The organism is Neorhizobium galegae (assembly GCF_017877135.1).
Lineage (GTDB): Bacteria > Pseudomonadota > Alphaproteobacteria > Rhizobiales > Rhizobiaceae > Neorhizobium > Neorhizobium galegae_A.
Window position 1 is genome coordinate 1,357,751 of the sequence record NZ_JAGIPH010000001.1, and the last position, 182,062, is coordinate 1,539,812.

154 protein-coding genes, 2 tRNA genes, 1 other RNA gene and 2 pseudogenes are annotated in these 182,062 nt (G+C 62.7%); 94 read left to right on the plus strand and 65 right to left on the minus strand.

From position 1 onward, the window contains the following. The first annotated feature begins 38 nt into the window (after positions 1-38). The 10 genes from mepA (at position 39) to J2858_RS06740 (ending at position 9,213) form a co-directional block, all read left to right on the plus strand. Complete coding sequence (gene mepA, locus J2858_RS06695) at positions 39-1,004, plus strand: penicillin-insensitive murein endopeptidase (RefSeq protein WP_245365662.1); 966 nt, start codon at positions 39-41, stop codon at positions 1,002-1,004. Between the two features lie 111 nt (positions 1,005-1,115). Further along, complete coding sequence (locus J2858_RS06700; protein ID WP_210103918.1) at positions 1,116-1,490, plus strand: methylglyoxal synthase; 375 nt, start codon at positions 1,116-1,118, stop codon at positions 1,488-1,490. Between the two features lie 31 nt (positions 1,491-1,521). After that, on the plus strand, positions 1,522-2,544 hold the full coding sequence (locus tag J2858_RS06705; protein WP_210103919.1) for a glucokinase: 1,023 nt from the start codon (positions 1,522-1,524) through the stop codon (positions 2,542-2,544). 204 nt (positions 2,545-2,748) lie between these two features. Continuing rightward, complete coding sequence (locus J2858_RS06710; RefSeq protein ID WP_210104162.1) at positions 2,749-4,533, plus strand: ABC transporter ATP-binding protein; 1,785 nt, start codon at positions 2,749-2,751, stop codon at positions 4,531-4,533. 35 nt (positions 4,534-4,568) lie between these two features. Then, entirely contained in the window at positions 4,569-5,390 is an 822-nt protein-coding gene (gene dapB / locus J2858_RS06715; RefSeq protein WP_210103920.1) for a 4-hydroxy-tetrahydrodipicolinate reductase, read from the plus strand. Between the two features lie 23 nt (positions 5,391-5,413). Next, a complete protein-coding gene (locus J2858_RS06720; protein ID WP_210103921.1) occupies positions 5,414-6,049 on the plus strand; it encodes a 2,3-bisphosphoglycerate-dependent phosphoglycerate mutase in 636 nt (211 codons plus the stop codon). Between the two features lie 347 nt (positions 6,050-6,396). After that, positions 6,397-7,113 (plus strand): DUF1045 domain-containing protein, encoded by a 717-nt coding sequence (locus J2858_RS06725; protein ID WP_210103922.1) that lies wholly within the window; start codon positions 6,397-6,399, stop codon positions 7,111-7,113. Continuing rightward, complete coding sequence (locus J2858_RS06730; RefSeq protein WP_210103923.1) at positions 7,110-8,249, plus strand: alpha-D-ribose 1-methylphosphonate 5-triphosphate diphosphatase; 1,140 nt, start codon at positions 7,110-7,112, stop codon at positions 8,247-8,249. Before J2858_RS06725 ends, J2858_RS06730 begins: the two co-directional genes overlap by 4 nt. 44 nt (positions 8,250-8,293) lie before the next feature. After that, on the plus strand, positions 8,294-8,875 hold the full coding sequence (phnN, locus tag J2858_RS06735; protein ID WP_210103924.1) for a phosphonate metabolism protein/1,5-bisphosphokinase (PRPP-forming) PhnN: 582 nt from the start codon (positions 8,294-8,296) through the stop codon (positions 8,873-8,875). A gap of 53 nt (positions 8,876-8,928) precedes the next feature. After that, the gene (locus tag J2858_RS06740) at positions 8,929-9,213 is read left to right on the plus strand and encodes a hypothetical protein (protein ID WP_210103925.1); all 285 of its coding nucleotides are present in this window, start codon (positions 8,929-8,931) and stop codon (positions 9,211-9,213) included. Between the two features lie 64 nt (positions 9,214-9,277). On the opposite strand, the gene polA is transcribed toward J2858_RS06740, so the two are convergent. Then, positions 9,278-12,274, minus strand: a complete 2,997-nt coding sequence (gene polA, locus J2858_RS06745) for a DNA polymerase I (RefSeq protein ID WP_210103926.1) — start codon at positions 12,272-12,274, stop codon at positions 9,278-9,280. Positions 12,275-12,367: 93 nt separating this feature from the next. Here polA and J2858_RS06750 point away from each other — a divergent pair, with 93 nt between their 5' ends. The 3 genes from J2858_RS06750 (at position 12,368) to J2858_RS06760 (ending at position 15,069) form a co-directional block, all read left to right on the plus strand. After that, a complete protein-coding gene (locus J2858_RS06750) occupies positions 12,368-12,739 on the plus strand; it encodes a hypothetical protein (RefSeq protein WP_210103927.1) in 372 nt (123 codons plus the stop codon). A 365-nt stretch (positions 12,740-13,104) separates the two neighbouring features. Beyond that, positions 13,105-13,545, plus strand: coding sequence for a MarR family winged helix-turn-helix transcriptional regulator (locus J2858_RS06755; RefSeq protein ID WP_210103928.1), 441 nt, complete (start codon positions 13,105-13,107; stop codon positions 13,543-13,545). A 141-nt stretch (positions 13,546-13,686) separates the two neighbouring features. Further along, on the plus strand, positions 13,687-15,069 hold the full coding sequence (locus tag J2858_RS06760) for a dipeptidase (protein WP_210103929.1): 1,383 nt from the start codon (positions 13,687-13,689) through the stop codon (positions 15,067-15,069). 379 nt (positions 15,070-15,448) lie between these two features. On the opposite strand, the gene J2858_RS06765 is transcribed toward J2858_RS06760, so the two are convergent. Then, positions 15,449-15,658 carry a cold-shock protein gene (locus J2858_RS06765; RefSeq protein WP_210103930.1) on the minus strand — a complete coding sequence of 70 codons (210 nt, stop codon included), beginning with the start codon at positions 15,656-15,658 and terminating at the stop codon, positions 15,449-15,451. Positions 15,659-16,162: 504 nt separating this feature from the next. On the opposite strand from J2858_RS06765, the gene J2858_RS06770 reads away from it, so the two are divergent. Further along, a complete protein-coding gene (locus J2858_RS06770) occupies positions 16,163-16,636 on the plus strand; it encodes a YbaK/EbsC family protein (RefSeq protein ID WP_210103931.1) in 474 nt (157 codons plus the stop codon). 115 nt (positions 16,637-16,751) lie between these two features. Here J2858_RS06770 and J2858_RS06775 read toward each other — a convergent pair whose 3' ends face one another. Together J2858_RS06775 and J2858_RS06780 are read right to left on the minus strand one after the other, a co-directional pair. Then, entirely contained in the window at positions 16,752-17,102 is a 351-nt protein-coding gene (locus J2858_RS06775; RefSeq protein ID WP_210103932.1) for a hypothetical protein, read from the minus strand. Between the two features lie 204 nt (positions 17,103-17,306). After that, positions 17,307-17,519, minus strand: a complete 213-nt coding sequence (locus J2858_RS06780) for a hypothetical protein (protein ID WP_210103933.1) — start codon at positions 17,517-17,519, stop codon at positions 17,307-17,309. A 533-nt stretch (positions 17,520-18,052) separates the two neighbouring features. Between J2858_RS06780 and J2858_RS06785 the strand changes: the two genes are divergently transcribed. The 3 genes from J2858_RS06785 to dnaJ all read left to right on the plus strand — a co-directional run bounded on the left by J2858_RS06785 (position 18,053) and on the right by dnaJ (position 23,698). Then, a complete protein-coding gene (locus J2858_RS06785; RefSeq protein ID WP_210103934.1) occupies positions 18,053-20,377 on the plus strand; it encodes a transglycosylase domain-containing protein in 2,325 nt (774 codons plus the stop codon). Positions 20,378-20,575: 198 nt separating this feature from the next. Then, entirely contained in the window at positions 20,576-22,480 is a 1,905-nt protein-coding gene (gene dnaK / locus J2858_RS06790; protein ID WP_210103935.1) for a molecular chaperone DnaK, read from the plus strand. An 81-nt stretch (positions 22,481-22,561) separates the two neighbouring features. Then, positions 22,562-23,698 (plus strand): molecular chaperone DnaJ, encoded by a 1,137-nt coding sequence (gene dnaJ / locus J2858_RS06795; RefSeq protein WP_210103936.1) that lies wholly within the window; start codon positions 22,562-22,564, stop codon positions 23,696-23,698. A gap of 361 nt (positions 23,699-24,059) precedes the next feature. Here the strand turns inward: dnaJ and J2858_RS06800 are convergent, their stop codons facing one another. After that, entirely contained in the window at positions 24,060-24,635 is a 576-nt protein-coding gene (locus J2858_RS06800) for a LysE family translocator (protein ID WP_210103937.1), read from the minus strand. A 125-nt stretch (positions 24,636-24,760) separates the two neighbouring features. Beyond that, positions 24,761-25,189, minus strand: coding sequence for a hypothetical protein (locus tag J2858_RS24090; protein WP_245365556.1), 429 nt, complete (start codon positions 25,187-25,189; stop codon positions 24,761-24,763). 149 nt (positions 25,190-25,338) lie between these two features. Between J2858_RS24090 and J2858_RS06810 the strand changes: the two genes are divergently transcribed. Continuing rightward, positions 25,339-25,929 (plus strand): TetR/AcrR family transcriptional regulator, encoded by a 591-nt coding sequence (locus tag J2858_RS06810; RefSeq protein WP_210103938.1) that lies wholly within the window; start codon positions 25,339-25,341, stop codon positions 25,927-25,929. 42 nt (positions 25,930-25,971) lie between these two features. Here J2858_RS06810 and J2858_RS06815 read toward each other — a convergent pair whose 3' ends face one another. Both J2858_RS06815 and J2858_RS06820 read right to left on the minus strand, forming a co-directional pair. Next, positions 25,972-26,208 (minus strand): SlyX family protein, encoded by a 237-nt coding sequence (locus J2858_RS06815; protein WP_210103939.1) that lies wholly within the window; start codon positions 26,206-26,208, stop codon positions 25,972-25,974. Between the two features lie 61 nt (positions 26,209-26,269). Then, the gene (locus tag J2858_RS06820) at positions 26,270-26,563 is read right to left on the minus strand and encodes a hypothetical protein (protein ID WP_210103940.1); all 294 of its coding nucleotides are present in this window, start codon (positions 26,561-26,563) and stop codon (positions 26,270-26,272) included. Between the two features lie 182 nt (positions 26,564-26,745). Here J2858_RS06820 and recF point away from each other — a divergent pair, with 182 nt between their 5' ends. Genes recF through J2858_RS06835 form a run of 3 tightly spaced genes read left to right on the plus strand, consistent with a single transcriptional unit; the run spans position 26,746 to position 29,135 of the window. Next, positions 26,746-27,864, plus strand: coding sequence for a DNA replication/repair protein RecF (recF, locus tag J2858_RS06825; protein WP_210103941.1), 1,119 nt, complete (start codon positions 26,746-26,748; stop codon positions 27,862-27,864). A 36-nt stretch (positions 27,865-27,900) separates the two neighbouring features. Further along, the gene (locus J2858_RS06830) at positions 27,901-28,668 is read left to right on the plus strand and encodes a molybdopterin-synthase adenylyltransferase MoeB (protein ID WP_210103942.1); all 768 of its coding nucleotides are present in this window, start codon (positions 27,901-27,903) and stop codon (positions 28,666-28,668) included. Beyond that, positions 28,665-29,135 carry a GNAT family N-acetyltransferase gene (locus tag J2858_RS06835; RefSeq protein ID WP_210103943.1) on the plus strand — a complete coding sequence of 157 codons (471 nt, stop codon included), beginning with the start codon at positions 28,665-28,667 and terminating at the stop codon, positions 29,133-29,135. The genes J2858_RS06830 and J2858_RS06835 overlap by 4 nt, the downstream gene beginning before the upstream one ends. A 23-nt stretch (positions 29,136-29,158) precedes the next feature. Here the strand turns inward: J2858_RS06835 and J2858_RS06840 are convergent, their stop codons facing one another. Together J2858_RS06840 and J2858_RS06845 are read right to left on the minus strand one after the other, a co-directional pair. Then, a complete protein-coding gene (locus J2858_RS06840; protein WP_210103944.1) occupies positions 29,159-29,659 on the minus strand; it encodes a DUF3833 family protein in 501 nt (166 codons plus the stop codon). Positions 29,660-29,834: 175 nt separating this feature from the next. Next, complete coding sequence (locus J2858_RS06845; RefSeq protein ID WP_210103945.1) at positions 29,835-30,839, minus strand: 2-hydroxyacid dehydrogenase; 1,005 nt, start codon at positions 30,837-30,839, stop codon at positions 29,835-29,837. A gap of 176 nt (positions 30,840-31,015) precedes the next feature. On the opposite strand from J2858_RS06845, the gene J2858_RS06850 reads away from it, so the two are divergent. Beyond that, positions 31,016-31,564 (plus strand): SH3 domain-containing protein, encoded by a 549-nt coding sequence (locus J2858_RS06850; protein ID WP_245365557.1) that lies wholly within the window; start codon positions 31,016-31,018, stop codon positions 31,562-31,564. 12 nt (positions 31,565-31,576) lie between these two features. Here J2858_RS06850 and J2858_RS06855 read toward each other — a convergent pair whose 3' ends face one another. Then, complete coding sequence (locus tag J2858_RS06855) at positions 31,577-32,569, minus strand: adenosine kinase (RefSeq protein ID WP_210103946.1); 993 nt, start codon at positions 32,567-32,569, stop codon at positions 31,577-31,579. 311 nt (positions 32,570-32,880) lie between these two features. On the opposite strand from J2858_RS06855, the gene J2858_RS06860 reads away from it, so the two are divergent. After that, positions 32,881-33,828, plus strand: coding sequence for an AEC family transporter (locus tag J2858_RS06860; RefSeq protein ID WP_210103947.1), 948 nt, complete (start codon positions 32,881-32,883; stop codon positions 33,826-33,828). Positions 33,829-33,883: 55 nt separating this feature from the next. On the opposite strand, the gene J2858_RS06865 is transcribed toward J2858_RS06860, so the two are convergent. Further along, positions 33,884-34,459: a c-type cytochrome gene (locus tag J2858_RS06865; RefSeq protein WP_210103948.1), complete on the minus strand. Its 576-nt coding sequence runs from the start codon at positions 34,457-34,459 to the stop codon at positions 33,884-33,886. Between the two features lie 166 nt (positions 34,460-34,625). On the opposite strand from J2858_RS06865, the gene J2858_RS06870 reads away from it, so the two are divergent. From J2858_RS06870 to J2858_RS06880, 3 genes are read left to right on the plus strand one after another with little or no spacing between them, the layout of a single operon-like run. Continuing rightward, the gene (locus J2858_RS06870; protein WP_210103949.1) at positions 34,626-35,381 is read left to right on the plus strand and encodes a 3-deoxy-manno-octulosonate cytidylyltransferase; all 756 of its coding nucleotides are present in this window, start codon (positions 34,626-34,628) and stop codon (positions 35,379-35,381) included. A 14-nt stretch (positions 35,382-35,395) separates the two neighbouring features. Then, positions 35,396-36,259 carry a prephenate dehydratase gene (locus J2858_RS06875; RefSeq protein WP_210103950.1) on the plus strand — a complete coding sequence of 288 codons (864 nt, stop codon included), beginning with the start codon at positions 35,396-35,398 and terminating at the stop codon, positions 36,257-36,259. A gap of 21 nt (positions 36,260-36,280) precedes the next feature. Then, the gene (locus J2858_RS06880; RefSeq protein ID WP_210103951.1) at positions 36,281-37,195 is read left to right on the plus strand and encodes a DMT family transporter; all 915 of its coding nucleotides are present in this window, start codon (positions 36,281-36,283) and stop codon (positions 37,193-37,195) included. Here the strand turns inward: J2858_RS06880 and nudC are convergent, their stop codons facing one another. Together nudC and J2858_RS06890 are read right to left on the minus strand one after the other, a co-directional pair. After that, positions 37,196-38,158, minus strand: coding sequence for an NAD(+) diphosphatase (gene nudC / locus J2858_RS06885; protein WP_210103952.1), 963 nt, complete (start codon positions 38,156-38,158; stop codon positions 37,196-37,198). 19 nt (positions 38,159-38,177) lie between these two features. After that, a complete protein-coding gene (locus tag J2858_RS06890) occupies positions 38,178-38,582 on the minus strand; it encodes an HIT family protein (protein ID WP_210103953.1) in 405 nt (134 codons plus the stop codon). An 87-nt stretch (positions 38,583-38,669) separates the two neighbouring features. Between J2858_RS06890 and ffs the strand changes: the two genes are divergently transcribed. From ffs to J2858_RS06905, 3 genes are all read left to right on the plus strand, one after another. After that, an RNA gene (gene ffs / locus J2858_RS06895) (signal recognition particle sRNA small type) lies at positions 38,670-38,766 on the plus strand. 84 nt (positions 38,767-38,850) lie between these two features. Continuing rightward, positions 38,851-40,782: a DNA polymerase III subunit gamma/tau gene (locus J2858_RS06900; protein WP_210103954.1), complete on the plus strand. Its 1,932-nt coding sequence runs from the start codon at positions 38,851-38,853 to the stop codon at positions 40,780-40,782. Between the two features lie 24 nt (positions 40,783-40,806). Further along, a complete protein-coding gene (locus J2858_RS06905; protein ID WP_210103955.1) occupies positions 40,807-41,130 on the plus strand; it encodes a YbaB/EbfC family nucleoid-associated protein in 324 nt (107 codons plus the stop codon). A gap of 338 nt (positions 41,131-41,468) precedes the next feature. Here J2858_RS06905 and J2858_RS06910 read toward each other — a convergent pair whose 3' ends face one another. Continuing rightward, positions 41,469-42,092: an MOSC domain-containing protein gene (locus tag J2858_RS06910; RefSeq protein WP_210103956.1), complete on the minus strand. Its 624-nt coding sequence runs from the start codon at positions 42,090-42,092 to the stop codon at positions 41,469-41,471. Positions 42,093-42,162: 70 nt separating this feature from the next. Here J2858_RS06910 and recR point away from each other — a divergent pair, with 70 nt between their 5' ends. Beyond that, positions 42,163-42,768: a recombination mediator RecR gene (gene recR, locus J2858_RS06915; protein ID WP_210103957.1), complete on the plus strand. Its 606-nt coding sequence runs from the start codon at positions 42,163-42,165 to the stop codon at positions 42,766-42,768. Between the two features lie 40 nt (positions 42,769-42,808). Beyond that, the gene (locus J2858_RS06920; protein ID WP_210104165.1) at positions 42,809-44,044 is read left to right on the plus strand and encodes a lytic murein transglycosylase; all 1,236 of its coding nucleotides are present in this window, start codon (positions 42,809-42,811) and stop codon (positions 44,042-44,044) included. A 45-nt stretch (positions 44,045-44,089) separates the two neighbouring features. Here J2858_RS06920 and J2858_RS06925 read toward each other — a convergent pair whose 3' ends face one another. From J2858_RS06925 to J2858_RS06935, 3 genes are all read right to left on the minus strand, one after another. After that, positions 44,090-44,281 carry a hypothetical protein gene (locus J2858_RS06925; protein ID WP_210103958.1) on the minus strand — a complete coding sequence of 64 codons (192 nt, stop codon included), beginning with the start codon at positions 44,279-44,281 and terminating at the stop codon, positions 44,090-44,092. 249 nt (positions 44,282-44,530) lie between these two features. Continuing rightward, the gene (locus tag J2858_RS06930) at positions 44,531-44,986 is read right to left on the minus strand and encodes a GNAT family N-acetyltransferase (RefSeq protein ID WP_210103959.1); all 456 of its coding nucleotides are present in this window, start codon (positions 44,984-44,986) and stop codon (positions 44,531-44,533) included. A gap of 25 nt (positions 44,987-45,011) precedes the next feature. Further along, positions 45,012-46,667, minus strand: coding sequence for an MFS transporter (locus J2858_RS06935; RefSeq protein WP_210103960.1), 1,656 nt, complete (start codon positions 46,665-46,667; stop codon positions 45,012-45,014). Between J2858_RS06935 and J2858_RS06940 the strand changes: the two genes are divergently transcribed. From J2858_RS06940 to J2858_RS06990, 11 genes are all read left to right on the plus strand, one after another. Then, complete coding sequence (locus tag J2858_RS06940; RefSeq protein ID WP_210103961.1) at positions 46,666-46,911, plus strand: hypothetical protein; 246 nt, start codon at positions 46,666-46,668, stop codon at positions 46,909-46,911. The genes J2858_RS06935 and J2858_RS06940 overlap by 2 nt on opposite strands. 90 nt (positions 46,912-47,001) lie before the next feature. Beyond that, complete coding sequence (rimP, locus tag J2858_RS06945) at positions 47,002-47,619, plus strand: ribosome maturation factor RimP (protein WP_210103962.1); 618 nt, start codon at positions 47,002-47,004, stop codon at positions 47,617-47,619. Positions 47,620-47,694: 75 nt separating this feature from the next. Next, the gene (gene nusA / locus J2858_RS06950) at positions 47,695-49,320 is read left to right on the plus strand and encodes a transcription termination factor NusA (protein ID WP_210103963.1); all 1,626 of its coding nucleotides are present in this window, start codon (positions 47,695-47,697) and stop codon (positions 49,318-49,320) included. Beyond that, a complete protein-coding gene (locus J2858_RS06955; protein WP_210103964.1) occupies positions 49,317-50,003 on the plus strand; it encodes an RNA-binding protein in 687 nt (228 codons plus the stop codon). The genes nusA and J2858_RS06955 overlap by 4 nt, the downstream gene beginning before the upstream one ends. A gap of 101 nt (positions 50,004-50,104) precedes the next feature. Beyond that, on the plus strand, positions 50,105-52,981 hold the full coding sequence (gene infB / locus J2858_RS06960; protein ID WP_210103965.1) for a translation initiation factor IF-2: 2,877 nt from the start codon (positions 50,105-50,107) through the stop codon (positions 52,979-52,981). A gap of 298 nt (positions 52,982-53,279) precedes the next feature. Beyond that, complete coding sequence (gene exbB / locus J2858_RS06965; RefSeq protein ID WP_210103966.1) at positions 53,280-54,395, plus strand: tonB-system energizer ExbB; 1,116 nt, start codon at positions 53,280-53,282, stop codon at positions 54,393-54,395. A 3-nt stretch (positions 54,396-54,398) separates the two neighbouring features. Then, positions 54,399-54,866, plus strand: a complete 468-nt coding sequence (gene exbD / locus J2858_RS06970) for a TonB system transport protein ExbD (protein WP_210103967.1) — start codon at positions 54,399-54,401, stop codon at positions 54,864-54,866. After that, positions 54,863-55,858, plus strand: a complete 996-nt coding sequence (locus tag J2858_RS06975; RefSeq protein ID WP_245365559.1) for an energy transducer TonB family protein — start codon at positions 54,863-54,865, stop codon at positions 55,856-55,858. Before exbD ends, J2858_RS06975 begins: the two co-directional genes overlap by 4 nt. 67 nt (positions 55,859-55,925) lie before the next feature. Next, positions 55,926-56,927: an Ldh family oxidoreductase gene (locus J2858_RS06980; protein ID WP_210103968.1), complete on the plus strand. Its 1,002-nt coding sequence runs from the start codon at positions 55,926-55,928 to the stop codon at positions 56,925-56,927. Positions 56,928-57,333: 406 nt separating this feature from the next. Then, positions 57,334-57,957 carry a ribonuclease D gene (locus tag J2858_RS06985; protein WP_210103969.1) on the plus strand — a complete coding sequence of 208 codons (624 nt, stop codon included), beginning with the start codon at positions 57,334-57,336 and terminating at the stop codon, positions 57,955-57,957. A 194-nt stretch (positions 57,958-58,151) separates the two neighbouring features. Further along, positions 58,152-59,903, plus strand: coding sequence for a hypothetical protein (locus J2858_RS06990; protein ID WP_210103970.1), 1,752 nt, complete (start codon positions 58,152-58,154; stop codon positions 59,901-59,903). A gap of 101 nt (positions 59,904-60,004) precedes the next feature. Here the strand turns inward: J2858_RS06990 and rpsA are convergent, their stop codons facing one another. Together rpsA and cmk are read right to left on the minus strand one after the other, a co-directional pair. Further along, positions 60,005-61,708: a 30S ribosomal protein S1 gene (gene rpsA, locus J2858_RS06995; RefSeq protein ID WP_210103971.1), complete on the minus strand. Its 1,704-nt coding sequence runs from the start codon at positions 61,706-61,708 to the stop codon at positions 60,005-60,007. Positions 61,709-61,878: 170 nt separating this feature from the next. Then, positions 61,879-62,514, minus strand: coding sequence for a (d)CMP kinase (gene cmk, locus J2858_RS07000; RefSeq protein ID WP_210103972.1), 636 nt, complete (start codon positions 62,512-62,514; stop codon positions 61,879-61,881). A 304-nt stretch (positions 62,515-62,818) separates the two neighbouring features. On the opposite strand from cmk, the gene J2858_RS07005 reads away from it, so the two are divergent. From J2858_RS07005 to J2858_RS07025, 5 genes are all read left to right on the plus strand, one after another. Continuing rightward, a complete protein-coding gene (locus tag J2858_RS07005; RefSeq protein WP_210103973.1) occupies positions 62,819-63,205 on the plus strand; it encodes a TIGR02300 family protein in 387 nt (128 codons plus the stop codon). A gap of 152 nt (positions 63,206-63,357) precedes the next feature. Next, a tRNA-Ala gene (locus J2858_RS07010) sits at positions 63,358-63,433 on the plus strand. Between the two features lie 1,135 nt (positions 63,434-64,568). Then, positions 64,569-82,928 (plus strand): leukotoxin LktA family filamentous adhesin, encoded by an 18,360-nt coding sequence (locus tag J2858_RS07015; RefSeq protein WP_210103974.1) that lies wholly within the window; start codon positions 64,569-64,571, stop codon positions 82,926-82,928. Positions 82,929-83,042: 114 nt separating this feature from the next. Beyond that, entirely contained in the window at positions 83,043-83,750 is a 708-nt protein-coding gene (locus tag J2858_RS24295) for an invasion associated locus B family protein (protein WP_210103975.1), read from the plus strand. A gap of 181 nt (positions 83,751-83,931) precedes the next feature. Further along, positions 83,932-85,695 (plus strand): ShlB/FhaC/HecB family hemolysin secretion/activation protein, encoded by a 1,764-nt coding sequence (locus J2858_RS07025; RefSeq protein WP_210103976.1) that lies wholly within the window; start codon positions 83,932-83,934, stop codon positions 85,693-85,695. A gap of 46 nt (positions 85,696-85,741) precedes the next feature. Here J2858_RS07025 and J2858_RS07030 read toward each other — a convergent pair whose 3' ends face one another. Beyond that, a complete protein-coding gene (locus J2858_RS07030; protein WP_210103977.1) occupies positions 85,742-85,996 on the minus strand; it encodes a hypothetical protein in 255 nt (84 codons plus the stop codon). A gap of 188 nt (positions 85,997-86,184) precedes the next feature. Here J2858_RS07030 and J2858_RS07035 point away from each other — a divergent pair, with 188 nt between their 5' ends. The 6 genes from J2858_RS07035 to J2858_RS07060 all read left to right on the plus strand — a co-directional run bounded on the left by J2858_RS07035 (position 86,185) and on the right by J2858_RS07060 (position 91,412). Then, on the plus strand, positions 86,185-86,763 hold the full coding sequence (locus tag J2858_RS07035; RefSeq protein ID WP_210103978.1) for a DNA-3-methyladenine glycosylase: 579 nt from the start codon (positions 86,185-86,187) through the stop codon (positions 86,761-86,763). Between the two features lie 131 nt (positions 86,764-86,894). Next, the gene (gene kynU / locus J2858_RS07040; RefSeq protein ID WP_210103979.1) at positions 86,895-88,100 is read left to right on the plus strand and encodes a kynureninase; all 1,206 of its coding nucleotides are present in this window, start codon (positions 86,895-86,897) and stop codon (positions 88,098-88,100) included. After that, positions 88,097-88,936, plus strand: coding sequence for a tryptophan 2,3-dioxygenase (gene kynA / locus J2858_RS07045; protein ID WP_348635449.1), 840 nt, complete (start codon positions 88,097-88,099; stop codon positions 88,934-88,936). Before kynU ends, kynA begins: the two co-directional genes overlap by 4 nt. Positions 88,937-88,971: 35 nt before the next feature. Continuing rightward, on the plus strand, positions 88,972-89,799 hold the full coding sequence (locus J2858_RS07050) for an alpha/beta hydrolase (protein ID WP_210103980.1): 828 nt from the start codon (positions 88,972-88,974) through the stop codon (positions 89,797-89,799). A gap of 115 nt (positions 89,800-89,914) precedes the next feature. Continuing rightward, the gene (locus J2858_RS07055) at positions 89,915-90,625 is read left to right on the plus strand and encodes a YoaK family protein (protein ID WP_210103981.1); all 711 of its coding nucleotides are present in this window, start codon (positions 89,915-89,917) and stop codon (positions 90,623-90,625) included. 4 nt (positions 90,626-90,629) lie between these two features. Beyond that, positions 90,630-91,412, plus strand: coding sequence for a YdcF family protein (locus J2858_RS07060; protein WP_210103982.1), 783 nt, complete (start codon positions 90,630-90,632; stop codon positions 91,410-91,412). 3 nt (positions 91,413-91,415) lie between these two features. Here J2858_RS07060 and J2858_RS07065 read toward each other — a convergent pair whose 3' ends face one another. Continuing rightward, on the minus strand, positions 91,416-91,907 hold the full coding sequence (locus J2858_RS07065) for a hypothetical protein (RefSeq protein ID WP_432443264.1): 492 nt from the start codon (positions 91,905-91,907) through the stop codon (positions 91,416-91,418). A gap of 109 nt (positions 91,908-92,016) precedes the next feature. Between J2858_RS07065 and J2858_RS07070 the strand changes: the two genes are divergently transcribed. Then, positions 92,017-92,667 (plus strand): trimeric intracellular cation channel family protein, encoded by a 651-nt coding sequence (locus J2858_RS07070; protein WP_210103983.1) that lies wholly within the window; start codon positions 92,017-92,019, stop codon positions 92,665-92,667. 24 nt (positions 92,668-92,691) lie between these two features. Here the strand turns inward: J2858_RS07070 and irrA are convergent, their stop codons facing one another. Continuing rightward, positions 92,692-93,108, minus strand: coding sequence for an iron response transcriptional regulator IrrA (irrA, locus tag J2858_RS07075; protein ID WP_210103984.1), 417 nt, complete (start codon positions 93,106-93,108; stop codon positions 92,692-92,694). Positions 93,109-93,398: 290 nt separating this feature from the next. On the opposite strand from irrA, the gene fabA reads away from it, so the two are divergent. From fabA to fabI, 3 genes are read left to right on the plus strand one after another with little or no spacing between them, the layout of a single operon-like run. Beyond that, positions 93,399-93,914, plus strand: coding sequence for a 3-hydroxyacyl-[acyl-carrier-protein] dehydratase FabA (gene fabA, locus J2858_RS07080; protein WP_210103985.1), 516 nt, complete (start codon positions 93,399-93,401; stop codon positions 93,912-93,914). 42 nt (positions 93,915-93,956) lie between these two features. Continuing rightward, entirely contained in the window at positions 93,957-95,180 is a 1,224-nt protein-coding gene (gene fabB, locus J2858_RS07085; RefSeq protein WP_210103986.1) for a beta-ketoacyl-ACP synthase I, read from the plus strand. Positions 95,181-95,184: 4 nt separating this feature from the next. After that, positions 95,185-95,991 (plus strand): enoyl-ACP reductase FabI, encoded by an 807-nt coding sequence (gene fabI / locus J2858_RS07090; RefSeq protein ID WP_210103987.1) that lies wholly within the window; start codon positions 95,185-95,187, stop codon positions 95,989-95,991. A gap of 87 nt (positions 95,992-96,078) precedes the next feature. Here fabI and J2858_RS07095 read toward each other — a convergent pair whose 3' ends face one another. The 5 genes from J2858_RS07095 to rbfA form a co-directional block, all read right to left on the minus strand. Then, complete coding sequence (locus J2858_RS07095; protein WP_210103988.1) at positions 96,079-97,095, minus strand: class I SAM-dependent methyltransferase; 1,017 nt, start codon at positions 97,093-97,095, stop codon at positions 96,079-96,081. Positions 97,096-97,279: 184 nt separating this feature from the next. Then, the gene (gene pnp / locus J2858_RS07100) at positions 97,280-99,421 is read right to left on the minus strand and encodes a polyribonucleotide nucleotidyltransferase (RefSeq protein WP_210103989.1); all 2,142 of its coding nucleotides are present in this window, start codon (positions 99,419-99,421) and stop codon (positions 97,280-97,282) included. 379 nt (positions 99,422-99,800) lie between these two features. Continuing rightward, positions 99,801-100,070 carry a 30S ribosomal protein S15 gene (rpsO, locus tag J2858_RS07105; protein ID WP_210103990.1) on the minus strand — a complete coding sequence of 90 codons (270 nt, stop codon included), beginning with the start codon at positions 100,068-100,070 and terminating at the stop codon, positions 99,801-99,803. A gap of 162 nt (positions 100,071-100,232) precedes the next feature. Continuing rightward, complete coding sequence (truB, locus tag J2858_RS07110; RefSeq protein ID WP_210103991.1) at positions 100,233-101,162, minus strand: tRNA pseudouridine(55) synthase TruB; 930 nt, start codon at positions 101,160-101,162, stop codon at positions 100,233-100,235. Between the two features lie 6 nt (positions 101,163-101,168). Further along, complete coding sequence (rbfA, locus tag J2858_RS07115; protein ID WP_210103992.1) at positions 101,169-101,582, minus strand: 30S ribosome-binding factor RbfA; 414 nt, start codon at positions 101,580-101,582, stop codon at positions 101,169-101,171. 421 nt (positions 101,583-102,003) lie between these two features. On the opposite strand from rbfA, the gene J2858_RS07120 reads away from it, so the two are divergent. The 3 genes from J2858_RS07120 to J2858_RS07130 all read left to right on the plus strand — a co-directional run bounded on the left by J2858_RS07120 (position 102,004) and on the right by J2858_RS07130 (position 105,128). Beyond that, complete coding sequence (locus J2858_RS07120) at positions 102,004-103,089, plus strand: DUF475 domain-containing protein (RefSeq protein ID WP_210103993.1); 1,086 nt, start codon at positions 102,004-102,006, stop codon at positions 103,087-103,089. A 70-nt stretch (positions 103,090-103,159) separates the two neighbouring features. Then, positions 103,160-104,254: an Ldh family oxidoreductase gene (locus J2858_RS07125; RefSeq protein ID WP_210103994.1), complete on the plus strand. Its 1,095-nt coding sequence runs from the start codon at positions 103,160-103,162 to the stop codon at positions 104,252-104,254. Between the two features lie 115 nt (positions 104,255-104,369). Next, positions 104,370-105,128 (plus strand): siderophore-interacting protein, encoded by a 759-nt coding sequence (locus J2858_RS07130; protein WP_210103995.1) that lies wholly within the window; start codon positions 104,370-104,372, stop codon positions 105,126-105,128. Positions 105,129-105,205: 77 nt separating this feature from the next. Here the strand turns inward: J2858_RS07130 and J2858_RS07135 are convergent, their stop codons facing one another. Further along, complete coding sequence (locus J2858_RS07135) at positions 105,206-106,942, minus strand: chemotaxis protein (RefSeq protein WP_210103996.1); 1,737 nt, start codon at positions 106,940-106,942, stop codon at positions 105,206-105,208. A 302-nt stretch (positions 106,943-107,244) separates the two neighbouring features. Here J2858_RS07135 and J2858_RS07140 point away from each other — a divergent pair, with 302 nt between their 5' ends. The 12 genes and pseudogenes from J2858_RS07140 to J2858_RS07190 all read left to right on the plus strand — a co-directional run bounded on the left by J2858_RS07140 (position 107,245) and on the right by J2858_RS07190 (position 119,524). Then, the gene (locus tag J2858_RS07140) at positions 107,245-107,574 is read left to right on the plus strand and encodes an STAS domain-containing protein (protein WP_210103997.1); all 330 of its coding nucleotides are present in this window, start codon (positions 107,245-107,247) and stop codon (positions 107,572-107,574) included. Next, positions 107,571-107,939: a response regulator gene (locus tag J2858_RS07145; protein ID WP_210103998.1), complete on the plus strand. Its 369-nt coding sequence runs from the start codon at positions 107,571-107,573 to the stop codon at positions 107,937-107,939. Before J2858_RS07140 ends, J2858_RS07145 begins: the two co-directional genes overlap by 4 nt. Beyond that, positions 107,936-109,987 carry a chemotaxis protein CheA gene (locus tag J2858_RS07150; RefSeq protein ID WP_210103999.1) on the plus strand — a complete coding sequence of 684 codons (2,052 nt, stop codon included), beginning with the start codon at positions 107,936-107,938 and terminating at the stop codon, positions 109,985-109,987. The genes J2858_RS07145 and J2858_RS07150 overlap by 4 nt, the downstream gene beginning before the upstream one ends. Further along, positions 109,984-110,499, plus strand: a complete 516-nt coding sequence (locus J2858_RS07155) for a chemotaxis protein CheW (protein WP_210104000.1) — start codon at positions 109,984-109,986, stop codon at positions 110,497-110,499. The genes J2858_RS07150 and J2858_RS07155 overlap by 4 nt, the downstream gene beginning before the upstream one ends. 21 nt (positions 110,500-110,520) lie before the next feature. Next, a pseudogene (locus J2858_RS24345) lies at positions 110,521-111,015 on the plus strand (MCP four helix bundle domain-containing protein); the annotation flags it as partial. Positions 111,016-111,021: 6 nt separating this feature from the next. Further along, positions 111,022-112,200: pseudogene (locus tag J2858_RS07160) on the plus strand (methyl-accepting chemotaxis protein); the annotation flags it as partial. An 89-nt stretch (positions 112,201-112,289) separates the two neighbouring features. Then, positions 112,290-114,191: a methyl-accepting chemotaxis protein gene (locus tag J2858_RS07165; protein WP_210104002.1), complete on the plus strand. Its 1,902-nt coding sequence runs from the start codon at positions 112,290-112,292 to the stop codon at positions 114,189-114,191. Positions 114,192-114,346: 155 nt separating this feature from the next. After that, complete coding sequence (locus tag J2858_RS07170) at positions 114,347-116,167, plus strand: methyl-accepting chemotaxis protein (RefSeq protein ID WP_210104003.1); 1,821 nt, start codon at positions 114,347-114,349, stop codon at positions 116,165-116,167. Positions 116,168-116,171: 4 nt separating this feature from the next. Beyond that, on the plus strand, positions 116,172-116,660 hold the full coding sequence (locus J2858_RS07175) for a chemotaxis protein CheW (RefSeq protein WP_210104004.1): 489 nt from the start codon (positions 116,172-116,174) through the stop codon (positions 116,658-116,660). A 13-nt stretch (positions 116,661-116,673) separates the two neighbouring features. Next, positions 116,674-117,531 carry a CheR family methyltransferase gene (locus J2858_RS07180; RefSeq protein WP_348635450.1) on the plus strand — a complete coding sequence of 286 codons (858 nt, stop codon included), beginning with the start codon at positions 116,674-116,676 and terminating at the stop codon, positions 117,529-117,531. A gap of 15 nt (positions 117,532-117,546) precedes the next feature. Next, entirely contained in the window at positions 117,547-118,626 is a 1,080-nt protein-coding gene (locus tag J2858_RS07185) for a protein-glutamate methylesterase/protein-glutamine glutaminase (RefSeq protein ID WP_210104169.1), read from the plus strand. 202 nt (positions 118,627-118,828) lie between these two features. Further along, on the plus strand, positions 118,829-119,524 hold the full coding sequence (locus J2858_RS07190) for a ParA family protein (protein WP_210104006.1): 696 nt from the start codon (positions 118,829-118,831) through the stop codon (positions 119,522-119,524). Between the two features lie 81 nt (positions 119,525-119,605). On the opposite strand, the gene ccoS is transcribed toward J2858_RS07190, so the two are convergent. The 8 genes from ccoS to ccoN form a co-directional block, all read right to left on the minus strand. Continuing rightward, positions 119,606-119,758: a cbb3-type cytochrome oxidase assembly protein CcoS gene (gene ccoS / locus J2858_RS07195; RefSeq protein ID WP_210104007.1), complete on the minus strand. Its 153-nt coding sequence runs from the start codon at positions 119,756-119,758 to the stop codon at positions 119,606-119,608. After that, the gene (locus J2858_RS07200; RefSeq protein WP_210104008.1) at positions 119,755-122,055 is read right to left on the minus strand and encodes a heavy metal translocating P-type ATPase; all 2,301 of its coding nucleotides are present in this window, start codon (positions 122,053-122,055) and stop codon (positions 119,755-119,757) included. The genes ccoS and J2858_RS07200 overlap by 4 nt, the downstream gene beginning before the upstream one ends. Then, entirely contained in the window at positions 122,052-122,540 is a 489-nt protein-coding gene (locus tag J2858_RS07205; RefSeq protein ID WP_210104009.1) for a FixH family protein, read from the minus strand. The genes J2858_RS07200 and J2858_RS07205 overlap by 4 nt, the downstream gene beginning before the upstream one ends. Then, a complete protein-coding gene (gene ccoG, locus J2858_RS07210; protein WP_210104010.1) occupies positions 122,540-124,102 on the minus strand; it encodes a cytochrome c oxidase accessory protein CcoG in 1,563 nt (520 codons plus the stop codon). The genes J2858_RS07205 and ccoG overlap by 1 nt, the downstream gene beginning before the upstream one ends. A gap of 176 nt (positions 124,103-124,278) precedes the next feature. Further along, positions 124,279-125,142: a cytochrome-c oxidase, cbb3-type subunit III gene (gene ccoP / locus J2858_RS07215; protein WP_210104011.1), complete on the minus strand. Its 864-nt coding sequence runs from the start codon at positions 125,140-125,142 to the stop codon at positions 124,279-124,281. Positions 125,143-125,144: 2 nt separating this feature from the next. Continuing rightward, positions 125,145-125,297 carry a cbb3-type cytochrome c oxidase subunit 3 gene (locus J2858_RS07220; RefSeq protein ID WP_210104012.1) on the minus strand — a complete coding sequence of 51 codons (153 nt, stop codon included), beginning with the start codon at positions 125,295-125,297 and terminating at the stop codon, positions 125,145-125,147. A gap of 12 nt (positions 125,298-125,309) precedes the next feature. Next, entirely contained in the window at positions 125,310-126,041 is a 732-nt protein-coding gene (gene ccoO / locus J2858_RS07225; protein ID WP_210104013.1) for a cytochrome-c oxidase, cbb3-type subunit II, read from the minus strand. Positions 126,042-126,053: 12 nt separating this feature from the next. Further along, entirely contained in the window at positions 126,054-127,685 is a 1,632-nt protein-coding gene (gene ccoN, locus J2858_RS07230) for a cytochrome-c oxidase, cbb3-type subunit I (RefSeq protein ID WP_210104014.1), read from the minus strand. A 290-nt stretch (positions 127,686-127,975) separates the two neighbouring features. Between ccoN and J2858_RS07235 the strand changes: the two genes are divergently transcribed. From J2858_RS07235 to J2858_RS07280, 10 genes are all read left to right on the plus strand, one after another. Then, on the plus strand, positions 127,976-128,638 hold the full coding sequence (locus J2858_RS07235) for a response regulator transcription factor (RefSeq protein ID WP_210104015.1): 663 nt from the start codon (positions 127,976-127,978) through the stop codon (positions 128,636-128,638). Further along, positions 128,635-130,005 carry a sensor histidine kinase gene (locus J2858_RS07240; protein ID WP_210104016.1) on the plus strand — a complete coding sequence of 457 codons (1,371 nt, stop codon included), beginning with the start codon at positions 128,635-128,637 and terminating at the stop codon, positions 130,003-130,005. Before J2858_RS07235 ends, J2858_RS07240 begins: the two co-directional genes overlap by 4 nt. A gap of 125 nt (positions 130,006-130,130) precedes the next feature. Beyond that, positions 130,131-130,808: an MtnX-like HAD-IB family phosphatase gene (locus tag J2858_RS07245; RefSeq protein ID WP_210104017.1), complete on the plus strand. Its 678-nt coding sequence runs from the start codon at positions 130,131-130,133 to the stop codon at positions 130,806-130,808. A gap of 12 nt (positions 130,809-130,820) precedes the next feature. Then, positions 130,821-132,233 (plus strand): aspartate aminotransferase family protein, encoded by a 1,413-nt coding sequence (locus tag J2858_RS07250; protein WP_210104018.1) that lies wholly within the window; start codon positions 130,821-130,823, stop codon positions 132,231-132,233. A 4-nt stretch (positions 132,234-132,237) separates the two neighbouring features. Next, positions 132,238-133,191 (plus strand): arginase family protein, encoded by a 954-nt coding sequence (locus J2858_RS07255; RefSeq protein ID WP_210104019.1) that lies wholly within the window; start codon positions 132,238-132,240, stop codon positions 133,189-133,191. Then, positions 133,188-133,538: a permease gene (locus J2858_RS07260; RefSeq protein ID WP_210104020.1), complete on the plus strand. Its 351-nt coding sequence runs from the start codon at positions 133,188-133,190 to the stop codon at positions 133,536-133,538. The genes J2858_RS07255 and J2858_RS07260 overlap by 4 nt, the downstream gene beginning before the upstream one ends. After that, positions 133,535-134,410, plus strand: coding sequence for a fatty acid desaturase family protein (locus J2858_RS07265; protein WP_210104021.1), 876 nt, complete (start codon positions 133,535-133,537; stop codon positions 134,408-134,410). Before J2858_RS07260 ends, J2858_RS07265 begins: the two co-directional genes overlap by 4 nt. Further along, entirely contained in the window at positions 134,400-135,218 is an 819-nt protein-coding gene (locus J2858_RS07270) for an alpha/beta hydrolase (protein ID WP_210104022.1), read from the plus strand. The genes J2858_RS07265 and J2858_RS07270 overlap by 11 nt, the downstream gene beginning before the upstream one ends. A 70-nt stretch (positions 135,219-135,288) precedes the next feature. After that, positions 135,289-136,365 (plus strand): GNAT family N-acetyltransferase, encoded by a 1,077-nt coding sequence (locus J2858_RS07275; protein WP_245365562.1) that lies wholly within the window; start codon positions 135,289-135,291, stop codon positions 136,363-136,365. 5 nt (positions 136,366-136,370) lie between these two features. After that, positions 136,371-136,742: an EamA family transporter gene (locus tag J2858_RS07280; RefSeq protein ID WP_210104170.1), complete on the plus strand. Its 372-nt coding sequence runs from the start codon at positions 136,371-136,373 to the stop codon at positions 136,740-136,742. 19 nt (positions 136,743-136,761) lie between these two features. On the opposite strand, the gene J2858_RS07285 is transcribed toward J2858_RS07280, so the two are convergent. Continuing rightward, positions 136,762-137,619, minus strand: a complete 858-nt coding sequence (locus tag J2858_RS07285; RefSeq protein ID WP_245365563.1) for a MipA/OmpV family protein — start codon at positions 137,617-137,619, stop codon at positions 136,762-136,764. A gap of 150 nt (positions 137,620-137,769) precedes the next feature. Next, positions 137,770-138,078, minus strand: coding sequence for a hypothetical protein (locus J2858_RS07290; RefSeq protein WP_210104024.1), 309 nt, complete (start codon positions 138,076-138,078; stop codon positions 137,770-137,772). A gap of 383 nt (positions 138,079-138,461) precedes the next feature. On the opposite strand from J2858_RS07290, the gene J2858_RS07295 reads away from it, so the two are divergent. The 11 genes from J2858_RS07295 to eutC all read left to right on the plus strand — a co-directional run bounded on the left by J2858_RS07295 (position 138,462) and on the right by eutC (position 150,867). Then, positions 138,462-140,045: an ABC transporter substrate-binding protein gene (locus J2858_RS07295; RefSeq protein ID WP_210104025.1), complete on the plus strand. Its 1,584-nt coding sequence runs from the start codon at positions 138,462-138,464 to the stop codon at positions 140,043-140,045. A gap of 71 nt (positions 140,046-140,116) precedes the next feature. Further along, positions 140,117-141,097, plus strand: a complete 981-nt coding sequence (locus tag J2858_RS07300) for an ABC transporter permease (protein ID WP_210104026.1) — start codon at positions 140,117-140,119, stop codon at positions 141,095-141,097. After that, a complete protein-coding gene (locus J2858_RS07305; RefSeq protein ID WP_210104027.1) occupies positions 141,097-142,017 on the plus strand; it encodes an ABC transporter permease in 921 nt (306 codons plus the stop codon). Before J2858_RS07300 ends, J2858_RS07305 begins: the two co-directional genes overlap by 1 nt. Further along, entirely contained in the window at positions 142,014-143,849 is a 1,836-nt protein-coding gene (locus J2858_RS07310; protein ID WP_210104028.1) for a dipeptide ABC transporter ATP-binding protein, read from the plus strand. Before J2858_RS07305 ends, J2858_RS07310 begins: the two co-directional genes overlap by 4 nt. Positions 143,850-143,908: 59 nt before the next feature. Continuing rightward, positions 143,909-144,670 (plus strand): DeoR/GlpR family DNA-binding transcription regulator, encoded by a 762-nt coding sequence (locus J2858_RS07315; RefSeq protein ID WP_210104029.1) that lies wholly within the window; start codon positions 143,909-143,911, stop codon positions 144,668-144,670. Continuing rightward, a complete protein-coding gene (locus J2858_RS07320; protein ID WP_210104030.1) occupies positions 144,663-145,955 on the plus strand; it encodes a Zn-dependent hydrolase in 1,293 nt (430 codons plus the stop codon). The genes J2858_RS07315 and J2858_RS07320 overlap by 8 nt, the downstream gene beginning before the upstream one ends. Next, the gene (locus tag J2858_RS07325; protein ID WP_210104031.1) at positions 145,952-146,917 is read left to right on the plus strand and encodes a phosphotransferase family protein; all 966 of its coding nucleotides are present in this window, start codon (positions 145,952-145,954) and stop codon (positions 146,915-146,917) included. Before J2858_RS07320 ends, J2858_RS07325 begins: the two co-directional genes overlap by 4 nt. Positions 146,918-146,944: 27 nt before the next feature. Further along, on the plus strand, positions 146,945-147,880 hold the full coding sequence (locus tag J2858_RS07330) for a choline/ethanolamine kinase family protein (protein ID WP_210104032.1): 936 nt from the start codon (positions 146,945-146,947) through the stop codon (positions 147,878-147,880). After that, positions 147,880-148,680 carry a histidinol-phosphatase gene (hisN, locus tag J2858_RS07335; RefSeq protein WP_210104033.1) on the plus strand — a complete coding sequence of 267 codons (801 nt, stop codon included), beginning with the start codon at positions 147,880-147,882 and terminating at the stop codon, positions 148,678-148,680. Before J2858_RS07330 ends, hisN begins: the two co-directional genes overlap by 1 nt. Beyond that, a complete protein-coding gene (locus J2858_RS07340) occupies positions 148,677-150,068 on the plus strand; it encodes an ethanolamine ammonia-lyase subunit EutB (RefSeq protein ID WP_210104034.1) in 1,392 nt (463 codons plus the stop codon). Before hisN ends, J2858_RS07340 begins: the two co-directional genes overlap by 4 nt. 10 nt (positions 150,069-150,078) lie before the next feature. Beyond that, complete coding sequence (eutC, locus tag J2858_RS07345) at positions 150,079-150,867, plus strand: ethanolamine ammonia-lyase subunit EutC (RefSeq protein ID WP_210104172.1); 789 nt, start codon at positions 150,079-150,081, stop codon at positions 150,865-150,867. 125 nt (positions 150,868-150,992) lie between these two features. Here the strand turns inward: eutC and J2858_RS07350 are convergent, their stop codons facing one another. From J2858_RS07350 to J2858_RS07465, 24 genes are all read right to left on the minus strand, one after another. Continuing rightward, positions 150,993-152,246 carry a glycerate kinase type-2 family protein gene (locus J2858_RS07350; protein ID WP_210104035.1) on the minus strand — a complete coding sequence of 418 codons (1,254 nt, stop codon included), beginning with the start codon at positions 152,244-152,246 and terminating at the stop codon, positions 150,993-150,995. Further along, on the minus strand, positions 152,236-153,258 hold the full coding sequence (locus J2858_RS07355; protein WP_210104036.1) for a LacI family DNA-binding transcriptional regulator: 1,023 nt from the start codon (positions 153,256-153,258) through the stop codon (positions 152,236-152,238). The genes J2858_RS07350 and J2858_RS07355 overlap by 11 nt, the downstream gene beginning before the upstream one ends. Before the next feature lie 9 nt (positions 153,259-153,267). Next, a complete protein-coding gene (locus J2858_RS07360; protein WP_245365564.1) occupies positions 153,268-154,431 on the minus strand; it encodes a dihydrodipicolinate synthase family protein in 1,164 nt (387 codons plus the stop codon). A gap of 10 nt (positions 154,432-154,441) precedes the next feature. Then, positions 154,442-154,759, minus strand: a complete 318-nt coding sequence (locus tag J2858_RS07365; protein ID WP_245365565.1) for a Dabb family protein — start codon at positions 154,757-154,759, stop codon at positions 154,442-154,444. A gap of 13 nt (positions 154,760-154,772) precedes the next feature. Further along, entirely contained in the window at positions 154,773-156,359 is a 1,587-nt protein-coding gene (locus J2858_RS07370) for a GMC family oxidoreductase (protein WP_210104038.1), read from the minus strand. 73 nt (positions 156,360-156,432) lie between these two features. Then, the gene (locus J2858_RS07375) at positions 156,433-157,191 is read right to left on the minus strand and encodes a 3-ketoacyl-ACP reductase (protein ID WP_210104039.1); all 759 of its coding nucleotides are present in this window, start codon (positions 157,189-157,191) and stop codon (positions 156,433-156,435) included. After that, the gene (locus tag J2858_RS07380) at positions 157,188-158,699 is read right to left on the minus strand and encodes an FAD-dependent oxidoreductase (RefSeq protein WP_210104040.1); all 1,512 of its coding nucleotides are present in this window, start codon (positions 158,697-158,699) and stop codon (positions 157,188-157,190) included. The genes J2858_RS07375 and J2858_RS07380 overlap by 4 nt, the downstream gene beginning before the upstream one ends. Then, positions 158,696-159,808, minus strand: coding sequence for an ABC transporter ATP-binding protein (locus J2858_RS07385; RefSeq protein WP_210104041.1), 1,113 nt, complete (start codon positions 159,806-159,808; stop codon positions 158,696-158,698). The genes J2858_RS07380 and J2858_RS07385 overlap by 4 nt, the downstream gene beginning before the upstream one ends. Before the next feature lie 5 nt (positions 159,809-159,813). Then, on the minus strand, positions 159,814-160,692 hold the full coding sequence (locus tag J2858_RS07390; protein WP_210104174.1) for a carbohydrate ABC transporter permease: 879 nt from the start codon (positions 160,690-160,692) through the stop codon (positions 159,814-159,816). Beyond that, complete coding sequence (locus J2858_RS07395; protein WP_210104042.1) at positions 160,692-161,585, minus strand: carbohydrate ABC transporter permease; 894 nt, start codon at positions 161,583-161,585, stop codon at positions 160,692-160,694. Before J2858_RS07395 ends, J2858_RS07390 begins: the two co-directional genes overlap by 1 nt. 107 nt (positions 161,586-161,692) lie before the next feature. Further along, on the minus strand, positions 161,693-162,946 hold the full coding sequence (locus J2858_RS07400; protein ID WP_210104043.1) for an ABC transporter substrate-binding protein: 1,254 nt from the start codon (positions 162,944-162,946) through the stop codon (positions 161,693-161,695). Positions 162,947-163,000: 54 nt separating this feature from the next. Beyond that, positions 163,001-164,524, minus strand: a complete 1,524-nt coding sequence (locus tag J2858_RS07405) for an aldehyde dehydrogenase family protein (protein WP_210104044.1) — start codon at positions 164,522-164,524, stop codon at positions 163,001-163,003. 2 nt (positions 164,525-164,526) lie between these two features. Next, a complete protein-coding gene (locus tag J2858_RS07410) occupies positions 164,527-165,294 on the minus strand; it encodes an enoyl-CoA hydratase/isomerase family protein (RefSeq protein WP_210104045.1) in 768 nt (255 codons plus the stop codon). After that, positions 165,291-166,862 (minus strand): acyl CoA:acetate/3-ketoacid CoA transferase, encoded by a 1,572-nt coding sequence (locus J2858_RS07415; protein WP_210104046.1) that lies wholly within the window; start codon positions 166,860-166,862, stop codon positions 165,291-165,293. Before J2858_RS07415 ends, J2858_RS07410 begins: the two co-directional genes overlap by 4 nt. Continuing rightward, on the minus strand, positions 166,859-167,863 hold the full coding sequence (locus J2858_RS07420) for a Gfo/Idh/MocA family protein (protein ID WP_210104047.1): 1,005 nt from the start codon (positions 167,861-167,863) through the stop codon (positions 166,859-166,861). The genes J2858_RS07415 and J2858_RS07420 overlap by 4 nt, the downstream gene beginning before the upstream one ends. Before the next feature lie 375 nt (positions 167,864-168,238). After that, complete coding sequence (locus tag J2858_RS07425) at positions 168,239-169,798, minus strand: putative bifunctional diguanylate cyclase/phosphodiesterase (RefSeq protein WP_210104048.1); 1,560 nt, start codon at positions 169,796-169,798, stop codon at positions 168,239-168,241. A gap of 164 nt (positions 169,799-169,962) precedes the next feature. Continuing rightward, on the minus strand, positions 169,963-171,933 hold the full coding sequence (locus J2858_RS07430; RefSeq protein ID WP_210104049.1) for a putative bifunctional diguanylate cyclase/phosphodiesterase: 1,971 nt from the start codon (positions 171,931-171,933) through the stop codon (positions 169,963-169,965). A 266-nt stretch (positions 171,934-172,199) separates the two neighbouring features. Then, positions 172,200-172,715 carry a 2'-5' RNA ligase family protein gene (locus J2858_RS07435; RefSeq protein ID WP_210104050.1) on the minus strand — a complete coding sequence of 172 codons (516 nt, stop codon included), beginning with the start codon at positions 172,713-172,715 and terminating at the stop codon, positions 172,200-172,202. Between the two features lie 20 nt (positions 172,716-172,735). Next, positions 172,736-173,791, minus strand: a complete 1,056-nt coding sequence (locus J2858_RS07440; protein ID WP_210104051.1) for a LacI family DNA-binding transcriptional regulator — start codon at positions 173,789-173,791, stop codon at positions 172,736-172,738. Continuing rightward, positions 173,791-174,606, minus strand: a complete 816-nt coding sequence (locus tag J2858_RS07445) for an ABC transporter permease (protein WP_210104052.1) — start codon at positions 174,604-174,606, stop codon at positions 173,791-173,793. The genes J2858_RS07440 and J2858_RS07445 overlap by 1 nt, the downstream gene beginning before the upstream one ends. Then, on the minus strand, positions 174,603-175,424 hold the full coding sequence (locus J2858_RS07450; RefSeq protein ID WP_210104053.1) for an ABC transporter permease: 822 nt from the start codon (positions 175,422-175,424) through the stop codon (positions 174,603-174,605). The genes J2858_RS07445 and J2858_RS07450 overlap by 4 nt, the downstream gene beginning before the upstream one ends. Before the next feature lie 93 nt (positions 175,425-175,517). After that, positions 175,518-176,651: an extracellular solute-binding protein gene (locus J2858_RS07455; RefSeq protein ID WP_210104054.1), complete on the minus strand. Its 1,134-nt coding sequence runs from the start codon at positions 176,649-176,651 to the stop codon at positions 175,518-175,520. A 103-nt stretch (positions 176,652-176,754) separates the two neighbouring features. Continuing rightward, positions 176,755-177,834 carry an ABC transporter ATP-binding protein gene (locus J2858_RS07460; RefSeq protein WP_210104055.1) on the minus strand — a complete coding sequence of 360 codons (1,080 nt, stop codon included), beginning with the start codon at positions 177,832-177,834 and terminating at the stop codon, positions 176,755-176,757. An 80-nt stretch (positions 177,835-177,914) separates the two neighbouring features. Further along, positions 177,915-178,706 (minus strand): inositol monophosphatase family protein, encoded by a 792-nt coding sequence (locus tag J2858_RS07465; protein ID WP_245365566.1) that lies wholly within the window; start codon positions 178,704-178,706, stop codon positions 177,915-177,917. Positions 178,707-179,120: 414 nt separating this feature from the next. Here J2858_RS07465 and J2858_RS07470 point away from each other — a divergent pair, with 414 nt between their 5' ends. Continuing rightward, positions 179,121-181,337, plus strand: coding sequence for a methyl-accepting chemotaxis protein (locus J2858_RS07470; protein ID WP_210104057.1), 2,217 nt, complete (start codon positions 179,121-179,123; stop codon positions 181,335-181,337). Between the two features lie 176 nt (positions 181,338-181,513). Here J2858_RS07470 and J2858_RS07475 read toward each other — a convergent pair whose 3' ends face one another. Continuing rightward, on the minus strand, positions 181,514-181,810 hold the full coding sequence (locus J2858_RS07475; protein WP_210104058.1) for a hypothetical protein: 297 nt from the start codon (positions 181,808-181,810) through the stop codon (positions 181,514-181,516). Positions 181,811-181,967: 157 nt separating this feature from the next. After that, positions 181,968-182,044 (minus strand) — tRNA-Met (locus J2858_RS07480). Positions 182,045-182,062 lie beyond the last annotated feature (18 nt).

Genomic DNA, 182,062 nt, shown 5'->3' on the forward strand with positions numbered 1-182,062 from the left:
TGACCAGCCTTGCCACGCTCGGCCTTGTGACCTCCGGGATGGACTTAAGTGCCAGAGCCGACCAGCCGGCAAAACAGGCGTTCGGCGCCGTGACGCTTCCGAGCGCTGGCGCGCCGCAGCCGATCGGGTCCTATGCCAAGGGCTGCATTTCCGGCGCGGTGGCGCTCGGCGACGACGGACCGCACTGGCAGGCCATGCGGATTTCCCGTAACCGTCACTGGGGCATGCCGCAGACGATCTCGCTTCTGGAGCGCCTCTCGCAGGATGCGGTGCGCATCGGCTGGGGCAGCGGCATCCTGATCGGCGACATGTCGCAGCCGCGGGGCGGGCCGATGGCATCAGGCCATGCCTCCCATCAGGTGGGCCTCGATGTCGACGTCTGGTTCACGCCGATGCCGGCCAAGCGGCTGACGCGGGAACAGCGCGAAACCATTCCCTTCACCTCCATGCTGGACAAGAGCCGTTTCCTCACGGTCAACGAACGCCGCTTCACCCCGACGGCCGCCCGCCTTGTGATGACGGCGGCAAGCTATCCGCAGGTGGAGCGCATTTTTGTCAATCCGGCCATCAAGAAGAAGCTCTGCGAGGCCTGGACCGGCGACCGTTCGGCGCTTGGCAAGGTGCGCCCGATGTACGGCCATGACGAGCATTTCCACATTCGCCTTGCCTGCCCGCCGGGCCTTGCCAGCTGCAAGCCGCAGGCGCCGGTCGCCGCCGGCGACGGCTGCGACAAGTCGCTGGCCTGGTGGTTCACGCCCGAACCCTGGGCAAAGCCGAAGCCCGATCCCAACCGCAAGCCGCCACCGCCGCCCCGGCCGGTCATGGTTTCGGACCTGCCCAAAGCCTGTGCGGCCCTTCTGACGGCGCCGGCCTCCACGGCGGCGGCAGCTTACCAGGCTGCTCCGCCCGCGGCCGCTCCCTATCCTGACGGCGAGGATGCGTCGGACGCCGCCGGCGTGCCGGATGACATGGAGGCGGTTCCGCTGCCACGGGCGCGCCCTTGAGGATTGCCGCCAGATCTGGCTTTGCAACGATATAAACGGTTTAATCCCTTCCCTTCGGGCCGGTCTTCGGTATAGAAATCGCGGCCCGATGGAAATCCGAGGAACGCATCCGTGCCGGAAAAGCCCTGCATCGCCCTGATCGCGCATGATCAGAAAAAGGATGAGATGGCGCAGTTTGCCAAGCGCCATGAGCAGGCGCTTTTAAAGTTTCGCATCGTGGCGACCGGCACCACCGGCGGGCGCGTTCTGGAAGCGGCCCCCGGCCTTGACGTGACCCGGCTGAAAAGCGGCCCGCTTGGCGGCGACCAGCAGATCGGCGCGCTGATTGCGACCGGCGAAGTTTCCATGCTGATCTTCTTCACCGACCCGCTGACGCCCCTGCCGCACGATGTCGACGTCAAGGCGCTGACACGGCTTGCCACGGTCTACGACATTCCGATGGCGCTCAACCGGGCGACCGCCGAAAAGCTGATCGATTTCCAGTAAGACCCGCCCACCCGGACGACGGAGCCCTTTGATGGCAAGACCTCAGGACAGTGACAAGCCCGCCTTCCCGATCCTGATCGGCGATATCGGCGGCACCAATGCGCGCTTCTGGATCCTGACGGATGTGTTTGGCGAACCGCAGCAGTTTCCCAACATCCACACCGCCGATTACGACACCATCGATGCCGCCATTCAGGCCGAAGTGCTGGACAAGACCGCACAGCAGCCAAAATCGGCGATCCTTGCCATCGCCGGCCCGATCGAAGGCGACGAGATTCCGCTCACCAATTGCGACTGGGTAGTGCGCCCGAAGCAGCTGATCGACGATCTCGGCTTTTCCGACGTGCTGGTGATCAATGATTTCGAGGCGCAGGCGCTGGCAGTTGCCTCGCTACCGGAACACTACCGCGACCCGATCGGCCCGGTCACCACGGCGCCTGTGTTTTCGCGCGTCGTGCTCGGCCCCGGCACCGGGCTTGGCGTGGCAGGCCTTGTGCATGCGCAGGAAACCTGGTTTCCGGTGCCCGGCGAAGGGGGCCATGTGGATCTCGGCCCGCGCAGCGACCGCGATTACCAGGTCTTCCCGAATATCGAGCGCATCGAGGGCCGGGTATCGGCGGAACAGATCCTCTGCGGCCGCGGCCTCGTCAATCTTTACCGCGCCATCTGCATGGCCGACGGCATCGAGCCCGTGCTGTCCATTCCGGCCGACGTGACCGCACACGGCCTTGCAGACAGCAATGCCCAGGCCGCGGAAGCGCTGCGCCTTTTCGTGACCTATCTCGGCCGCGTTGCCGGCGACATGGCGCTGGTGATGATGGCAAAGGGCGGCGTCTATCTGGCCGGCGGCATTTCGCAAAAGATCCTGCCTGCGCTGAAGCGGCCGGAATTCAGAGCCGGCTTTGAAGACAAGGCGCCGCATTCAGCGCTGATGAAGCACATCCCAACCTTCGTCGTGACCCACCCGCAGGCCGCCCTTGCCGGCCTTGCCTCCTTTGCCCGCACGCCGCAGCATTTCGGCATCGCCACCGAAGGTCGGCGCTGGCGCCGCTGATGCCGGGAAAGACCGGAATGCAACAGGCGCCGGGAATCGTGGCCGGGCGCTAGCCAAGAATGCCGTGACTGGTTAAGACCGCGACAGGTTATGACCCCGGGCGTGGCATGAAGCTGCGCCTCTATCTCTTCGATTTACGCAAGTCCGGATACAAAGCCGCTCACGCACTTTTGGCTCGGACATGCTCTGGATGGGAACGTCTTGTTGGAAGCAGTCGATACAGCCACGCAACGCAAGCCCCATGTCGATTCCGGCACCGTCACCAGCGTGCTTCGGCGCATCATTGCGGAAAACGGTCGTGAGCATGTGCGCGGTTATGCCTTTGCAATCCTGTGCCTGGTGGTCGTTGCCCTGTCGACGGCATTTACCGCCTGGATCATGGAATCCGTCGTCAACGAGGCCTTCGCCAACAAGCGCGCCGATCTCGTCTGGATGATCTGCGGTGCCATCTTCATCGCCTTCGTGCTGCGCGGCCTTGCCACCTACGGGCAGGCGGTCACCCTGTCGAAGATCGGCAACAATATCGTCGCCGAATACCAGAAGCGCCTCTATACGCATCTCATGAAGCTGTCGGTCGGCTTCTTCAGCGAATCCCGCTCGGCGCATCTGGCCGCCCAGATCAGCCAGAACGTCAACGGCATCCGCGACGTGCTGAACCTCACCGTCACCTCCACCGCGCGTGATTTCCTGACGCTGATCTCGCTGATCGGCGTCATGGTCAGCAAGGATCCGGTGCTGTCGCTGATCGTCTTCGGCGTTGCCCCGCCGCTTCTTTATGCGCTGCGCTATGTGTCGAAGCGCCTGCGCAGCGCCACCCGCGAATCGGTAGAGCTGAACAGCCATGTCGTGGGCGCCATGCAGGAGACGATCCAGGGCATTTCCATCGTCAAGGCGTTCACGATGGAAGCCCAGCTGAGCAACAAGGTGAACGGCATTATCGGCGACGCCGAAAACCGCGCCAACCGCATTGCCCGCCTGTCGGAGCGCACCTCGCCGCTCACCGAAACCTTTGCCGGGCTCGCGATCTCCAGTGTTCTCGCCTATGCGGCCTTCCGCTCGATCTATGACGGCGTGCCGCCGGGCGCCTTCTTTGCCTTCGTGGCCGCACTTTTGATGGCCTATGATCCGGCCCGCCGGCTTGCCAAGCTGCAGGTGCAGATGGAGCGCGCCGTCGTCAATGCCCGCATGATCTACACCATCCTTGACCTGCAGCCGCAGCAGCGCGAACGCCCCGGCGCCAAGGATCTCGTCGTCACGAACGCGACGATCGAACTGAAGGGCGTCAGCTTCCGCTATGGCAATGGCGACAACATCCTGAAGACGGTCGATATTGTTGCCGAAGGCGGCAAGACGACGGCGCTTGTCGGCCCCTCCGGCGCCGGCAAATCGACGATCATCTCGCTCATCCCGCGCTTCTATGATCCGGCCGAGGGGGCGATCCTGATCGACGGGCAGGACATATCGCACGTCACCAAGGCGTCGCTGCGCCATCACCTCGCCTATGTCTCGCAGCAGCCCTACCTCTTCGAAGGCACCATCCGCGACAACATCCGCTACGGCCGCCCGGAAGCGACGGATGCGGATGTGGAAGAGGCGGCGCGCCTAGCCTATGCCCATGATTTCATCCTCGCCCAGCCGCAAGGCTATGACACCCCGGTCGGCGAAAACGGCGTGACGCTGTCCGGCGGCCAGCGCCAGCGCCTGTCGATTGCCCGCGCGCTGGTGCGCAATGCCCCCATTCTTCTCCTCGACGAGGCAACTTCGGCGCTCGACAACGAATCGGAAGCCGCCGTCCAGAAGGCGCTCGATACCGCTATGAACGGTCGCACCGTGGTCGTCGTCGCCCACCGCCTGTCGACGGTCGTCAAGGCCGACAAGATCGTCGTGATGGCGGAAGGCCGGGTGGTGGAAGAGGGCGATCATGAAAGCCTTGCGCGACGTCCGGACGGGCTTTACGCTCGCCTCAACAACCTTCACACGCCCATCTGACGGGCGCCCCACATCAAACGGAGCCGAATTTCCGCATGAGCGAGCATGACATGAAACTGGTGGTCGTGGGCGCGGCCGGACGCATGGGGCAGACCATTATCCGCGTCATCCAGGACATGCCGGGGGTCAAACTGCATGCGGCAGTGGAGCGGGATGCTTCGCCCTTCATCGGCAAGGATGCCGGCGAACTGGCTGGCGCCGGTTTTCTCGGCGTTCCCGTGACCTCCGATCCGCTGGCCGCCTTTCTTCATGCAGACGGCGTCATCGATTTCACCTCTCCTGCTGGAAGCGTGGAATTTTCGGGCCTTGCCGCCCAGGCGCGCATCGTCCACGTCATCGGCACCACCGGTTGCTCCGAAGCCGATGAGGAAAAATTTGCCGCCGCCGCCCGTCATGCCCGTGTCGTCAAATCCGGCAATATGAGCCTAGGCGTCAATCTTCTGGGCGTCCTGGTGGAAAAGGCGGCCAAGGCGCTGCCGGCCGCCGGCTGGGATATCGAGGTGCTCGAAATGCATCACAAGCACAAGGTGGATGCGCCCTCCGGCACGGCCCTTCTTCTGGGCCAGGCGGCGGCCAAGGGGCGCGACATCGACCTCAAGACGCAGTCCGTTCGGGTGCGCGATGGCCATACCGGCGCGCGCGAAACCGGCACGATCGGCTTTGCGACACTGCGCGGCGGTTCGGTGATCGGTGAGCATTCTGTCATCCTCGCTGGCGAAGGCGAACTGGTGACACTCTCCCATTCGGCGCTCGACCGGTCGATCTTTGCCCGCGGCGCCGTGTCGGCAGCCCTTTGGGCCCGGGCTCAAAAACCCGGCTTCTATTCCATGCTCGACGTTCTCGGGCTTTCTGACTGATCTCAACATTCCTGGAGGATTACATGAGCGGAACACTCGTCCTTGTTCGTCACGGCCAGAGCGACTGGAACCTCAAGAACCTGTTTACCGGCTGGAAAGACCCGGAACTGACAGAGCTTGGCGTGGAAGAGGCCACCACCGGCGGCAAGGCGCTGGCCGATACCGGCATCAAGTTCGATATCGCCTTCACCTCGGTTCTGAAGCGCGCGCAGGAAACCTGCCGCATCGTTCTCGACAAGGTCGGCCAGCCCGACCTTCAGACCATCCGCGACCAGGCGCTCAACGAGCGTGATTACGGCGATCTTTCCGGTCTCAACAAGGATGATGCGCGCGCCAAGTGGGGTGAGGAACAGGTGCATATCTGGCGCCGGTCCTACGACATCCCGCCACCCGGCGGCGAAAGCCTGCGCGACACCGGCGCACGCGTCTGGCCCTACTACCTCACCGAAATCCTGCCCCGCGTGCTGCGCGGCGAAAAGGTTCTGGTGGCAGCACACGGCAATTCGCTGCGCTCGCTGGTGATGGTTCTTGACCGGCTTTCGAAGGAAGAAATCCTGAAGCTCAACCTCGCGACCGGCGTGCCGATGGTCTACACGCTGAACGCCGATTCGACCGTGGCGTCGAAGGTTGTTCTGGGCGATATGTCCGGCGCCCACTGAGCCGCCCGGTTCTGACATTTCGAAGCGCTGCCGGCCTCCGGCGGCGCTTTATCTTTTCCAAGACTTACTTGGCGTACCAGTAGGCGCTCAAAAGACCGCTTGCGGCAAAAACCGAGAGGAAAGTGGTGATGAGAATGCTCGTTTCCATTGACCTGTCTCCTGTCTTTCAAGGTTGTCCTGTCTTCTTTGTTGCAAGGTGAACGCGCCAAAAGCGAATTTGGTTGCGAGGTCGTGGCACGGCGGGAGCAAAGGCCCGTCTTTGACATGCTTGCGTCACAGCTTTCCGCTAGCAGCAGGCACGCGATCCGTTAGACTTTCCCGCAGCAACAGAAGTGATTCCCCCGCCCGTGCGTTACGCCGTCTATTTCACGCCTCCCCAGGATGACCCGTTGACCCGCGCCGCCGTTGCATGGCTTGGACGCGATGCCTTTGCCGGCCCCGCGATGACACCGCCTTCCGATGCAGGCATGGCGCTTTCCGATTGGGAGGCGCTGACGGCCGATCCGCGCCGCTATGGCTTTCATGCGACTCTGAAAGCGCCCTTCACGCTCGCCGAAGGCTGCAGCCCGGCAGACCTTGAAGCAGCCTTCGAACGTTTTTGCGCGCAAGCGGCGCCGGTCGTCATCCCGAAGCTGGTGCTTGCGCAACTTGGTCCTTTCTTTGCCCTGGTGCCCGAGATCGGATCGTCAGAGAGCGTGGATAACCTCTGCGCGGCCGTGGTCGAGGCGTTCGAGCCGTTTCGCGCAGCGCTTTCGCCGGAAGACATTGCACGGCGTCGCCCCGAGCGACTGACGGAGCGGCAGCGCGCCCATCTCGATCGCTGGGGCTATCCGTATGTCTTTGATGAATTCCGCTTTCACATGACGCTGACCGGCCCCGTTGCCGAAGCAGATCAACCGCGCATGCGCGATCTTCTCACAGAACGTTTTTCAGCCTTCACCGACCGCCCCCTGCCCGTTTCCCATCTCGGCCTGTCGGTCGAACCGGAACGCGGCGCCGCCTTTGCCATTGCGCGCCTTGCGCCGTTGTCCGGCAAGGCGAACACCGGAGAGACCATCGCATGAGCCACGAACTGATCCTGACCAATGCCCGCGTGGTGCTTGAAGACCAGATGCTGGACGGCACCGTTCAGGTCAAAGGCGGCCTGATTGCCGATATCAGCGAAGGCCGCACGACAATCGGCGAGGACATGGATGGCGACTACCTGATCCCGGGTCTGGTGGAACTGCACACCGACCATCTGGAGACCCATTATTCGCCCCGTCCCGGCGTGCGTTGGGACACGACCTCGGCCATCCAGTCGCATGACGCGCAGATCGCCACCTCCGGCATTACCACGGTGCTCGACTGCCTGCGGCTGGGCTCGGATGAAGACAGCGGTTTTGCGCGTGGCGACATGCGCGCCCTGGCCGATGCCATTGCGGCCGCCGACGCGGCCGGACGCTTGCGGGCCGACCACCTGATCCACCTGCGCTGCGAGGTTCCCTGCGCCGACGTGCTGGAACAGTTTTCCGATTTCGAGGGTGATCCCCGGGTCCGGCTTGCCTCGCTGATGGATCATGCGCCCGGCCAGCGACAGTTCCAGTCGCTCGACCAGTATATCTTCTTCTACAAGAAGAAGCGCGGCATGACGGACGAGGCCTTTGATGCCTTTATCGAACGGCGCATGGCCGCATCGGCGCAGTATTCCGCGCCCCACCGCGATGCGATTGCCGCCCGCTGTGCGGCGCTTGGCATTACCGTTGCAAGCCATGACGACGCGACGCTTGCGCATGTGGCCGAAGCGGAAGGCCACGGTGTGCGCCTTGCGGAGTTTCCGACAAGCGAAGCTGCGGCCAAGGCTTCGCATGCGGCCGGCATGAGCGTGCTGATGGGCGCGCCGAATGTCGTGCGCGGACAGTCGCATTCCGGAAATATCGCCGCGCGCGATCTGGCAGAGCTCGGCGTTCTCGATGTCCTGTCGTCCGATTATGTGCCGTTCAGCCTGCTGCACGCGCCCTTTATCCTTGCCGACACGGTGGAGGGGCTTAGCCTGCCGCAGGCGATTGCCATGGTGAGCGCGACGCCGGCCAGAACCGTCAACCTCAACGATCGCGGCCGAATCGCAGCCGGACTTCGGGCAGATCTCGTGCGCGTGCATCGCAGCCATGGCGTGCCGATCACCCGCGCCGTATGGCGCAGCGGCCGGCGGGTTGCCTGATGCAAAAGCCACCCGCGAGAGAGACCGCGACGGTCGGAGGCACGATGGCGGTGGTCGTCGGCCCGAGCGGCGCCGGCAAGGACACGCTGATCGGCTATGCCGCGGCCTATTTTACGCGTGATCCGCGCGTGTCCTTCGTGCGCCGGTGCATTACCCGCGATGCCTCCGCCGGCGGCGAAGACCATGAGGGGATGACGCCCGAGGGCTTTCTCGCCGCAGAGCAGGCCGGCGAATTTGCGGTGTCCTGGCATGCGCACGGCCTTCATTACGGCATTCCGCGCCGCACGAAGGAGGCGCTCGCGGCCGGCCAGCTTCTGGTTGCCAACGGCTCGCGCTCGGCGCTGCCGCTATTTCAGGCGGCCTATGACCGGCTTCTGGTGATCAACATCACGGCTCGCCCGGACATACTGGCCGAACGGCTGATGGCGCGCGGGCGCGAAACACGCGACGACATCCTCGCCCGGCTGCAGCGCGCAACGCTGCCGCTTTCCGGAGATTACCGGGTCGCCACGATCGACAACAGCGACAGCGTCGAAAAGGCCGGCGCGGAACTGGTGGGAATTCTGACGGAAAACCTGACACCCCCCTCGAATCAGCCAGTAGAAGTGGTCGAGGCTTCGCGTTAAAGTATTCAGAATACTTCTTTGCGCCTTTTGGTGTAGACGCGAAGGGAAGCGGCATGACCACGATCAGTGCTGTCTACGATCCCTCCCACGATCCTTTGGCCGCGCTTGAAGCACGGATGGTGGTGCTCGAGATCGTTACAATGTCGGCGCTTGCGATGGCGCTCGACACGTCGGATCCCGTGCAGGCCAGCAGCCTCGCCGACCTCATCCTGGAAACCGTTGACCAGCGCTGCGGCGAACTGCGTCTTTCGCAGGAAAGTCGCAACACGGCGGCAAACTATGCGCGCGCGCTTCTGGCGACGGCGCTGGCATCGCTTTACCCTGCCCAGGCCCACTGACAGCACTGAAAGCCCTCCCGCAGGGCGGGGGAGCGCCCTCACCCCCGGCGAGCAGGGGTCATATTCAGTGTGCCTCGTCCCAGTTGAGGGCCGCGCGCGCGTCCACCTTCAGCGGCACGCGCATGTCAAGCGCCGGGAGCGCCGCATGCTCCATGGTGCGAACGATGAGCGGCATGGCTTCGTCGATCGCCTCGTCCTCGACCTCGAAGATCAGTTCGTCATGCACCTGCAGCAGCATGCGCACCTTCTCGCCAAGGCCCGCCTTCTGCAGCACCGGCTCCACCTGGATCATTGCCCGGCGGATGACATCGGCGGCCGATCCCTGGATCGGCGCATTGATGGCCGCACGCTCGTTGAAGGCGCGCACCGACGGATTGGAGGACTTGATTTCCGGATAATGCGCCCGGCGCCCGAAAATGGTTTCCACATAGCCATGCTCGCGGGCAAAGGCCTTCGTCTGATCCATGTAATCGCGGATGCCGGGGAAGCGCTCGAAATATTTCTTGATGTATTCGCCCGCTTCCGAACGCTCGATCGACAGCTGGTTGGCAAGACCGAAGGCGGAAATGCCGTAGATGATGCCGAAATTGATCGCTTTGGCCCGGCGCCGAATGTCCGATGGCATGCCGTCCACCGGCACACCGAACATTTCCGAGGCCGTCATGGCATGGATGTCGATGCCATCGGCAAAGGCCTGGCGCAGCTGCGGAATATCGGCGACGTGGGCGAGCACGCGCAGTTCGATCTGGCTGTAATCGGCCGACAGCAGCTTGTGGCCGGGAGTCGAGATGAAGGCGGTGCGGATCTTGCGGCCTTCGGCATTGCGCACCGGAATATTCTGCAGGTTCGGCTCCGAGGAGGACAGCCGTCCCGTGGAGGTTGCCGCCATGGAATAGCCGGTATGCACCCTCTTCGTTTCGGGATGCACATAGCCCGGAAGCGCGTCCGTATAGGTGGACTTGAGCTTGGTCAGCTGGCGCCAGTCGACAATTCTGCGTGGCAGGTCGAGCCCTTGCGCTGCCAGATCCTCCAGCACCTGCGCCGACGTGGACCATTGGCCGGTCTTGGTCTTGGCGCCCCCCGGCAGGCTCATCTTGCCGAACAGGATATCGCCCAGCTGCTTGGGCGAGCCGATGTTGAAGCGCTCGCCGGCCAGCTCATAGATCTCGTCCTCGAAAGCCGCGGCCTTCTGCGCAAGCTCGCCGGAGAGGCGCGACAGGATCTGCCGGTCGATGGTGATGCCGCGCTCTTCCATATGGGCAAGCACCGGCACAAGCGGCCGCTCCAGGCGCTCATAGACGCGCGTCAGCCCATCGGCGGCAAGCCGAGGCTTCAGCACGAGCCAGAGCCGCAGCGTCACGTCGGCATCTTCAGCCGCATAGGCGGTTGCCTTGTCGATCTCCACCCGGTCGAAGCTGACGGAGGATTTGCCCGACCCGGTGACATCCTTGTAGGCGATCGGCGTGTGGCCGAGCCAGCGCTCCGACAGGCTGTCCATGCCGTGATTGCCCTGGCCCGCTTCCAGCACATAGGAGATCAGCATCGTATCGTCGAAGCCGGCCAGCGTGATGCCGTGCCGCTTCATGACGAGATAATCATATTTGAGGTTCTGCGCGACCTTCAGCACGGACGGATCTTCCAGCAGATCCTTCAGAAGCGCCAGCGCCTCGCCCATGGGGATCTGGCCATCGACGAGCTTCAGCCCCTCGCTGAACAGATCCTCGCCGCCGCTGCGGTGGCCAAGCGGCACATAAGCGGCACGGATGACGGCAGACGCGGGCGACGCGCGATTGTCCTGCACGGCAAGCGACACGCCGACCAGCTCCGCCCGCATCGGGTCAAGCGAGGTGGTTTCCGTATCGAAGGCCACCACGCCGGTTTCGCGCGCGCTGGCAATCCAGGTTTTCAGCGTCTCGACATCGCGGATGGCGACATAGGTGGAATGGTCGATCTTGGCGGCTGAAAACGCTTCATGGCGGGACGCGGCAATCTCGGCTGCCCGAGTGCCATCGCCTGCCGGCTCGCTCAAGGCAGACTGCGGGGCGGATGTCGCTGCACTTCCATCAGCCAGAAGGTCCTGCGAATGCTCGGCACCGGGATCAAGATCCGGCCCGTGGGCGGCCGGCCCCCATTCCACCTGGATTTCGGAGGGCTCGATCGCGCCTGCATCGCAGTCGCAGGCATCGGCGACGCGCCGCGTCAGCGTGCCGAATTCCATCGCCTTGAGGAAACCGACGAGTTTTGGCCCGTCCTGCTTTTCCAGAACCAGCGCATCGAGCGGCAGATCGAGCGGCACATCGGTGCGCAGTTCCACCAGCCGGCGCGACAGGCGGGCAAGCTCCGCATTCGCCACGATATTCTCGCGCCGCTTGACCTGCTTGATCTCGGAGGCGCGGGCAAGAAGCGTTTCCAGATCGCCGAACTCTTCCAGAAGCTGGGCCGCCGTCTTCGGGCCGATGCCGGGAATGCCCGGGACATTGTCCACCGAATCGCCCACCAGCGCCTGCAGGTCGATCATCTTGTCCGGGGTGACACCCCATTTCTCGATGACATCGGGAATGCCGATCTGCTTGTCCTTCATGCTGTCGTACATATGGACGTTCGGCGTCACCAGCTGCATCAGATCCTTGTCGGAGGAGATGATGGTCACATCGGCGCCGATGGCTTCGGCGGCGCGGGCATAGGTGGCGATGATATCGTCGGCCTCAAAACCTTCCGTCTCGATGCAGGGCAGGTTGAAGGCGCGTGTCGCCTGGCGGATCAGGCCGAACTGCGGCACCAGCTCTTCCGGCGGCGCCGAACGATTGGCCTTGTAGTCCGCATAGAGATCCTTGCGGAAGGTCTTCGACGAATAGTCGAAGATCACGGCGAAATGCGTCGGCGTCACACCCACATTGGTGTCGCGCGCATTGGTCAGAAGCTTCCACAGCATGTTGCAGAAACCGGACACGGCGCCGACCGGCAGTCCGTCGGTCTTGCGCGTCAGCGGCGGCAAAGCGTGAAAGGCCCGGAAGATGAAGCCGGAGCCGTCGACAAGGAAGAGATGATCGCCTTTTTTCATGGCCGATGGATAGCGCGATGCGGCGCAAAGGTCCATTGCGGGCGGGCCGGGGCCTCTATAAAAGTAGCCATCCTTTTGCCGGAACACAGTCCCATGACATCACGCGATATCGTTTCTGCCTACGCGGCGCCTGCGGGCCTTGCTGTCTTCGTCGGCCTCCTGTGCCGGCTCGAGGGGGCTCCGCCGGCCATGACGTTCCACAAGATCCTGATCGCCCTTCTCCTGCCCATGGCCTGGCGCGGCCTGCGGGGCTTCTTTCCGCCGGAAAAGGATGCCACGCGCAGCTGGCCGGCGGAGGTGGAATTCCAGCTTCTCTCAGCCTGCGTCACCGGCGCCTTCTTCGTTCTCATCGCTACGCCCGAAATGGGCCACAACGTGGTGCGCCAGATCCTGATGTTTGCCCTGTTCGTTCTCATTGCCCTGCCGCTGCAGCTGTTTTTCAGCTGGCGCAAACGCCGCTCCTGAACACGAAGCCTTCACCGGAACGTGACCTCGCCCTCGCCGGGGCCGCCCTTGAAAAGGCGCCGGACCGCGGCCATTTCCTGTTCACCGGCACTGATCATGCCGCAGTCTGGCAGCCGGCTTGTCCCCCAGCCGCACCAGACCGGACAAAGGCCTTATCCCCCTCTCCGGGCCTTTGTCCCTCTCTCTGACCGCCACGGCTTCCCCTCCCGGCCGTGGCGGTTTTACTTTGCTGGCCTCGGCCGTTGCTGTTGCAAGACTGTCCATCGAAGGATATCGTGCTATTGATCATGCCGTTGCAGTCGCTCGGCACACGTTCATTTGCACGCATGTGCTTGTCATTGAAGCGCAGAGGGTTCTGAGCGCATATGAGCTTCGAGCGCACGAATTCCGCTCTCTACCTCAGCAGCCAGCTGGCAAAAGGCCTGGGGCGCGCGCTGCACAAGCGCGCGGCAGCGCTCGGATTCTCTCCCGGCCAGTTTCCGGTTCTGCTCGTGCTCTGGCATGAGGACGGCCTCACCCAGCGCCAGCTCCTCGACCGGATGGAGGTGGAGCAGGCAACGCTTGCCAATACGCTCGCCCGCATGGAGCGCGATGGACTGATCCTGCGCTCGCCGCATCCTTGCGACCGACGCGCGCAGATCGTGACGCTGACGGCGCGCGGGCGCGAACTGGAACGTTTTGCCACGGAGGCGGCAACCCTTGCCGATGACGAGATCTTTGCCGGCTTTCGCACCTTCGAGCGCGAACTGCTGATGGAATACATGCGCATGGCGCTTGCCAATGCGCGCAACCTGCAACGGGATTGATTGACCACCGCAGCCCATCCCCTCGCCTGCTCTGCCGGCTTCGATAGGCTATCCACATTCCTTGGCTGAGCCAGTTCCCTCGCGCGCGGGAAGGGTCTAACGTGGCCGCCTTAGACCCGATGACCCCCGCAAGGCTCTCCCATGACAGAACTTTCCCCGATCCTCGCCCAAGCCGACAGCAATCTCACCGCAAGCCTCGAGCGGCTGTTCGATCTGGTGCGAATCCCCTCCATTTCCACCGATCCGGCCTACAAGCCCGATTGCCGCAAGGCGGCCGAATGGCTGGTGGTGGCTCTTTCGGAGCTTGGCTTTGAAGCCTCGCTGCGCGACACGCCCGGCCATCCGATGGTGGTTGCCCACCACGCCGCCGGCCGCGCCGACGCTCCGCATGTGCTGTTTTACGGCCATTACGACGTGCAGCCGGTCGATCCGCTGGAGCTTTGGGAAAGCGATCCTTTCGATCCGAAGGTGAAGGATCTGGGGAATGGCCGCCAGGTGCTGACGGGCCGTGGCACGTCCGACGACAAGGGCCAGCTGATGACCTTCGTCGAAGCCTGCCGCGCCTACAAGGAAACCGCCGGCGCGCTGCCGGTGCGAATCACCATTCTCTTCGAAGGCGAGGAGGAATCCGGCTCGCCATCGCTGAAGCCGTTCCTGGAAGCCAATGCGGACGAGTTGAAGGCCGACTATGCGCTGGTCTGCGACACCAGCATGTGGGATGGCGAAACGCCGGCCATTGCCGCAACGCTGCGCGGCCTCGTAGGCGAGGAGCTGACCGTGACCGCCGCCGACCGCGATCTGCATTCGGGCCTCTTCGGCGGCGCTGCCGCTAACCCGATCCACATCCTGGCAGAGGTGCTGGCCGGGCTTCGCGACGAGACCGGACGCGTGACGCTGGACGGCTTTTACGACGGCGTGGAAGAAACGCCGGAAAGCATCAAGGCGAGCTGGAGCACGCTTGGCCGCGACGCCCATAGCTTTCTTGGCGAGGTGGGGCTTTCAGAACCCTCCGGCGAAAAGGGGCATTCGGTCTTGGAATTGACCTGGGCGCGGCCGACCTGCGAGGTGAACGGCATCTGGGGCGGTTATACGGGCGAAGGCTTCAAGACGGTGATTGCCGCCAAGGCATCCGCCAAGGTCTCGTTCCGCCTCGTCGGCACGCAGGACCCGGCAAAGATCCGCGACAGTTTTCGCGCCTATGTCCGCTCCCGGATCCCGGCCGATTGCAGCGTCGCGTTTCACGAGCACGGCGCCTCGCCCGCCATTCAGCTGTCCTATGATTCGCCGGTGCTCACCAAGGCAAAGTCGGCCCTTTCCGACGAATGGCCGAAGCCGGCCGTTGTCGTCGGCATGGGCGGCTCCATCCCGATCGTGGGGGATTTCCAGACCTATCTCGGCATGGATTCGCTGCTGGTCGGCTATGGCCTGATCGATGACCGGATCCATTCCCCGAACGAGAAATACGACCTCGTCTCGTTCCACAAGGGCATCCGTTCCTGGATCCGCATCCTCGCGGCGCTCTGATCGCCGCCGTCGCTGCTCCTCATCCCTGCGGTGAGGAGCAAGGTCTCCGCCTTGAAAAGGCTTAAAAAACAAAAAGGCCGGGACAAGCCCGACCTTTCATTCCCGTCTCAGTCCCTGCCAGTACATCCGTGGTCAAACACGAAACGGGGTTGGCATTTCGATGGCTTCGGTTCATCACCGCCGCCTGTGCCTTCATCATCTCCCACGAAGGTAAACATCGGGTTAAGATATTCACTCTTCCTGATAGACGGCGCGATCACGATCGACCGCCGGCACACACTCGTCCTGCCGCTTGATCCTGAAATGGGAATGGCGCCCCGCGATTGCAAGGGCGCCATTCGATTTTCGTCTGATTTTAAAGTCAGAAGCCTCTAAAGGCTCAGGCTGCGCGCAGGTTGTCTGCGGACATGCGGCCCGAACGCTTGTCGGAAACCAGTTCGTAGGAGATCTTCTGGCCGTCGTTGAGGCCGGACAGTCCAGCGCGCTCAACAGCAGAGATGTGGACGAACACGTCCTGTGCGCCGTCATCCGGCTGGATGAAACCAAAACCCTTGGTGGCGTTGAACCATTTTACAGTACCGGTAGCCATTACGATTCCTTTCGTTCGCAACGTTGACTCTGTTCCTCGCCGCGGGCGGCGGGGAACGCGGATTTCGTATTTGAAGAAAGGTCGTCGTCAGCGCTTTTGACGCTGTAGTGCCACTTGTCAAACAAATATCGATGCGGGTGAGGTAGCCCCGGATGGGGCCTTCTGTCAAGGCGGAGATGACATTCCGCGTGCAGGCACCTTGCCGCACACCCTGCAGGCGGAAGCAAAAAACCTAGACAAATCAACCGGATGAAATGGCACTAAAACGAAAGAAGCCCGGTGCGGGAGGAGGTGCACCGGGCTTCTAAAACTGACCAGCAACCGGGAGGAGGAGGTGTTGCCAGTCCCATCGTTCGGCGCTGGGAGGAGGAGTGCGCCGTTCGATGATTTGACTATACAGCGGTCTCGCCCAAAAAACAGCCAGACTTTTGCAGTGCAGCAATGCAAAAACGGCATATCTCGCCGCGTCTTGCGCTTCGGCACCCCCTTGGCTAGGCTGGCGTCATGAGCCTTACATCCGTCAAGACCTTCTTTGCCACCCACGCGCCCGACATTGCGGTGATCGAAACGGAAGCGAGCTCCGCAACCGTGACGCTCGCGGCCGAAGCCCATGGCGTGGATCCCGATCAGATCGCCAAGACCATCTGCCTGCGGGCGGGTGATGCGGTGATTCTCGTCGTTGCGTCAGGCACCAGCCGGCTCGACAACCGAAAATTCCGCGACCGATTTTCCGCCAAGCCACGCATGCTGGGTGCCGAAGAGGTGGTGGAGCAGACAAGCCATCCGGTGGGCGGCGTCTGCCCGTTTGGCCTGCCGCAGCCGCTTGCGGTTTATCTCGACGTGTCGTTGAAACGATACACAGAAGTGGTTCCCGCAGCCGGCGCCATCAACGCGGCCGTCCGCATTTCGCCGGAGCGCATGGCAGAGCTGGTGTCAGGCGAATGGGTGGATGTCTGCCAAGCGACCGCAAACGCCTGACGCTTTCGGCCCGGAAAAATAGACCCGGCTTGGCGCCGCCACGCCTTGGAAGGCGAAGGGCGCTGCCGGGTTTTTTGTCTTGCTGAAGCGCTGCGATGATCAGCGCCGGAGACTATCAGGAATAGTAGCGACGATACCAGGCCTGCTTCTGTTCGAAGGAGGTCGATGCCACCAGATAGCCGATGGCAAAGCCGATGCCGCCCACCAGCGTCATCAGGGTCGTGGCGGTGGCCGGATGCTGGCGGATGGCGCCGGCGACCGAGCTTGCCTCGTCCTGCACGTAGGCGGCAGCGCTGCCGGCGCTGCGTGCGACGCTTTCATAGGCCTCGCCGCTGAATTCGGTCAGCTTTTCGCGGATGCTGGCGATCTCGGCGCGCAGCGCGGAAATCTCCGAGCGCACGGCAGCATTTGCATCTTCGCCGGCACGCTGCTGTGCAATGCCCATGCCTGTTTCGGGGTTTTCCATGCGGATCTCCTTGGCTGGCGGCCCGTCAATCAGGCCGATGATGGTCAGGAGCCGGGTCAACTTGCGAAGCGCCGATAGGTTCCAGGCGTTTTTAAGCGCAGGGAAACCGCTGAAACAGGTGGGTGCAACGGGGGACGAGCCCAATCTGTAACCCGCGCAGGGCGACCGGGATTTGAGGATAAGCGTGCGATCAGCACCCTTGGTTCAGCGTCCTTGGGCAAGCGCTTCGGCAAGCGAGGCCAGCGCCTCTTTCTCGCTCATGCCCTTCTGCAGGGAGTTGACCAGGATCAGCGCCAGGGCCTCGCCATCGGGGCTTGCCTTGCTGATCTGGTGCTGCGCGCAGGCGGCATCGAAAACCTGCTGAAGCAAGCTCAGCTGGTCGGGATGGACAGGGCGTCTAACAACCGGTGCGCGCATCAAAACCTCCTTTTGTGGCAGCCGCAGCGCCTTTATCTCGCATCCATTCCTTGAGTGTGTTCATCAACGGCGCTGGCGTTGCGTCCGTTGGACGAATGCTCCCGGACATCCGGCTTCCCTCTTGCCGAATATCCCGTGTTCCCGCCGGTCTACCGCCCATTATAGAAGGACGCAGAAGGTTGGATTTCTCAAGTTGTATGTCACTTCTCCGAAATGGCAACTCTCATTATTGGTAGGTAAGTTAGTATATCTTCATCTTGGCATCTTTTGGACCATCGGCCTTGCGACGCCGATATTTTTGATCTGGCGGGCGGTGGCGGGCATCACGGATGCCCGTGCGACAGGACTGCAGCCGCCCTTCCTTAACCTCCCCTTAAATCGCCGCATTTAAGGTGCAGCGAGCGTCTCTGGACCGGTTGCATCCGTGCCGGGTCAGCCTTGAGATCCATTTCCGCCTTCAAGTGAGATCGTGCTGCCCTTCGCTTCAGGATCACGGGTCGCATGCACGCAGATGGGGAGCACAGCCTCAATTCATGGCATCGTGGAAGAAATCGCGCCACCGCGTCGACCCATCGTTTGACGAAGACGAGACCGAAGATGACGTGCACATCGATGCCGACGAGCGGATCATAGGCAACGGCTCGCGAAAACCTGCGCAAAAACCTCCCGCCAGACAGGAACGCAGCGGGCGGAAGAAACGCCGGGACGAGCCGCGCCGCGGTCTCTTCGGCACGCTGCGCGCACTCATCTACTGGTGCATCGTCCTTGGCATCTGGGGCGCCATCGGGGTTGGCGGGCTGGTGGTCTATTATGCCGCGCAGATGCCGAGCGCCGGCTCCTGGGCCATTCCCGACCGCCCGCCCAATGTGAAGATCACCGCCCTTGACGGCACCCTGATTGCCAATCGCGGCGTGACCGGCGGCGAGGCGCTGGCGCTTGAGGAAATGTCGCCCTTCCTTCCCCAGGCGGTGATGGCGATCGAAGACCGGCGCTTCTATTCCCATTTCGGCGTCGACCCGCTCGGCCTGGCGCGTGCCTTCGTCAACAATCTCACCGGCCAGAGCATCCAGGGCGGCTCGACGCTCACCCAGCAGCTGGCCAAGAACCTGTTCCTCTCGCCCGACCGCACGTTCGAGCGCAAGATCCAGGAAGTGATGCTCGCCTTCTGGCTGGAGCACAAGTTCACCAAGGACCAGATCCTGGCGATGTATCTCAACCGCATGTTCTTCGGCTCCAGTGCGTACGGGGTGGAAGCGGCTTCGCGGCGCTATTTCAACAAGTCGGCGCGCGATGTGAGCCTCGGCGAAGCAGCCCTTCTGGCGGGCCTCCTGAAGGCGCCGACGCGGCTGTCGCCGGCGCGCGACCCGCAGGCCGCCGAGGCGCGGGCGCAAGTCGTGCTCGGCGCGATGCGCGAAGAGGGCTATATTACCGAGGAAGAGGCAAAGACGGCCATGTCGCAGCCGCCGACCAAGGCGCGCAGCTACTGGTCCGGTGCCGAGCATTATGCCGCCGATACGGTGATGGACGAGGTGAAAACGCTGATTGGTGAGGTGAAGACCGATATCACGGTGGAAACCACCCTCGACATGCGGCTGGAAAAGGACGCCGAGAAGGCCCTGGACGACCTGTTGGCAAGCGATGGCGGCAAGCTCAACGCCTCGCAGGCAGCGCTCGTCTCGGTGGATGCGACCGGTGCGGTGCGCGCGCTGGTCGGCGGGCGGGATTATGCCGCAAGCCAGTTCAACCGCGCCGTACGCGCCAAGCGCCAGCCGGGCTCCGCCTTCAAGCCCTTCGTCTATACCACCGCGCTCGAAGCAGGCTTTACCCCGGATACCGTCATGACCGACGGGCCGGTGAAGATTGGCAACTGGACGCCGGAAAATTATGACCAGAAGTATCGCGGCAATGTCACGCTTGCGACGGCGCTTGCCAATTCGCTGAACACCATTGCCGCCCAGCTCGTCATGCAGGTGGGGCCGGAGAAGGTGGTCAGCACGGCGCATCGGCTGGGCATCGAATCGGAACTTCAGCCCAATGCCTCGATTGCGCTCGGAACATCGGAAGTCTCGCTGCTGGAGCTGACATCCGCCTATGCGCCCTTCATGAATGGCGGCTTCAAGGCAACGCCGCACACCGTCACCCGCATCCTCGATGCCGATGGCAAGGTGTTGTACGAGGCCGATTACTCCAATCCGCCGAAAGTGTTGAGCGATACGGTGGTGGCCACCATGAACGGCATGCTGAACCGGGTGATGGTAGAGGGCACCGGCAAGGCGGCACGGCTTGCCAACTGGGAGGCCGCCGGAAAATCCGGCACGACGCAATCATTCCGCGACGCCCTGTTTGTCGGATATACCAGCACGCTGACCACCGGCGTCTGGTTCGGCAATGACGACGGCACCTCGATGAAGAAGGTGACCGGCGGCGGCCTTCCGGCGCGCGCCTGGAAAAACTATATGACGGCCGCGCTCAAAGGATATCGCCCGACGCCGCTTTACGGTGTCGGCATTCAGCCAGCCCTGCCGCAGGCGCCGGACTCCGGTTCCTTGTCGATCGGCGACATCATTTCCGGCGTTCTGCCGGGCCAGGCCAGCAAGGACGCCTATCCGCCGGCACCTGCAGCGCCCGCCGCGCAAAATCGCCCCTTGCCGCCTGTTGACCGCAGCGAAAGGCCGGCGCTTCCCGCCTCCCCGGACGAGCCGGTGCGGGACTACCGCCAATACCGCGGCCCCTTCGATCAACCGGTGCCGCCGGGCGATGTGGGAGAAGGGCCGGTACCACCGGGTGACGTCGGCGGCGGCAGGCATGAGGCAAGGCCGCACCAGACGACACTTTTCGACCTCATCATGGGGCAGTAACCCGTCTTCGACTGCCCGCATCAACGACTTGTTTTTTTGCTGATCTGCACGGTGTTTCCCGCCTTGCAGTCGGAAAAACCGGTCCTTATATACGCCGCATGACAGCAGACCACTGCTGAAAAGTTATCCCAGTCGAGGAACTGTCAGCGGAATGCCTTTGAGGGGGTTCCGACGGTTCGCTTAAAGGAGAGAGAAGAAATGGCAAAAGTAATTGGCATCGACCTTGGCACAACCAATTCCTGCGTCGCCGTCATGGACGGCAAGGACGCAAAGGTAATCGAGAATGCCGAAGGCGCGCGCACGACGCCCTCCATGGTTGCCTTCTCGGATGACGGCGAGCGTCTGGTTGGCCAGCCGGCGAAGCGCCAGGCAGTCACCAACCCGACCAACACGCTGTTTGCCGTCAAGCGCCTGATCGGCCGCCGCTACGAAGACCCGACGGTTGAAAAGGACAAGGGCCTGGTTCCCTTCGAAATTTCGCGCGGCGACAACGGCGATGCCTGGGTCACCGCCAACGGCAAGGGCTACTCCCCGTCGCAGATCTCCGCCATGATCCTTCAGAAGATGAAGGAAACGGCGGAAGCCTATCTCGGCGAAAAGGTCGAAAAGGCCGTCATCACGGTTCCCGCCTACTTCAACGACGCCCAGCGCCAGGCCACCAAGGATGCCGGTCGCATTGCAGGCCTTGAAGTTCTGCGCATCATCAACGAGCCGACGGCTGCGGCCCTCGCCTATGGCCTCGACAAGAAGGACGGCAAGACCATTGCCGTTTACGACCTTGGCGGCGGTACCTTCGACATTTCTGTTCTGGAAATCGGCGACGGCGTCTTCGAAGTGAAGTCGACGAACGGCGACACCTTCCTCGGCGGCGAAGATTTTGACATGCGCCTCGTCGAATATCTGGCCGGCGAATTCAAGAAGGACCAGGGCATCGACCTGAAGGGCGACAAGCTGGCCCTGCAGCGCCTGAAGGAAGCAGCCGAAAAGGCAAAGATCGAGCTGTCCTCGTCGCAGCAGACGGAAATCAACCTGCCCTTCATCACGGCAGACGCTTCCGGCCCGAAGCACCTGACGATGAAGCTGACCCGCGCCAAGTTCGAAAGCCTGGTCGACGATCTCGTCCAGCGCACCATCGCACCGTGCAAGGCAGCCTTGAAGGATGCCGGCGTAACGCCTGCTGAAATTGACGAAGTCGTTCTGGTCGGCGGCATGAGCCGCATGCCGAAGGTCCAGGAAGTCGTCAAGCAGCTGTTCGGCAAGGAGCCGCACAAGGGTGTGAACCCGGACGAAGTCGTGGCTCTTGGCGCTGCCATTCAGGCCGGCGTTCTGCAGGGCGACGTCAAGGACGTTCTGCTGCTCGACGTGACCCCGCTGTCGCTCGGCATCGAAACGCTGGGTGGCGTGTTCACCCGTCTGATCGACCGCAACACGACGATCCCGACGAAGAAGAGCCAGGTCTTCTCGACCGCTGACGACAACCAGCAGGCCGTGACGATCCGCGTTTCCCAGGGTGAACGTGAAATGGCCGCCGACAACAAGCTGCTCGGTCAGTTCGACCTGGTCGGCCTGCCGCCGGCACCGCGTGGCATGCCGCAGATCGAAGTCACCTTCGATATCGACGCCAACGGCATCGTTCAGGTTTCGGCCAAGGACAAGGGCACCGGCAAGGAACAGCAGATCCGCATCCAGGCCTCCGGTGGCCTCTCCGACGCCGACATCGAGAAGATGGTGAAGGACGCCGAAGCCAATGCCGAGACCGACAAGAAGCGCCGCGCGGTCGTTGAAGCCAAGAACCAGGCCGAAAGCCTTGTTCACTCCACCGAAAAGTCGCTGCAGGAATATGGCGACAAGGTATCCGAGGCCGACCGCAAGGCGATCGAGGATGCGATTGCTGCCCTGAAGGCTGCAACGGAAGCGTCCGAGCCGGAGGCAGAGGACATCACGGCCAAGACCCAGACGCTGATGGAAACCTCCATGAAGCTCGGCCAGGCGATCTACGAGGCCCAGCAGAAGGCGGAAGCCGGTGCTGAAGGCGGCAAGCATGAAGACGGCGTCGTCGATGCCGACTACGAGGAAATCAAGGACGACAAGAAGTCGGCCTGACGTTTGACTGCTTAATCTGTAATCGCGTAGACATCCGGCTGCCCCTGTGCAGCCGGACCCCTTTCGGGAGCCGTTACCTCCATGGCAAAAGCTGACTTTTACGAAACGCTGGGTGTCGGCCGCACCGCTGACGAGAAGGAGCTGAAAAGCGCCTTCCGCAAGCTTGCGATGAAATATCATCCCGACAAGAACCCTGGCGACGCTGAATCCGAGAAGAAATTCAAGGAAATCAACGAGGCTTACGAGACGCTCAAGGACCCGCAGAAGCGGGCGGCCTATGACCGGTTCGGCCATGCGGCCTTCGAGCAGGGCGGCATGGGTGGCGGTGGCGGCATGGGCGGCGGCTTTGCCGGCGGTGGCGGTTTCTCCGACATTTTCGAAGACATCTTTGGCGAAATGATGGGTGGCGGCCGTGCACGGCGCTCGTCCGGCGGGCGCGAACGCGGCGCCGACCTTCGCTACAACATGGAAATTTCACTGGAAGAGGCCTATTCCGGCAAGACCGCGCAGATCCGTGTGCCGACCGCCGTGACCTGCGATGTCTGCACAGGCTCGGGCGCCAAGCCCGGCACGCAGCCGAAGACCTGCGGCACCTGCCAGGGCTCCGGCCGGGTTCGCGCCAGCCAGGGCTTCTTCTCGGTCGAGCGCACCTGTCCGACCTGCCACGGCCGTGGCCAGATCATTCCGGACCCTTGCGTGAAGTGCAACGGCCAGGGCCGCATCACCGAGGAACGGGCGCTTTCCGTCAACATTCCCTCGGGCATCGAGGACGGCACGCGCATCCGCCTGCAGGGCGAAGGCGAAGCCGGCGCGCGCGGCGGACCAGCCGGGGACCTCTACATTTTTCTGTCGGTCAAGCCGCATGAGTTCTTTCAGCGCGACGGGGCGGACCTCTACTGCGCCGTGCCGATTTCCATGACGACGGCAGCGCTGGGCGGCACGTTCGACGTGACCACGCTCGACGGTACGAAATCGCGCGTCTCGGTTCCGGAAGGCACCCAGCCGGGCAAGCAGTTCCGGCTGAAGGGCAAGGGCATGCCGGTTCTGCGCTCCTCGCAGACGGGGGATCTCTATATCCAGATCCAGATCGAAACCCCGCAGAAGCTGACCAAGCGCCAGCGCGAACTGCTGCAGGAGTTCGAGGAAATCTCGTCCAAGGACAACAACCCGGAATCCACCGGCTTCTTCGCCCGCATGAAAGAATTTTTTGAGGGGTGAGCTGCGACGGCGTAGCCGGCAAAACGTGCCAGTGGCACGTTTTGAGCAGCGAACGCGCCGAGCCCAAAGCGAGGCGCCGGGGCGATAAGCCAGCTGCGACGGCGTAGCCGGCAAAATGTGCCAGTGGCACATTTTGAGCAGCGAACGCCCTGAGCCAAAGCGAAGGGCTGGGGCGCAAGCCAGCTGCGACGGCGCAGCCGGCAAAACTTAGCCGTGGCACGTTTTGAGCAGCGAACGCGCCGAGCCCAAAGCGAGGCGCCGGGGCGATGGCCAGCTGCGGTGATCGCATGACGCCCACCCCATCCAAAGTCCCAACGCCGGCCTCCAGGCCGGCGTTTGCATGTCTGGCCGGTGCCCGTCGTCAAGCGACAGCCTTCAGCCCTGCCCCCGCAAGCAGCGTGGCAAACAGCAGCAGGCCGATGGCGGCGATGCGGTGAATGAGGATGTGGGTGCGCGGGGATTCGCCCTTGTGCTGCAGCAGGCTGCCGCCGAGGATCCAGACGCTCGCTGCACCAAACACCAGCAGAGCAAACACGACAAGCCAGGGCAGAAGCGAGGCAAGCGCGCCGCGCGGCATGATGACGAGGCCGATGATCAGCGCCTTCGGATTGAGGCAGGTCGTGACGAAAACGCTCCGCCAATCGATTTGGCGCGCGCCGGCGGCGTCCGGCTGAATGGTCCAGAGCTTGATTGCCAGGAAGAAGACCCAGGCGCCGGCCGCAAGCTTCGCCCAGAGGGCAAGGACCGGCCATTCCTCGAACAGCGGCGCGGCAAGCGTCGCAACGGGGATGATGATGAGGAGATAACCGGCAAGCTCCGCCGAGATCAGCGGCGCGGCCTTCTGCCAGCCGTGTTGATAACCGGCGAGCGCCATCAGCGTGTTGGTGGGACCGGGTGTTGCCAGGAGCAACAGTATGGACAGACAGAAAGTCAGCACGCCTCACCCTTTCACCGATGGGATACGGCAGTTCCTAGCAGATCGGACAAGGTGCCGTCCTGATCGATATCAATCGAGCCTTTGGAGCTGTCGTGCGACATCTGCCGGGCGGTTCGCACGGTCGGTCAGGACCGCGGGCGGGCGCGGGGAATGACCAGCCAGTGCAGATATTTCAGGATCAGCGGCGTGACGACGAAGATGATGCTGAACACCATCACCGGCGTGATCAGCAGCGTGCGATGCCAGGTGGCCCAGCCCTCGGTAAGGGGCACCAGCACGTAGAGCAGCGTGGTGATGACCGGATAGACGCAGAGCATCAGGACCAGTGCGAGCCGAAGGCGATGCGGTGCCTGCCGCGGCGCAAGAACAGGCCTCTGATCCGCCTGCGGCTGCAGATGCGGATGATCGTGATGGGCGTGGCTGTGGGGATGAGCGTGCGGATGGGGGTGGGAATGAGAGTGGGCAAGAGCCTGCGGCAGGCCGGCTGCCGGTTCTTCCGACCGCGCGGCGGGATGCGGAGACTGCGCCTTTACAGAGGTCTGTTGCGGAGCCATGGGGCCATCCAATAAAAACGATCCGTTTCGTATCTATTCAAACTTGTGTTTCCAGGCAAGAGATTTTCCGCGTTGGGGCATTTCATGCTACCAGACCACAGGACCGCAGCGGCCGCTCGACACGAGCCAAGTCGCGGCAAGGAAACAGCATGACGTCAGACATCCGCAGAACCTCCATCGGTGCGCAACGCAATCCGGAAAGCCGCGATGCGATCCTGAAGGCGGCAACCGACATCATTACGGAATCCGGGCTGGCCGGCTTCTCCATCGAGGCGGTGGCGCGGCGCGCGCGGGCCGGCAAGCCCACCATCTATCGCTGGTGGCCGTCGCGCGGCGCGCTGCTTCTGGCAATCTACGAGCTGCAGAAACCGGACCTCAAGATGCCCGACACCGGCGCGCTGGAGGAGGACATTTTTTTGTTCCTGAAGGGCCTGATCGGCCACTGGCGGGACACTCCGGCCGGCGCCATCTATCGCTCGATCCTGGCCGAAGCACAGTCTAACGATGCCTCGGCGCGCGTGGTCGGCGACTACACTGCGGGGCGCTATCACTGGATCGGCGAGGTTCTTTCGCGCAACAAAGCGCGTGGCACGCTGGCTGACGATGTCGATGCGGACATGGCCGGCGAGCAGATCGCAAGCTTTGCCATCGCGCGGCTGGTGATGCACCGGCTGGACATGTCCGATTCCGAGCTGCGGCTTGCCGCACGGCAGTTCACGCAAGGCCTGCGCAAGCGCTGATTGAACGGCATCCTGCAGACGGCCGGGATCGGCGCACTGCTCTCAGTAATGCGGTGGCCTGGTGATCGCCGGCGCATCCAGCGAGCTCTCTTCCAGCGTCAGGAAGCGCTCGGTCAGCCGGTCGAGTTTGGCGCGGGTCTGCTCCACCACTTTCCACTGCTCGACCAGTTGCTCGGACAGCTCGTCAATCGTTTTTGCCTGGTAAGCGACGATCTCCTCGAGCTTGACGATGCGCTCGTTCTGCGAGGGGACGGTTTCGGTCGGGATCGTATCGGACATGATGCCTCCTCTACTGCAGGTGCGCTGGATTGGAAAGCGTTCTTCCGGACGTCGAGAAGGGTTAGGCCTGTGTCTTAGCCTTATAGGGCATCAGCATGACAGCCGATGCGGTGACGGCACCGCTGAAGGTAAACGCCATCGGCACAGACAGCATGAACATCACCATGAAGGGTGTGTGCGAACGGGCAACGCGCGTGCCGAGCCCTCCAAGATCAAACCAGACAAGGCTGAAGGCAACGCCAAGGCCGATCAGAAAGCCGACGCAGGCATTGATGGCCAGAAACCGCATCATGCTCCAATGGTCCGCCTGCGCCTCCCGTGCGCTCAAAGGCTGATGGCTTTGCTCTCTGTTCATGCCCGCTCTCCCCACGGACTGGTGAATTTCAGCGGATCCTAACATGATTTGGCGCGCAGGGTTCCATTGTTTTTTGCTCCGGCCGGGGCGGGCAGGCGCCCACTGAACGGCAAAAATCCGGCGCAAGCTTGCCATCGCCTGGCCGAAGCATTAGCTGCTAGGCACGATCAATGCGAAGCACCATGGCGCAGAAAACCTTCCTTTCGACACTGAAGCTCACCGACTTCCGCAACTATGCGGCGGCCGCGCTGTCCTTCGATGATCGCCATGTGGTGCTGACTGGCGATAACGGCTCAGGCAAGACGAACCTTCTCGAAGCCGTTTCCTTCCTGTCCCCCGGCCGCGGCCTGCGCCGCGCGGTGCTTTCGGATGTGACGCGCGTCGGGGCGAGCGGCGGCTTTTCCGTCTTTGCCGATGTCGAAGGCCGAGAGGGCGAGGTGGCGATCGGCACCGGGATCGAGGGCGGTGAAGAGACCGTCAGCCGGCGCCTGCGATTGAACGGAACACCGGCACGCTCGGTGGAGGAACTCACCGATCATCTGAACGTCCTGTGGCTGACGCCCGCCATGGATGGCCTGTTTACCGGCGGCTCGTCGGATCGCCGTCGCTTTCTCGATCGCCTCGTCCTGTCGCTCGATCCCGCCCATGGCCGGCGCGCCGCCGACTATGAGCGCGCCATGCGCAGCCGCAACAGGCTTTTGTCGGAGGGGCGGTTCGATCCGACCTGGCTCACCGGCATCGAGCTGCAGATGGCCGAGCTCGGCATGGCGATGGCGGCCGCGCGCATCGAAATGCTCGACCTGTTGTCGGCCCTCATTGAGCGTGCCGCATCGCCCTTCCCGACGCCGCATCTTGCGCTATCCGGGTTTCTCGAAGACGGCGCTGGCCGGCCCTTTGCCGAGCTGGAAGAGGCGTTTCTGGAAACGCTGCGCGAGACCCGCGCCCGCGACGCCGCCGCCGGGCGCACGCTGACGGGGCCGCACCGCGCCGATCTTCTGGTGCGCCACCGCGAGAAGGATATGGATGCCGGCCGCTGCTCGACGGGCGAACAGAAGGCGCTGCTGGTCGGGCTTGTGCTTGCCCATGCGCGGCTGACGGCCGACATGACCGGTCACGCGCCGGTGCTGCTGCTCGACGAGATCGCAGCACACCTGGATGAGGGCCGCCGGGCCGCACTCTTCGATCTGGTCGATGATCTCGGCGGCCAATCCTTCATGACCGGCACCGACCGGGCCATGTTTTCAGCGCTCGGCGCGCGGGCGCAATTTCTGACCGTGGCGCAGGGGGCCGTTCATGGCTGATTCCACCCGGGCTTTCCCCGTGCTAGGCTCTTTCTCATGGATCACCTGACATCGGACGAAATCGAACGCTACAAGCGCCATATCCTGCTGCCGGAAGTGGGCGGGGAAGGCCAGAAGAAGCTGAAGGGGGCCCGCGTGCTCGTCATCGGCGCCGGTGGGCTGGGTGCCCCCGTGCTGCACTATCTGGCGGCCGCCGGCGTGGGCACGCTTGGCATCGTGGACGACGACCGGGTGTCGCTCTCCAACCTGCAAAGGCAGGTCATTCACGACAGCGGCACGCTTGGCGAATTGAAGACGCAAAGTGCGGCAGATGCCATCGCACGGCTTAACCCGCATGTGCGCACCCTCAGGTTCGAAGATCGCTTCGGGCCTGAATTTGCAGCCCAGCATCTGGCAAGGTTTCACCTGGTCATCGATGGATCGGACAATTTCGACACCCGCTATGCGGCAGCCGATGCGACGGACGCATTCAAGATACCGCTGGTGACGGGGGCCGTCGGCCGTTTCGATGGAACGGTGACGGTGCTGAAACCCTATGAGACCGATGCCGAGGGCCGACAGAATCCGCGTTACCGCGATCTTTTTCCGGAAGCTCCCCCGCAGGGCCTGGTGCCGGTCTGTGCGGAAACCGGGGTCATCGGCGCCCTCACCGGCGTCATCGGCACGCTGATGGCCATGGAAGCGATCAAGCTGATTGCCGGCATCGGCGAACCGCTCGTCGGCCGCCTGCTGATCTATGACGCGCTGGCCGCCACCTTCAACACGATCCGCTACAAGCGCCGCATGAAACCTGAAAGTCGATGATTACCATTGCCCCCATCCCTTCGGACTTTGCCGATTGGCAAGGTCTGCTCTCCCTCATCCTGCAGGCCTTTTCCTATATGGACGCGGTCATTGATCCGCCGTCCTCTGCCCATCGCCTGACGCCGGCGACGCTCGCTGAAAAGGCGCGCGACGAGACGGGCTTTCTTGCCCATGACGGCGACACGCTGGTCGGCTGCATGTTTCTGAAGCCGGAGACGGCCAGTCTTTATGTCGGCAAGCTTGCCATCTCTCCCGCCTGCCAGGGGCGCGGCATCGGCCGGCTGCTACTGCAAGCGGCGGAGGCAGAAGCGAAGCGCTTGAACCTGCCGGCTCTTCGGTTGGACACGCGCATCGAGCTCGTTGCCAATCATGCGACCTTCGCCGCCTGGGGCTTTGCGAAGACCGCGGAAAAATCCCATCCCGGCTATGACCGGCCGACCTTCATCGAAATGCGCAAGACGCTCTGACGGTCCGACCCTTGGCCCCGCGTTCAGCGGCTGAACACGACGCGGGTCTTTGCCACCGGAAACAGGTATTTCGTCACCCAGGCGGTGTTGATCACCCGTCCGTCCGGCTGCAGCACCATCGTGTCATGGAAACGCACGGTGTTGGGCTTTGCCGCCGTGCCAAGGTTGACGAGATAGGTGAACTTCGCAACCTTGCCTTCGATCACCACATCGGTCGAACCGATGACATCCTCACGGGTCCCGCTGTAGCGGCCCTCGCCGGTCTTGGTGAAGCGCCAGGTCTTGGTGTCCTTCTCGCCGTCGGAGAAGACGAAATCCTCGCGCAGCACCAGCGTCTTGCCGTTCCAGCGACCGTCGAGGTCCACCTTGAAATCGCGCCTGACGCCGTTGATGGCGCCAAAAGAGCCGGTGGCGGTCGTCCTGCCGGCGAAATACCGTTCAAACACCAGATCCGCGGCCTCGGCCGTCTGCGTCAGTGTCACCATCGAAAGCCCCATCGTGAGCGAGACCAAAGCCGTTTTCATGGCTGCCTCCTTTCATCTCTGCTGTGGCTTTACGGCGCGTGTTCCCGGCTGGATCGATGAGACGCCAAGAAAGATCGTCACGATGTTGCGAGATCGAAGGAGAGGTCAGGCATGCCTCCTCTCCCGGGGGGCTTCTATCCGACAGGATCGGCATCTCGAAGCAGGAAGGCGCGCCTCAGAGGCGGCTCGGCAGCACGCGGTTCGGGGGCCGATGTCCGTCGAAGAAGGTGCGGATGTTGATGATGACCTTATCGCCCATGTCGATGCGCCCTTCGATCGTCGCCGAGCCCATATGCGGCAAAAGCACCGCCTTGCCATGATGGGCAAGCTTCAGGAGCTTCGGGTTGACCAGCGGCTCGTTGGAAAACACGTCAAGGCCGGCGCCGGCAATCTTGCCCTCGCGCAGCAGCTGGACGAGAGCGGCTTCATCGATGATATCGCCGCGCGCGGTATTGACGATGATGCTCGACGGCTGCATCAGCGCCAGCCGCCGTGCCGACAACAGATGAAACGTCGCCGGCGTCGAGGGGCAGTTGACCGAGACGATATCGACACGCGCCAGCATCTGGTCGAGGCTGTCCCAGTAGGTCGCCTCCAGTTCCTCCTCGGTCGCCGGGTTCACCCGCTTGCGGTTGTGATAATGGATGGACAGGCCGAAGGCCTTGGCGCGGCGGGCAACGGCGGTGCCGATGCGCCCCATGCCGACGATGCCGATGCGCTTGCCGCCGATGCGCCGGCCGAGCATCCAGGTGGGCGACCAGCCGGCCCAGCTTGCGGGCGATTCGGTGAGCACCCGCGAGCCTTCGATCAGACGGCGCAAGACCGCAAAGATCAGCACCATGGTCATGTCGGCTGTGTCTTCGGTGAGCACGTTCGGCGTGTTGGTGACGGTAATGCCCTTCCTGGCCGCCGCATCCACATCGATATGATCGACGCCGTTGGAAAAGCTCGCGATCAGCTTCAGCTGCGGCCCGGCGGCCTCAATCAGCGCCGAATCGATTCGGTCCGTCACGGTCGGCACCAGGACTTCCGCCGTCTTCATTGCCTCCATGAGCTGCTCGGGCGTGCGCACGACATCATCGACGTTCAACTGCGCATCGAACAATTCGCGCATGCGTGTCTCGACCGCATCCGGCAGCTTGCGGGTAATATAAACCTTGGGCTTTTTCCTGGCGGTCATGGGTGTCCTACAGAAGCTCGTTCAGAAGTCGTTAACCAAGATAGGTGACATTCGGCGGATCAGGCGTTTTCTACCAGACCCATCGGCGAAGACAAACAAAACCTCAGCGAGGACCGGCTGCTGTTTGACCGATGGCTCGGGTTTGCAGCACCTGACGACCCGCAAAGAGAAGAAACATGAACCGCTCCATCCGTATCGCCAGCCTCGCAGCCCTGCTTCTCGTCGCCATATCCGGTATCGCCCCGGTGACGGCACCGGCCTTTGCCCAGGGCGCCTCGAAAGGGGCAAGCGGCCTGCCTCTGCCGCGCTTCGTCAGCCTGAAATCCCGCCGCGTCAATATCCGCATCGGTCCCAGCACCGATTATGCCGTCTCCTGGATGTACATGAAGGAGGGGCTGCCGATGGAAATCATCCAGGAATACGAAAACTGGCGCCGCGTGCGCGATGCCGACGGCACCGAAGGATGGGTCAACCAAGCGCTCTTGTCGGGCGAGCGCAGCGCCATTGCCGCCCCCTGGATGCGCAGCAAGGGCCAGGATGTCTTCGTCAACATGCGCCGCGATCCGCAAAGCTCCGCCCAGGTTCTGGCCAAGCTGGAGCCCGGCGTGATCATGCGCCTGAAACAGTGCAACGGCACCTGGTGCCAGGCCATTGCCGGCTCCGTGGAGGGCTGGGTCTCGCAGGCCGAGATATGGGGTGCCTATCCCGACGAAGCCTTCAAGTAGGCCTCAACCGGCTTAAATAAGGCCAGCCTCTTGCCCGGCTTCCTTCAGCGATACCATCGGGCGCGGCCCGAAATGCTGGATGACGATGCCGGCGGCAAGGCAACCCATCTTGCCACACACATCGAGTGGCCGGCCGGCCGTGTAGCCGGCCAGGAATCCGGCGGCAAACAGGTCGCCGGCACCTGTGGTATCCAGCACCTTGTCGATCTTCAACGCCTCAATCTTGAAACGCTCGGTGCCGCGCACGACGATGGCGCCCTCTTCGCTCAACGTGACGCAGGCAAGCTTGCTATCGCCTGCGATGTTTTGAAGCGCCGTTTCCAGATCATCCGTCTCGTAGAGCGACAGAACCTCCTGGCGGTTTGCAAACACGATATCGACCGTGCCGGAGCGCATCAGATCGAGAAACTCGTCGCGGTAGCGGCCGACGCAGAACGGATCGGACAGCGTCATCGACACTTCACGACCGTTTTCATGGGCGATGCGGGCGCATTCGCGGATGGCTTCCTTGGCGCGCGGCGGATCCCAGAGATAGCCTTCGAAATAGGTCACCTTCGACTGGGCCACCACCTCGGGCTCCACATGCTCCGGCCCCAGATCGACGCAGGCGCCGAGATAGGTGTTCATCGAACGCTCGCCATCGGGGGTCACAAAAATCATCGAGCGGGCGGTCGGCGGAAAGGTGCCATCCGGCTTCGTCTCGTAATGCACGCCCTGGGCGCGGATGTCGTGGGCAAAAATCTTGCCAAGCTCATCCTCGGCCACCTTGCCGAAATAGGCCGCACGCCCGCCAAAACTGGCGACGCCCGCTGCCGTATTGCCGGCGCTGCCGCCGGAGGCTTCGTGGGCGGGGCCCATCAGCGCATAGAGGTGTTCCGCGCGTTCCGCATCAATGAGGTTCATGGCAGCCTTGATAATGCCGTTCTCTTCGAGAAACCGGTCGTCGCAGCGTGAAATGATATCCACGATGGCATTGCCGATGGTCAGAACGTCGAACTTGCTCATGAAGCCTTCAATCTCCGCGGTTGGCGACAGCCTCCTCATATAGCTTTCAGAGTTGAAGAAAAGGAAAAAACCGCCGCAGCTTACGGCGAGAACCGTCATTCTCCCGTCACGAAAGGGCGCTATACGTCACATCATCGGATCGCTTCCAGGACCACGGATGAACTGGCAGGAGGCGATACCGGGACCCGGTTTCGGGTGACAAGCGGGCTCGATGCCCGCTTTCTTTTTTTGAGCTGGCGGCCGGGTTCGCGTTTGTCGGTCACGGCCGAATGGGCTAAACGGGGTATCTCCTCTTTGAAAGCCCTTCCCCCGTGTCAGCCGTCTTCGTCAATGTCGCGCCCGTCTTCCTGTTGATCCTCATCGGCTTTCTGGTGGCGCGCACCGGCCTGATGCGCGAAGAGACCGGGGATGCGCTGGCCGAATTCGTCTTCAAGATCGCGCTGCCGACCCTCATCTTTCGCACGCTGGCGGAAGCGCATTTCGAGGGCGCCTCGCCGTTTCGGCTGTGGATCGCCTATTTCGGCGGCGTGGCGGTGACCTGGACCGCGGGCCATCTGATTGCCAAGCATGTTTTCGGGCGCGACGACAAGATCGGCGTGATTGCCGGCATGTCGTCCGCCTTTGCCAACAACGTCTTCATCGGCCTGCCGCTGGTCGGCCGCTCGGTCGGCGATGACGGGTTGGTGGCCCTTTCCATTCTGCTTGCCATCCACCTGCCGCTGATGATGGTGGCTGGCACGATCCTGATGGAACATGCGAGCGCCAAAGTGGATGGTGGCGGGCGGCGCAGCCTGGTGACGGTTCTGAAACAGGTGGCCACCAATCTCTCGCGCAACCCGCTGGTGATTGCGCTGACGTTCGGCCTTGCCTTCAACATCTCCGGCCTTGGCGCGCTTCCGGTCGTGCTGAAGAGCGTGGTGGACCAGATCGCCGCCGTGACTGCCGCGTCCGCGCTTATTTCGCTCGGCATGACGCTGAAGAAATATCCGGTGCATGGCAATCTGTCGCTGGCAGCAGTGATGGCCGTGCTGAAACTGCTGCTGCTGCCGGCTGTCGTTTATGGTCTTGCCCATCTGCTCGGTCTGTCGAAACCCTGGACGGCGGCGATCGTGCTGACCTCTTCGGTGCCGACCGGCATCAATGCCTGGATCATCGCCACCCGCTTCCGCTCCGGCCAGAGCCTTGCCGCCTCGGTGATCAGCATCACCACCATCACCGGCATCGTCACCGTCAGCTTCTGGGCCTGGCTGCTGAGCTGACCTCGGACGCAAAAAGGCCCGGACGAACCGGGCCTTTTCGGACTTCATCGAAAAATCAGTTGGTCGCCGGTGCGGCAGCCGGATCCGGCAGCGGTGCCGGGCTATCGGACAGCGACCGCAGATAAGCGATCACGTTTGCCCGCTCCTGATCGTTCTTCAGGCCGGCAAAGCCCATGGCTGTGCCCTTGATATAGGCCTTCGGCGCCGTCAGGAAGTGGTTAAGATGCTCATAATCCCACTTCTCCGCGCCACCCTTGGAAAAGTCCTTGATGGCCGCGGAATAGCTAAAGGCTTCATGCGCTGCGATCGGCCGATTGACGACGCCCCACAGGCCGGGTCCGACCTTGTTGGGGCTGCTCGGTTCGGCCGAATGACAGCTCGCACATTTCTTGAACACGGTTGCCCCTGCCGTTGCATCGGCGCTGGCCAGCAGCTTGGCGATCGGCACGGCGGCCGGCGCGGCGGCACCGGCAGCGCCACCCTCTGCGGGCGCCTCTTCGGCCACGATGGCAAATCCCGGCTTTTCGGGTGCTTTCGCGTGGAAAAGACCTTCCGAGGCGATCGAGACCGACATCATCACAAAGACAGTGCCGAGCAGGGCCCCCGCGGCCATGTTCGTATAGGAATTCATCCGAGAAAAGCTCCTTCCCGCCCGCCGGCCCACCCGCCGGAATCACAGGCGTCCCACCTTGAAATCCGTTGAAAGCTATGTCTTTTGCAGGATCGGTGCAACCTGAATCACGTTGCAGCCCCTGAGACCTTTTGCCATCCCACCGGCAGTGCCAGAAGAGAAATCAATGCGCAATACGGCTTTTGACAAGACGCTCGTTCTTATTCCGGCGCGCATGGCCTCCACCCGCCTGCCGGGAAAGCCGCTCGCCGACATCAACGGTGCCCCGATGATCGTGCAGGTGGCGCGCCGCGCCCGTGAAGCCGACGTCGGCCGCGTCATGGTGGCCGTCGACGACCAGGACGTCTACAATGCCGTCAAGGCGGCGGGCTTCGACGTGGTGATGACGCGCGCCGACCACCAGTCCGGCTCCGACCGTATCCACGAGGCCCTGGTGGCCGCAGACCCCGACGGCAAGGTCGAATATGTCGTCAACATCCAGGGGGATCTTCCCACCATCGAGGCGGACGCCGTCCATGCCTCGCTGCGTCCGATGCAGGATCCGGCCGTCGATATCGCCACGCTGACCGTCGAGATCGACAACGAGGAAGACAAGGTTCTGCCGCATATCGTCAAGGTGGTCGGCTCGCCGATTGCCGCAAACCGCCTGCGCGCCCTCTATTTCACACGCGCCACCGCTCCTTATGGCGATGGCCCGCTCTACCACCATATCGGCCTTTACACCTATCGCCGCGCAGCGCTCGAACGCTTCGTCACGCTCGGTCCCTCCGTCCTGGAACAGCGCGAGAAGCTTGAGCAATTGCGGGCGCTCGAGGCCGGCATGCGCATCGACGTGGAGATCGTTGACTCCGTGCCGCTCGGCGTCGATACTCCCGCCGACCTTGCCAAGGCGCGTGCGATCCTCGCCAGCCGCCCCCTCTGACCGGACATCCCCTCATGGCTTCGACCACCAATCGCATCGCCTTCCAGGGCGATCACGGCGCCAACTCCGACATGGCCTGCCGGGACATGTTCCCGACCATGGAACCCCTGCCCTGCCCGACCTTCGAGGATGCGTTTACGGCGCTGGAAAGCGGCGAGGCGGATCTGGCGATGATCCCCATCGAAAATACGCTGGCCGGGCGTGTCGCCGACATCCACCACCTGCTGCCCGATTCGCGCCTGCACATCATCGGCGAATATTTCATGCCGATCCGCTTCCAGCTGATGGTGCTGCCGGGCGTTTCGCGCGAAGAGATCCGCACCGTCCACAGCCATATCCATGCGCTTGGCCAGTGCCGCAAGATCATCCGCTCGAACGGCTGGAAGGGCGTCGTCGCCGGCGATACGGCCGGTGCCGCACGGCTGGTGTCGGAGCGTGGGGATCGCTCGATGGCAGCCCTTGCGCCGCGTCTGGCCGCCGGCCTCTACGGGCTTGAAATCATGCAGGAAAACGTCGAGGATTCCGAGCATAACGTCACCCGTTTCGTGGTGCTGTCGCGCGACGAGCAATGGGCTCACCGAACGAGCGCCGACGACCTCATCGTCACCACCTTCGTCTTCAATGTGCGCAATATTCCAGCCGCCCTCTACAAGGCGATGGGCGGCTTTGCGACGAACGGCATCAACATGACGAAGCTCGAAAGCTACCAGATCGGCGGCAAGTTCGTGGCAACGCAGTTTTATGCCGATATCGAGGGACATCCGGAGGATGCGCCGGTGCGCCGCGCCTTGGAGGAATTGCGCTTCTTTTCCGAAAAGGTTCGCATTCTCGGCAGCTATCTCGGCCATCCCATGCGCCGGTCGCTGAACGGCTCGTAACGAGCCTGAAAAGGAGACCGCATGCTTTTGGGGATCTTGGCCGGCCTCCTCACAGGAGCGCTGTGGGGCCTGACCTTTGTGGCCGCGCGCCTCGTGCATCCCTTCTCCGTCTGGGACATCACGATCGGCCGCTACTTCGTCTTCGGCATCACCTGCCTCATCACCATGCTGCATCCGCGCTTTCGCCTGCAGGGTGTCGGCGTCAAGCGCGCGCTGATCGGCATGGCGCTCGGCGTCATTGGATATGTCGGCTATTTTCTGCTCGCCTCGCAGGCCGTCCTTCTGGCCGGTCCCGTCATTCCGCCGCTGATCATCGGCGTCACGCCGGTGGTGCTGCCGGCAATCGCCAACCTGATGGAGCGCACCATCGCCTGGCGCCGGCTTGCCGCACCTCTGGTGATGATTGCGGCCGGCATCCTGGTGGTCAATCTCGAACTGGTGGCTAAGCTCGACATTGCCGGACAGCACATGGTGCTGGCGGGTGCCGGCTGCGCGGTGGCGGCCCTTCTCGTCTGGGTGATCTACGGCATCGTCAATTCCCGCCTGATGCGGGCCGACAATCCTCCAAGCGCCATGGACTGGACCACCCTGCATGGGCTGGGCGCGCTGATCGGTTCGATCCTGCTTCTGCCCATGGCCTCCGACGCCTACCAGACCGTACCCTCCGAGGTGCTGACACGCTTCGTCCTCTGGTCCTTGGTACTGGGCATGGCCGCTTCCTGGCTCGCCACCTGGTGCTGGAGCTTTGCCTCGAACCGGTTGCCGCTGGCGCTGACGGCGCAGCTCATCGTGGCGGAAACCGTCTTCGGCCTGATCTTCGGCCTCACCATGGATCTGCGCCTGCCGACCCCATCGGAAGGGTTCGGCTGCCTGCTGCAGGTGATCGGCGTCTCGCTTGCCGTGCGCGAATTCACCCGGCGGAAAACGGCGTCCTGATCAGCGGCTCCACTCCACCCAGTCGCGCAGCAGGCGATGGGCAATGGCACCGCGCAACGGCGCCGACGGCCCCTCGCCCGCCGGATCGGCCGCCAGCATGGCAGTGACCTCGGCGCGCGAAAACCAGCGGCAATCCTCCAGCTCCTGGGCGTCGATGTGGATCTCCTCGCTCAGAGCCTCGGCGTAGCAGCCGATCATCAGCGAATGCGGCATCGGCCAAGGCTGTGACGCATGATAGCGCACGCGTCCGGTGATGATGCCCGATTCCTCGCGCGTTTCGCGGCGCACGGCATCCTCGATGGTTTCGGCCGGCTCGACGAAACCGGCAAGCGCCGAATACATGCCCGGCGTAAAATGCGGGCCGCGGCCGAGCAGCACGCGATCACGTTTCTCATCGACGGTCAGCATGATGACGACGGGATCGGTGCGCGGAAACATCATATGCGCGCAGGCCGGACAGATGCGCTTGTAGCCGGCAAGGCGGCTTTGCGTCCTCGTGCCGCATTTGCCGCAGAAGCGGTTGGCCTCGTTCCAGTGGAGAAGGCTGACGGCCTGCGCCACCTCGCCCAGCACCTCCTCCTCGACCAGGCCATCGCGCAGGGCCGAGCGGGGATCCGTCAGGCGGAACGACAGTGCAAGCGCGTCCGCAGGCTCAAGGACCGGAATGGCAAGGCGCGGCGACCCATCCTGGCGCTTTCCCAAAAGGATGGCGCCCGCCAGATCCGGCCGAAAAGCCTCAAGCTCCGCACGCTCAAACAGCGGATCAAGCCTGCCCCCGGTCTCCTTCAGCAGGAGCCGGTTGCCGGTAAAGGCAAGGATGGTCGCGCCGCCCACCGCCAGCGCCTGTTCAAGGCTGTCTTCCGTGCGGTGTTCGGCGTCGCGGTCCAGCCGGTTGCCGGTAAAGGCCGTCAGCCGGCTTGCTTCGCCATGCGGGGAATCGGTATCGAAGAGGGAAAGGGTCATGGGGCCAGATCTTGCAGGGTCAGAGGGCTTTTTCAAGCGCGAGGAGAAAGGCGCGCTTGTCTTCCTGCGCGTAGGCTACGGCAGAACCGTGGCCCCAGATCGGCCCTGGCCAGTTGGGATCCCCCTCGTTTCGCGCCACCACATGAACGTGTAGCTGCGACACGATATTGCCGAGCGCCCCGACATTGATCTTTTTCGCGCCGGTGACCCGCTTCAGTGCCTGCGCCACGAGGTTCGTCTCGAAGGTCAGCATGGCCTGGTCAAGCGGCGTCAGCTCGAAGATCTCGGTCATTTCCGGCCGCTGCGGCACCAGCATCAGCCAAGGCCAGCGGCTGTCGTTCAGGATGCGCAGCTGACAAAGGCCCAGAACCGTCACGAGATCGGAATCGCGCGCCAGCCGGGCATCCAGGTCGAAATGGCTCAAGGGTTTCCTCCTGCTTTTTTGTCTTGCTAGCAGTTTTTTGGAAGCTTGGCTTGCATTTGCGTACGTTATTGCCGATATGTCGCCTCGGGAGGTTGGTGGTGGACGAGCCACTCGCCAACCGGGTCAGGTCCGGAAGGAAGCAGCCCTAACGAGCCAGGCACGGGTCGCCGTGCCAGCCTCCCACCTCATTTCCTAGTTGGCCAGCGTCCGGTCGGTCCGCAATCCGGCAGAGGCCGGGGGCGGTCTTGAAGAAGGCTGGCGGAACCTCATGAGCGACATAGAGCCGCCGGTAAACGGGCCGACAGTTTCGGGAAACACCGCGACGGCCAGCAATGCCGGCTACCGGGTCCTGGCACGAAAATACCGCCCGAAGGATTTCTCCGACCTGATGGTCGGCCAGGAACCGATGGTGCGCACCCTCACCAACGCGTTCGAGACCGGCCGCATCGCGCAGGCCTACATGCTGACCGGCGTGCGCGGCGTCGGCAAGACGACGACCGCCCGCATTCTGGCGCGCGCGCTGAATTACAAGACGCCCGAGATCGACAAGCCGACCATCGACCTTCGCATCCCCGGCGAACATTGCCAGGCGATCATGGAAGGCCGCCATGTCGACGTGATCGAGATGGACGCTGCCTCCCATACCGGCATCGACGATATCAGAGAAATCATCGAGCAGGTGCGCTACCGCCCGGTATCGGCGCGCTACAAGGTCTATATCATCGACGAAGTGCACATGCTCTCGACGCAGGCCTTCAACGGCCTGTTGAAGACGCTCGAAGAGCCGCCGGAGCATGTGAAATTCATCTTCGCCACCACCGAAATCCGCAAGGTTCCGATCACCGTCCTGTCGCGCTGCCAGCGATTTGACCTGCGCCGCATCAGTGCGGCCGATCTGGTCGGCCTGTTCTCGACCATTCTCGACAAGGAAGCCGTGCCCTTCGAGCCGGAGGCGCTCTCCATGGTGGCGCGTGCCGCCGAGGGTTCGGCGCGCGACGGCCTGTCGCTCCTCGACCAGGCGATTGCCCATGGCGGCGGCAGCGTGCAGGTGGAAACCGTGCGCGGCATGCTGGGCCTTGCCGACCGCGCCCGCATCGTCGATCTCTTCGAGCATGTGGTGAAGGGCGATGTGACGGCGGCGCTGTCCGAATTTACCGCCCAGTATGAAGCCGGCGCGAGCCCCGTCGTGGTGCTGACGGATCTCGCCGACTTCACCCATCTCGTCACCCGCATCAAATATATTCCGGATGCCGCCGACGACCCGTCCTTGAGCGAAGTGGAGCGCCTGCGCGGCGCCGAATTTGCCGGCACGGTTGCCGTCAGCACGCTGTCGCGCATCTGGCAGATGCTGCTGAAGGGCATTCCGGAGGCTGAAAATTCGTCGCGTCCGGCCGGCGCTGCCGAAATGGTGCTGATCCGGCTCACCCATGCCGCGCACCTTCCCTCGCCGGAAGATGCCGCGCGCCGCATGGCCGATCTTCTCTCCAGCGGCGGCAGCGATCCGGCGGCCTCACCCTCGCCGGCCGGCAATGGCAATGGCGGCGCGCGCGCAATGGCGGCCCCGCAGATGACGGCAATGGCACGCGGTTCCGATGCGGGACAGGCTGCCCGCATGCCTTCAGGCGGCGCGACCGCCATGCTGGCCGCTGTCCCAGCCTCCTCCCCGCCGATGGCGATGGGGCAGACCGAGGCGCAGCCGGATGCCAGGCCCGCGCCGCAGCAGAAACAGCAGACGCAGCCGAAGGTGTCGATCACCTCGCTGTCGGACATTGCCGATCTCTGCACCAAGAATCGCGATCCGAAGCTGAAGGCGCTGTTGCGCGGCTTCGTGCGGCTGGTGAAGGTGGAACCCGGCCGGCTCGAAATCAACCTGCCGACCGATGCGCCGAAAAGCATTGTCGGCGACCTGCAGAAGCGCCTCGAAGAATGGACCGACATCCGCTGGATGGTGATCCTCAGCCGCGAAGCCGGGTCGCAGACGCTGTCCGAGCAGGAAACGGAGGCCCGCGAGGCGCGCCTCACCGATGCGCGATCCGATCCGGATGTCGCCGCCATCCTGTCGCAGTTTCCCGGCGCCCGCATCACCGACGTGCGCATCCGGGTGGCGGAGATAACGGACGATGCCGACGAGGCGCCGCCACCGGCAACCATCGAAAGTGCCGAGGGCGATATCCTGCCCGGCGACGACATGGAATTCTAACGACAAGCATAAAGGAGCGACCCGATGCGCGACATCATGGGCATGATGGGCAAGGTCAAGGAAATGCAGGCCAAGATGGAAAAGGTGCAGGAGGAGATCGCTGCCCTTGAAATCGAAGGCAAGGCCGGTGGCGGCCTCGTCACTGTCGTCCTCAACGGCAAGGGCGAGATGCGCGGCCTGAAGATCGACCCCTCCCTCTTCAAGGAAGACGAGGTGGAAATCCTCGAAGACCTGATCGTTGCCGCCCACAAGGACGCCAAGGACAAGGGCGAAGCCCAGGCGCAGGAAAAGATGGCAGCCTTGACCGCCGGCCTGCCGCTGCCGCCCGGCATGAAGCTGCCGTTCTAACTAAGGCGCAAGGCCGCAGCGGGAACGCTGGGAAACAAGCTTTTGCGGTCTAAGACAGTGCATGAGGGCAAACGAGTCGCCACAATGTCCCTTCTCCCCGTCAAAACCAGGGCTGTCTCATATGAGACAAGTCCCCTCCCAAACCCTCCCCACAAGGGGGAGGGCTTAATCCAGTCGCACCGTCTGATGCGGGAACAGGGCGCTTGTCACGTCGCTTCTCCCCCCTTGTGGGGGAGATGCCCGGCAGGGCAGAGAGGGTCTTATTTCAAATGCGATAGCCCTACCGTTAAAACGGGGAGAAGGTGCCGGCAGGCGGATGAGGGGCAGACAGCCCCGCCTCAGCTGCCCGCCTTTTCCAGGTCCGCGCGGAGCTTCGTGTGGATCGGTGCTGAGAGATACCGCGCCCGGTCTTGCGGCGTCAGCCTCTTGCCGAAGGTGCGCATCATCTCCGCGATCGGCACTTTTTCGCCGGTAAAAGCGACGTGGCTGGCGTCTTCCTCCGGGCTTGCCGTTCCGGGCTTCAGAACACGGCAGTAAATGCCAGGCCGGGCCGCTGCCATGTACCGCTTGGCAAATGCCGCGTCTCCCATCCGGGCCGAAAACGTGTTGCAGGGAATGCGCGCCGAGGTCGCCTCGAGCACTACGCCGCCCGAGAGGCAGAACCGGTCACCGGCTGCGACATCGCGGTTGTCGAGCCCGTCGATGACGAGATTTTCGCCGAACGTGCCGGGCTCTATCGGGCGGCCCAGCGCCTCAGCCCACCAGTCCAGTGTCAGGCTGCCTTCCACATAGACCGCCTGATCCGGCCCTCCATGATATTTGCGGTTGCAGATCCTGTCCCCGACAAGGCCGGTTTCATCGATGAGCACCGCCGCCGCGACCGGGTGCTTGTTGATGCCGGTCTTGTAGCTTTTTCCCGGCAGTTTTTCCGCCTGACCCAGGCAGATGGCGCTGACTTTCATGCGGCAAGCCTCACTTTACGACTGCGTTTTGGCGATTCCGTTTTGCAGACATATGGTCTAAAAGCGGCGCATGGCAAAACGTGTGACCGGTCCGGAAATCGAAAAACTCATCCAGCTGCTGGCAAAGGTTCCGGGGCTTGGCCCCCGCTCCGCCCGGCGCGCGGCGCTTCATCTCATCAAGAAGCGCGAACAGCTGATGGGGCCGCTGTCGGCCGCGATGGGCGAGGCCTATGACAAGGTGAAAGTCTGCTCGCGCTGCGGCAATGTCGATACGGTCGACCCTTGCACGGTCTGCACCGACGAGCGACGCGACCAGGCCGTCATCATCGTGGTGGAGGATGTGTCGGACCTCTGGGCGCTGGAGCGGGCCGGCGCGATGAACACGTCCTACCACGTGCTTGGCGGCACGCTGTCGCCGCTCGATGGCGTCGGACCGGATGACCTCAACATCAAGGGTCTCATCGACCGGGTGAGCGAAGGCGGCATCCGCGAAATCATTCTTGCGGTGAACGCCACCGTCGAGGGACAGGCGACGGCCCATTACATTACCGACCGTCTGGGCGATCTCGACGTGCGCATCACGCGGCTTGCCCATGGCGTGCCGGTCGGCGGCGAGCTTGACTATCTCGACGAGGGCACGCTGACGGCAGCGCTTCGTGCGCGCACCGCGATCTGAGGAGAACAGGCTCATGTTGAGAACGACTGCCCGGTGGCGCATAGCCGGCGCCATCGCCATTCTTGCCCTGTCTCTCCTGCCGCTTCCGGCGCTGGCCGCCCCCTCCAAAGCTCAGGTGGAAGGGCAGTTCCGCACCTGGCTTGCCAGCGAAATCACGCCAGAGGCGCGCAAGGCCGGCGTTTCCGCTCGCACCGTCGAGAACGCGCTGAACGGCGTGAAACTGTATTGGGACCTGCCGGATCTGGTGCCGCCCGGCACCACGCCACCGAAGGAGCGCGACCAGAGCCAGGCGGAGTTTTCATCACCCGGCGCCTATTTTTCCGAGCAGCGGCTGCAGGGCCTTGCCGTGACCGGCCGGTCGCTTGCCGCAACCCATGCCGCAACGCTGCGCAAGATCGAGCAGACCTATGGCGTGCCAGGCGCCATCGTGCTCGCCGTCTGGGGTCGAGAATCCGGCTATGGGCGGGCAAAGCTGCCCTACCCGGCACTCGACGTCCTGGCGACGAAAGCCTTCATGTCGACCCGCAAGGAGATGTTCCGCACCGAACTCATCGATGCGCTGCGCATCATCGAGCATGGCGACATCACTCCCGACAGAATGATGGGCTCCTGGGCGGGCGCCCTTGGCCAGCCGCAGTTCATGCCGTCGAGCTATGCCCGCTATGCGGTGGATTTCGACGGCGACGGACGCGCCGACATCTGGAATTCGGTGCCGGACACGCTGGCCTCGATTGCCCATTATCTGGCGCTGAAGGGCTGGAGCCGAGGGCGCAACTGGGGATTTGAGGTGTCTATCCCGCAAAACGTCTCCTGCGCGCAGGAGGGGCCGGATCTGGCCAAGCCGATTTCCACCTGGGCTGGCATGGGCATCCGCCGCGTCTCGGGCAAGGCCTTTCCCTCCACGGAGCAGAGGGTGGACGGCATGATGCTTGTGCCGGCCGGCCGCCACGGTCCGGAATTCATCGTCACGCCGAATTTCTACGTGCTGAAGGAATACAACAATTCCGACCTCTACGCGCTCTTCATCGGCAATCTGGCCGATCGTATCGCCTATGGCGGCAGCGCCTTCGAGGGCAGTTGGGGGCCGGTCGGGAAAATGCTGCGATCGGATGTACTCGCTATGCAGAAGACCTTGCAGTCCAAGGGCTACGATGTCGGCAATGCCGATGGGCTTGCCGGCTTCAAGACCCGCCGTTCGCTCGGTGATTGGCAGACGAAAACCGGCCTTTCCCCCACCTGTTTTCCCGACGAGAGCCTGAAGGCAAAGCTACGCTGACGGCTCACTTTCGAGCCTCAACAGACTATCTCGGTATAGGCAGCATCAACGCCGATTTTTGAAATAGAACATGAGCGCTTTGACGCTGATTGCCATTGTGAACGCGGCCAAAACGAGCCACAGGCCGGCGAAAACGTAGAATGCAGCGGGGTCGCTACTCAGCTCGATCAGTGTGCTGTCCCTTCTGCTCAAACCCATGATGACCCCGTTGATCAGATGATGAACCACCATGCCCAAGACTATGGGTCCTAAAAGGATCTTGCCAATCAAAGCACAATAAAACTTGAGACGACCTTCTTCCACCCGAAAACCTCACAACTCCTGCCTTCGTGGTTCGTCACACGACAAGATCCGGCGCTATCAAACACCATATCAATCCGCTTATCGCGTATTCTTGACGAAAATCTCGACCTCTTCCATGTTAATGAACTTGAAATATACATTGGGACGAAGCTGGCAACGGTCGGAAATCGGGAAATGAGACCACTAGAGCGTTAGCTTCAAACCCGCATGGCTGTTTTCAAAGCCAAGCTTTTCATAGAAGCGCAGGGCATCCTCGCGCCTGCGATCAGAGGTGAGTTGCACGAGCCTGCAGCCGCGCTTTCGACACGCCTCGATGGCCCAGACCATCATGTCGCGGCCGATGCCGCGTCCACGCGCCTGCCCGGCCACCCGCACACTTTCGATCTGCCCGCGCCACAGGCCAAGCCGCGACAGGCCGGGGATGAAGCTTACCTGAAGACAGCCGATCACCTGACCCTCTTCGGACACGGCGACGGCGAGCATCTGGTTTTCATCCCGGTCGATGGCCTCGAAGGCCTCGACATAGCGCCGATCGACGGGATCCGACACCACTTCGCGGGCAAGGCCCAGCGCGTCGTCGGCAAGCATGGCGACGATGGCGGAAAGGTCGTCGCGGCGTGCCTTGCGGATCGTCACCATGCGTGCCTCCGAGAATCCGTTGCTGTCAGTGGTGAATATCAAGCGCAGACTTCAGAAAGACTTCGTCGCGCGCATTAAGCGGCGGAATGGCCTGGCGCTCGATCATGCGGTGGACGCGCGGTCCCTCCGGCCCGGCATGAAGCGCCCGGATGCGCGACCAGACCTCGGCATCGGCCTGGGTGCGGCGCTGGTTGTGGCGCACGTAATCAGCCCAGGTTGCCGTGTGATAGGTTTCCGTCCAGATATCCGGGTTTTCCAGGTCGCGCAGCAGCCCCCATTGGCGCGCGCCGTCACGGATGCGGATGCGCCGGCGCTCCGACATCAGGGTCAGGAACTCGGCGACGTTTTCCTCGCGGATCGTATAATCGACGAGCAGCACGATCGGGCCGCTGCGCGGCTGGAGGTCGAGCCTCAGCGAGGGTTCGCGAAAGGTGTTGACGGGATCAAGGTTCAGCGTTTCCAGCGAGGGCAGCCACAGTTTCCAGCCGATCGCGGCGCCCACCACCATGGCAAGGCTTGCCAGCATCAGCGCCGTCGCCACTCCATGCTCTTCGGCAAGCGCGCCCCAGACCCAACTGCCAACTGCAATGCCGCCGAAGGCCGCCGTCTGGTAGAAGGAAAGCGCCCGCCCGACCACCCAGCGCGGCGTCGACAGCTGCACCGTGGTGTTGAACAGGGAAAGCGCCAGCACCCAACAGGCGCCGGGGATCAGAAGCACGAGACAGGTGAGCCAAGTGACGGTCGACAGCGCGGAGACCACGGCACTGACTGCAAAGCCGGTAAAGGCGATGCGCACGATCATCTCGCTCGAAAACATCTCGCGCAGCCGGGCATTCAGCATGGCGCCGCCCACCGCCCCGACGCCGAAAGCGCCTAGCATGAAGCCATAGGTCAGCGGCCCGCCGGAGACGAGATCGCGGGCGACCAGCGGCAGAAGCGCCAGGATGGCGCTCGCCGAAAGACCGAAGAGAGCCGAGCGGAACAGCACGTTCAGGAGTTTCGGTGACATCGCCACATAGCCGAAGCCGGCCGACAGCGCCCGCCCCAGCGTTTCGCGCGGCAGCCTGCTTTCCGCCTCCTCCTGCTTCCAGCGCCACAGCGCATAGATCAGCGCAAAATAGCTGGTGGCATTGACGGCAAAGGCCGCAGCCGCCCCGAAAGCTGCGACAATGGCGCCGCCGATGGCCGGGCCGACGCTTCGGGTGATGTTGAAGCCGACGCTGTTCAGCGTCACCGCCGCCGGCAGAACAGGGCGCGGCACGAGATCCCCGACAGACGCCTGCCAGGACGGATTGTTGAGCGCCGTGCCGCAGCCGATGAGGAAGGTGAAGGCAAGCAGCGCCCAGGGTGTCAGCCAACCGAAGAAGGCAAAGACCGTCAGCAAAAGCGAGATCGCCAGCATGAAACCCTGCGCCGTCAGCATGATGCGGCGGCGGTTGTAATTATCGGCAAGGGCGCCTGCGACCAGCGAAAACAGCATGATCGGCAGCGCCGTGGAGGACTGCACCAAGGCCACCATGTTCTCCGACGAGGAAATCGCCGTCATCATCCAAGCAGCCCCCACGGCCTGGATCAGCCCACCGAAATTGGAGGCGATGCTGGCAATCCAGATGGTGCGGAATGTCTGGTAACCGAAAGGCGCCAGGGGTGAGACCCGCTCGGGCACGGTGAACCTCTTCATGCTCTTGATGCTGCCGGCTAAACTAGTCAGCGCCGAGCTGACGGCAAGCGCAAAAACACAGCGGCCCGTCCTCATACCACCGATCTGCGCCGCCCGGCCGCAAACCTCTCCAGCGAGCCGCCGCAGTCTGGATCAGCCGCGCGCGGAGCGCTTCCTTGCCCGCAAATACCCAGGCTTTGCGGGCACGCTTGCAATTGCGGCGCTGAAAGCGTATATGGCTCTCATATTCTTGATCGTCAGATGAAGGGTGGGGCCTGACCGGGACCCGCTCTTTTTTGTTAGGCGGTCAGTTCGCAGCATCATCGCCGGGACGGCGACAGCGCCGAAAGACCAAATGCAGGACAGCACCAAGGAACCGCGTCTCATCGTCGAGACAGGCCTCGACCTCCGGGTCGCCGAAATCATCGAGCCGACGCTCGAAGCAATGGATTTCCGTCTCGTCAGGGTTCGTCTGATGAACCAGAACGGCCTGACCTTGCAGATCATGTGCGAGCGTGACGACGGAACCATGGATGTCGAGGGCTGCGAAGCCGTATCCATGGCGGTTTCTCCGGTTCTGGATGTGGAAGATCCGATCGACAAGGCGTATCATCTGGAAGTGTCGTCGCCCGGCATCGACCGTCCGATGGTGCGCAAGTCCGATTTCAGCCGCTGGAGCGGGCACCTCTTGAAGTGCGAGACCTCCGTGATGCTCGATGGCCGCAAGCGTTTCCGCGGCAAGATCATCGCAACCGACGAGAATGGTTTCACGCTGGAGCGCGACCAGGCCGCCTATGGCGAAGAGCCGCGCGTGACCGTGCCCTATTCGGCGCTGGCCGAGGCAAAGCTGATCCTGACCGACGACCTGATCCGCGACGCCTTGAAGGCCGACAAGCTGGCCAAGGCCGAAGCTGCAAACCAGAACGACGAAGACCTGAGTGATGACGACCTGGGTGAAGATCACCAGGGCTGACCGCTCCCGGACCAACCGATCCACGCTGCCTGCCTTGCAGGCACGAACCCATTCGATCTACGGAGACCGACGACAATGGCAGTGAGTGCGAACCGGCTAGAACTTCTGCAGATTGCAGATGCAGTGGCGCGCGAAAAGGTCATCGACCGCGAGATCGTGCTGGCCGCAATGGCCGACGCGATCCAGAAGGCCGCCCGCTCGCGTTACGGCACCGAAAGCAATATCCGCGCCGACATCAATTCCAAGACCGGCGAAATCCGCCTGCAGCGTCTTCTGGAAGTGGTCGATCACGCGGAAGACTACACGACGCAGATCCCGCTGGCGCTCGCCCGCGACCGCAATGTCGATGCCAAGATCGGCGACTTCATTGCCGATCCGCTGCCGCCGATGGACTTTGGCCGCATCGCGGCCCAGTCGGCCAAGCAGGTCATCGTGCAGAAGGTGCGCGAAGCCGAGCGTGACCGGCAGTTCGACGAGTTCAAGGATCGCGTCGGCGAAATCGTCAACGGCACCGTCAAGCGCGTCGAATACGGCAACGTGATCGTCGATCTCGGCCGTGGCGAAGGCATCATCCGTCGCGACGAAATGATCCCGCGCGAAAACATGCGCTATGGCGATCGTGTTCGCGCTTACGTCTACGACGTGCGCCGCGAGCAGCGCGGTCCGCAGATCTTCCTGTCGCGCACACATCCGCAGTTCATGGTGAAGCTGTTCACCATGGAAGTGCCGGAAATCTACGACGGCATCATCCAGATCAAGTCGGTGGCCCGTGATCCGGGTTCGCGCGCCAAGATCGCCGTCATCTCGAACGATTCGTCGATCGATCCGGTCGGCGCCTGCGTCGGTATGCGTGGTTCGCGCGTCCAGGCCGTCGTCGGCGAGCTGCAGGGCGAAAAGATCGACATCATTCCGTGGAGCCAGGATCCGGCTTCCTTCATCGTCAACGCCCTGCAGCCGGCGGAAGTCGCCAAGGTGGTTCTGGATGAAGACGCAGAGCGCATCGAAGTGGTTGTTCCCGACGAGCAGCTGTCGCTCGCCATCGGCCGTCGCGGCCAGAACGTGCGCCTTGCCTCGCAGCTGACCGGCTGGGACATCGACATCATGACGGAAGCCGAGGAATCGGAACGCCGCCAGAAGGAATTCAACGAACGCACCAATCTCTTCATGGACGCGCTCGATGTCGACGAGATGGTCGGCCAGGTTCTGGCATCGGAAGGTTTCGCGCAGGTCGAGGAACTGGCCTATGTCGAGCTGGACGAAATCGCCTCCATCGACGGTTTCGACGAAGATACCGCCAGCGAAATCCAGATGCGCGCCAAGGAATACCTGGAGCGCCTCGAAGCCGAAATGGATGCCAAGCGCGTCGAACTCGGCGTAGAGGACGAGCTGAAGCAGATCGATGGCCTCACCGGCAAGATGCTGGTGGCGCTGGGCGAAGACGGCATCAAGACGGTGGAAGACTTTGCCGGCTGCGCCGCCGACGACCTCATCGGCTGGTCGGAACGCAAGGACGGCGAGACGAAGAAGTTCGAAGGCCTGTTCTCCAAGTTCGACGTATCGCGCGTCGAGGCGGAAAACATGATCGTGCAGGCCCGCCTGCTGGCCGGCTGGATCACCGAGGAAGACCTTGCACAGCAGCAGGCTGACGGCGAAGACGCCGAGTTGGCGGACGAGGAGGCGGACGCCGCAGTTCAGGAATGATTGCGGCGGCTGAGGCCGGTGACGGGAGCGCAGACGATGCGGAATTGGTTGTGAACGACCGGACCTGCATCGTCACGCGCCAGGCCGTTTCGCCGGAAAAGCTGATCCGCTTCGTGGCGGCACCCGATGGAACGGTGGTGCCGGACCTGAAGCGGCAATTGCCGGGCCGGGGATGCTGGGTGTCGATGGATCGTGCGCTGGTGGAAACCGCCATCAAGCGCAAGATCTTCGCCCGCGCCCTGAAGGCGGACGTGAAGGCGGCCCCGGAACTTGCCGCGCTGGTGGATAGACTGCTGGTGGCGGACCTTGCCGGCATGATGAGCTTGGCGCGCAAGGCGGGCCAGTTCGTTTCCGGCGCCACGAAAGTGGATGCCGCGATCCGCTCGGGCCAGGCGCTCGGCGTGTTCCATGCATCGGATGCGGCAGCGGACGGTGTGCGAAAATTGGACCAAGCCCGCAAGGCCTGGCGGCTCGGAACCGAGAGCGACGAGGAGATCCCCTCCTTCATGCTCTTTGCCGCAGCCGAAATGGACGAACTGATGGGCCAGAGTGCTTTTATCCATGCCGCGGCGCTTGCCGGACAGGCGGGTGAGGGTGTAGTGAAACGCGCAACCATGCTCGATACGTACCGCAACGGCGGTCACTCCGGAGCAAATGGCGGCGCTGGCCGGTCAGAGACATGACGTGGTCACCGGCATTCGCCGGCAGCCGCACTGGAAAAGTGTATTGAACGACAGGATCTGATGGCTTCCATCTCTGTTCCTGTCGGAAGGAACAGGAACGGATGACCGACAACAAAGACGACAAGACGCTCAGCGTTACGGCAAAGAAGACCCTCACCCTGAAGCCTTCGGGGATGAGCCAGGGTACCGTGCGCCAGGAAATGGGTCGCGGTCGCACCAAGGCGGTCGTGGTGGAAACGCGCAAGCGTCGCCCGCTGCGTCCGGAAGACGAAAAGCCGATTACACCGATCGTGACGCCCGTTGCAGCGCCGGCCGCTCCGGCACCGCGCGCCGAACAGCCGGCTCCCCAGCCTGTTGCTGCCGCACCGGCGGTAGCGCCGGCGGCGCAGGCCCCGGCACCCGCAGCACCGGTTGCTTCCACGGCCGCTCCGCGCCCCGCAGCGCCCCAGCCGCAGCGTCCGGCTCAGACTTCGGGCTATGGCGCAGGCCAGAACAACCAGCAGCGCCCGAACCAGCAGGGCAACCGCCCGCAGCATTCGCAGCAGCGCCCGTCCTCGTCGCAGCCGCAGCGCCCCTCGCAGCCGCAGCGCCAGCCGGATCGTCCGCGCACCGTCCTGCACGATCTCTCCGCGAGCGAAATGGACGCCCGCCGCCGCGCGCTTGCCGAAGCGCAGGCCCGTGACGTGATCGAAGCGAAGCAGCGTGCGGAAGAAGAAGCCCGCCGCAAGATCGAGGACGAGCGTCGCGCCGCCGAACAGGCGATCGAGAACGAGCGCCTGGCAGCAGAAGCCAAGCTTCGCGCCGAAGAAGCCGAAAAGGCGGGCCCGGTGGCGCCTGCTCCGGTCGAAGCCCCGGTTGAACGCGCAGCCGCACCGGCGGCAGCCCGTGCGCCCGAAGGCCGTCCGCAGGCCCCGCGTGCCCCGGTTACGGCACCGGCTGCCGGTCTTCCCGGTGCCGTGCGTGGCCGCAAGAGCGGTGACGAGGACGATGATCGCGGTCCCGCGCGTGGCGCCCCGAACCGTGGCAAGGTAACCGCTCCGGTTCCGGCGAAGGTTCCTGCCCGCCCGAAGGTCGAGGAAGACCGTCGCCGCGGCAAGCTGACCGTCACCACCGTCAGCACGGACGATGACGGCAACGCCCGTGGCCGCTCGATGGCCGCGACCCGTCGCCGCCAGGAAAAGTTCCGCCGCAGCCAGATGCAGGAAACCCGCGAAAAGGTCATGCGCGAAGTCATCCTGCCGGAAACCATCACCATTCAGGAACTGTCGCAGCGCATGTCCGAACGCGCCGTCGACGTCATCAAGTACCTGATGAAAGAAGGCCAGATGATGAAGCCGGGCGACGTCATCGACGCCGACCTTGCCGAACTCATCGCGACCGAATTCGGCCATACCGTCAAGCGCGTCTCGGAATCCGACGTCGAAGAAGGCATCTTCAACGTCAAGGACGACGAAGGCGAGCTGGTATCGCGTCCTCCGGTCGTCACCATCATGGGTCACGTCGACCACGGCAAGACCTCGCTGCTCGACGCTATCCGCAAAACTTCGGTCGTGTCGGGCGAAGCCGGTGGCATCACCCAGCATATCGGTGCCTATCAGGTCGAACAGAACGGCCAGAAGATCACCTTTATCGACACCCCCGGCCACGCCGCCTTTACGGCCATGCGTGCCCGTGGCGCCCAGGCGACGGATATCGCGATCCTCGTGGTTGCCGCCGACGACAGCGTGATGCCGCAGACGATTGAATCGATCAACCACGCCAAGGCCGCCAACGTGCCGATCATCGTGGCGATCAACAAGATCGACAAGCACGAGGCAAACCCGGACAAGGTTCGCCAGCAGCTTCTGCAGCACGAAGTCTTCGTGGAATCCATGGGCGGTGAAGTGCTCGATGTCGAGGTTTCGGCAAAGAACAAGCTCAACCTAGACAAGCTGCTCGAAGCCGTGCTGCTGCAGGCGGAAATCCTTGACCTCAAGGCCGACCCGACGCGCACAGCCGAAGGCACCGTCATCGAAGCCCAGCTCGATCGCGGCCGTGGCGCCGTGGCAACCGTTCTCGTCCAGAAGGGAACGCTGCGTCCGGGCCAGATCATCGTGGCCGGCGACCAGTGGGGCCGTGTGCGCGCGCTGGTCAACGACCAGGGCGACCACGTCAAGGAAGCAGGTCCTGCCATGCCGGTCGAAATCCTCGGCCTGTCGGGCACGCCCGCTGCCGGTGACAAGTTCGCCGTGGTTGAAAACGAAAGCCGTGCCCGCGAAATCTCCGAGTATCGTCAGCGTCTGGCCCGCGACAAGGCCGCTGCCCGTCAGTCGGGTCAGCGCGGTTCGCTGGAACAGATGATGAGCCAGCTGCAGAACACCGGTTTCAAGGAGTTCCCGCTGGTCATCAAGGCCGACGTGCAGGGTTCCGTCGAAGCCATCGTTGCCGCTCTCGACAAGCTCGGCACCGACGAAGTGCGGGCCCGCATCGTCCATTCGGGCGCCGGTGCCATCACGGAATCGGATATCTCGCTCGCCGAGGCGTCCAATGCCGCCATCATCGGCTTCAACGTGCGCGCCAATGCGCAGGCCCGGACCGCTTCCGAGCGTGCCGGCATCGAGATCCGCTACTACAACATCATCTACGATCTGGTGGATGACGTGAAGGCGGCGATGTCGGGCCTGCTCTCGCCGGAACGTCGCGAAACCTTCCTCGGCAATGCCGAGATCCTCGAGGTGTTCAACATCACGAAGGTCGGCAAGGTCGCCGGTTGCCGCGTCATCGAAGGCAAGGTGGAGCGTGGTGCGGGCGTGCGCCTGGTGCGCGACAACGTCGTCATCCACGAAGGCAAGCTCAAGACGCTCAAGCGCTTCAAGGACGAAGTCTCCGAAGTGCCGATGGGCCAGGAATGCGGCATGGCCTTCGAGAATTACGAAGACATCCGCGCCGGTGATACGATCGAATGCTTCCGCGTGGAACATATCACGCGCACACTCTGATCGACGTCAGCCGTCAGACAATCAACGCCGGGCCCTCATGCCCGGCGTTTTTTTTTGTGCCGTTCAGCCGCCTCTGCGTCCTCACGCGCTGCACTCTGCAAAAGTTGAATAACAAGCTCGGCTTTAACGGCACATTATAGTTGCTAAAGGCACTCAAGTTTATTATCGGGGTAGGCAACTGGCGTGGCCGCGCGGGATTAATCCGGTGCGACACCGCGTTGGGCGCCCGCTTTCTGCAGCAATGGCCAGACCGGCCGGGTGCCCTGGCCCCTGCGTAAGATCATCCGGAGTTTGCCTGATGCCGATCCTGTCCCTCCCGTCCACCGCCTCTGCCCGCCAAGCAAAGACAGGTGCAGCCGGCGGCCTTGCGGCTCTTGTCCTGGCCGCTTCGCTGGCTGCCGCCCCGGCCTGGTCGCAGACGCCGCCTGCCCCGGAGGCGCCAGGCACCACCCAGCCGCGCCTTGCCCAGCCAACGGCACCAGCACCCGAGGTACCAGCGGCAGGTGCGACCGAACCATCGGCCGCTTCTCCGGCCGCGCCCTCGGCCACTCCCCCAACCAACCAGACACCAGTGTCCCCTACCCCCGATCCGGCCGTCTCCGGCGCCCAGCCTCTGACGCTACCGTCGGCTGCCGCGGAAGAGCCTGTCGGTGTGCCGACGTCGCTGGTCGATCCGCAGGCGCGCGGCGATATCCCGCATAATCTGTCGCCCATCGGCATGTTCATGGCCGCCGACTGGGTGGTGAAGGGCGTCATGATCGGGCTTGCGGTCGCCTCGCTGATCACCTGGACCGTATGGCTTGCGAAATCGCTGGAACTAGCAGCGGCGCGGCGCCGGGTGAAGGGCGTGATCAAGGCGATCGCCCGGGCAAAGACGCTGTCCGAGGCGCTGAACGCCACCGAAAAGCGCGGCGGTCCCGCAGCCCTGATGCTGCGCGAGGCGGCAACGGAGCTGACGCTGTCCGAGGGTGCGCTTGATCATGCGGAAAACAGCGGCGTGAAGGAACGCGTATCCTCGACGCTCGGCCGCATCGAGGCGGGCGCCGGGCGGCGCATGATGCGCGGCACCGGTGCGCTCGCCACCATCGGTTCGGTCGGTCCCTTCGTCGGCCTCTTCGGCACGGTCTGGGGCATCATGAACTCGTTCATCGGCATTTCCCAGGCGCAGACGACCAATCTTGCCGTCGTCGCACCCGGCATTGCCGAGGCATTGCTCGCCACCGCCATCGGCCTCGTTGCCGCCATTCCGGCCGTTGTCATCTACAATATCTTCGCCCGCTCGATTACCGGCTACCGCCAGCTTCTCGCCGATGCGGCGGCCGGCGTCGAACGGCTGGTCAGCCGCGACCTCGATTTCCGCAAGGTGCCGCCCGGCACTCGCAAATCGACCGTATCGCTTGTTGCAGGAGAATGAGCCATGGCCGGAGGCATTCGCGAACATGGCGGTGAGGACATGGCCGAAAACCATGAGATCAACGTCACGCCCTTCATCGACGTGATGCTGGTGCTGCTGATCATCTTCATGGTGGCGGCCCCGCTTGCAACCGTCGACATCAAGGTCGATCTGCCTGCTTCGACCGCCAAGCCTGCCCCACGCACAGACGAGCCGCTTTATCTGACCGTCAAGCAGGACCTGACGCTGAATCTCGGCAATGATCCCGTCAGCCGCGAGCAGTTGGCATCCCGGCTGTCGCAGGTGACCGGCGGCAATACGGACCGACGGATTTTCCTGCGCGCCGACAAGTCGGTCGATTACGGGCAGTTCATGGAGGTCATGAATCTGTTGCGCGATTCCGGATATCTGAAGATCGCGCTGGTCGGGCTTGAAACGCTGCCTAAGGCGCCGCAAGCCGCTTCTGCAGCCCCGCAGGGCGCAACGCCATGAGCCAGATGCTTCCCCGCAGCCGCTGGAGCAAGCTTGGCGAGGCAGCCCTCTGGTCCGGTGCCTGCGCCACGGTTCTGGCCGCGCATCTGGCAGCAGCCTCCGTGATGCTGCGCGAGGAGCCGGAAGACACGGCGGAAGCCTCGCAGCCGGCCGCCATCATGATCGAGCTTGCCCCGGAACCGGAAGCGACCCAGACCGATGAAACGCTGGTGGCCGAAGACCAGCAGGATTCCGAAGAGGTCAAGAGCGACACGACGCAGCCGGTAGACGAACCGCTGCCCGAACCGGTTGTCGAGCCTGCCCCGGAGCCGCCGCCAGAGCCACCCCAGGAGGTCGCGGAAACCCCTGAGCCGCCGCCGCCGGAACCCGTCATGGAGGAACCGAAGCCGGAAGAGCCGGTCAAGGAGGTTACGGAAACCATTCCTGAAAAGCCGCCGGAGCCGATCGAGGAGACGGTAGATCAGCCTGCCGAGCAGCAGCTTGCGCTTCTGCAGAATGTCGAAGTGCCGCTTCCGGTGGTGCGCCCGCCGGAGGTCGAGGAGCAAAAGCCTGAGATTACCGAGGAAAAGCCGAAGCCGGTCGAGAAGAAGGTGGTGCGCGCCGAAAAGCCAAGGCCGAAGCCGCCTGCAGCAAAGGCTGCCCAGCAGGCCAAGGCAGAGGTTCAGCAATCCGATCGCACGGCAGCGGCGGCGACGTCCACCAGCCTTGGCGGCAGTTCGCTTTCGCCGGCGCGCTGGCAGACCAAGCTTGCCGCACATCTCGGCCGCCAGAGGGGCCGCTGCCCGGCGACCGGCCGCGGCAGTACGGCCTATGTGACCTTCCGGATCGATGACGGCGGCAATCTTTCAGCCGTCTCGCTGGCCAGATCCTCCGGTTATTCCGATTTCGACAACTATATGGTCGAACTCGTGCGCCGTGCCTCCCCCGTTCCGCCGCCTCCGGCTGGCATCGGCAACAAGGTCACGGTTCCGCTCGGCTATAAAAACTGCTAGTTCAGGCCATCCGGGGTTTGCGCCGTTGATGAGGCGGCGCGGCCCGCCCGCCTCAGGAATAAGCAGCATGCACCATACCCTTGCCGACCTTGAACGGCAGATCGCCACGGTTTTCGAAACAAGCGGCGTTCTGCCCGCATCTGCGCGCTCGGTTGCCCGCGCGCTGGTGGCTGCAGAAGCCGCCGGCCAGTCCGGCCATGGCCTGCGCCGGGTACCGGCCTATGTGAAACAGGTCAGAAGCGGCAAGGTGGATGGCCTTGCGCAGGCAAGCCTCGCTCATCCGAGACCCGGCGTGCTGGCCATCGATGCACGCGACGGCTTTGCCTATCCGGCGCTCGATCTGGCGGTCAGTACGCTTGCGCCGCTCGCCCGCAGCCAGGGGATCGCCTCGGCCGGTATCTTCCGCTCGCACCATGCCGGCGTGATGGCGCTGACGGTCGAACGCTTTGCCGAAGAAGGGCTGGTTGCCATGATGTTTGCCAATGCCCCGGCCGCCATGGCGCCCTGGGGTGGCCGAAAGCCGCTGTTCGGCACCAATCCCATTGCCTTTGCCGTGCCCGTGGGCGAGCCGGCCGACGGCACCGATCCGATCGTCATCGATCTGGCGCTCTCCAAGGTGGCGCGCGGCAAGGTGATGGAGGCCCAGCAGAAGCGCGTCTCCATTCCCGACGACTGGGCGCTCGACCCGCAAGGGCAGCCGACCACGGATCCCGACATTGCCATGCAGGGCACGATGGCGCCGGCCGGTGGTGCCAAGGGTGCAGCCCTTGCGCTGATGGTGGAGGTTCTTTCCGCCGGCATCACCGGCGCCAATTTTTCACACGAGGCTTCCTCCCTCTTCGACGACAAGGGACCACCGCCGGCGCTTGGCCATTTCATCATCGCCATCGATCCGCAGGCGACAGCCGGGGCCGGCTTTGGTGCGCGCATGGCAGCGCTTGCCACGCTCATGGCCAGCGAAGAGGGCGTGCGCCTGCCCGGCCGCCGCGGCCGCTCCTTGCGTCGTGAAGCCCTGGAAACAGGCCTTTCTATCGACGACAGCGTGATGCAGGCGATCGCCGCCCTTTGAGAGGCGCTTCTTCACCGGGTGAAATCGAGATGCCGCCGCGCCCAAGGGTCCGGCGGCTTTTTTGTCCGACGGTACGGGGAACTGCAGGGAAAATGACGTTTCGGGGAGCCAGAAACGGAAAAAGCCTGCCGCGGGAGGAGGTGCGGCAGGCTTTTAAACTTGATCGGCAATTGGGAGGAGGAGGAGATTGCCGATCTCAACGAAGCAGCACCGGGAGGAGGAGTGCGCCGCTTCGATGGTTTGTATATAGGCCATGGCTTCGATTCGAACAACCGCTCTGCCGCAACGCAGCAATGCATCCCGCGCAAGGCTTGGCGAGTGATTGCTGCCCGATGCGGCAGAAAATTGCCATATTCAGACCCTGCGCCTTGGTTTATAGCCAACAGGGTCAAGCAGGAGGCAGGCCATGAGCAGGATCAGGACGCACGAGGGCGATATTTCTGCAGAGGATGCAGCGCGCTACACGGGCGCTATCGCCATCGATACCGAAACGCTGGGACTGGTTCCGCGTCGCGACAGGCTCTGCGTCGTGCAGCTTTCGCCGGGCGACGGAACAGCAGACGTCATCCGCATTGCCGCTCATCAGACGCAGGCGCCAAACCTGACCGCCATGCTGGCCGATGCCGGCCGGGAGAAAATCTTCCATTATGGTCGCTTCGACATCGCCGTGCTCTACCACACGTTCGGTGTGACCACCGCTTCGGTCTTCTGCACCAAGATCGCCTCACGCCTGACGCGTACCTATACCGACCGGCATGGGCTGAAGGACAATCTGAAGGAAATGCTGGATATCGACGTGTCAAAGGCACAGCAGCAGACCGATTGGGCCGCCGAAACGCTGTCACAGGCGCAGTTGGATTACGCAGCCTCCGACGTGCTTTACCTGCATGGCCTGCGTGACAAGCTGATGGCCCGGCTCAAGCGCGATGAGCGGCTGGAGCTTGCCAAAGCCTGCTTCGACTTCCTGCCCACCCGCGCCAAGCTCGATCTTCTCGGCTGGGAAGAAACCGACATCTTTGCCCATAGCTGAGGGTGTGCAATCGGGCATACGGCGGCAGACACACGACGGCGTCTTAATGCATTTTTAATAAAATTATATTCTAATAAGTCCTTAATCGGCTTTAGATGACGCCATGAGGCGCCGCGGTTGCGGCCCGTTCGGTCGCAGTAGAAACGCCCCGCCAGCCGGTCTGCCCTTCAACCGACACAGCGTGGAGCAGACCCATGTTGCCTCCGGTCGCCGCATCTTCCGATACCGCCTTCAACACCCATGACCAGTCCGGCATCGTTTTTTCGGCACCCCGCATCGAGGTGCTGTTGTCATCGACCGGTGTGGATGCGCGCCTGTCGCGCGAACCTTCCATCCGCAGCGGCAGCCGGCTGGACATCATGTCTCTCTCGGGCCAGCTGCAATTGGCGCAGGGACTTTCGGTGGTGGAAACCATCGGCGCGCTTCTTTCCGTCAGCCGCAACCAGGGCGAACCGCTCGCCGACTATGCCGAGCGAATCACGGAGGTGATCGCCAAGCTGTCTTCCACCGAACGGCTCTCTCTGCAGCGGGCCCTCAACCAGCTGATGCAGGGATTTACCCTGCGTCTGCTGACCGAGATCCTCAAAAATCCCGTCGGACCGGAGGCTACGCGGCTGGCACTGCGGCTGGAGGCGGCGGCCTATCTGGAGCGCGATCCGGTCGCCCGCCAGGTGGTGACCTCCTATCGCCAGAACGGCGGCGCGGAGGCACAACCGCCGACCGGCAGCCGTGCGAACGCCCCCGCGATTGCCCCGGCGGGTGGCCCGCGACAGGCCGTCGCTTCCACCATGGGTACCGACCCGCCTTTAGCGCCCCGGGAAGTGCACGAGGAGGCTTCGGCTCTTTCGACATCGCGCAACCCCGCCGTGGATCGGCGGCAGGATCCGGATGAAACCGCAGCGACGCCAGCGCGAAGGGCCGGCGCGAAAGCGGCTCCGGATTTCCCTATGCCGGGCCGGCAGATGACCACCGTCGCCCTTCCCGCACAGCCGGAGACTGCCGAACGCATGGCCATTGCCGGGCAACCAACCGGGAACGCCTCCCCGCTCGAGCCTGCTTCCCTTGAAGGAAACGCCTCTTCGGCGGACGCGGCAGGCCTGGACGCGGCCGGGACCAACAATGCTGCCGACGAAACAACAGATGATGTGACCTATGACGCGCCGGCGCTTGCTCGGCAGATACAGGCCGAAACAGAACCGGCAAGCCCCGCCTCGAGCGCGCGTTTGACAGCTCCCGGCCAGCCCCTTCGTTCACAGGCGGGAGAAGCGCCGGGCCCGGTGCAGCTGGCGGTCGCCGTTGTCATCTCGGAACCCGTCCCTGTCGCCTGGCTCTCCGGCCTTTACGCGGATGAGGGTGGCGCTTCCTGGGGGCTCGCAAATGCTGCCCTGCCGACACCTGATGAGAGCGCCGAGACGGCACAGGCGCCTGACGCAAAGGCAAAGACAGCCGGCGGGGCGGACGCAGGTCCCGCATCCAACGCGAGGTCTGCAACGTCGTCCGCGCCCCTCACAACCGTGCAAACCTTGCCCGGCGCCGGTGGACCGGCATCCGGCGCAGCGCCTGCTGCTGCGCAGCCGGCGGCCATGATGCTCCAGGCGCAGGCCGCACAAGGTTTTCTGCGCGACAGCCTCATGCCGGCCTATGTCCCCTATGCGCCGGCAGGCGGCATCGCGGAAAAGCCGAAACCCCTCGTCTCGGCCATCGAAGCAGAGGACGACCGTCGCGAAGGCGGGGGCCGGTCCGGCGGCGGCGCCAAGAGTGGCGATGATCGTGAAGACAAGCAGCGGCAGGCGGACATGGAGCTTTCCGCAGCCGATGACGAGGATGGTCTTCAGGATCTTGTCCCGGCACTGGATGCGACCGCCACGGAAGAACTCGTTCCGCAGGACGCGCCGTCCGGTGGCGATGATGCGCAGGCCTATTATCGGCGCATGGCCGGCTGGTAGGCACGTTCGGACCGTATCTGGCAGCTGTGTCCGGATCTTACGCATAAAAAACCCGCCGGGATCGCTCCCGGCGGGTTCTTCAATTCAGTCTTTAACGAGGATTAGTCGTTGGTGCGGTTCTTCAGGGCTGCGCCCAAGATGTCGCCGAGCGAGGCGCCCGAGTCGGACGAACCGAACTGAGCCACGGCTTCCTTCTCTTCTGCGATCTCGAGAGCCTTGATCGACAGCATAACCTTGCGGTCCTTCTTGGAGAAGTTGACGACGCGGGCGTCGAACACCTGGCCAACCGAGAAACGCTCCGGACGCTGATCGTCACGATCGCGTGCGAGGTCGCCACGGCGGATGAAGGACGTGATGTCTTCGTGAGCAACCAGCTTCACTTCGACGCCACCGTCGTTAACGGCGATGACTTCGCACGAAACGACAGCGTTCTTGCGCAGTTCGCCAGACGTTGCAGCTTCACCAACCGCATCGCGGCCGAGCTGCTTGATGCCGAGCGAGATGCGCTCCTTGTCGACGTCCACATCCAGAACGACAGCCTTGACGACGTCGCCCTTGTTGAACTCTTCGATGACCTGTTCGCCCGGACGGTTCCAGTCGAGATCCGACAGGTGAACCATGCCGTCGACATCGCCGTCGAGACCGATGAAGAGACCGAATTCGGTCTTGTTCTTCACTTCGCCTTCGACTTCAGTGCCGGCCGGGTGGCTGAAGGCAAATGCCTGCCACGGGTTTTCCAGCGTCTGCTTCAGGCCAAGCGAGATACGGCGCTTGGACGGATCGACTTCGAGAACGACAACGTCGACGTCCTGCGTGGTCGAAAGGATCTTGCCGGGATGAACGTTCTTCTTCGTCCAGGACATTTCGGAGATGTGGATGAGGCCTTCGATGCCCGGCTCCAGCTCAACGAATGCACCGTAGTCGGTGATGTTCGTAACGGTACCGGAGATCTTCTTGCCGACCGGATACTTGGCCGAGATGCCATCCCACGGATCCGACTCGAGCTGCTTCATACCTAGCGAGATGCGGTGGGTTTCCTGGTTGATGCGGATGATCTGAACCTTGACCGACTGGCCGATGTTCAGGATTTCCGACGGATGGTTCACACGGCGCCATGCCATGTCGGTGACGTGCAGCAGGCCGTCGATGCCGCCGAGGTCAACGAACGCACCGTAATCGGTGATGTTCTTGACGACGCCGTCAACAACCTGGCCTTCTTCGAGGTTCTGCACGATTTCCGAACGCTGTTCAGCGCGGCTTTCTTCGAGAACCGTACGGCGCGATACAACGATGTTGCCGCGACGCTTGTCCATCTTGAGGATTTCGAAGGGCTGCGGGTTGTGCATGAGCGGCGTGACGTCGCGGATCGGGCGGATGTCGACCTGGCTGCGCGGCAGGAAGGCAACGGCACCATCCAGATCGACGGTGAAACCACCCTTGACCTGGTTGAAGATGACGCCTTCGACGCGTTCGCCGGCTTCGAACTTGGCTTCGAGCTTGATCCAGCTTTCTTCGCGGCGAGCCTTTTCGCGCGACAGAACAGCTTCGCCCAGCGCGTTTTCGATGCGCTCGACATAGACTTCGACTTCGTCGCCGACCTTCAGCGTGCCGTCTTTGCCCTTGGCGCCGAATTCCTTCAACGGAACGCGGCCTTCAACCTTCAGGCCGACGTCGATGACGGCGACGTCCTTTTCGATCCCGGTGACGATACCCTTGGCAACATAGCCTTCAGCAAGGTCGTTCGTGACGAAGGATTCTTCGAGGAGGGCTGCGAAATCCTCCCGCGTGGGGTTTGCTACTGACATGAAATCTCCTGGTCGTGTCCCTTGTTCGGACACGGATGGCGCCGGGGGGTTTGTGTTAAACATACCCAAAGAACAAATCCGCCCATCTCATCAAAGAGGGCAATCCGGCGCGGGGATCCGAGCTTTGGGGCAAGCACTGTCTGTCGAGGTGCCGGCGAACCGGCAAATCGTCAATTCTTTCTCAAGGCGGCGTCGATGATGACCGATGCTGCCTGAAACGCGGCCTCTATACTCATTTCCGAGGTATCAAGCAAGTGCGCATCGGCTGCCGGTTTCAAGGGGCTGTCGGCGCGGCCCATGTCGCGCTCGTCCCGCAGCTTCACATCGGCAAAGATGGTATCGAAATCCGCCTCCTTGCCGGAGGCGAGGATCTCGTCGTAACGGCGGCGCGCACGCACTTCGGGCGCTGCCGTGACGTAAAGTTTAACCGGCGCCTGCGGGCAGACCACGGTGCCGATATCGCGCCCGTCGATGACCGTGCCCGGCTCAAGCTCTGCAAAGGCGCGCTGCGCCTCCACAAGCGCGCGCCGCACCGCCGGCATGACCGCAATCTTCGACGCCGCCTCGCCGATGGCATGGGCCGAGAGGACCGAGCGATCGAGACCGGCGAGATCCACCTTCCGTGCCATCCCTTCCGCCACCGCCTCGTCATCGAGCGGAAGACCGGCGTCGAGCAGCGCCTTGGCTGTGGCGCGGTAGGTGAGCCCCGTGTCGAGATGATGATAGCCATAGGTCTGCGCGATGCGGCGCGACAACGTTCCCTTGCCAGCCGCAGCCGGCCCGTCGATGGCGATGGTGAAAGTCATGAAATCCCTCGGCAGCTCTTTTTCTCCTGGAGAGCCTCGCTTAGCGGAAAACCGCTCCGCGCGCACCCTGTTCCATGCTCTCGACCGATCCGCTCACGCAACCAAGCGCACGCCTGCCCACAAAGCCCCGGCGTCACGAAGAGGAGGCCATTCCAGGGCGGTTATCGCGCAAATCCGGGTGTTTGGCGCAAAAAGTTTGCCTTTGACATGCCGAGGCACAAGCATTAAGGGGACCGGCTAGCATTTTAGCGCCGCCTTTGCGGCATCAGCCGAATTGATCGGCCATTCTCACGGGGCTTCGACAGTGGCAAAAGCGGAACTTGGTACCAAGCGCACCGACCCGGATACGGGCAAAAAATTCTACGACCTCAACCGCGACCCGGTTGTTTCTCCTTACACCGGCAAGTCCTGGCCGCTCTCCTTCTTCGAAGAGACGACGGCCCAGATGAAGATGGAACAGGCCGAAGAGGAAGAAGTCGCCGAAGTCGATACGGAAAACACCGATGTCGAACTCGTCTCGCTCGAAGAGGGCGACGAGGCGGCATCCGGTGACGACATTCCCGATATGGGCGATGACGACGTCGAAATCGACGGCGACGACGACGACACCTTCCTGGAAGCCGATGAAGATGACGATGACGACGACGTCTCCGGCATCATCGGCGTTGGCGGCGACGAAGACGAAGTCTAAGACGTTGATTTTTAGGCCCGGACGAAAAAAACGTCCGGGCTTTTCATTTTTAGGCTTGCACTCCGAAACCACCGGAAGTAATAAGCCGCCACCCCGACGAAAGCAGCGCTTTCAAGGGGTTCCCGGAACCGGTTAATGCCCGGTACCCTGATGGGGCTATAGCTCAGCTGGGAGAGCGCTTGCATGGCATGCAAGAGGTCAGCGGTTCGATCCCGCTTAGCTCCACCAAATTTTTTCTTTCCGAGTTTTAGTTCTTTTCGCCAATAATTCGGATTTTCCGTCAAGACGCCGATCAATTCTCAGATGCTTCCGATGTGTACGCCTCGCCCTCGTTGATCCCTCACGATGCCCGCGCAGTTATTGGCGCATGCTGACATTCCCGGGCGCCTTGAGCAAAGGCTGGCTGGCAGAACGCTGTGTCAATGACGGACAGATCAACGGTGAGTGCTTCGCGCTGACGTCGAACGGCGGTTTGCTCCTACCCCAAGGCAGGTGACATGGCCATCTCATGGGCGACCTCGGCCCGCCGTCCGAAGCGCGATCGAAGCGGCAAGTGCAAACCTCTGATTCCTGTTTCCGTCTTCGCCGAACCTCAATGCGATCCGACAGCCCTTCTCGGCGGTAATGCATCCGTTGCGCAATGCTCGGAAACGGAGCAGCGAGGATACCCGGCGCTGTGTCGGAGGCCTGGTCAAACCATCCACCATACGGACTGCCGAGACGATCAGACCATTGCCGGCCACGGTTACAACGAAAGTAAAACCTCCTAGATCATGAAATAAAAATAAGTATTTAATTCGAAATTATTGCGTGATTTTGATTCTTCCCCACCCGCAAATCGATACGTTTGTCTAACATAGAGAATATTGGCTCAAATCGGTACATTTCAGGAAGTGTGATCAGAACTGCCAGCGGCGTTATTTGTCGACACTCGCCTGCCGCCACCGCTCACTGCAGCCGCGCTCACTACTTTAGAAAAAATCACATATATTCAATATTTTGACTTTCATGAGAGCAGGCAACCTCTCGACGCTGGTCAACGAGGCTGCGATGATCCGTGGCACAAACCGCATGTCTGCGGTGTGGCACAAGCGCCGAGATGGCTATCACGGGCCGTCAAACGCATCTTTGACGCGAGTTTCTAAAAGGAACACCTTTCAGTATATTATAATTCTACTTATAAAACACGATTAAATATTTGAAACCTCACCACATCCGCATCTAGACTTCCATTTTTCAACTCTGTATCTCTAGAAACATCGGGTGGAATCGGATCAGTATTATTTATTACTAAAATATACTGGCCGATTGAAAAAATTGAGAAGGTGCGGCCGATGCTGGGCGGCGCCGGGGGTTCTTTCAAATGGTTGATCGGTCTCGTCACTGGTATCCTGGTTTTGCGCGTTTTTCCCGCACGCTGACGGCCACTGTCGTGTCAGGAAGTCTGGCGCTGCAGCCCTTCCTCGTGCACGCGCAGCAAATCGTCATCGACGGACGCACGCAAACTTCGCTGCAGGTGCACGGCGCCGTCACGGACGTGACGACGAAGACGATCGCCAATGGCAATGCGCTTAACTCGTTTTCCAAGTTCAACGTGGATTCCGGCAATACGGTCAATCTCTATGTGCCTGAGGGCGCCGACCGTCTGCTGAACATCGTCCGCGACACCCAGACCTCGATCAACGGCATCCTGAACAGCTATCAGCACGGCGAGATTGGCGGCGACGTTTATTTCCTCAACCCCCACGGGGTGGTGGTGGGTGAAGGCGGTGTCGTCAATACGGGCCGCCTGACGCTGCAGACCCCGACCTCCGACTTCGTCGATGGCCTGATCGACAACCGCGGCGCCATCAGCCATGCGCAGGTGGATGCCGCCGTGCGCGGCGAGATCCCGCTGTCGAAGGACGGAAGCGTGCGCATTCTGGGCGAGGTGAATGCCCGCGACCAGCTGATCATCCGCTCGGCCAGCCAGGAAATCCACGGCACGGTGCGGCAAGGGGCCGAAGCCTCGCGTGCCATTTTCGAGCATGTCGTCAACACGGATGGCCTGCAGAAAGGGGCGCAGTCGGTCGCGGTCGGCGCCGACGGCACGATCTCGCTGCTGGGAGCAGGCCAGACGACGGCCGCACCCAAGATGATCGCGCTGGACCAGAAGGCCGACACACGCACCGAAACTTCGCTCACCATCCGTGAGGGCCTGGTCGACATCTCGACCAACACCATCAACGGCAACAATGCCTATAACTCCTTCAGTGTCTTCGACGTCTATGCGGGGCAGACGGTCAATCTGATCGTTCCCTCCACCGTCTCCAACCTGATCAACGTCGTCCACGACAAGCAGTCGAACATCGACGGCCAGCTCAATACATTGAAGAACGGCCAGGTTGGCGGCAATGTGTTCTTCCTCAACCCCTATGGCATCGTGGTCGGTGCCAGCGGCATCCTGCGGGCCGACAGCATCACGCTCGCCACTCCCTCCACCGAGGATGTGGATCAGCTTCTAAAGACCGGTCGCGCGCCGGCGCAAAATGACGCGCTATCGCTTCTGACGCTCGGCGCCTTGCAGAAGAACAGCAAGGGCATCGTCAACGTTGCGGGCGTCGTTCAGGCGAAGTCGAACATCACTGTGGCGGCAAAGGATGTCGATCTCTCCGGTCAGTTGACCGTGGAAGGTTCAGGCGCTGCCGGTATTGCGCCGCAGATCGTGGTGCAGTCGGTCGAGGACACCGTGATCAACGGCGCGGGCATCCGCGCCGATGGCGCAAACGGCCGCGATGCCGGCTCGATCAGCATCCGCTCCGGCAACGACGTGACGGTGAAGGCCGGCAGCCTGATTTCGGCAAGCGGCAAGGGTGCCAACTCTGACGGCGGTTCGGTGGTCATCTTCGCCGAGAACGAATCACAGCTGGCAGCGGACGCTTCGGTCATGGCGCTCGGCGGCGACGTGTCGGGCAATGGCGGCTTCATCGAGTTCAGCGGCCGCAATGTCGTGACCCTGTCCGGCGGCACGCTGGAAGCCGCCGCCTTCTTCGGCGAGGGCGGCAAGGTGCTGATCGATCCGGCCCAGATCGTCATTGCCGCCAACACCTGCCTCGGCTGCGGCGGGGCCTATTCCGGCGCCATTTCGGCCGGCACCACCTTCAGCCTTCAGGCGAGCCAAAGCATCACGCTGGCGCAAAACGTCTTCCTCTCCACCCGCCAGGTGGGCGGCGCAACCGATCGAAACAGCCACGCCAATGCCGCCTCCACCGGTGCCTCCGGCAATGTCGAACTGACGGCTGCCAAGATCGACCTGAAGAGCGGTTCGGCCATCTATGCCCAGGGCAGCGGCAATTATGCCGGTGGCGACGTGACCCTCTCCGGTCAGACGATCAACCTCGAAAACGCAACGATCTCCGGCAAGAACGTGGCGCTCGCCGCCAGCGACGAACAGTCGGATTCCGTCGCCTTCCTCGTGCAGACCGGCACGGCCTTCAGCAGCGTCAACATCACCAAAGGCAGCCGCATCAAGGCAGACGGCACGCTGGACGTGACCGCGACCGCCTCCTCGGTGGTCGAGGATCTCAGCCTCAACGTCAACCGCCCCTATCTGCTCTCCTCGGCTAACAAGGCCACCGCTTCTGTCACGATAGACAATTCGAGCCTCATCGCCCGGGACGATGTGACCGTCGATGCCAATGCCAAGACCGTTTCGCTCGCCAGCGACCTCCTGACTGACAGCGTTCTGCCCATTCCAATTCCCTTCGATGCCGCCGTAGGCGTCGCGCTCTCCAGCGCCACAGTCAATGTGCAGAACGGATCGAACATCATCAGCGACACGGCAAGCGTCAGCCTGACGGCCGACAGCCGCGCCGAGGTAGAGGCGATCGCGACTGCGCGCAACATTACCTTCGGACAGGCATCTCTTCCCTATGCGGCTGCCGTTTCGGTTGGCGTTCTCACCAATGATGCAACGGTCAATGTCGACAATTCGACGCTGACGGCCGCCGAGGACGTCAATGTCCGCGCCTATGCGCTGAGCGACAACAGCAACACCTTCAACGTCCTGGCCGGTGGATCCACCACCGGTGCGCTCGGAATCGGCTTCAACTTCACCGATCACCAGGCGGTTGCCCGCGTTCACAATTCCGACGTGACCGCCACCAATGGTGATATCAACGTCCAGACCGAAAGCATTTTGCGCGCCGAACAGGCTGGAACGCTGTCGGTGAAGGACAGCGCGACTGACAACATTCTCGACCTCCTGGACGGCGTGGTCACGGCCGTGGTGGACGAATTCTTCACGGACGATGGCGAGGTCAACGAGACCGGCGACAAGATCACCACCTACTGGGACATTACCAAGGATGCCGCGACAGCGATCGATGCGCTGGCCTCCGTCTATAGTGCTGCCTGGGGCGAAAAATCCGGGATTTCCGGCAAGCGTCAGGAAGGCAAGGACAAGGTCTGGGGCGCGGCCGCAGGCGCGCTGATTGCCCTTGACAACAGCTCGGCGGAAGTGACGGCGGATGGCGGAAAATCCGTCAGCATCACCGCCGGCGGCGACCTCAACGTCGAAAGCCGTTCGAATGCGCTGACCATGAACTCCGTCGCAAGCGAAGTGGCTTACGAAGGCGAAGGGGGCAGTGCCACCTCACTGTCACTCAATCTTTCCTACGAAAACATCTCCAACCGCGCCGTCATCGATGGCGCCGGCGGCACGCTCGCAGTGGATGCAGGTGCCGTTTCGGTGCAGGCGACGCAGTTCGAGACCACAACGGATCCGGATGACGAAGAGGTCGAATATCTGGAGTTCCGGGGCGAGGAAATGAATGCCGGGCACTATGCCAATGGTCGCAGCGTCATCGCCAATGCGCGCGCCGCAGCGCCGGACGCGACGGCCAACACCTATGCGATCGGCATCGGCGTTTCCATGCGGGATGTGGAGGCCTATGTCGACAACGCCGCCTTGAAGCTTGCCGAGGACGGCGCGCTGTCGATCGGCGCGGAGAACGTGCTGTCCGTTCTCTACATGGAAGCCGGTGACGCCGAAGACATGGCGGTGCTGGCGCAGGAAGCTGCGACAGGGCGCCTTGCCGATCAATTGTCTGAGATCCGCGATGCGAAGGCGGCCGCCAAGGCCGCCGCCGAGAGCGAAAAGGCCAATGCGACCACAGCCGAGGCGAAGGCTGCAGCCGACAAGAAGATTGCCGCGGCCGATGCCGACCTGAAGAAGACGGAAGTCCAGGAGGCCAAGGTCGAGGAAACGAAGACGGAAGCGGAAGCCGCTGCCGCGAACCCGGTTGCCTCGCTCGGTTCCACCTATACCGTTGGCTTCAACATGATCGACCAGAACACCAAGGCTGAGCTTCGCGGCGGAGCCTCGATCGGTTCGGAAGTGTCGAACGGCGTCCTGTCCGGCGCGGTGGGTGATATCGCAGTGACTGCGCATTCCGGCATGGAAGGCGGGCTCAGCACCTATGCGACGCTGAACGGCGGCAGCGCAAAATCTGCCTCCAGCGGCACGGCCCTTAACATCGGCGTGAACGTGCTGCTCGGCGAAACGACGGCCAAGATTGCCGAGAAGGCAGGCTCCGGTGGTGGGTCGAATGCCCAGAACACCCTGGCCTCGAGCGGCGACGTCACGGTCAGCGCCCGCAACGAGACCTCCTTCCAGATCGTCAACAAAAGTGCGACGCCGGAGAAGATGTCCGGGGACGCCACCTCTGCCAACCTGATCACGCTCTCCGGCGGCATCCAGATGCTGGACACCGGCGCGCGCCTGGAGCGCAGCGTGCTCGCCGACGGCGCGCTGACCGTGGAGGCAGCGAGCGCCAATACGGTGGCAACCTACCTGATCGGCACGACGGCAGGTGGCGCGGTGTCGCCCGTCAGCAACGCCGTGACCAACGGGCTCGACCTGATTGCCGGCATTGCCGGCTACGACCTCGGCGATGAGGAAGAGGAAGGCGAGCCGCCGGCAGACGAGGGGGACGAAGATGAGACTTCTTCCAACGCCAAGCTTGGCATCGGCGCCATTCTGAACGTCGCAATGGTGGCGAGCGCCCTTCGCAACAGTGCCTCGATGATGGAATCGGCCGAGAAGGCCATGAGCGCGGAAGAAGACGCGCAGGGCGTGATGAAGGAGCAGGGCAAGAAGGACTTCGTCCTCAGCGCCGGCTTCTCCTATAATTCCTTCGACAGTGTGGCGGAAACCGCCTCCAACCTGACGCTGCGCGGCGAAGGCGTGACAGTCGGCGCCTACAATGTCACCGACGCTGATGTAACCGTCACGTCGAATTCGGAATTCGACGAAGGCGCCGGCGCGACAGTTCTGTCGGTGGCCGCCAACCTTGCCAACCAGGACAACCGTGCCCTGATCGGCTCCGGCAGCACGATCATCGTCGGTCAGGATGGCCTGACCGTCGAGGCCGCCACCAAGGCCTATGGCACTGATGAGAATGGCGACGAGACGCTGGATGACGACACCAGTGATTTCTTTGCCCGCAGCACCGGCAAGTCCGGCCTGAAGGGCAAGCAGATGATCATCGCGCTTGGCCTCAATATCGTCGACTTCGAGAATGAAGCAACCGTCGGCAACAATGTGACTGTACTGTCGCAGGCTGCTTACGACGCAGCCAACCAGTCCGATCTCGCCGGCGTGATCGCCAGCGGCGACGACAAGCCAGCCGTTTCTGTGAACTCGGCCGCCGCCATGACGCTGAAAGCCGAAGGCAACGCCGCCAACGGCACCAATGGCCTGTTCTTCGATGGCGAGGACGGCCTGCTCGGCTATTACGAGTCCACCGAAGGCATGCGCGGCGGCGCGCTCGGCCTGTCTATCGCCAAGATGGCAACGCCGCTGATCGCCGGCTATCTGGACGCCCGCGTCAAACAACGTCAGTCCGAACTTACAGAAGGTCATAGCGCCGCTGGAGAGGGCGATGCCAAGGGCTTCGGCATCGGCATCAATATCGGCTCCATCGATGTCACGTCCAAGATCGGCGACGACAATGCGATCGTCGATATCGGCGATCTTGCGGTCACCACTGATGCGCAGGTCCGCACCAGTGCACAGGGCGTGGCCGGTACCGGCCCCTCGGGCGAGATCCTCAGCCTTTCGCCGGAGGCGAGCGAATCGGCTGCCACCGCCATGGATGCGGCCGCGGCGATCAACGTTGTCTATGGCGATGTCTCGGCCGCCATCGGCACGACGCGCACCGGCACGCTGCGTGCCGCCGATGCCGATGCGGACCTCGAGGCGCTTCTCGCCGACGGCTACATCTATGCCGATACGGTGACGGTCAGCGCCAAGACCCAGGCCATGGCCGAGGCGACCGCTGACGGCAAGGCGGCCGGTGCCCAGGCGGCGGATGGTGCTGCCGGTGCCATCAACCTGCATGATTTCGACACGACCGCCACGCTGTCTGCCTCCATCCGTGCCACCGGCGATGTGGCGGTTACCGCCACCTCCGATACGGTGGAAGTGGTCAGTGCCGAGGCCTCTGCGCGCGGCACGCCGGTGGAAGCCTATGCCTCGAAGCTGAAGAGCTCGGTCAACAACCTGCTGATCGGCACCAACGGCAGCAATCCGAACACCAGCATCTTCGGCCGGGCCGCCGACCGCTTCAAGAGCACCTATGACAAGGTCAGCAGCACGACCGAAGAACTGAACAATGCCAAACCCACCCAGGCCTTTGCTGCGGCTGTCGGATTCAACTTCGCCGATCACGATACCAAGGCGATCGTCTCTGACAATGTGAAGATCGAAACGCCCGGCGCAATCAGCGTCATTGCCGACCATGATGCCATGTCGATGGTCGAAGCCTCCGGTGCAGCCGTTCTCAGCGACGACGCAACCGGCGCGGCGATGAGCATCAACGTCATCAACACCACGGTGGCGGCCAATATCGGCAAGAATGTCGTGCTGGGCACCGCTGCAACGCAGGCCGGCGATGTGACTGTCCAGGCGATGAGCCGGTTCAATACGGGCGTCAATGTCGATGATCTCCTGGTCTACAAGACCGACGACGACGGCAATTACATTCTCGATAACGGCGAGAAGGTTCTCGACGAAACCTTACCCGATTTCACCTATTCTGCCGAAGCCATCGCCGGTGCCGGCGGCAAGGGCTCCGCGCTGACGGGCGCGTTTGCCGCGACCGTCTATCTCGGCGATACCGCGACGACACTTGGCAACGGCGTCAAGATCAATGCGACCGGCGACACGACCATCGGCGCCTATGACCGTTCTCAGGTCGCCAACAAGGCCTGGGGCGTGTCTGCCGCGCTTGGCACCGGGACGAGCGTCAACAAATCGGCACGCGGCGCCGTCGGCTCGATCATCTATCGCGGCCGCTCGGTGACCACCACCATCGGCACCGACCTTGATCTTCAGACGGAGGGCGCAGCCGATATCGTCGCCAAGGTTCTGATGCCATCCGAGGCCTGGGTGGGGCCAGACGATGACGGCGTCACCTCCTCCACCACCTGGCTTGATTATGTCGATCCGTTGCTTGGCGGCGACCTTGCCGCACCCTTGCGCAAGGCCGATCCGGCGGTGACGCAGTCGCTGCACAACCAGGTGATCGCGGCCGCGGCCGCCGGCCAGAGCACGCAGGCCTCCTTCAGCGGTGCGCTCGGCATTACGGTTGCCAACGGCGTCACGAAGGTGGCGATCGGCGATCGCGCCCATGTCGAGGCCGACACGATCAATGTCGAAAGCCGAATGAACCAGGAAATGCTGGGTATCGGTGGTTCGCTGACGGTCAGCCTTTCGGGCTCTGGCGGCACCTTCGGCGTGCAGGGTGCCGTCAACGTGGTGATGGACGACGTGCTGACCTCTGTTGGCAAGGGCGGCGTCTTCGTCGCCAATGGCGGCGGGGCCGACTTCACCTCCGAAGCCGAGACGCAGGCGATGTCAATCACCGCGGTTGCCTCGCTGTCCGGCTCCAGCTCGACGACGGTTGCGGCCAACATCGCCTCCAACACCTTCCAGAGTTCGGCCAAGACATCGATCGCTGACAACGTGTCGATCACCTCGGCCGACGATACCAACATTACCTCGCGCAATGCCATTGAGGCCTTTGCCTTTGCCGGCGCACTCGGCGTCAGCTTCGGCGGCGCCAATCCGGTTGCCGCCACCGTGGTCAGCAACACGCAGCTCTCTTCGGCGGAGAGCCTGCTCGCCTCCGGCGTGACCGTGACCTCGACCGACGGCTCCGTCAATCTCGGCGCCGCCACCAGCGAACGGCTTCTGTCCGTGCCGGTGGCCGGCGGTGGCCGTGCAGGTGTTTTGAGCGTCACTGTGGTCGACAGCACCACGCGCGCCGTTGCAGACGCAACGTCGACGCTTACGGCCGAGAACGGCGATGTCTCGGTGACGGCAGAGAACACGTCTGACGTGCTGGAAATCGCCGGTACCATTGCCTTCTCCATGAATGGTGCCGCCTTCGGTCTCACAATGCCCGGCACCGGCGTCAACAAGACGGTGGAAGCGCAGATCGGCAACGCCGAGGCGCGCAACATAGAGATTGCCGCGCGCTCCTCCAACGATATCCGCCAGCTGGCCGGCGCCGGCGCCGCTAGCACGCAGAGCACGGGCGCAGGCGGAACGGTATCCGTTCTGGTGCTGGATAACGACGTGACCGCCCGTATTGCCGCAGGGGCCACTGTTACGGCCAACGGCAATGTCTGGTTGGATGCGGCCGATGACAGCAGCCTGCTGCAGTTCGGCGGCGGCATCGGCGCCGGCCAGAATGTCGGCGTCGGCGCAAGCGTCGGCTCGCTGGTCGTGCTCGGCAATACGCTGGCCGAGGTCGGCAGCAATGCGACCGTCACGGCACGCGGACTGGAGAGCGAGGTCGTGACCTTCCAGCAGTTGCAGGAGGTGGACGAGGCGAAGGAATCGCAACGGACCGGCATTGTCGGTAGTTTCGAGGCACTGGAAGATACCGGCCTTGCCTTTGCCGACGACGTGAAGGCAGCCTTCGATACGCTCGGGGATGTCGGCAAGTCGAAGGCGGAGCGCGATGCGCTGCTCGCCATGCCGACGACGACGCGTACCGCCAAGGGTTTTGTGATGACCGCCAATGGCGATCATCGCGCCGTCGCCATCTCGCTGGCCGTCGGTGCCTCGACGGGGACTGCCGGCGTCGGCGGCGTCGTGGATGTCGGCGTGTTCAGCAACACCGTGACGGCGCATGTCGCAAACGGCGCCAGCATCAATGAAGGTCTGACGGCTGCGACGCTTGGCGATTACGGTTCTAGCCAGGATACGATCATCAGTGCCCAGTCGACGGGCCGCATGATCGGCTTTGCGGGCATGGTCGGCGCTGCCGCCACGGCCGGCGTCGGCGGCGGCGCGACCGTCAACGTCTTCAGCGGCACGACCGAAGCCGTCGTCGATAGCGGCGCGGTGGTCAAGGCCCGGCGGGACGTTGAACTCGCCGCCCGGCGCCAGCAACAGATCGGCGTCGCCGGCTTCGCCATGGGTGCGTCGAGCGGTGCAGCCGGCGTGGGTGCTGCGGTCAACGTGACGACGATTTCCGGAACGACGCTTGCCCGCCTCGACGGCCGCGCGGACGCCTATCGCGACGTCTCCATCAACGCGCGCGAAAGCTCGCAGCATCTCGAAGTGGTCGGCGCGATCGGCGTGGCCGGCACGGCCGGCGTCGGCGGTGCGATCAACGTTGCCGTCGCCAGCAGCACCACCTCCGCCGTGCTCGGCGCCTCCGGTGCGATCAATGCGATCGGCGATACCAGCATCACGGCGCGCGCCCGCGAATATATCGGCAACATCATCGTCGCCGGTGGCGTGGGCGGCACGGTCGGCGTCGGCGCCTCGATCAACGTGGTCGATTCCCGCCGCGGCATTTCCTCCTATGCCTATGGCCGCATCAACCAGGATGCCGCCTTCCAGTCGGCCGGCAGCGGCCAGGATGTCGAGATCGAAGCGTCCAGCGCAATCGACATGTATCGCCTGGTCGGCGGTCTCGGCGGCGGCGGCACGGTCGGCGTCGGTGTGAGCTTCGACATGGCGACCATCCTCAACCAGACCGACGCGGCCATCGGTGGCAATGCCAAGGTCTATACCGGCGGCAATGTCGATATCGATGCCGTCTCGGCGAAGAATTATGCCTCCAACACCATTGCCGGCGGCGTCGGCGGCGTGGTGGGCGTCGGCGGCGCGGTGGTCATCAACCGCACCGGCTCCGGCAATCTGAACGGCTACCAGAACAATGACGGTACCTCGGCTGTCGATGGCGGCGGCATGGCTGCCGATATTGACGGTGTTCTCTCCAAAGTCGCGGCGAGCCGTATCCAAAGCAGCGGCAATGCCTCGCTCGACGCGACCGTTGCCAAGGCGAATGGTGCCACGGCCTCCAGCCTCTCCGGTGACGCGACCAGCGTTTCGGCCATGCTGACCAAGGACGGTCATGACCGCACCTCCGCCACCATTGGCGATAGCGCTCAGGTCGTCGCCGGCCGCGCGGTCAGTCTCGCCGCTGCCGATTACGGACGCGTCTACCAGCTGGCCGGGACGGTCGGCGTGGGCGGAACGGTCGGCGTCGGTCTCACCGTCGGCGTCAACGACTTCTCATCCTCGGCAATCACCGCCATCGGCAACAATGCCCGCGTAACCGCAGGCACCACGCTGTCGATGGATGCAGAAAACGTCTCCGTGCTGGAGGCGGTCAACTTTGCCGGGGCGGCCGGTCTTGTCGGCGTGGCCGGCTCGATCAACTACAACCGCCTGCGCAACACGGCCAATACGTCGATCGGCGCCGGGGCTCAGGTCACCGCCTCCCAGGCCCAGATCATTGCCGAAAACGAGCAGAATCTGGCCGCGACCACCATCGGTATCGCGGGCGGCTTTGTCGGTGTTGGCGTCTCCTATACGCGCGCAGAACTGGAAGGCGGCGCCTTCACGACGATCGGCAACGGTGCGACGGTGACGACGCTCTCCGGCGATCTTGACGTGCTGGCCGAACAGCGCTTCCGCATGTCGGTTGACGGACTGGCGGGTGCTGGTGGTGCCGTGGCTGGCCAGGCGGCGGTCTCTGAAATCGAGGAAGACAGCGACGCTACGGTGCAACTCGGCGACAACGTGACGCTCGACTCGGCCGGCGTGCTCAACCTTGAGGCTCAGAATCTCGGCTGGTCGGTCTCCAACGTTGTCGGCATCGCGTTCGGCGCGGTCGCGGCCGGCTATGTCCATTCCTATGCCGAAAGCTATGGCGATGCCTCGGTATTGGCCGGCAACAACCATCACCTGACCGGCAGCGCGGTGGACATCTCCGCTCTCGTCGGCGACCTGCAGTCGGTCGGTCGTCTGGCCGGTTCCGCTACGCTCGGCACGATCGCCGGCGACCGCAGCGCCGTTGCAACTGCACTTGAATATATCGGCCTCGTCCGCTCGACCTATCGTCGCGCCGACAGCTTCGCGCTGGCGGCCGCCGGTGGCATTGGTGCAGCTCAGGGCAGCAACATCGCCGCGATGACGGGCAACGATACCCTTGTCGACCTCGGCTATGGCCAGATCACTGCGCGCAGCGGCGATGTCGACATCAGCACTGAAAATGAGGCATCGCTGCAGACCAAGATCATCGGCATCACCGTCGGCGCCCTGTCGCTCGGTGCGCATGTGGCGCAGACGAAGAACGAGAACAACAGCCGCATCGTCCTCGGCTCCTCGATCAATGCGAAGGATATTTCCATCCTCGCCAACAGCGACACCCGCGCCACGGCGGAGAGCTTCGCCGTGTCCGGCGGCATCTATACGGCCGGCATTTCCATGGCCAAGGTGATCGACCGCGGCGCGACAACCATCGAATTGCGCGATCTCGGAACGGTGACGACCGGTGACGACATCAGCGCGACCGGCACGATCATCATCAAGGCCGATCACGAACGCCACTTCGACGGCAAGATGAACTCCTTCGGCGTCGGCCTGGTGGGCGGCGGCGACGGCACCACCGTTTACGACGTGGCAGGCTCCTCGACGGTCGACATCGGCGACAACCGCAAGATCGTCTCGAAGACCTATGACGATCAGAGCAATGGCGAGAACATCCAGATCCTCGCCCGTAACGCAATCGCCAAGGACCTGTTCAGCGGCACCAATCTCAACCTGAAGGCCTATGGCGCAATTGCCGTGGCCGAGGTGGATTCGGACATTACCGTCAAGACCAATACCGGTGTTGCGATCGGCCGCAATGCTCAGATCTATTCGGCGGGCGACCTCACCATCAAGTCGATGGCGAACGTCAGCGGCGACGATGTGATCACCATCGATTCTGCCGGTGCGGCTGCCGCCGCCACGGGCAAGACGAAGTTTACCCACACCGGAACGACCGGCGACCGTGCGCAGTCCTTCGTCACGGTGGGTGATTCGGCCGCGCTGTTTGCCGGCGAGCACCTGGAAGCCTCGGCCGTGACCGACACCAACATCTCGACCTCAGGCGACGGCTCGGCCTATGGCCTTGGCGCCACGCTGCGGGTTGATTCGGTCAGCGCGTCCACCTCGGACAACGTGGTGACGATCGGCACCAATGCCACCGTGACCAGCTACGGCGACGTCTTCCTGGGCGCCGGCGAGGACTATGTGGCGGCCGACAACAAGACTGCGCTCGCGGGCGATCGCCTTGTCGGCTATCGTATCAACAACAATACGGTTGCTTCCTCGGTCGTTTCGATCATCGGGGCTGCCATCGGCATTCCGCGCGACAATATCTCGCGCGCCACCAGCGACCAGCACAACCTCCTGAACATTGCCAGCGGCAGCAAGGTCCAGTCGGCCGACAACCTGCATGCGGGGGCCTCCGACGACCTGCGGGGCGGTGCCACGGCCTATATCGACGTGCGCAACTATTCCGCAACGAGCTTCCTGACGGCCTTCATGGACATCAAGGGCGTTGGCAAATCCAGCAAGGCCGGGGTGGTCAATCTCAACGGCACACTGGAAACGGGTGCCGACCGCACCCGCTGGATTTCAATCGACGGCACCGATGCGAACTCCGTCTCCGGCAAGGGCTACAACTGGCGCAAGGGTGTGAGCAAGTCCGGGAATACGTGGAACGTGAACTATGAGGCGCCGCTCGGCGACGTGGTGCTGCGCACGGGCGTCAACCATGGCGGTCTGATCGGCACGGGCACCATCGTGACCCCGCGCGACGCGGATCTGCGCGTGGTCAACACCTCCTCGGATGCGCTGTCGATCACCGGCCTGTCGATCCCCTATCTCGTCGGCGGCAAGCTCTACGTGAACGGGACGCAGGTGAAGCAGAACGGCTCGACGCTGCTCGGGACCGTCAATTACACGCTCCCGACCCAAGACAGCGTGCTCTCCGTCGTCAGCACCAATGCCGCCGGCGCCGATTTGACCGTCAACGGACAGATCAGCAATCTCGGTGGCTCGGTAACGCTGGCCAACATCTATGGCTCGGTGTCGCTGCAAGCCCGCGTGCAGGCGGCCGATCTGACCATCCTTGCCGGCCGTGACTTCCGTATCGACAGCGATGACGACATCAACCTCGGCAACGATCCGATCAGCGAGTACAGCAACCTCGCCAATTCCTACAACAACACTCAGACGGCCTCCAATTCGGACGTCAAGCTGTCGTCCTCCGGCACGCCGCAGGGTGCTGCCGGCTCGATCGAAGCGCTCGGCAACATCTATATCAAGGCCGCGGCGGTCAACATCAACGGCACCATCCGCTCGGGCGTCAGCGGCCGCGACACCACGGTGACGCAGGCGCAGGTCAATTCGGCCCTGTCGAGCAACCAGAAGACCCGTTACGAGCAGACCAAGAGCGAATCCGATCGCTACTATCAGCTCAATGCGGGCCTCGGCTTCGATCCGCTGACGGCAACGCGCGAGCAGCTGGCCAGCATCTCGATCGATGATCTTGCCGAAATTCCGCTCTATTACGACTACGCGACCGGTCACATCGTCGCGAAGAACCTGCAGGCGGAAGGCGGCACCATCGTGATCGAAGGGCGCATCGCCAGCACCGGCCGCGGCAAGGTGGAAGCGCTGGACGGCTATGCCCGCTTCGACATCACCAACCAGTCGACCAGCGCGCTCGAACTGCGCGACATCGACACCGGCGATGGCGTAGAAGGCACGATCGTCTTCAACGACCACAACTACCAGACGGCCGACAGCAGCTACCTGCAGACCCGCTGGGCCCGCGTCGGCAGCGATATCGTCAAGTACGAGAATACCTCTAACCAGCTGACGAACGGCGTGGCGATGACGCAGGTGGCAACAGGCGCCGCAGCCGCGACCTATGATCCGATGGCCGGCCAGCGCTACAAGTGGACCGTAACGGCCGATTATTATGATCTGGAACAGTTCTACTCGCACCACGAGGACAAGAGCGATGGTGAGGATGACGTCAACGACATCATCAGCCACCAGAACGGCGCCGACTGGACCTCTGCCGATTACAGCTGGATCCGCAACAAGCTGACCGGCGGTGACTGGGAACGCTGGGGTGATGACCATCAGAGTTGGTCAAGCCCGACCTATGGCAGCGACCCGATCGGCTCGCTGATCGTTGATACCTCCGATAGCTCAGAGTTCCACTATACCCGTCAGGTCACCGAAACGGGCCGCCAGGTGCAGAATTTCCAGAGCGAGACGGTCTGCGAAGCTGAGTTTATCGTCTGCTTGGACTACGAAGTCCGTCCGAAGATGGACTACCGCATCTATTACCACAGCAACCAGACCTATTCGGTAAAGGCGGACAAGACGATCAATATCGGCTTCTTCGGCGAGGATACCGGACGGATCGCAGTGGACAGCCAGGGCGACGTCCTGATCGGCGGCACGGTTCGCAACGTGACCGGCGAAACGGTGCTGACCAGCCATCAGGGTGGCATCTACACGGCCGAAAATGACGGCCAGAAGGGTGTGCTGATTGCCAACAACGTCACGCTGACCGGCAATACCAGCATTGGCAGCTCGGCAACCGACACGTTCCGCATCGAACAGACGGGCGACGATGCCATCGTCAATGCCACGGCACCGAACCTCTATCTCGAAGAGGTTACGGGTGGCCTGCGCCTCGGCCAGGTCAATGTCGATACGGCGAAGACGGCCAATGGCGGCGACCTGACGCTGATCGCGCGCGGCGACATCGATTTCCGCGCCTCCAACATGGGCTCGGTGGTTACGGCGGGCCGGATCCAGCTGGAAAGCAAGACCGGCAAGCTTCTCACCAATGTCGCCGACAACGGACTGGACGTGGACACCGATGCGGCGGGTGGTGGCACGCTGAGCGTAAAGACGAAGGATCCAAATGCGGTCACCATCCGCGAAGTGTCCGGCGACCTGCGCGTCGATACGATCGACATTGCCGGCGACCTGACGCTGATGGTCAATGGCGATCTGCTGAACGGACAGGACGATACGCTCGATCTGACAGCCTACGACGCAGGCTTCGCAAGCTATCTCGACAGCCGCGGCATCGGCACGGCGTCCTACACGCAGAGTGAGACCAAACTGGTCAACGATGCCAAGGCCGAGCAGATGACGCAGATGTATAAGGCCTACTGGAAGATGCGGGGTGCCGGTTCCGGCAGCACCAATAGCCTGGCGCGCGTCGCTGCGACCGAAAGCACGATCGCCCCCTACGACAAGAACTTCGTCTACCACGTGTCGAACACGGACCGGACGGCGCTCAAGGCCAACGGCTTCTCCGATGCCGACATTGTGGCGTATGAGGCGAAGCAGACAGCCTTCTATCACGACGCGCATGACAAGCTGGGCGCCGCTGCCGAAGGCACCTATGACGAGAACTTCACCTACCAGTTGACGGATGCAGAACGCACCGCCAACACGCAGGGCCTGACGCTCGATCGCGACGCAGTCCTCTCGGCTGTCAATGCGGAGGTCGTGGGTGGCAATGCAACCGGTTCGACGCTCGCCAGCAATATCCAGGCCGGCAGCCTCAACATCGACGTCAGCGGCACGATCGGCGATTCCAGCCAAAGCGTGACGCTCAACGCTGACGGCGACAAGACGATGTCCGTGGCGGACATGCAGAAGATGCGCACCGCCCAGGCCGGCGATATACAGTACCACGACGACGGGACGGTCACGCTGACCAATCATGAGGGCGTGTCGATCAATACCGATGGCACCGTCAGCGTGACCGCCGGTCAGGATGCCTATCTGCAGAGCCAGGGCGACCTCAACGTGAAGACGATTGCGGTCGGCGAAACGCTGCAGCTTGTCACCTCCGGAAGCCTGCTGAACGCCAATGACGACAGCACGGCCAACGTGACCGGTCGCAACCTGATCCTCTCCTCCGCCGGCGACAATCTCGGAACCGCCGACAAGCGCTTCGTCACCGACACCACCGATGACGGCTATGTGCAGCTGCGCACCGACGGTTCGGCCTATCTGTTGGAAAAGACCGGCGACCTGCGCCTGCAGGATGCGGCCGGCCCGACGCTCGACCTGCAGGCCAATGACGGCCGGATCGTCGATGCGTTGAACGACAAGGGCGTGGAGATCAACGGCGACAATGTGAAGCTCTTCGCCCGCGACGGCATCGGCACAGAGGGCGCCGATCTCGACGTGACAACGCGCGTCAAAGGCTCGATCTCGGTAGAGACGCCCGGCGATTCCTTTGTCTATGCCCCGGATCTTCCCGTGACGGTGAAAGAGGCCGTCGTCGGCGGCCTCTCGAAGATCGTCTCAGCCAGCCAGATCCTGGTCGAGGCGGGTCAGACCTTCTCGGCAAGCGTCATCGACTGGTTCGCGCCGGACGACATCACCTTCGAAGAGAACAGCAAGGTCATCTCGCGTGACGGCACTGCCAAGTTCCGCACCTATGCCAATCTGGTGATGGGCGAAGGCTCGACCATTGATGCTGAGGGCAATGGCATTGATATCGGCGCGGCCGGAAATGTCGTGCTTGGCAACCTCGTCAGCACGAAGGGCGGCGACAATGTCATCGTCGTGGATGCCGGTGGTTCGATCAACGGCAATGGCGACAGTCTGAAGGATATCGACGTCTCCGACGATACCGCAGGCGTGACGCTTTCGGCCCATGGCGGTATCGGCGGCGACACGGCGCTCGCCACCAATCTCGCCCGCCTGACCTTCACCAATGTCGATGGCGGCGACGTGGCGATCGAAAACAGCCGCAGCATGACGCTGGAAAACAGCAGCGTGGGCGCGGGCTCTTCCATCAGCGTCTCGACGGCGGGTGACCTGCTGACGCAGTCCGTCACCGCGGTCGATGGCGACATTGCGCTCTCGGCCGATGCCAAGCTGACCCAGGTCCAGAACGCCGTCATCAATGCCGGCACAGGGTCGATTGCGATCACGGCGGGCACGGATGCGCTGCTTTACCGCATCATGACGGCCGGAAACGGCAATATCGATGTGGCCGCGCTGACCGGTGAGGTCAGCCTCAACAAGGACGTCAGCACCGCCGAAGGCTCGATCAGCGTCACAGCCGCGACGGATCTGTCACTCGCCGATACTGCCAACGTGACGGCGGCCGGTGCCGGCGACGTGTCGCTGACGGCCACAACTGGCCAGCTGACCCAGGGCGCGCTTGCCGTCATCAACGGCGGCACGGGGTCGGTTTCCCTGTCGGCCGGTACGGATGCGGTGCTGAACCGCATCCTGACGGGCGGCAACGGCAATATCGCCGTGGCGGCACTGACGGGCCGGGTCGATCTCAACAAGGAAGTCAGCACCGCCGAGGGCGACATCAGCGTCACGGCCCATACGAACCTCACGCTCGCCGATGCCGCCAACGTGACGGCGGCCGGTGCCGGCGACGTGTCGCTGACGGCCACAACTGGCCAGCTGACCCAGGGCGCGCTTGCCGTCATCAACGGCGGCACGGGATCGGTTTCGCTGTCGGCCGGTACGGATGCGGTGCTGAACCGCATCCTGACGGGTGGCAACGGCAATATCGACGTGGCGGCGCTGACCGGTCAGATCAACCTGAACAAGGAGATCAGCACGGCAGAAGGCAATATCAGCGTGACGGCCTATACCGACCTGACGCTTGCCGATGCCGGTCACGTGACGGCGGCCGGCGCGGGCAATATTCGCCTTGATGCCACCACCGGGCTGCTGACCCAGGCGCTGGGCGCCATCATCGACGGGGGAACCGGCGATGTGGATCTGCTGGCCGGTCACGACGCAATCCTGCAGACCGTCCGGACCGCGGGCAACGGCGACATCGGGATCGTCAGCCGCCAGGGCAATGTCTTCCTGGAGAACGATATCGATACCGCGGAAGGCTCCATGAACATTCTGGCCCAGCACAATGTCTTCATCGCGGCCACGTCCGACCTCACGGCGCAAGGGGCAGGGGACATCAACATCCGCACGCTTCAGGACAGCGTCATCCAGGCGCAGGGTTCCTGGATCGACGGCGGCCGCGGTCAGGTGCGTATCCATGGTGCCTTCGATGTGGTGCTGCGCGATGTCCGCTCCAGCTATCCGTCGCGCTACCGGATCATGGCGACGGCCGGCAACTATATCGACGACGGCGGCAATGCCCATCGCAATGTGCTGGACACCGAGATGCGCAATGCCCGCATCGATGTGGCCGCGCTGATGCCGGTGGTGCCGGATGCGGACCTTTACCTGCGGGCACTGCGTGCCCTGCAGGACGGCCGGGTCGGCATCGTCAACCGCGGCACGAGCGTCGGTGCCGAGGAGGTGGAAAGCGATGAAAATGGAGCCATCGTTCTGGCGCCGTAAACCTGAACCCGTGCGGGAGGGCAGCAATCTGTGGAAGCAGATGGGCTGGCCTCCCGCAGCAACGACCTTCGTGCCACAAGAGCAGCGAAGATTATTTCCAGAAGTGAGGATGTCGTGTCCAAGAATGCATTCCGTTTGAACTCCCTGACCACTGCCTTTGCTGCCTGCCTGGCGCTTGGCGTTGCTGTGCCGCTGGTGGCAGAGGCCGCCGGCACCGGCGACAAGCCGAAGGCCGTCGATGCGGCCGCACCGGCCACCGCAGCCGCTGCGCCGGCCGCCCCAGCGCCAGCCGCCCAGCAGGCCGACGCGGCCCAGAAGGGCAAGGATGCCGCCGCCGGCGGCGACATCCAGAGCGGCCCGAAGGTCACGGTGCAGCAGCACGGCGACTGGCTGATGGAATGCTACGATCCGGCCGTCAACAACGTGAACTGCCAGATCAAGCAGCGGATCGCCCAGAAGGATACCGACCGCAACATTCTGGTGATGAGCATCGCCTTCGATCCGAAGGCCAAGAGCAATGTCATCCAGTATGTGTTGCCGCTGGACTTCCTGCTCACGCCCGGCGTCTCCGTCGAGGTCGGCAGCTACCAGACGACCGCCGGCGTCAACCGATGCTCGGCCCAGGGCTGCTTCGTCGAAGGCACCACCGACGATGCCTTCATCAAGGCGATGCAGGGCGCCAAGGACGGTGGCCGCGTCGTGATCGTGTCGCGCACCGGCCAGAAGGTCGGCATCGGCTTCTCGGTCGCCGGCTTCTCCAAGGCCTATGAAGAAATGATCAAGGAAAACACGCGGATGGCAGCGCAGCAGCCGAAGGGCTGAGGCAGATACGGGCGGCCTTCGCCGCCCGACGCCATGCAAGCAGACTGGGGAGGCCCGCGGGGGGTCTCCCTGCGGAATATCGGGGGTTCAGGTGCGGTCGGTTCGGGACACACAGCGCGGCGGATTGAGCCGGCGCGACAAGGCACAACAGATCGGGACAGCGACGGATGCCGGACAGGGCATGGCTTTGACCGGTCGTCTGGTGTGGGCAGGCGCCATGCTGGTAGGCCTGTCTTGCGGCCTGGCTGCGGCTCCGGCCGACGCGGCACCGGCCCTGCCGACGGTGCCTTCGGCGACCAATGCCGATATCAACAATCCGCGCGCCGTGAGCGATTTCGAGGAGCGTGAACGCCAGCGCGCGCTGGAGCGCGCCACCGACCGGCAGCCGGCAGCCCCGAGCGCGCCGGAGCACGAGGACGTGGCCGTGCCGAAGGGGGCAGAGCGCGCGAGTTTCGTGCTGAAGGATGTCGCGTTCAACGAGAGCCGCATCTTCACCAAGGCCGATCTCGACGCAATCGTCGCGCCTTATCTCAACCGCAAGATCTCCGTCGCGGACCTGTTCCGCATGACGGCAAAGATCAACGCGACCTATCGCGAGCGGGGCTATATCACGGCACAGGCGGTGCTGGTGCCGCAGCAGATCGCTGGCGGTCATGTCCGCATCCAGCTGGTGGAAGGCACGATCGGCGCCGTCGAGGTGTCCGGCAACAAGAAGGTTCGCTCCGATGTGGTGATCGACCATGTCGAGGTGCTGCCGGGCAGCATTCCCACCATCCAGCTGATCGAGCGGCGGCTGGCCGCGGTCAACCAGAACCGCAAGTTCCAGGTCACGGCCGGGCTGAAGCCCGGCAAGGAGACCGGCACCACGGATCTTCAGTTGCAGGTCACCAGCGAGCCGAAGCCCTTCAGCGGCACCGTCTATATGAACAACCAGGGCACCCGCGACAGCGGTCGCTATACGCTCGGCGCCACCGCCAGCCTCTACTCGCCCTTCGGCTATGACGAGACCCTTTCCGCCGGCCTGACCACCTCCGTCAGCGACATGAGCAACATGTTGCAGGATTTCGACGTCGGCTCCTATTTCTTCGACGCGGATCTTCCGATGCCGGTGGGCAATGGCGGGCTGCGCCTGCTGTATTCGCATTCGGATTCCAAGGTGCTGGAAGGCAGCTTTGCCTCGCTCGGCGTGCTGGGCCGCGGCGATCTCGTCAGCCTCACCTATACGCAGCCTTTCTACACCACGCCGACCTGGAACTTCTCGACCGTCAGCGGCGGGCAGTGGAGCGATACCCACAGCGAGGTCAGCACCGTCGATACCGACACGCTGTCGTTTCGCGTGTTCGGCGGTGTAAAGGGGCAGGCAACCTTCCCCACCACCGGCACCTATATCGAAACCGAGCTCCGCCTCATCCAGTCCTGGGTCGACACCAAGGGGCTGAGCGGCCATGACCGCGACACCATCACCCGCATCGTGGGCAGCGCCACGCTGTTCCAGTCGATGGGCGACGGGCTCAGCCTGATGATGCGGGCGGGCGGACAATATACGCCGGAAAAGCGCCTACCCTCCGGCGAACTCTGGTATCTCGGCGGGGTCAGCACGCTACCCGCCTACGAGCTGTCGTCCCTGTCCGGAGACAACGGCCTCTACCTTGCCAACCAGATCCGCTACAGTTCCGACTATTACAACAGCGGCATGCAGCAGGCGCTCGGCATTCCCTTCTCATCCGGCATCCGCGCCTTCTACGATGTCGGCGCCGTGTTTGACGATTACCTGCGCGGCGAATCCAGCAGCTTCTACTCGGATGCGGGCTTTGGGCTGGATTTCGACATTGGCGGGCACCTGAGCGGCGACCTATCGGTAGCCTGGGCGATCGATCCGGAGATGAACAAAAACATCGAGATCGATAAGCCGCGCTTCCTCTTCACGGTCACCACCAGCTTCTGACGGACGGGCTGCAGCCCTCTGGGATGGCGCGACGGCGAATTCGGCATCACCGCCGCGGTTCGCCGCCCGGCGCGTAAACGCTTTTGCGGGCAAACAGGAATTTGTGGCCGCACTGGCAGCGCAGCATGTATTTTTTGGGGTCGCGGGCGGCAAATTCGGTGGTGAAGCCCTTGGGCATCTCGTCGATGGCAAAGCCCGGGTCCTTGCGGCGCGGGTCGTCGTCTTCCGACACCTCGGCAAAGCCGGAGTGTCCGCATTGCGGGCATTCGAGTTTTCGGGAATATCGGTCGCGTGCAGCCATGCGGGGGTAAGTAGACGCTCCACCTTGCCCTGACAAGACCGGGGAGAAGCAGGCGCCGGCAAAACCGCGATGGCAGCCAGAGGCGCTTGCGTCCCCTCGCCTGATCCGCGATCCGCCATTGTAGCCTTGCATCCGCCGGCACGTCGGGCGACAACGCCGGTTCGGGACTGGAGCAGGGAGCGAAGGCCATGCAGGAGCGCGCTTTTTTCGACCGCAGCGCCGTTATCGTCGCACAAGACCTGATCGGCGCCATGCTTACGGTCAACGGCGTTGGCGGCATGATCGTCGAAACAGAAGCCTATGAGCCGGATGACCCGGCCTCGCACAGCTTTCGCGGACCGACAGCCCGAACCCGCACCATGTTCGGCCCCGCCGGTCATGCCTATGTCTATCGGTCCTACGGCATTCACTGGTGCCTGAATTTCGTCTGCCGCCCGGGCAGTGCCGTGCTCATCCGCGCGCTTGCACCGACGATCGGCCTCAACGAGATGGCACGCCGGCGCGGGCGCGCCGACCCGGTGATCCTCTGCTCCGGGCCAGGACGCCTGGCGCAGGCGCTCGGCATCGACAGCCGGCACGATGGCGCGCCGCTTGATGCGCCGCCTTTCGTGCTGGAAGCTGCAGCGACCCCTCCCCTCATCCTCAGCGGCCCCCGCATCGGCATCACCAAGGCGACCGATCTGCCCTGGCGCTTCGGCCTTGAAGGTTCTGCTCATCTCAGCCGCCGCTTTCCGGCAGATGGGAAGGCACCGCCTGCCGCGCCATAAAGTGACGCGCGGGGTGGAATACCTAGTTTAAACTTAAAATGATTTGGGTATCATGCCGGAAACGCCCGCAGCGGCGTCGGGAGCATGGACCGGTCGGGGGCGGCAAGAATCCCCTGTGGGGCACAGAGAGAATGACGGACTTTCAAAAGACACGGGCGCTGTTTCACATGCCGGACGGCGTCATCTACCTGGATGGCAACTCGCTGGGGCCGCTGCCCCTTTCCGCGACCGAACGGGTGCGCGCCCTGATGGTGGACCAGTGGGGCGAAATGCTGATTCGCGGCTGGAACCAGGGTGGCTGGATGGCGACACCGCGTCGCATCGGCGACCGGGTCGGCCGCCTCATCGGCGCGTCCGAAGGCACGGTGGTGATGGGCGACACGCTCTCCATCAAGGTTTATCAGGCGCTGGCTTCCGCCCTGCAACTGGCCGAGGAACGTGATCCCGCCCGGCGCGTCATCCTCTCCGACAGCGGCAATTTTCCCTCCGATCTCTATATGGCCGAAGGGCTGATCACGTCGCTCGATCGCGGCTATGTGCTGAAAGTGGTCGATCCTCTGGCGGTGGAAGAGGCGATCGACGAGACGGTTGCCGTCACCATGCTCACCGAAGTCGATTACCGCACGGGGCGCCTGCACGACATGAAGGCGCTGACGAAGAAGGCACATGCGGCCGGCGCATTCACCATCTGGGATCTTGCCCATTCCGCCGGTGCCATTCCCGTCGATCTCTTGGGCGCCGATGCCGATTTTGCCGTCGGTTGTACCTATAAATACTTAAACGGCGGCCCCGGCGCGCCAGCCTTCATCTATGTCGCTCCCCGCCATGCTGACCAGGCGCGGCCGGCGCTCTCCGGCTGGCTCGGCCACGAAAAGCCCTTTGCCTTCGATCTCTCCTATCGCCCCGGTGAGGGCATCGACCGCATGCGCGTCGGCACCCCGCCCATCCTGGCGCTTGCGGCCCTGGATGCAGCACTCGACGCCTGGGACGATGTGGACATGGCCGACGTGCGCGAAAAGTCGATTGCTCTTTGCGATCTCTTCATCGCTGACGTGGAGGCGCGATGCCCCTCGCTCACGCTTGCCTCGCCGCGCGACGGCAGGAGCCGCGGCAGCCAGGTGTCGTTTCTGCATGACGAGGGCTACGCCATCATGCAGGCGCTCATCGCACGCGGCGTAATCGGCGATTTCCGTGCGCCGAACGCCATCCGTTTCGGCTTTACGCCGCTTTACATCGACGAGCGCGATGTCGTGTCTGCCGTCGACATTCTGGCGGAGATCATGGACCAGCGGCTCTGGGACAGGCCCGAATTCAAGCAGAGGGGTGTTGTGACGTGAGCGGAAAACCCTACAATCCGGCCGAAGACGGCGCCGAAATGTCGTTCCGCGAAAAAATGTCCTACACCGATTACCTGCAGCTCGACCCGATCCTGTCGGCGCAAAAGCCGCTGTCGTCGGCGCATGACGAACTGCTGTTCATCATCCAGCACCAGACCTCGGAGCTTTGGATGAAGCTTGCCATCCACGAGATCCGCTCGGCCATTGCAGCGATCCGCCGGGACGAGCCGCAGCCGGCCTTCAAGATGCTGTCGCGCGTGGCCCGCATCTTTGAACAGTTGAACAATGCCTGGGACGTGCTGCGCACCATGACGCCGAGCGAATATACGCAGTTTCGCGATGCGCTCGGCCAGTCGTCCGGCTTTCAGTCGGCGCAGTACCGCGCCATCGAGTTCCTCGCCGGCAACCGCAACCTCGCCATGCTCGGGCCCCACAGCCACCGGCCTGACCTGCTCTCCCACCTGGAAGACATCCTGGCGAGCCCGAGCCTTTATGACGAGGCGATCCTGCTTCTTGGCCGCAACGGTTTCGACATCGGCGCCGATGGCGAGCGGACGACATTTCGTGAGAAGCGCGTGGAAAGCGAAAAGGTGCTGGAGGCCTGGCGGCAGGTCTATGCCGCCCCCTCGCGCTTTTGGGATCTCTATGAGCTGGCGGAAAAACTGGTGGACTTCGAAGATTACTTCCGCCGCTGGCGCTTCAACCATGTCACGACTGTGGAGCGCGTCATCGGCTTCAAGCGCGGCACCGGCGGCACCTCCGGCACGCATTACCTGAAGAAGATGCTGGAAGTGGAACTGTTTCCGGAGCTTTGGCGGGTGCGCACCGTTCTCTGACCGATCAACCCAAACACGCTGGCGAGGCCACATTCATGCTCTTTCACCGCATCAACGACTGGGACGACGCCTATACCAACGGCGCCAATATTCCGCGTGGCGAGGAGTGGCCGAGCCGTTGGGTGGCGCCGGCTCTTGCCTATCGCGAAGACCTGGCCGCAGAGGGCCGCGCCAAGCTCGACCTCTCCTATGGCGATGCCCCCCGCAATCGCTACGACCTGTTTTTGCCGGAAAGCACGCCCAAAGGCCTCGTCGTCTTTGTCCATGGCGGATACTGGCAGGCGCTCGACAAATCCTTCTGGTCGCATCTGGCAAAAGGCAGCGTCGACAGCGGATTTGCTGTCGCCATGCCCTCCTATACGCTGTGCCCTGAGGCCCGGGTCGGTGATATCGTTCGGGAAATCGGTGCGGCGATTATCGATGCGGCAACCGAGATCGATGGGCCGATCCACCTCACCGGCCATTCCGCCGGCGGCCATCTGGTGACGCGGATGATGGCAAAGACCTCGCCACTGCCCGAGGATATCCGGGCGCGGGTGAACAATGTCGTGTCCATCTCCGGCGTGCATGATCTGCGACCCCTCGTCAACACCGGCCTCAATACCAAGCTGCAGCTAACGCCGCAGGAGGCCGCGGCCGAAAGCCCGGTTCTGATGGAGCCCGGACACGGCGGGCGACTGTTCTGCTGGGTGGGCGGCAATGAGCGCGCCGAGTTCCTGCGCCAGAATGCCCTGATGGCCAGCATCTGGCTGGGGCTCGGGGCAGAGACCGGTGCCTATGTCGAACCCGATCGCCACCATTTCACGGTAATCGACGGACTTGCCGACAGGAACCATCCGCTGACGCTCACGCTCTTGTCATGATGCGACGCAATATGTGAGCCGGTGATTATCGCCGGGACATTTCCTTCGGGCAGCCGGACCGGCTAGGCTCTTGCAAAACATCATCGGCCCGATGATTCGGGCTGCCGAGGGCGATATGACACGGGCAAGACGGCGCAGGATCATTCGTGTGCAGCGAACGGGCACGGGGCTTGCGCTGGTGGCGGCGATTTCCTTCATCGCCGGCATGACCGATGCGATCGGGCTGCGTCTCTCCGGCGATTTCGTCTCCTTCATGACCGGCAATACCACGCGGGCGGCGATTTCCCTGGCCGATGGCGATCTGCACCACGGGCTGGTGCTGCTCGGTGCCGTCCTCGTCTTCGTGCTGGGCAATGCCGCTGGCATCGTCGTTGCCCATCTCGTGCAGCGGCGCATGTTCGGTGTTCTGGCCGGTGTCGCCATGCTGCTTTCGCTTGCCTCCATGCTGCAGGATCCGGATCTGCATCTCCTGCGCTTTTACATGGTCGTGCTCTCCATGGGCATGGTCAATGCCACCATCGAGCACATCGAAGGCCTGCCGATCGGGCTCACCTACGTCACGGGTGCCCTGTCACGCTTCGGGCGCGGCATCGGGCGCTTTATCATGGGCGAGCGCAAGATGGACTGGACCATCCAGGCGGTTCCGTGGCTCGGCATGATCTCCGGCGCGCTCTGCGGTTCTGTTCTCGGACTGGCGCTTCCGGGAGATGCCCTGTTCATTGCCGCAGTGCTGACACTGTTCGTCGCTCTATCCACGCTTCTGATGCGCCGCACATTGCATCACCGCTATAACCAGCGCATCGCCCGCGCGTCCGGCACCAAGTGAGTGAATGTTTTATCTGTCAAAAATCGTCTGGCTGCTGGTTCAGCCTCTGTCGCTGTCGTTTTTCCTGTCTTGTCTTGCAGCCGTAGCCGCCTTCTGCGGCTTTCGGCGCAGCGGCGGGCTGATGGCCGCGGCGGCAGCCCTCCTCCTCTTCGTCACGCTCTACACCACGACCGGAAACCTTCTGCTGCAGTCGCTCGAGAACCGGGTGGCGCGGCCGCCCAATGATCCGGCCGATATCTCCTGCATGATCGTGCTCGGCGGTGCGATCGAGAACGAGGTTATGAGCGGCCGTGGCGGCATCGAGCTGAACGCGGCCGCCGATCGCTATACCCAGGCCCTGCGACTGGCGCTTGCCCATCCGGCGGCCAGGATCCTCATCTCGGGCGGCGACGGGTCCTTCAGCGGCGCCTACGAGGGCGAGGCCGGTGCCGCCGCGCGGTTCTTTGCCGCCTACGGCGTGAAACCCGAGCGGCTGATTGCCGAAAACACGTCCCGCAACACCTTCGAGAACACGCTGAACACGCGCGACATCCTTGCGCGCGACGGCTTGGCAAACTGCCTGCTGATCACCTCGGCCTTCCATATGCCGCGGTCGATGGCGCTGTTTGACAAAGCGGGGCTCACGGTCACGCCCTATCCGGTCGATTACCGCACGAGCGGCACGGTGACAGTCGGTTTCGATTTTACCCAGCCGTCTCTTAACGCACAGAACATGTCGACGGCGGTCCGCGAATGGCTGGGTCTCTTCGGCTATTACGCGGCAGGCCGCATCGACTGGCCGTTCTGAGCGCTATTTGCGCGAGATCGTCACCATCTTGGCGCCGCGCACGCGCACGGTCATCTCACAGGGGGTGGCATCCGTGCGGTCGCAGAATTTCGGATGCATCCGGAAGACGAAGACCATGTTGCCGAACCGCTTGACGAAGTCATAGCCATAAATCTTGGCCGTCGACATCATGAAATAACCGCCCTCCTTCACCTGCAGATAGAAATTATACGGGCAGCCATCGGCATCGCAGCCCACGCCCTTTTCGCCATTGCAGGTGACGGCGCCATGATTGACGATAGCATCGATGATGCCGTCATTGTTGATGTCCGTGCGGGTGATGAAATCGTCAGCGAAAGTGGGGCTGGCGCAGATCTTGCGGAAATGGTCCTTCTCGTAGATTTCCGGATCGCTGAGCAGCGCCTGCTGGGCACCTGCCATGGCGGGCAGGAGCGAGAGCAGGGCCGCCTGCAGAAGAATGATCAGAAGTTTTGCCACGCCCTTGGTCTTCCCCATGGATTGCCTGTAGACAAGGCCCGCTGCCAATGGCGGCAGGCCGGATGCGCGGATATGATGCACCCTGCCGCTTGCGCGACGCTGGCGTGCCGTGGGAGGTCGAGGTCACATGTCTGTGCTGATGATGCTGGATTATGCAGGCGTCGCGCTGTTTGCCGCAACGGGTGCGCTTGCCGCCTCGCGCAAGCAACTGGACCTGATCGGCTTCCTGTTCTTTGCAGCGGCAACGGGCATCGGCGGGGGAACACTGCGCGATCTGGTGCTTGGCCGCACACCGGTCTTCTGGGTGATGGACCCGACCTATCTGGTGATCTGCGCGGCCGTCGGCATCTTCGTCTTCCTCACCGCCCACCGGGTGGAATGGCGCTACAAGCTGCTGATCTGGCTCGATGCGGTCGGGCTTTCCGCCTATAGCGTCATGGGGGCGGCGAAGGGCTTTGCGACCACCGGTTCGCTGACGATTGCCATCGTTACCGGCACCATGACGGCCACCTTCGGCGGCATCCTGCGCGACCTCATCGCCAACGAGCCGTCGATCCTGCTGCGGCCGGAAATCTATGTGACGGCAGCGCTGGCTGGCGCCACGGTCTTTACCGGCGCAAACCTTCTCGGCCTGCCGCTGCCGGTCAGTTCGGCCGCAGGCTTTGCCATTGCCTTTGGCCTGCGCGGCGGGGCGCTCTACTATGGCTGGACGCTGCCGCGCTACCGCGCACGACCGGGACGGCCGGCGGACGAGGCGCTGAAGAAACGGAAGAAATAGACGCTGGATTGAGAGGCGCCGGCCTCAGGCCTTCTTCTCGCGCAGCCGGATGATGACGTCCACATGGGCGATTTCCATGCCCTCGGGTGCCTCGGGCAGATTGCCGATTTCCAGATTGCTGACGGGAATGTCGAGAACCTCGTTGCGGCCTTCGACAAAGAAATGATGGTGATCGGACACGTTGGTGTCGAAATAGGTGCGCGCACCCTCAACGGCGAGAACGCGGATCAGGCCCGCCTCGGTGAACTGGTGCAGCGTGTTGTAGACGGTCGCCAGCGACACGGGCACGTCGGCGGTGATTGCCTCCTCGTGCAGTTCCTCGACGGTCAGGTGGCGATCACCCTTGGCAAACAGAAGGTCGGCCAAAGCCACGCGTTGCCGCGTCGGCCGCAGCCCGCAATCGCGCAATCTGGTTTCCACGTCGGTGATGGCGTCAGCCATGAGTGAGGCAAGCTCCTGTAAAGCCGGTATTCTCGACTTTTGCATATAACTTTTATGCGTGCCGCTTTCAATAGCGCCAGCGCCCTCGCCGTAAACCGCCCAGCAAGGAAAATGCGCAATTTTGCACGAAATGCCTCTGGTTTGCCGGGTTCCGTTCCTATATGCCGACCTGAATCAATCTGGATCGGTTCCCTGGCAACACCGGGGAGCGGATTCATGCGCTTCAATTTACGCCGCTCTTGCTTTAAACAGGCGCAACGACCGGCGAAGAGGGGGAACGGACAGGCCTCATGGACAGCAGACAATCGAGCTTCTCGTATGAAGAAATACTGACCTGCGCACATGGAGACATGTTCGGGCCAGGCAATGCGCAGCTGCCCCTGCCGCCCATGCTGATGTTCCACCGCATCACCGAGATTTCCGAAACGGGCGGCCCGAACGACAAGGGCTTCATCCGCGCCGAATTCGACATCACGCCGGATCTGTGGTTCTTCCCCTGCCATTTCGAAGGCGATCCGGTGATGCCCGGTTGCCTCGGCCTCGATGCCATGTGGCAGCTCACCGGCTTTTATCTCGGCTGGCTCGGCGAGCCCGGCAAGGGCCGCGCCATTTCCACCGGCGAGGTCAAGTTCACCGGCATGGTGACGCCGAAGACCAAGCTTGTCGAATACGGCATCGACTTCAAGCGCGTCATGCGTGGCCGCCTCGTGCTCGGCATCGCCGACGGCTGGATGAAGGCCGATGGCGAAGTCATCTACCGCGCCAGCGATCTGCGCGTCGGTCTCTTCCAGGAAAAGGCCGCCTGACGGCCGGCCGCCTGCTCAAAACGAACTGAAAAGGTCAATCTCATGCGACGGGTAGTTGTCACAGGCTTGGGTGTCGTTTCCTCCATCGGCAATGATGCCGCCGAGGTCACCGCGTCTCTGCGCGATGCGAAATCCGGCATCTCCTTCTCCAGCGATTTTGCCGAGCATGGCTTCAAGTGCCAGGTCTGGGGCAAGCCGCAGCTCGATCCGACCGATCTAGTCGATCGCCGCGCCATGCGGTTCCTGAGCCAAGGCGGCGCCTGGAACCATGTGGCCATGAGGCAGGCGATTGCCGATTCGGGCCTCGAAGAGAGCGACTACGCCCAGAACGAGCGCGTCGGCATCATCATGGGCTCCGGTGGCCCCTCCACCCGCACGCTGATCGAAGCAGCCGACATCACGATCAAGAACAACAGCCCCAAGCGCATCGGCCCGTTTGCCGTGCCGAAGGCGATGTCCTCGACAGCGTCTGCCACACTTGCCACCTGGTTCAAGATCCACGGCGTCAACTATTCCATCTCGTCTGCCTGCTCGACCTCTGCGCATTGCATCGGCAATGCGGTGGAGATGATCCAGTGGGGCAAGCAGGACATGATGTTTGCCGGCGGCCACGAGGATCTCGACTGGACCATGTCGAACCTGTTCGACGCCATGGGCGCCATGTCTTCGAAATACAATGACACGCCCTCCACCGCCTCGCGCGCCTATGACGTCAGCCGCGACGGTTTTGTCATCGCCGGTGGCGCTGGCGTCCTCGTTCTGGAAGAACTGGAGCATGCCAAGGCCCGCGGCGCCAAGATCTATGCCGAAGTGGTCGGCTACGGCGCCACCTCCGACGGTTACGACATGGTGGCCCCGTCCGGCGAGGGCGCGATCCGCTGCATGCGCCAGGCGCTTGCCACCGTCGACGGCAAGGTCGATTACATCAACACGCACGGCACCTCGACGCCGGTGGGCGACGCCAAGGAAATGGGCGCCATCCGCGAAGTGTTTGGCGAAAACCTGCCGCATATCCAGTCGACCAAGTCGCTGACCGGCCATTCGCTGGGTGCTGCCGGCGTGCAGGAATCGATCTATTCGCTCTTGATGATGCAGGCCGGCTTTATCGGCGAAAGTGCCCATATCACCGAACTCGATCCTGAATTTGAAGGCATGCCGGTGGTGCGCTCGCGCATCGACAATGCCAAGATCGATATTGCCCTTTCCAATTCCTTCGGGTTCGGCGGCACCAACGCCACGCTCGTCTTCCAGCGCTATAACGGATAAGACCATGAGCGGTATCATGCAGGGTAAGCGCGGCCTCATCATGGGGGTCGCGAACAATCACTCCATCGCCTGGGGTATTTCTAAGGCGCTCGCCGCCCAGGGGGCCGAACTTGCCTTCACCTACCAGGGCGATGCACTGGGGCGGCGCGTGAAGCCGCTTGCCGCCGAAGTCGGTTCCGATTTCGTGCTTCCCTGCGACGTGGAGGACCTTGCCTCCGTGGATGCCACGTTCGCGGCCATCAAGGAGCGCTGGGGCAAGCTCGACTTTGTCGTGCACGCCATCGGCTTTTCCGACAAGAACGAGCTGAAGGGCCTCTACGCCGATACCACGCGGGACAATTTCAGCCGCACCATGGTGATCTCCTGCTTCTCCTTCACCGAGATCGCCAAGCGCGCCGCAGACCTGATGGTCGATGACGGTGCGATGCTGACGCTGACCTATGGCGGCTCCATGCGGGTGATCCCGAACTACAACGTGATGGGCGTCGCCAAGGCCGCCCTGGAATCGTCCGTGCGCTATCTGGCGGCCGATTACGGTCCGAAGGGCATCCGCGTCAATGCCATCTCGGCGGGCCCCGTGCGCACGCTGGCGGGTGCGGGCATTTCGGACGCGCGCGCCATCTACTCGTGGAACCAGAAGAATGCGCCGCTGCGCCGCACCGCGACCATCGAGGATATCGGTGGCTCGGCGCTTTACCTTCTGTCGGACCTGTCGCGCGGCGTGACCGGCGAGATCCACTATGTGGATGCCGGCTACAACATTACCTCGCTTCCCTCGCTCGATCGGCTGCGCAACGCCGATTCGGAGTGAGCGCTTCGCGCCTCCTGTCATGAAAAAGGCCTCCGGATCGTCGATCGGGAGGCCTTTTCTCTTGGTCTTCATGGAAGCTGCGAAGCGTCACTTCTTCGCCTGCAGCACCTTGAAGCGGGCATTGCGGCACACTTCGCCGCTTTCCTTGAACTCCGCCGCCAGGACCGGCTCGTAAGGCAGGCCGCGATTGGCGACCATCAGCAGGCGACCGCCGATGCGAAGCGCAGAGGACGCCGCCTTGATGAAGCTCTGGCCGATTTCCGGATTGGCCGCATGGCCTTCATGGAAGGGCGGGTTCATGATGACGAGATCGTATTTTTCCTTGATCGGCTCGGCCGTCAGATCCTGCCAGAAGAAGCGCGTCGAAAGCTGCGGGCAATTGCGGGCAAGGTTCTTGCGGGCGCATTCAAGCGCGCGGTGATCGGCCTCGAACAGGTCGATGCGGTTCACCCGCGGCGAAGCATCCGCCAGCATCACCGAGAGATAGCCCCAACCGGCGCCGAGATCGGCGGCATTGCCATCGAAATCGCGCGGCAGGCGGCTTGCCAGGAGCTCCGAGCCGGCATCGGCATGCTCATGCGAAAACGTGCCCGGCAGTGCTTCGAAGCGGGCATCGATGATCGAAACCGGACGGCGAAGGGACGCAAGGGCTGCATCGACATCGTCCGGGCGCTGGAACCAGACGACGACACCGTGATATTTCGGCATGGATTCGATGGCAAAGCCCAGGTTGAGCAGTTGCTTGCGCAGCGGCTGGATGCCGTCTTCCTTTGAGCCGGCAACGGTGATGATGCCGCCCGGCTTCACGCGAGACAGCGCCTCGGCCATGTTGTTGTCGTTCTCGCCGCGGTGCTTGCCACAAAGCACCAGCGCGCCGTCATAGTCCTCGCCTTCCGGCTCCGGCACGATATGGGCGCCAGCGACCGACAGCGGGCAATAGAGCGGCCGCAGCGGCTGGACATTGGTAATCGTGGCGCCAAAGCCTTCCGGCAGGCGCGGGCCGCTCTCGGCGGCCAGAAACAGGATGCGGGAGCCTTCGCCGGGCATGGGCAGCGTGCCGATGGCGAAAGGATGGAACAGCGTTTTCACGGCGTCGCGGATCATGAAGAGTTTCCGATCTGTGGAGCGTGCGCCAGAGCCTGGCCGACAAACGCTCGATCTCTAAGGGTTGGGGCTGTGCTGCTGACCATACGAGTGCTGCAACGGCCCGAAGCGGACCAGGAGGCCCGAATAGGAAAAGGGCGCGGAAACTTTTCCGCGCCCCAGAAGTCATCCGGATGCGAGCGCCTTATTCGGCGGCTTCGCCTTCCTTCTTCTTGTCGGCGGCGATTTCCTGGCCGGTCGTCTGGTCGACAACCTTCATGGACAGGCGAACCTTGCCGCGCTCGTCAAAGCCCATCAGCTTGACCCAGACCTTCTGGCCTTCCTTGACCACGTCCTGGGTCTTGGCAACGCGATCTGCCGCCAGCTGCGAGATGTGCACGAGGCCGTCACGGGCGCCGAAGAAGTTGACGAAGGCGCCGAAATCGGCGGTCTTCACAACCGTGCCTTCGTAGATGGCACCGATTTCCGGCTCGGCCACGATCGAGTGGATCCACTTGCGGGCCGCTTCGATCTCCTTGCCGGAGGAAGAGGCGATCTTGATCGTGCCGTCGTCTTCGATGTTGATCTTGGCGCCGGTCTTTTCGACGATTTCGCGGATGACCTTGCCGCCCGAACCGATGACTTCGCGGATCTTGTCGACCGGGATGTTCATCACTTCGATGCGCGGTGCAAATTCGCCGAGCTGCGAGCGACCTTCGCTGATGGCGTTCGCCATTTCGCCGAGGATGTGCTTGCGGCCGCCCTGTGCCTGGGCGAGAGCCACCTTCATGATCTCTTCGGTGATACCGGCGATCTTGATGTCCATCTGCAGCGAGGTGATGCCGTCGGCGGTACCTGCAACCTTGAAGTCCATGTCGCCGAGGTGGTCTTCGTCACCGAGGATGTCGGAGAGAACCGCAAAACGCTCGCCTTCAAGGATGAGGCCCATGGCGATACCGGCCACCGGCTTTGCCAGCGGAACGCCGGCGTCCATCAGAGCGAGAGAGGTGCCGCAGACGGTTGCCATCGAGGACGAGCCGTTGGACTCGGTGATCTCGGAGACGACGCGCAGCGTGTAGGGGAACTGTTCCGGCGACGGCAGCATCGGACGAATGGCGCGCCAGGCAAGCTTGCCATGGCCGATTTCGCGGCGGCCCGGGGAGCCCATGCGGCCCGTTTCACCGACCGAGTAGGGCGGGAAGTTGTAATGCAGAAGGAAGCGTTCCTTGTACATGCCGGTGAGGCTGTCGACATACTGCTCGTCTTCGCCGGTGCCGAGCGTGGCGACAACGATCGCCTGCGTTTCGCCGCGGGTGAAGAGAGCAGAACCGTGGGTGCGCGGCAGGATGCCGACTTCCGACACGATGGCGCGAACCGTTTCGAGGTCGCGGCCGTCGATGCGGCTCTTGGTGTCGAGAATGTTCCAGCGAACGATCTTGGCCTGCAGGTGCTTGAAGACGGCGCCGATGACTTCGGCTGTGTACTTCGGCTCTACGCCTTCGGGGAAGAAGTGAGCCTTCACCTTGGCCTTGACGGCGTCGACGGCAGCGTAACGATCAGCCTTCTGGGTGATCTTGTAGGCGGCGCGCAGCTCGGTTTCGGCAATCGAGAGCATTTCGGCTTCGAGAGCGGAATGATCTTCCGGCTCGAATTCGCGCGGCTCCTTGGCGGCCACTTCAGCAAGCTTGATGATCGCGTCGATGACCGGCTGGAAGCCCTTGTGGCCGAACATGACGGCGCCGAGCATGACGTCTTCGTTCAGTTCCTTGGCTTCCGATTCCACCATCAGGACGGCGTCCTGCGTGCCGGCAACCACGAGATCGAGAACCGATTCGTCCATCTCGTCGAGATGCGGGTTCAGAACATATTCGCCGTTGATGTAGCCAACGCGCGCACCACCGACCGGGCCCATGAAAGGAACGCCGGAGAGCGTCAGCGCTGCCGAGGTGGCAACCATGGACAGGATGTCCGGGTTGTTTTCCAGGTCATGCTGAATGACCGTGACGACAACCTGCGTGTCGTTCTTGTAGCCTTCCGGGAAGAGCGGGCGGATCGGACGGTCGATCAGGCGCGAAACCAGCGTTTCGTTTTCCGACGGACGGCCTTCACGCTTGAAATAGCCACCCGGGATCTTGCCGGCGGCATAGGTCTTTTCCTGGTAGTTGACGGTGAGCGGGAAGAAGTCCTGGCCCGGCTTCGGCGACTTGGCCGAAACAACGGTGGCGAGAACAACGGTTTCGCCGTAGGTGGCGAGAACCGCGCCGTCGGCCTGACGGGCGATCTTGCCGGTTTCCAGCTTCAGCGGGCGTCCTGCCCACTCGATTTCGACAGTGTGTGTATTGAACATGCTATGTCCTTCGTAGCGCGGCGGCGCGGCATCGGCATCCAGGAGGATCCCCAGGCGTCGCGCGGCCTTTGCGCAATGCGACACGATCACGGGCAAGACAACGGGAGGCTTTCAGAGGCGTTGCGGCTGTTCCGCAGCGCTTGGCAATGCCTCGCCGGTTAAGGCCTCAAAGGCATCGCCCGCCGGCGCCCGCATTGGGAACGTCAGCGAAAGCATCCGGCAATCCTGCCCCATGACAGGTCATCGGTTACGTTCGGCGGCCCGGCCATCCGGCCCGCCAGTGCCGTCCGGTATCGAACGGTTCATGCCTTGCCGGGCACATCGGGCCCGGATCGGAAACCGGCGGACCGTCTGTTCGACGGCCCGCCGGAAATCTGTTTTAGCGGCGGATGCCGAGACGGGTGATCAGGTTGGTGTAACGAGCCTCGTCCTGCTTCTTGACGTAGTCGAGAAGCGAGCGGCGGGTCGAAACCATGGTCAGAAGGCCACGACGCGAGTGGTTGTCCTTCTTGTGACCCTTGAAGTGTTCCGTCAGGTTGGTGATACGCTCGGTCAGGATCGCGACCTGAACTTCCGGCGAACCGGTGTCGCCTTCCTTGGTTGCGTATTCCTTGATGAGGGCGGCCTTGCGCTCTGCAGTGATCGACATCGTAAATCCTTTCGATGTGAGGATGGAAGGGGTCGCCATAGGCCGGGATGTCGTCCAGCCTTGGCCATGAAGGCAAGAGAGCGAAAATGACGCATCTCAATGCTGGCGGTGCCTATAAACCATTCGGCCCGCCTTGGGAAGAGGCATGTAATTGAGGGCTTCTCAGCCGAAGACGCGCTTCGGCCGGAACTCCCCCTCACCGATCTCGCCGATGGCAATCAGCTTGCCGCCGGCAAGGGCCACCGCCTCCGGTTCGGCCACCGGCGCATCGCGCCCGCGCAGAATGATCGGGTTGCCCATGCGCAGGCGGTGGGCCTGATCGTCGGTGATGCGGATCTGCGGCAGCGCCGACAAGGCCTCGCTGGTATCGACGAGGAAAGCGTCGAGGGCGGCCAGCCGCTCGTCGCGATCCTCGATGGCTTCAAGCGCGATGAGATCGGCAAGCGGCACCATGGTCTCTTCGGCAAACGGGGCCACATAAGAGCGGCGAAGCTCGGAGATATGCGCATAGCAGCCGAGGTCGCGACCGAAATCGCGTGCCAGCGACCGCACATAGGTGCCCTTGCCGCATTCCACCTCGAAGAAGGCGCGGTCGGTTTCTGCCTTCAGCAGCGTCAGGCGAAAAATTTCCACCTCGCGGGCCGGAATGTCCACCACTTCGCCGTCGCGCGCCAGATCATAGGCGCGCTCGCCGGCAATCTTGATGGCGGAAAACTGCGGCGGGATCTGGCTGATCGTGCCGGTATAATTCGGCAGGATGGCGCGGATGTCCTCCTCGGAAGGCCGGTTGTCGGAAGACTGCGTGACCTCGCCCTCCAGGTCGTCGGTCGAACGCTCTTCGCCCCAGGTCACGGTGAATTCGTAGATCTTGCGGCCGTCCATGACGTAGGGCACGGTCTTGGTCGCATCGCCCAGCGCAATCGGCAGCATGCCGGACGCGAGCGGATCGAGCGTGCCGGCGTGACCGGCCTTCTGGGCGTTGAACAGCCACTTGATCTTGCCGACGGCTTCGGTCGAGCCGAAATCCACCGGCTTGTCGAGGATCAGCCAGCCGGAAATCGGCCGGCCCTTGGGTTTGCGCGGTTTGGACATGGGTCTCTATTCTTGTTCGTCGGTGCCGGCATCGTGGTCGAGGTCACGGCTGACTTCGGGCGAGCGCAAAAGGGCATCGATCTTCTTGTAGTTGTCGAAGCTGGTATCATCGCGGAAGCGCACTTCCGGCATGTATTTCATCTGGCGCAACTGGCCGCCGATGCGCCCGCGGATGAACTTGGCATGGCGGTTGAGGGCGTCGATGATCTTTTCATGATCGGCGACGCCGAGCGGCGTCACATAGGCCGTCGCCAGCTTCAGGTCCGTCGACATGCGCACTTCCGAAATAGAGATCACCGTCTTCTCGATGAGGTCGTCGCGCACTTCGCCACGCTGGAGAACCTGGGTGATGGCGGCGCGGACCTGCTCGCCAACGCGCAGCATCCGCTGCGACGGGGCGGAAGATGTAGGTTTGCTCATGGTTGTTTTTCTTTCCTTCGGGCCGTTTCATCACGCGCATCCTAGCAGAAACGCGGTGAAATGGCGCGGGCAGGCGTGCTCCATGCCTTGCGAATGCCAAAAGGTCAAGGCAAGGCGGCAAGTGCGAGCCCTGCCGGAGTGCTGACAAGCCCCTTAAGCGCGATGATTAGGCTCTTGACGTTTGGCGGGATTTGACCACTTCTAGGTCTGTCTCCCCACGCGCAGACTGCCTGGGGACGGAACACTGGTGCCGGGCCCCTCTGGCGAGAGTTTTACGGCGCTCTCGCGATGTCGGTACCGCCTGCAAGCAAGCCGGCGGATTGAACCCCATGAAATCTCTCAACATCCGAATTCCGGATGCCGCTCCTTGCGCGCATCCGCGTTTTGCTTTTGCGCACGCTCTCCATGCAGAGGTGCGCACATGAACAAGCCCCAAAGCTCCACCCTCGGTTACTTCCGCTGGGCCTTCATTGTCACCGTCATCGGCCTTATCCTCGGCGGCGTTCTCGGCTGGCAGTCGAGCGGCACGATCAGCGGCATGCTGACCGTGTTTTTCATCTGTGCGGTCCTCGCCGTGCTGGAAATCTCGCTGTCCTTCGACAATGCCATCGTCAACGCCAACAAGCTGAAGGACATGACGCCGGTCTGGCAGCAGCGGTTCCTCACCTGGGGCATCCTGATTGCCGTCTTCGGCATGCGCATCGTCTTCCCGCTGTTGATCGTCGTCATCGCCGCCGGCATCGGCCCGATCGATGCGATCATTCTGGCGGCAGCCAAGCCGGAAGAATATGCCCGCATCATGAACGATGCGCATCTGCCGATCGCAGCCTTCGGCGGCACCTTCCTGATGATGGTCGGCCTCACCTTCTTCTTCAACCATGAGAAGGACGTGCACTGGATCGAGGTGCTGGAAAGCCGCGTTGCGCGCTTTTCCTCCATCAAGGGCATCGAGATCGCTTTCGTGCTCCTGCTGATCATGCTGTTCTCGCAGCTTCTGCCGGAAGCAGACGCCTCGACCTTCGTGCATTCGGCAGTCTACGGGCTCCTCACCTTCCTTCTCGTGGAAGTTCTGGGCGGTGTGCTGGATGCCTCGCAGAAAACCATGAGCGAAGCGGCAAAGGGTGGTCTCGGCGCCTTCATCTATCTGGAAGTGCTCGATGCCAGCTTCTCCTTCGACGGCGTGATCGGCGCCTTTGCGCTGACGCAGAACCTCTTCATCATCGCCATCGGCCTTGGCATCGGCGCCATGTATGTGCGCTCGATGACCATCATGCTGGTGGAAAAGGGCACGCTTGCCGAATACCGCTATCTGGAGCACGGCGCCTTCTATGCCATCCTGATCCTCTCGGTCATCATGTATATCCAGACGCTGTTCCACATTCCGGAGGTCATCACCGGGCTTGGCGGGGCGGGGCTGATCGGCCTCTCGCTCTGGTCCTCCATCCGCTACAACCGCCGCGAGCGGGAACGCGACGGGGATGTGCAGTTGAGCAGCAGCCACGTTTGACGCACACTGCAGCAATGAGAGTAACGACAGGCCCTTCGGGGCCTGTCCTGTTTCAGGGAGGAGACACATCATGACCAAGCCCCAATCCGCCGCCGTGATCCTTGCGCAGCTCGAGGCGATGGCAGACTATAGCCGCGCCGTTCTCAGCGCCGCAGGCGCCGACGCGGCAACCGCCGAGGCGGCCACCCGCGCCATGCTGCATGCCTCGCGTCTTGGCGTCGACAGCCACGGCATCCGGCTTCTGGACCATTATGTCACCGTGATCGAACATGGCCGCGTCAACGGCTGCCCCGACATGCGCTTTTCCGGCGAAGGCGGGGCCGTTGCCGTCCTCGATGCCGACAATGCCCATGGCGCGCGCGCCACCTATCACGCCATGGACAAGGCAACCGCGCTTGCCGACCGCTTTGGCATCGGTGCCGTCTCCATCCGCAACAGTTCGCACTTCGGTGCAGCGGGAGCCTATGCGCTCGAGGCCGCCGAGCGCGGCTTCATCGGGCTTGCCGTCTGCAATTCCGACAGTTTCGTGCGCCTGCATGATGGCGCCATGCGCTTTCACGGCACCAATCCGATTGCCTTTGGCGTGCCGGTAGCAGGAACAGAACCGTGGCTTCTCGACATGGCGACCAGCGCCATTCCCTATAACCGGGTCAAGCTTTACGAGAGCCTTGGCGTCTCGCTCCCCGACGGCGTTGCCTCGGATGCGCAAGGCCATGATACGATCGAGCCGCGCAAAGCCGACATGCTGGCGCCGCTCGGCGGAGCCTTCGGCTTCAAGGGAGCAGCCCTTGCCGGTCTCGTCGAGATCCTGAGTGCCGTGCTCTCCGGCATGAAACTCAGCTTCGACATCCTGCCGATGGGCGGGCCGGATTTGTCGACGCCGCGGGGGCTCGGCGCCTTCGTGCTGGCGCTCAAACCCACCGCCTTTCTCGACGAAGCGACCTTCGACGCCGGCATGACGCATTACCTGAAGAGCCTTCGCCAGTCGCCTGTCCGCGCCGATGCGGGTGCCGAAACGCATGTGATGGCGCCCGGCGACCGTGAATGGCAGGTGGCCGAGGCGCGCGAGCGGGACGGGATACCGCTCGATCCGGCGACGCAGGAGGCATTTCGCCGCTTTGCCGTCGCCTATGGCATTGCGCTGCCGTTTGCCAATCAGGCGTGAGCGCCCCTCCCTCGCTCGGACACCAAAACATGACTTTAATTTGAAGGTATAAGGCGCTATCCCTGCGACACACACTGCGGCTGATGCCGCAACGCGCGTTGAAAGGATTTTCCGCATGGACCAGCCCGTGTCCCCCACCACCGAGCCGCCCCGCCAGCGTCCGAACCTGCCTGCCTGGACGCTGACCGTCATGGATGCCTTCGATCTGTCGCCCTACATGCGCCGCGTGCTTCTGGCGCCGGAACGGATCGAGGAATTCACCTACAGGCCGGGCCAGGACATCGTCTTCTTCCTGCCGCTGGGCAATGGTGAAACCGGCCGCCGTCATTACACCATTCGCGCGCTCGACCGGACGACCGGCACAATCGCGGTGGACTTCGTGATGCATGGCGATACCGTCGGCCCGCGCTTTGCCCGCTCGGCCAAGGCCGGCGACACGGTGGAGGTGAAGGGACCGCGCGGGCGCATCGTGTTCAACGACAAGGCCGACTGGCATCTGATGACCGGTGACGAAACCTGCATTCCGGGCATTCTGCACATTCTGGAAACCATGCCCGCAAACGCGCGCGCCTTCGCCTTCATCGAAGTTCCGGGCGAAAGCTGGCGGCAACCGGTGGTGACCTCGGGCCAGGCCGTGCTGGAATGGATTTATCGCGGGGATATTCCAGCGGGCCCAAGCACTGTCATGCTGGACCGCATCAAGGCCTTCGCGCTGCCGGACGGCCACGGCCAGGCGCTGATCATCGGCGAGACCAGCAATGTGCGCGCCCAGCGGCATCACCTGATCGAACGCGGGCTTTCCCGCCCGCAGATTGCGTCCGAAGGATACTGGCGGCCGGGCCGCAACGGCGGCCACGACCACGTGGACGACTGATCGCCGCACGGCATTTGGAGGATATCGGCCCGAGGCAGGATCAGGACATAGCGGGCCGGTTGGTCAAGCGGGACACGCTAGAAAAGCGCGTCCTCAAGGTCGTCGTCGCTGAGTGGCGTGACGGGCTCCTCCGGCGCAAGCTCGGTGCCCAGCACATGGGCATGCAGTTCCCGTTCGCTTGCCATCGTATAGATCTGCGCGATCTGAGGCCCGATGGCTGCAAGCGCCGCGTCAAGACCCGCCGCCGACAGATCCTGGCGCGGATCGACGGCGATATCGTCGGCGCAAGCGCTGAGGATGGCGCCGAGTTCGGCATGGAAGTCCAGACGCTTGAGCGACGCATTCATGGCATTGACGCCGGCGCGACCTTCCTCGGCCATGACCTTCAGATCCGCATCCATGCTGTCGCCGACGGCGCGGATGCGGGCAAGCGCCCGTTCCAGCCGGACATCGAGATTCTCTTCATCCGACAGTGCCTGCGGATCGTTGAGCAGCTGTTGTGCCGCGTTTTCGAGGACATGCAGCTCCGCGAGGATCTTTTCCGCCGCCTCGTCCAGATGACCGGCAAAGACGCGCAGTTCGGCGGTGACGACATTAATCGCCTTGCCCGCTTCGCCGATCTTGCCGCAGCGCAGGTTTGTGTTGAGCGCCATGTAGTGAATGTCGCCGCGCACCACCTGGACCAGGCTGATCCCGTCCAGGAGATCGCGGACCGTGCCGACAGTGGTGCGGCTGAGATTGGAGGCGGCCTGCGCCACCAGATCGATTTCCGCCACCGCCTCGCGGGCTTCCGAAACGCCCTGCTCCAGTTCACGCAATGCATGGGTCGACTGGCCATCCCCCTCGCCCATCATCGACTGCTGGATCTGGGTAATCTCCAGAAGATCCTCGCGAAAGCTTTCGATCGTCTCGACGATCTTCCTGGTGTCGCGGTCGAAATCACCGCGCGTCTGGTCCAGCTGCAACGACACCAGCTGGCGGATGATCGCAGACAGACGCTCGCGGTCCTCGCCCGTGAGCGACGCCGCCTGCGGCGTTGCGAGATAGTCCTCCAGGATCTCGAAGCTCGTCTGGCAGTGTTCGACACGCTGGCGGGTAATATCGCCGATCTGCATGGCAGACAAAGTGGAGGCAAGCTTGTTCTGGATACCGCGCGCGATGATGCGAACCTTGTCAGCCCGCTCCGCCAGATGCCGGCGCTGATCGCGGATCTGGTCGACGCCGGTGGAAAGGCTGGCCACGATTTTCGGCACCGTCTGGCCATAGCGCAAGAGAATGGCGTCACCCTTGACGATGACGGGCGCAAGGCCCTCGCCGAGATCGCGCAGTTTGTCGGAAAAATTGTTGACCTGCTGGGCACCCTCCTGGATGCGCTGAAGGATCTCTTCGGCAAAGCCGGCGAAATCGTCGATGCCGGCGCCGGTGATCTTGGCGGTCACGGCAAAAGTGCGCAGGTAGCGCAGCGTTTCCTGCATGCTGCTGACATGGGGGCGCAGAACGCGCTCGGTGGAGGAGATTTCCCGAAAGCGGACCTGGCGCTCTCCTTCGGCAGCCGTCAGCTGCGACAGCGCCGCGACCGTGGTGTTGAGCTCGCCCATGGTGGCTTTCGCCGTCCCCTCGTCCAGCGATCCGGTGAGATTATCGAGGGAGGCGATCATCTTGTTGAGGATGTCGAGAACGGACAAAAGCACGCCGCCGCCGTCCAGGAAGCGCTGCTCGATGCGCGAGCGCGCGTCCTCCATGCGATCAACGGTATGCCGGACGCTGTTGCCGCCAAGGATCGAGAGCTGTTTCGCCGCTGCTGACAATGCCATTACACCCTTAAATCATCACCGAAGAATTGCACGCACCGCAGTCCTTGGAACCTGCGTCAGGCAGCCGATGAGCCGCCTGTATTGCGACGCGTAACCTGTTGTGATGCCTCAACGTTAACAGGCAAAAAACCGAGGTTCACTTTCGGGGCGAGTGGTTAATTTTCCTGAGTGCCCGCACGCGGGAACCCATGATGATTCCTTCCACATCATAACTCATACTTGGGAATTAGGGGTTCGTTAATCGGCCGGGAGGAGCTTTCGGGAGCAATGCGTCGCGCTTTATACAAATTGGAGGAGCCTTGATGCTTTCCACCCCGTCTGCCTCCTTTACGATCACCCTTCCCGACACGCTGACGATCAGAAGCATCGCGTCCGTGCGGGACGATTTACTGCAAGCCATTCAAGACCAAGACACCGTCATCGTCCAGGTGCCGGCCGATGCGCAGGCAGATCTGAGCTTTCTGCAGCTGATCGAGTCGGCGCGCATCTATGCCGGCACTGCCGGCAAGCGGCTGGCCCTGGAAAGCCCCGTCGAGGGACGGCTCCTTTCGCTTTTGCAAAGGGCCGGATTTGCCGAGGACATGTCCGCGGACGATGCCGGTTTCTGGTTACATCAAGGGGAAATTCAATGACTGCCAGCATCCTCACCGTGGATGATTCCGCCAGTATCCGTCTTACCACGCGCGTGGCCCTCTCCAACGCCGGTTACCAGGTGACCGAAGCGGTGGACGGCAATGACGGCATCGCCAAGCTGAAGGGCGGACAATACGATCTGATCGTCACCGACCTCAACATGCCGGGCATGGACGGACTGACGATGATCCGCGAGCTGCGCAAGCTGCCGGCCCATATGGGCGTTCCCGTCATTTTCCTCACCACCGAATCCGATGCCGCCATCAAGCAGCAGGCCAAGGCCGCCGGCGCCACCGGCTGGCTGACCAAGCCTTTCGATCCGGAAAGCCTGGTAAAGATTGTCAGAAAGGTCCTTGGCCGATGAGTTTCCCAGATCCGATAGCCGTTTTCAGAACCGAGGCGGCCGAGCTGCTTGAGCAGATAGAGACCGGTCTACTGGATCTGAACCACGACCTGGCCGACAAGGAACAGGTGGACGCGGTGTTCCGCGGCCTGCACACGTTGAAGGGCTCCGGCGCCATGTTCGGCTTCGAGGCCCTTGCCGCGTTTACCCATCATTGCGAAACCGCCTTTGACCAGGTGCGCAAGGGCATCGTGCCGGCAACCCATGATCTGGTGACGGCCGTTCTCGGCGCCACCGACCACATGCGCGCGCTCATTGAAACGCCGAACGGCGATCACGAGGCGGCAAGCGAGGTCCTGCTGGCCGGTCTTCGCGCTGCCGTCGCCGCCGCTGCCGACCCCTCGCAGACGCCTGCGGCGGCCGCACCGGCAAAGCCGCAGGACGTAGGCTACCGCATCCGCTTCAGCCTTCCGGCCAATGCCATGGCCAATGGCACCAATCCGCTCGGCCTTCTCGACGAGCTTGCCGAACTCGGCACCTGCCGCATTCGCGCCGACAAATCCGACATCCCTTCCCTCGACCTCATCGTTGCAAGCGATCTGCATGTCCGCTGGGACGTGGAACTGCTGACCGACCAGCCCCGCTCGGCCATCGAGGACGTGTTCATCTTCGTGATGGATGAAATGCAGCTGGACATCGCGGCGCTCTCGCCAAACCCGGCTGCGGCGCCGGCGGCAGTGCCCGCGGTCGCGGCTCCCGTATCGTCCGCGACCCCCGCACCCGTTGTTGCAGCGCCCACGCCGGCACCGGCCCTCGCGTCTGCTCCGGCACCAGCACCGGCAACTGCACCGGTCCCGGCCGAAACGCGCCAGAACGAGACCAAGCAGGCCAAATCGGCTGAAAACGTCCGCGTGCCCGCCGAGCGCCTCGACGAGCTGATGGACCGCGTCGGTGAACTGGTGATTGCCCAGTCGCGCCTCAGCCAGCTGGCCAATTCCAGCGCCGACCTGCAGCTGCGCGCCGTCTCGGAAGATGTCGAGCGCCTGTCGGGCGAGTTGCGCGACACGATGATGGTGCTGCGCATGGTGCCGGTTGCGCATCTCTTCAGCCGCTTCCGCCGCCTCGTGCATGATCTCGCCATCGAAACCGGCAAGAAGATCGAACTGATCACCGAAGGCGAAACCACCGAAGTCGACAAGAGCGTGGTCGAACGCCTGGCCGATCCGCTGGTGCACCTGGTGCGCAATTCCTGCGACCACGGACTGGAGACGCCGGAAGAACGAATTGCCGCCGGCAAGCCGGCCGCCGGCCGCATCTATCTCACCGCCCGCCAGCAGGCCGGCGAGGTGATCATCACCATCCGCGACGACGGGCGCGGCATCAACCGCGAACGCGTGCGCGCCAAGGCGGAAGCCTCCGGCCTCATTGCTTCCAACGCCACCCTCAGCGACCAGGAGCTTTTGCAGCTGATCTTCCAGCCGGGTTTCTCGACCGCCCAGCAGGTGACGAACCTGTCGGGCCGCGGCGTCGGCATGGACGTGGTGAAACGCACGATCGACGCGCTGCGCGGCACGATCAATGTCGCCAGCCAGAACGGCGAAGGCTCCAACATCTCGCTCGCTATCCCGCTCACGCTTGCCATCATCGACGGTCTTCTGGTGCGCGTCGGCAATGGCCGCTACGTCATTCCGCTCTCGGCCGTGGAAGAGTGCCTGGAACTGTCGCTCGATGAGGACATGCGCTCGCGCGGTCGCTCCTTCATCTCGCTGCGCGATAGCCTGGTTCCCTTCATCCGCCTGCGTGATCTCTTCCGCACCGGGACCAAGCCGGACCCCTTCCAGAAAGTCGTCGTCATTTCCACCGGCGCCGAGCGGGTGGGCCTCGTCGTCGACCAGATCATCGGCGACCACCAGACCGTCATCAAGGGCATGTCGAAGCTGCACCATGACGTGGCGACCTTCTCGGGCGCCACGATCCTTGGCGACGGTGGCGTCGCCCTTATTCTCGACGTCGGCCATCTGGTCGCCGCAGGCCAGCAACAGGAGGCGCAGTTGCGCGCTGCAGGATGAGCCAAGCACAGAGAAACTTAGCCGAGGACCTTTGGAACGGCCGCGAAGAGGTGGAGGTCCTGACCTTCGACATCGCCGGCGAAATGTTCGCGCTTGAGGCCGTCAAGGTTCAGGAAATCCTCGATCTCCTGCCGGAAACCACCGTGCCCGGCGCAAAACCCTTCGTCGGCAGCGTCATCAATTTTCGCGGCAAGGTCATTCCGCTCGCCGATATCCGGCTGGCCTTCGGCATGGAGGCCACCAAGCCGACAATCGACAGCCGCATCATCGTGATCGAGCTGGATATCGATGACGAACCGACGCTGACCGGTATCCGCACCGACAAGGTCAACGAGGTCACGACCCTGATGAAGGCGGCTGGCGAGCCACCGCCGAGCGTCGGCATGCGCTGGCGGCCGGATTTCATCGACTGCCTGGTGCGGCGCGGCGGCGAATTCATCATCATTCCCAACCTGCACACCATTTTTTCGGCACAGCAAGAGCGAATGCCCAACCAACCGCTGCAAGCCTAGGCCGGCACAGGAGATTTCATCATGCGCGCTTCCATCAAGTTAAAGCTCACCGTGGCCTTCGGCTTCGTCATCCTTCTTCTGCTGGCAGTCGCCGGCCTCGGCGTCTACAGCCTCGGAAGCCTCAACGATGAGCTGGAAAATGTGGTGGAAGGCCCGGCTGCCCGGCTGAAGCTTGCACAGGACCTCAGCAATCTTCAGCTGGAACAGATCCGCCAGCAGAAGAACATGCTCTTGGCCACCAATGCATCGGCCGCGCGCGACTATACCAGCAAGCTTGACCAGGCACGCGCCGAATTCGATCGCGAATTCAATGAGGTTCAGGCCAAGGCCACTCAGGAGGGCCGGGCGATCTGGAGCAAGCTGCAGGGCCTCACCGCCGATTACCGCCGCCAGGACGACCAGATCCGCAGCCTGCTGATGGGCGGCGACCAGCCGGCCGCCCTCAAGATCTCCACGACGGAAAATCGCGCCACCGCCGGCGAGATCGACAAGGTCCTCGAGGACGTGGTGACGCTGGAAACCAAGCGCCTGCATGACTCCAAGCAGGGCGCCTATGAAGATTATCTCCAGACCCGCATGATCATGCTGTCGGTTGCCGGCTTTGCCCTTCTGGTGGCCGTTGGCGCAGCGCTCTGGATCGCCGTGTCGATCAACCGCGGCCTGCGCAACGCAACGAACGCCGTGCAGAGTGTTGCGGAAGGCGATCTGACCAAGCTTGTCACCATCACCACAAGGGACGAAATCGGTGACCTGCTCGGCTATGTCAACACCATGATCGAGCGCCTGCGCGGCGTCGTCGGCGATGCGCTTTCGGCCTCCGACAACGTCTCGTCGGGCAGCCAGGAACTGTCGGCCAGCTCCGAGCAGCTGTCGCAGGGTGCGACGGAACAGGCATCAGCCGCTGAAGAAGCCTCCGCTTCGATGGAACAGATGGCCGCCAACATCAAGCAGAACGCCGATAATGCCGCCCAGACGGAAAAGATCGCCCGCCAGTCCTCGCGCGATGCCGAAGCCTCCGGCCAGGCAGTCTCCCGCGCCGTCGGCGCCATGCGCACGATTGCCGAAAAGATCTCCATCGTGCAGGAAATCGCCCGCCAGACCGACCTTCTGGCATTGAATGCCGCCGTTGAAGCGGCCCGCGCCGGTGAACACGGCAAGGGCTTTGCCGTCGTTGCCTCGGAAGTGCGAAAGCTTGCCGAGCGCAGCCAGGCGGCCGCCGCCGAAATCTCCGCCCTCTCGGGCGATACGGTCCAGGTAGCCACCGATGCCGGCGAGATGCTGAGCCGGCTGGTGCCCGACATCCAGAAGACGGCAGAACTGATTTCCGAAATCTCGGCGGCCTGCCGCGAGCAGGATATCGGGGCCTCGCAGATCAACGAGGCGATCCAGCAGCTCGACAAGGTCACCCAGCAGAATGCCGGGGCCTCCGAACAGATGTCGGCAACATCCGAAGAGCTTGCCGCCCAGGCCGAGGAACTGCAGGCCTCCATCGCCTTCTTCCGCGTGGAAAACGGCCACAAGGCCGCCGCCCGCCCGGCGGCCCCGCAGCGGGCTACCCCCACCCATCGCGCTCAACCACAGCAGAAGCGCCAGAGCCAGCAATCGGTTGCGGCCCAGCAGGCCCGCGTGAAGGGCTTTGCGCTGGATATGTCGATGGGTGGCCCGGACGACGACGACCACGATTTTCGCCAGAGCGCCTGAGGGCGCTCTGGCAAAGAGGACTACCGCCGAAACCTCCGGATGTTGCCCGGGAATTTGAGCGGCCACAGACTTCATGAGGAAACGCTGTCATGCGGATGACCATCAAGACCAAGCTCACGGCTGCATTTGCCCTCCTGTTGTCGCTGATGGCGGCCATGGGTGCCTATGGACTCTATGCTATCGATGATGCCGGCGAGACCCTCCATCATACACTGGCCGGCCCCGTGGCGCGTCAGGCCAATGCCATGACCATGGTCAGCCTGCAGCTGAAGCTCGGCCGGGCCCAGCTGGAACTGATCGAGGCGCAAAGCGCCGAGGACGCAGCCCAGCTGATACGCACGGCCGACGACTTGCGCGAGCAGCTTGTAAAATCGGCCGAATGGGCCGTGGATGCCGCAGAAACGGAGGCCGGCAAGAAGGCCTATGCCGATATCATCCTCCTCCTGCGCGATGGCGCGCGCATCGACGAGCAGATCCGGGCGCTGGTCAGGGCCGGCGATTCGGCAGGCGCCCTCAAGCTCGCCAAGGGCCCCAATGACGCCCTGATGGACAAGGTCGAGGCTCTGATCGACGGACGCCTTGCCAACAATCGCAGCCAGATGCAGGAGGCGGAAGCCCATGCGGTTGAAACGCGCGCCACGACCCAGATCGTGGTCGGCATTGCCCTTGCCGTCGCCTTGCTCTCCGGCCTCATTTGCGCCGTCCTCATCCTGCGCGGTATCGGCCGCGGCCTGCGGTCCCTGCAGGAGGCAACGAGTGCTGTTGCCCTGGGCGACCTCGACCAGGAGATCCGGGTTTCCGGCAATGACGAAATCAAGGACGTGGTCGACACGGTCAACCGCATGGCAGCCAATCTGCGCCAGACGGCAGGGGTTGCCAGCCGCGTGGCGCTCGGCGACATCAAGGTGTCGGTCACGCCGCTCTCCGACAAGGACACGCTTGGCCATGCCATGCAGGACATGGTGGCCTATCTCAGCGTGACGGCAAACCTGGCCGAGAGCATTTCCGCCGGTGACCTGACGGTCGAAGCCCGTCGTCAGTCCAAGGACGACGTTCTCGGCACGGCGCTGGAATCCATGGTTCAGCGTCTGCGTGGCGTCGTCGGCGACGCATTGTCGGCGTCCGACAATGTCTCGTCGGGCAGCCAGGAGCTTTCGGCGGGTGCCGAGCAGCTGTCTCAGGGCTCGACCGAACAGGCGGCAGCCGCCGAACAGGCCTCCGCCTCGATGGAGGAGATGGCCGCCAACATCAAGCAGAACGCCGATAACGCCGCCCAGACGGAAAAGATCGCCCGGCAGTCCTCGCGCGATGCCGAAGCCTCCGGCCAGGCGGTCTCCCGCGCCGTCGGCGCCATGCGCACGATCGCCGAAAAGATCTCCATCGTCCAGGAAATCGCGCGCCAGACCGACCTTCTGGCATTGAATGCCGCCGTTGAAGCCGCCCGCGCCGGTGAACACGGCAAGGGCTTTGCCGTGGTTGCCTCGGAAGTGAGAAAGCTTGCCGAACGCAGCCAGGCGGCAGCCGCCGAAATCTCCTCGCTCTCCGGCAGCACCGTCCAGGTGGCAACCGATGCCGGCGAAATGCTGAACCGGCTGGTGCCCGATATCCAGAAAACCGCGGAACTCGTGTCTGAAATCTCGGCGGCCTGCCGCGAGCAGGATATCGGCGCCTCGCAGATCAACGAGGCGATCCAGCAGCTCGACAAGGTCATCCAGCAGAATGCCGGCGCGTCTGAGGAAATGTCCTCCACGTCGGAGGAACTGGCGGCACAGGCCGAGGAACTGCAGGCCTCCATCGCCTTCTTCCGCGTCGATCGGGCCCCGACCGCGCACCGGACGGCGGCAGCACCGGCACCCCGGACAGCGGGCAAGGCCGCAGCGGTGAAACGGCAGACAGTTTCGGCCCAGCTTTCACGCGCAAAAGGCTTTGTCCTCGACATGTCGGGCGGCGGGCCGGACGAGGAAGACCAGGATTTCAGGCAGATGGCTTAACCGTTGCTTTCACAATTCCGGCTAAACTGAGCAAATTCAAGCGGCCCGATGCAGGGGCCGCATCATACCGGTCAACCGGTGCGCACAAGGGTGAATGTCATCGTTCCTGGTGCGGAAAGTTGAAGTAAAATCTCTCTTTCCTGTGGGACATAACCATGCGTTTCACCATCAAGCTCAAGCTGGCCTTGGCCTTTGGCTTTCTGATCCTGCTCTCCAGTGCGACGGTGATTGTCGCCATCATCAATCTCGGCAATCTGAATTCCGCCATCAGCGGCATCGTACAGGGGCCGGCAGCGAATCTGCGGATCTCCTCGGACCTGTCGACGGCGATCCTGAACGCGATCCGGGACGAAAAGAACGCGATCATCAATACTGATCCCAAGCAGATCGATACGTTCGTCACACAGATCCGGACCAACCTGCAGAAGGCGGATGTGGCCCTGCAGAAGCTGGCGCAAAGCCACAATCCGGCGGTTATCGAGAAGGTCGCTCAGATGAACCGGCAGCTGCCGGCTTGGAAGCAGATTGATGAGCAGGTCATCAAGCTTGCGACCGAGAACACGGACGAAAGCAACCGCAAGGCGGGCGAGATTTCCATGGGAGACGGTCGCAAGGCCTTCAATGAGGTTCTGATCTCGTTGAACGCGGTCAACGAAGCGATCGCTGCCGATCTTCGCACGACGGATGAAGCGACCAACGAGCAGTACACCACCTCGCGCAATCTCCTGATCACCGGCCTTGCCGTGATGTTTGTTCTGTCCGCCGCCGTCGCCCTCTGGATCGCGCTTGGCATCAACAGCGGCCTGAAGAAGATCAAGGCTGTTGCGGATGCCGTTGCCATCGGCGATCTCAACCAGAACATCGAGATCAAGACCAATGACGAAATCCGCGACGTCGTGGACAGCGTCCGGGTGATGACCGGCAACCTGCGCAATACCGCAGACATTGCCGACCAGATTTCGAACGGCAACCTGACGGTATCGCCCAAGCCGCTGTCGGACAAGGATACGCTCGGCAAGTCGCTGGAAAGTATGGTTGCGCGTCTGCGCGGCGTCGTGGGTGATGCGCTGGCCGCTGGCGACAATGTCTCGTCGGGTAGCCAGGAACTGTCGGCAAGCTCCGAGCAGCTGTCGCAGGGGGCCACCGAACAGGCGTCTGCGGCGGAAGAAGCCTCTGCCGCCATGGAACAGATGGCCGCCAACATCAAGCAGAACGCCGATAACGCCGCCCAGACGGAAAAGATCGCCCGCCAGTCCTCGCGCGATGCCGAAGCCTCCGGCCAGGCAGTGTCGCGTGCTGTCGGCGCCATGCGCACGATTGCCGAAAAGATCTCCATCGTCCAGGAAATCGCCCGCCAGACCGACCTTCTGGCGCTGAATGCCGCCGTTGAAGCGGCCCGCGCCGGCGAGCATGGCAAGGGCTTTGCCGTCGTTGCCTCGGAAGTGAGAAAGCTTGCCGAGCGCAGCCAGGCGGCCGCCGCCGAAATCTCCGCCCTCTCGGGCGATACGGTCCAGGTGGCAACCGATGCCGGCGAGATGCTGAGCCGGCTGGTTCCCGACATCCAGAAGACCGCCGAACTGATTTCCGAAATCTCGGCCGCCTGCCGCGAGCAGGATATCGGGGCCTCGCAGATCAACGAGGCGATCCAGCAGCTCGACAAGGTCACCCAGCAGAATGCCGGCGCCTCCGAGCAGATGTCGGCGACATCCGAAGAGCTTGCCGCCCAGGCGGAAGAACTGCAGGCCTCCATCGCCTTCTTCCGCGTGGACCAGACCAATGCCGGCCGCAACGCACAGCAGCGCGGCCCGGCAAGATCCGCCAAGCCGGCGCCGTCTGTTGCCAAGGCAAGGCCGGTGCAGCGCCCGGCCGCCAGCCAGTCGGTTGCCGCCCAGCAGGCCCGCGCCAAGGGCTTTGCACTGGACATGTCGATGGGTGGTCCTGACGACGACGATGCCGATTTCAGGGAGAGCGCGTGACATCATGACGATACAGTCGGAAGCCCAGTTCGTAACTTTCAGCCTCGGCGAGGAAATCTTCGCCGTGCCGGTCGAAGTGGTCCGGGAGATCCTGGACCACGAGGAACCGTTCAAGATTCCCCACGGCCCCGATTATCTTCTGGGGCTGCGGGATGTGCGCGGACAGGGCGTTCCGGTGATCGATCTGCGCCTGAGGCTCGGCCTCAGCCGCACGGAAAAGACGCCGCATACCCGCATCCTGGTGCTCGATGTGCCCGTCGGCAACAAGGTGCTGGTGCTCGGCCTCGTCGCAGACCGGGTCTACGAGGTCGTGCCCTTCCTGCGCGAGCAGATCGAGGCCGCGCCGGATATCGGCATTCGCTGGCGCTCCGAATATATTTCGGGCGTCGTGCGGCGCAATGGCGGCTTTGTCGTCATCATCGATCTTGCCCGCCTGTTTTCAGACGAGAGCCACGCGCTTGCCGGGGTGTCCTCCACCCTGCAGGTGGCGTGAGCAGGAGACCAGAGTGGCCGCAGCCCCGGAACTTGCCCGCCAGTCGCTCGACGACCGCCTGAGCACGCGGAACTTCGAACAACTAGCCAAATACATCTACGATTACAGCGGCATCAAGATGCCTGTGACCAAGGTGACAATGCTGGAGGGACGCCTGCGCCGCAGGCTTCGCGTGACCGGCATTGCGACGTTCGATGACTATTGCGATTACCTGTTCAATCAGAACGGCCTCGAAAGAGAACAGGTCTACCTGATCGATGCGGTGACCACAAACAAGACGGACTTCTTCCGCGAGCCCAAGCACTTCGATTACCTTGCCGGCACCGTCGTTCCGGAACTTGTCCAGGAAGGTGTACCGTTGATCAGGGCATGGAGTTCCGCCTGCTCGACCGGCGCCGAGCCTTATACCATGGCCATGGTGCTGGCCGATTGCCTGGCCCAGAAGCCCGGCATCGACTTCCGCATCATTGCCACCGACCTGTCGACCGAAGTGCTGCACACGGCGCGTCGGGCGATCTATACGGAAGAAACCGTTGCCCCCGTCTCCAGGGAGGCACGGCGCAAATACGTCATGCAGTCTGTCGACCCCAAGCGGGGCGAAGTCCGCATCACCCCCCAGCTTCGCCAGCGCGTCGGCTTCGGCCGGCTGAACCTGATGGACGACGCCTACGCGATCAAGGACATGCAGCACGTGATCTTCTGCCGTAACGTTCTGATATACTTCGATAAACCGACACAGCAGCATGTCTTGAGCCGGCTATGCGACTGCCTATTGCCGGGCGGCTACCTGTTCATCGGTCATTCGGAGACAGCAACCGGCTTCAGCCTGCCGATCAAGCAGGTGGCCAATACAGTCTTCAAACGGGTGTGAGCCATGGGCACCGAGATTGCCAAGAAGATCCGCGTCCTGATTGTCGATGATTCCGCCAGTATCCGGCAGACGCTCACCATGGTCCTGTCGGAAGATCCCGAAATCGAGGTCATAGGCACGGCGACAGACCCGTTTGCTGCAGCCCGCCGTATCCGCGACGATGTGCCGGACGTCATCACGCTCGATGTGGAAATGCCGCAGATGGACGGCATCACCTTCCTGCGCAAGCTGATGTCGCAGCACCCGATCCCGGTCGTCATGTGTTCCTCGCTGACGGAAGCCGGCTCCGAAACGCTGATGCAGGCGCTGGAAGCCGGCGCCATCGACATCATCCAGAAACCGAAGATCGGTGCGGCGGACCATCTTGCCGAAAGTGCCGAGCGCATCCGCACGGCCGTCAAGGCCGCCGCCAAGGCGCGGCTCGGCAAGCTGCGTCGGTTCAGGAGTCCCGAACCGGTGGCGCAGAAATTGACGGCAGATGCCGTCCTGCCGCCGCCGAAGGTGGGGGCCATGGCCAAGACCACCGAAATGGTGGTGTGCATCGGTGCCTCCACCGGCGGCACCGAGGCCTTGCGCGAATTGTTGGAAGCGCTTCCGGCAAACGCCCCCGGCATCATCATCGTGCAGCACATGCCGGAGAAATTTACCGCAGCCTTTGCCAAGCGGCTGAACAGCCTGTGCGAGGTCGAGGTGAAGGAAGCCGAAGACGGGGACCCGGTTCTGCGCGGCCATGTGCTGATTGCCCCGGGCGACAAGCATATGCTGCTCGAGCGGCGCGGTGCCCGCTATCATGTGTCCGTCCGCGCCGGCCCCCTGGTGAGCCGCCACCGCCCCTCCGTCGATGTTCTGTTTCGCTCGGCCGCACGCGCGGCCGGCAGCAATGCGGTCGGTGTCATCATGACCGGCATGGGCGATGACGGCGCGCGCGGCATGCTGGAAATGCACGAGGGCGGCGCCTTCACGCTGGCGCAGGACGAAGCAAGCTCGGTGGTGTTCGGCATGCCGAAGGAAGCGATCGCCCGCGGCGGCGTCGACCGTATCGTGCCGCTCGACCAGATCGCCCGCGAAATCCTGGCCGCCGACAAGCGCCACTGAAGAGAGCGTCCCCGCACTCGCAATGATGACGGCGGGGCCTTCGAAGGCCCCGTCTGCACGCCTGCGAAGCGCTCCGGCGCTATCTCCTGCATCCGCGCCTTTTCGCTTTTTTAACCATGCTGCGGGATAGTGCGAGGGCACCATGACGCGCGTGCCTTTGCGAGCAATGCCGGCTCACGAACCTTTTTCCTGAGGATCGACGATGCCCGTCATTACCTTTGCAAACACCAAGGGCGGAGCCGGCAAGACCACGGCCGTGCTGCTGCTGGCCTCAGAACTTGCCCATGCCGGCCATCGCGTCACCGTTCTCGACGCCGATCCGCAATACTGGATGTCGCGCTGGTTCGATGCCTCCCCGCCCATTCCCCGCCTGTCCGTCATCTCCTATGTGACGCAAGCCTCGATCGACCGCCATCTGGCTGAGGCGCAGGCGGCAAGCGATTACGTGCTGGTCGATCTTCCAGGGGCGCGCAGCCCGCTTCTGGCAAAGGCCATCGGCCTTTCCGATCACGTGCTGATCCCCATCCAGGGCTGCGCCATGGACGCGCAGGGCGGCGCCCATGTCCTGGAACTCCTTCAGTATCTGGGTGAAAAGCTCGGCATGCACGTGCCCCATTCGGTGGTGCTGACCCGCGTCAATTCCATGGTGACGACGCGGGCGCTTCTGGCGGTCAAGGGCCTTCTTGCACAGCGCAATGTCGATGTGCTGAACACCCCGATCATCGAGCGCTCCGCCTATCGCGACATCTTCGACTGCGGCGGAACACTGCATACGATGGATGGCGAGCGCATCAGCAATCTCGACAAGGCCCGCGAGAACGCAAGGCTCTACGCCGAGGAAATCGTGCGGCGCGTGCCGGGGGCACAGGTTGGCGCGGCGCGCATGGCGGCCCGATAATCCTTTCATGACATCAGGCCGCCGGCTCTCAAACGGGCGGCGGCAATTCTTTGCCTCGACAGGGGTAATACAGCCGCTGTTTTATCCGCGCGGCTGGTCCTCATCCTCCAGTACGCGCCAGGCAGCGCCGTCCAGATCGTCATACTGGCCGTTGCGCAGCGACCACAGGAAAGCCCCGAGGCCAAGGCCGCCGAGCAGCAGGGCAACCGGGATCAGATAGATCAGCATGTTCATGCGGGCGAGACCTTTGCGGTGAGCGCCGCGGGGCGCCGCCGGTCCGGCTCGGGAAGCGACACCTTTGCCTGCCGCGCCGCATGGTTCAGCCGCAGGGAATTGGCGACTACGATCAGCGAGGATGTCGACATGGCAATCGCGGCAATCAGCGGCGTGGCATAGCCGGCGATTGCGATCGGCACGGCGATGATATTGTAGCCGATGGCGAGGGCGAAATTCTCGCGGATCAGCCGGCCGGCCTTGGCAGAAATGCGGATTGCCATCGGCACCGCCTCAAGTGTGTCATGCATGAAGACGAAGTCCGCCGCCTGCCGGCCGATATCGGCGGCCGTTGCCGGCGCCATAGAGACGTGGGCGGCGCTGAGCGCCGGCGCATCGTTGATGCCGTCGCCCACCATCAGCACCCGCCGTCCGTCCCCCTGCAGGGCGGCAATCGCCTGTGTCTTGCCGCCGGGCGACAGTTCAGCCTCGAAGGCATCGATACCGAGCCGTGCGGCCATGGCGGCAACAACGGGGCGGCGGTCGCCCGAAAGCACCTGCGTTTCGAACCCTCCCTGCTGCAGCGTGGCAATCGCCGCCTCGGCATCGGGGCGCGGCCGGTCTTCAGCCAGGAAGCGTGCGATTTCCAGCCCGTCGAGCGACAGGACCACTTCGGAACCGCCATCGCTCGTGCTTACCGTTCCCGAGCAGGCAAAGGCGCGGCTGCCGAGGCGATATCGCCCTTCGGGCCGGTCGCAGGAAAGCCCCTCGCCTGCCAGTTCCGTCACCGTGCCGAGGATGGGCACCGGCCCGGCAAAGGCATTGTAGATGGCCTGCGACAGCGGGTGGCGGGAGCGCGATGCCATGGCTGCCGCCATCGCGATATTGGTCGGCGTGCCCACCGTGTCAATGAGTTGCGGACGCCCGAGCGTCAGCGTTCCGGTCTTGTCGAAGACCACCGTATCGATCTCGGCGAGCCTCTCCATGGCCGATCCGTCCTTGACCATGACGCCGTTCTGGAAGAGCCGCCCGGCCGCCACCACCTGCACGACCGGCACGGCAAGGCCGAGCGCGCAGGGGCAGGTGATGATCAGGACAGCAATGGCAATCAGCATGGCCTGTTTCCAGTCGCCGCCGAAGAGGCCCCAGCCGAGAAAGGTGAGGAAGGCCAGAAGATGCACCGCCGGCGAGTAGATCTGGGCGGCCCGGTCCGCGATGCGGCGATACTGCGCCCGCCCGCCTTCGGCCGCTTCCATCAGCGCGATGATTTCCGACAGAAAGGACTGACGCGCCGTCGCCGTTGCCTGAAGCAGCAGCGAACCGGTGAGGCTGACGGTGCCGGCCTGCACGGCCGCGCCCGGGCCCACGGCAACCGGCGCGCTTTCGCCGCTCACGATCGATAGGTCGAGGTCGCTTTCTCCCTCGATGACCAGCCCATCCACCGGCACGCGGTCGCCGGCGGCAATGGCGATATGATCCCCCGGCATGACCTCCTCGACCGGACGATATTCCCGGCTGCCGTCGGCCGCCACCACCATGGCGCCGCGCGGAGAAATGCGGGCAAGGCCGGTAATGGCCGAGCGCGCCCGGTCGCGCATGATATGATCGAGCGTGCGCCCGATCAGCAGGAAGAAGAGGAGCGAGACAGTTGCATCGAACCAGGCATGCTCGCCGTGATGAAGGGTTTCCCAGAGCGAGACCGCATAGGATAGCGTAATCGCAAGCGCGATCGGCACATCCATGTTGGTGTGCCCGCGTTTCAGCGCCGCATAGGCCGACCGGTAGAAGAAGCGGCCGCCATAGACGAGCGCGGGGGCGGCGATCATCGCCGAGATCCAGTGAAAGAGATCGCGCGTCGATGCTTCAGCCCCCGACCAGACGGAGACCGACAGCAGCATGATATTGGCAGCGGCAAAGCCGGTGACGGCAACGCCGCGAATGAGCTGCGCCTTCATCACATCGCCCGCCTCTTCCGCGGCCGACAGCAGATGCGCATCATAGCCGGTCGCCCGCTTGATGGCTCGCACCAGATCGACCGGATCCATCGCCGTCTCGTCCTGCGGCACCTGCCAGACGATGGACACACGGCGGGTCGACAGATTGACGCGAGCCTTGGAGACGGGAGAGAGCGCCATCAGAGCCTGCTCGACGGCGCTGATGCAGGTGCCGCAGTGCACGCCGGGCACGCTGAGGTCGAGCTGGTAGAGGCCGTCGCCGAGATCGCGGCTTGCCAGCATCAGTTCCTCGGCCGATGGCAGCGCAAGCGTTGCCCCCGCCATGTCCAGCGAGCCTTCCGTTCCCGGTGCGCAGCAGCTCATTTTACCTCTCCGATCACCGCGATGCGCTTGTTGTGGTGGAGGATGCGCTGGCCGTTGCGCATGGCGCTGGTATCGACGATCCAGTGGCCGGTGGCCACCTCGTGCGCCGCCTCATAGGTGCCGTTGCCGACATCCGACAGGGTGACCGAAAAATCCTGGTGGTCGCCCACGGGCCGCTTGAAAGTGGCCGTGACCGTATCGATCGGCACCGGCTTCTGGTCCGGGCCGGTAATCACATAGCGGATCACGCCCTTTTCCACCGAGAGCGTGCCTGTCACGCCGCTTGCGCCCAGAGCCTTGGCTTCGGCCACCTTGGAATTGAACTGCTGACTGGCGACATAGGTATTTTCCACCACCAGCCCGCTCCAGGAATGCACGGCCTGATAGGCCATATAGAAATTGACCGAGATGATCGTGCCGAAGAACAGGCAGACGACGCCCATCATATGCCATCCGGTAAAGACGAAACTCTTGGTATGGGTCATCACTTGGCTCCCGGAGTATTGAAATTGGCGCGGTAGACATCTTTTTCATGGCTGGCGCGGTCTTCGGCGATGAAGCTGAAGCCTTCGCGGGCATCGCCCACGGCTCCCTTCGGCAGCGTCACGAAGACCTTCAGCGTGGTCGCCTTGTCCGGCTCCACCGGAATGGCAAAGACGCGGTCGGAGGTGTCGGTGAGCGTCGGGATCTTCATCTCGGCACCGGCAAGCCCCATCATTGACAACAGCACCGTGCGCCGTTCGGGGATCATGTTGAGAAGCCGGATCGTATAGCCGTTGCGGATGGATCCGTCCGATTCCAGCACATATTGCGGATTGCGGTCATGCAGCACATTGATCTCCAGCCGGTCGCGGCTGAGGAGAGCAATGATGAGGCCGATCCCGACGGCGGTCCAGACGCCCATGTAAAGCAGCGTGCGCGGCCGCAGGATGATGCGCCAGTTGAAATGGCGCACGCGGTCGCTGAACATGCCGTCGGGTTTGCGCACCCGGGCGGGCTGGATGGCGGTCTGCCCATTGTCTGTCGCAAGCGCCATGTTCGACTGGTACTCGTTGAGCGTCGCATAGCCGATCAGGCCGCGCGGGCGCTCCAGCTTGTCCATGACGCTGTCGCAGGCGTCGATGCAGAGCGCACAGGTGATGCATTCCATCTGCTGGCCGTCGCGAATGTCGATGCCCATGGGACAGACCGCGACGCAGGCATTGCAATCGACGCAATCGCCGACGGCTTCATTGGCGGCCGCCACTTTTTTCTGGTGCTTGCCGCGCGGTTCGCCCCGCCAGTCATTATAGGTGACGACCAGCGAATTGTCGTCCAGCATGGCGCCCTGGATGCGCGGCCAGGGGCACATGTAGATGCACACCTGCTCGCGCATCAGCCCGCCCAGCACATAGGTGGTGGCGGTGAGAAAGGCGACGGTCGAATAGGCAACGAAAGCCGCCTGGCCCGTCAGGAAATCGAAGGCAAGGGAGGGCGCATCGGCAAAGTAGAAGATCCAGGCGCCGCCGGTTGCCACCGCGATCATCAGCCAGATCGCATGCTTTGTCACCCGCTTGACGATCTTGTCGGCTGTCCAGGGACCGGCATCGAGCTTCATGCGAGCATTGCGGTCGCCCTCGATGAAGCGCTCGACCACCAGGAACAGATCGACCCAGACGGTCTGTGGACAGGTATAGCCGCACCAGGCCCGCCCCACGGCGGAGGTGACGAGAAACAGGCCGAAGCCCGCCATGACCAGAAGGCCTGCGACGAAGAAGAATTCCTGCGGCCAGATCTCGATGAAGAAGACATAGAAGCGCCGGTTGGCGAGATCCACCAGCACCGCCTGGTCAGGCGCAAACGGGCCACGGTCAAAGCGGATCCAGGGCGTCAGATAGTAGATGCCGAGCGTGATCAGCATGACCAGCCATTTGAACCGGCGAAAACGCCCCTCCGCCCGCTTGGGAAAAATTTTCTTGCGCGCGGCATAGAGCGGCTCGTTGGGTACCGACGGCGGCTTTCCGCCGCTCTGTTCGGCCTTCGGGTCTTTGGCGGTATAAAGGTTCATGGGGGCTGATCCACTTCTCATCGGCGCCGTTTTCCCATCGATCCGCCCGGCGATCCTTGACTTGGGTCAAGTTCCAGATGGGCGCGCGCCGATGTCGCAGCGTCTGGCTCCCGAAACGAAAAAGGCCGCGCCCGAAGAGCGCGGCTTCAAAGGTACTGCAGAAGGGGGCGGCGAAATTATTCGCCGCCGCCCAGCGCATGGATGTAGACGGCCAGTTCCTTGACGGTGGTATCGCCGAGGCGGGTCTGCCAGGCCGGCATCACACCGTGCTTGGGCTGGCGCACCTGGCCGGCGATCTGCTCCTCGCCCTTCACCTTCAGCCAGATGGCATCGGCAAGGTTCGGCGCACCGAACTCGCGGTTGCCCTTGGCGTCTTCGCCATGGCAGGAGGCACAGTTGTCGGCAAACAGCGCCTTGCCTGGTTCCACCATTGCCGGATCATGCGGCGTTCCGGTGAGGCTGACGACATAGGCGGCGACCTGGCGGATTTCGATCGGCTTCAGGATATCGGCAAAGGCCGGCATTTCGGACACGCGGGTTTCCGCATCGTCCGCATAGCGAATGCCATGGGCGATGGTCTGGTGGATGTCCTCGATCTTGCCGCCCCACAGCCAGTCGTCGTCGTTGAGGTTCGGATAACCGGCACCGCCGGTCGCGCCCGAGCCGTGGCACTGCACGCAATTGACCTTGAAGGCGGCAGCGCCGGCCGCCGTTGCAAACTGGGCCATCTGCGGATCGGCGAGGATTTCCGGCAGCGACGAGGTCGAGATCTTCTCGACGATCGCCCCTTGCGCGGTCTTGGCGCCCGCCAGTTCGGCCGACAGCTCGGCGCGGCTGGAATAGCCAAGCACGCCCCGGGTCGCGCCCGTCAAAAGCGGCACGGCCGGATAGACCACCATATAGCCGATCGCCCAGGCGATACAGGCATAGAAGGTCCACAGCCACCAGCGCGGCAGCGGGTTGTTCAGTTCGCGGATGCCGTCCCACTCATGGCCGGTGGTTTCGACGCCGCTGATGTCATCAATATGTTTGTCCGCCATGATCAATCCTCCTTCAGAGGGATTTTTGCCGCTTCATCGGCGAGGCTCTTGGCGCCGGGACGAAGGGTCAGGAACACGGCGCCGAGGAAGAACAGGGTCATGGCGAGCAGACCCCAGCTATCGGCGAAGTGGCGCATTGCGGTATAGACTTCCATTTTCCCATCTCCTCAGCGGTAACCGGTGGCGTCGTCATAGGTGGAGAAATCGACCAGCGTGCCGAGCATCTGGAGATAGGCAACGAGTGCGTCCATCTCGGTGAGCTTGGTCGGATCGCCGTCGAAATCGCCGACCTTGGCCTTCGGATAGCGTGACAGAAGACCGGCCGTATCGGCGTTCGGATCGGCCTGGGCGGCAAGGTCCGCCTTGGCATTATCGAGCATGTCATCCGTATAGGGCACACCGACGGTACGGTTGGCCTTCAGCTCCATGGTGACATCGGTGATCTTGAGCGGCGTTTCCTTGAGGAAGGCATAGCTCGGCATCACCGATTCCGGCACCACGTCGCGGGGACGCGTGAGATGCTGCACGTGCCACTGGTTGGAATAGCGGTCGCCGACGCGGGCCAGATCCGGCCCGGTGCGCTTGGAGCCCCACTGGAACGGATGGTCATACATGGATTCCGCCGCCAGGCTGTAATGCCCGTAGCGTTCCACTTCGTCGCGGAACGGACGGATCATCTGGCTGTGGCAGACATAGCAGCCCTCGCGAATGTAGATGTCGCGTCCGGCCAGTTCGAGCGGCGAATAGGGCCGCATACCTTCCACCTTCTCGATGGTGTTTTCGAGATAGAAGAGCGGCGCGATTTCCACGATGCCGCCGATGGACACGACCAGCAGGGACCCCACCAGGAGCAGCGTGGCGTTACGCTCGATAAATTGATGTTTGTCGAGAATGGACATGGGTTGCGCTCCTTATTCGGCCGGCTGCAGGCCGGACGGTACGCCGCCCGGCAGGGTTTCGCGCCGCTCGTAACCGAGGATGGTCATGGTGATGTTGTAGGCCATGATCAGTGCGCCGCTGAGGTACATGATCCCGCCCACGGACCGCAGCACGTAATAGGGGAACATGGCGGCAACGGCTTCGGCGAACGAATAGACGAGGAAGCCCTGGTCATCGTACTCGCGCCACATCAGGCCCTGCTGGACGCCGGCCACCCACATGACGGCGGCGTAGACGACGATGCCGAGGGTGGCGAGCCAGAAGTGCCAGTTGACCATGGCAAGGCTGTAGAGGCGGTTGCGGTGCCACAGTTTCGGAACAAGGAAGTAGACCGCACCGAAAGAGATCATACCTACCCAGCCGAGCGCGCCCGAATGCACGTGACCAATGGTCCATTCCGTGTAGTGGCTGAGCGAATTGACCGCCTTGATCGACATCATCGGGCCTTCGAAGGTCGACATGCCGTAGAAGGCAATGGCAATCACCATCATGCGGATGATCGGATCGGTGCGGATCTTGTCCCAGGCGCCGGACAGCGTCATCAGGCCGTTGATCATGCCGCCCCAGGAGGGCATCCACAGCATGATGGAAAACACCATGCCAAGCGTCTGCGCCCAGTCGGGCAGCGCGGTATAATGCAGGTGGTGGGGGCCGGCCCAGATATACATGAAGATCAGCGCCCAGAAGTGGATGATCGACAGCCGGTAGGAATAGACCGGGCGACCGGCCTGCTTGGGCACGAAATAATACATCATGCCGAGGAAGCCCGCCGTCAGGAAGAAGCCGACGGCGTTATGGCCGTACCACCACTGCGTCAGCGCATCCTGCACGCCGGAGAAGACCGAATAGCTCTTCACGCCGAGGAAGGAGACGGGAACCGCCAGGTTGTTGACGATATGCAGCATGGCAATCGTCACGATGAAGGCGAGATAGAACCAGTTGGCCACATAGATATGCGGCTCCTTGCGCATCAGGATCGTGCCGAGGAAGGCGACGAGATAGGCGACCCATACGACGGTCAGCCAGATGTCGACATACCATTCCGGCTCGGCATATTCGCGGCCCTGCGTGATGCCGAGCAGATAGCCGGTGGCGGCCATGACGATGAACAGCTGGTAGCCCCAGAACACGAACCAGCCGAGCCCGTCACCGCCGAACAGCCGCACCCGCGAGGTGCGCTGCACGACATAGAGCGACGTACAGATCAGCGCATTGCCGCCGAAGGCAAAGATGACGGCCGAGGTGTGCAGCGGCCGCAGCCGGCCGAAATTGAACCAGGGGCCGAAGTTGAGATCCGGAAAGGCCAGCTGCAGCGCCACGACGACGCCGACGAGGAAGCCGACAACGCCCCAGAAGACGGTGGCGATGGTGCCATACTTGACCACCTCGTCGAAATAGACCGGCGCATCGCCGGACCTTGCCGGTGCGGGCACGGCAGCCGGGGCAAAGCGCACCCGGCGCAGAAGTACCACCGTGAAGATGGCAAGGGTAAAGAAAAGCACCCACATATGGGCTGAAAACAGATCATCGTGGGCAAAACCTGCACCGAGCAGCGCCAGGAAGGCGCCCACGGTCAGCGCCACGATCGGTACGCTATTGTTCATCTTGAACATCCCCCAGAGGCGAACAATGGAAGAGGGGTGTCATCGATGTGCCGACAAACCCCGCCTGATGGGGAGAGTTCTCATTTTCGTGAAGACAAGACCTTGATCTGAATCAACAAACGCTGTGGCAGGACCGCGCATGGCACACCGCCCATTCCTCCGTCCCTTGCAACGCCTTGCGCCTTGCCCCGCCCGCACCGCCATTGCGAAGACGTCCACTCGCACATTGGATAAATTCTGCCACAATGGCGTGGGCAAAGATTGCCAAACCACCTCCCGGAGATGAGCCCTTGCGCCTCCTGCTTGTCGAAGACGACCGCATTCTCGGATCGTCGCTGAAAAAGGCGTTCGAGAAGCATGCCTATGGCGTCGACTGGTTCCGCGACGCCGAAACCGCGCTCGAGGCGCTGCGCGACAGCACCTATGGCTCCGTCATTCTCGACGTCAACCTGCCGAAGGCGAGCGGCTTCGACGTGGTGCGTGCCCTGCGCACCCGCGGCGACGACGTGCCGATCCTGATGCTGACGGCGCTCGACAGCGTGCGCGACCGGGTGACGGGACTGGACGAAGGAGCCGACGATTACCTGATCAAGCCTTTCGATCTCGATGAACTGCTGGCGCGCCTGCGCGCGCTTATCCGCCGCCGTCAGGGCCGCAGCGAAACGGTGATCCGCTGCGGCGAGGTGGAGCTTGATCCCTCCGCCATGGTGGCGCGCTGCCGCGGCGTGCCGCTTCACATGGCGGCCAAGGAGTTTCACCTGCTGCGCCTCCTGATGGAACGGGCCGGGCGCTACGTGACCAAAAGCGATATCGAATACGCGCTCTACGACACGGATGTCTCCGTCGAAAGCAACACGATCGAGGTGACCATCTATACGCTGCGCAAGAAGCTGGGTCCCGATTTCATCCGCTCGATCCGCGGTGTCGGCTACATGGTCGAGCGCCAACCGTGACGCTCAGCCAACGCCTGTTCTTCCGCATCCTGCCGACGCTGATGGTGACCATCGCCGTCATAGGGTTCCTCGCCTATCGCAGCGCCACCCGCGAGATCGACAACATCTACGATGCCCAGCTGATCAACGATGCCAATGTGCTGTGGTCGGTGATGAAACGTCCTCTCCTGCGCGAGCGCCGCAGCAGACCGACGGTGCAGGTGCCGGATATCGACTTCAACATGGACAATCAGCTGGCGCTGAACCAGGATGCCGACGATTACGCCGACGCCCATTCCTTCCGCGCCTGGAAGGACGATGCACTGGCGATTGCCAGCAGCAATGCCTTTCCGGCCAAGGTGCAGCGGATGAAGGCCGGCTTTTCCGATGTCACCTACCAGGGTGAGCTCTGGCGGGTCTATTCGCTGCCCATTCCCGATACGACCATCACCATGGAAGTGGCCGAAAACATCGACCTGCGCGAGGGGCTTGTCGAAAACATCGTTTTGAACCTGGCCTTTCCGCTGCTGGTGCTGGTGCCGGTCATCGCCATCATCATCTGGCTTGCCATCTATAACGGCATTGCCAGGATCCGGGAGCTGGTGTCGGAGATCCGCGCCCGCACCCCCGACGACCTGTCGATGATCGAGACGCGCGATCTTCCGCGCGACCTTGCCCCGGTTGTCCATTCCCTGAACAACCTCTTGCGCAAGCTTGGCCAGTCGCTGACGATGGAGCGCCGATTTTCCGACCTTGCCGCCCATCAGCTGCGCACACCGCAGGCCGGCATCAAGCTTCTGCTGCAGATGTTTGCGCGGGCCGACACCGAAGAAGAGCGCACGGCGCTTCTGAAGGATCTCGTCATCAGTAACGAGAGGGCCATGCACATGACCGAGCAGCTGCTGCGGCTTGCCCGCGTCGGCCATCAGGCGGTGCGGCTCGAACCCCTTCCGCTTCATGACGTGGCGGCCGCAGCCATTGCCGATTTTGGCGTGATCATCAACAATCGCAATCTCGATGTCTCGCTGAGCGGGCCGGCGGAGGCGTCGGTGCGTGGCGACCGGGCACTCCTGCGGATCATGATCGACAACCTGCTCGACAATGCGATCAAATATTCTCCGGACGGTGGCCGCATCGCGCTTTCGCTGGAGAGACGCGAAGGGGGCTGGCGGCTTTCCCTCATGGACAGCGGCCCCGGCATTGCCCCGGACCAGCGCCAGGCCGCCTTCCAGCGCTTCAACCGGCTCGGCGAAAGTGCCGCAGAAGGGGCCGGCCTGGGCCTTGCGATCGTGGCCGACATCGCCCAGCGGCTGGAGATCGCCATTGCGCTTTCGGCGGCCGACTGGGGGCCAGGCCTGCGCATCGATCTCGATATCCCCGCGGCCTGAGCGGCCCCCGGGAGGCCGAATCCGCTGCCCTATCCTGTCCTGACGAATTCAGTTTCGCTTCATCTTCGTCTCATCCTGCTTTCAGCAGCCCGCGCTAGACCCTTCATCGACAGAAGGAGAATGCGATGCAGGTGTTTTGCGATTTCGACGGGACCATTTCCAAAAAGGATGTGACCGATCTCGTGCTGCAGCAGTTTGCGCTGCCCGAATGGCACGCCATCGAGGATCAATGGACCGCCGGCAGGATTACCTCCGCCCAGTGCATGGAGCGCCAGGTCCGGCTCATCCGCGCCGAGCGCGACACGATCGACGCCTTTCTCGATACGGTCGAGATCGATGAAGGCTTCGTTGCCTTCCGCGATTTCTGCCGTGCCCATGGCCTGCCGCTCACCATTGTCAGCGACGGGGTTGCGTATTTCATCCGCCGGGTCCTGTCGCGCCACGGCATGCCCGACATTCCCGTCATCGCCAACCGTCTCGTCGCCTCGGCGGCATCCGGCGGTCTTGATCTCGCCTTTCCCTTCATGCGGGCAGATTGCGCCGCAGGCTCGGGCGTCTGCAAATGCGCGGTCGTCTCCCCCTCGCCCCACAGCATCTATGTCGGCGACGGGCGCAGCGATTTCTGCGTGTCCCGCATGGCGACGGCTGTCTTTGCCAAGGCGAAGCTCGCCGATTACTGCGCAAGCCAGCGCATCGCCTTCATTCCCTACGACGGATTTGCCGATGTTCAGGCCTCCGTCGCCGCCATGCTTTCCACCCCCTCCAGGCAGCCGTTTGCGCGGCCCCTGGCAAAATCTGCGTGAGAAGAGGTTTCCATGCGCTCCAACCTTAAACTGGCCAAACCGGCAGTGCCCGCCCTCAGCGAAGACGAATTGCGTCATCTCGAGGAGACCTATTGCTCCCATGGCGATACCGTCCATTACACGGACAAGCCGAAATTCTTCAGCGGCTGCGAAGGCTCCTTCGTCTATGATGCAACCGAGACGCCGTTCCTTGATCTGCAGATGTGGTACTCGGCGGTCAATTTCGGCTATCGCAACGAGCGCCTGAATGCGGCCGCCCACCGCCAGCTGGATTGCCTGCCGCAGGTGGCGTCGCAGTATCTGCACCGCGAGAAAGTGGAGCTGGCAGCGCTCATCGCGCGCGATGCGGAAGAGAAGTTCGGCCACAAGGGCCGCGTGCATTTCAACGTCGGCGGCTCGCAGGCCATCGAAGACTCGCTGAAGCTTGTGCGCAACTATACCGGCGGCAAGAGCCTGATGTTTGCCTTCGAGGGCGGCTATCACGGCCGCACGCTGGGGGCGACCTCGATCACGTCGAGCTATCGCTATCGCCGCCGCTACGGCCATTTCGGCGAGCGCGCGCAGTTCATCGAGTTCCCCTACCACTTCCGCGGCCCCAAGGGCATGTCGAAGGAGGAATACGGCCACGCCTGCGTGCAGAAATTCGCCCGCCTGTTCGAGAGCGAGTATAACGGCGTCTGGGATCCGAAGGCCGGCAAGTCGGAATATGCCGCCTTCTACATCGAGCCGATCCAGGGCACTGGCGGCTATGTCATTCCGCCGATGAACTTCTTCAAGGAGCTGAAGAAGGTTCTCGACGACCACGGCATTCTCCTGGTGGTGGACGAGATCCAGATGGGCGTCTACCGCACCGGAAAACTGTGGTCGATCGAGCATTTCGGCGTATCGCCGGACGTGCTGGTCTTCGGCAAGGCCATCACCAACGGCCTCAACCCGCTTTCGGGCATCTGGGCCCGGGAAGAGATGATCAACCCGACCATCTTTCCGCCCGGCTCCACCCACTCGACCTTCGCGTCGAACCCGATGGGCACGGCTGTCGCGCTCGAAACCCTCAGGATGGTGGGTGAAACGGATTTCGGCGCCGGCGTGATGGAAAAAGGTGCCCGCTTCCTCGACGGCCTGAAGGATCTGCAAAGCCGCCACGCCATCGTCGGCGAGGTCGACGGGCTGGGGCTTGCTTTGCGCATGGAGATCTGCAAGTCCGACAGCTACACGCCGGACAAGGCCACGCTCGACTGGATGTCGGACGAGGGCATGAAGGGCGATCTTCTGGTGGATGGCCGCAAGTATGGTCTGGTGCTGGATGTCGGCGGCTACCACAAGAATGTCATCACCCTTGCCCCGAACCTGATGATCTCCCATGCCGAGATCGATCTGGCGCTGGTTCTGCTCGACCAGTTGCTGACGCGCGCCGAACGGAGGTAGGACGGTGCAACTCCTTCTTCTTCATCTCGATGATGCGTTGGAGTTGCAGCCCGGCTTCGTGCAAGCCTGCCTGATGGCCGGTGCGCACGAGATCGCCGCCAAGGACAGCGGCCGCGCCATCCGCCTTTGGGGCAGAGAGCCGGGGCTCGATGCGCTCTGGCAGGCGCTGTGCCGCACCCCGCCGAAAAGGACCGGGGGCGCACGGCTCTCCTTCATGGGGTCCGGCGATTTTCATCACGTCACGGCGCTGCTCCTTGCGGCAGCGCTGGAGACAATGACGCAACCGGTGACGGTCATCCACATCGACAACCATCCGGACTGGGTGCATTTCCAGAGCGGCATGCATTGCGGATCCTGGGTGAACCGCGCGCTGGCGCACCCTCTTGTCAGGAAGGTGATCACGCTTGGCGTGTGCAGCGACGATCTGACGTCACCGGAGAAAAAGGGGGCCAACCTGTCCCTGCTGGCAGGCGGCGGGCTGGAGCTTTACCCATACCGGCACGCGCCGAGCAAGGTGCGCCGCACCTACGGCTGCGGCCCGGGCTTTCGCCAGGTCGACGGTGCGCTTCACTGGCAGTCGATCGCCGATCTGGGCGAGGAGAACTTCATCGACCTGCTTCTGTCGCGCATCGACACCGAAGCCGTCTACATCACGCTCGACAAGGACGCGCTCTGCGCAGCCGATGCGGTGACCAACTGGGACCAGGGCTCGATGAGCCTGCCCTATGTGCTGGAACTGTTGCGCGCGATTGGCGAGCGCCACCGGGTTATCGGCGCCGATGTGACGGGCGATTACTCGGCGCCCGGCTATGGCGGCAGCCTCGCCACCCGCCTGCTGAAACAGGCCGAAGTGCTGATCGACCAGCCGCGCCGATCGTGCGACGTGCAGGCCATCCGCACCATCAACAGTGCGGCCAACCACGCGCTGCTCGAAGTGCTCTCGGAGGTGATGCCATGACCACGACGCTCTCCATCGGCACGCTGTCGCTGATCCTTTTCTGCATTGTTGCAGAAACGGGGCGCGAGCTGTGTTTCAAACTGGGGGCGGAAGGCACGCTTTTCCAGGCGCTGGCAAGGCCGGTCGTCTGGCTTGGCATTCTGTTCTGGGCCGTCGAACTGCTTGCCTGGACACGGGTGCTGGAAAAGGTGGCGCTGTCGGTCGCCTTTCCGCTGATGGCGCTGAGCTATGCGGCAATCGCTGCAGCGAGCGCCCTCGTCTTTAAGGAAATGATCAACCCGCGCCACGCACTCGGCATCGGCCTTGTGACGATCGGCGTGGTCTGTGTCGGAGCAACGGGACTATGAAAATCTTTGCGCATTCCAGATGGGATATCCTGCCGGTGCTTGCAGCCCTTGTGCACCTTGCCTTCAACATCACCCTGATCCTCGGCTTTGAAAGCCGCCCGCTCTGGCTGTCGGCCGTGCTCGGCGCGGTCTATGCCGTGTCGATCTCCTGGAACATCAACAGCATCTCCCACAACTTCATCCACACGCCCTATTTCCGGCCGCGCTGGATGAACTATGCCTTCAGCCTCTTGGAATCCGTCACCATCGGCTTTTCGCAGGTCTACTATCACTGGATTCACATGCGCCACCACTCGGGCAACAGCGACCGCCCGAACGAAAAGGGTGAAACAGTGGATCTTCTGTCCATCTACCGGCACGGCCGCAATGGCGAGCCGGAAAATGTCTTCTCCTACACCTTCCTCAGCTTCTTCCGCGACGATATCGGCGACATCCACAAGGCGATCGCAGCCAAGCGGCCCTTCGAAGCGAAGTTCGGCCGGTTCGAACTCTTCTCCTTCCTGGGCTTCGTGACGCTGGCGCTCCTCGTCGACTGGAAGGCCGTTCTGTTCTTCCTTCCCTTCTATTATCTCGGCAACTGCCTCTCCTCGCTCAACGGCTATTACGAGCATCTGAACGGTGATCCCGACGAGCCGATCGCCTGGGGTGTCAGCAGCCATAACAGCTTTTACAACTGGCTGTGGTTCGGCAATGGCTACCATGCCGAGCATCACTACCGGCCAAAGACCCACTGGACGAAGCTGCGTGCCTTCCATGATGAGATCAGGCAGGAGCAGGAGGCGGCCGGGACGCATGTGATCAGCACCTGCCACGCGCTCGGCTTCATGGCGCCGGAAAACCGCCAGCAGGAGGAAGCTCCCCATGCCGGCTGATGGACGCTCCTTCTTCCTGGAGGGCACCAATGGCCTGGGTATCGTCCTGGTCCACGGATTGACGGGGGCGCCCGCCGAGATGCGGCTGGTCGCCCGCCAATTCCATCGCCGCGGCTTCAGTGTCCACGCGCCGCTGCTCGCCGGCCACGGCGAGACGGCTGCCGTGCTGCGCCGCTCGCGCTGGCAGGACTGGCTGGACAGCGTCGAGACGGGAAGCGCCTGGCTTGGGGCACGCACCGATGCGGTGTTTGCGGCCGGAATCTGCGTCGGCGGCAAGCTTGCGATGATGGCGGCCTACCGCAATCCCGATCGCATCCGTGCCGTCGGCGTCTATTCGCCCTGCTTCAACTATGACGGCTGGGACGTTCCGCGCCATTACGCGCTGATCTCGCCCCATATCGGCTGGATCTCGCATATTCCCTTCCTGGACCGGCTGAACTTTCGAGAAACCGCCTCGCTTGGCATCAAGGATGCCCGCATGCGCCGCATGGTGGCCGGCATGACCGGTGAAGGCATGCTGGACAGCTTTCCCGGACGCGGCCTCGTGGAGATGTACAGGCTCGGGCGAGCGCTCAAAACACACCTGCCCGAAATCCGTACGCCGACCCTCATCCTGCATTCGCGCGAGGATGATCTGAGCGGCCCGACCCATGCCGAATATATTGCCGCCCATCTCGGCGGCAGGCGCGAGCTTCACTGGCTCGACGATAGTTATCACATGATCCATGTCGACCGGCAGCACCGGCAGGTGGCCGATCTGACGGCAGATTTCTTCGAGGCAGACCATGCGTCAAGCACTTGGAATTGACATTGCCGCCCCCTTGCCGCTCGCAGGCGCCACCTCAGCGTCCGCAGCCGCCGTCTTCAGCAGCATCCGCATGATCGGACGCGACGCGTGGAATACCTGCTTTGCCGGTGAAATCGAGACCTATGATTACCTGCTGGCTGTCGAGGAAGCCGGGCTCGACGGCTTTGACTGGCATTATGTCGTTGTGCGGGAAGGCGGCGAGATCCTGGCCGCCATGCCCATTTTCCTCTGCCACTACGCTCTGGAGACGACGCTGGAGGCCGGCCGTATCCGCCAGGCCATCGAGCGGATCCGCCGCATGGTCGATGGTTTTCTCAAATTTCGTCTGGCCTGCCTGGGCTCGCCCTGCACCGAGGCAGGCCTTGTCGGCTTTCATCCGCGCGTGGCAGCGGAGCGCCAGCCGGCCCTGTTTTGCGCCCTGCTCGACGCGTTCGAGGCCCATGCCTCTGCCAAAGGCTGTGCACTCACGGCTGTCAAGGACCTACCCCTGCCCTCGCACCTCCAGCCGACACTTCTGGCGCGCGGCTACAGCCCGGTTGACAGCATGCCGACGGCCTGGCTCGACATCGATTTCGACACGATCGAGGCCTATCTCGCCACTCTCTCACCGGGCACCCGCAAGGATATGCGCCGCAAGCTGCGCAGCCGCGACAGCGTGCGCATCGAATACACGACCGATTTCGGCCCCCTCCTGCCAAGGGTGATGGAACTTTATCGCCAGACGCGCGCGCGCAGCGAATGGCAGTTCGAGGCGCTGACGGGCGCCTATTTCGACGGTATCCTGAAGCGCATGCCGGACAATGCCTTCTGCGTTTTGTACTTCGTCGGAGACGAACTGCTGGCCGCCAATCTTCTGGTGCACGATGAAGACCGCCTCATCGACAAGTTCTTCTGCATGGATGCCGAGGCTGGAAGGCCCTACAATCTCTATTATCTGAGCTGGTTCACCAACCTTGATTACTGCCTGCGCCACGGGCTGAGCCGCTACCAGAGCGGACAGGCCTATTATCGCAACAAGGTGCGGCTCGGCAGCCAGCTGACGGAAAACGCGCTCTTCTTTCGCCACCGCAATCCGCTGATGCAGGTGATCCTGAGATGGGTCTCCGGATGGCTTGCCGCAGATGGCACCGAGGAGCATCCGGCGTGACCACCATGCGGACGCTCTGGCTTGCCGTGCCGTTTTTGAATGCGCTCCAGCAGATCCTGCTCAAGCTGAGCGCGCTTGATGCAGCACCGAAGAATGCCTCTGACACGGGCGCCTCCTGGCTGGCGCCCCTTCTCTCCTCGCCCTGGTTCCTGGCGGCGATCGGAGCGGAAATAGCCTGCTTTGGCATCTGGATGACGGTGCTTTCACATGTGGATCTGGCCAAGGCCTTTCCGCTGTCGGCCGTCAGCTATGTGCTCATCATGGCCACCGCCTGGTTTGCCTTCGGGGAACCCATACAGCCCCTTCAAGGGATGGGCAGCCTGCTCATCCTTGCCGGCACTTGGCTTATTGCAACGGCAAGCCGCCCTTCGGCCTGAACCGTTTTACGACAAGGCTTCAGAAGCGAACCGCAAAAGCCTTGGAGATGGAAATGCCGAAGACATTCTGGTTGCGGCTGCCGAAGGAAGAGGTGATGGGACTGTCGGCAGCATCGCCCGTCAGCCGATCGAAGCGGTTGTAGAACTCAACGGTCATATCCGGCGTCACGGCATAGGAGGCCGAGACGACGAAGCCCACGGATTGCAGCCCGCCTTCTGCCTGAAAGGACGGCAGGACGCCATTGGCCGCCGATTCCGCATCGGTCACCCCAAAATACTTGCGCATATAGGTCCGGTTGCCGAACGTGGCGCGCGGGCCTGCCGAAAGCAGCCATTTGTCATTTAGCGGCTGGAACCAGTCGGCGCCCAGAGCAATCACAAGCCCGGTATCATTGTTGAGCGCCTGCCGAATTTCGCTGCGCACCCGCAACCGATCCGCAATCGGCCAGCCCTGCGCAAAGAGACCGCCATCCACGCCCCAGTTGAGGGTACGCAGCCCCTTGAGGCGGCCGTCATCGCTGGTGGAGCGGCTATCGCGAAAGCCAAGCACCGGGCCGATCTCGATGCCCGCAATATCGAAAAGACCGTAATCGATATTGTCGTCGGCCGCGGAATTTTCAGCCGGTTCGCCAAAGCGGCGGATATCGAAGGAGGGCATGACGCTTGCGCCATAATGGGCAGCGCCTGGAAATTTCGGGCCGAGTTCACCGCTCGCGCCGATCGTGACAATCCACCCGCCCTGACCCGGATCAACCTCGTTCGCGGCATCAGACACATCTGTCGCGCCGGACGCACGATCCAAGGGAGCGGCAAGGACGGGGAAGGGCAACATCAGGGTCAAGAGGGCCAGGATGGCGCAAGGCGTAGTCCTGATCATTGCGAAACTCTTGACGCTGAACCTTTGGAAACCTTGTCTCATCCTGCGCTCAAGGTCAAGGCAGCACGCGCCGCCCTCCCACCGGCCTGACGCAGAACCGGTGCCGTGCACTGCATCCTGCCACAGAGCCGGGCGCGTGGGCGGACGCGGTTATCGCTCCGTGACCCGGATCGCGCCGGCGTCTGCAAGGCTGCGCGTCACGGTGTCCAGCGCGCGTTCGGCAATGTCGGCAGAGACTTCGATTTCTCCGGAAAGCGGCGCATCGTCGCGCGGCCCATTCTGATGGGACGCGTCTCCGCCCGAGGGCCTTGATCCCGTCGTATTGTCGGCGCCCACCGCCTGGACGAAGATGTCCGGCCTTGCAATGCCGTGCTGCTGCACCAGGTGCTCGACCGCCAGGTCCGCCTGCGCCCGCGTCTGGAATGTCGCCGTAACCGTCAGCGTCGTATCATCTGCCATCGCCTCGTCTCCTCAATCGTGTGTGTATGGGACGAAACGCGCAAAAGTCACAAGGGTTTCCGGGAGACTGCGAAGACCCGTGTGCATCATCCGCCGCGGCCGCGTTGAACAGGCCGCCAATAGGCCCCGCGTTTCTATGCCCCGCCCGATGTTTTCTGCAAGCGCGCTCCGTTTCGCCGAATTGCGATCACCAAGAGAGAGCTGACGAATACGGCACGCTGCACCAATTTGATGCTTGCTCGACCAAGAAACGGTCAAATCTCACAAAACTGGCCCATAAAACATGCTGGATTAGAGGCATAACAGCCCTGGCACGGTGTTTGCTTTGACTGTTTCGACCGTTTTTACTGATTTGGCGGTTTAACAGAAAAAAGGGGAACTCGATGGGTTCGCAATTCAATCGTCGTCGCTTCCTGCAAGGTGCTGCCGGTGCAGCCGCAGCCGCGGGATACATGCAGATCAATCCTGACTTCTTCATCTCGTCGGCCTTCGCGCAGACCGGCAAGACCATGACCTTTCTTTCGGCAGAGAACATCACAGGCAACTGGGATCCGACCGCCCATACGACGCTTTCGCAGAAGAACATCGAAGGCTTCGTCATGGGCTTTCTCACGCGAACGCCGATGAAGCTCGAGAAACCCGGCGACGTCGTCTACGAACTGGCAACCGACATCAAGCTTCTCGATCCCCACCGCCTACAGATCAAGCTGCGCCAGGGCATCGTCTTTCACGACGGCAAACCGTTCAAGGCCGAGGACGTCAAGGCCACCTTCGAGTATGGATCGCGCAGCGACCGGCCGGCGCAATGGTATCCCGGCCCGAGCGAAACGCTGACCATCGAGACGCCGGACGACTATACCGTCATCGTGGATACGTCTAAGGGCGGCTATCCGGCGCATCTCTTCATCTTCCTCGCCTCCTTCCTGCCCATCATGTCGGCAAAGGATGTGGCGGCTGGTCCGGGCGGCCCGCTGTCGCAGCGCCTCAACGGCACCGGCCCGTTCAAGTTCGTCGCGCAGCGCGGCAACGACACGGTGATGGAAGCCTTCGAAGGCTACTTCAAGGGCAAGCCAGCCATTCCCGGCATCAATTTCACCTTCACCGGCGATTCGACGACGCGAATGCTGTCGCTGATGAACGGTCAGGCGTCGATCGTCGAACGGCTGGAGCCGGAACAGGTGGATTCGATCAAGGACAACCCGGCGATCTACATCAACAAGGTGGTCTCCGTCGAAAACAAGTATCTCTGGTTCCGTTGCTCCAAGCCTCCCTTCAACGATCCCCGCATCCGCCTCGCCGCCTGCCATTCCATCAACCGCGACATGATCATGGAACTGATGGGCTCCGCCGGTCACGCCTCGTCGAACTTCGTGTCGCCCGTCAAGTTCGGTTACATCGACCTGCCGAACTATCCGAAATACGATCCCGAAAAGGCACAGGCGCTGCTGGCAGAGGCCGGCTTCCCGAACGGCAAGGGACTGCCACCGCTCGAATACATCACATCGGTCGGCTTCTATCCGAAAACCAAGGAATACGGCGAGATGATTACGGCCATGCTGCAGGAGCAGGGCTTCAACGTTAGCCTTACCGTGCTCGAGCCGGCAGCATGGAACGAACAGCTTTACCACCGTCCCGGCGGCGGTCCGGGCCACATGGTCGATTGCGGCTGGTCAACCGCCTCACCGGAGCCGGATCTGGTTCTGCGCACCCATTTCCATTCCTCCTCGCACCGCATCTGCGGCATCGAGGACAAGGATCTGGATGCGAGCCTCGACAAGGAGCGCAATGCGCCGACGCTGGAAGCCCGCCAGAAGGTCCTGCAGGAAGAAACCATGCCGCTGATCGCCGCCAAAATGCCAGCGCTATCGCTGTTCACCTCCGTGATGATCCACGCCATGCAGAAGGATTTCCAGGGCATGTACATCTATCCTGACGGATCGATCGACGCATCGAAGCCCGCCGCCTGACAGTGCTGACCCGCATGCCGCAGAGGCGCGGCATGCGGGTCTTCCCGTGACTCATCAAGCGGAACGACGACATGTTCACCGTGAATTTCCTGCTGCGTCGCCTTCTTCAGGGCATCATCATCATCTTCCTCGTGTCCCTGCTGATCTTCACCCTGCTGAGGGTCGTGCCGGGCGACCCGGTGCGCCTGATGGCCGGCGGCATGGCGCCTGAGGCCCTGATTGAGAAAATCGCCAAGGACATGGGCCTGCGCGATCCGATCCTCGTGCAGTTCGGTCGTTACATGGGAGGCGTGGTGCACGGCGACCTCGGCCAGTCCTTCGTGCGTCCAGCCAACGGTGCCTCGACCGGGGGTGCTACCTTCAACGACACCACGCGCGGCGAGCGCGCCAAGGTGTTCGACCTGATCTTCGAGGCCCTGCCGATGACCCTTCAGCTCGCAGCCGTAGCGCTTGTGATCGCGCTGGTATTCTCGGCGATCATCGGCATAGCCGGTGGTCTGGCAATCGGCCGATGGCCGGACAAGCTCGCCTTCTACATCTCCTCGATCTTCATCTCGCTGCCGAATTTCTGGCTGGGGATCGTGCTTGCGCTGCTGTTTTCGGTCAAACTCGGATGGCTGCCGGCCATCGGCTACAAGGGCTTTGCCTATACGATCCTGCCGGCGATCGTGCTGGCCGTGGAACTGTCGCCGGTGCTCATTCGCACGCTCGTCAGTTCCGTGTCGACCCAGATGATGGAGCCCTATGTCGCAGTCGGTCGGGTCCGCGGGCTCGGTCGCACCCGCATCATCTTCAACCATGCGCTGCGCAATGCGTCGGTGCCCCTGCTCAACCTGCTTGGCGTGCAGTTTTCGAGCCTGCTCGGCGGCGTCATCATCGTCGAATACATCTTCGATTATCCGGGCCTCGGGCTTTTGACCATCAATGCCGTGCTGCAGCGCGACTTCCCGCTCATCCAGGGCATCGCCATCGTCACCAGCGCCATTTTCGTTCTGATCAACATCGCCGTCGATCTCGTTGCAACCACCATCGATCCGAGGCTTGAATACTGATGTCCGTTCCATTGACACTCGACAGCCCGGTTTCGCCAAAAGTAGCCGCCCGTTCCATTGCGCGGCGCATTGTCGATCGCGCTGTCGCAACACCCGGCTTTCGCGTCGGCCTTGCGATCTTTCTGATCCTCGCACTGGCTGCCGCTCTCTATCCGGAACTGAGCGGCATAGACCCGACGAAGATGGACGTGCGCGCCCGCCTGTTACCGCCGCTGTTCATGGGTGAAAAGTGGAGCTGGCTTCATCCGCTCGGCACGGACCAGATCGGGCGCGACATGCTGGTGCGGTCGCTGGTCGGGCTGCGCTACTCCTTCCTCATCGGCCTCTCTTCCGTTGCGGTCACACTGATCATCGGCTGCTCGCTGGGCACGATCGCCGGCTATTTCGGCGGCCGCATCGACATGCTGATCATGCGGCTCACCGATGCGCAGCTGTCGATCCCGATGATCATTCTGGCGATTGCCGTGCTCGGCGTTTCCCGCCCCACCATTCCCGCCATCATCCTCGTGCTCGGCCTGTCGAACTGGCCCGTCTATGCCCGCATCATGCGCAGCATCGTGATGACGGAACGGCAGAGGGAATATGTGCGGGCGGCAAAGCTTGGCGGCTCCACGGATCTGCGCATCATCCTCGGCCTGCTGGTGCCGCTGCTTCTGCCACCCGTGATCTTCACCTCGGTGCTGGACGTCGCCCGCATGATGATCTTCGAATCCATCCTGGGCTTCCTCGGGCTCGGCGTGCAGCCGCCGACACCAACTTTCGGCAACATCATCGCCGATGGCCGGAAATACCTGCTCAACGCCTGGTGGATCGCCACCATGCCGGGTGTCTTTCTCGGGCTGACGCTCACCAGCATCAACCTCGTCGGCGCTTCGCTGGAACGGGCCCGCAACACCATTCACGGAGGGTCGGACCAATGAACCAGCCGCTTCTCGAACTGAAGGATCTGACCGTATCGGCAGGCCGAACCGACAAGGCAAGGACCATCCTCGACGGCATCTCCTTTTCTCTCGCCCCGCGGGAGATCGTCGGTGTTGTCGGCGCAAGCGGTTCCGGCAAGACGGTCTTGTCAAAGGCAGTCGTCAACTGGCTTGAGGCCCCGCTCGTTAAGCGATCCGGAACGGTTCTCTTCGAAGGCCGGGATATCTATGACCTGGCGGAAGGTGAAATGCGCGCGCTTCGACGGCGTGTTGCCTATGTTGGCGCCAATCCCATGGGCGCTCTCGATCCGACGCTTCCGGTTGGCGCCCAAATCGTCGAGAAAATCCGCGCGGTGATGCCGGGGACGTCGCGCGGCGAAGCGCAGAAGCGCACGATAGAACTGCTGGATGCCGTGCGCATTCCTTCGGCGCGCACCCGCTTCAATGATTACCCCTCCCAGTTTTCCGGCGGGATGATGCAGCGGGCTCTGATCGTCGATGCCCTTGCCACGAACCCCGCTCTGCTGATCGCGGACAATGTAACCCAGCCACTGGATGTCACGGTGGCCGCCCAGGTCATACGGCTGATGAAGGAATTGAGTGACGGCTTCGACACGGCTGTGCTCTTCGTATCCTCCTCCCTGCCCGTCGCCCGCGAGGCCTGCAGCCGCATCCTCGTGATGGAGCAAGGCCGCATCGTCGAGGAACAGGAAACAGAGCGACTGATTGCCGCCCCGGCTTCCCCCTATACCCGGGAACTGGTCGAGCAGACACCGAAGATCTGGATCGGCAAGCACGACCTGCCGCGCCTCAACGACAAGCGCGATGTGGTTCTGAGCCTGCGGGATGTCTCCCAAGTCTACAAGGTCAGAAAGAAAACCGGCTTCGGCGGCTTCAACCACGTGCGCGCGGTGCGCAACGTGACCTTCGATATCCGGCGCGGCGACAGCTTCGCCATCGTGGGTGAATCCGGATGCGGCAAGTCGACCCTGATGCGTCTTCTCAGCCGGCTGGAACTGCCGAGCGCCGGGCAGGTGCTTTACGGATCGGACGACACGGCAAAGCTCGCCGGCAAGGACCTCCTGGCCTTCCGCAAGAAGCTGCAGATGGTGCTTCAGGATCCGTTCGGCTCGCTGCCGCCGCGCACCTCTGTCGGCAAGATGCTGGAAGGACCGCTGCGCACCCATGGCTGGAAGGACGGCGCAGCGATCCGGGCGCGGGTATTGAAGGTGATGGCGGAGGTGGGGCTTCCGACTGAGCTTTACGAGGAATTGCCGCTGGGCCTCAGCGCCGGCCAGCGTCAGCGCATCAATGTTGCCCGCGCGCTCGTGCTGCAACCGGAAATCCTCATCATGGACGAGACCCTCTCGGCCCTCGACCAGACGGAACAGTTCAAGCTGCTCGATCTCTTTCAGACGCTGCAGCGGGAGTACGACCTGACCTACATCTTCATCTCGCACGATCTTGCAATGGTCCGGAAGGTCTGTAACCGCGTCGCGGTGATGTATCTGGGCGAGGTCTTCGAACTGGCGGACAACGAGCGTCTGTTCTTCGATCCCGGCCACCCCTACACGATGGCGCTTCTGAGCGCGATGCCGACGCTGGAAGAGCGCCGGTACCAGCCGGAGGATTGTCTTCTGGAGGGTGAGCCACCAAGTCCGATCGACATTCCGGCCGGTTGCAGCTTCAAGTCTCGCTGCCCGCATGCGATGGAGAAATGCGGCACGTTGCAACCGGCTCTCACCGTTCGCGGCAGCCAGGATTTTGCCGCCTGTCATCTCGTTGCCCCGCAGACGGCCGGCGGGGCGGGTGGCCGAGCGGTGTTAGTCTGAACACTGTCACGGCAGACCGTGTCGAATGCCGTGACGTCCCTGCAATCCAAGGTGCATTCATGAGTTTTACGGAAAACCGCCTCAAGGTCATTCTGGACGTGCTGAAGCAGAAGCAGCGCGTTACCGTCAAGGATCTTGCCGATCATCTGCAGGTGAGCCAGGAGTCGATCCGGCGCGATCTCAAGGAGCTTGAGGCCCGCGGCTATGCCCGTCGAGTCTATGGCGGAGCCGTTCTGGAACAGCAGGAAAGCGACCAGCCCTTCTCCGACCGCCTTCGGGTGAGCGCCCGGGAGAAGGCCCGGATCGGTGAGGCCGCCGCCGCACTGGTCGAAGACGGCATGAAGGTCTTCATCGATACGGGCACGACCACGATTGCCTGCCTGCGGCATCTGGAAGCGCGCAAGGACATCACCATCGTCAGCAATTCTCTGGCCGTTGCCGCGCATTTCTTCCATATGCCGCACGCGAGCGTGCGCGTGCTCGGCGGGCGCATGCGCCCGGAGTATCAGGCGACCTATGGCCACGAGACGGTGACTGCGCTGAAGGAGCACTTCTTCGATCTGGCCATCATCGCCATCAGCGCCATACACGCCGAGCGCGGCTTCATGGATTTCGGCGAGGACGAAGCGATCCTGCGGCGTGTCGCCAAGGCGCAGGCCAAGCGCTCGGTCGTCGTCGCCGATAGCTCCAAGTTCGGCCGCCTCGGCTCCATCCATACCTTTGGCCTTACCGATATCGACGCTGTGGTGACGAGCGGCGTGATGGCCAAGGAGTTTTCAGACCAGTTCAATCAATCCAACGTGGACATCATACATGCCTGACGCCGCCTCCGCTTCCTCGACCCCGATCAATGCCGAACGGCTCCAGTCGCTCATGGAGGCCGTGTCCGCCTTCGGCGGTGGGCCGGATGGTTCCATGACACGCCTCACGCTTTCCCGGGAAGACGGCATGGCCCGCGACTGGCTCGGCCGCTGGTTTTCCGAAAACGGCTTCGTCCAGGCCGTGGACCCCATCGGCAACCAGTTCGGCAAGATGACGCTTGCAGGCCCGAATGCACCGGTCATCATGGTGGGATCGCATATCGACAGTCAGCCGAATGGCGGCCGTTTCGACGGGGCGCTCGGGGTGATCGCGGCCTGCGAAGCGGTTCTGTCCGTCACGGAGCGCCTGAAGGCAGAGGGGCGTCTCTCCGCCTGCAACTTCCAGGTCGTCAACTGGACGAACGAGGAAGGCGCACGCTTTCAACCGAGCCTTCTCGGCAGCAGTGTCTTTTCCGGCGCAGCAGACCTTGAATGGGCGCTCGAGCGCACCGACGGCAACGGCATTACCGTTCGCGAGGCGCTGAACGAGATCGGCTATGCCGGTAAGGACAAGGTCGAGATCCCGGAAGCGCTGATCGAGCTGCATATCGAGGGCGATACGACCCTGTGCCGGGCCGGCGAACGTTTTGGCATTTTTACCCGCTTCTGGGGAGCCACCAAATATCGTGTGGCCTTCCTCGGCCGACAGGCCCACACAGGCGCAACCCCGATGGCGGACCGGAAGGATGCGCTCCTCTCTGCCGCCTACCTGATTGCAGATCTCAAGCAGATGTCCACCGAATACGGTCTGGACCTGCACACCTCGGTCGGCCGTCTTGAGGTGTATCCAAATTCGCCGAATGTGGTGCCGGCCGAGGCCGTGCTGTTCATCGAACTGCGATCGGGTTCGCCAGAGGTGCTGGCCGAAGCGGAACGCAAGATGCAGGTCGGCATTGAAGAGGCCGCTTTGAAGGCTAGCGTGACCTTCGAGGTTCGCGCGATCGACCGGCGCAAGGCGGGAGCGTTCGCACCCGGCCTGGTGATGCTTGCGGAACGTGCAGCGGCAAGGCTTGGCGAGAGTGCCCGTCATCTCGATACCATCGGCGGGCATGATGCCGTGGCGATGTCCGCAGCCTGCCCCTCCGTCGTTCTGGCCGTGCAGAGCCGCGACGGCGTGATCCATCATCCGACCGAATTCACCTCACCGGAGGATCAAGCCTTGGGAACGCAGATTCTGGCGGACATGCTCTACAGCATTGCCTGTGACGGCCTGCAGGCTGCCGAACTGAGCGAGGCTGCGCAATGAAGACACCCGGATCTCCCGAAAGCCCGTTGGAAAGCCGCGCAGAGGCAGCGCTTGCTGCCTTTTCCGAGATCGTCGGCTCCACGCCACGCTATGCGCCTCTCGTCCCGGCGGTTGCGTCTCCGTCCTATCATGCGGTCGAATCCGCAAGTTTTGCGGTGTCTCCGGCAGAGGGAGCCCCCTCGTTCTTCCTGCGTCTTGGCCTTGACGAGGTTGCCGATCTCGTCGATGACGCCGCCGCCTTTGCGGCCGCCATCCGTTTCCATCATCTGGGTCTCTCGCCACAACCGTTGGTCCGTGATGTCGAGACGCGCAGCGTGCTTTTTGCCCGTCTCGACGAGGGTTGGCGAGCCGCGAGAATCGATGATCTGATACGAACGGAACGGGTGTCGCGTCTGATCGAGATCCAGAAGGAGATCGCGGCGGGCGCCTTGCTCGGGCGCTCCTGGTCTGTCTTCGACGGGATCACGGAGCTTTGGACAATCGCTGTGCGGGACGGAGGCGACCTCCCCGGCGACACGGACTGGATGCTTTCCTGGACAGAAACGATCCGCGAGGCGGTCACGGCATCCGGCATCGACATCAGGCCGGCCCATGGCGATCCGCACGCGTCCAATGTGATGCTGGGCTCGAACGGGGCGCTTTGCCTTGTGGACTTTGACATGGCCGGCGACATGGATCCCTATTACCAGCTCGGGGTCCAGATGAACGAACTTTACCAGTTCGAAAGCCAGATGAAGCCGCTGCTGGAAATGCATGACGGCAGCTTCAGCGACAAAGCCTTCAACCGTTGCCGTGTCTATGCGGCCGCCGATGATTTCTACTGGGCCTTGCGCAGCCTGGTGCTTGAGCTGCGCTCGCCCCCGCGCGGTATCGAGTTTCTGAAATATGCCAACTGGCGCTTTCTCAGATGTCGCATGCTTCTCGGACACCCCGACTTCGAAGCCCGTCTGAGAGCGCTCTGAGCAGAACAAAAAAAGGGGAACGAGGCAATGAACGAACTGGGAATGGCACGCTCCGATGCCGAACGGGCGCTGGAGGCGGCAATCGTAAAGGTGGAGGCATGGAGCGGCCGTCGCCTGCGCTACCGGCCGGTATCGGGCGGGATCAGCAACACCAATTTCCGCATCGATGTAGAAGGGCATGAACGCGACTATTTTCTGAAGATCCCAGGTCGCGGTACCGAAATGTTCATCGACCGCAAGGCCGCAGCGGTCGCCAGCAAGCAGGCGGAAGCGATCGGCGTCGGCCCCCGGACATTCGACTATCTGAGCCACCTCGATATCGAGATCGCCGAATTCATCGAAGGCCGCCGCCCCTCGACGCATCGCGATTTCGCCGATCCAGACATCCGCAACGCTGCCGTCCGCCTTTACCGACAGTTTCACGAAGCACCTGCTCTGCCGCTGACGAAGACCGTCTTCGACATGATCGAGGAGCATTTTGCCCAGGTGCGCGAGCTCGACGGCTACTGGCCACCGGATCACGCATGGCTTTACCGCTCCTACAGGCAGGCTCGTGCCGCGCTGGAGGCGTCCGGCCTCGACCTCGTTCCCTGCTTTAACGATCCGATGCCCGGCAACTTCCTGATCGGCGACGACAAATCGATCAAGCTGATCGATTTCGAGTATGCATCGAACAACGAAAGGCTCTATGACCTCGCCATCTGGAGCGGCGAGATGTTCTTTTCCGAGGAAATCGACCGCACCATTATCGAAGAATATTTCGGACATTATGATGCGTCCCGGCATGCCCGCTTCATCGTCCACAAGGCGCTCGCCGACATCAAGTGGAGCACCTGGGCCATGGTGCAGAACCGGATTTCGACGCTCGATTTCGATTTTTACAAATACGGCATCTGGAAGCATATGCGTGCACGCTCGATCATCCACGACCCCCGCTGGCCCCTCTTCCTGAAGGCACTTTAATGCCCCTCGTCTCCATTGATCCGGTCGAGGCGGACGCCTACATGACCTTTGCGGAAGAGCTGGCGGATGCCGTGCGTCCTTTGGCGCTTTCCTATTTTAGAACCCCGCTCGACATCATCTCCAAGTTGGATGAGAGCCCCGTCACCATTGCTGACCGCACCATCGAAAAGCAGCTTCGGGCGATGATCGAGGCCCGTTTTCCAGACCACGGCATGTATGGCGAGGAGATGGGGATCAAGCAAGGCAATGCCTTCACTTGGGTGCTCGATCCGATCGATGGCACCAAGAGCTTCATCACCGGCTTTCCGCTGTTCGGCACGCTGATTTCGCTCACCCTGGACGAAAAACCCTTCTTGGGGCTGATCGACATCCCGGCAACCGGAGAGCGCTGGCGAGGCCTGCCCGGACAGACCCTGTTTGGCAGTGAGAAAGCCCGAAGCAGCGGATGCGAACGCCTGGCGGACGCGCGCTTCTATACAACCTCGCCCGACATGTTTTCGGGCGCGGACGCCGAATGTTTCTCAAACCTCTCGCGCCAGGCGAAGCTTCGGCGGTTCGGCGGCGATTGCTACATCTACGGCCTCATCGCATCGGGCCACTGCGATATTGCGATGGAGACGGGTCTCCAGCCTTACGACTACATGGCGCTCGTGCCCGTCGTGACCGGCGCGGGCGGCTGCATCACCGATTGGCGGGGAAACGCCCTGTCATTCCAGTCCGACGGACGGGTTCTGGCATCGGCTACACCGAAGCTGCACGACGAGGCCCTGACGCTCCTTAACCGGTATTTTCGACAATGACCTACAAGACGACGATCGAGCAGACGGTTTTTCGCTTCGACGACCTGAAAACCCTGCTTGCCAAGGCCACGCCGGAGCGATCCGGTGATCAGCTGGCGGGACTTGCCGCTGAGGGGCCGGTCGAACGGCTGGCCGCACAGATGGCGCTGGCCGACCTGCCGCTCACGGCCTTTCTCGGCGAGGAACTGATCCCGGCCGAGGACGACGAAGTCTCCCGCCTGATCATCGATCAACATGATCCGGCAGCCTTTTCGCTCATCTCGACACTGACTGTCGGCGAATTGCGGGAGTGGCTGCTGCGGCCGGAGACGACGCAGAGGCAGCTGGAAGCCGTCACCTGGGGGCTGACGCCCGAAATGGTCGCGGCCGTCTCGAAGATCATGCGGCTGCAGGATATGATCACGGTTTCAGCCAAGCGCCAGGTGGTCACCCGCTTCCGCAACACGATCGGCCTTTCAGGCCGGCTTTCGACGCGCAACCAGCCGAACCACCCGACTGATGACAGCCGCGGCATCATCGCCTCGGCCATCGACGGCCTGCTGATGGGCTCTGGCGATGCAGTGATCGGCGTAAACCCCGCAACCGACAGCACCGAGGATTACATCCGCATCGTGTCGCTGCTCGACGAATTGCGCGAGAAGCTCGCGATCCCCACCCAGACCTGCTGCCTCGGCCACGTGACGACGGCCATCGAGGCGATTGAAAGACGTGCGCCCGTCGATCTCGTCTTCCAGTCGGTTGCGGGGTCAGAGAAGGCCAATCGCGGCTTCGGCGTCGATCTTGCCCTGTTGCGGGAGGCGCACGGGGCCGGCCGGTCGCTGAAGCGCGGTCTGCCGGGCGCCAGCATCATGTATTTCGAGACGGGTCAGGGCGCGGCACTCTCTTCGGATGCGCATTTCGGCGTGGACCAGCAGACCATGGAAGCCCGCGCCTATGCAGTGGCGCGCGAATTCGATCCGCTGTTGGTCAATACGGTCGTCGGTTTCATCGGTCCGGAATATCTCTTCAACGGCAAGCAGATCATCCGGGCCGGGATCGAGGACCACTTCTGCGGCAAGCTGCTCGGCCTGCCGATGGGGGTGGATGTCTGCTACACCAATCACGCCGATGCCGACCAGGAAGACATGGATACGCTGCTGACGCTGCTCTGCGCCGCCAACGTCAATTTCGTCATCACGGTGCCCGGCGCCGACGACATCATGCTGAACTATCAGTCGCTGTCGCATCACGACGCGATCTATTGCCGAGAGACGCTGAAGCGGCCACCCGCACCGGAATTCGAAGCGTGGCTTGCCGAGATCGGACTGACGGACCGGGACGGCAGGCTGCGCGGCATGCCGGCCGCCCTGTCGCACTATGTTCAAGACAGCCTGCTGATCGGAGCCTGACATGGGACGGATGATTGACGCGCGCAAAGCCACGCAAATCGCGCCCTCTGAAGACGAACCCGTGCTCGACCTTCGGGCAATGACCAATGCGCGCGTGGCGCTGGGACGCCACGGCTCAGGGCAGCCCACACGGGCGCAGCTGTCCTTTCAGCTCGACCATGCCCGAGCCCGCGAAGCCGTCTGGCGCAGCGTCGATACGCAGGCGCTTGGCGAGCGGCTGAACCGGGCTGGCCTCTCCGTCATCAAGGTGGAAAGCCAGGCTGCCGATCGCAGCATCTATGTGCGCCGGCCCGATCTCGGCCGACTGCTGACCCCGCAGTCTGTGGATCGCCTCCATAAGGCAGCCGCAGACAGCACGTACGATATCGTGATCGTCGTAGCGGACGGGCTGTCATCGAGCGCGGTCGATCTCAACGCGATTCCGCTGATCGAGGCGCTCGTGCCGAAGCTTCACTCCCTCGGCCTTGCAATTGCACCGGTCGTCCTGGCGAACCAAGCCCGTGTTGCGCTCGGCGACCCCGTCGGCGAGGCGCTGGGCGTGCGGCTGACAATCCTGATGGTCGGCGAGCGCCCCGGCCTCTCGGCCTCTGACAGCCTCGGCGTCTACCTGACCTATGACCCAAAATCCGGCACCCCCGATTCCGGCCGCAACTGCATCTCCAACATTCGCGAGGGCGGCATGACCATTAGCGAGGCGGCAGACCTGATCACAAGCCTCATCCGCGACATGATCCAAACCCGAGTCAGCGGCGTCGCATTGAAGGCTGCAGTGGGCAAACACCTTGATTCGCAAGGCTGAACTGCGTGCCTCGCGAGGGCGATATGCTCGGAGCACCACGCACGGCATTTAGGGGGCTGCTCGGCAAGGTCAAAATTGCAACCGCCCGCCGTGCCCTGATGCATCGGACACCGATCGGATACCCGTCAGCGACCAATGGATATCGCACGGAAATCGTTGACATTGGTCAGCGTCGGGCCTGTCACGACCTGACTGCCAATCGCGGCGAAGAAGCTGTGCGCATCGTTGGCGGCAAGGGCCGCCTGCGGATCGACACCGGCAGCGCTGGCCAATCCAAGCGTTTGCGGTCCGATGACCGCGCCCGCCACCTCGGCCGCGCCATCGACGCCGTCGGTATCGCAGGCAATTGCGTGAATGCAGTCCTCCCCCTTCAGCGCAAGCGCCAGGGCGAGGCAGAATTCGGCGTTCGGTCCGCCGACACCGTCGCCGCGCCGGGTGACGGTCAGTTCGCCGCCGGACAGCAGGAGAACGGGGCGATCCCCGGGGTGACGCGAAGCGCGGATCTTGAGGGCGAGTTCCGCCTGCGCGCGTCCCACATCACGGGCCTCGCCCTCCAGCGCATCGCCGAGCAGGCGCACATCATATCCCGCGCTTTCAGCCAGTGCGGCAGCCGCCGCGAGCGACTGTTTCGGCGCGGCATAGATGACGTTTTCGACGCGGGAAAGGCGCGGATCTTGCGGCGTCAGAACCCGTGGAGGCGCGGCAAGGGCGGCCCGGACACTTGCCGGAACCTCAACCTTCCACTGTTTCAGGATCGCCAGAGCGTCGTCAGGCGTGGATGCATCGCCGACCGTCGGGCCGGATCCGATGAAGGCGGGATCGTCGCCCGGCACGTCAGAAATCAGAAGCGAAAGCATCTGCGCCGGATAGGCAGCAGCGGCCAGCTGTCCGCCCTTCACGCGGCTCAGATGCTTGCGCACGGTGTTCATCTTGTCGATTGGCGCGCCGGAGGCGAGCAGGGCTGCATTGACCGCCTGCTTCTCGGCCAAGCGGACCCCTTCGGCGGGCGCGACCAGAAGCGCAGATGCCCCACCTGAAATGAGCGCGAGGACGAAATCGCCCTCGCCTGCTGACTTCACAAGATCGAGCATGCGGGCCGTCGCATTAAGCCCGTTCTCATCCGGCACGGGATGCGCCGCTTCCACAATCTCGATGCCGCGGCAGGGCCGGCCATAGCCATAACGGGTAATGACCAGGCCCTCGCAAGGACCCCACGCCGCCTCGACCGCCTCGGCCATGCGGGCACTCGCCTTGCCAGCCCCGATGACGATCACACGGCCTTGCGGCCGCTTGGGCAGGAAGCGGGCAAGCGAGCGCATGGGATCTGCCACCTCCACCGCCTTGTCGAAAAGATGCCGGAGAAAAACTTCAGGTGTCATAGGTTGAACTACCCCCGCTGGAGTCGCGCACGATCAATTCGACGGGCCTTCGATGGTCGCTGATCGGCGCCTGGTTGTCTTCGAGCCAGTTGAGCACAGTCGAGGCAACCGCCTCGCCGAATCCGGCAATATCGCACCGCACCGTGGTGAGCGGCGGATAGACCTGCGCGCATTCCTCGATATCGTCGAAACCGACGATGCGGAAATCCTCGCCCACCTTGCGGCCGATGCGGGCGCAGCCGGACAACAGGCCGAGCGCCACCAGATCGGAGAAACAGATGGCCGCGTCGATGTCCGGATGGTCGCGCGTCAGGATCGCTGCCGCTTCGTGTCCAAATGCGCGGCTCGCGCGGCCAGACAGCACGAAGGGCTTCATGCCTGCCTCTGCCATCACCTCGAAGTAACCGGACATGCGCTCCTGCGCCACCGCCCGTCCCTCAAAGCCACCCACAAAGGCGACACGGCGCGCGCCAACTCTGACCAGATGCTCCGCCGCCAGGCGACTTCCGGACAGATAGTCGGGCGCGGCAAAGGGGAAGGTTTCGACGCGCGGATCGACCTTGCGCAGCACCTGCATGGCCGGAATGTTAGCGCGCGCAATAGCATCGAAGGTCGCGGCCTCCTCGCCATAGGCGGGCGAGATGATCAGTGCCGAAACGCCATGCTCGATGATGGCGGAAACGACCTGCGCCTGAATCACGGGGTCTTCATCCGTATTGGCAAGCACCGTCGCATAGCCACGCGCCGAAAGCGCCATCTGCAGCGAGGTGGCGAATTCCGTGAAGAAGGGATTTCTGAGGTCGTTGATGACGACCCCGATCAGACCGACATTGGCCGAGCGCAGATTGGCGGCCGAACGATTGTAGACATAGCCGAGCTTATCCATCGCCTCGCGGACCAGCACGCGCTTCTCCTCCCGCACCAGCGGGCTTTGCTGCAACACGAGGCTGACGGTGGATTTCGACACCCCCGCCTCGCGCGCCACATCGACGATGGTCGGTCTGCGCTCCATCAGCGGACCCTATTCGATTCCGTGGAGCGCAAGCAAGGTTCGCATCCTGTGGACGGCGAGATCCGGCCTAATGAGAAGCCCCGCCTGATCCGCCAGCCGGAAGACCTGTGCATAATGGGTTATGTCGCGGCTCGATTGGAACCCGGCCGGCATGATGAAATGCGTCTGGTATCCGTTGAGCCAGGACAGAAACGCGATCCCCGCCTTGTAGAAGCGCGTCGGCGCGCGAAAAATCTCACGGCTGAGCGGCACGGTGGGCGCGAAAAGCCTGTGATAGGTCTCCCTGTCGCCTTCAGCCAGCGCCTCAAGTGCCTGGCTTGCCGCCGGCGCGATGGCGGCGAAAATACCGAGCAGCGCATGCGAATAATGCTCGCCATCGCCTTCGATCAGCGCCGCATAGTTAAAGTCGTCGCCGGTATAGAGCCGCACACCGGCGGGAAGCCGCCCCCGGAAAGCTTCCTCATGCGCCTGATCGAGCAGCGAGATCTTGATACCATCGACCTTTGCCGGATTTTCCGCGATCAGGTCGAGCACGAAGTCACTCGCTTGCCCCACATCCGTCGTGCCCCAGTAACCGGAAAGCGCCGGATCGAACATGTCGCCGAGCCAGTGCAGGATGACGGGCTCGGCCGCGCCATCGATCAGCCGGCGATAGACCTTGCGGTAGAGGCCGCGGTCTGCCTTGATGGCCGTAAAGCCGCGCGAGGCCATGAGGATCAGTTGCCCGCCGGCCGCCTCGATGGCCGAGGCTTGCGTTTCGTAAGCCGCAAGGATCGCGTCAGAGTCCTTGAGATCGGCAAGCGCGATATGATCGGTGCCGGCACCGCAGGCAACGCGCGGCTTTAGCGGATGGGCTTTTGCAGCCGGCATGGTCCGCTCGATCAACTCCTTCGCTGTCAGCCAGTCGACGCCCATGCCGCGCTGCGCCGTGTCCATGGCTTCGGCAAGGCCAAGCCCCTGATCCCAGAGACCCTTCCGGAAGGCGAGCGTCGCGTCCCAATCGACGGCGGGGCGGGTGTCCCAGGGATTGCGCTCACGCAAGGGATCGGAAACGACGTGCGCTGCTGCGAACGCGGTACGGGTCAGCGCGATGCGCGGCGCGCGGGGCACGAGCGGCGTTCCGGTGAGCGAATAGGCTTCGAGCGTGTGATCGGCTTTCGGCAGTTTCAGCATGGAAGCGCTCCTATTCGTTGACCGGAAGATCGAAGACGAGAATGCCGTCGAGCCCGCCTTGCGCATGGGCGACAAGCTTCGCGCCAAGCGCCTTGTGGTCGGGATGGGTCTGGTAGGCTTCGAGCGCCTCCCAGCCGTCGAAATCGACGACGAAGCCGTGCAAGTAGCCGCGCTCGATCTTTTCCGGGCTTTCGCTGCGCCCGGATGTGATGGCGAGCACGCCGGAAATCTTGGTGCGGATCTCCTCAAGCTCGGCGAACAGGGCGGCGAACTGGGCTTCGGTCACTTCCGTGCGAAAGCGGATGAGGACGATATGGCGGATCATCATGAGCGGTTTCCTCTCAGAGGCCATGCGCGGCGCGGATCATGTCGGCAGCCTTTTCCGCAATCATGATCGTCGGCGCATTCGTGTTGGAGGAGACCAGCGTCGGCATGATAGAGGCATCGACGACGCGTAAGCGCTTAATGCCGTTGAAACGCAGCTGCGGATCGACGACGGCGGCCGGATCAGGGCCCATGCGGCAGGTGCCGGCGGGGTGATGGTCGGTCTTGGCGTGGCGGCAGGCATAGTTGAAGTAATCTTCATCCGTCCGCACGTCCGGCCCCGGCAGGCGTTCCGCCTTCACATAGGGCTTCAGCGCATCCTGCCGCATGATCTCCTGCGCAAGCTTCAGGCCCTTGATCGACATCTCGCGATCATAGGGATCGGCCCAGTAATTCGGATCGATCAGCGGCGCGGCCAGCGGATCGGAGGAGGCAAGGCGCACGGTGCCGCGCGAGCGGGGGCGCAGATAGGCGGAATTCAGCGTCACGCCGCCATTTTCCATGGCGGTCACGCCTGCCTCGATGCCGGAGCCGAGGCCGAGATGGAACTGGATATCCGGCGAGCGGGCCTCCGGATCGGCATACCAGAAACCGCCCGTCTCGAAGAGGCTGGAGGCCACCGGCCCCTTTTTCTGCAACAGATATTGCAGGCCGGCGAGCACCGACAGATGCGGCTTGGCATAGCGGTCATAGGTATGCGGCCCTGTGCATTCGGCAATGACGAAGAGATCGACATGGTCCTGCAGGTTGGAGCCGACGCCCGGCTGGTCGTAGACGACGGGAAGCCCCAGAGAGCGCAGGTGATCCGCCGGACCGATGCCGGAGAGTATCAGCAGGCGCGGGCTGCCGATGGCACCCGACGACAGGATGACCTCGACATCGGCGCGGATCGTCCCCTCGCCAGCCACCTCGACGCCCACCGCCTTGCCGTTCTCGACGAGCACGCGCAGGATCTGGGCGCCGGTCCTGATTGTCAGGTTCGGCCGGCTGCGGGCCGGGTTCAGATAAGCGACCGAGGCTGAGGAGCGACGGACGTTGCGCTGGGTCAGCAGGTAATAGCCGACGCCATCCTGCTTCTCGCCGGTCATGTCTTCGTTGGTCGGAATGCCGAGCTGGCCTGCGGCCCTGAAATAGGCCTCGCAGATCGGCAGCGGGGCTGCCGGTTTGCTGACGCCGAGCGGGCCGCCCTTGCCGTGATAGCGGTTGTCATAGGTGTCGTTGTCTTCCGCCTTGCGGAAATAGAGCAGCACGTCCTCGTAAGCCCAGCCCTCGCAGCCCATCTGCCGCCAGTCGTCATAGTCGAGCGCATTGCCGCGCGTGTAGATCTGCGCATTGATGGTCGAGCCGCCGCCCAGAACCTTGGCCTGGGTGTAGCGGATGACCATGTTGTTCATGTGCTTCTGCGGTACGCTGTGCCAGCCCCAGCTGCCGATGCCCTTGGTCATTTTCGCAAAGCCCGCCGGCATGTGATAGAACGGATGCCAGTCGCGCCCGCCGGCCTCCAGGAGCAGCACGCGCGCCTTGGGATTTTCCGAAAGCCGCGCCGCCAGAACCGACCCGGCCGACCCGCCGCCGCAGATGATGAAATCGTAAGAGGTCTGCATTTTTGTCTTTAACTCCTACAAGCAATTCCAGCGAAAGCGGGAACCGGTTTCGCGTTTGGAATTGCGCAAAAATCTAGAGTCTCGGCAGCGAGAGGCCGCCGTCGACCGGGATCACGGCACCGGTTGCGAAACTGAATTGCCCGGTGGCGAGCGGCACGACGGTCGCGCCGATATCGCCCGGCTGTCCCCAGCGCGCCGCCGGCACGAGCCCGCGCTCGATCCGTGCGGTATATTTGTCCTTCACGCCCGCCGTCATGCCGGTCTCGATGATGCCGGGGCGAAGCTCGAAGACGCCGATCTGATGCGGGGCCAAACGCACCGCGAAAAGCTGCGCCATCATCGAGGCCGCCGATTTCGACATGCAGTATTCGGCGCGCTCGATGGAGATCATGTCGGCGCTCACGGAGGTGACGAAGAGCATGGAGCGATAGTGTTCGCTGACCGTTGTCAACATGTGCCGCGCCGCCGCTTGCGCCAGGAAGAAGGCGCCGCGCAGGTTGATGCCGAAGACGAAATCGAAGTTTTCGGGCAGCATCTCCAGCATGTCGCCGCGCACTTTCGCCGGCACGCCGGCATTGGAGACGAACGTGTCGATCGGCCCCAGGGCGCGGATGACATCAGCGATGCAGGCTTCCGCGCGGTTAATGTCACGCAGGTCATGCTGGAAATACCGCGCCTGGGAGCCCAGTGCCGCCAGCGCCTCGCCCACGACTTCCGCCTCCGGCGAGACTTCCGCCACGAGCGCCACCCGGAAACCCGCCGCGACCAAAGCCTCAACGATGCCGAAACCGATGCCCTGCTGGCCACCGGTGATGAGAGCAAGCGGGCTCATGCCGTGACCTCCGTTTCGAGAATATGTTTCGCCATGCGCAGCGAGAGTGCGGCAATCGTCAGTGCCGGGTTGACCGCCGCCGAGGTCGGCAGGACCGAGGCATCCGCGATGAAGAGATTACGGTGGTCATGGCTGCGGCCAAAGGAATTGACGACGCTGGAGGCCGGGTCCTTGCCCATCCGCGCCGTGCCACATTGATGTGATGGGGTGCGGCGGTCGAAGGGACGCGACATCACGACCGGATAGCCTGCCTTGCGCAAAAGCACCTTCAGCGTCTCGACCAGCTGCAGATGCGCCTCCCAGTTCGAGCGCTTCCAGTCGAGCACGATCTGGCCGTTGCGCAGCGTCACCCGGCTTTGCGGGTTCGGCAGGTCTTCCGACATGGCGTAGAGATCGACGGCGCGGGCTGCAATCCAGTCCGCAATCGGTCCGGGCAGCGGCGAGTTCGCCTTGAGGATCGTGCCGGTGATCTTGCCGAGAAGCTGGATATTGCCCAGCGGCTCGCCGTTCGGCCCGCCGGTGAGGTAAAAGTCATTGACCATCAGGGTCTTCTGATAGATCGACTTGTTCTTCCGGAAGGGATGCAGCGCCAGCACGGCCGAGCAATTGTGGTTCATGAAATTGCGGCCGACCTGATCGGAACTGTTGGCAAGCCCGTGCGGGTGGCGCTCACTGGCCGAGGCGAGCAGGATCGAGGCCGAGCGGACGGCACCCGCCGCCAGAACGATAACCGGCGCTTCGAGCATCTGCCGCTGCCCCGCCTCCAGAACCTCGACGCCGGTAATGCGCCCATCGGCCCCGGCGATCAGCCGCGTCACTTCACAGCCGGTTCGAAGCGTCACGTTCGGATGTTTCAGCGCCTCTTCCAGCCCCACCGTCTCGGCATCCATCTTGCCGCCGCAGGTGTTGGGATAGGCGTCCCAGGTCGTCTGGCCGGCCTTCAGCCAGCGCTCGATATCGACACCGAGCGGCAGCGAAGCCGGGTGCAAGCCGACGCGCTTGAGGCGCTGGCGCAGATCGGCAATCGAGGCTTCGTCGCGGACCGGCGGATAGGGGTAGGTGCCGGAGTGATGCGGTTCGGTTGGGTCGTCGCCGAGTTCGCCGCGCACGCGATAGAGCGTTTCGGCCTGCTGATAGAAGGGTTCGATCTCGTCATAGGAGAGCGGCCAGCCGGGCGTCATGCCGCCCATGTGGCGGAGCGGACTGAAATCCTCCCTGCGATAGCGGATCAGCACAGCGCCGTAGAATTTCGAATTGCCGCCGACATTGTAATAGTTGCCGGGGTTGAACGGCTTTCCCTCCCCGTCCAGCCATTCCTCCTTCGGGCGGAAGTGGCCGCGGGCGAAGATCGAAGCTGCATCCCGATCGGCGGGAGAGGGTTGCAGCCGCTCGCCCTTTTCAAGGATCAGGATGCGGCGCCGGGAGGAAGCCAAGGGAGAGGCAAGCGCGGCGGCGAGCGTCGCGCCACCCATTCCAGAGCCGATGATGATGATGTCGTGTTCGCTCACGGCTTGATCCGCTCCTCGGATGCGGGATCGAAGGCAACCGCCTTCTCCATGTTGACGGCGAAGTCGAACCGCTGGCCGGCGCGGATATCGGTATCGGCGCGCATGCGCGCGATGACATCCTTGCCGGACAGCGACATGGTGACGAACGTGTCAGAGCCCGCCGGCTCGGTCACGATGACCTCGTTGACGAGCGGTACGATATTGTTGGACTTGCGGTCCGCCCCTTCCGGATCGGTGATCGCTTCCGGGCGGATGCCGAGAAGGATTTCGCGGCCATCCCAGGCGGCGAGGTTCTGCTGGCTGAAGCGCAGGTGCTGTGCCGCGCCCTTGGCATCCTTCACCTCGGCATAGGGCATGCCCTCCTTCACGACGACTTTCGCGGAAATGACGTTCATTGCCGGGCTGCCCATGAAGGTGGCGACGAAGACATTGGCTGGCGTGTCGTAGATTTCCTTCGGCGTGCCGAGCTGCTGGATATAGCCCTTGTACATGACGGCGATGCGGGTCGAGAGCGTCATCGCCTCGATCTGGTCATGCGTCACATAGACGATGGTCGTCTTCAGCTTTTCATGCAGCTTCTTGATCTCGGTGCGCATGTCGACGCGCAGCTTCGCGTCGAGGTTCGACAGCGGCTCATCGAAGAGGAAGACGTCCGGATCGCGCACCAGCGCCCGCCCCATGGCGACGCGCTGGCGCTGGCCGCCGGAGAGCTGGCCGGGCTTGCGGTCGAGCAGATGGTCGATCTGGAGGAGCTTCGCCACATCGCCCAGCGCCTTGTCGCGCTCCGGCTTCGGCACCCCGTGCATTTCAAGGCCGAAGGTGATGTTCTGCGCCACGGTCATGTTGGGATAGAGCGCATAACTCTGGAACACCATGGCGATGTTGCGCTTGGACGGGTGCACGCCGTTGATCACGCGGCCCTTGATCGAGATATTGCCGGACGAGATCCCCTCAAGCCCCGCGATCATGCCGAGCAGGGTAGACTTGCCGCAGCCGGACGGGCCGACGAGAACCAGAAACTCGCCCTCCTCGATGGATATATCGACGCGATGCAGCACTTCCAGCTTGCCATAGGACTTGGTGACGTTTGCGATGTCGAGAAAGCCCATGGTTCTTATCCTTTGACAGAGCCCGCCATCAGGCCGCGCACGAAATAGCGCCCGGCGACGATGTAGACGAAGAGAGTGGGAAGGGCGGCGATGATCGCGCCTGCGAAATGGACGTTATATTCCTTCACGCCCGTGGAGGACTGAACGAGGTTGTTGAGCGCTGCCGTCATCGGCTGGCTGGTGCCGCCGAAGGAGACACCGAAGAGAAAGTCGTTCCAGATATTGGTGAACTGCCAGATGACGGAGACGACGGTGATCGGTCCGGAGATCGGCAAGAGAATGCGCCAGAAGATGCGAAAGAAGCCCGCCCCGTCGATCTGCGCCGCCCGCACCAGTTCGGTCGGGAACGTGGCGTAGTAATTGCGATAGTAGAGCGTCGTGAACCCGATGCCGTAGACGACATGGACGAGCACGAGGCCGGGCACTGTGCCTGCGAGGCCGAGCTTGCCGAGCACCATCGCCATCGGGATCAGCACGATCTGGAACGGGATGAAGCAGGAAAACAGCATCAGCCCGAAGACGATCGTGTCGAAGCGGAAGCGCCATTTGGTCAGCACATAGCCGTTCAGCGCGCCGATCACCGTCGAGATCGCCACAGCCGGCACGACCATCAGGATCGAGTTGAGGAAATACGGCTCAAGACCCGTCGGCGAAACGCCGATCTGCGCCGTGGACCAGGCGGATTTCCAGGCCTCCAGCGTCCAGGTCTCAGGCAGCGCCATCATGTTGCCGCCGGTGACCTCCGAGAGCGGCTTCAGCGAGTTCACCACCATCACATAAAGCGGCAGCAGATAGAACAGCGCGAAAAGCAGGAGCAGGAGATAGATGAAGGTGCGGGCGATCTGGCCTGTATTGACGGCGGTATCCTGGCTGACGGCGGACATCATTGCTTCTCCTTCAGCTCGGCATAGAGATAGGGAACCATGATGGCGGCGATCGTCATCAGCATGATCACGGCGGATGCTGCGCCGATGCCCATCTGGTTGCGGGTGAATGTGTAGGAATACATGAAGGTCGCCGGCATTTCGGTCGCCCGCCCCGGTCCGCCGCCCGTCAGCGCGATCACGAGGTCATAGGACTTGATGGCGAGGTGGCTCAAAATGACGAAGGACGAGAGAAAGGCCGGACGCAGCATGGGGATGACGATGCGGCGATAAAGCTGGAAGCTCGAGGCGCCATCGATCTGCGCCGCTTTCAGGATCTCGTTGTCGATGCCGCGAAGGCCGGCGAGAAACATGGCCATCACAAAGCCGCTGGTCTGCCAGACGGCGGCGATGACGATCGTGTAGATCGCCATGTTGTTGTCCTTGATCCAGGTGAAGGAAAAGCTCTCCCAGCCCCAGAGCTGCATGACATGTTCGAGCCCGATGCCCGGATCGAGAAACCATTTCCACGCCGTGCCAGTGACGATGAAGGAGAGCGCCATCGGGTAGAGATAGATCGGGCGCAGTACGCCCTCGCCGCGGATCTTCTGGTCGAGAAAGATCGCCAGCATAAGCCCAAGCACGGTGCAGATGACGATGTAGAGGCTCGCAAAAATGCCGATATTGACGATGGCGATGTGCCAGTTTTCGAGCGCCCAGAGCTTGCGATAGTTCTCCCAGCCGATGAGCGTATAGTTCGGCAGCATCTTGGAGCCGGTGAACGACAGGAAGACGGTGAAGAGAATGAAGCCGTAGACGAAGAGCAGCGTCACCGCGAAGGACGGCGCCAGCACGATCTTGGGCAGCCAGTCCTGTATGCGCGTGCGAAGATCGGCCTCTGCTGAGCTGGCCATGTCAGGTCTCCCATGAATGTCGTTTTACCGGCCGGCCGGATGTCTCCGGGCCAGGTGGGCAAAGATCAAGGGCGGCCGAGGCGCCGCCCTCTCCTTGCGTTCAAGGCCTACTTGGCCGCAGCAACCGCGTCGGCCAGCGCCTTTGCGGCGTCCTTGCCGGTCTTGAAACCGCCGTTGAAAGCCTTGGTCACGACATCATAGACAGCGCTCTTCACCGCAGCAGGTGCGGCATGGCCATGGGCCATGGAGCCGAACAGCGTGCCCTTCGAATTGGCTTCGGCGAGATCCTTGATGCCCTTCTTGCCGCAATCGTCGAAGGCGGTGTCCGGCACGTCGGTGCGGGCCGGAACGGAACCCTTCACCACGTTGAAGGCCGACTGGAACTTCGGGCTTTCGATGGAAGACGCCATTTCCACCTGCGCCTTGATCTTGTCGTCGCCCTTCACGTTAAACATCGCGAACTGGTCGGAGTTGAAGGTGACGGCGCCCTGCGTTCCGGGAAAGCGGATGCAGACGAAGTCCGTGCCCGGTTTCTGGCCGGCTTTCAGGAACTCGCCCTTTGCCCAGTCACCCATGATCTGCATGCCGGCCTTGCCGTTGATGACCATGGCAGACGCCAGATTCCAGTCACGGCCGGAGAAGTTGTCGTCCACATAGGTGCGCAGCTTCAGGAGCCGGGTGAAGGCTTCCGCCATCTTGTCGCCGCCGAGCGTCGCCGGGTCGAGATCGACAAAGGCTTTCTTGTAGAAATCCGTGCCTTCGGACAGCACCACGCCGTCGAAGATCGTGGCTTCCTGCCAGGGCTGGCCGCCATGGGCGAGCGGCGTGATGCCATTGGCCTTCATCTTGTCGAGAACGGCGATCAGCTGATCCCAGTTTTCCGGAGCCTTGAGGCCGGTCTTGTCCAGCGCTGCCTTGCTGATCCAGATCCAGTTGGTCGAATGCACGTTGACCGGCGCTGCAATCCAGTGGCCGTCATACTTGGAGAACTTCTGCAGTGCTGCCGGCACGACCTTGTCCCAGCCCTCCTTGGAGGCCACGCCATCGAGATTGCCGAGCGCGCCCTGCTGGGCCCAGTCGAGAATGTCGAAACCGAGCATTTGTACGGCCGTCGGCGGGTTACCGGCCGTGACGCGGGCACGCAACGCCGTCATGGCAGCCTCCCCGCCGCCACCGGCGACCGGCATATCGACCCAGCCAATCCCCTTGGTCTTGAGGTCGTCCTTCAGCACGTTAAGCGCTGCCGCCTCGCCCCCCGAGGTCCACCAGTGCAGAACCTCGACATCGGTTGCATAAGAGAGTGTGGTGGTTGCTGCGAGCACGGCCGCACTGGCCAATGCCGTCTTGATAAAGCTACGCATGTACTCCTCCTCCTTGGTGATGCGTTGCGTGACTTCATGCCTTCCGTCAGCCGATCAGGTCGCCACCCAGTTCGGCCTCGTCCGGCCGATCCGCATGACGACAGTTTTGACCTCCAGAAATTCGTCGAGCCCGTAAGGCCCGATCTCGCGGCCCTGGCCGCTTTGCTTGAACCCGCCGAAGGTGAGTTCGGGGAAGCCGTCCATCCAGGTATTGGTCCAGACGGTTCCGGCCTGCACGCGGCGGGAAAATTCGAGACAGGTATGGACGTTCTCGCTCCAGACGCCGGCCGAGAGACCATAAGAGGCGTCGTTGACGAGATCGATCGCCTCTTCGAGCGTGCGGAAGGTCAGTACCGAGAGAACCGGGCCGAAGACTTCCTCGCGCGCGATCGGCATGTCGGACGTCACGCCGGTGACGACCGTCGGCTGGTAGAAGCGGCCCGGCAACTCGGCGATCGGCAGCGCCGCGCCGCCGAGCTGAACCTTCGCGCCCGCAGCAACGGCGGCGCGGACATAGCCGTCGATCTTCTCCTGATGCGCCGAAGAGATGATCGCGCCAACCTGCGTGTCAGGGTTCAGCGGATCGCCGAAGGCGACCTTCTTCGACAAGGCCACGACGCGGGCAACAAAGGCTTCGGCGATATCCTCATGCACGATCACCCGGCTGCCGGAATTGCAGCATTCGCCGGCATTGAAATAAACGCCGAAGGTCACGGCATCGGCGGCGGAGTCGAGATCGGCATCCGGGAAAATCACCTGTGGGTTCTTGCCGCCGAGTTCCAGCGCCACCTTCTTCAGCGTTCCCGATGCGGCCGCCATGATCGCCTTGCCGACCACCGTCGAGCCGGTGAAGGTCACCATGTCGACATGGGCGTGCTCCGCCATGACCTGCCCTACAGGCTGGCCAAAGCCGAGCACGATGTTGACGACGCCGGTGGGAAGGCCGGCCTCCACGAGGAGGTCGGCCAGCATGACCGTCGTCGAGGGCGTCATCTCGGACGGCTTGATGACGCAGGTGCAGCCGGCGGCGAGCGCGAAGGGGAGCTTCTGGCTCAGGATCCAGAAGGGAAAGTTCCACGGCGTGATGATCGAGACGACGCCGATCGGCTCCTTGAGCACGACGCCAAGCATCTGCTGCCCGAGCGAATTGTGGCTGTCGCCATGGAGCGTGCGGGCGAGCGAAGCAGCGTATCGCCAAAGATCGGCAGCGCCCGAAACCTCGCCCCGCGCCTGGGAGATCGGCTTGCCGCTTTCCAGCGTTTCGAGCATTGCCATGCGCTCGACATTCGCCTCGATCAGGTCGGCGACCTTGAGCAGCACGGTCGCCCGTTCCTTGCCCGAAATGCGGCTCCAGATGCCGGCGTCGAAGGCCTTGCGGGCGGCGGCGATGGCGCGCTCCGCATCCTCGCGCCCGCCCTTGGCCGAGCGGCTGACGACGACGCCATGCGAGGGCGAGACGCGCTCAAACGTTTCGCCATTGGCGCTGTCGCACCATGTGCCATCGATGAAATGGCGGCCTTCGAACGGGCTTGCCGGAAGCGCGATGCTGGCGGTGGTGATGATGGTCAGGTCATTCATGGTCATTGTCCGGAAAATGTGGGTTTGCGCTTTTCCCTGAAGGCGGCAACGCCTTCATTGCGGTCGTCACTGGCGGAAATGGCGGCGCTGCCCAGCGCCTCGATCATTGCGCCGGCATCTTCGTCTTTCGCGGCGTGGATCATGGATTTGGCGATCTCGACGGCGCGGGGCGAAAGTTCCGTCACGCGCGCGGCGATTGCTTCCGCGAGCGCCCGGACATCCTCACCTACCTCGGCGGCGAAGCCGAATTGCAGCGCCCGCTCGGCGCTGATCCGGCGGCCGAAGAGCGCCATTTCCTTCAGCACCGGCTCGGGCAGCAGCCGCGCCAGCCGCTGCGTGCCCGACCAGCCCGGCACGATGCCGACGGCGGCTTCGGGGAGTGCGATCGTCGCGCGAGGCGTCATCACGCGGATGTCGCAGGCGGAGGCCAGCTCCAGCCCGCCGCCGAAGGCGTGGCCGTTCAGCACGGCAATCGTCGGCTTGGAGAGCCGCGCCAGCCGGTCGAAGATGCGGTGGCCGCCGCGCACCCAGTGGCGGGCAAATTCGGCCGGCGTCAGATCGCCCCAGCCGTTGATATCGGCGCCCGAGCAGAAGGCCTTCTCGCCCTCGGCGGTGACGAGGACGCAGGCGATCTGCGCGTCTCGTTCGATCGTGTCGAGATGGGCGGCGAGCCGCGCCAGCATGTCGACCGTGAAGGCATTGAGCTTCGCCGGATTGTCCAACCGGATTTCCGCGATGCGGCCGCGAATGTCGAGATGCACGTCGCTCATGGCGTCCACCCCATGGGCTGATCGCCAAAGAGGCTTGCCGGCATGGTCGTGGCGTTTTCGGCAACGCGAACCCGACCCTGCGAGGCACCAACAATATCCGCCTGCGGGTCGATGCCCGGCATGATTTCGGTTGCGACCAGCCCGCCATCGCCAAGCCGCATGACGCAGCGCTCGGTGATATAGAGCACATCCTGTCCTTGTGCCCGCGCGCGGTTGCCGGAGAAGGTGACGTGTTCGACCCGTTCGACCATCTTGGTGAACTTGCCGGATTTTGCGACGCGAATGCCGCTGTCGCTCAGCACGATCTCCGCGCCCGCCTCGAACCAGCCGGAGAAGACGATCTTCTTCGCATGCGCCGTGATATCGACAAACCCGCCGCAGCCGGCTGTCAGATAGGGCTTCTTGCCGAGCTTGGAGACGTTCACATTGCCTTCGACATCGACCTCCAAGAAGGAGAGGAAGGAGACATCGAAGCCGGCGCCCTGAAAATAGATGAACTGCTGGGGCGAGGGCACATAGGCGTCCGCATTGGAGGCGCAGCCGAAGGCGAAATCAGTCAGCGGCATGCCGCCGACGGCCCCCTGTTCGATCGCCCAGGTGACAGCATCCGGATGGCCTTCTTCGAGCAGGATGCGCGGCACCTGCGCGCTGATGCCGAAGCCGAGATTGGCCGTCATGCCGCCCTTCAGCTCCATCGCCGCGCGCCGCGCAATGACCTTCTCGACGCCATGCTCCGCCAGTGTGAAGCTCGACCAGGGCTGCATGATCTGGCCGGAGATCGCCGGGTCGTAAGGCGTTTCGCAGGTCTGCTTCTGATGCGGATCGACAACGAGGAGATCGACGAGGTGGCCGGGCACGCGCACGTCATGTGGGCGCAGACTTCCCGCCGCCGTGGTGCGGCTGACCTGCGCGATCACGAGGCCGCCATGGTTACGCACGGTAATCGCCTGTTCCAGCCCACCGAGATAGGCGCCCTCATGCTCATAGGTGAGGTTGCCGCGCTCGTCCGCCGTCGTTGCGCGCAGGATGCAGACGTTCGGCACGATATTGGGAAAATGTAGCCAGGTTTCACCGCCGAATTCGACGCGCGACACGATGGGCTCGGCCGCGCCCTTCGCATTCATCGCACAGCCTTGGCGGATCGGATCGACGAAGGTTTCGAGGCCGACGCGGGTGAGAACGCCGGGACGGCGGGCGGCGGCCTCACGATGCATATCGAACATCACGCCCGACGGTACGTTATAGGCCGCAACCCGATCCTCGACGATCATCTTCCAGATTTCCGGCATCGGCAGGTTCGACGGGCCGGAGGGATAGGAGCCGGCAAGCACGCGGGTCAGCAGCCCGTCCTTGGCGATATGATCCATGCCCTTCACGCCATACATGTCACCGGCGGCAATCGGATGCAGCGTGGTGAGATTGCGCGGGAGGCCTTCCGCGTCGAAGCGCTCGCCCAGCGCCTTCAGCACCAGATCAGGACAGCCGAGTGCCGAGGACGAGGAGACGGTGACCACCGCGCCATCGGGAATGCGCGCAACGGCCTCTGCCGCGCTGACGACCTTGCTCACGTCGTGCCTCCATAATTGATTGTCACGCGCGCGCCCGTTTCCGCGGCCTCGCGCACCGCTGCGGCAACGGCCAGCGACTTCACGCCATCGATGCCGGTTGCAGCAGGCTGGCCCTCGCCCCGCACGGCGGCCTCGAATTCGGCGACGCCGGTGATGTAGAGATCATGCACATCGAAGGGGATCGCATGGCGGCCTGCGGCATCGACCAGCTCGATCTCGCCGACCGGCTTCTGGGTCATCACGCCGCTCGCGAAGATCGAGCCCTGCGTGCCGTGGACTTCGAGACCGCTGCCGGCGAAGGGATGGGTGAAGCTCTCGTGGCTCATGACCATCGCGCCGGATGGCATGGCCCAGACCGACATGGCGGAATCCTCAACGCCCTGCCCCATGCCAGAGCTTGTCGCCTGCGCCACGACCGAAATCGGGTCCTCGTCCAGCAGAAATCGCACGACATCGGCATCATGCACGGTGATATCGGGAATGACGCCGCCACCTTCTGCCACCGAATTGATGCGCCAGCCCTGCAGGTTTTCCGGCAGGTGCACGGCATGGAAAACGCGCACCGAAAGAACCTTGCCGACGCGACCCTCGCGGATCAGCGCGCGGACGGCGCGGTGGCTACCGGAGCAGCGCAGATGATGATTGGTCGCGAATGTCACGCCCGCCTCGCCGGCGGCGCGCACCATGGCGGCAGCATCGGCAACGGTCATGGCCAGCGGCTTTTCGCACAGCACATGCTTTCCGGCGGCAATGGCGGCAAGCGCCTGTGGCAGGTGCTTCTCGTTTGTCGTGGAAATGTAGACGGCCTCAATGGTCGGATCGGCCAGAGCTTCAGTGAGATCGGCGCCGTAGGCCGGAATGCCATGCTCGACGGCATAAGCCTCGGCACGATCCCGGGAGCCGCTGACAACACGTGCAACCTCGCCGCCCGCTTGGGCTCGGATCGCCCGGATCATGTGTTGCGACGCGATCGTACTCGCGCCCACAAGAGCCCACCTCATCCTTCCCTCCCCGAAAGCCGCCCTTATTGGATCGTTCCAATTACCATATGGAACGATCCAAATACGTCAAGTGGAAAAATAGCCTGACGACGCTCTATCAGCGCCTTCAAGCTGGCACCGGGATTACAAAATTGCCAATCGTAGTCCGGCCTCGGGCTGCTGACACCTGCCGCGTTTGCTCTGATGATCAATCCGTGACGTGCGGTGCACAGTCGGAATTATCCCAACAGCAAGCGCCGCTACCGCCCCGAGCAAACCAAAGCTGCTGGAGCGAGTTCAAAACTGGGTAAATTGGGGCAGGGTGACGAGGGGCCAGCCTCTTACCTGTTCCAGTTATCGTTCCCACGTTAACCAATCTCAGGCGGCTTTAGGCTGTCAAATTCGACGAAGGGCAGCGCCCGCCATGCTGTCATCGGTTTGCGAGGCTTTGAGTGTCTGGTCAACTGGCTGAGGCCTGCCGAGGAGGAACCCCTGGCCAATATCGCAGCCAAGATCCTGCAACAGGCGAAGCTGGCCCTCCTCCTCTATTCCCTCGGCAGTGATCTTCACGCCCAGACCACTCCCAAGCGAAATGATCGCCCGGACCACCTTCCCCTGCTTGTTGCTTTCTTCAAACGTTGCCACGAAGCTCTTATCGATCTTTATCTTGTCGAAGGGATAATTGGAGAGTTGCGAGAGGCTTGAGAAACCCGTTCCGAAGTCATCAAGGGCGATCTTGATCCCTTCCTGGGACAGCTCATTCAGCACATCCCGTGCCGTCTCCGGATCTGCGATGAGTGCTCCTTCCGTAACCTCGAGTTCCAGGCGGTGCACAGGCAAGCCAACCTCTTCGAGGACCTTGATGATCCGCAGCCTGAGCAAGCGATCATTCAGCTGGAGGGGAGAAAGATTGAACGACAGAATGGTGTGAGCCGGCCAGCCCAAGGCATCCCGGCACGCGATGCGGAACAACTGGTCCGTCAGTTGCACGATAAGGCCCGCGTTTTCTGCCAGGGGAATGAACTCAGACGGCGGAACGAACTCACCGGTCTCTCTCTCCCATCGCGCCAGTGCCTCATAACCAATAATTTCCCGCGTCTTGAGGTCGACGAGCGGCTGATAAAACGGACGGATCTCATTTCGCTTCATGGCTACCTTGAGATCGGCTTCCATCCGGAGCTTTCGGACCAGTTCCTCCTGCATCTCAGGGCGAAACCCCTGCACACAATTACGTCCGGCTTTCTTGGCCGCGTACATGGCGCTGTCGGAATAACGGATTGCTTCTCTTAAGGACTCACAGTCTTCCGGCACGCGCGCAAAACCAACGCTTGCGCCCAATTCGATGCTTGCTCCCTCAATCAGGATTGGCTTGCAGATGGCGCTGACAACCCTTCTGCCCAAGGCGGTCAGTTCCGGATTGTTGTTCCGCTCGATGACGACGATAAATTCGTCGCCGCCGAGGCGAAACACCTTGTCGTCCGCAAAGAGGCCGAGCAGGCGTTGCGCAATGACTTTAAGGGCAAGATCACCTTTTTCATGCCCGAGAAGATCGTTGATTTTCTTGAAGCCATCGAGATCGATGCTGTAGACCGCATACTTAGCTCCGACCGCAAGACTACTTCCGCGCGATACGACGGACTCCAGAAAGCGCCTATTTGGCAACTCCGTCAGCGGGTCGTGACAGGCGATCCAGTCGACATGTTCTTCGGCAGCCAGCCGCCGCTGAATTTCCTTCGACATGTCCTTGATACGCAAGATTGAGTAAATCAGGCCAAGCGACCCTGCCACATTCAGTGCAGTGAAGACCTCGTCAAGATCATAATCCTCATGCGAGCGAAACAATGCATCAAGGGCCTCATGTCCGTTGAACCAAAGGGCAAGGCCGTAGATGATTAAGAAGGCCGCAAGCCAGACAAGCAGTTCCCACTTTGCGCGGTTCCCATAGGCGGGGAGCATATCGACTTCCTGTGAACAAAGACAACGTCAAGCCCACCATAGCATATTAGATTGTTTAAATTTACACATACAGGAGGCAAAATTTTGCGTGCCGGAGCTTGTGGTCGGCCTCCTGTGTTCAGCAACTGCGTTGCTAGCCCACAGAATCCAAGCAGGCGAGGTTGCTAAGCTCTGCAGAGAGCGAAGCTTGACGGCTGTGTCTGGGAATTTGCGTGCGCCGACAGGAAATCAGCGATATCGTCTGCTTTCATCGGGCCGCTGAAGATATAGCCTTGGACCAGCCGAGCCCCGAGCGCCTTGAGGACTGCCAGTTCCTCAAGCGTTTCGACCCCTTCCACAACGCATTCCAGTTCCATATCCCGGCTGAGCGTGAGGAGTGATTTTACGATTTTATAGCTGGCAGGCTTTCGGTGTAAGTCGGTGACGAAGCTACGATCGATCTTGATCTTGGTGAGAGGAAGAGCGTGCAGTCGTGTCAGGCTGGAATAGCCGGTACCGAAATCGTCCAGAGAGACGCCGCAGCCCAGCCGCCGCAGCAACTCGACCGATTGTCTCACCTGCCCGAAGTCGTGAGCGAAGGCCGTTTCGGTGATCTCCAGGTCAAGCCGCCTCGGATCGAAACCGCTGTCCTTAATAATTGCGATAACGGAGGAAACGCCGTCCTGCGAGTTGAGATCATGAGCCGACAGATTAAAGGATAGCCGCAGGGAGGTCTCCCAACCGGTTGCGCAAGCAAGGGCCGTCTTCAGAAGTGGCCGGGTCAGCGCGCTCACGATACCGGCTCGCTCTGCGATTGAAAAAAATCTGTCGGGCGGCACCTCGCCGAGCACGCCGTTGCGCCAACGGGCCAATCCCTCAAAGCCTCGGACAAGTCCGCTGCGGATGTCGACGATGGGCTGGAACACGACCGAAAGCTCGTCTTCTATATCTGTTTGCTTGAGCAGATGCTGAATTCGGGCTTCTAGATTGATCTGCTGCTCGTGTTCTGCGTCAAACAGCACGGCGCCACCCCGCTGCGCCTTCTTGGCATGATAGAGTGCGTAATCCGCCCTGTCGAAAAGTTGCTCAAGCGTTGAGGCGAGAGTGGGAAAGACCGCAATCCCCATCGAGGCTGAAACATGCACCGTACCTTCGGCAAGATGGTAAGGTGCGCGCAGTTGTTCGGAAATGGCGTTGGCGTTTGCAACGAGTTGCGCATCCTCTGGTATCACCGGGGCCACGATGGCGAACTCGTCTCCGCCCAGCCTGAAAGCCCGGCTGGCCTTCAGGCTGGCGGTCAGTCGATGACCGACGCTGACCAGCAGCCGATCACCCACGGAATGGCCGTGGAGATCGTTCACCGGCTTGAAACCATCAAGATCGATGACGCCGAGGGCCAGCCGGGTCCCCGCCGCCCTCGCTTTCTCCAGTTCTGCTTCCAGATGGGTGAAAAACGCGCGCCGATTGGGCAGTTCCGTCAGACTGTCTTGATTGGCGAGCAAGAAGTTCTCGTTGCTGAGCGCCTCGGTACGCTGTTGGGAAACCACCATGCGCTCGAAATTGCGGTAATTGGTCGACAGGATCGACATCATGCCACCGCACACCAGGAACACGTTGATGGCGATGGCAATGAAGGTCGGCTGCTGCGAGGCCAGAAAAAAGATGATGAAGGCGCCGTTGACGATAAGCGTCACCGTGAGAGCAGCCGAGCGGACATGCATCAGACAGAAGATGCAGGAAATCACTGTGATCGCCATGTAGAAGGCGACGTGTGACTGTGTGTAGGCATCTCCGTAGGGAATGAGCAGAAATGACCAGAGCGTAAATGCCGTGGCAATTCCGACTGCGAGACGGTTCGTGCGCCGCAGCGCTGCATAGGCAACCTGCGGCTCAGGATCGAGGCCGCGCGTGCGCCACCAGAAGGCAATTCGGAGCGCACACCCTATCGTAAAGGCTAGGGGAATGCCGACGGTCAGCCAGACCGGCGCCAGTTTCAGATGCGTGATCGCCAGCGCCCACGTGCTCGATAGCAATATGAAATACATCATCGGCATCTGGCGCGTGAAGGCGCGGTACTGCGCTTTCAACAGGTCCGGATTGTCCGAACGGACGGAGATGAATTCCTGCAACTTCAATCTGGCGCTGATCATGTTCATCCAAGAGCTCCCACACCAGAGCACTAGCAAACCTGTCTTACGCCATCGAAAATGCACGCGGTAAATTAAGGAAAAACGTACTCAATCATTAGATGCAGGTTTCCTCTACGCACAATCATCCTTTCACAAGAAATCATCCGGTGTCGCCATGCTGGCCTGGAAGCAGCCTCACCTACCCTCCACAGGGCATTGACGAGTTCAAGCCCACTTCTCGCCACACGGGCTGCATCGGTGCAAGGCCAGCGCCTGGTCTTGCTGGCGTTGCTCTAGCCGAGCCTCAGCGTGTGAACGACCTGCCAGTTCTCAATCGGCACGGATTGTGCCGAGCTGATCACGGCAACGGCGTCGAAGCGGATGGTTTCGCCTGAAAACTCCCGTTCGAGGGCGGCAAATACGCTTGCCCGCTGCTCGGCCGTCACGCCATAGGCGAGCGAGATATGCGGCATGAAGGTATCGACAGAACCGGTGCCGAAAGCCTCGACTGCACGGGCCTTCAGATGCTTGAGCCGACCGGCCGGTTCGAAGCCGGCATAGAGCGAGCGGAAGAACTGCGGCAATCCGTGGATGGTGGTGACGGCGGCCGAGAAGGCGGTCTCTCCGGCAAAATTCCGGTCGAGAACGCCGGCAAGATCCTGGGCTGTTCTTTGCATGTCCTCGACGAGCGTCAGATGCGGCGCGAAACGCGGCGTACCGAACTGTTCGGCGAGCCGGTTGACGGTTGCCTCAAGGCGTTCAAGATCGGGGGCTGCCGGTTGCAGCCAGATGGAATGCCAATCGCTCATGGTTTGATGTCTCTCGTTCTTTATGGGGCGGGCGATGTCCGGTCCAGCGTCATCGACCGCACCGTGTCGCGCATGATGAGCGGCACATCCAGCTGCGTCACCATCGGCGGAGCGGAGGGATTTGCCAGCCGCAGATCGAGAACACGCAGGATTTCGCGGGCCTGTTTTTCGGCGCTTTGCTGGAAGGTCGTCAGCCTGTAGGCGCCCCAGCTCGCCTCCGGAATGTCATCGAAACCGATGACCGAGAGATCTTCGGGAAGCCGCAGACCCAGCATGTTGCGGGCATAATCCATGAGCCCCAGCGCCATCAGGTCGTTGACACAGAACACGCCTTCAACGCGTCGTGCGGGAGACAGCAACAGTGAGGCGGCCAGGCTGCCCCCCTCATAATCCGTGCGCTCGGCACGTTCCACGAAGACCTCAAGCCCTGCCGCGCGGGCGGCGTCGACATAGGTCTGCTCGCGCTCCAGAAGATTGGGGCTGCCCACCGCCGAGGTGACCATGCCAACGCGCTGCATTCCGCGCGCCGCAAAGACCTGGACGGCCGTGGCAGCGGCCAGCTTGTTGTTGACGCGGATGTGGTCGGGGCCTTCCTCATTGCGGCCGACGGCAATGAGCGGCTGTCCATTGCGCTGGGCAAGTTCGATGAAGGCGCGCGAGGGCATGCCCGATAGAACCACCGTCGCCTGGGCCCGGTAGCGCAGCAGATTGGCGTGAGAGGCCTGCCCGCTCGCCGTGCTGTCGGTGGTGATGAGTACCGGCACGCGACCGCTTTCAATGAGCAGGCGCGAGAGCGTCGAGATCTGCAGCGAGCGGAAGGGCGTTTCCGTATCGGAGGCGATCATGCCGACCAACTGGCTGCGGTTGGCGAGAAGTCCGCGCGCCAGATCGTTGACCTGATACCCCAACTCCTCAGCGGCACGCATGACTTTCTCGCGCGTCGCCACAGAGACGCTGGCGCCGTGGGTGAAGGTGCGCGAGACAGCGGAGCGGGAGACGCCCGCGCGTTCGGCCACTTCATGCGCGCTGATATAGCGTGGCAAGCCGGAGATGTCCGTCTCTTCTTTCTCCCGCATCAGCGTCCCACCTTGGACAGCACATCGGCCTTGAGAAAGCGTTCGATGACGATCATGAAGGCGATGGACGGCACCAGCAGGATGAGCGCGGTGATCGAGGCGATCTGGTAATTTCCACCCGATCCTGCCGTGTAGAGCAGCAGCGGCAGGGTGGAGATATCGGGTGCGCCGACGAAATAGGTGCCGGTAAATTCGTCGAGCGATTCCAGAAAGACGAAGATGGCGCTTGCCAGCAGGCCCGGCGCTGCGATCGGCAGCGTCACATCGCAGAAGGTTTTGAACGCAGACGCACCCATGGATCGCGCCGCTTCCTCAAGCTCGCGGTCGATCGCAGAAAAAGCAGCCGTCGCGATCCATACCGCATAGACGAGGCCATGCGTGACATGGACCAGGACGACGCCGACGACCGTGCCGTTCAGCCCCAACTGATAGAAAAGACGCGCGATGTTCACATAGACCGGCAGGTTCGGAAACGCCTGCGGGATGAGGAGCACGAGCAGGATGGCGCCGCGGAAGGGCAGTTTCAGCCGCGCCAGCGCGTAGCCGGCGGGGACAGCAAGCCCGATGGAGAAGATGACGGTAAGGCAGGCGATGAGGACGCTCATCGTCAGCGAGGTCGTGGCATTACCGCGCGGGGAAAAGACGCTCACCCAGTAGGAAAAGCCGTATTGCAGGGGAAGAGCATGGGGAAAATACCATTTCTCCGCCACCGCCCAGAGCACGAGATTGGTCAATGGTCCGAAGATGGCGAAGGCCAGCAGCCCGAGGCCAAGCGCGCGGGGTATCCACTTGAGGTCGATCATGGTCGTCTTCATCGATGTTCCCTCATCGTCTGGCGCAGATAGACCCATCCCACAAGGCTGGTCGTCAAGAGCGAGATGACACCCAGTGCGTTGGCGACACCGTAATCGCCATAGGCGTTGATGCGGAAGGCCATGCTGGCCGTGATCATGGTCGGGGATTGCGCATTGATCATCAGCGGCACGGAAAGAACCGACATCATCGTTACAAAGCTCAGGATGAGACCCACGAGCAGGGTGGGAAGCACTTGCGGCAGGATGATTTCGATGAGGATGCGCAAACGGCTTGCGCCCAGATTGCGAGCGGACTCGATCATCGAGCGGTCGAGCGAGGCCATTGCGCCAGCCAGTAGCAAGGTCACAAAGGGCGTCTGCTTCCAGACGAACGCAATCACAATGCCGCGCCAATCGAGAAAGCTGGTGGTCTGCATGGGTGTCAGAATATCCGCCTGCATGAGAAGGCTGTTCATCAAGCCGTTCTTGGCGAGAAAGGTTCTCAAAATCTGGCCGACGACGATGAACGGCACGAAAAGTGGCCAGCGGTAGAGCCAACGCAGGATCGCCACGGCGCGCGGGTTGGAGCCAAGCGTCAGGTATCCGCCAATCGCGACCGAGAGAAGCCCGATCAACACCGCAGACAGGCTGACGATCACGATCGTGAAGACAATATCGCTGCTGTAGAGTTCGAATGCCTTTTGAAAATTGGCAAAGCCGAACAGGCCGTCCACCGCAAAAGCCCCGGTGATGGAACTCACCAGAGGCACGATGAAGAGAATGAGCACGATGACCAGCGCTGGCATGACCAGCAAAAGTCCGAGAAGCGGGATCGGCATGGCTTTCACCGAATTCGTGTTTCGATCAGGTTTGCCATTTCTGGCAGCAAGAGTGCCGGGCGGCGATTGTCACGCCGCCCGGCAGGTCTTCGATCAGTTGCCGACCTGGCGCTCGTAAGCTTCGAGGATCGCCTTGTTGTAGGGTGCGATCGGGAAGGCCTTGCCGTTCTTGGCAAGATCCGCCGGGCCGATATCGGTAAACAGCTTCTCCCAGGTTGCCTTGTCGAGCTTGGCCTGAACGTGCTGCGCATCAATCCCAGGATACCAGTTGAAGCGCTCGACGATGCCCTTGGCCTGGACTTCCGGGCTGGTGGCGAGGTTGACGAACTTCTCGGCCAGATCCTTGTGGGGCGCCTTTTCCGGAATGGTGTAATGCATCGGCTGACCGGGCATGCCGGGGGCGGGAAGAACCAGCTTCATGTCCGGTGGCAGCTTGCCGGTGGCCTTCCAGCTGTAGAACATGTCCACCCAGACCGGGCCGATGGCGATTTCGCCGCGGCTCAGCATATCCAGTGTTCCGGCATTGCCGGGCGTCAACGTGGCATTCGTGGTGAAGTCCTTGAGCTTGGCAAAGGCAGGCGCCCACTTTTCGGCTTCGCTTGCCTCGAACGGCCCCTGCTGCAGCTTGTCGCCGTCGCCGGCAAAGGCATAGATCCAGCCCATGACGAAGCTCACACCGGAGGCGCCGCCCTTGATGCCGTTATAGCCGAACTGCTTGGGGTTTGCCTTGGCCCAGGCCACAAGCTCGTCATAACTCTTCGGCGGCGTTGCAACCAGCGCCGGGTTGTAGGCAAGGGCCGTCTGGCTGTTGAACATCGGCATGACATAGCCATCGACATTGGTGCCGAGCGCCATCTTGGCATTCTCGCGCGTCACCAGCTTGCCGCTCTCGATCTGGTCGCGATACTTCGCCAGATACTTTTTCTCGACCATGGGGCCGACGAACTTTTCATGCACCACGGCAACATCAGCATCCCAGGTGGCAACATTGGCGCCGGCCTGCGCATCAAAGCGCTCCAGGATTTTCTGCGATCCGGCATCACCGGGGCCGGTGCCGACGGCGCGAACCTTGACGCCCGGGTTCTGCTTTTCAAACAGCGGACCCAGATAGTCGTTGATGTAATCGACCATGTTCTGGTCACCAGCCGTCATGACGGTCAGATCTTCAGCCATGAGCGGCGAGGTTGTCAGCCCGAGGGCGAGCAGAGAATAGGCAAGGGTTTTCATCTCATCAGTCCTTTTCGAGGTGATTACAGACAGTTGAAGTGTATGCGAGGCATGGAACGGGGTGTTGCGGGAGCCCGCCAAGGCTCAAGCGGGCCACGCGAAATTACGGGCGCGGAAAAATGTAGAGCGCCGTGTCGGGCACCGTGATGTCGACGGACGCGCCCTCTTCAAAGCGGGCGGCGGCGTCCACAATCAGGCTGGTGTCGCCAAGATGGACGACATGGCGCCAGAGCCCGCCGGGGTAGCTCACCTGCGCAACCTGACCGGTCAGCACAAGACCATCCCGGTGCGCGCCAGATGCAGCGTCCGCCGCCGCGGTCATGCGCACTGTTTCGCTGCGGAAACGAGCGATCGCAGGCCCTGAGACAAGCGGTCGATCACCGCGGTCGATCACGGCTTTGCGGTTGTTGCGGCCCTCGGAGATGCCGATGCTGCTGCCGGACACCTCAATATCGATCTCGACGATGTTTTCGGCGCCCATGAACGCCGCCACGAAGTCCGAGTTCGGCTGGTTGTAGACCTCCTGCGGGGTGCCGGCCTGGGCGATCTCACCGCCATTCATGATGACGATGCGGTCGGCCATGACCATGGCTTCCTCTCGATCATGGGTCACGTGCACGGCGGTGATGCCCAGCCGGCGCTGCAAGGCGCTGATTTCGTGACGAACCGTGAGGCGAATGCGCGCGTCGAGATTGGAGAGCGGCTCATCGAGCAGCAGGATGTCCGGATTGATGGCAAGCGCACGGCCAAGGGCGACGCGCTGGCGCTGGCCGCCGGAAAGTTCGGCGGGCTTGCGGTGCCCCAAGGCCTGAAGTCCGAGAAGCGCCTTCATCTCGTCGATGCGCTGGCGCGCCGCCTCCCGCTCAACGCGACGCAATTTCAGACCATAACCGATGTTCTGATCGACCGTCATATGGGGCCAGAGCGCGTAGGACTGAAACACCAGCGCCATGCCGCGCTTGTCTGGCGGCTGGCGCGTCACGTCGCGGCCGCCAATGGAAATCGTGCCTTCGGTGGGTGTGTTGAAGCCCGCAACGGTGCGCAACAAGGTTGTCTTGCCACACCCCGACGAGCCAAGCAGGGCGACGAATTCGCCCTTGCGCACGGACAGATCGATCCCCTTCAGAATCTCGTTCTCACCGTAGCGCACGCGGGTGTGTGATATATTCAGGTAGCCTTCCATCGGTCCCTCCAATACCAATGAACATTGCACAGCTGTGCAACGGTTTTATGACACACTGCCCCGACAAGGCAAAATGTGCCTTAACGCGTCTCCTCCCGAGACGCGGCAAGCGGTATGCGCATAATATGACTGATCGGCTCGGCAAGATCCGGCACGCTTGCCAGCACAGGACCACCGCACAGGATCTTTTCGCCACCTTCGAATGAGCAGACCCTCCCGCCTGCCTCTTCGACCATCAGCAATCCAGCCATGCAATCCCAGGAATTCATGTGGCGCTCGACATAGGCTTCATTGCGCCCATCCGCGACGTAAGCCAGTCCGAGTGCGCCGGAGCCTGCTCGACGAACGTTGAAGCCGAACTCAAGCAAACCGTCCATCACACCGAGATAGTCCTGCTTTTCAATGCGTGAAGACCACCCAAGCTCCACCGTTGCTGCCTCCGCCGCAGCGACACTGGAGACGTGGATCGGCCGCCCATTAAGGGTTGCGCCGAGACCGCGCCGCGCAAAGTGAAGTTCACGCAGCACCGGATTATAGATCGCACCGAATTCAGCCCGACCGTTTTCGACATAGGCGATCGCGATGCAGAAATGCGGGATGTTGCGGGCAAAATTGGCCGTGCCATCGATTGGATCGACGACCCAGAGTTTGGACGCATCGCTGCCGCCTCCCTCCTCGCCAAAGAAGCCATCGTCCGGATATGCTTCGGCAATGGCTTTGCGCAGGAACGCTTCGCAGCGCCCGTCGAACTCGGTCAAATAGTCCTGGCGGCCCTTCATCTGCACAGCGCGAACCTGTCCAAAGCCCTGCATCACCAGTTCGCCTGCACGAATGATGATTTGCCTGCAGAAATCCACCTTGTCGTCGAGCATCCGCGTCATCCAGAAATGCGATGAACGGACATTTGCACAGCCGTGCATTGTTGTAAACTGCTTGCGAAGGCTGTTTTGTCAGAAGGCACGGCCTTCCTCGCATAACGCCCAACCACCTGCGGAAACTTTCGTTACGACGCAAGGCGGTTCGACGAATGGCGCACTTTGATAGCGAGGGGCCACGTGTTCTCTGGACTGACCCTGGTGGCATATGACGGAAGGTGGGTGTTCAGGGTCCCATCAGCCCGGATCACCCAAACTCGCCTGATGTGGCCAAGTCTCATTGTGAATCTGTGTCGCATTACTCAAGGAACGTTTTAAAATAAACACCCCCTATTTCTTGTAGTGCACCAGTTAGTAGGGCTTTACTCAAATGTGACGGAATGAGCCTAACATTCATCGGTTGGGCTTATCATGTTTTCTATCAGAAACGTCCTCGTGTCCGTCTTCCTCGTGATCAGCCTCGCCTTGGGCGCTGTGGTTTCAAAATCGCTTTTGACGTCCTACTCCACCTACAACACCTTCACCAAGGTCGCCGCCTTGACGGCCGTTGACAAGTCGCTGTTCGATTTCCTGTTGAACTACCGGCTTGAACGAGGTCATACCAACACGGCCATGATCACCACGCCAGAAAAGGCCGGCTCGACACTGGCGGCTATTCCCGTCGATCGTCAAAAGGTCGATGCCGCCATGAAGGCGATCGAACAGGCCGTTCTACTGGCAGATCGTTCCGAATTCTCGAGCATGCTCACGAAGGTCAAGGGAAACTACGACACTATCGTTTCGATGCGCCCGCAGATCGATGCGCAGCTCGCGCTGCCGCTGGAGAAACGGAACAAGGACGTCAACACGAAGCAGATGTCTTTCGGCGACACCGTTCTGACCGATCTTGAAGCCAATGCGAACATGACGGAAGCGGCTATCCGCGTTCTCGACAACGGCCTGACCGACCTTTTGCAGATCCGGGCAAACTCCTGGGCGGCCCGTTCGGGGGCGGGCGCTGAGAATATCGTTATCAACAAGGCTGCGGCCGCGGGCGGTGCGCTCTCGACTGCCGACATCGTTCAACTCGTTGCTCAGGACGCCAAGGTGAATGCCAGCTGGCTGCAGGTGCGGACGTTGATCAATCACCCGACGGTGTCCGCCGAGTTGAAGCAATTGCTCGAAAAGGCAGAGGCGGGCTATTTCACCGGACCTGTCGCCGAAATGCGCGATTCCATGTTCAACAAGGTCGTCGCTCGCGAACCGGTTGGTGTCGCGCTCGATGACTGGCTCACCCCGAGCTCCAAGTCGCAGGCGGCGATCGCAGATGTCGTCGTCGGCTCCATGAAGATCATGGATGACAAGGCGAACGCCTTGGCAGACGCAGCACTCGCCAGCGTCATCGCCTACGGGCTCCTGCTCCTGGGAGCCGTCGCGGTGACCATTGCCGGCATGATGGTCGTGGCCCGGCGCGTGGCCATGCCGATCGGTATCCTGACCCGTTCCATGGGCGCTCTTGCCGAGGGAGATACGCAGTCGCAGATCCCGTTCACCAGCCGACAGGATGAAATTGGTGCAATGGCGCAATCTGTAGAGGTGTTCCGACAGGCGGCCATACGCAATGCGCAGCTTGAGAAAGAAGCCGATGAGAACCGCAAACGGTCCGAGCTTGAACGCGTCGAAGTGCAGCGGCTTGCCGAGGCCGAAGCCGAAGAGCGGCTGAACCGGGCAACCGGCGCTCTTGCAGGTGGGCTGAAGCGTCTGGCGGCAGGCGACATGCTGTGCGAAATCAACGATCAGTTCGCCCCGCAGTTCGAGGCCTTGCGTCACGACTTCAATGCTTCGGTCCGTCAGCTGCGCGGCGTTCTGGTGAGTGTTGGCAATGCCGGCCGTGCCGTCACCAGCGGTTCTTCTGAAATTTCACATGCGTCCGACGACCTGGCGCGACGGACAGAGCAGCAGGCCGCCTCTCTGGAAGAGACGGCAGCCGCGCTGGAGGAAATCACCGCCAATGTCCGCAACACCTCGCAGAGGGCGAGCGAAGCCCGCACCATCGTGCGCGATGCCAGCGGTCGTGCCGAGCGCTCGGGCGTCGTGGTCGGCAATTGCGTGACGGCGATGAGCCGCATCGAGGATGCCTCGCGCCAAATCAGCCAGATCATTGGTGTCATCGACGAGATCGCCTTCCAGACCAACCTTCTCGCCCTGAATGCGGGTGTTGAGGCCGCGCGTGCCGGTGAGGCGGGCAAAGGCTTTGCCGTCGTGGCCCAGGAAGTGCGCGAGCTTGCCCAGCGTTCCGCGTCTGCAGCAAAAGAGATCAAGACGCTGATCGGCAATTCGGAAACGGCCGTATCGGAGGGCGTCAAGCTGGTGAATGACACCGGCTCCGGCCTCCACGAGATTGCTGGTCTGGTCCAGCTGATCAACCAGCACATGGACGCAATTGCAACGGCTGCGCAGGAACAGTCGAGCGGGCTTTCGGAGGTCAACACAGCCGTGAACCATATGGACCAGGCGACACAACAGAATGCGGCGATGGTCGAGGAGATGAACGCGGCCGGAGCAGGCCTTGCGCAGGAAGCCGCCACCTTGTCAGAACTTCTCCAGCAGTTCCGCATGGGCGAAGAAACAACCCGCCGCGCCGCTTGAGGGCAGGTCTTGAGCATAGACACTGTCTTAGGCGTTCTGCCGGACTTGGCCTTTGCTCGAATCGGCTCGTGATTATAGCCGGATCATCATGGAGGTGGCACGGAGCATCGATGCAAGCCGCACACCATGAAGGATCACCTCGGGGTATTCCCGGGGCAGTGAAACCACATGCTGCATCACGCTGGCCAGGGCGCCCCCCGGGCCTTGCTCTGATCGCCGGGTAAGGGCGGGTGAGTTCCAATATATGTATGAGAAGCTGGCTCCCTCTGATCTTCCTCGCCCGCAGCAATGCCGACGAGCATGCAAAGCGGCGCCTGATGCCGATCGTGCGTGATCTCATCCAGACTGTCGTGATCGGCAAAACGCCCGGCCACCAACCGGCAGCCCTGCAGGTCCATGGCGACATCGCCAATATCATGGCGTCCATGGATGTCATCGACGTGATGCAGCAGCAGTTTGTCGCTTCCGCTCAAAACGATATGATGACCCGCATTGCATCGGGGAGCACGTCAAAAAGACCTCTCCAACAGCGCCTTGCTTCAGCACAGCTTAAAGGGCAATTGCTGGCTTCGCGAGCGGGCTCAACGCCAAAAGCCCCACGTAGGGGGCTTTTGGGATCGCATGGATATTTGGTTGCGGGGGCAGGATTTGAACCTGCGGCCTTCAGGTTATGAGCCTGACGAGCTACCGGGCTGCTCCACCCCGCGTTATTTTTTTCCGGGTTC

Excerpts from the sequence above, each read along its gene's own strand:
- mepA (WP_245365662.1), top strand. The coding sequence starts at position 39 with ATGGACTTAAGTGCCAGAGCCGACCAGCCGGCAAAACAGGCGTTCGGC.
- J2858_RS06705 (WP_210103919.1), top strand. The coding sequence starts at position 1,522 with ATGGCAAGACCTCAGGACAGTGACAAGCCCGCCTTCCCGATCCTGATC.
- dapB (WP_210103920.1), top strand. The coding sequence starts at position 4,569 with ATGAGCGAGCATGACATGAAACTGGTGGTCGTGGGCGCGGCCGGACGC.
- J2858_RS06720 (WP_210103921.1), top strand. The coding sequence starts at position 5,414 with ATGAGCGGAACACTCGTCCTTGTTCGTCACGGCCAGAGCGACTGGAAC.
- J2858_RS06730 (WP_210103923.1), top strand. The coding sequence starts at position 7,110 with ATGAGCCACGAACTGATCCTGACCAATGCCCGCGTGGTGCTTGAAGAC.
- phnN (WP_210103924.1), top strand. The coding sequence starts at position 8,294 with ATGGCGGTGGTCGTCGGCCCGAGCGGCGCCGGCAAGGACACGCTGATC.
- J2858_RS06740 (WP_210103925.1), top strand. The coding sequence starts at position 8,929 with ATGACCACGATCAGTGCTGTCTACGATCCCTCCCACGATCCTTTGGCC.
- polA (WP_210103926.1), bottom strand. The coding sequence starts at position 12,274 with ATGAAAAAAGGCGATCATCTCTTCCTTGTCGACGGCTCCGGCTTCATC.
- J2858_RS06750 (WP_210103927.1), top strand. The coding sequence starts at position 12,368 with ATGACATCACGCGATATCGTTTCTGCCTACGCGGCGCCTGCGGGCCTT.
- J2858_RS06755 (WP_210103928.1), top strand. The coding sequence starts at position 13,105 with ATGAGCTTCGAGCGCACGAATTCCGCTCTCTACCTCAGCAGCCAGCTG.
- J2858_RS06760 (WP_210103929.1), top strand. The coding sequence starts at position 13,687 with ATGACAGAACTTTCCCCGATCCTCGCCCAAGCCGACAGCAATCTCACC.
- J2858_RS06765 (WP_210103930.1), bottom strand. The coding sequence starts at position 15,658 with ATGGCTACCGGTACTGTAAAATGGTTCAACGCCACCAAGGGTTTTGGT.
- J2858_RS06770 (WP_210103931.1), top strand. The coding sequence starts at position 16,163 with ATGAGCCTTACATCCGTCAAGACCTTCTTTGCCACCCACGCGCCCGAC.
- J2858_RS06775 (WP_210103932.1), bottom strand. The coding sequence starts at position 17,102 with ATGGAAAACCCCGAAACAGGCATGGGCATTGCACAGCAGCGTGCCGGC.
- J2858_RS06780 (WP_210103933.1), bottom strand. The coding sequence starts at position 17,519 with ATGCGCGCACCGGTTGTTAGACGCCCTGTCCATCCCGACCAGCTGAGC.
- J2858_RS06785 (WP_210103934.1), top strand. The coding sequence starts at position 18,053 with ATGGCATCGTGGAAGAAATCGCGCCACCGCGTCGACCCATCGTTTGAC.
- dnaK (WP_210103935.1), top strand. The coding sequence starts at position 20,576 with ATGGCAAAAGTAATTGGCATCGACCTTGGCACAACCAATTCCTGCGTC.
- dnaJ (WP_210103936.1), top strand. The coding sequence starts at position 22,562 with ATGGCAAAAGCTGACTTTTACGAAACGCTGGGTGTCGGCCGCACCGCT.
- J2858_RS24090 (WP_245365556.1), bottom strand. The coding sequence starts at position 25,189 with ATGGCTCCGCAACAGACCTCTGTAAAGGCGCAGTCTCCGCATCCCGCC.
- J2858_RS06810 (WP_210103938.1), top strand. The coding sequence starts at position 25,339 with ATGACGTCAGACATCCGCAGAACCTCCATCGGTGCGCAACGCAATCCG.
- J2858_RS06815 (WP_210103939.1), bottom strand. The coding sequence starts at position 26,208 with ATGTCCGATACGATCCCGACCGAAACCGTCCCCTCGCAGAACGAGCGC.
- J2858_RS06820 (WP_210103940.1), bottom strand. The coding sequence starts at position 26,563 with ATGAACAGAGAGCAAAGCCATCAGCCTTTGAGCGCACGGGAGGCGCAG.
- recF (WP_210103941.1), top strand. The coding sequence starts at position 26,746 with ATGGCGCAGAAAACCTTCCTTTCGACACTGAAGCTCACCGACTTCCGC.
- J2858_RS06830 (WP_210103942.1), top strand. The coding sequence starts at position 27,901 with ATGGATCACCTGACATCGGACGAAATCGAACGCTACAAGCGCCATATC.
- J2858_RS06835 (WP_210103943.1), top strand. The coding sequence starts at position 28,665 with ATGATTACCATTGCCCCCATCCCTTCGGACTTTGCCGATTGGCAAGGT.
- J2858_RS06840 (WP_210103944.1), bottom strand. The coding sequence starts at position 29,659 with ATGAAAACGGCTTTGGTCTCGCTCACGATGGGGCTTTCGATGGTGACA.
- J2858_RS06845 (WP_210103945.1), bottom strand. The coding sequence starts at position 30,839 with ATGACCGCCAGGAAAAAGCCCAAGGTTTATATTACCCGCAAGCTGCCG.
- J2858_RS06850 (WP_245365557.1), top strand. The coding sequence starts at position 31,016 with ATGAACCGCTCCATCCGTATCGCCAGCCTCGCAGCCCTGCTTCTCGTC.
- J2858_RS06855 (WP_210103946.1), bottom strand. The coding sequence starts at position 32,569 with ATGAGCAAGTTCGACGTTCTGACCATCGGCAATGCCATCGTGGATATC.
- J2858_RS06865 (WP_210103948.1), bottom strand. The coding sequence starts at position 34,459 with ATGAATTCCTATACGAACATGGCCGCGGGGGCCCTGCTCGGCACTGTC.
- J2858_RS06870 (WP_210103949.1), top strand. The coding sequence starts at position 34,626 with ATGCGCAATACGGCTTTTGACAAGACGCTCGTTCTTATTCCGGCGCGC.
- J2858_RS06875 (WP_210103950.1), top strand. The coding sequence starts at position 35,396 with ATGGCTTCGACCACCAATCGCATCGCCTTCCAGGGCGATCACGGCGCC.
- J2858_RS06880 (WP_210103951.1), top strand. The coding sequence starts at position 36,281 with ATGCTTTTGGGGATCTTGGCCGGCCTCCTCACAGGAGCGCTGTGGGGC.
- nudC (WP_210103952.1), bottom strand. The coding sequence starts at position 38,158 with ATGACCCTTTCCCTCTTCGATACCGATTCCCCGCATGGCGAAGCAAGC.
- J2858_RS06900 (WP_210103954.1), top strand. The coding sequence starts at position 38,851 with ATGAGCGACATAGAGCCGCCGGTAAACGGGCCGACAGTTTCGGGAAAC.
- J2858_RS06905 (WP_210103955.1), top strand. The coding sequence starts at position 40,807 with ATGCGCGACATCATGGGCATGATGGGCAAGGTCAAGGAAATGCAGGCC.
- J2858_RS06910 (WP_210103956.1), bottom strand. The coding sequence starts at position 42,092 with ATGAAAGTCAGCGCCATCTGCCTGGGTCAGGCGGAAAAACTGCCGGGA.
- recR (WP_210103957.1), top strand. The coding sequence starts at position 42,163 with ATGGCAAAACGTGTGACCGGTCCGGAAATCGAAAAACTCATCCAGCTG.
- J2858_RS06930 (WP_210103959.1), bottom strand. The coding sequence starts at position 44,986 with ATGGTGACGATCCGCAAGGCACGCCGCGACGACCTTTCCGCCATCGTC.
- J2858_RS06940 (WP_210103961.1), top strand. The coding sequence starts at position 46,666 with ATGCTCTTGATGCTGCCGGCTAAACTAGTCAGCGCCGAGCTGACGGCA.
- J2858_RS06935 (WP_210103960.1), bottom strand. The coding sequence starts at position 46,667 with ATGAAGAGGTTCACCGTGCCCGAGCGGGTCTCACCCCTGGCGCCTTTC.
- rimP (WP_210103962.1), top strand. The coding sequence starts at position 47,002 with ATGCAGGACAGCACCAAGGAACCGCGTCTCATCGTCGAGACAGGCCTC.
- nusA (WP_210103963.1), top strand. The coding sequence starts at position 47,695 with ATGGCAGTGAGTGCGAACCGGCTAGAACTTCTGCAGATTGCAGATGCA.
- J2858_RS06955 (WP_210103964.1), top strand. The coding sequence starts at position 49,317 with ATGATTGCGGCGGCTGAGGCCGGTGACGGGAGCGCAGACGATGCGGAA.
- infB (WP_210103965.1), top strand. The coding sequence starts at position 50,105 with ATGACCGACAACAAAGACGACAAGACGCTCAGCGTTACGGCAAAGAAG.
- exbB (WP_210103966.1), top strand. The coding sequence starts at position 53,280 with ATGCCGATCCTGTCCCTCCCGTCCACCGCCTCTGCCCGCCAAGCAAAG.
- exbD (WP_210103967.1), top strand. The coding sequence starts at position 54,399 with ATGGCCGGAGGCATTCGCGAACATGGCGGTGAGGACATGGCCGAAAAC.
- J2858_RS06975 (WP_245365559.1), top strand. The coding sequence starts at position 54,863 with ATGAGCCAGATGCTTCCCCGCAGCCGCTGGAGCAAGCTTGGCGAGGCA.
- J2858_RS06980 (WP_210103968.1), top strand. The coding sequence starts at position 55,926 with ATGCACCATACCCTTGCCGACCTTGAACGGCAGATCGCCACGGTTTTC.
- J2858_RS06985 (WP_210103969.1), top strand. The coding sequence starts at position 57,334 with ATGAGCAGGATCAGGACGCACGAGGGCGATATTTCTGCAGAGGATGCA.
- J2858_RS06990 (WP_210103970.1), top strand. The coding sequence starts at position 58,152 with ATGTTGCCTCCGGTCGCCGCATCTTCCGATACCGCCTTCAACACCCAT.
- rpsA (WP_210103971.1), bottom strand. The coding sequence starts at position 61,708 with ATGTCAGTAGCAAACCCCACGCGGGAGGATTTCGCAGCCCTCCTCGAA.
- cmk (WP_210103972.1), bottom strand. The coding sequence starts at position 62,514 with ATGACTTTCACCATCGCCATCGACGGGCCGGCTGCGGCTGGCAAGGGA.
- J2858_RS07015 (WP_210103974.1), top strand. The coding sequence starts at position 64,569 with ATGGTTGATCGGTCTCGTCACTGGTATCCTGGTTTTGCGCGTTTTTCC.
- J2858_RS07025 (WP_210103976.1), top strand. The coding sequence starts at position 83,932 with ATGGCTTTGACCGGTCGTCTGGTGTGGGCAGGCGCCATGCTGGTAGGC.
- J2858_RS07030 (WP_210103977.1), bottom strand. The coding sequence starts at position 85,996 with ATGGCTGCACGCGACCGATATTCCCGAAAACTCGAATGCCCGCAATGC.
- J2858_RS07035 (WP_210103978.1), top strand. The coding sequence starts at position 86,185 with ATGCAGGAGCGCGCTTTTTTCGACCGCAGCGCCGTTATCGTCGCACAA.
- kynU (WP_210103979.1), top strand. The coding sequence starts at position 86,895 with ATGACGGACTTTCAAAAGACACGGGCGCTGTTTCACATGCCGGACGGC.
- J2858_RS07050 (WP_210103980.1), top strand. The coding sequence starts at position 88,972 with ATGCTCTTTCACCGCATCAACGACTGGGACGACGCCTATACCAACGGC.
- J2858_RS07055 (WP_210103981.1), top strand. The coding sequence starts at position 89,915 with ATGACACGGGCAAGACGGCGCAGGATCATTCGTGTGCAGCGAACGGGC.
- J2858_RS07060 (WP_210103982.1), top strand. The coding sequence starts at position 90,630 with ATGTTTTATCTGTCAAAAATCGTCTGGCTGCTGGTTCAGCCTCTGTCG.
- J2858_RS07065 (WP_432443264.1), bottom strand. The coding sequence starts at position 91,907 with ATGGGGAAGACCAAGGGCGTGGCAAAACTTCTGATCATTCTTCTGCAG.
- J2858_RS07070 (WP_210103983.1), top strand. The coding sequence starts at position 92,017 with ATGTCTGTGCTGATGATGCTGGATTATGCAGGCGTCGCGCTGTTTGCC.
- irrA (WP_210103984.1), bottom strand. The coding sequence starts at position 93,108 with ATGGCTGACGCCATCACCGACGTGGAAACCAGATTGCGCGATTGCGGG.
- fabA (WP_210103985.1), top strand. The coding sequence starts at position 93,399 with ATGGACAGCAGACAATCGAGCTTCTCGTATGAAGAAATACTGACCTGC.
- fabB (WP_210103986.1), top strand. The coding sequence starts at position 93,957 with ATGCGACGGGTAGTTGTCACAGGCTTGGGTGTCGTTTCCTCCATCGGC.
- fabI (WP_210103987.1), top strand. The coding sequence starts at position 95,185 with ATGAGCGGTATCATGCAGGGTAAGCGCGGCCTCATCATGGGGGTCGCG.
- J2858_RS07095 (WP_210103988.1), bottom strand. The coding sequence starts at position 97,095 with ATGATCCGCGACGCCGTGAAAACGCTGTTCCATCCTTTCGCCATCGGC.
- pnp (WP_210103989.1), bottom strand. The coding sequence starts at position 99,421 with ATGTTCAATACACACACTGTCGAAATCGAGTGGGCAGGACGCCCGCTG.
- rpsO (WP_210103990.1), bottom strand. The coding sequence starts at position 100,070 with ATGTCGATCACTGCAGAGCGCAAGGCCGCCCTCATCAAGGAATACGCA.
- truB (WP_210103991.1), bottom strand. The coding sequence starts at position 101,162 with ATGTCCAAACCGCGCAAACCCAAGGGCCGGCCGATTTCCGGCTGGCTG.
- rbfA (WP_210103992.1), bottom strand. The coding sequence starts at position 101,582 with ATGAGCAAACCTACATCTTCCGCCCCGTCGCAGCGGATGCTGCGCGTT.
- J2858_RS07120 (WP_210103993.1), top strand. The coding sequence starts at position 102,004 with ATGAACAAGCCCCAAAGCTCCACCCTCGGTTACTTCCGCTGGGCCTTC.
- J2858_RS07125 (WP_210103994.1), top strand. The coding sequence starts at position 103,160 with ATGACCAAGCCCCAATCCGCCGCCGTGATCCTTGCGCAGCTCGAGGCG.
- J2858_RS07130 (WP_210103995.1), top strand. The coding sequence starts at position 104,370 with ATGGACCAGCCCGTGTCCCCCACCACCGAGCCGCCCCGCCAGCGTCCG.
- J2858_RS07135 (WP_210103996.1), bottom strand. The coding sequence starts at position 106,942 with ATGGCATTGTCAGCAGCGGCGAAACAGCTCTCGATCCTTGGCGGCAAC.
- J2858_RS07140 (WP_210103997.1), top strand. The coding sequence starts at position 107,245 with ATGCTTTCCACCCCGTCTGCCTCCTTTACGATCACCCTTCCCGACACG.
- J2858_RS07145 (WP_210103998.1), top strand. The coding sequence starts at position 107,571 with ATGACTGCCAGCATCCTCACCGTGGATGATTCCGCCAGTATCCGTCTT.
- J2858_RS07150 (WP_210103999.1), top strand. The coding sequence starts at position 107,936 with ATGAGTTTCCCAGATCCGATAGCCGTTTTCAGAACCGAGGCGGCCGAG.
- J2858_RS07155 (WP_210104000.1), top strand. The coding sequence starts at position 109,984 with ATGAGCCAAGCACAGAGAAACTTAGCCGAGGACCTTTGGAACGGCCGC.
- J2858_RS07165 (WP_210104002.1), top strand. The coding sequence starts at position 112,290 with ATGCGGATGACCATCAAGACCAAGCTCACGGCTGCATTTGCCCTCCTG.
- J2858_RS07170 (WP_210104003.1), top strand. The coding sequence starts at position 114,347 with ATGCGTTTCACCATCAAGCTCAAGCTGGCCTTGGCCTTTGGCTTTCTG.
- J2858_RS07175 (WP_210104004.1), top strand. The coding sequence starts at position 116,172 with ATGACGATACAGTCGGAAGCCCAGTTCGTAACTTTCAGCCTCGGCGAG.
- J2858_RS07190 (WP_210104006.1), top strand. The coding sequence starts at position 118,829 with ATGCCCGTCATTACCTTTGCAAACACCAAGGGCGGAGCCGGCAAGACC.
- ccoS (WP_210104007.1), bottom strand. The coding sequence starts at position 119,758 with ATGAACATGCTGATCTATCTGATCCCGGTTGCCCTGCTGCTCGGCGGC.
- J2858_RS07200 (WP_210104008.1), bottom strand. The coding sequence starts at position 122,055 with ATGAGCTGCTGCGCACCGGGAACGGAAGGCTCGCTGGACATGGCGGGG.
- J2858_RS07205 (WP_210104009.1), bottom strand. The coding sequence starts at position 122,540 with ATGACCCATACCAAGAGTTTCGTCTTTACCGGATGGCATATGATGGGC.
- ccoG (WP_210104010.1), bottom strand. The coding sequence starts at position 124,102 with ATGAACCTTTATACCGCCAAAGACCCGAAGGCCGAACAGAGCGGCGGA.
- ccoP (WP_210104011.1), bottom strand. The coding sequence starts at position 125,142 with ATGGCGGACAAACATATTGATGACATCAGCGGCGTCGAAACCACCGGC.
- J2858_RS07220 (WP_210104012.1), bottom strand. The coding sequence starts at position 125,297 with ATGGAAGTCTATACCGCAATGCGCCACTTCGCCGATAGCTGGGGTCTG.
- ccoO (WP_210104013.1), bottom strand. The coding sequence starts at position 126,041 with ATGTCCATTCTCGACAAACATCAATTTATCGAGCGTAACGCCACGCTG.
- ccoN (WP_210104014.1), bottom strand. The coding sequence starts at position 127,685 with ATGAACAATAGCGTACCGATCGTGGCGCTGACCGTGGGCGCCTTCCTG.
- J2858_RS07245 (WP_210104017.1), top strand. The coding sequence starts at position 130,131 with ATGCAGGTGTTTTGCGATTTCGACGGGACCATTTCCAAAAAGGATGTG.
- J2858_RS07250 (WP_210104018.1), top strand. The coding sequence starts at position 130,821 with ATGCGCTCCAACCTTAAACTGGCCAAACCGGCAGTGCCCGCCCTCAGC.
- J2858_RS07260 (WP_210104020.1), top strand. The coding sequence starts at position 133,188 with ATGACCACGACGCTCTCCATCGGCACGCTGTCGCTGATCCTTTTCTGC.
- J2858_RS07265 (WP_210104021.1), top strand. The coding sequence starts at position 133,535 with ATGAAAATCTTTGCGCATTCCAGATGGGATATCCTGCCGGTGCTTGCA.
- J2858_RS07270 (WP_210104022.1), top strand. The coding sequence starts at position 134,400 with ATGCCGGCTGATGGACGCTCCTTCTTCCTGGAGGGCACCAATGGCCTG.
- J2858_RS07275 (WP_245365562.1), top strand. The coding sequence starts at position 135,289 with ATGATCGGACGCGACGCGTGGAATACCTGCTTTGCCGGTGAAATCGAG.
- J2858_RS07280 (WP_210104170.1), top strand. The coding sequence starts at position 136,371 with ATGCGGACGCTCTGGCTTGCCGTGCCGTTTTTGAATGCGCTCCAGCAG.
- J2858_RS07285 (WP_245365563.1), bottom strand. The coding sequence starts at position 137,619 with ATGATCAGGACTACGCCTTGCGCCATCCTGGCCCTCTTGACCCTGATG.
- J2858_RS07290 (WP_210104024.1), bottom strand. The coding sequence starts at position 138,078 with ATGGCAGATGATACGACGCTGACGGTTACGGCGACATTCCAGACGCGG.
- J2858_RS07295 (WP_210104025.1), top strand. The coding sequence starts at position 138,462 with ATGGGTTCGCAATTCAATCGTCGTCGCTTCCTGCAAGGTGCTGCCGGT.
- J2858_RS07300 (WP_210104026.1), top strand. The coding sequence starts at position 140,117 with ATGTTCACCGTGAATTTCCTGCTGCGTCGCCTTCTTCAGGGCATCATC.
- J2858_RS07305 (WP_210104027.1), top strand. The coding sequence starts at position 141,097 with ATGTCCGTTCCATTGACACTCGACAGCCCGGTTTCGCCAAAAGTAGCC.
- J2858_RS07310 (WP_210104028.1), top strand. The coding sequence starts at position 142,014 with ATGAACCAGCCGCTTCTCGAACTGAAGGATCTGACCGTATCGGCAGGC.
- J2858_RS07315 (WP_210104029.1), top strand. The coding sequence starts at position 143,909 with ATGAGTTTTACGGAAAACCGCCTCAAGGTCATTCTGGACGTGCTGAAG.
- J2858_RS07320 (WP_210104030.1), top strand. The coding sequence starts at position 144,663 with ATGCCTGACGCCGCCTCCGCTTCCTCGACCCCGATCAATGCCGAACGG.
- J2858_RS07325 (WP_210104031.1), top strand. The coding sequence starts at position 145,952 with ATGAAGACACCCGGATCTCCCGAAAGCCCGTTGGAAAGCCGCGCAGAG.
- J2858_RS07330 (WP_210104032.1), top strand. The coding sequence starts at position 146,945 with ATGAACGAACTGGGAATGGCACGCTCCGATGCCGAACGGGCGCTGGAG.
- hisN (WP_210104033.1), top strand. The coding sequence starts at position 147,880 with ATGCCCCTCGTCTCCATTGATCCGGTCGAGGCGGACGCCTACATGACC.
- J2858_RS07340 (WP_210104034.1), top strand. The coding sequence starts at position 148,677 with ATGACCTACAAGACGACGATCGAGCAGACGGTTTTTCGCTTCGACGAC.
- eutC (WP_210104172.1), top strand. The coding sequence starts at position 150,079 with ATGATTGACGCGCGCAAAGCCACGCAAATCGCGCCCTCTGAAGACGAA.
- J2858_RS07350 (WP_210104035.1), bottom strand. The coding sequence starts at position 152,246 with ATGACACCTGAAGTTTTTCTCCGGCATCTTTTCGACAAGGCGGTGGAG.
- J2858_RS07355 (WP_210104036.1), bottom strand. The coding sequence starts at position 153,258 with ATGGAGCGCAGACCGACCATCGTCGATGTGGCGCGCGAGGCGGGGGTG.
- J2858_RS07360 (WP_245365564.1), bottom strand. The coding sequence starts at position 154,431 with ATGCTGAAACTGCCGAAAGCCGATCACACGCTCGAAGCCTATTCGCTC.
- J2858_RS07365 (WP_245365565.1), bottom strand. The coding sequence starts at position 154,759 with ATGATGATCCGCCATATCGTCCTCATCCGCTTTCGCACGGAAGTGACC.
- J2858_RS07370 (WP_210104038.1), bottom strand. The coding sequence starts at position 156,359 with ATGCAGACCTCTTACGATTTCATCATCTGCGGCGGCGGGTCGGCCGGG.
- J2858_RS07375 (WP_210104039.1), bottom strand. The coding sequence starts at position 157,191 with ATGAGCCCGCTTGCTCTCATCACCGGTGGCCAGCAGGGCATCGGTTTC.
- J2858_RS07385 (WP_210104041.1), bottom strand. The coding sequence starts at position 159,808 with ATGGGCTTTCTCGACATCGCAAACGTCACCAAGTCCTATGGCAAGCTG.
- J2858_RS07390 (WP_210104174.1), bottom strand. The coding sequence starts at position 160,692 with ATGTCCGCCGTCAGCCAGGATACCGCCGTCAATACAGGCCAGATCGCC.
- J2858_RS07395 (WP_210104042.1), bottom strand. The coding sequence starts at position 161,585 with ATGGCCAGCTCAGCAGAGGCCGATCTTCGCACGCGCATACAGGACTGG.
- J2858_RS07400 (WP_210104043.1), bottom strand. The coding sequence starts at position 162,946 with ATGCGTAGCTTTATCAAGACGGCATTGGCCAGTGCGGCCGTGCTCGCA.
- J2858_RS07405 (WP_210104044.1), bottom strand. The coding sequence starts at position 164,524 with ATGAATGACCTGACCATCATCACCACCGCCAGCATCGCGCTTCCGGCA.
- J2858_RS07410 (WP_210104045.1), bottom strand. The coding sequence starts at position 165,294 with ATGAGCGACGTGCATCTCGACATTCGCGGCCGCATCGCGGAAATCCGG.
- J2858_RS07420 (WP_210104047.1), bottom strand. The coding sequence starts at position 167,863 with ATGAGGTGGGCTCTTGTGGGCGCGAGTACGATCGCGTCGCAACACATG.
- J2858_RS07425 (WP_210104048.1), bottom strand. The coding sequence starts at position 169,798 with ATGCTCCCCGCCTATGGGAACCGCGCAAAGTGGGAACTGCTTGTCTGG.
- J2858_RS07430 (WP_210104049.1), bottom strand. The coding sequence starts at position 171,933 with ATGAACATGATCAGCGCCAGATTGAAGTTGCAGGAATTCATCTCCGTC.
- J2858_RS07435 (WP_210104050.1), bottom strand. The coding sequence starts at position 172,715 with ATGAGCGATTGGCATTCCATCTGGCTGCAACCGGCAGCCCCCGATCTT.
- J2858_RS07440 (WP_210104051.1), bottom strand. The coding sequence starts at position 173,791 with ATGCGGGAGAAAGAAGAGACGGACATCTCCGGCTTGCCACGCTATATC.
- J2858_RS07445 (WP_210104052.1), bottom strand. The coding sequence starts at position 174,606 with ATGAAGACGACCATGATCGACCTCAAGTGGATACCCCGCGCGCTTGGC.
- J2858_RS07450 (WP_210104053.1), bottom strand. The coding sequence starts at position 175,424 with ATGCCGATCCCGCTTCTCGGACTTTTGCTGGTCATGCCAGCGCTGGTC.
- J2858_RS07455 (WP_210104054.1), bottom strand. The coding sequence starts at position 176,651 with ATGAAAACCCTTGCCTATTCTCTGCTCGCCCTCGGGCTGACAACCTCG.
- J2858_RS07460 (WP_210104055.1), bottom strand. The coding sequence starts at position 177,834 with ATGGAAGGCTACCTGAATATATCACACACCCGCGTGCGCTACGGTGAG.
- J2858_RS07465 (WP_245365566.1), bottom strand. The coding sequence starts at position 178,706 with ATGCTCGACGACAAGGTGGATTTCTGCAGGCAAATCATCATTCGTGCA.
- J2858_RS07470 (WP_210104057.1), top strand. The coding sequence starts at position 179,121 with ATGTTTTCTATCAGAAACGTCCTCGTGTCCGTCTTCCTCGTGATCAGC.